General features: G+C 43.1%; 198 protein-coding genes and 5 tRNA genes (2 of these 203 running past the window's edge). 131 read left to right on the top strand and 72 right to left on the bottom strand.

The window, feature by feature from the left end:
* The 6 genes from BUB99_RS13125 to BUB99_RS13100 all read left to right on the top strand — a co-directional run.
* Positions 1-392, top strand: partial view of a diacylglycerol/lipid kinase family protein gene (locus BUB99_RS13125; protein WP_073122968.1) — the end only. Its footprint begins 490 nt before the window's first position; the window shows 392 of its 882 coding nt (coding positions 491-882); its start codon lies off the left edge, out of view; the stop codon is at positions 390-392.
* Between the two features lie 537 nt (positions 393-929).
* A complete protein-coding gene (locus tag BUB99_RS13120; protein WP_170863802.1) occupies positions 930-2,066 on the top strand; it encodes a YHYH protein in 1,137 nt (378 codons plus the stop codon).
* A gap of 8 nt (positions 2,067-2,074) precedes the next feature.
* Positions 2,075-2,689: a toxin-antitoxin system YwqK family antitoxin gene (locus BUB99_RS13115; RefSeq protein WP_139281003.1), complete on the top strand. Its 615-nt coding sequence runs from the start codon at positions 2,075-2,077 to the stop codon at positions 2,687-2,689.
* The gene (locus BUB99_RS13110) at positions 2,686-3,342 is read left to right on the top strand and encodes an SCO family protein (RefSeq protein ID WP_084190545.1); all 657 of its coding nucleotides are present in this window, start codon (positions 2,686-2,688) and stop codon (positions 3,340-3,342) included. Before BUB99_RS13115 ends, BUB99_RS13110 begins: the two co-directional genes overlap by 4 nt.
* Before the next feature lie 10 nt (positions 3,343-3,352).
* Complete coding sequence (locus BUB99_RS13105; protein WP_073122965.1) at positions 3,353-3,775, top strand: secondary thiamine-phosphate synthase enzyme YjbQ; 423 nt, start codon at positions 3,353-3,355, stop codon at positions 3,773-3,775.
* Positions 3,776-3,849: 74 nt separating this feature from the next.
* Positions 3,850-5,202, top strand: a complete 1,353-nt coding sequence (locus tag BUB99_RS13100) for a hypothetical protein (RefSeq protein WP_073122964.1) — start codon at positions 3,850-3,852, stop codon at positions 5,200-5,202.
* A gap of 75 nt (positions 5,203-5,277) precedes the next feature.
* Here BUB99_RS13100 and BUB99_RS13095 read toward each other — a convergent pair whose 3' ends face one another.
* The 8 genes from BUB99_RS13095 to BUB99_RS13060 form a co-directional block, all read right to left on the bottom strand.
* Positions 5,278-6,777: a T9SS type A sorting domain-containing protein gene (locus tag BUB99_RS13095; RefSeq protein ID WP_084190544.1), complete on the bottom strand. Its 1,500-nt coding sequence runs from the start codon at positions 6,775-6,777 to the stop codon at positions 5,278-5,280.
* A 326-nt stretch (positions 6,778-7,103) separates the two neighbouring features.
* Positions 7,104-9,932, bottom strand: a complete 2,829-nt coding sequence (gene polA, locus BUB99_RS13090; RefSeq protein WP_073122962.1) for a DNA polymerase I — start codon at positions 9,930-9,932, stop codon at positions 7,104-7,106.
* Between the two features lie 175 nt (positions 9,933-10,107).
* Positions 10,108-11,313 (bottom strand): PepSY-associated TM helix domain-containing protein, encoded by a 1,206-nt coding sequence (locus tag BUB99_RS13085; protein ID WP_073122993.1) that lies wholly within the window; start codon positions 11,311-11,313, stop codon positions 10,108-10,110.
* 98 nt (positions 11,314-11,411) lie between these two features.
* Positions 11,412-12,704, bottom strand: a complete 1,293-nt coding sequence (locus tag BUB99_RS13080; protein WP_073122961.1) for a hypothetical protein — start codon at positions 12,702-12,704, stop codon at positions 11,412-11,414.
* A 21-nt stretch (positions 12,705-12,725) separates the two neighbouring features.
* Positions 12,726-15,134: a TonB-dependent receptor gene (locus BUB99_RS13075; RefSeq protein WP_084190543.1), complete on the bottom strand. Its 2,409-nt coding sequence runs from the start codon at positions 15,132-15,134 to the stop codon at positions 12,726-12,728.
* 128 nt (positions 15,135-15,262) lie between these two features.
* Positions 15,263-15,907 carry a DUF4230 domain-containing protein gene (locus tag BUB99_RS13070; protein ID WP_221407506.1) on the bottom strand — a complete coding sequence of 215 codons (645 nt, stop codon included), beginning with the start codon at positions 15,905-15,907 and terminating at the stop codon, positions 15,263-15,265.
* A 147-nt stretch (positions 15,908-16,054) separates the two neighbouring features.
* On the bottom strand, positions 16,055-17,692 hold the full coding sequence (locus BUB99_RS13065) for a UxaA family hydrolase (protein WP_084190542.1): 1,638 nt from the start codon (positions 17,690-17,692) through the stop codon (positions 16,055-16,057).
* Positions 17,689-19,110 carry a tagaturonate reductase gene (locus BUB99_RS13060; RefSeq protein ID WP_073122958.1) on the bottom strand — a complete coding sequence of 474 codons (1,422 nt, stop codon included), beginning with the start codon at positions 19,108-19,110 and terminating at the stop codon, positions 17,689-17,691. The genes BUB99_RS13065 and BUB99_RS13060 overlap by 4 nt, the downstream gene beginning before the upstream one ends.
* A gap of 185 nt (positions 19,111-19,295) precedes the next feature.
* Here BUB99_RS13060 and BUB99_RS13055 point away from each other — a divergent pair, with 185 nt between their 5' ends.
* Positions 19,296-20,339 carry a LacI family DNA-binding transcriptional regulator gene (locus BUB99_RS13055; RefSeq protein WP_073122957.1) on the top strand — a complete coding sequence of 348 codons (1,044 nt, stop codon included), beginning with the start codon at positions 19,296-19,298 and terminating at the stop codon, positions 20,337-20,339.
* Between the two features lie 98 nt (positions 20,340-20,437).
* Positions 20,438-21,829: a CsgG/HfaB family protein gene (locus tag BUB99_RS13050; RefSeq protein ID WP_073122956.1), complete on the top strand. Its 1,392-nt coding sequence runs from the start codon at positions 20,438-20,440 to the stop codon at positions 21,827-21,829.
* 154 nt (positions 21,830-21,983) lie between these two features.
* Here BUB99_RS13050 and BUB99_RS13045 read toward each other — a convergent pair whose 3' ends face one another.
* Positions 21,984-23,747 (bottom strand): hypothetical protein, encoded by a 1,764-nt coding sequence (locus tag BUB99_RS13045; protein WP_073122955.1) that lies wholly within the window; start codon positions 23,745-23,747, stop codon positions 21,984-21,986.
* A 269-nt stretch (positions 23,748-24,016) separates the two neighbouring features.
* On the opposite strand from BUB99_RS13045, the gene BUB99_RS13040 reads away from it, so the two are divergent.
* The 15 genes from BUB99_RS13040 to BUB99_RS12970 all read left to right on the top strand — a co-directional run bounded on the left by BUB99_RS13040 (position 24,017) and on the right by BUB99_RS12970 (position 46,120).
* Complete coding sequence (locus tag BUB99_RS13040) at positions 24,017-24,229, top strand: hypothetical protein (RefSeq protein ID WP_073122954.1); 213 nt, start codon at positions 24,017-24,019, stop codon at positions 24,227-24,229.
* An 85-nt stretch (positions 24,230-24,314) separates the two neighbouring features.
* The gene (locus BUB99_RS13035) at positions 24,315-24,944 is read left to right on the top strand and encodes an RNA polymerase sigma factor (protein WP_073122953.1); all 630 of its coding nucleotides are present in this window, start codon (positions 24,315-24,317) and stop codon (positions 24,942-24,944) included.
* A 163-nt stretch (positions 24,945-25,107) separates the two neighbouring features.
* Positions 25,108-26,103, top strand: a complete 996-nt coding sequence (locus BUB99_RS13030; protein WP_073122952.1) for a FecR family protein — start codon at positions 25,108-25,110, stop codon at positions 26,101-26,103.
* Between the two features lie 113 nt (positions 26,104-26,216).
* A complete protein-coding gene (locus BUB99_RS13025; protein WP_221407505.1) occupies positions 26,217-29,570 on the top strand; it encodes a SusC/RagA family TonB-linked outer membrane protein in 3,354 nt (1,117 codons plus the stop codon).
* Between the two features lie 12 nt (positions 29,571-29,582).
* Positions 29,583-31,076, top strand: a complete 1,494-nt coding sequence (locus BUB99_RS13020; RefSeq protein WP_073122951.1) for a RagB/SusD family nutrient uptake outer membrane protein — start codon at positions 29,583-29,585, stop codon at positions 31,074-31,076.
* 25 nt (positions 31,077-31,101) lie between these two features.
* Positions 31,102-32,040, top strand: a complete 939-nt coding sequence (locus BUB99_RS13015; RefSeq protein WP_073122950.1) for a hypothetical protein — start codon at positions 31,102-31,104, stop codon at positions 32,038-32,040.
* Positions 32,041-32,125: 85 nt separating this feature from the next.
* Positions 32,126-33,325: a glycoside hydrolase family 26 protein gene (locus BUB99_RS13010; protein WP_073122990.1), complete on the top strand. Its 1,200-nt coding sequence runs from the start codon at positions 32,126-32,128 to the stop codon at positions 33,323-33,325.
* Between the two features lie 162 nt (positions 33,326-33,487).
* Positions 33,488-35,179, top strand: a complete 1,692-nt coding sequence (locus tag BUB99_RS20240; protein ID WP_073122949.1) for a glycosyl hydrolase — start codon at positions 33,488-33,490, stop codon at positions 35,177-35,179.
* A gap of 72 nt (positions 35,180-35,251) precedes the next feature.
* Positions 35,252-36,211: a glycosyl hydrolase gene (locus BUB99_RS13000; protein ID WP_216011342.1), complete on the top strand. Its 960-nt coding sequence runs from the start codon at positions 35,252-35,254 to the stop codon at positions 36,209-36,211.
* A 36-nt stretch (positions 36,212-36,247) separates the two neighbouring features.
* The gene (locus BUB99_RS12995; protein WP_170863801.1) at positions 36,248-37,969 is read left to right on the top strand and encodes a cellulase family glycosylhydrolase; all 1,722 of its coding nucleotides are present in this window, start codon (positions 36,248-36,250) and stop codon (positions 37,967-37,969) included.
* Positions 37,970-38,055: 86 nt separating this feature from the next.
* A complete protein-coding gene (locus tag BUB99_RS12990) occupies positions 38,056-39,246 on the top strand; it encodes a glycoside hydrolase family 130 protein (protein WP_073122948.1) in 1,191 nt (396 codons plus the stop codon).
* Positions 39,247-39,252: 6 nt separating this feature from the next.
* Positions 39,253-40,638, top strand: coding sequence for an MFS transporter (locus BUB99_RS12985; protein WP_073122947.1), 1,386 nt, complete (start codon positions 39,253-39,255; stop codon positions 40,636-40,638).
* A 185-nt stretch (positions 40,639-40,823) separates the two neighbouring features.
* Positions 40,824-43,847, top strand: coding sequence for a PQQ-dependent sugar dehydrogenase (locus tag BUB99_RS12980; RefSeq protein WP_084190539.1), 3,024 nt, complete (start codon positions 40,824-40,826; stop codon positions 43,845-43,847).
* A 12-nt stretch (positions 43,848-43,859) separates the two neighbouring features.
* Positions 43,860-44,888, top strand: a complete 1,029-nt coding sequence (locus BUB99_RS12975) for a sugar phosphate isomerase/epimerase family protein (protein ID WP_073122945.1) — start codon at positions 43,860-43,862, stop codon at positions 44,886-44,888.
* A 59-nt stretch (positions 44,889-44,947) separates the two neighbouring features.
* Positions 44,948-46,120: an AGE family epimerase/isomerase gene (locus BUB99_RS12970; RefSeq protein WP_073122944.1), complete on the top strand. Its 1,173-nt coding sequence runs from the start codon at positions 44,948-44,950 to the stop codon at positions 46,118-46,120.
* A 326-nt stretch (positions 46,121-46,446) separates the two neighbouring features.
* On the opposite strand, the gene BUB99_RS20420 is transcribed toward BUB99_RS12970, so the two are convergent.
* The 3 genes from BUB99_RS20420 to BUB99_RS12960 form a co-directional block, all read right to left on the bottom strand.
* Positions 46,447-46,620, bottom strand: a complete 174-nt coding sequence (locus BUB99_RS20420) for a hypothetical protein (protein ID WP_170863800.1) — start codon at positions 46,618-46,620, stop codon at positions 46,447-46,449.
* Complete coding sequence (gltX, locus tag BUB99_RS12965; protein WP_073122943.1) at positions 46,617-48,161, bottom strand: glutamate--tRNA ligase; 1,545 nt, start codon at positions 48,159-48,161, stop codon at positions 46,617-46,619. Before gltX ends, BUB99_RS20420 begins: the two co-directional genes overlap by 4 nt.
* Before the next feature lie 109 nt (positions 48,162-48,270).
* The gene (locus tag BUB99_RS12960; protein ID WP_073122942.1) at positions 48,271-48,648 is read right to left on the bottom strand and encodes a RidA family protein; all 378 of its coding nucleotides are present in this window, start codon (positions 48,646-48,648) and stop codon (positions 48,271-48,273) included.
* A gap of 226 nt (positions 48,649-48,874) precedes the next feature.
* Here BUB99_RS12960 and BUB99_RS12955 point away from each other — a divergent pair, with 226 nt between their 5' ends.
* The gene (locus BUB99_RS12955) at positions 48,875-49,948 is read left to right on the top strand and encodes a DUF4249 domain-containing protein (protein WP_073122941.1); all 1,074 of its coding nucleotides are present in this window, start codon (positions 48,875-48,877) and stop codon (positions 49,946-49,948) included.
* 784 nt (positions 49,949-50,732) lie between these two features.
* Positions 50,733-51,152, top strand: a complete 420-nt coding sequence (locus BUB99_RS12950; protein WP_073122940.1) for an HU family DNA-binding protein — start codon at positions 50,733-50,735, stop codon at positions 51,150-51,152.
* Between the two features lie 104 nt (positions 51,153-51,256).
* Here BUB99_RS12950 and glmS read toward each other — a convergent pair whose 3' ends face one another.
* The 3 genes from glmS to BUB99_RS12935 are packed head-to-tail and all read right to left on the bottom strand — an operon-like array spanning position 51,257 to position 55,318.
* Positions 51,257-53,092, bottom strand: coding sequence for a glutamine--fructose-6-phosphate transaminase (isomerizing) (glmS, locus tag BUB99_RS12945; RefSeq protein ID WP_073122939.1), 1,836 nt, complete (start codon positions 53,090-53,092; stop codon positions 51,257-51,259).
* Between the two features lie 5 nt (positions 53,093-53,097).
* Positions 53,098-54,513, bottom strand: coding sequence for a DUF4270 family protein (locus BUB99_RS12940; RefSeq protein WP_158584333.1), 1,416 nt, complete (start codon positions 54,511-54,513; stop codon positions 53,098-53,100).
* On the bottom strand, positions 54,506-55,318 hold the full coding sequence (locus BUB99_RS12935) for a glycogen/starch synthase (protein WP_073122937.1): 813 nt from the start codon (positions 55,316-55,318) through the stop codon (positions 54,506-54,508). The genes BUB99_RS12940 and BUB99_RS12935 overlap by 8 nt, the downstream gene beginning before the upstream one ends.
* 118 nt (positions 55,319-55,436) lie before the next feature.
* Between BUB99_RS12935 and panC the strand changes: the two genes are divergently transcribed.
* The 5 genes from panC to BUB99_RS12910 all read left to right on the top strand — a co-directional run bounded on the left by panC (position 55,437) and on the right by BUB99_RS12910 (position 60,355).
* Positions 55,437-56,291 carry a pantoate--beta-alanine ligase gene (gene panC, locus BUB99_RS12930; protein WP_073122936.1) on the top strand — a complete coding sequence of 285 codons (855 nt, stop codon included), beginning with the start codon at positions 55,437-55,439 and terminating at the stop codon, positions 56,289-56,291.
* Positions 56,291-57,295 (top strand): lysylphosphatidylglycerol synthase transmembrane domain-containing protein, encoded by a 1,005-nt coding sequence (locus tag BUB99_RS12925; RefSeq protein WP_073122935.1) that lies wholly within the window; start codon positions 56,291-56,293, stop codon positions 57,293-57,295. Before panC ends, BUB99_RS12925 begins: the two co-directional genes overlap by 1 nt.
* A gap of 50 nt (positions 57,296-57,345) precedes the next feature.
* On the top strand, positions 57,346-58,035 hold the full coding sequence (locus BUB99_RS12920) for a zinc metallopeptidase (RefSeq protein WP_073122934.1): 690 nt from the start codon (positions 57,346-57,348) through the stop codon (positions 58,033-58,035).
* Positions 58,036-58,171: 136 nt separating this feature from the next.
* Complete coding sequence (locus BUB99_RS12915) at positions 58,172-59,311, top strand: acyl-CoA dehydrogenase (RefSeq protein ID WP_073122933.1); 1,140 nt, start codon at positions 58,172-58,174, stop codon at positions 59,309-59,311.
* A gap of 123 nt (positions 59,312-59,434) precedes the next feature.
* Positions 59,435-60,355: a helix-turn-helix domain-containing protein gene (locus BUB99_RS12910; protein WP_073122932.1), complete on the top strand. Its 921-nt coding sequence runs from the start codon at positions 59,435-59,437 to the stop codon at positions 60,353-60,355.
* Here the strand turns inward: BUB99_RS12910 and BUB99_RS12905 are convergent.
* The 11 genes from BUB99_RS12905 to BUB99_RS12855 all read right to left on the bottom strand — a co-directional run bounded on the left by BUB99_RS12905 (position 60,338) and on the right by BUB99_RS12855 (position 70,746).
* Complete coding sequence (locus BUB99_RS12905; protein ID WP_073122931.1) at positions 60,338-61,102, bottom strand: phosphoglycerol geranylgeranyltransferase; 765 nt, start codon at positions 61,100-61,102, stop codon at positions 60,338-60,340. The genes BUB99_RS12910 and BUB99_RS12905 overlap by 18 nt on opposite strands.
* Positions 61,071-61,448, bottom strand: a complete 378-nt coding sequence (locus BUB99_RS12900; protein ID WP_073122930.1) for a hypothetical protein — start codon at positions 61,446-61,448, stop codon at positions 61,071-61,073. The genes BUB99_RS12905 and BUB99_RS12900 overlap by 32 nt, the downstream gene beginning before the upstream one ends.
* Complete coding sequence (locus BUB99_RS12895; RefSeq protein WP_073122929.1) at positions 61,438-61,791, bottom strand: phage holin family protein; 354 nt, start codon at positions 61,789-61,791, stop codon at positions 61,438-61,440. Before BUB99_RS12895 ends, BUB99_RS12900 begins: the two co-directional genes overlap by 11 nt.
* Positions 61,792-61,927: 136 nt before the next feature.
* Complete coding sequence (locus tag BUB99_RS12890; RefSeq protein ID WP_073122928.1) at positions 61,928-63,118, bottom strand: M20 metallopeptidase family protein; 1,191 nt, start codon at positions 63,116-63,118, stop codon at positions 61,928-61,930.
* 132 nt (positions 63,119-63,250) lie between these two features.
* Positions 63,251-63,790 (bottom strand): SPOR domain-containing protein, encoded by a 540-nt coding sequence (locus BUB99_RS12885; protein WP_158584335.1) that lies wholly within the window; start codon positions 63,788-63,790, stop codon positions 63,251-63,253.
* Between the two features lie 24 nt (positions 63,791-63,814).
* A complete protein-coding gene (gene secA, locus BUB99_RS12880) occupies positions 63,815-67,180 on the bottom strand; it encodes a preprotein translocase subunit SecA (protein WP_073122926.1) in 3,366 nt (1,121 codons plus the stop codon).
* Positions 67,181-67,562: 382 nt separating this feature from the next.
* Positions 67,563-68,330, bottom strand: coding sequence for a diaminopimelate epimerase (dapF, locus tag BUB99_RS12875; protein WP_073122925.1), 768 nt, complete (start codon positions 68,328-68,330; stop codon positions 67,563-67,565).
* A gap of 115 nt (positions 68,331-68,445) precedes the next feature.
* Positions 68,446-68,799: a 50S ribosomal protein L19 gene (rplS, locus tag BUB99_RS12870; RefSeq protein ID WP_073122924.1), complete on the bottom strand. Its 354-nt coding sequence runs from the start codon at positions 68,797-68,799 to the stop codon at positions 68,446-68,448.
* 119 nt (positions 68,800-68,918) lie between these two features.
* Positions 68,919-69,605, bottom strand: coding sequence for a tRNA (guanosine(37)-N1)-methyltransferase TrmD (trmD, locus tag BUB99_RS12865; protein WP_073122923.1), 687 nt, complete (start codon positions 69,603-69,605; stop codon positions 68,919-68,921).
* Positions 69,595-70,128, bottom strand: coding sequence for a ribosome maturation factor RimM (gene rimM, locus BUB99_RS12860; protein WP_073122922.1), 534 nt, complete (start codon positions 70,126-70,128; stop codon positions 69,595-69,597). The genes trmD and rimM overlap by 11 nt, the downstream gene beginning before the upstream one ends.
* Positions 70,129-70,134: 6 nt before the next feature.
* A complete protein-coding gene (locus tag BUB99_RS12855) occupies positions 70,135-70,746 on the bottom strand; it encodes a 30S ribosomal protein S16 (protein WP_073122921.1) in 612 nt (203 codons plus the stop codon).
* Between the two features lie 353 nt (positions 70,747-71,099).
* On the opposite strand from BUB99_RS12855, the gene BUB99_RS12850 reads away from it, so the two are divergent.
* The 16 genes from BUB99_RS12850 (at position 71,100) to BUB99_RS12790 (ending at position 89,607) form a co-directional block, all read left to right on the top strand.
* A complete protein-coding gene (locus BUB99_RS12850) occupies positions 71,100-73,811 on the top strand; it encodes a 2-oxoglutarate dehydrogenase E1 component (RefSeq protein ID WP_073122920.1) in 2,712 nt (903 codons plus the stop codon).
* A 37-nt stretch (positions 73,812-73,848) separates the two neighbouring features.
* Positions 73,849-75,375 (top strand): 2-oxoglutarate dehydrogenase complex dihydrolipoyllysine-residue succinyltransferase, encoded by a 1,527-nt coding sequence (gene odhB / locus BUB99_RS12845; RefSeq protein WP_073122919.1) that lies wholly within the window; start codon positions 73,849-73,851, stop codon positions 75,373-75,375.
* 38 nt (positions 75,376-75,413) lie between these two features.
* Positions 75,414-75,764, top strand: coding sequence for a four helix bundle protein (locus BUB99_RS12840; protein WP_073122918.1), 351 nt, complete (start codon positions 75,414-75,416; stop codon positions 75,762-75,764).
* A gap of 64 nt (positions 75,765-75,828) precedes the next feature.
* On the top strand, positions 75,829-77,223 hold the full coding sequence (gene lpdA / locus BUB99_RS12835; protein ID WP_073122917.1) for a dihydrolipoyl dehydrogenase: 1,395 nt from the start codon (positions 75,829-75,831) through the stop codon (positions 77,221-77,223).
* Positions 77,224-77,361: 138 nt separating this feature from the next.
* On the top strand, positions 77,362-78,402 hold the full coding sequence (locus BUB99_RS12830; RefSeq protein ID WP_073122916.1) for a serine hydrolase domain-containing protein: 1,041 nt from the start codon (positions 77,362-77,364) through the stop codon (positions 78,400-78,402).
* A 274-nt stretch (positions 78,403-78,676) separates the two neighbouring features.
* Entirely contained in the window at positions 78,677-78,796 is a 120-nt protein-coding gene (locus BUB99_RS20235; protein WP_221407504.1) for a class IIb bacteriocin, lactobin A/cerein 7B family, read from the top strand.
* Positions 78,797-79,040: 244 nt separating this feature from the next.
* Entirely contained in the window at positions 79,041-79,226 is a 186-nt protein-coding gene (locus BUB99_RS12825; protein WP_139281002.1) for a bacteriocin, read from the top strand.
* 504 nt (positions 79,227-79,730) lie between these two features.
* Positions 79,731-79,898 (top strand): hypothetical protein, encoded by a 168-nt coding sequence (locus BUB99_RS20415; protein ID WP_158584336.1) that lies wholly within the window; start codon positions 79,731-79,733, stop codon positions 79,896-79,898.
* 19 nt (positions 79,899-79,917) lie between these two features.
* The gene (locus BUB99_RS20410) at positions 79,918-80,088 is read left to right on the top strand and encodes a hypothetical protein (RefSeq protein WP_158584337.1); all 171 of its coding nucleotides are present in this window, start codon (positions 79,918-79,920) and stop codon (positions 80,086-80,088) included.
* Positions 80,089-80,152: 64 nt separating this feature from the next.
* Complete coding sequence (locus tag BUB99_RS12820) at positions 80,153-81,931, top strand: carboxypeptidase-like regulatory domain-containing protein (RefSeq protein ID WP_170863799.1); 1,779 nt, start codon at positions 80,153-80,155, stop codon at positions 81,929-81,931.
* Between the two features lie 365 nt (positions 81,932-82,296).
* Positions 82,297-84,090, top strand: a complete 1,794-nt coding sequence (locus BUB99_RS12815) for a peptidase associated/transthyretin-like domain-containing protein (RefSeq protein ID WP_073122913.1) — start codon at positions 82,297-82,299, stop codon at positions 84,088-84,090.
* 285 nt (positions 84,091-84,375) lie between these two features.
* The gene (locus tag BUB99_RS12810; protein ID WP_073122912.1) at positions 84,376-84,978 is read left to right on the top strand and encodes a CPBP family intramembrane glutamic endopeptidase; all 603 of its coding nucleotides are present in this window, start codon (positions 84,376-84,378) and stop codon (positions 84,976-84,978) included.
* 618 nt (positions 84,979-85,596) lie between these two features.
* A complete protein-coding gene (locus BUB99_RS12805; RefSeq protein WP_139281001.1) occupies positions 85,597-86,523 on the top strand; it encodes a TlpA family protein disulfide reductase in 927 nt (308 codons plus the stop codon).
* A 189-nt stretch (positions 86,524-86,712) separates the two neighbouring features.
* Positions 86,713-87,873, top strand: a complete 1,161-nt coding sequence (locus BUB99_RS12800) for a carboxypeptidase-like regulatory domain-containing protein (RefSeq protein WP_139281000.1) — start codon at positions 86,713-86,715, stop codon at positions 87,871-87,873.
* A gap of 139 nt (positions 87,874-88,012) precedes the next feature.
* Complete coding sequence (locus tag BUB99_RS12795; protein ID WP_073122909.1) at positions 88,013-88,939, top strand: hypothetical protein; 927 nt, start codon at positions 88,013-88,015, stop codon at positions 88,937-88,939.
* The gene (locus BUB99_RS12790) at positions 88,927-89,607 is read left to right on the top strand and encodes an ATP-binding cassette domain-containing protein (RefSeq protein WP_073122908.1); all 681 of its coding nucleotides are present in this window, start codon (positions 88,927-88,929) and stop codon (positions 89,605-89,607) included. The genes BUB99_RS12795 and BUB99_RS12790 overlap by 13 nt, the downstream gene beginning before the upstream one ends.
* Before the next feature lie 157 nt (positions 89,608-89,764).
* On the opposite strand, the gene BUB99_RS12785 is transcribed toward BUB99_RS12790, so the two are convergent.
* On the bottom strand, positions 89,765-90,022 hold the full coding sequence (locus tag BUB99_RS12785; RefSeq protein WP_073122907.1) for a DUF6952 family protein: 258 nt from the start codon (positions 90,020-90,022) through the stop codon (positions 89,765-89,767).
* Positions 90,023-90,261: 239 nt separating this feature from the next.
* On the opposite strand from BUB99_RS12785, the gene BUB99_RS12780 reads away from it, so the two are divergent.
* Together BUB99_RS12780 and BUB99_RS12775 are read left to right on the top strand one after the other, a co-directional pair.
* On the top strand, positions 90,262-90,825 hold the full coding sequence (locus tag BUB99_RS12780; RefSeq protein ID WP_073122906.1) for a Crp/Fnr family transcriptional regulator: 564 nt from the start codon (positions 90,262-90,264) through the stop codon (positions 90,823-90,825).
* Positions 90,826-90,916: 91 nt separating this feature from the next.
* Positions 90,917-91,306 carry a RidA family protein gene (locus BUB99_RS12775; protein ID WP_073122905.1) on the top strand — a complete coding sequence of 130 codons (390 nt, stop codon included), beginning with the start codon at positions 90,917-90,919 and terminating at the stop codon, positions 91,304-91,306.
* Between the two features lie 43 nt (positions 91,307-91,349).
* Here the strand turns inward: BUB99_RS12775 and BUB99_RS12770 are convergent, their stop codons facing one another.
* Together BUB99_RS12770 and BUB99_RS12765 are read right to left on the bottom strand one after the other, a co-directional pair.
* Positions 91,350-91,727 (bottom strand): hypothetical protein, encoded by a 378-nt coding sequence (locus tag BUB99_RS12770; RefSeq protein ID WP_073122904.1) that lies wholly within the window; start codon positions 91,725-91,727, stop codon positions 91,350-91,352.
* A gap of 153 nt (positions 91,728-91,880) precedes the next feature.
* Positions 91,881-92,843, bottom strand: a complete 963-nt coding sequence (locus BUB99_RS12765) for a D-xylose ABC transporter substrate-binding protein (protein ID WP_073122903.1) — start codon at positions 92,841-92,843, stop codon at positions 91,881-91,883.
* A 504-nt stretch (positions 92,844-93,347) separates the two neighbouring features.
* Between BUB99_RS12765 and BUB99_RS12760 the strand changes: the two genes are divergently transcribed.
* From BUB99_RS12760 to BUB99_RS12745, 4 genes are all read left to right on the top strand, one after another.
* Complete coding sequence (locus tag BUB99_RS12760; RefSeq protein WP_073122902.1) at positions 93,348-93,530, top strand: hypothetical protein; 183 nt, start codon at positions 93,348-93,350, stop codon at positions 93,528-93,530.
* 48 nt (positions 93,531-93,578) lie between these two features.
* A complete protein-coding gene (locus BUB99_RS20750) occupies positions 93,579-93,803 on the top strand; it encodes a type II toxin-antitoxin system RelE/ParE family toxin (protein WP_073122901.1) in 225 nt (74 codons plus the stop codon).
* Positions 93,804-94,109: 306 nt separating this feature from the next.
* Complete coding sequence (locus tag BUB99_RS12750) at positions 94,110-94,949, top strand: DUF7946 domain-containing protein (RefSeq protein ID WP_073122900.1); 840 nt, start codon at positions 94,110-94,112, stop codon at positions 94,947-94,949.
* Positions 94,906-95,694, top strand: coding sequence for a hypothetical protein (locus tag BUB99_RS12745; protein ID WP_073122899.1), 789 nt, complete (start codon positions 94,906-94,908; stop codon positions 95,692-95,694). The genes BUB99_RS12750 and BUB99_RS12745 overlap by 44 nt, the downstream gene beginning before the upstream one ends.
* Before the next feature lie 410 nt (positions 95,695-96,104).
* Here BUB99_RS12745 and BUB99_RS12735 read toward each other — a convergent pair whose 3' ends face one another.
* From BUB99_RS12735 to BUB99_RS12720, 4 genes are all read right to left on the bottom strand, one after another.
* Positions 96,105-97,169 carry a phytase gene (locus BUB99_RS12735; protein WP_073122897.1) on the bottom strand — a complete coding sequence of 355 codons (1,065 nt, stop codon included), beginning with the start codon at positions 97,167-97,169 and terminating at the stop codon, positions 96,105-96,107.
* 6 nt (positions 97,170-97,175) lie between these two features.
* Positions 97,176-98,156 (bottom strand): hypothetical protein, encoded by a 981-nt coding sequence (locus BUB99_RS12730; RefSeq protein ID WP_073122896.1) that lies wholly within the window; start codon positions 98,154-98,156, stop codon positions 97,176-97,178.
* Positions 98,157-98,177: 21 nt separating this feature from the next.
* Positions 98,178-100,916 (bottom strand): TonB-dependent receptor, encoded by a 2,739-nt coding sequence (locus BUB99_RS12725; RefSeq protein ID WP_073122895.1) that lies wholly within the window; start codon positions 100,914-100,916, stop codon positions 98,178-98,180.
* A gap of 177 nt (positions 100,917-101,093) precedes the next feature.
* Positions 101,094-102,767, bottom strand: coding sequence for a tetratricopeptide repeat protein (locus BUB99_RS12720; RefSeq protein ID WP_084190536.1), 1,674 nt, complete (start codon positions 102,765-102,767; stop codon positions 101,094-101,096).
* A 246-nt stretch (positions 102,768-103,013) separates the two neighbouring features.
* Here BUB99_RS12720 and BUB99_RS12715 point away from each other — a divergent pair, with 246 nt between their 5' ends.
* The 4 genes from BUB99_RS12715 (at position 103,014) to BUB99_RS12700 (ending at position 106,520) form a co-directional block, all read left to right on the top strand.
* Complete coding sequence (locus BUB99_RS12715) at positions 103,014-104,765, top strand: T9SS type A sorting domain-containing protein (protein ID WP_073122893.1); 1,752 nt, start codon at positions 103,014-103,016, stop codon at positions 104,763-104,765.
* Between the two features lie 562 nt (positions 104,766-105,327).
* Positions 105,328-105,534 carry a hypothetical protein gene (locus BUB99_RS12710; RefSeq protein WP_139280998.1) on the top strand — a complete coding sequence of 69 codons (207 nt, stop codon included), beginning with the start codon at positions 105,328-105,330 and terminating at the stop codon, positions 105,532-105,534.
* Positions 105,535-105,581: 47 nt separating this feature from the next.
* Positions 105,582-106,070 (top strand): PAS domain-containing protein, encoded by a 489-nt coding sequence (locus BUB99_RS12705; RefSeq protein WP_084190534.1) that lies wholly within the window; start codon positions 105,582-105,584, stop codon positions 106,068-106,070.
* A gap of 165 nt (positions 106,071-106,235) precedes the next feature.
* A complete protein-coding gene (locus BUB99_RS12700; protein WP_139280997.1) occupies positions 106,236-106,520 on the top strand; it encodes a hypothetical protein in 285 nt (94 codons plus the stop codon).
* A 62-nt stretch (positions 106,521-106,582) separates the two neighbouring features.
* Here the strand turns inward: BUB99_RS12700 and BUB99_RS12695 are convergent, their stop codons facing one another.
* From BUB99_RS12695 to BUB99_RS12650, 10 genes are all read right to left on the bottom strand, one after another.
* Positions 106,583-109,069 carry a heavy metal translocating P-type ATPase gene (locus BUB99_RS12695; protein ID WP_073122889.1) on the bottom strand — a complete coding sequence of 829 codons (2,487 nt, stop codon included), beginning with the start codon at positions 109,067-109,069 and terminating at the stop codon, positions 106,583-106,585.
* 68 nt (positions 109,070-109,137) lie between these two features.
* The gene (locus tag BUB99_RS12690) at positions 109,138-109,704 is read right to left on the bottom strand and encodes an AraC family transcriptional regulator (protein WP_073122888.1); all 567 of its coding nucleotides are present in this window, start codon (positions 109,702-109,704) and stop codon (positions 109,138-109,140) included.
* Between the two features lie 143 nt (positions 109,705-109,847).
* The gene (locus BUB99_RS12685) at positions 109,848-110,375 is read right to left on the bottom strand and encodes a YceI family protein (RefSeq protein WP_073122887.1); all 528 of its coding nucleotides are present in this window, start codon (positions 110,373-110,375) and stop codon (positions 109,848-109,850) included.
* A 144-nt stretch (positions 110,376-110,519) separates the two neighbouring features.
* Positions 110,520-111,101 carry a DUF3347 domain-containing protein gene (locus tag BUB99_RS12680; protein WP_073122886.1) on the bottom strand — a complete coding sequence of 194 codons (582 nt, stop codon included), beginning with the start codon at positions 111,099-111,101 and terminating at the stop codon, positions 110,520-110,522.
* A 52-nt stretch (positions 111,102-111,153) separates the two neighbouring features.
* Positions 111,154-112,911: an efflux RND transporter periplasmic adaptor subunit gene (locus BUB99_RS12675; protein ID WP_073122885.1), complete on the bottom strand. Its 1,758-nt coding sequence runs from the start codon at positions 112,909-112,911 to the stop codon at positions 111,154-111,156.
* 1 nt (position 112,912) lies between these two features.
* Positions 112,913-114,157 carry a TolC family protein gene (locus BUB99_RS12670; RefSeq protein ID WP_073122987.1) on the bottom strand — a complete coding sequence of 415 codons (1,245 nt, stop codon included), beginning with the start codon at positions 114,155-114,157 and terminating at the stop codon, positions 112,913-112,915.
* Positions 114,158-114,170: 13 nt separating this feature from the next.
* The gene (locus BUB99_RS12665) at positions 114,171-118,088 is read right to left on the bottom strand and encodes an efflux RND transporter permease subunit (protein WP_073122884.1); all 3,918 of its coding nucleotides are present in this window, start codon (positions 118,086-118,088) and stop codon (positions 114,171-114,173) included.
* Between the two features lie 174 nt (positions 118,089-118,262).
* Positions 118,263-118,673 carry an HYC_CC_PP family protein gene (locus BUB99_RS12660; RefSeq protein WP_073122883.1) on the bottom strand — a complete coding sequence of 137 codons (411 nt, stop codon included), beginning with the start codon at positions 118,671-118,673 and terminating at the stop codon, positions 118,263-118,265.
* Between the two features lie 98 nt (positions 118,674-118,771).
* A complete protein-coding gene (locus tag BUB99_RS12655) occupies positions 118,772-119,887 on the bottom strand; it encodes a lactonase family protein (RefSeq protein ID WP_084190532.1) in 1,116 nt (371 codons plus the stop codon).
* A 399-nt stretch (positions 119,888-120,286) separates the two neighbouring features.
* The gene (locus BUB99_RS12650; protein ID WP_317041716.1) at positions 120,287-121,966 is read right to left on the bottom strand and encodes a polysaccharide lyase family 7 protein; all 1,680 of its coding nucleotides are present in this window, start codon (positions 121,964-121,966) and stop codon (positions 120,287-120,289) included.
* A gap of 368 nt (positions 121,967-122,334) precedes the next feature.
* Between BUB99_RS12650 and BUB99_RS12645 the strand changes: the two genes are divergently transcribed.
* The 6 genes from BUB99_RS12645 (at position 122,335) to BUB99_RS12620 (ending at position 129,559) form a co-directional block, all read left to right on the top strand.
* Positions 122,335-123,078, top strand: a complete 744-nt coding sequence (locus BUB99_RS12645; RefSeq protein WP_073122880.1) for a FadR/GntR family transcriptional regulator — start codon at positions 122,335-122,337, stop codon at positions 123,076-123,078.
* Positions 123,079-123,625: 547 nt separating this feature from the next.
* Positions 123,626-125,803, top strand: coding sequence for a heparinase II/III domain-containing protein (locus BUB99_RS12640; protein WP_245816836.1), 2,178 nt, complete (start codon positions 123,626-123,628; stop codon positions 125,801-125,803).
* A gap of 43 nt (positions 125,804-125,846) precedes the next feature.
* Positions 125,847-126,218, top strand: a complete 372-nt coding sequence (locus tag BUB99_RS12635; RefSeq protein ID WP_073122878.1) for a cupin domain-containing protein — start codon at positions 125,847-125,849, stop codon at positions 126,216-126,218.
* A gap of 73 nt (positions 126,219-126,291) precedes the next feature.
* Positions 126,292-127,557: an MFS transporter gene (locus BUB99_RS12630; protein ID WP_073122877.1), complete on the top strand. Its 1,266-nt coding sequence runs from the start codon at positions 126,292-126,294 to the stop codon at positions 127,555-127,557.
* 26 nt (positions 127,558-127,583) lie between these two features.
* Positions 127,584-128,345 carry an SDR family NAD(P)-dependent oxidoreductase gene (locus tag BUB99_RS12625; protein WP_221406447.1) on the top strand — a complete coding sequence of 254 codons (762 nt, stop codon included), beginning with the start codon at positions 127,584-127,586 and terminating at the stop codon, positions 128,343-128,345.
* A gap of 194 nt (positions 128,346-128,539) precedes the next feature.
* On the top strand, positions 128,540-129,559 hold the full coding sequence (locus BUB99_RS12620) for a sugar kinase (RefSeq protein WP_073122875.1): 1,020 nt from the start codon (positions 128,540-128,542) through the stop codon (positions 129,557-129,559).
* Between the two features lie 572 nt (positions 129,560-130,131).
* Here BUB99_RS12620 and BUB99_RS12615 read toward each other — a convergent pair.
* Both BUB99_RS12615 and BUB99_RS20230 read right to left on the bottom strand, forming a co-directional pair.
* Complete coding sequence (locus tag BUB99_RS12615) at positions 130,132-130,977, bottom strand: PKD domain-containing protein (protein WP_185117034.1); 846 nt, start codon at positions 130,975-130,977, stop codon at positions 130,132-130,134.
* 368 nt (positions 130,978-131,345) lie between these two features.
* Complete coding sequence (locus BUB99_RS20230) at positions 131,346-132,794, bottom strand: polysaccharide lyase family 7 protein (protein WP_073122873.1); 1,449 nt, start codon at positions 132,792-132,794, stop codon at positions 131,346-131,348.
* A gap of 471 nt (positions 132,795-133,265) precedes the next feature.
* Here BUB99_RS20230 and BUB99_RS12605 point away from each other — a divergent pair, with 471 nt between their 5' ends.
* Positions 133,266-135,761, top strand: a complete 2,496-nt coding sequence (locus BUB99_RS12605) for a chondroitinase-B domain-containing protein (RefSeq protein WP_073122872.1) — start codon at positions 133,266-133,268, stop codon at positions 135,759-135,761.
* A 94-nt stretch (positions 135,762-135,855) separates the two neighbouring features.
* Positions 135,856-138,177 carry a chondroitinase-B domain-containing protein gene (locus tag BUB99_RS12600; protein WP_073122986.1) on the top strand — a complete coding sequence of 774 codons (2,322 nt, stop codon included), beginning with the start codon at positions 135,856-135,858 and terminating at the stop codon, positions 138,175-138,177.
* A gap of 231 nt (positions 138,178-138,408) precedes the next feature.
* On the opposite strand, the gene BUB99_RS12595 is transcribed toward BUB99_RS12600, so the two are convergent.
* On the bottom strand, positions 138,409-139,809 hold the full coding sequence (locus tag BUB99_RS12595; RefSeq protein ID WP_073122871.1) for a polysaccharide lyase family 7 protein: 1,401 nt from the start codon (positions 139,807-139,809) through the stop codon (positions 138,409-138,411).
* A 547-nt stretch (positions 139,810-140,356) separates the two neighbouring features.
* Between BUB99_RS12595 and BUB99_RS12590 the strand changes: the two genes are divergently transcribed.
* Together BUB99_RS12590 and BUB99_RS12585 are read left to right on the top strand one after the other, a co-directional pair.
* Positions 140,357-143,374 (top strand): SusC/RagA family TonB-linked outer membrane protein, encoded by a 3,018-nt coding sequence (locus BUB99_RS12590; RefSeq protein WP_073122870.1) that lies wholly within the window; start codon positions 140,357-140,359, stop codon positions 143,372-143,374.
* 49 nt (positions 143,375-143,423) lie between these two features.
* Positions 143,424-145,028 (top strand): RagB/SusD family nutrient uptake outer membrane protein, encoded by a 1,605-nt coding sequence (locus tag BUB99_RS12585; RefSeq protein ID WP_073122985.1) that lies wholly within the window; start codon positions 143,424-143,426, stop codon positions 145,026-145,028.
* 299 nt (positions 145,029-145,327) lie between these two features.
* On the opposite strand, the gene BUB99_RS12580 is transcribed toward BUB99_RS12585, so the two are convergent.
* The 3 genes from BUB99_RS12580 to BUB99_RS12570 are packed head-to-tail and all read right to left on the bottom strand — an operon-like array spanning position 145,328 to position 148,111.
* Positions 145,328-145,975 (bottom strand): response regulator transcription factor, encoded by a 648-nt coding sequence (locus BUB99_RS12580; protein WP_073122869.1) that lies wholly within the window; start codon positions 145,973-145,975, stop codon positions 145,328-145,330.
* Entirely contained in the window at positions 145,975-146,628 is a 654-nt protein-coding gene (locus tag BUB99_RS12575) for a sensor histidine kinase (protein WP_073122868.1), read from the bottom strand. Before BUB99_RS12575 ends, BUB99_RS12580 begins: the two co-directional genes overlap by 1 nt.
* Positions 146,629-146,653: 25 nt before the next feature.
* The gene (locus BUB99_RS12570; RefSeq protein WP_073122867.1) at positions 146,654-148,111 is read right to left on the bottom strand and encodes a tetratricopeptide repeat protein; all 1,458 of its coding nucleotides are present in this window, start codon (positions 148,109-148,111) and stop codon (positions 146,654-146,656) included.
* A 130-nt stretch (positions 148,112-148,241) separates the two neighbouring features.
* On the opposite strand from BUB99_RS12570, the gene BUB99_RS12565 reads away from it, so the two are divergent.
* Positions 148,242-150,263, top strand: coding sequence for a PKD domain-containing protein (locus BUB99_RS12565; protein WP_073122866.1), 2,022 nt, complete (start codon positions 148,242-148,244; stop codon positions 150,261-150,263).
* Between the two features lie 216 nt (positions 150,264-150,479).
* Here BUB99_RS12565 and BUB99_RS12560 read toward each other — a convergent pair whose 3' ends face one another.
* A complete protein-coding gene (locus tag BUB99_RS12560) occupies positions 150,480-151,430 on the bottom strand; it encodes a phosphatase PAP2 family protein (RefSeq protein ID WP_073122865.1) in 951 nt (316 codons plus the stop codon).
* 557 nt (positions 151,431-151,987) lie between these two features.
* Here BUB99_RS12560 and BUB99_RS12555 point away from each other — a divergent pair.
* The 48 genes from BUB99_RS12555 (at position 151,988) to eno (ending at position 185,283) form a co-directional block, all read left to right on the top strand.
* A tRNA-Tyr gene (locus BUB99_RS12555) sits at positions 151,988-152,073 on the top strand.
* Positions 152,074-152,110: 37 nt separating this feature from the next.
* A tRNA-Gly gene (locus BUB99_RS12550) sits at positions 152,111-152,183 on the top strand.
* A 14-nt stretch (positions 152,184-152,197) separates the two neighbouring features.
* Positions 152,198-152,269: transfer RNA gene (locus tag BUB99_RS12545), tRNA-Thr, on the top strand.
* A gap of 228 nt (positions 152,270-152,497) precedes the next feature.
* Positions 152,498-153,685 carry an elongation factor Tu gene (gene tuf, locus BUB99_RS12540; RefSeq protein WP_073122864.1) on the top strand — a complete coding sequence of 396 codons (1,188 nt, stop codon included), beginning with the start codon at positions 152,498-152,500 and terminating at the stop codon, positions 153,683-153,685.
* Between the two features lie 116 nt (positions 153,686-153,801).
* Positions 153,802-153,874 (top strand) — tRNA-Trp (locus BUB99_RS12535).
* 27 nt (positions 153,875-153,901) lie between these two features.
* A complete protein-coding gene (gene secE / locus BUB99_RS12530; protein WP_073122863.1) occupies positions 153,902-154,093 on the top strand; it encodes a preprotein translocase subunit SecE in 192 nt (63 codons plus the stop codon).
* 19 nt (positions 154,094-154,112) lie between these two features.
* The gene (gene nusG / locus BUB99_RS12525) at positions 154,113-154,670 is read left to right on the top strand and encodes a transcription termination/antitermination protein NusG (protein ID WP_073122862.1); all 558 of its coding nucleotides are present in this window, start codon (positions 154,113-154,115) and stop codon (positions 154,668-154,670) included.
* Positions 154,671-154,672: 2 nt separating this feature from the next.
* On the top strand, positions 154,673-155,116 hold the full coding sequence (gene rplK, locus BUB99_RS12520) for a 50S ribosomal protein L11 (RefSeq protein WP_073122861.1): 444 nt from the start codon (positions 154,673-154,675) through the stop codon (positions 155,114-155,116).
* Positions 155,117-155,128: 12 nt separating this feature from the next.
* Positions 155,129-155,827, top strand: coding sequence for a 50S ribosomal protein L1 (rplA, locus tag BUB99_RS12515; protein ID WP_073122860.1), 699 nt, complete (start codon positions 155,129-155,131; stop codon positions 155,825-155,827).
* A gap of 51 nt (positions 155,828-155,878) precedes the next feature.
* On the top strand, positions 155,879-156,409 hold the full coding sequence (gene rplJ, locus BUB99_RS12510; protein WP_073122859.1) for a 50S ribosomal protein L10: 531 nt from the start codon (positions 155,879-155,881) through the stop codon (positions 156,407-156,409).
* Between the two features lie 40 nt (positions 156,410-156,449).
* The gene (gene rplL / locus BUB99_RS12505; RefSeq protein WP_073122858.1) at positions 156,450-156,830 is read left to right on the top strand and encodes a 50S ribosomal protein L7/L12; all 381 of its coding nucleotides are present in this window, start codon (positions 156,450-156,452) and stop codon (positions 156,828-156,830) included.
* Between the two features lie 132 nt (positions 156,831-156,962).
* On the top strand, positions 156,963-160,835 hold the full coding sequence (gene rpoB / locus BUB99_RS12500; protein WP_073122857.1) for a DNA-directed RNA polymerase subunit beta: 3,873 nt from the start codon (positions 156,963-156,965) through the stop codon (positions 160,833-160,835).
* 54 nt (positions 160,836-160,889) lie between these two features.
* The gene (gene rpoC / locus BUB99_RS12495; RefSeq protein ID WP_073122856.1) at positions 160,890-165,203 is read left to right on the top strand and encodes a DNA-directed RNA polymerase subunit beta'; all 4,314 of its coding nucleotides are present in this window, start codon (positions 160,890-160,892) and stop codon (positions 165,201-165,203) included.
* On the top strand, positions 165,196-165,531 hold the full coding sequence (locus BUB99_RS12490; protein WP_073122855.1) for a DUF3467 domain-containing protein: 336 nt from the start codon (positions 165,196-165,198) through the stop codon (positions 165,529-165,531). The genes rpoC and BUB99_RS12490 overlap by 8 nt, the downstream gene beginning before the upstream one ends.
* Before the next feature lie 216 nt (positions 165,532-165,747).
* The gene (gene rpsL, locus BUB99_RS12485; protein ID WP_073122854.1) at positions 165,748-166,128 is read left to right on the top strand and encodes a 30S ribosomal protein S12; all 381 of its coding nucleotides are present in this window, start codon (positions 165,748-165,750) and stop codon (positions 166,126-166,128) included.
* Between the two features lie 16 nt (positions 166,129-166,144).
* Positions 166,145-166,612, top strand: a complete 468-nt coding sequence (gene rpsG / locus BUB99_RS12480; RefSeq protein ID WP_073122853.1) for a 30S ribosomal protein S7 — start codon at positions 166,145-166,147, stop codon at positions 166,610-166,612.
* A 12-nt stretch (positions 166,613-166,624) separates the two neighbouring features.
* Positions 166,625-168,724: an elongation factor G gene (fusA, locus tag BUB99_RS12475; RefSeq protein ID WP_073122852.1), complete on the top strand. Its 2,100-nt coding sequence runs from the start codon at positions 166,625-166,627 to the stop codon at positions 168,722-168,724.
* Positions 168,725-168,743: 19 nt separating this feature from the next.
* The gene (rpsJ, locus tag BUB99_RS12470; RefSeq protein WP_073122851.1) at positions 168,744-169,049 is read left to right on the top strand and encodes a 30S ribosomal protein S10; all 306 of its coding nucleotides are present in this window, start codon (positions 168,744-168,746) and stop codon (positions 169,047-169,049) included.
* Between the two features lie 180 nt (positions 169,050-169,229).
* Entirely contained in the window at positions 169,230-169,862 is a 633-nt protein-coding gene (rplC, locus tag BUB99_RS12465; RefSeq protein ID WP_073122850.1) for a 50S ribosomal protein L3, read from the top strand.
* A 2-nt stretch (positions 169,863-169,864) separates the two neighbouring features.
* Positions 169,865-170,494, top strand: coding sequence for a 50S ribosomal protein L4 (rplD, locus tag BUB99_RS12460; protein WP_073122849.1), 630 nt, complete (start codon positions 169,865-169,867; stop codon positions 170,492-170,494).
* A 4-nt stretch (positions 170,495-170,498) separates the two neighbouring features.
* Entirely contained in the window at positions 170,499-170,786 is a 288-nt protein-coding gene (gene rplW, locus BUB99_RS12455) for a 50S ribosomal protein L23 (RefSeq protein WP_073122848.1), read from the top strand.
* Between the two features lie 11 nt (positions 170,787-170,797).
* Positions 170,798-171,619, top strand: coding sequence for a 50S ribosomal protein L2 (gene rplB / locus BUB99_RS12450; protein WP_073122847.1), 822 nt, complete (start codon positions 170,798-170,800; stop codon positions 171,617-171,619).
* Positions 171,620-171,622: 3 nt separating this feature from the next.
* Positions 171,623-171,898: a 30S ribosomal protein S19 gene (rpsS, locus tag BUB99_RS12445; RefSeq protein ID WP_073122846.1), complete on the top strand. Its 276-nt coding sequence runs from the start codon at positions 171,623-171,625 to the stop codon at positions 171,896-171,898.
* Between the two features lie 10 nt (positions 171,899-171,908).
* The gene (gene rplV / locus BUB99_RS12440; protein WP_073122845.1) at positions 171,909-172,298 is read left to right on the top strand and encodes a 50S ribosomal protein L22; all 390 of its coding nucleotides are present in this window, start codon (positions 171,909-171,911) and stop codon (positions 172,296-172,298) included.
* Entirely contained in the window at positions 172,298-173,035 is a 738-nt protein-coding gene (gene rpsC / locus BUB99_RS12435) for a 30S ribosomal protein S3 (protein ID WP_073122844.1), read from the top strand. The genes rplV and rpsC overlap by 1 nt, the downstream gene beginning before the upstream one ends.
* 44 nt (positions 173,036-173,079) lie before the next feature.
* The gene (rplP, locus tag BUB99_RS12430) at positions 173,080-173,499 is read left to right on the top strand and encodes a 50S ribosomal protein L16 (protein WP_073122843.1); all 420 of its coding nucleotides are present in this window, start codon (positions 173,080-173,082) and stop codon (positions 173,497-173,499) included.
* Between the two features lie 31 nt (positions 173,500-173,530).
* On the top strand, positions 173,531-173,728 hold the full coding sequence (gene rpmC / locus BUB99_RS12425; protein WP_073122842.1) for a 50S ribosomal protein L29: 198 nt from the start codon (positions 173,531-173,533) through the stop codon (positions 173,726-173,728).
* A gap of 7 nt (positions 173,729-173,735) precedes the next feature.
* On the top strand, positions 173,736-173,993 hold the full coding sequence (gene rpsQ / locus BUB99_RS12420; RefSeq protein ID WP_073122841.1) for a 30S ribosomal protein S17: 258 nt from the start codon (positions 173,736-173,738) through the stop codon (positions 173,991-173,993).
* A 2-nt stretch (positions 173,994-173,995) separates the two neighbouring features.
* Positions 173,996-174,364 carry a 50S ribosomal protein L14 gene (rplN, locus tag BUB99_RS12415; RefSeq protein WP_073122840.1) on the top strand — a complete coding sequence of 123 codons (369 nt, stop codon included), beginning with the start codon at positions 173,996-173,998 and terminating at the stop codon, positions 174,362-174,364.
* A 33-nt stretch (positions 174,365-174,397) separates the two neighbouring features.
* Positions 174,398-174,718 (top strand): 50S ribosomal protein L24, encoded by a 321-nt coding sequence (gene rplX / locus BUB99_RS12410; protein WP_073122839.1) that lies wholly within the window; start codon positions 174,398-174,400, stop codon positions 174,716-174,718.
* The gene (gene rplE, locus BUB99_RS12405; protein ID WP_073122838.1) at positions 174,711-175,271 is read left to right on the top strand and encodes a 50S ribosomal protein L5; all 561 of its coding nucleotides are present in this window, start codon (positions 174,711-174,713) and stop codon (positions 175,269-175,271) included. The genes rplX and rplE overlap by 8 nt, the downstream gene beginning before the upstream one ends.
* A 1-nt stretch (position 175,272) precedes the next feature.
* Complete coding sequence (gene rpsN / locus BUB99_RS12400) at positions 175,273-175,542, top strand: 30S ribosomal protein S14 (RefSeq protein WP_073122837.1); 270 nt, start codon at positions 175,273-175,275, stop codon at positions 175,540-175,542.
* 74 nt (positions 175,543-175,616) lie between these two features.
* Positions 175,617-176,012: a 30S ribosomal protein S8 gene (gene rpsH, locus BUB99_RS12395; protein ID WP_073122836.1), complete on the top strand. Its 396-nt coding sequence runs from the start codon at positions 175,617-175,619 to the stop codon at positions 176,010-176,012.
* A gap of 10 nt (positions 176,013-176,022) precedes the next feature.
* Positions 176,023-176,574, top strand: coding sequence for a 50S ribosomal protein L6 (rplF, locus tag BUB99_RS12390; RefSeq protein ID WP_073122835.1), 552 nt, complete (start codon positions 176,023-176,025; stop codon positions 176,572-176,574).
* 9 nt (positions 176,575-176,583) lie between these two features.
* Entirely contained in the window at positions 176,584-176,931 is a 348-nt protein-coding gene (rplR, locus tag BUB99_RS12385) for a 50S ribosomal protein L18 (RefSeq protein WP_073122834.1), read from the top strand.
* Positions 176,932-176,937: 6 nt separating this feature from the next.
* Positions 176,938-177,456: a 30S ribosomal protein S5 gene (rpsE, locus tag BUB99_RS12380; protein WP_073122833.1), complete on the top strand. Its 519-nt coding sequence runs from the start codon at positions 176,938-176,940 to the stop codon at positions 177,454-177,456.
* Positions 177,457-177,460: 4 nt separating this feature from the next.
* Positions 177,461-177,640, top strand: a complete 180-nt coding sequence (gene rpmD / locus BUB99_RS12375) for a 50S ribosomal protein L30 (RefSeq protein WP_073122832.1) — start codon at positions 177,461-177,463, stop codon at positions 177,638-177,640.
* Between the two features lie 31 nt (positions 177,641-177,671).
* A complete protein-coding gene (gene rplO, locus BUB99_RS12370) occupies positions 177,672-178,118 on the top strand; it encodes a 50S ribosomal protein L15 (protein ID WP_073122831.1) in 447 nt (148 codons plus the stop codon).
* 3 nt (positions 178,119-178,121) lie between these two features.
* On the top strand, positions 178,122-179,441 hold the full coding sequence (gene secY, locus BUB99_RS12365) for a preprotein translocase subunit SecY (protein WP_073122830.1): 1,320 nt from the start codon (positions 178,122-178,124) through the stop codon (positions 179,439-179,441).
* Positions 179,442-179,454: 13 nt separating this feature from the next.
* The gene (infA, locus tag BUB99_RS12360; RefSeq protein WP_073122829.1) at positions 179,455-179,673 is read left to right on the top strand and encodes a translation initiation factor IF-1; all 219 of its coding nucleotides are present in this window, start codon (positions 179,455-179,457) and stop codon (positions 179,671-179,673) included.
* Between the two features lie 6 nt (positions 179,674-179,679).
* On the top strand, positions 179,680-179,796 hold the full coding sequence (gene ykgO / locus BUB99_RS12355; RefSeq protein WP_073122828.1) for a type B 50S ribosomal protein L36: 117 nt from the start codon (positions 179,680-179,682) through the stop codon (positions 179,794-179,796).
* Between the two features lie 2 nt (positions 179,797-179,798).
* Complete coding sequence (gene rpsM / locus BUB99_RS12350) at positions 179,799-180,176, top strand: 30S ribosomal protein S13 (RefSeq protein WP_073122827.1); 378 nt, start codon at positions 179,799-179,801, stop codon at positions 180,174-180,176.
* A gap of 9 nt (positions 180,177-180,185) precedes the next feature.
* Positions 180,186-180,578 (top strand): 30S ribosomal protein S11, encoded by a 393-nt coding sequence (rpsK, locus tag BUB99_RS12345; protein WP_073122826.1) that lies wholly within the window; start codon positions 180,186-180,188, stop codon positions 180,576-180,578.
* 24 nt (positions 180,579-180,602) lie between these two features.
* Positions 180,603-181,208, top strand: a complete 606-nt coding sequence (rpsD, locus tag BUB99_RS12340) for a 30S ribosomal protein S4 (RefSeq protein WP_073122825.1) — start codon at positions 180,603-180,605, stop codon at positions 181,206-181,208.
* A 33-nt stretch (positions 181,209-181,241) separates the two neighbouring features.
* Entirely contained in the window at positions 181,242-182,231 is a 990-nt protein-coding gene (locus tag BUB99_RS12335) for a DNA-directed RNA polymerase subunit alpha (RefSeq protein WP_073122824.1), read from the top strand.
* Between the two features lies 1 nt (position 182,232).
* The gene (rplQ, locus tag BUB99_RS12330) at positions 182,233-182,781 is read left to right on the top strand and encodes a 50S ribosomal protein L17 (RefSeq protein WP_073122823.1); all 549 of its coding nucleotides are present in this window, start codon (positions 182,233-182,235) and stop codon (positions 182,779-182,781) included.
* Between the two features lie 118 nt (positions 182,782-182,899).
* Positions 182,900-184,009 (top strand): glutamine-hydrolyzing carbamoyl-phosphate synthase small subunit, encoded by a 1,110-nt coding sequence (gene carA, locus BUB99_RS12325; RefSeq protein ID WP_073122822.1) that lies wholly within the window; start codon positions 182,900-182,902, stop codon positions 184,007-184,009.
* Positions 184,006-185,283 carry a phosphopyruvate hydratase gene (gene eno, locus BUB99_RS12320; protein WP_073122821.1) on the top strand — a complete coding sequence of 426 codons (1,278 nt, stop codon included), beginning with the start codon at positions 184,006-184,008 and terminating at the stop codon, positions 185,281-185,283. The genes carA and eno overlap by 4 nt, the downstream gene beginning before the upstream one ends.
* Positions 185,284-185,377: 94 nt before the next feature.
* Here the strand turns inward: eno and BUB99_RS12315 are convergent, their stop codons facing one another.
* From BUB99_RS12315 to BUB99_RS12280, 8 genes are all read right to left on the bottom strand, one after another.
* Positions 185,378-186,187, bottom strand: coding sequence for a hypothetical protein (locus BUB99_RS12315; RefSeq protein WP_073122820.1), 810 nt, complete (start codon positions 186,185-186,187; stop codon positions 185,378-185,380).
* A 12-nt stretch (positions 186,188-186,199) separates the two neighbouring features.
* A complete protein-coding gene (locus BUB99_RS12310) occupies positions 186,200-186,991 on the bottom strand; it encodes a DUF6503 family protein (RefSeq protein ID WP_073122819.1) in 792 nt (263 codons plus the stop codon).
* Between the two features lie 26 nt (positions 186,992-187,017).
* Positions 187,018-188,058, bottom strand: a complete 1,041-nt coding sequence (locus tag BUB99_RS12305; RefSeq protein ID WP_073122818.1) for a hypothetical protein — start codon at positions 188,056-188,058, stop codon at positions 187,018-187,020.
* A 52-nt stretch (positions 188,059-188,110) separates the two neighbouring features.
* A complete protein-coding gene (locus BUB99_RS12300; RefSeq protein ID WP_073122817.1) occupies positions 188,111-189,487 on the bottom strand; it encodes a sensor histidine kinase in 1,377 nt (458 codons plus the stop codon).
* Positions 189,477-190,856 (bottom strand): sigma-54-dependent transcriptional regulator, encoded by a 1,380-nt coding sequence (locus BUB99_RS12295; RefSeq protein WP_073122816.1) that lies wholly within the window; start codon positions 190,854-190,856, stop codon positions 189,477-189,479. Before BUB99_RS12295 ends, BUB99_RS12300 begins: the two co-directional genes overlap by 11 nt.
* A 197-nt stretch (positions 190,857-191,053) precedes the next feature.
* Positions 191,054-191,446: a T9SS type A sorting domain-containing protein gene (locus BUB99_RS12290; protein ID WP_073122815.1), complete on the bottom strand. Its 393-nt coding sequence runs from the start codon at positions 191,444-191,446 to the stop codon at positions 191,054-191,056.
* A gap of 102 nt (positions 191,447-191,548) precedes the next feature.
* Positions 191,549-194,434, bottom strand: a complete 2,886-nt coding sequence (gene gcvP / locus BUB99_RS12285; protein WP_073122814.1) for an aminomethyl-transferring glycine dehydrogenase — start codon at positions 194,432-194,434, stop codon at positions 191,549-191,551.
* A 339-nt stretch (positions 194,435-194,773) separates the two neighbouring features.
* Positions 194,774-196,063: a DEAD/DEAH box helicase gene (locus BUB99_RS12280; RefSeq protein WP_073122813.1), complete on the bottom strand. Its 1,290-nt coding sequence runs from the start codon at positions 196,061-196,063 to the stop codon at positions 194,774-194,776.
* A gap of 149 nt (positions 196,064-196,212) precedes the next feature.
* On the opposite strand from BUB99_RS12280, the gene BUB99_RS12275 reads away from it, so the two are divergent.
* The 3 genes from BUB99_RS12275 (at position 196,213) to bshC (ending at position 199,723) form a co-directional block, all read left to right on the top strand.
* Positions 196,213-197,553 (top strand): dihydroorotase, encoded by a 1,341-nt coding sequence (locus BUB99_RS12275; RefSeq protein WP_073122812.1) that lies wholly within the window; start codon positions 196,213-196,215, stop codon positions 197,551-197,553.
* A gap of 70 nt (positions 197,554-197,623) precedes the next feature.
* A tRNA-His gene (locus tag BUB99_RS12270) sits at positions 197,624-197,699 on the top strand.
* Between the two features lie 464 nt (positions 197,700-198,163).
* Positions 198,164-199,723 carry a bacillithiol biosynthesis cysteine-adding enzyme BshC gene (bshC, locus tag BUB99_RS12265; protein WP_073122811.1) on the top strand — a complete coding sequence of 520 codons (1,560 nt, stop codon included), beginning with the start codon at positions 198,164-198,166 and terminating at the stop codon, positions 199,721-199,723.
* 238 nt (positions 199,724-199,961) lie between these two features.
* On the opposite strand, the gene recQ is transcribed toward bshC, so the two are convergent.
* From recQ to BUB99_RS12220, 9 genes are all read right to left on the bottom strand, one after another.
* Positions 199,962-202,088: a DNA helicase RecQ gene (gene recQ, locus BUB99_RS12260; RefSeq protein ID WP_073122810.1), complete on the bottom strand. Its 2,127-nt coding sequence runs from the start codon at positions 202,086-202,088 to the stop codon at positions 199,962-199,964.
* A 135-nt stretch (positions 202,089-202,223) separates the two neighbouring features.
* Positions 202,224-203,018, bottom strand: a complete 795-nt coding sequence (locus BUB99_RS12255) for a transporter substrate-binding domain-containing protein (RefSeq protein ID WP_073122809.1) — start codon at positions 203,016-203,018, stop codon at positions 202,224-202,226.
* A gap of 15 nt (positions 203,019-203,033) precedes the next feature.
* Entirely contained in the window at positions 203,034-203,735 is a 702-nt protein-coding gene (locus BUB99_RS12250; RefSeq protein WP_139280995.1) for a hypothetical protein, read from the bottom strand.
* A 147-nt stretch (positions 203,736-203,882) separates the two neighbouring features.
* The gene (gene typA / locus BUB99_RS12245) at positions 203,883-205,661 is read right to left on the bottom strand and encodes a translational GTPase TypA (protein WP_073122807.1); all 1,779 of its coding nucleotides are present in this window, start codon (positions 205,659-205,661) and stop codon (positions 203,883-203,885) included.
* Positions 205,662-205,737: 76 nt separating this feature from the next.
* Positions 205,738-206,313, bottom strand: coding sequence for a YqaA family protein (locus BUB99_RS12240; protein WP_073122806.1), 576 nt, complete (start codon positions 206,311-206,313; stop codon positions 205,738-205,740).
* A 15-nt stretch (positions 206,314-206,328) separates the two neighbouring features.
* Entirely contained in the window at positions 206,329-207,063 is a 735-nt protein-coding gene (locus tag BUB99_RS12235) for a hypothetical protein (RefSeq protein WP_073122805.1), read from the bottom strand.
* An 85-nt stretch (positions 207,064-207,148) separates the two neighbouring features.
* A complete protein-coding gene (locus tag BUB99_RS12230) occupies positions 207,149-208,033 on the bottom strand; it encodes a diacylglycerol/lipid kinase family protein (protein WP_073122804.1) in 885 nt (294 codons plus the stop codon).
* A gap of 69 nt (positions 208,034-208,102) precedes the next feature.
* Positions 208,103-209,041 (bottom strand): DUF3078 domain-containing protein, encoded by a 939-nt coding sequence (locus tag BUB99_RS12225; protein WP_073122803.1) that lies wholly within the window; start codon positions 209,039-209,041, stop codon positions 208,103-208,105.
* A gap of 88 nt (positions 209,042-209,129) precedes the next feature.
* Positions 209,130-210,815: an AMP-binding protein gene (locus BUB99_RS12220; RefSeq protein ID WP_073122802.1), complete on the bottom strand. Its 1,686-nt coding sequence runs from the start codon at positions 210,813-210,815 to the stop codon at positions 209,130-209,132.
* 472 nt (positions 210,816-211,287) lie between these two features.
* On the opposite strand from BUB99_RS12220, the gene BUB99_RS12215 reads away from it, so the two are divergent.
* The 4 genes from BUB99_RS12215 to frr all read left to right on the top strand — a co-directional run bounded on the left by BUB99_RS12215 (position 211,288) and on the right by frr (position 213,680).
* Positions 211,288-211,758: an Lrp/AsnC ligand binding domain-containing protein gene (locus tag BUB99_RS12215; protein ID WP_073122801.1), complete on the top strand. Its 471-nt coding sequence runs from the start codon at positions 211,288-211,290 to the stop codon at positions 211,756-211,758.
* A 59-nt stretch (positions 211,759-211,817) separates the two neighbouring features.
* Complete coding sequence (locus BUB99_RS12210; protein WP_073122800.1) at positions 211,818-212,312, top strand: acetyl-CoA carboxylase biotin carboxyl carrier protein subunit; 495 nt, start codon at positions 211,818-211,820, stop codon at positions 212,310-212,312.
* 64 nt (positions 212,313-212,376) lie between these two features.
* The gene (gene pyrH, locus BUB99_RS12205) at positions 212,377-213,081 is read left to right on the top strand and encodes a UMP kinase (protein ID WP_073122799.1); all 705 of its coding nucleotides are present in this window, start codon (positions 212,377-212,379) and stop codon (positions 213,079-213,081) included.
* A gap of 38 nt (positions 213,082-213,119) precedes the next feature.
* Complete coding sequence (gene frr, locus BUB99_RS12200; RefSeq protein ID WP_073122798.1) at positions 213,120-213,680, top strand: ribosome recycling factor; 561 nt, start codon at positions 213,120-213,122, stop codon at positions 213,678-213,680.
* Here the strand turns inward: frr and nadD are convergent.
* The 4 genes from nadD to BUB99_RS12180 all read right to left on the bottom strand — a co-directional run bounded on the left by nadD (position 213,677) and on the right by BUB99_RS12180 (position 215,720).
* The gene (gene nadD / locus BUB99_RS12195) at positions 213,677-214,261 is read right to left on the bottom strand and encodes a nicotinate (nicotinamide) nucleotide adenylyltransferase (protein WP_073122797.1); all 585 of its coding nucleotides are present in this window, start codon (positions 214,259-214,261) and stop codon (positions 213,677-213,679) included. The genes frr and nadD overlap by 4 nt on opposite strands.
* Entirely contained in the window at positions 214,258-214,830 is a 573-nt protein-coding gene (gene gmk / locus BUB99_RS12190; RefSeq protein WP_073122796.1) for a guanylate kinase, read from the bottom strand. The genes nadD and gmk overlap by 4 nt, the downstream gene beginning before the upstream one ends.
* Before the next feature lie 7 nt (positions 214,831-214,837).
* Positions 214,838-215,071: a hypothetical protein gene (locus BUB99_RS12185; RefSeq protein WP_139280994.1), complete on the bottom strand. Its 234-nt coding sequence runs from the start codon at positions 215,069-215,071 to the stop codon at positions 214,838-214,840.
* Between the two features lie 67 nt (positions 215,072-215,138).
* On the bottom strand, positions 215,139-215,720 hold the full coding sequence (locus BUB99_RS12180; RefSeq protein ID WP_073122794.1) for a sigma-70 family RNA polymerase sigma factor: 582 nt from the start codon (positions 215,718-215,720) through the stop codon (positions 215,139-215,141).
* 287 nt (positions 215,721-216,007) lie between these two features.
* Here BUB99_RS12180 and BUB99_RS12175 point away from each other — a divergent pair, with 287 nt between their 5' ends.
* The 9 genes from BUB99_RS12175 to BUB99_RS12135 all read left to right on the top strand — a co-directional run bounded on the left by BUB99_RS12175 (position 216,008) and on the right by BUB99_RS12135 (position 230,264).
* Positions 216,008-216,601 carry an RNA polymerase sigma factor gene (locus tag BUB99_RS12175; RefSeq protein WP_073122793.1) on the top strand — a complete coding sequence of 198 codons (594 nt, stop codon included), beginning with the start codon at positions 216,008-216,010 and terminating at the stop codon, positions 216,599-216,601.
* 168 nt (positions 216,602-216,769) lie between these two features.
* Positions 216,770-217,720, top strand: a complete 951-nt coding sequence (locus BUB99_RS12170; protein WP_073122792.1) for a FecR family protein — start codon at positions 216,770-216,772, stop codon at positions 217,718-217,720.
* A 66-nt stretch (positions 217,721-217,786) separates the two neighbouring features.
* Positions 217,787-221,071 carry a TonB-dependent receptor gene (locus BUB99_RS12165; protein WP_084190529.1) on the top strand — a complete coding sequence of 1,095 codons (3,285 nt, stop codon included), beginning with the start codon at positions 217,787-217,789 and terminating at the stop codon, positions 221,069-221,071.
* A 233-nt stretch (positions 221,072-221,304) separates the two neighbouring features.
* Positions 221,305-222,741: a hypothetical protein gene (locus BUB99_RS12160; RefSeq protein WP_073122790.1), complete on the top strand. Its 1,437-nt coding sequence runs from the start codon at positions 221,305-221,307 to the stop codon at positions 222,739-222,741.
* Positions 222,742-223,020: 279 nt separating this feature from the next.
* Positions 223,021-224,604, top strand: coding sequence for an IPT/TIG domain-containing protein (locus tag BUB99_RS12155; RefSeq protein ID WP_170863797.1), 1,584 nt, complete (start codon positions 223,021-223,023; stop codon positions 224,602-224,604).
* A gap of 203 nt (positions 224,605-224,807) precedes the next feature.
* Complete coding sequence (locus BUB99_RS12150; RefSeq protein ID WP_170863796.1) at positions 224,808-226,352, top strand: IPT/TIG domain-containing protein; 1,545 nt, start codon at positions 224,808-224,810, stop codon at positions 226,350-226,352.
* Between the two features lie 170 nt (positions 226,353-226,522).
* Positions 226,523-227,224: a DUF4469 domain-containing protein gene (locus BUB99_RS12145; protein ID WP_073122787.1), complete on the top strand. Its 702-nt coding sequence runs from the start codon at positions 226,523-226,525 to the stop codon at positions 227,222-227,224.
* Positions 227,225-227,448: 224 nt separating this feature from the next.
* Complete coding sequence (locus tag BUB99_RS12140) at positions 227,449-228,405, top strand: YncE family protein (protein WP_073122786.1); 957 nt, start codon at positions 227,449-227,451, stop codon at positions 228,403-228,405.
* A gap of 233 nt (positions 228,406-228,638) precedes the next feature.
* A complete protein-coding gene (locus BUB99_RS12135) occupies positions 228,639-230,264 on the top strand; it encodes a S8 family serine peptidase (RefSeq protein ID WP_221407503.1) in 1,626 nt (541 codons plus the stop codon).
* A 101-nt stretch (positions 230,265-230,365) separates the two neighbouring features.
* On the opposite strand, the gene ahcY is transcribed toward BUB99_RS12135, so the two are convergent.
* Positions 230,366-230,686, bottom strand: partial view of an adenosylhomocysteinase gene (ahcY, locus tag BUB99_RS12130; protein WP_073122784.1) — the 3' end only. It continues 981 nt past the right edge of the window; the window shows 321 of its 1,302 coding nt (coding positions 982-1,302); its start codon lies beyond the right edge, outside the window; its stop codon occupies positions 230,366-230,368.

The raw sequence follows: 230,686 nt of genomic DNA, 5'->3' as shown, positions 1-230,686 counted from the left end.
TTCTCAAAATTCTATGGACATACAGATCCAAATATTATGTGGTCAATATGGATGGACAAAGGTTGGAAATGAAACTCATCTTGATGGCAGTTCAGAATGGAACTACCTTCGGTGGAGGATTCAAACTCAATCCAGACGCTAAAATTGACGATGGGTTACTTAATATCTGTACGATAGGAAGAATGACCTCCTTTCGGCGATTTTTAAATATCGGTAGGCTTAATTTTGGAAAGCATGGTAAGCTGCCAGAGGTTAATTTTTTCCAGGCGAAAGAGCTAAGAGTAGAGCCTAATGATATGCTGCTTGCTCACCTAGATGGGGAGTACATTGGGTCTCCCCCCTTCAATATCTCGATTTCAGAGAAGTTTCTCAGGATTAGAGTCAAAAGCTAAGCCTAACTCAGGCAATGGCATTTAAACCAATATGCAGAAAACCCTTCAAGGGTTTAGCTATAAAATCAAGGCTATAGTTCGTACCCGTACTGAGCATTAAAAACACCTAGCCCTTGGAGGAGCTTACTTTTCTAGGTGGATTTATTTTTCCAAATATTATTTCGTCATGTGCGTTAATTTTTGTTCCTGAAAAATTTTATATCGTCCCGTTGCGCAGGAGTGTCCAAAAATGCTGCGGGAAGGGTGCTGTGTCTCGCAGGAAGGGCTATTGCAGCCCCAGGATGCCTGAAATCTTCTCGGGGCAGAATAATGTTTTGCATGGACTGATTAATTTTCACATGACAGAATATTATTCTTAATTCTGTGTATTGGCGATTGTGGGGGCGTCCTAGAAAAAGTTGACAGAGTTTAGATATATACTAATATGAGCATACAATGATATCGTCTTAGGGTAGGGTATTGCCAGGCTTGTCCGTTTTATTTTCAGGGGAGGGATAGTTCTTTCCGATCTAACTTATAGATAATCAAAATATGGAAATGAGAAAAACGAAAAAAGGGTGGTGGCTGCCAGTAACGATGGGGCTAACTATCGGTATGATTAGCTGCGAGGCTGAAAAAGAAGATACTGGTACAGATGTGGAAGAGCCGATCACTTATACTCTGAGTATAGCGGCGGATCAGACGGCACTGACTGAGGGTAGCGACGAGGAGGTAGAGATCACGGTATCTATGGATCAAAGCAACCAAAGTGGAGAAGCCATTGCGGTGGCTCTCACGCTAAGAGGTAATGCCATAGAAGGGGAAGATTATGAAACAGTAGCGAACGAGGTAAGCATTGCTGATGGAGATGAGTCCGTATCTATTGAGCTGAAACTGATAGATGATGAGGCAGTAGAAGAGGTCGAGCAGATTGAGATTATGATCAGTAGCCAAGCAGCTAATGTGGAGGTGTCTAACGATAACAAAGTGACCTTGGTGTTGACAGACACGGATGAGGAAGATCCGAATGGAAGTACAGACAATGATATTTCTATACTGGCGAGCAAATTTTACCATACTGATGCGGTGACAGTGACCTATGATGAGGACTGGGTGACGATCACGACCAAAGATCTCCCTGATCATAAGAGTATGTACTACGGGGCGAACGATCCATTATACGAAGCATATAGAGAACCTAATAATCCTGACTTCAAAAAGAACCCAGGATCAATCGGTGAGCAAAATATCGTCTTCAAACTGCCGAGATACCCAGAAGAAGCGACTAACAAGGAATCTCCAGGACTTGGGCCTATGGGAGTCGCCATCAACAGTGTCGTGTTTTTCAATCAAGAGGCTGCACCTGGTGATGATATTTTTGAGGAGGTCAACACCTTTGATCAGTACGAAGGTCATCCAGCTGGAGACCAATATCATTATCATATCGAGCCCGTATGGCTGACCGAACTCAAGGGAAGTGATGCCTTCATGGGATTTCTCTTAGACGGATTTCCAGTATATGGCACGGTCGAAAATGGGGAAGAAATCACCAATGATGATTTGGATGACTACCATGGTCACTTTGGTGTCACAGCGGATTTCCCGAATGGGATTTATCACTATCACATCACCGAGGAGTATCCATGGATCAATGGAGATGGTTACTATGGCGTAGCAGGTAGCAAAACCCAATAATCTGAAGAATGCACAAATTATTTTTGATAGGGATGGGTCTGGTAGTCGCGTGTACGGCATGCACTACTCGGGTCAACAAACTTCGGTTACCAGACTTGTTTGTTTCAGAGATAGATTTGACTCACGATCACCGTGGGGTCTATTATTATGGGGAGAAGCCATTTAGTGGTTATGCTTTCGAACTCTATGAGAACGGAGAGATCAAAAAGGAATCGTCCTACTACGAAGGAAAGCTGGAGGGAAATATGATTGGCTACTACTCTACTGGAGATACGGCATACGTGCGCCCCTATCATCTTGGAGAGAAACAGGGGGATCATTTGGGTTTTTATCCCGACGGGAGACCCAAATTTTCTTATCAGTTTGAACAAGGGCTCAGCGAAGGGATACACAGAGCGTGGTACCCCACAGGTTTGCTCAAAATGGAACTCAATTATCAGAATGGTAAAGAGGCCGGTTTACAACGTGTTTGGCGAATGGATGGCAAGCTCAAATCTAACTATGTCGTCAAGGATAATGGTCGAAAGTATGGCATGTTAGGACTGAAACGCTGTTCCAAAATCGATCGTGAAACACAAAATATAGATCCATATCTCGGGGTACAGTTAACAGTGAGTAAATGATGAAGTATAGTATAATAATTAGCGTATGTACATGGCTGTTGGGCTGTAGTGCTCCTCAGCAGGAGCAGCGTATCAATGCTGAAATCGAGTTGCCATTTTATACTGAGGAGACTTTTACACCGACATGGATAGATGAGGACGATGATACTTATGATAGTATTCATCAGATTGCTCCTTTTTCGTTTATAGATCAAGAAGGCAACACGATCACTGATGAAACGATGAAAGGGAAGGTTTATGTGGCCAATTTCTTTTTTTCGATCTGTCCTGGCGTGTGTCCAAAGATGGCGCATAACCTTCATCTCGTTCAGGAGAAGTATGCAACAGATGATCGTGTCAAAATTCTATCGCATACTGTGATGCCTTGGGTGGACTCAGTAGCACGGCTCCAAGAGTACGCTACGCTCAATCAGATCCATGCGGATCAGTGGCACCTGTTGACTGGAGATAAAACCAAGATCTACGAACTGGCGAGGAACTCTTATTTTGCTGACGAAGGGTTTGGCAAGACTGTCACGACCGAAGAAGATTTTCTCCATACGGAAAAATTGATTTTGATTGATAGTCAGCGTCGAATTAGAGGTGTGTATAATGGGACGCTCCCGTTAGATGTGAAACGCATGATGGAGGATATTTCGACGCTATTGGATTAGCTTTGGGAGCATGAAAAGCTTCCAAAAAGAAATACAGCTTCGGGCTCGTTCTCGGGGCTTCCATCTGGTTACCGACGAAATCGTATCGCAGCTCACCGAATTGGCTGAGATCGAGATAGGAGTTCTTCAGGTATTCATTCAGCACACCTCGGCGAGTCTGACGATCAACGAAAATGCAGACCCAACCGTACGCTCAGATTTTGAATCTCATATCAACGAAATGGTGCCTGAGAACCAACCTTACTACCGACACACCTACGAAGGGGCAGACGACATGCCAGCACACATCAAGGCATCACTGATGGGTAGTTCGGTTTCTATCCCCATCACACGAGGTAGGTTGAATCTGGGTACATGGCAGGGGGTTTATCTCTGCGAGCACCGAGATTATGGCGGATCACGCCGATTGATTCTGACGGCAATGGGGAGTTGACCAAGATTACTTTGGTTGGTATTGGTTTTCTTACATATATTTAGAGAAAAAATCATTCTAACCAATCTTATCACATGATTATCATTGGCATTTTTCTATTTCTCATAGGGGTTATTTTTTACTTTCTGCGACCCCAACTGTCAGAAGAAAATATCTTCGAAGGAGATCAAAAAGTACGGTCCAAAGCACCTCCATTTTTGCTCATGTTTACGCAGCGCCTAGCTGCAGCTATAGCAGCGATAGGCTTGTTCATTGCGTTGACGCCTTATTTGTTCTTTTGGGCGGATGCCACGGAGCAATACTTTTTGGTATACCCCACGGGTAGCACCAGTGTCGTCACGACGCAGGGGATCAAGTTTAGAGGCTTTGCCAAAATCACACCTTGGCAAAAATACATCGATGTGAAAGTCATGGACGATGGGAAAAGAAATCAAGATATTGAGGGAGCCATGTCTCCGATCCCTATCCGGTTCATTGATCAGGTCACTGCGACAGTTTATATTTCTTGTCGATTTCAGCTACCGCTCGATGAGGAAAGCTTCGAGACGCTCGCGATTAAGTTTAGAAGCATGTCTAATCTGGTGAATAATACATTGGTCCCGACGGTACGTGAACAGACGAATAATACGGGCTATATGTTTGCAGCGCAGGATTATATCTCGGGGGAGGCACAGAGTTTTCGCCAGACACTCGACGAGCAACTCAAAGACGGTGCCTATGCCGTGGAGAAGCTAGAAAATAGAGACACGATCTATATGGATATCCAAAACGAAAAGGACCGTATGATCAAGGAAATACAGACGTCCTATACGGTAAACAAGATTTTGATCAATGGTGTCCCGAAGAGAATCTCTCATGAAATCACGGAAAATAACATCATCGTATCGCAGGTGATCGTCGATGATGTGGTGTTAGAAAGCACCTTTAAGAAAAGATTGGAAGCGCAGCGAGACGAATCGGCTAAGAGACAGCTCGAACAACAAAAAATCGAAACGGCCAAGTCATCACAACAACGGATCATTGCCGAAGGCGAACGAGACAAGGCTGCCGAGCGCGTCACCCAAGAAAAAGAACAGGTCAAGCAACTCATCGCGATCGAGACGAAGCTAAAGCAGGAGAAGACCAATAAGGAGCTGGCGGCTATTGCGCTAGAGACCGAAAGGCTAAAATCTCAGCAAAGAAAAGTCGCAGCGGAAGCCATGGCTTATGAAAATGCCAAGTTGGTGTCAGCTGGACTCACGCCACAAGAAAAAGCCGAATGGCAGTACAAAACATCAGTAGGGGTAGCCAAAGAAATCGCTAACATTAAATTTCCAGCAACGATGATTACAGGAGGGGGGAGTAGCGGAGGTACACCACTCGAGTCCTTGATTGGTGCGGCGATGGCCAAGCAACTTTTGGGGAATTCGAAGGAAAAAGGGTTCTAGTAGTTGGTGCTCAAACACAAAAAAAGGCGCAGTTAGTAATCATTAACTGCGCCTTTTTTTGTTACTGGATTGTATTTAGTACAACCGAATTTTTTGGGTTGTGATGTTTTGTCCAAGCTGAATCTGAACGACATAGATACCTGGGCTTAGTCCTAGTTCTGAACTAGCAAATCTGATTTTGTTGCTTTCTCTCTCGGTACTGAGTTGGTACTGGAGATTGCCAGATAGGTCATAGATACGAGCATCTACCGTTTCGTTGGTCTCAGAATACTGCACATAGAAGTCCTGATTAGCCGCCAACGGAACAGGATAGACAGTTAGCTCAGTCGTTGACTTACCTATTTCTATTCTCTTGGTATCAAAGAATTCATTGACGCCATCATAGTCTACTTGCTGCAGCTTGTAGTAGTAAGTGCCAGCTACAGCTGGGTAATCAGTGTAGCTGTAGTTTTGAACTTCGTTGGTCGTGCCGTGTCCGTCTACCGTCGTGATGATCTCGAACGAGAGTCCATCGTCAGATCTATATAGATTGAAATAGTCGTTGTTGATTTCAGAAGCGGTCTGCCATGTGATGGATATATTGCTTTCGTCTGCAGCAAGATTGAAAGAGATGAGCTCTACGGGGAGGGCAGGACTCTCAGATACTTCAGGAGGACATCCTCCAGTACATGACCCTGCATTGATGGTGCCTCCACTATCTGTGTTTGAGCTGCCGTCAGTATTGTTGTACTCTCCGTCTACTTGAATTTCCCCGTTGTTAGTAGAACTAGTATTACCACCTCCAGTGTTGTTATAATCACCACCAACTGTTAGATTCCCATCGTCGACTGTTGTGCTTCCAGTACCTGAATTATCATAATCGCCATCCACTCTAAACACTCCTCCATTTGTTACATAAACATCTCCATCTCCTGCATTATCCAAATTACCATAAATGTGTAGTGTTGAGTTGTTTATATTTATTTCAGCACTATTTCCAGCATTAACGTTTCCATTTACATTCATCACTGCATTATTGATCATGTTGAGATCTGCACTACCACTCAACGTCATCGCCTGTGAAGTAGCGTCCGCATAACCTAACCCTACATTGAAAGTACTACCATCTAAGTAATGATCCTGTCCTCCAAAGGCTAAGTTTCCTTGAATATTAAACTCACTATTTATGTACTGATGATTGGACCCCTCACCACTTAAAGTTACATTTCCGCCAACATTTGCCGTAATTCCTTCAATGTTAACATTACCTGCTGTATTAAATACTCCAAACACATTATAAGTACCTCCGAATAACGTACTTTCAGCCCATTGTTCGGTGATTTGGTCTGCATTGATAGTACCTCCTGTTGCATTGACCGTTCCTCCGCTGATAGTCAAAGTACCTGTAATGGTAAGCGTTACTCCAGCACTTACATTCAAGGTGCCGCTGCCCCCAACTGAGAGATTACCATTCACCGTACAGTCTGATGTTATATTAGTTGTACCTGATATGTATGCATTTGCACTTGGGCATTGTCCAAATCCTAGATGTACTCCCGTAATCAGTAATAATATTGCAATAAGTAATTTTTTCATGATTGCTAAATGTTTATTGTTTTAAGAAGGATGCTCGGCGCTCGAGTTCTACTTACGGGTTGGGAGTGCAAAGTAGATTCAAAAAAAATAAAATATGGATAATATTTAGACGAATGAGTTGCTTTTCAAGGTGAATTCAGACAATGTTTCAGGGGTTAGGTGATTCTCTTATAGCTAACTATATGTCCGAAAGCGTATCAATTAAGTATAATTACCAATGGCGGGGGTGAAGTGAGGTTTATAGGGCACAACTATTTTCTTGAACACGTAAAATTAATGTTATTATAAATATTTTAAGAATTCTCTGCACTGTTTTAGGGTGGCACTTAATGCGCTTCTAGCCAGTTGTCACCCACACCCATCCCGATCTCCATCGGTACGTTTAGCGAGATGGCATTTTTCATGAACTCCTCCACTTTGGTTTTGAGCAGATCGAGCTCGTCGACGTGCGCATCGAAGACCAATTCATCATGTACCTGCATGGTCATCTTGGACTTGAGTTTTTCTTTTTTCATCCAATCGTGGATGTTGATCATTGCGACCTTGATGATGTCTGCCGCACTCCCTTGTATCGGGGCATTGATGGCGTTTCGCTCGGCATAGCCGCGCACTGTAGCATTGCGAGAGTTGATGTCTCTTAGGTAGCGTCTACGCCCCATGATCGTCTCGACGTACTCGTGTTCCTTGGCCTGGTTGACGGTATCGTCCATGTAGCGCTTGATCCCTGGAAACTCCGTGAAGTACGCATCGATGATCTCCGCAGCTTCTGTACGGCTGATGCCTATGTTTTGGGATAGCCCAAACGCAGAGATGCCGTAGATCAGACCGAAGTTGATCTCCTTGGCCTTGCGGCGTACGTCGGGTGTCATCTCTTCCATTGGAACTTTGAATACCTTGGAGGCAGTCGTCGCATGAATGTCTCGACCGTTTTTGAACGCATCGATCATACTTTCGTCTTTGGCGAATGCCGCAATGATACGCAACTCGATCTGTGAGTAATCCGCTGCGAAGATTTTGTAGTCCTTGCTCCTCGGTACAAATGCCTTGCGGATTTCTTTGCCCTTGGTGGTTCGGATGGGGATGTTCTGCAGGTTGGGATTGTTGGAGCTGAGGCGACCCGTCGCTGCGACCGCTTGGCGGTAGTCTGTATGGATCAGGCCATCCTTTTTGCTGATCAGCAGTGGCAATGCATCCACGTAGGTGGATTTGAGTTTTTGGTATTCTCTAAACTCCAAAATGCGCTCGGCGATCTCATGTTCGCTGGCGAGTTTGGACAGGATTTCTTCTCCTGTCGCATATTGTCCTGTCTTGGTCTTCTTGGGTTTCTCGACCAATTTCATTTTCTCAAACAATACTTCGCCCATCTGCTTGGGAGAGTTAATGTTGAACTCCTGCCCCGCCAACTCAAAAATCTTGTCTTGCGCAGTGATGCTGAGTTCGTTGAGATCCTTGGACATCACGCCAAGTACCTCAGTATCGATCTTGACACCTGCATATTCCATGTCTGCAAGCACAATACTGAGCGGTTCTTCGACCTCATGCAGCAGCTTGCCCAAATTTTGCGCTTCTATGTCTGCTCCGAGTATTTGTCTGAGTTGCAGTGTGATATCAGCATCCTCTGCCGCATAGTCTACGACTTGCTCGACAGGAATGTCGCGCATGTTGAGCTGTGACTTGCCTTTGCCGATCAGTGCCTCGATCGGAATACAGGTATAATTTAGATAGTTCTCCGCCAGCACGTCCATCTTGTGTCGAGAGTCTGGGTCGATGAGATAGTGAGCGAGTAGGGTGTCAAACAATTTTCCCTTGACCTCCACACCGTAGTTCTTCATCACCTGAATGTCGTACTTGAGGTTTTGTCCGATCTTGACGATGGATTCAGACTCTAGTGCTTCGCGCAGCTCCTCTACGATGGCTTGTGCTTCTTTTTGATCCGCTGGGAACGGCACGTAATATGCCTCATGGGCCTGATAGGCAAAAGCAATCCCCACGAGTTCGGCTTCTTCAGGATTGATACTAGTCGTCTCTGTGTCAAAACAAAACTCCTCCTGCATCAACAGGTATTTCGTGAGTGACTTTCTGAGGGCTGGCGTATCGATGAGGTGATAGTCATGCGCTACTGTGGTGATGTCTTGCTTTTCGACGGGCAAGCTCTCCGCTACTGGGTCGGTTGTATTACTACTGTCCACCGCACCAAATAGCCCCAACTGTGCCGTCGGAGCAGCAGCTGCTTTCTTTTTGGGTGTGGTGGCAGGTGTAGGGGACGATTGTCCATCGTCCCCGAAGAGCCGCTTGAGCATTGTTCGAAACTCCAGTTCTTCAAATATCTTTTTGACAGCCTCCTCGTTGGGTTCGCAGTGTTTGAGATCTTCTTCGTCAAAGGCTACAGGCACGTCGATTTTGATGGTGGCAAGCTCCTTGGACAATACCCCTTGCGCACCGAACTCCTCGACTTTTTCTTTCATCTTGCCTTTGAGGTCCGCCGTATTTTCGAGTAAGCCCTCTACCGAACCGTATTGCTTGATGAATTTGATGGCGGTTTTCTTTCCGACCCCAGGGATGCCTGGAATGTTGTCTGCTGCGTCTCCTTCTAGTCCGAGCACATCGCGTACCTGATCTACGTTATCTATCTCGAACTTAGCAAGTACTTCGGGGATGCCGAGTACATCTACGGCATTGCCCATATAGGCGGGCTTGTAGAGATAGATATGCTCCTCTACCAGTTGCGCATAGTCCTTGTCAGGGGTCATCATGAACACTTCGAAATCCTGGCGTGCAGCTGCCTTGGCAATGGTACCAATGACATCATCCGCCTCAAATCCGTCCATCAACAGGATTGGAATATTCATGGCTTTGAGTATGTCCTTGATCAGTGGAGTGGCCGTACGGATATCCTCTGGCGTCTCTTCGCGATGCGCCTTGTATTCGGGAAACTGAATGTGGCGAAAGGTCGGCGCACTCGTGTCAAATGCAACGCCAATGTGAGTAGGTTTTTCCTTTTTCAAAATCTCCAACAGAGAGTTCATGAAGCCAAAAACTGCACTGGTATTGACTCCCTTTGAGTTGATACGCGGGTTTTTGCTAAACGCAAAATGGGCACGATAGATCAGTGCATAGGCATCCAGCAGGAATAATTTCTTCTCAGGTTTACTCATGAGGTAAAAGTAAGCAACCTAGCCAATGCAAGTCGGCGGATACTGGAAAAAAGTTGTGTTTAATAGGAGCCCTTGATGTCCGTTATTTTAAGAAGTATTAATTATGAATGTTGATCTTGGGATTACTAGTGGTGCTTGAGAATATTTTAGTAGCGAAGAAGCAAATAATGTTATACTAGGCCAACACGGTTTCAGGTGTTTTTTGAGCTACTTTGGTCTTTTTCTTTCCTCTGGCTCGTTTCTTTTTGAGTTTGTTGATCCAGATGATCGTGCCCGTCACGGGGAGTGAGGTTGCGATCAAACAAGAGATGAAGTAGATGATCTTAGAGAAGGTGCCGAATATCTCACCTGTATGTATCGACCGGATCGAATGCATGATCTGGTGATTGAGCGGTTCGTCGGAGAACAGCTCCTTTTTCTTCACCGCTGCGGTCATTTTGTCAAGGGTCAATTCATCTCTGCCCGATACGGCAAAGAACCCTACTTTGGACTTGGCGATGGAGACAGTGGGCTTGTTGTCAGTAGGTAGGTTGATTCTCGTGTCGCCTTGGTAGTTTAGCTCGGCGTGGGCTACTTGTAGGTAGTCTTCTAAGGTTAAAGTCGTGACTTGTAGCGGTTGCTTTTCTTTTTTCTTCTCATCACCACCTCTAGGTCCACGAGTGGGGCGTTCTACACCGAAGGTAGCATAGAGCCCATCTCGGTACCAGTCAAATGACCAGTAGAGTCCTGTCAGTGACATGATCAGCAGGATAAAAGCGGAGTAAAAACCAAGGGCATTGTGGAGGTCGTGATTGACCCGCTTCCAGCTGGCTGACCATTTGATTTTCAAGCCTTGCTTCCATGCCTTTACTTTTTGGGGTATCCAGATGATCAGACCTGTGAGCGTGAGCAGGGCAAAGATGACGGTAGACCAGCCGACAATCGGACGACCGATCTCAGTGTCTAGCATCAACCAGCGATGCAGTCTAAATACGACCATGAAAAATTCGCTCGAAGCAGTTTTGCTAGTTCCTTGTACTGTTCCTGTGTAGGGGTTGATTAGGTAGTTGGTGCCGCGGCGTTCCCCTTCCTTGCGTACAGAGATGGCGTAGGCTTTTTCTGGGTCAGCAGGGATGCTGATCGACGAGGCTTTTCCGTCCTCTACGGTTTTTTCGACGCTAGACACCAAGTCTTTTAAAAGTAAAGTAGAGGCTCCTTGTGGAACCTCTACTTGGTAAATATCAGCGTTGATAGTCTCCTCGATCTCATGATAAAAGGTGTAGATCGTACCCGTGAGACATACCACGAACAGAACCAGACCAGCACCTATCCCCAACCACAAATGAATGTCGTTGAAAAACTTTCTCGTCTTTTTCCAAGGGGTGTTTTGGCTTTTCGTCATGATCTGTTTGTTTGATGCTGTTAAACTAGTGTCGAATATAAAACCCTCCAAAAATTTCTCCTTCAAGAAGAGAAACTTAACATCTAGGGATGTTTTTTTTAGTAAATTCCGATGTAGTAAGAGTCTGCAGCTGATACGATGGCTGCAGCTGGTGTTAGTGCATCAGCAGATTCTGACGAGATATCAAACTCATAAATGAAGCCTTCTTCTGCTAAAGGGGCCAGTGCCATGTAGAACTTGTCATCAACTGCTACAGAGTTTTGGTATTGTTGTAACCATAGATTTTCTGGTGTGTTGAGTTTGACAGCTGAGCCGTTGTAGAGATCAACTCTAGCTACTGACCATACTGCATCACTAGTTCCTCCTAGGTCAGAATTGGCATAAGGAACATAACCAATACCGTCTCCTACATAGAACCATCCGTTTGAGATCGTGTTTACTCCCAGTTTCTCAGACAAGTTGAAGTCAAAGCTTTCATCGTATGTACCGTTAGTGATTTTGAGTATGTATGTATCCTTTGTATTGTCAGGTACAGTGATAATTTGGTACACATCGTCTTTTTCGTCAGAATAGGCCACAGTAGTTCTGTATCCGTTCGTTGCTCCACCTGCCATGTCTGTTGAAAGAATCGTTGGGTTCTCCAAGCTGGGGAAGTCCAATACGAGTGTCTCAACAGTGTTGTAAGCAGCATCTGCTGTTTCGTCTGGATTGGCAGGGTCTACACCTCTTTTGCCCATGCCGTAGTAGATTTTGTCTCCTGATACGACCGGAGCATCGATTCTGAATACAAAGTCACCTGTCGCTTCGTCAGCTACTGATCTTGGAATCTCAAATTCAACGTTGGTACTCATGCCTAGGTCTTCTAAATCCACAAGTAGCAAACGTGCAATTGCCTTAGTGTAAACGTAATCGCCACTTGTCTCGTCAAACACTTGCTCAGTTGCAATAGAGTGCAACATGGCATTGTCGTCATTCAGGCGAGTCCATCTTGGATAGGCAGTACCCATTGCAAACTCGATATTAGTTTTATCCACTTGGAGGTAGTCTTGTCCTCCGTTGTTTTCAAACTTGTAGATGCTACCTCCGCCATAGTCAAGGCTATACATCGTATTGCCATCAGATGAAGTGAAAAGTCTAGCAGTACGTGTAGAAGGTACTTCAAAACCAAAGCCTTTGAAGGTTATATTGGTCTCAGCGGACAGGTCAGAGTGACTCTGTACGTAGGTGGCAGAGGGGCTTCCAGAGCCATCAGCAAAGGCAATGGTAAAAAGTCTATCGCTGCTATCGTCTGGTTTATTATCTGATCCTGATTCTTCGTCACAGCTAAAAGAGGCGAGCAATACACCAGCGATGAGGGTTTTGCTGAATATGTTTCGTGTTGATTTAAACATTATATGATCGTTTTAATTGATTTAAAATATGTTGTAAGTGATTTTTCCGTAAAAAGCTCTTCCTGGTTTTTGTAAAGCCCAGTTGTCAAAGACTTGCTCGTTGAAGATGTTTTTTGCATCGCAACTGAGGGTGATTTTATCATTAGGGAATCCATAAGAGATGCCGAGATCATGAACCATTTGACTGGGTATCATGTCCTTGCCTGCGCCCCCGATGCTGGGCCAGTTTTTGTAAAATTCATGCACATAGCCCAAGTTGTAATAGGCAGAGAAGCGCGACGATTCTTGTATAAAGTTTTGCTGCGTGAAGCGTAGGTTCGAATTTGTAGTCAAGTAAGGCTCGTTTCTCAGACGATCTTTGTAGTAGAGATATCGAGCGCCATTGGCATCAAACTCTGTATTAAAGCGTGGGTTGGTCAAAGAAAAACCTGTTTTCCAAGTGATTCGATCTGTATAGTTGTAGCCCAACTCGATATCAATACCAGAACTTAATACGGAACTTACATTGACATATGTAAAAGTTTCGTCCTGTTGATCAGGCACTCCTGGCATAATTCGGTCTTGTATTCTTCTATAAAAAGTATTGGTACTTAGCGTGATGGCATGTTTGTCAAAACGGTAGGGGCCTAAGCTAAGTCCCGCATTGAAATTGATACTACGCTCAGGCTTCAGTGCTGATGAGGCTGTTTCTACATTTTCGGACACGTCTCCAAATAATTCTCGGCTATTGGGCATTCTTATTGTGTTTTCTCCTGAGATCAGAATGATGGTATTTTTTATTACTTCATAAGAGAGAGCTATTCCGTATCCAGAATTATGGGATTGCGCATCGTAGGAGTTGACCACAAGGTTATTATTCCTATCCAGTGTGGGTTCACTCATTCCTACATTTTGTCCATAAAATTTGTAGAAAACAGAGGTCTTTAATCGTTCATCGAGAGCCATGTGCTCTAGAGATACACCCAGTAGGTTTTTCCAAAGCGTGCGGGTGTCCTGTAGATCCTGAAGTAGTTGTGGATCGAGTGGATCGTGAGAGCTTCGGGTGAAATAGGTAGAGAGGAGGTTGCTAGAAAGTCTAGTATGTTGCCCCAGTTGGTAAGCTAGGTTTAGACGAGCGGTGTACTTTTCTTCATTGTCTTCATTAAGTGTAGAGTCTCCACCCTCCCCACCACTCAACCAAGTGTAATACTCGCCAGTGTTTGGGTTGAGTGTTTTTTCTCCAAGCCAATTGTATATATAGCCAACAGTGTCTACTAGATTTCTACGGAGTTTAGAGTAAGAGCCAAAGAAGTTAACGTCTAATCCATGAACGATGTCTTTTTTGACGTAAGTCGCCTGGATCATATTAGTAGATTGCCCAACCCATCGATTGCCGTACACGATTTCCATGGTGGTAGCATGCTGGATGTCTTTGCTCATATCAGAGACGAGCACACCAATGAAAGCCTGATCGGCCCATTTGATATCCGTAAATCCAAGATCAAATTTTAGTCCTTTAGATTCATAGCTGTCATGAAATCGCTTGGCTGTCACGTATTGATCTTTTCCTTTCTCATCTACGATGTAGACGTTTTTTCCCCAGACCTTGTAGCTGTTGTCAGAGTAGTTGTAAAACGTAGAAATCTTAGATGTTAAGCCAGATTTTTTTTCTCTGAACACCCCATTTGCACTCGCTTGGTGGGTGTTGAACGAGCCGTAGGAGTATGATACGTTAAGGCTGTTTTGGGTGCTGGTTTTTGTGACTACATTGATTGCGCCCCCCATAGCATCTCCACCAAACTCGGCAGGGACAACTCCCTTGTACACTTCTATGCGCTTGATCATAGAGGTTGGAATGCTATTTAGCGAAAACGAAGCGCCATAGTTGTCGATTGGTATACCATCTATAAAAATCTTGATCGAGCTACCAGATAAACCGTTAATATTGTAACGAACCCGTGATCCCATGCCACCGCTTTGTCTGATTCGTACACCTGCACTTTGATCCAGTACGTCGTTTAACTGGATAGACTGCAACTTGAGGTCTTTGGCGTCTATGGCGTTGATGGCAAAGCCCTTTTCCTTTAGTAGTGTGCTTTCGGATTTGCCATAGACCATTACTTCGTCCATTTCCTTAGTATCCTCTTGTAATTGGATTTTAATATCCAATTTCTGGTGTGAGGATAGTTTATGGGTTTTACTCTGCTTTTTGTATCCCACTCCACTAATATAGAAGGTATGGGTTCCTGGTTTTAGACCTTCGATTAGGAAATTCCCATCTATATCTGTAGCAGCACCCTTGCCACTATTTCCGAGTCGGATACTCACCCCTGGGATCGGGGAATTGTTTTCGTCTAGAACCTTTCCTTGTACACTTGCATGCTGTGCCAGTGTAGCATGTGTCAGCAATAGGAAGCTGCTGATAAGGAGAAGGTGAGACGTGAGTTTCAAAGCTTATTTAGACTTGTTAAAAATAACGAGCCGCAAACTTAAGTTTGAATAGTGATGAATACAATCACTACTAGTAGTGAATTTTATCGTGTTAAATGATCGTAAAAGCGCATCGAAGGGGCTTTTTCCTAGCGAGAACTTCGCTCTAACTGCACATGGTTTAACTCAAAAGTTACAACCACTTTTTTACCCGTTAATCCTTCGAAGAGGGGGACGAGAATGTCTTGGGCATTGTTACGAGTTTGGTCAAGAATGCCCATCTCCATGGCAGATTGATGGATGCTAGATTCTGCCTCTTGGTATAGCTGCTCCATAAACTTGGCCTTTTCTTCTTTGTTCATGTAGTCAATCTGGAGATCATAGATACGTGATTGATCTAGATCAATTTTGAAATAGCAGAGTTCTGGCTTGGGCAGACGAATGTACAAAGTGTCGTTCTGCTGGTGAATGTGATCTTTGGTCAGCTGGACTAGGTTGATACAGCCTACGGCTGTACCGCTGCTGATGAGTACCGCTTTGGAGTCTGGTACAGGTTTGTACTTGAATAGTTTGAGATCGATGTAGTCTGCAACTTTTTTGATCTCAGTGACTTCTTGAAAGTTGTATTTGACCAGTTCCAGTTTGCCGATCTGTTCGGTTCTCGTGAGAATACTGGATTGATGAATCTCTAGTGTGTCATCCGTATGATCCGTAAAGAATTTTTCCTCGACCAGCATCCAAGAGATAATCCCTGCTAGTAGAAGCCATGGCAATACGGTTAGTATACTTTTCAACAGTCGAATCATGGTGTCAAATTAGACATTTTCTCGAAAAGAACACCAATGAGGGGAGGATAGCGCAAAGAAGGTCTTATTTAAACAGAAGTCCTGTTTAAGTAAGACCTTCTCAAGGAATGATTGTTGATTGAAATTTTTGTCAAACTATAGAGATACACCTCTTTTCCAAGGGATGAAATCCTCGTGACGCATCAGTACTGCTTTGGAGGCGACTGTACCACTGGCAATGTTGATGATGTACTCTAGCATTTCTTCACCCATTTCGGCGATGGACTTTTTCCCCTCGATCACTTCGCCAGCATTGAAATCAATGATGTCGGCCATACGTTCAGCGAGTTTGGTATTAGAAGATACTTTTAATATCGGAGCAATAGGGTTACCTGTAGGTGTACCCAGTCCTGTGGTGAATAGCACCACATTGGCACCTGATCCGACTAGACCCGTGGTGGATTCTACGTCATTGCCAGGAGTGCAGAGAAGACTGAGTCCAGACTGTTCGGCATACTCTGTATAGTCAAGTATATCCATGACGGGTGAAGTACCACCTTTTTTTGCTGCTCCTGCGGATTTCATCGCATCAGTGATTAGCCCATCTTTGATGTTGCCTGGTGACGGGTTCATGTCAAAGCCCGAACCTACATCTTCTGCTGCCTTGGCATAGGCGCGCATTAGTTGGATGAATTTTTTAGCATACGCTGGGTTTTCAGTACGGTTGATTAGCTCTTGCTCTACCCCACATAATTCTGGGAATTCTGATAAAATCGCTTTGCCCCCCAATGCGGTGATCATATCAGAGACATGTCCCAGCGTAGGGTTGGCAGAGATGCCAGAGAAGCCATCGGATCCACCGCATTCTAGTCCTATGGTTAACTTAGAAAGAGGAGCAGGCTTACGCTCTATTTTGTTGGCCTCTATCAGTGCTTTGAAGGTATCTTTAAGTGCACTTTGAACGAGATCATATTCGGACCCCGTCTCTTGCTGATCAAAGATCAATAGCGGTTTGGTGAGTTCTCCGACACTGTTGGCGATGGCGTCTTGCAGGATGCTGACTTGTGCATTTTGACATCCTAAGCTGAGGACAGTAGCGCCTGCTACGTTCGGGTTGCGGAGGTATCCAGCGAGTAGACGACATAGTGTATCGCTGTCTTCACGTGTCCCGCCACAGCCTGCTTGGTGTGTGATGAACTTAATTTCTACGTTCTCAAATAGTCTTTTATTTGACTGTTGTGATGACTGTCCGAGGGTCGCATCATCCAGTGATTCACCTGTTTCCAGTCGGCGAACGAGATCGCTAGCTAGTTCGTTATACGGGTTGGCCTCTTCGTATCCTAGTGCTGTTTCGAATGCTTTTTTGAGAGTCAGGATATTTCTGTTTTCACAGAAAACTAGGGGAAATACTAGCCAATTGTTAGCAGTACCTACCTGACCATCTGTACGGTGATAGCCGTCAAAGGTGCGCCCTTCGAATCGGCTGACGTCTGGAGCCGTCCAGTGAAACTCCCCTTCTTTTTGATCCGAAAACTCGGTTGCCTTGTGTGCTGTGTTCTCGACAGTGATGGCTTGTCCCGATGCTATGGGTGTTTTGGCTGTCCCGACGACCAAGCCGTACATGTACATTTCGTCCCCTACTGCTAGGTCTTCTAGCGCAAATTTATGTTTGGCTTGGATGTCTTGCTGAATAGCTACTGATTTCCCGTTGATTTCGGCAGTTTCTCCTGCGGATAGATCTGTAAGTGCTACGCCGAGGTTGTCCGTTTCGTTAATCGTGATTGCCTTTTTCATGCTTTTTTGGATAGAAATGAAGAGATAGTTGCGCCGGATTGGAGTTGGTCTAGGTGCTCAGTCATACGTGCTGCCAACCCTTCGGTTTTAGTGAGGTCTTGATCCCAAAAACCTGTATTGGATAAGACTGCTGTAATGATGTCTTGTGCTGATTTTCCTTTCAATTCTCCGAAGAAATTTTTGACTTCTTCATTGTCTTGAATCTCAAAATCACTGGTGTATAGGTGAATCAAATGCGTAAATGCCACGACCAAACCACTCGGCAAAGTGCCCTGAGTCGCTAAACTATCGAGCAGCGAGGGCAGTACTCTTACTTTGAACTTTGAGATGGAATTAAGGGCGATAGATTTGAGCTCATGACGGATGTATGGGTTTTTGAATCGCTCTAAAACTTCCTCGGCATATGCTTCTAGCTCTGTCTTTGGTAGGTCGATGGTTGGTGCGATTTCTTCGAAGATGATTTGTCTTACGAATTCTCCTACTGTATCGCTTTCTACACTCTCCTTGACGGTTTCTAATCCATTGAGTAGACCAACAGGCACCATGGAGGTATGCGCGCCGTTTAGGATTCTGACTTTTCTCGTTCTGTATGGAGACAGGTCTTTGGTATAGATGACATTGAGACCACATTTGTCCGCAGGGAATGCTTTTCGGATGGCTTCATTGCCTTCGATCACCCATAGATGGAATATCTCGGATGATACAATGAGGTTGTCTTCATAGCCTACTGCTTCTTGGATGGTTTTGACTTCATCTCTAGGATAGCCAGGGACGATACGATCCACGAGGGTGTTTGCAAAGTGACAGTTTTGCTCTACCCATTGTACAAATTCGTTTGATAATTTCCAGCTAGCGGCATAATTCAGAATGGCTTCTTTGAGCTTCTCGCCATTCTTGTCGATAAGCTCTACTGGGATGAATTTTAACCCTTTGTCGGCTTGTCCACTGAAGTGCTCAAACCTTTGCTGCAAGAGTTGTGTGACTTTGCCGGGGAAAGTAGCTGCGAGTTGTCCGTTAGTTGGTTGGTCGTCTGCTTGAAAAACGATACCAGCCTCGGTCGTATTAGAAATCACGATTTCCAGCTCGTCTAGTGTGGCAAGTGCGTGATATGCATCAGGCATTGTGAATGGATCGATGGATTGCTGGATGCAATTGATCAATCGCGTTTCGCTGATGGCTTTGCCGTCTTGGAGTCCACGGTAGATGTGGTGATAGAGACTGTCTTGTTTGCGGAGCATATCTGTCATTCCCTGAGCGATGGGCTGTACGACTGCTACCCCATGGTTGTATCCATGCTGTTCATTCATGAGGTCGATCATCCAGTCTGCAAACGCACGGAGGAAGTTTCCTTCGCCGAATTGGAGTACTTTGATAGGGAGTGCTGGAGTCTCTGCTGTTGTTCTGTTTAGTGCTTTCATTTTTTTGTCTTCTAAAGTTGATATATCGAATGTCAATACGGTCTTAATTCTTTGAGTGGACGTTAACGCAAATTGTATTTAAAAAAACCTTTTCTCATCAAGGTTCTATAGCGTGTACGTTAACTCTATACGCAAATGTAGTATATTGCAATCAATATTGAAGAATAATTTTTTGATTTAGTCAGATGGCAGAAAAGATTACCATTAAAGAAATCGCCAAGAAAGCGGGTGTGTCAATCGGTACGGTGGATCGGGTGTTTCACAACCGAGGTAGGGTGGCAGAGGCCACACGTCAGCGGGTACTACAGATTGCGGAGGAAGGCAACTATTCTTCGAATGTCTACGCGAGGAGTTTACGGCTCAACCGGGCTTTTACCATAGCGGTGTTATTGCCAGAGGATAATTATTACTGGAAAAAGCAGAGTGAAGGTATACAAGAAGGAATCGCCGAACATGCAGCGTTGGGGTTTGAGGTCAAAGAATACAGCGTACAACGAGAAGCGAGTACCGATGTGACTACAGTGCTCCAAACGGTTCTAGAGAGTGAACCTGACGGGTTGATCCTTACGCCTATTTTTCTCAAAGCAGGTGACGAAGCGCTACACCAATTGCAGGATAGCGGGGTGCCATTTGTGTTTGTGGATTCTAATATCCCCGAGGTGGGGCAACTTTCTTTTGTGGGACAGGATGCATATCAGAGCGGAATGCTGGCAGGTAGTTTGCTGGATCGAGGCTATATCAAAGACTATGTTTGTTGTGTCGTGACGGCTACTGCCAATGACCTGAAAAATCAAGCGATCCAAGAGCGGGTGGCAGGGCTCAGGGCATATTACGAATCGGTAGGGAGAGCAAAGGACTCCATCAGAGAGGTGAATCTAGCGCGTGACCAAGTGACAGTGGAGATGTTGAGGAGGCAGTTAGTAGAAGAGCGGCGGCCTGTTCATGTTTTCGTCCCAAACTCTCGTTCTTATTTAGTAGCAGCTGCGCTGGCTGATTATAGAGAGCAGTTGCAGTTGAGGATGGTGGGCTATGATTTGGTTGATCCGAATATCAAACTGATGGAGGATGGTACGATAGATTTCGTGATCCACCAAAAACCAAAAATGCAAGGATATCTGGCAGTACAAAGTCTCTATAAACACCTAATGCTGAAAACCAGTGTGCCCATGGAGCAGTACATGCCGTTGGAACTCATTACTAAACAAAATATCGAATACACTGAGCGGTAGTTGTTACAAAATCACCTTCTGGAGATTGGATAGAATATCAAGTAAAATGGATATTTTAGCGGTGATAGTTGAACTTTAACCTTGCCAAACCGCAATACATGAGAACTTTTGTTGCCCTCCTACTGATCCATTTTTTGTCATTGTCTTCCTATGCGCAAAAAACATTTAAGCTCTATTCTTTCGATGTAAAAGGAGATGAGGGCGAAAACTACTACGAGCGAGAAGCCAAAAGAAACTTTGACTCTGGAAAAAGTGCATTCGAAGATGCGGACGTCCCGGAGCGTTTTACGCCAAGCCTAGGGTTGATCAATGCTGCGACAGGACTCAAAATAGCGAATAGAAAAGGCTCAATCTCTGATCTACAAGAGTTGCTTCGGATCAACTATGAGTGGGTCACCAACAGCAATCTCTTGACGATCGATGAGTTGAAAAAGTCAAGTGCAGTGTTCGTCGATGACGAAACGGTTAATCAGCGTGCGGAGATTGTGAATTTTTATACTGTCATCAAAAAGTATAACATGGTGCTCAAAACCACCAATCCTGAGAAGTTTGAAGCAGCGAAAAAGAAGGATTCCGATTTGGATTTGGATCTCAAAGATGTGAGTGCCGACCTCAAGGCTGCTAAAGAGGCACTGGACGAAGCGATCGAGGCTGCTGCGGCGATGCATTATGCTAAGGGGCGAGAACAATCGCAAGGGCAAGATCTAGCTTCTAACAAAGAAGCCGCGAAGAGCTTTCGCTATGCCTATGAGTATGTGGACAACTATAGAGATGCAAAGGATCGCTATGCGACGACTAGAAAGCTAGGAACGACACGGCTGGGGTTGTCTGATTTCGAGAATATCGCCAATAGTGGCAATAACGTAGCGGGGAGTATTACCTATGATATTTTGTCTTACTTTTCGAGTCGCGGAGATGTGTATGAGTTTTTCGAAGTGCTGGATAGAGATGCTTTGAACCGAATATTGGAAGAGCAAAAATTAAGTATCTCAGGTCTGATGGCCGAAGGTACGACTGCCGATCTCGGAGAACTGGTTGGGGTTAATTCGATCATGATCGGCAAAGTGACTCAGGCTACTTTTGAGAAGGAAAGGTTGGATGGAGTATCTCGTAGCTACTCTAAAAAGGTGAAAGTCGGTGAAGAAACATATACTGAAGATGGCAAAGAGAAAACGCGAGATATCAAAGAAGAGGTGACCGTCAAGATGAGCGAAGAGAATAAGATTGCACGCTCTACAGTTTCGGCGACTTTCAAGATTGTAGATGTCACAACGGGGCGCATTATCGCAGTAGATGAGGTCTCTTATACTTCCAAATGGTCTGGTACTTGGTACGCCTATGAATCTGGGGACAAGCGAGCGATTCCTAGAGTGAACCAAAAAGAGGTCGAATACGTGAGCGAAGCAGGGCTGACCAATACTGCCGGGAGTAAAGTGGCGTCTATCATGATTGATAGAGTAGCTAAATATGCCACAGAAGTTTCGCAGTAATTAGAATCAAGAACCTAGAATCAAGAACCTAGAATCAAGAACCTAGAATCAAGAACCTAGAATCAAGAACCTAGAATCAAGATTGAACTTTAGAGGCATCAATGGAGTTAAAGTCCCCTTGGTAAGACAGGTGTGGGTTCCTAAGGGATCCAAATTAACGCTTGTATTCTAGGTTGTAGGTGATGTCATCGACGATTTGAGTCTTTGCTCGTTGAAATGCTTTGGCCTGTGCATCATCATGGGTAGCACCTATGCCCTTGATGTCAAAAAAGGAGTTTTTATAGATTTCTTTTCCTGTCAATTTATCTATCAGAGATACCGTAGCATCGATATAGGCGAGGGTGGCAATCTCGCCAGTTTGACCTTTGCGCGCGATAGCTTCTATGATGAGGTCATAGTCTGACGACGCATCGTCGTTGACAAAGGAGTAGTGTAAATCCGACAACCCACTTTTGATGGCGGGTTCGATTACCTTGATGCGGAGCGGACTACTAATGCCGACTTCACTGCTTTGAACATACACTGTAGGACTTTTGATTACAAGCTCTGTACTGGTCTCAGGTGTCTTTTGATTGGATTGTACTTCTTTTAGAAAACTGTTTTGAGGAGAAAGCGACAGGTATTGTCCTAGGTTCAGAGCGATTTTTGCCAAGTAGGTTTCACCTGGAACGACCATCGAATTGTCCAGATTGAAATGGGCTTGACCCATTGAAGAAGTTGTGATCTGGTAGATTTTCTGTTTGCCACTTTTTTCCAAAATGATATCGATAGGCACGTTAGGCATTAATTTTCCATCCAGCGAACAAGACACAGTTAAAGGGTGACTTACATATTCAGCTGGTTTGATAGCCAGGCGCTTAGGTGCTGACAACTGTATGTTGGATAGATTAGGAATCACCTCAAAATGAGTAGGCAGGAGTGCCAGCCCTTGCGTGTCGATCAGGTCGGTCGCTACAGCAAATGTAGTCGTGGAGATGATGTCTTGATTGGGAGCCGAGATAGTGGCCGAAAATACCGTTTGGGTCGAATTTTGAAAAAAGCGACCAACCAATTGTCCTTTCCCCTCAGGAGAAAAAGTGATTCGTTTGTCTTCTGATAGGGCATTTTTGAGTTGGTGATTTAGCGCGTCACTGTATGGACTGGTGATGGTAGAACTACTATAAGAGAACTTGGAAGCCCTCACCAGAGGCAAACTGCCCGTGGGGAGATGTAGGAGCAGCTCACCATGGAGGCGTGTTACGATATCCGTGGCGGTCACAGTTCCAGAGCCAAACAACTGATCTAGTTTTTGGCTGTTATCAGATGCGGTGATTTTGAGTTGGTGGATATCTGCGCCGTGTGGTTTGGATAGCGCATTGAGGACATTGATAGATTTTTGTATGCTTTCGAGGAGTTGTTTGTTGTTGATTAGCAAACGGATTTTTTCAGGTTTCTGGCTTGTGGAGGTATATTGTTGATTGTTTTGTTGGATTTGTAGACTGTTTTTAGAGATGATCCCTTTGTTGTATTGAGTTAGTTCGTCTATCGATACATAGCCAAATGCGTAGAGAGATTTTTTACGTTTGTCGTAGTAATTGTCAAGTTTGAGTCCAACTAAATCCATATCAGACACGGAGGTAGATCGCTGCTGGAGACGCTCGTCTGTGGCAGTATTTTCTATAGATATATTGAGCTCAGTCTTGGTGTTGATAGAGACGAGTATGCCATCAGATAGCTGTGATTTGATCATCTGATACAGTTTTTCTTGTGCATCCGATTGGCTTCCATTTTTGGGAATTTCTTCTGTCGCAAAAGCGGTCAAATAGATGGATTCTTGCCACTGAGAGGCTCTACTGATGGGATCCATCCATACAGGCTCCTGAGCCCAAGTAGTTGCGAATGTACAGGTAGCTAGAAGTAGAAGGATGGTTTGTTTCATGATGTATGTTTTGCAGCTAAAATACATAAGACCGCCAGTAATGACGAATTTGTCAGTTTTGTTTTATACATTAAAAATCACTTTCTTTGGATGTCACTGTTCAAAAATCTAACAATGCCCAACTTCCCCACGGGCAGTCGATAATCAACCGAATCTTCCTTTGATTGTCGTTTCTATAATTTATAATTCACGATATAAACGAGTTTCTTTTCTAGTGAAAGGAGAAAAACCTCTCTGTCTAGGCATGGTAGGGATTTAAATGAGATATTATGAACAAAAGACTATTTATAGCTGCTTTAGCAGTGTGGGACAGTGCCGTGATGGGCTGTCGTCAGCCAAAGCAGGCTGCTAAGCAACCACAGCGACCTAACATCATTTTTATCATGTCGGACGATCATTCACAGCGCGCTATTAGTGCGTATGGTTGTCTACTGATGCGCACGTCCAATATCGTTGGAGTCATCAGGAGTTGTGCGACCTAACATTAGAATTGAACGAAATCAACCTGTAGCACTAAGGCAGGGAGCTGCCGATGGATCAAGATGAATAAGTCTAAAATTTTGTAAATTGAAAAAGAACAGCAATATCCGGGAATTGAATAGCGAGCATCATTTTACCAAATGGTTTGAAGAAGTGTACGACGTTCATTTTGAACGCTTGTTTCGGTATGCTTTTTCGATCACTAAGAACAAGCAATTGGCAGAAGATGTCGTTTCTGAAGTTTTTACCAATATATGGAAGAACAAACCCGACTATGACAGCATCCGTGAGCTCAATTCGTATCTACACGTTTCGGTTAAGCATCTGGCCATTCGACAAGTGTCCAAAGATCCGCAGCGTTTTAGCTACAGCACCTATGATGAGACCTTGCAGATCTCTGATAGTATCGATCCAGAGAGTCTGCTACTCGGCAAGGAACTCGGCAAAATCATTGAGAGAATATTGGATACGCTATCGCCACATAGCCGATTGGTCTACGATATGGCTAGGACGGAGGGCAAGTCCTACCAAGAGATCGCTGATGAGCTAGGTATCACCAAAAGAACCGCCGAGACGCATGTCCATCAGGTACTCAAGAAGCTGAAAGTTCAACTGCGCGAACACTTCAAAGACACAGATAATATATACCACTTTTTTACCCACCTAGGGTCTATAGCGGGGCTACTTATCAGTCTATGGTTATGCTTTTATAGGTAACCACAAGAAAATCGATATTGAAAATCCGTCTAGCAAAACAGTTGTTTTGTTAGATGGATTTTCTTTTTTGGGTCAATTAGTTAAAAATATTGTAAATAATTCGAGGAGTCTACGTGCAGTATAGTGTATTTGGCTCTTTGTATATGTAAGGATAAAAACACAAATGGAGCAACTCATATCAAAGTATTTAAAGAATGAATTGACCAACGCAGAGGCACAAGAGCTAAAGCGTTGGTTGGAGAAAGATGCGCTTAACCGAAAAGTGTTCGAAAACATAGTCAGTGAGTGGCACTTGTCTGCTGCGGATGTTTCTTCTGCCAAGGATAGGGTCATGCAGCAAGTTCGTCAGACCGCTGTTGCTGAGCCAGTCCAGCACCGTACCACGGTGCGTAGATGGATGAGTTATAGTGTGCGCACAGCTGCGGTGTTGGTGTTAGCGGCAGGGCTTGTTTTTATCTGGTTGACACGGACAGGCATCCGTCAAGATGACGCTATGATCGTGCAGCAGGAGATCGTGTACATCGAAAAGGAAGCGGCTTATGGCCAAAAGCTAACCTTTGAACTACCTGATGGTAGTGTGGTCAAGCTCAATGCGGGTAGCAAGTTGACCTACCCGAAAACCTTTGCTAGTAAAACGAGAGAGGTTAGCCTGACAGGAGAAGCATTCTTTGATGTGGCGCGAGATGAGAAGAAACCGTTTCGGATCAGCTCCAACGACGTGATGGTACAGGTACTGGGCACTTCGTTTAACGTCCGATCCTATCCCGAAGAAGACAACATCGCCGTAGCGGTGAAGACAGGGAAAGTAGCGGTGAGCAGCCGTGTGAACCAAAACCAAGTGATATTAAAGCCAGCAGAAATGGCATTGTATAGCGCTGATGATCAGTCGCTCAATAAGAAAATAATAGATGATAATGAACTGTCAGTGTTTGGATGGACAGATCAAAATTTGGTTTTGGAAGACGCCAATTTTGATGTGATTCTCACAACCCTGTCTAGATGGTACGGTGTAGAATTCGATGTGGCGCAATTGCATGGTGCGCAAAAACAATTCACCGCCAACTTCAAAAACCCGTCACTCACCAAGGTGATGGAGAGTTTATCATTTGCTTATGAATTTGACTATGAGATAGATGGAAAGAAAGTGACCATTTACTAAAAAAGGAGAGAGCCAAGTGCACTTTGGGGAAAGGATCTCGGCTCTCTGGTAACATTAATTAACTACTAAATTATTATTTTATGCATGAAAGGCTACTAAAAATTATTATTAGCATGACAAAAGTTGCAGTATACGCGACCATATTGTGTTGCTCGCTGACGATGGCACTTGCCAATGAGTCGTCAGCTCAGCGTTATGCTCTCAGTGAGATAACGGTCGAAGTAAACTATGAAGGGAATAGTTTATTGGGGCTTTTGACAGAAGTCGAAAGCGCTAGCGAATTTACTTTTGCGTACTCTAAAAAAGAGTTGAGAAACAAAAAAGTGAGTCTATCTAAGGGCGAATGGAATATGAGCGCCTTGCTCAAGGAGATTTCTGTTCAGTCTAGAGTTTCATTGCGTCGAATCAATGAGATCATTACCATCAAAAACGTAAGTTCTGAGGAGCGCCTACCCAAAGTGACCGAGTCTATCAATGTAGACATTACAGTCACGGGAACAGTCTCTGACGAAACAGGAGAGCCACTACCTGGTGCTACTGTTTTGGCAAAGGGCACTACAGTCGGTACAGTCACCGACCTGGATGGTAAGTTTACGATCAATGTGTCGGAGAGTGCTGCGCTAGTGGTTTCTTTTGTCGGATATGTAAGTCAAGAAGTGCAAGTATCAGGCAGGTCTACTATTAGCGTGCTATTGGAACCAGACTTTACCAGTCTCGATGAGATCGTAGTAGTAGGGTACGGTTCGGTTAAGAAAGCTGATTTGACAGGATCTGTCACTCAGGTGAAGTTGAAGGAGGTCAAAGACATACCGTCTAGCTCTGTAGAGGGAGTACTCCAAGGACGTGCAGCGGGTCTTCAGATTATCAGCAACTCACAGGAGCCAGGTGCGAGTTCTACGGTACGAATCAGAGGAAACAGTACATTGAGTGGTTCGAATGATCCGCTCGTAGTAGTAGATGGTTTTCCGATTGGCGGAGCTGGAAATTTGACACAGATTAACCCCGCGGATATCGAATCTGTAGAGGTACTCAAGGATGCATCTGCATCTGCGATCTACGGTTCCAGAGGAGCCAATGGGGTGATCATTGTGACGACACGCAAGGCTGCGGATGGCGAAACACACATTAGCCTCAGACAGCAGGTGACTGTATCAGAGTTTACCTCTGATCTCAACCTATGGAGAGACCCAGTACTGATGACTCAGCTCAACAATGAGTCGCGTATCAATGGTGGTTTTCCACCGTTATATATTGGGCAGACCGTGAATGGTGTCTACTACCCATCTGTGGAGGAACTCTCTGATGGTTCTTGGCCGCACAATACACGATGGGATGACATTACGTTTAGAGACGCACCAGTGTCTAATAACACTACGCTGACGATCTCCAGCTCTAACGAGAAAACCAATTTCAATCTGAGCGGAAACTACTTCACCGACAAGGGGATGTATATCGAAAATGATTATACCAAATACAATTATAATCTCAATATCAGTCACAAGGTATTTGATAACCTGAAAGTCACCTTTTCTAACATTTTGACGAGAGGCGAGCGAAACAATAACGGAGGTTTGGCCTATTGGAGAAATCCATTATTCCCAGTCTACAATGAGGATGGGAGCTATTTCTTGTCAGGCAACAATGATTTCGGTCATCCCGTGGCGATCACAGACAATCAGCTAAACAAATCAAAAAGTCTGGATGTGATCTCATTTGTGGATATGCAGTGGAAGATCATTCCTACGCTGACATTCACGTCGAGGTTCAACTACAAGTATGGTAATTCAGTGGATGATCAGTACTTCCCAAAAGTCTATACCCAATCGGGACAGTTCAACAACGGCGCAGCACATATCAATAACTGGTCGGAAAACAACCTCGTCTCAGAGTCTTTCTTGAACTACAACAAGGCACTGGGTAGACATGAGTTTGGCGTGACACTAGGTCACTCGTATCAAAAAAGTGTGGTACGAACTTCGAATCTAGGTGCATTCGATTTTGTGAATGAAATCTTGAAAAATGAGAGCCTCGAAGCAGGTAACCCTGAGAGAAATACGGTTACCAATGGCTACAATGAGTGGGAGTTGGCCTCTGGTATTTTTAGAGCCAACTATACTTTCAACAACAAGTATCTCTTCACGTTCACGTCGAGAGCAGATGGATCTTCTAAGTTCGGTGCAAACAACAAATGGGCATTTTTCCCTTCAGGAGCGATCAGTTGGAAAGCCCATGAGGAGAGTTTCATCAGAGGACTCAACCTATTCGATGAGTTGAAATTCAGAGCCAGTTATGGTATTTCGGGTAACCAAGGAGTTAGTCCTTATGAGACCCTCAGTAGATTTGGCGTGAGCAACTACTACAACGATGGCCAATGGATCACAGCGATCGGGCCAGGTAGACAGGTAGGCACTACAGGTCAGGATGGTATCGAAGTGTTGTGGGGAGGTATGCCCAGCCCCGATTTGAGATGGGAGACTACTGCGCAAGTCGATTTTGGAGTGGACTTTGGGATGTTCAACAATAGGCTCCATGCGACGTTCGATTACTACGAAAAGTACACAGATGATCTCTTACAGAGCAGGTATCTGCCCGTATCCTCAGGTTATGATCTGATGACCATCAATGACGGATCGATTACCAATAAAGGGGTAGAGCTGACTTTGGATGCAAAAATCATCGAGACGACAGATTTCCAATTTGGAGCGACTTTGATCTACTATAGAAATAGAAACGAAGTGACGGATCTAGGTAGAGCAGAAGAGACAGGAGTGATCACTGACCCTAACTCAGGGATGCAATACAGAGTCTGGGGCAATTCCATCGAGGCATTCCGTGCTTCGCCAAACATACTCGCACTCGGTCAGCCGACCAATGTATTCTATGGATACAAAACGGACGGTATAGTTCAGACCTTGGAAGAGGGGCTACAGGCAGGACTTGAAGGAGACCTAGCCCAGTCAGGAGAGTTCAAATATGTCGATATCAACGATGACGGAGTGATAGATACAAACGATCGTGTGTTGATAGGAAATCCAAATCCTGATTTTATGGCCAGTTTGAATCTAAATATGTCCTACAAAAACTTCGATGCAAGTATCTTTTTCAACGGAGTATTCGGCAATGATGTCTACAACACACAGGCGTTTAACCAGCCGAGCAATCAGCCGCTGAGATGGACACCAGACAATCCGACTAACGATTTCCCTAAGTTGATGGATGGTAGAAATACCAAGGTGTCAGACTGGTGGATCGAGGATGGGTCTTTTGTAAGAATACAGAATGTGAACCTCGGCTATACCATGAATCTACCGAAGCAGATCAAGGCGAGATTGTACATGAATGCATCCAATCTTTACACCTTCACCAAGTTCAAGAGCTATGACCCAGAAGTCGGAATGGATGGTCGCTACTGGGGTGGATATCCGCGTTTGAGAAAGTGGACACTTGGTTTGAATGTTACATTTTAAAGAAAGACAAAGATGAAAATTAGATATTATATATTCATACTATTCGGTCTTTTGATGGCCAATAGCTGCGATCTGACCGAAGAGCCGTATGGTTTTTATTCAGAAGATAATTTTTATAAATCCGAAGCAGATGCTGAGTCAGCAGTTAGTTATGCCTATGACGCATTGACCTATCTAGAGTATTCTAGAGGTGTGTTCATGCTGGGAGATATGCCGACCGATGAGGTAGGACCTAAAACGGACGAAGGAGCAGATGCTCAGGCGCTCAACAATTGGACTGTAGACAACTTCTCTAACAACAGGAGTTTGTACAACTACTTCAAATACGCCTACATCGCGATCAATAGAACGAACGGTATTTTGGAAGCAATCCCTGCGTCTGACATTCCTGCTGATGCGCAGAAGAGATATTTGGGAGAGGCCTATTTCCTCAGAGCATGGAATTACTTCAACCTCGTCAGAAACTTCGGTTTGGTGCCTGTGCACAAGGAACTCGTCGCGGAACTGGGACAGACTGCAGCACCGATGGCACAAGACCTGGATGAGCTATATGACTTGATTATTGGTGACTGCCGTAGAGCCATCGAGTTGTTAGAGGTATTGCCAGCGCTAGGGCGTGCAGATGAGGTGTCGGCACAGGCTTTGGCAGCCAAAGCGTACATCTATATGGCGTCTTCCAAAGCCAGCAGTGTACCGCTGTACACGGATTTGGCTTTGGATGCAGCGACATTGTATGATAGTGCGGCTTATTTTTCTGGTCAGGTCCTCAATGATCAAGCGACCTATGGGTTTGATCCAGATCTGATGCATATCTATGATGTAGAAAGCCCAAGAGGTCCCGAGCACATCTTTTTGATGTCTATGGATAGAACGGGAGCGATAGAGGGAGATTACTCCAAAATTTCTAAGCTTTTCATTCCATACATCTCAGGAGGAGATATTTATATAGACAATGGAGATGGGACATACGACAAGTCGCACGATGGCTGGAGTGTCTTCCAGACCAAGGAGACTTTTTACAATACCTATGATGGCGCAGATGCCAGAGGGCAGGTGCTATTGGTGGATGCCGTATATGACGAAAATGGAGTAGAATCAGCTGCTTTCCCAGGAGCAATTCCATACCGTTTTTGTAGAAAATATGTGGATCCGCAGTTCATTGCGGACAAGACGAGTACGAGACCGTTCTTGATTCGCTATACAGATATCGCACTGACCTATGCAGAGGCAGTAGGTCCGACTGCAGAGGCTTACGATTTGGTCAATTATGTGAGAAACAGAGCAGGATTGGGTGATTTGCCGGCAGGTCTTTCGGTTGTAGACTTTAGAGACAGGATTATAGAAGAGAGAAGCTGGGAACTGGCTTTCGAGGGGAACAGGCTCTATGACCTACGTCGAATCAATAAAGTCACAGAGATGGTAGATGAGGCTGCAGGTATTACCGACGAAGAAGCCGCTTTTTACCCTATCCCACAGTTAGAAATAGACCTGAATCAAGGACTATAATTCGCGCACATCAAAAAGACTAAATATGAAAAAGATAACATATATACTTTTCAGTATACTGCTAGTGGCCAATATGGCCTGTATCAAGGATCCGCTAGAAGATATCGAAGCGGGTGATTGGAACAACGAACGTAGTGTCATCAATCTCAAATTTGAGAACCAAGTAGGGATACCTACGATCACGAGAGTAGATGAATCAACGGGAACGATCGAATTGACGATCAATGTCAGTGAGATCCCTGATCTAAGCAATATCGTGCTACAGAGTATTCAGACTTCTTATGGGGCTACCTCGAGTGTGGAGCAGGGCGAATCACTCAATTTCGAGAACTCCGATCAGACTGCACTGTTGACAGTCACATCGCCTACTGGTAAGTCCAGAGACTACACCATCAAGGTCTTTTCGTTCGAAGAGACTCTGCTAGGAACCTATGACATCACGGACTTGATCGTCTATGGTGGTACGGGCCCAGAGTACGGTGGCGGAGGCGTATTGCCTATGACATCAAAACCTTGGATATGGCCTGAAACGGGTGGCCCAGAGGCAGAGCTAGACAATACGCTTACTTTCGAGATGACGGGGATTACGGCCGAGGGAAATACCTATGGTGCCATTACCAACAATGAAGGTGCTGATGGCCTCTATGCGGATTTTCAGTATGTATTGGATCCTGTGACGGATGTCAACCCGTTCTACCGCACTGTGCCAAAAGCAGCGGGTACTTGGGAGCGAAACTACGCCTTGGATAGAATCATTTTCACCTTCGCAGATGGGAGTACGAGTACAGCCGAGTTGGTGGCTGCAGGCACTGAGGATCTCGGAAATGGACTGTCCAAAGTGACCACAGAGCAAGCACTGGCCTTTGATATCAATGGTACGGATGACTGGGACAACATCTACAGTGACTATGACAAATTCGTGAAGAAACCGAGGAGGTTTTGGATTGATTTGACCAAACAATAAACGATATGAAAGCAGGCCTCCATCATGATTTTCGTATATGATGGAGGCTAGCTTTATTCACATTTACTCGAAGAAGAACACCGATATGACAAAGTTTACTTATAGCCTTTTGATCTTAGCTTCAGCCTTTTTGATGGCTTGCTCGACAGATGAGTCTACCGTCGATCCTGATGGAGACGGGGATGGTGGATCAGTAGAACCCGTGACGCTCCAGTTGGTAGACAAGAGTGCCACGGACGAGACCAAAGCGCTCTATGCCAACCTGTGGGATGTGCAAAGTAGGGGAATGATGTTTGGGCATCACGATGACTTGCTCTACGGTCGCGAATGGTATGCAGAGTCAGGACGATCCGATACCAAAGAAGTCTGTGGTGACTACCCAGCCGTATTCAGTGTGGATTTTGCGGAGGTCATGGACGAAAGATATCTGTCCAGTGATCTCAATGATGATAGAAAACGCACGATCATGGAAGCAAGAGCGCGCGGAGAAGTGATTACAGCTTGCCTTCATCTCAACAACCCTAAAACGGGTGGAGACTCGTGGGACAACTCTGACAACACGGTCGTCAAGGGTATCTTAGAAGAGGGCAGTGAAGTCAATATGACTTACAAAGTGTGGCTGGATAGATTGGCGACTTTTGTGACGAGTCTGAAGGATGAAAATGGGAAATTGATTCCGATCATTTTTCGTCCCTATCACGAGCACACGCAGAGTTGGTCATGGTGGGGTAGCAGCTGTACGACGCAGGAAGAATTTATCTCTTTTTGGAAGTTTACGGTTGACTATCTGACACTCGAAATGGGTGTACATAATCTGATTTTTGCGATCTCGCCACAGATAGATAGTGAAGGCACGGTGGACAATCTGCTCTACAGGTGGCCAGGAGATGACTATGTCGATTTTATCGGGATGGACAGCTACCACGGTACCAATACCAAGTCACTTGCCACCAACTCTAGAAATCTCGCTACGCTATCCAAAGAAAAACTCAAACCATGTGGTGTGACCGAAACCGGGATAGAAGGGGTGAGAAAAGATGGTAAAGAATACACGGATTATTGGACACAGGAGATCATGTCTGCCATGTATGGCAAGGGGGTGAGTCTTGTCGTGATGTGGAGAAATAAGTATGATCCGACAGGGTCTGGGTACCACTACTATGGTCCATGGATAGGGCATAGTTCTGCCAATGACTTTGTGACATTCTATGAGAGCGACTATATGCTATTTAGTTCAGACTTGCCTGACATGTATGAGGCAGTCGAGGGGATTACAGTGCAATAGTACGCCTACAATGATGTCCATGAGTGGTTTTGGTGATGAAAGACCTCTTGCATTGCTTTTTGATCCTTCGGGAAGAGCGATCTAAACCGGTCATGGATTAACACACGCATGAGCCGAATCAATAGGGTTCGGACAAAGACCAAATTACTATGATTAACTATTATGAAAGCATTAAAACTTTTTATTGCACTGATACCACTATGTCTGACGCTCAATGCGCAGACACCCTTTGAATCACTGAATTATTTGTACAGTATTCAAGGGACGAAAACGATAGGTGGGATGCACAACCGTCAACCTAATGCTAACCCGAATGGCTACAGCCAGCAGCTCAACGGGATTATCGGGCAATGGCCGGGTTTGTACAGTGCGGATTTTCAATTCGAACCTAATGAAATTGCTAACAGACAAACGATGATAGATCAGGCCATCCAAGAATGGAACAATGGCGCGATGGTCAACATCATGTGGCACGCCTGTAACCCTGCCAAAGGAGAACCTTGCTATTGGGACTCAAATGGTGTGCTCAGTCAGATGAGTCAGTGGGAGTGGGATCAGTTGCTTACCGATGGTACTGCCATCAACAATTCTTGGAAGAGTCGCATGGATGATGTAGCCTATTACCTGCAGCAACTCGAAGATGCTGGGGTGGAAGTCTTCTTTAGACCGTTGCACGAGATGAATCAAGGGATGTTCTGGTGGGGCGGACGGCCTGGGGCAAATGGTACCGCGAGACTTTACCAAATCACCCATGACTATATGACCAATACGAAAGGGTTGTCAAACCTGATTTGGGTGTGGAACATGCAAGACTACAGCGGCCTGGCTAACGATCTATACAACTACGATCCGGGATGGAACTACTGGGACGTACTGACGATGGATATGTATTGGAGTGATGGTCAGGGATACAGCACGGCCAAGTACAATGCCATGGTGGCTAAAGCGGGCGGAAGACCGATAGGTATCGGAGAATGCGAAGATTTACCTGCTGTCAATTTGCTCAACAATCAGCCCTTGTGGACGTTCTTTATGGGCTGGTCTGAGTTGACATTTTCTGCGAATAGCAATCAAAAAATACAAGACATCTACTGGTCGAGCCGTGTGCTCACACTCAACGAGATGCCTGGCTGGAATGGCACAGGCACTTGGCAAAATGGAGGATCAGGCGGAGGCGGTACACAGTACATCCAAGCCGAGGACTATGACAACATGAGCGGAGTGCAGACCGAAACAACGAGCGATCCCGGTGGAGGAAATCTCAATGTCGGATGGATCGATAACGGAGACTGGATGACTTACAACAGCATCACAGTGCCTTCTTCGGGTGCTTATACGATAGCTTATCGCGTAGCGAGTTCAGCTGGAGGAACGATTCAGTTCGAGCAAGCTGGGGGTGCGTCTTATGGCTCTGTCGCTGTGCCTTCAACGGGTGGATACCAGTCATGGACGACTATTTACCAGACCGTCAACCTCAGCGCAGGTACGCAGAACTTTGGAATCAAAGCCCTCACTGGTGGCTGGAATATTAACTGGTGGTCCTTGACTCCCAATAGCGGAGCAAGGAGAGCTGAAAAAACAGATCTAACCCTTGAATTGGGCGCATACCCTAATCCATTCAGTGACCAAGTACGGATACCAGTGGTGGGAGAGGGGGATTTTGAGCTAAGCATCTATGATATGAGTGGCAGTGAGCTGAGGAGGTTCACCGCAGCGGATAGACGGGATGCGCAGGATTTTATAGTCTGGAAAGGCTTAGATAGCCACGGAGCTGCTATTGCACCAGGGATATATCATTTTAGATTGGTGAGTGCGACGCAGATACTTTCGGGCAAATTGTTAAAGGAGAAGTAATAAATAGACAGAGCGAGAGAGGTTGGGTTTTGTTTTAGTTCCCGACCTCTTATCCTCCCATAAAAATACAGAATGAACAAAGGAAAAATAACCCTACTCATGATGCTCCTCTTGGTAGCATCCTCTATGTCCGCACAAAAGTCAAAAGTGATGGACTACCTCTACGAAATATCTGGAAAGAAAACTTTGGCGGGTCAGCACAACAAAGAGCCCAATGCTGATCCAGATAGGTGGACAGAATTTATCTATGAAACGACTGGCAAGTATCCTGCCCTATGGAGCGGTGATTTCCTGTTTCAGCAAGACAACATCGATGAGCGAGCTACCATGATCGCAGAGGCCAAAGAGCAATGGGACAATGGTGCCATGATCAATCTCATGTGGCACGCATGTCCTCCTGATCAGGGTGAGCCATGTGGCTGGGATCCAGGACTGCTCAATGCCCAACTGACAGATGAGCAGTGGCTAGAATTGACAACTGACGGTACTAAACTGAATCAGGCGTGGAAAAAGCGTATGGACGAAATCGCAGTGTATTTGCAAGATCTAAAAGACCATGGAGTGGTCGCGATGTTTCGTCCGCTGCACGAAATGAACCAAGGGCTGTTTTGGTGGGGAGGACGTCCTGGAGCAGAGGGAACTGCCAAGCTGTACCGTATCACACATGATTATTTCACGGATGTGAAAGGGCTTGATAATCTCATCTGGGTATGGGACATGCAGGACATGAGTTGGGATTTTGAAGAGTACAATCCTGGAGACGAATACTGGGACGTATTTGCCTTTGATGTTTATGACCAGGGTTTTGATCAAAAATGGTATGAGTACATTTTGCCTATCGCGGGAGACAAGCCCATGGCCATCGGAGAGTGTTCTAAGCTGCCCACGTCGGCGCATCTCAAAGCTCAACCTAGGTGGATTTTCTTCATGCCATGGGCAGAGCTGGTCAAGGAAAGCAACTCGATAGACGACATCAAAAAATTATATAAGAACAAAAGAATAGTGACACGCGATGAAATGCCTGGATGGTAATTATCCGATATGAAAATGGGGTTAAGAAAGAATAAGATGAGTAATATGAAAAGATGGAGAAAAATACTGCTGATCAGCCTTGTCATGGTCAGTATGGTGTTGTTGCAGGGCTGCCCTGGAGGCGGGCTGATCGATAGCTATCGATTGATTAGCGGAGATATCAAACAATATGAAAAAGCAGAATTTGAGATCATAGTCAATACCCAGTATGTTAATGCCTATGATCAAGACGAGGTGATGTTGGACATGATTCTCACGACCCCTTTAGGTGAGGATTTGATTTTGCCTTGTTATTTTGAGCGAAATAGCGGTGAGCAGCAGTCACTATGGAAGGCGAGGTTTGCCGCTGCAGAGGTGGGGAGCTATAGTTATTACTTCAAGCTGACGCAGGCTGATATGTCATTGTCTAGTGCTAAATCAACATTTGAAGTATCTGGTTCAAGCTCTGACGGATTTCTTCATGTCAATGATTTTTGGACGTTGAAATTTGACAGTGGAAAGCCTTTTCGTGGGATTGGAGAGAACGTAGGCTGGGAGTCTCGCAACTATGAAAATCCTAAACATACCTATGATTATTTGCTCCCTACATTATCCGAAAATGGTGCCAACTTTTTCCGTACCTGGATGTGTGCTTGGGATCTGCCGATAGAGTGGCCCAAGGTGTCCAAGCACACAGATCGCTACACGGACTCAGATGCCTACTTTCATCCTCAGGGAATCCAGCGCATGGACGAACTGGTGGATATGATTGATTCGCTAGATCTGTACATGATGCTGGCGATGAATACCCACGGTCCCTTGATCGATGGGGGTGGCTGGGAAAACTACCGCTACAATACCGCCAATGGAGGTCCCGCCGAGACGCCAACGGATTTCTTTACCAATGAGGACGCACGCAAGATGTCCAAAAACAAGTTTCGTTTCCTCGTGGCGAGATGGGGCTACAGTACGCACATCGGGGCATGGGAGTTTTTCAACGAGATCGACAATTCGGTTTTTACGCGTACACCGCATGACAGTATCAGAATCCCTCATGAGCACGTGACGGCTTGGCATGAGGAGATGAGCAACTACATCAAGTCCATTGATCCTTACGGTCACATCGTGACGACCAGTGTGTCGCATCGAGAGATTGACGGGATGTTTGATGTCAAAAATATTGACATAGCCCAGCGTCATATTTACAAGAAAACAGAACAAATCCCTGCTCTGACCAATCAGTATGCCGAGGAGTATGGCAAGCCTTTCGTGTGGGGAGAGTTTGGGTATGAGTGGGACTGGAACTTGGACTTTTCTACCATCGCAGAGGAGTCTGACTATGACTACAAGAGAGGACTGTGGTATGGTCTGTTCAACCCGACGCCCATCCTGCCGATGACGTGGTGGTGGGAGTTTTTTGATGACCGCAACATGACGCCTTATTTTCAGAGCGTGCGCATGATTAGTGACATGATGCTGGCGGCAGGCGACGGAGCATTCAAGCCCGTAGCGGTCGCGTCCATAGGATTAGAAGCCTATAGTGTGAAGTGCGGGGAGAAAATTTTTGTCGGAGTACTCAATAGCCAAACGGAGCGACTCCAATCGGATTTGGTGATGGATCTGCGAGTGGGTAGCTACGATATCAAACGTTTCAATCCAGACGATCGATCTTTCATCACGAATGGTAGTATCGCCGCAGGAGAGTCAGGTTTGGTCATCCCCAAGGTATCGCTCCAGAGCTGGGACGAAATGATCTACATATTGACGCCAAAGAAATAGTATAATTAGTAAACGTATAGGGAATTGCTTACTCCTTGTGAGCGTTTCCTTTTTCTACTTGAATCAAACGAATAGCATATAAACAAATGAGTGCAAGCATAGAACAGGTCAAGAAACTACTGGCCAACCACGATACATTATTGAGTCAAAAAAATGAGCCACAGATCGAAACCAATGGCATCATCCAGCGCTACAAAAATCCTGTTTTGACCCATAAGCATACGCCAGTCATCTGGCGCTATGATCTCAACCCAGAGACCAACCCGTTCCTCGCCGAGCGTCAGGGAGTCAATGCGACTTTCAATGCTGGTGCCATCTTTTTTGAAGGAAAGTACTGTGTGGTCGTCAGAGTAGAAGGTGATGATAGGAAATCTTTCTTTGCGATAGCGGAGAGTGAAAACGGGATAGATAATTTCCGTTTTTGGGATCATCCCATCACACTCCCGGAGACAGATGAGCCTGATACCAATGTCTACGACATGCGGTTGACTCGACATGAGGATGGCTGGATTTATGGACTGTTCTGCACGGAGCGTAGAGATCACACTGCCTCAGAGGCAGATCAGTCAGCCGCTACAGCCAAGTGTGGAATTGCTCGTACCAAAGACCTAGTGACTTGGGAGCGATTGGCCGATCTCGATTCAGGTGGCAGCCAGCAACGAAATGTTGTGTTGCACCCAGAGTTCATTGGCGGTAAATATGCATTGTACACCCGGCCACAGGATGGGTTCATCGATGCAGGAAAAGGCGGAGGCATTGGCTGGGGATTGACCGACAACATGGAAAACGCCAAGGTGAGCGATGAGCAAATCATCGACCCCAAAACCTATCACACGATCAAGGAAGTAAAGAACGGTCAAGGCCCAGCGCCTATAAAAACAGAAGAAGGGTGGCTGCACCTCGCACATGGTGTGCGCAATACTGCAGCGGGATTGCGCTATGTGCTTTACATGTTCATGACTGCACTGGATGATCCGTCTAGGGTGATTCATAGACCCGCTGGGCATTTCATGTCTCCACAAGATGAAGAACGGGTCGGTGATGTATCCAATGTGCTATTTACCAACGGATGGATTGCCAAAGACAATGGGGAGGTACTGATCTACTATGCATCGTCAGATACGCGATTGCATGTAGCAACCTCTACAGTCGCACAGTTGGTAGACTACTGTAAGAATACACCAGAGGATGGACTCAGAACTTATGCTAGTGTCCAAACTAGAAATCAATTGATAGACAAGAACCTGGCTTTCCTAAAAGCCAACGGTCTTAAATAAATCAGAATGTCAGAGATATCACACAAGTTAAGTTTTAGAGAAAAAGTCGCCTACAGTTTTGGCGACTTTGCTTCGTCTATGTTTTGGAAGCTGTTCTCCATGTTTTTGCTGTTTTTCTACACAGATGTCTTTGGGATATCTGCGGCAGCTGTGGGGACTATGTTTCTAGTCACTCGTGTCTGGGATTCGCTGAATGACCCGATTATGGGATTGGTGTCCGATCGCACCAAAAGCCGCTGGGGTAAATTCAGACCGTATTTGCTCTATGTGGCGATTCCTTTTGGGATCATCGGCATACTGACTTTTACAACTCCTGATCTCTCGTCTGATGGCAAACTCATCTATGCCTACATCACTTATTCGTTGATGATGATGGTGTACACAGCGGTCAACGTACCCTACGGTTCGCTGATGGCGGTGATGACCAACGACAGTGTGGAGCGGACTTCTTTGGCATCATGGAGGTTTATTGGTGCATTTTCTGGTGGGTTGTTTGTGACTGCCACAGCCAATGCGCTGGTGGCTTACTTTAGTGAGACGACCAATCAGGCAACTGGATTTCAGTATACGATAGCGATCTATGCGACGGTAGCAGCGATTTTGTTTTTCCTTACTTTCCTGTGGACGAGAGAACGACTCGCCCCACCCAAAGACGAAAGCAACAGCCTCAAAGATGACCTCAACGATTTGAGCAAAAACACGCCTTGGTTTATCATGCTAGGGGCCAATATTTCCATTTTGATATTCAATTCGCTCCGAGATGGGTCTATTCTCTATTATTTCAAATATTACATCAAAGACCAAAGCCTGTCATTTTTTGGGACGAAATATGAACTGACTTCTACAGTGCTTTCGTCGGTGTATATGTCTGTGTGGTTGGCGACTAACATTGTCGGGGTACTATTAGCCAAACCGATTGCTGCGCGACTGGGCAAGAAGACCACTTTTAGTTATGCCGCTTTGTTGTCAGCAGGGTTGAGTTTCGTTTTCTTTTTGATTCCATCAGACCAGATCTTTTTGATTTTCGGATTGAATGTATTGATAGGGATCACTGCGGGGGTTATTCTGCCATTGGGTTGGTCGATGTATGCGGATATTGCTGATTACTCGGAGTGGAAAACAGGACGAAGAGCCACAGGATTGGTATTTTCGTCCTCGTCCATGTCACAGAAATTTGGTTGGACGATCGGTGGTGCCATCACAGGCTGGTTGCTTGCAGGGTTCGGGTTCGAACCCAATGTGGAGCAGAGTCAGGATGCATTGTTGGGCATACGGCTCATGATCAGTGTGATTGCTGGCTTGGGCGCTTTGGCTTCTTTTGGTTTTATGCGGATGTATAAACTGGATGAAAAATTCATGGCAGACGTTAAAAATGAATTGAACGAAAGGTGAGTCGGGCGAGGGGATAAGCTAGTGTAGATCGCTCAAAAAACAGGGAGGTTTGTATCATAGTTCCATACATGCCAGCATTATTTACCATCTTTAGGAAAGTGATGATTTTGAAAAAGTGAAACGAGGGGTTTGATCTCGGTCAGAAAACGTCATATAGACATTACATCAATGATTGATCGGAATTTATGAAGTATAGAATGAAGGGAAGTTGGAAACAGATATTATTCCCAATGGCAGTGTTGTGTGTGTGGGTGTTAGGGAGTTGTGAGCAGCAGTCTTCGCTTTTAGTCGTGCGAGCAGATGTCGCTTCGCAAACTCAGGAGCTAGGGTTTGATTCGGTGATGGTGGTGACTCAGTTGCGACCCGATGATTTGGTCATGGCGAGTCATTTGTTGGTAGCGTCAGCTCCCGCTACTTTGGATTTTAATGAGCGAAACAGCATCGAGCGTTATTTGGAAGCGGGCGGAGAGGTGACATTTGTATGTCAAGACACGATCTACAATTGGGGGCAATTGTTACCTTTCTTTGCGTCAGAGCAAGTCCTAATCAACTGCGATGAGCAGAACCTAAGTTTGCGTCAAGCGGATTTGGATTACAGCCAAGTCACCACGCCTGAAAAACCTGCACCGGATCGGTTGAAAAGACAAGTGCTGGTTGCACCGTTGCGTGAGCCCATGTGTATCGCCGTGACGGAAGAGTCCTTGGTCTACTGGATCGAACGAAAGGGAACCATCAATCTCTACAATCCGCGTACCGATGATTACCAAGAGATTGATAGTTTGGAAGTTTATACGGGCGAAGAAGACGGTCTTTTGGGGTTCGTTTTAGACCCTGATTTCAAACACAACCAGTGGGCTTATGTTTTTTATTCTCCTCCCGGAGATGAACCCAAGCAGCATGTGTCTCGTTTTCGCTTGACGCCAGAGGGCTTGGATCATGAGTCAGAAATCGTGATAATCGAGATACCTACACAGCGAGATGAGTGCTGTCACTCGGCGGGAGATTTGGAGATAGACTTAGAAGGAAACCTATACCTGAGTACGGGAGATGATACTTTCTCTAGAGATTCAGATGGGTTTACGCCGCTGGATGAGCGTCCCGGTCGTTCGGCTTGGGATTCACAAAAATCTTCCTCGAACACGCTTGACCTGAGAGGAAAAATATTAAGAATCCATCCTGAAGCTGATGGCAGTTATACCATTCCTGATGGCAATTTATTTGCCAAAGATGGTTCAGAGGGTCGCCCAGAAATCTACGTGATGGGTGCTCGAAATCCTTTTACCCTTGGGATGAACAAAAAGAAAAATTGGTTGTTTTGGGGAGATGTCGGGCCGGATGGCAATGTCACCAGCGAAAGAGGCCCATCGGCACATGACGAGATCAACATCGCCAAAGCACCGGGCAACTACGGCTGGCCTTATTTCAATGCTGACAACAAAGCCTACGCAGACTATGATTTTGAGACAGGAGACTTGGGAGCAAAATTCGATCCGCAGCATCCAGTCAATACTTCCGTGAATAACACAGGAGCAAAGGATTTGCCTCCTGCGATACCAGCAATGCTGTACTATACTTTTGATGAGACGGAGCAGTTTCCAAGAGTTGGCAAGGGCTCGCGCTCTGTTGGGGTGGGTGATGTCTATGACTATTATGAGATGAAACGAAAGGGATTTCAATTCCCACTTTACTACCACAACAAACTCTTTGCTTTTGATTGGGCCAGAGATTGGATTATGGTGATTTCTCTCGATGAGGAAGGTAACTTCCTGTCCATTGAGCCATTCTTGGACAAGTCTGTTTTGGCATCCCCGATCAACATGACCTTTGGTCCTGATGGGGCACTCTATGTACTGGAGTATGGGATAGGCTACTTTACGGACAATCATGATTCGAAGCTCATTCGTCTGGATTTTACGTATGGCAACCGCGCACCAGAGGCGAACATAGAGCTGTCGGCGACCAATGGGAGCGTTCCTTTAGAGGTGAATTTTTCCGCCAAGGGTAGCTCAGACTTGGATGAGCAGGACGAGCTAGAGTATATATGGCTCATCGAAGGGCCAAAAGAAATTAACCTGACGGGAGTTGAAGCCACTGCGACGCTGACTGAGCCAGGAGAGTACGAAGTACTGTTGGTCGTCAAGGACAATCACAATGCCAGTGCGACCAGTCGTGCCAGCTTGATTGCAGGGAATGCTAAGCCAGAGTTAACTTTCGAATTTGCAGACAATAGCAGTTTTTACTGGCCGGGTCGTTCGATCAAATACAACTTAGTGGTGAATGACAAAGAAGACGGCACGATAGGAAGTGGGGTTAATGAAAATGAGGTGGCGATTAGTCTGACGCATTACGAAGGCAGTGACAACCGTGCGCCGGCTAGTTTGGCCTTATTGGATGGAATGAGTCAGGATGGAATCGCTCCGGGATTGCGGCTGATACAGTCGAGTGATTGCCGTAGCTGTCACAAAATCAACGAGAAGTCAATCGGGCCAAGCTTCCATGAGGTAGCGGAGCGCTATGACAAAGACTACATTGCCAAAGAGGTTCTCGCAAAGAAAATAATCGGTGGAGGTGTGGGTAACTGGGGAGATGGTGCCATGCCAGCGCACCCAGATTTCACGGTCAAAGCGGCCAAGGAAATTGTAGATTTTATCTTTTCCGTCAACGATGCACCTGCGCAAGAAGCAGAGAAAATTAAAACGAAAGGATCGATTTCGACTCCTAAAGGAAGCCAAGCCAATTATCGTTTTGAAGCAAAATATACGGATCACGGTGGGGTGAAAAACACTGCTTCGTTGACGGCTCTCATGGAAGTGACCCTGACACTGCCAGTCAAACAAGCCGAAGCGGCGGATCATAAAAGTGGTTTTGTGGTGGAAGGAAGTATTGAAGAGGGAGACCGTCGCTTTTTGCGCAGAGAGGGCAAGGAGAGCTATTTTGCATTCGAGGACATTGACCTTACTAATATTAAGCGGCTAGAATTAAGCTATCAGATCACCGCAGCTACGGGAACTGATGAATCAGTGTTGATAGAACTACGCCGAGGCAGTGTAGATGGAGAACTTCTTTCCACCTGCGAATTGAGTGCTAAGAATAAACAAGCAGATATGCGTTTGGAGGCTAAAGGAGCCAGCGATATCTATTTTGTACTGAAATCTCAAGAGACTTCAGTGCCAATAGGAATAGATCAAATAAAATTTCACCTCAACTAATAAGCATCAATAATGAAAAACGAGAGAAGAAAAGCGATCAAATTGATCGGAGCAGCAGGTACAGGCTTGGCCTTGTTTGGCGGGATGAATATCCTGAATTCCTGCAGTCCTTCTGCGCAAAAAGGAAGTGCTGAAGAAGAAACGGCAGAACTGTTTTTCAATATCTCACTGGCACAGTGGTCACTCAATCGCTCGATTTTTGGCAAGGGCCGTGAGTTGAGTTGGGAGGATTTTGGGAAGCGGTTGAAATCTGACCCTGATTCTCTCTTGCAGGGAAATATCGCTGCGGTTGACTTTCCTCTTGTGGCGAGTCGTGATTTCGGGATCAATGCAGTAGAGTATGTCAATACATTTTACTTCTCCAAAGGAACTGATGAAGGGTTTTGGAAGCAAATGAAAATCCGCTGCGATGATTTGGGCGTGAGTAGCCAGTTGATTATGTGTGATGCGGAGGGTAGCCTAGGGGATTTAGATGAAGCAGCTAGAATTCAATCTGTCGAGAACCACTATAAGTGGATCAATGCAGCCAAGATACTAGGCTGTCATAGCATCCGTGTTAACGCGGCAGGCAACGGCACAGCCGATGAAGTGAGGGCGGCAGCTGTCGATGGGCTCGGTCGTCTCACAGAATACGGTGCACAAAATGGTATTCATGTCATCGTAGAAAACCATGGCGGATACTCGTCGGATGGCAAGTGGCTATCGAACGTGATCTCACAGGTGAGCAGCGAGTACTGCGGTACATTGCCTGACTTTGGCAACTTCTGCATCGAGCGTGGTGCAGATGGCTGTGCTAACGAGTATGACCGATATCAGGGCGTGAAGGATTTGATTCCCTTTGCTCAGGGGCTGAGTGCCAAGGCGCATGATTTTGATGCGGAAGGAAATGAGACACACACAGATTTTGCCAAAATGATGCAAATCGCTAAGGATGCTGGGTTCACAGGCTACATTGGTGTAGAGTACGAAGGAGATGTGCTGTCCGAGGCAGACGGTATCAAAGCCACCAAAGCGTTGTTGGAAAAAGTAGGTAGAGTTTAAATTAAGGTTGTTGAGTTTAGACCTGTCAGGTCTAGTTTAGCATAAAGCATTACATTTTTATGATCACAAAGGAAGAAGCACTAGCGGTGCTCAATGAAAATATATTGTCGTTTTGGCAAGAGAAGATGGTGGACGAGACCCGTGGCGGGTTTTATGGTCGTATCGATGGACAGGGGCAGTTGCATGTAGATGCAGACAAAGCCATCATCCTAAATACACGGATTCTATGGACTTTCTCTGCTGCCTACCGGCAGACGAATGATGCTGCACACCTGGCGATAGCTGACCGAGCGTATGATTATCTGACCAGCTACTTTTTTGATACCGAACAAGGAGGAGTGTATTGGTCGTTAGATTGTGAGGGGCAGGTGACCGAAGACAAGAAGCAGGTGTATGCACAGGCTTTTGCGATTTATGCTTTGTCTGAGTATCATCAGGTGAGTCCGCAGCGCGATGCGTTGAAGTTGGCCCAGGGCTTGTTCCAGCTACTGGAACAACATAGTTATGATGCCTCTCGCAATGGATACTACGAGGCATTTGATAGGGAATGGGGCGTGATCGATGATGTGCGTCTCAGTGAAAAGGACATGAATGCGACCAAAACTATGAATACGCACCTTCACATACTGGAGGCATATACCAACCTGTATCGTGTATGGAAGGATGACCAATTGGGGCAGCGTTTGAAAAACCTCATAGAGCTGATGAGCAGTACTTTTATTAGTGCGAGTGATCATTTTAACCTGTTCTTTGATGATGACTGGACACTGCTATCGGACGAGATATCTTATGGACATGATATCGAGGGGAGTTGGTTGCTGGCGGAGGCTGCCGAGGTACTGGGAGACGATGTACTGACAGAGCAAACTAATCTGCTGGCACTGAAAATGGCGGACGCTGCGATGGAGGGATTGGATAGCGATGGAGGACTGATGAACGAAGCATCGCCGCATGGACTCACCGATACGGATAAGCACTGGTGGCCTCAAGCTGAGGCGTTGGTGGGACTCGTCAATGCTTGGCAGGTTAGTGGTAAGGACAATTATTTGGAACAAGCCAATCAGATATGGACATTCACCAAAGCCAATATCATCGATCCGTCAGGCGAATGGTTCTGGAGAGTCAAACGACAAGGAGAGCGTGTAGAATCCGAAGACAAAGCGGGTCCCTGGAAGTGCCCCTATCATAACGGTAGAGCAATGCTGGAGCTGATACATAGGTTGGAGAAGTAGAAGAGGATGGCGGTTACTTCGATATTCAAGATTCATTGTTCGAAATTCGTTATTGTTTTTTGTGAAAAGGAAATGTGTTTATGTTCTTGAGACATTGTTCCAATGATTGGAAAAATGAATATCGAATGCTCAATGTCGAACCTGTCTGCCGAATCAGGCAGGTATTGATTTTTATCCCCAGCAATACAGACTGATCCTAAACGACGAAGGAGCTATAAGGGAGCCCACTTGTGGTAAGAACTGTTAGTATGGAACGGGAAAACAAAAAGGAGTAAGTAGATCGTCTACTTACTCCTTTTTGTTTTGTGCTCACCTGCTTTCTGGGATCAGTTTTTGTCTTCTCGATCCTTTAGCTTTTTATCTTCCACATTCTCATTTAGGAACTCGTTGAGCTTGTCGATGTTCATGCTGGATTTGATCTCACCAAAACTATTGATGTTCATCTCCAGTCCTTCGAGTGCTGGGTTTACTTTGGGCTTGGAAGATTTCTTGTTTTTCATGTGGCTGCAGTCATCGTATCAAAACTCTCTACTGCCTTTTTTATACGATGTGAGACTTCTTTTGTTCCTAAGACTTCCATGATCTTCATGAGGTCTGGGCCACCAGCCTCTCCAGTCACTGCTACACGCAGGATCTGCATGACCATACCCGCTCCTGCCTCATTGTCGGCGAGTACTGCGTGGAAAGCTTCCTGTATCCCCTCGGCAGTGAGTGTCTCTTCGGTATCGAGTTTATCCGCTAGCTGTGGGAGTACGGCTTGTGCAGTTTCCTTCCACTTTTTCTTCACCGTCTTGGCGTCATAGTCTGTAGGCTGACCAAAGAAATAAGCTCCTTTGGTAGACAGCTCAGGGATGAAATCAATGCGCTCTTGTAGCAACGTTGCAATGGCTGTAGCCTTGTCAGCGTCGCAAGTAATACCCGCGGCTGTGGTTTGCACTAGTAGCAGTTGTCCCAGTGCACTAGGTGACATACGACGGATGTATTGTTGGTTGTACCAGATGGCTTTTTGGATGTCAAACTTAGCCCCTGCTTTGGTGATTCGTTCTAGCGAAAATTCTTTGACCAGCTCTGTGAGCGAGTAGATTTCGTTTTCCCCTCCTGGGTTCCACCCTAGGAATGCCAGAAAGTTGACAAAGGCAGGAGACAAGTAGCCCTCTTCTTTGAATCCTTTCAGCTCACCATCTTCTCCTTGACCTTGCCATGCTAGTGGGAATATCGGGAAGCCATGTTTTTCAGCATCTCTCTTACTCAATTTGCCATTGCCGTCAGGCTTGAGGAGTAGTGGCAAGTGAGCAAACTCAGGTATCTCATCACCCCATCCGAGGTACTGATAGAGCAGGACGTGTAGTGGTGCAGACGGTAGCCATTCTTCCCCACGGATCACATGGGTGATCTCCATGAGGTGGTCATCCACGACGTTGGCGAGGTGGTAGGTCGGCATGCCGTCAGATTTCATGAGGACTTTGTCGTCCATGGTAGAGGTGTGGACGTTGACCCAGCCTCTGACGATATCTTTGAGCCTTACTTCTTCTTTAGCGGGGACTTTGATGCGAATCACGTAGGGTTCGCCAGCGTCTAGTTTTGCCTGTACCTCATCGGCTGATAGCGTCAGAGAGTTCTTCATCGTGTTTCGGCTGATGGAGTTGTAGTTGAGCGAATTCGCTTTGGCTGCTTTGAGCGTCTCGCGCATTTCGTCCAGTTCTTCGGGCGTGTCAAAAGCATAGTATGCCTTGTCCTCTGCCAACAGTTGGTCTACATAGCCTTTGTAGAGGTCTTTGCGATCGGACTGTTTGTAGGGGCCAAAGTCACCTCCTTGATCGGGTCCTTCGTCAGGTATGATGCCACACCACGCCAGAGAATCTTTGATGTATTGTTCTGCTCCCTCGACGAATCGAGACTGGTCCGTGTCTTCTATTCTGAGGAGGAACTTTCCGTTGTTTTTCTTCGCAAATAGGTAGTTGTATAGGGCAGTTCTGATACCACCAATGTGTAAAACGCCCGTAGGGCTAGGAGCGAATCTTACGCGTACTTCTTGACTCATCTTTGATTAATTCTATTAAAAAATACCGGATCAAATCCGGTAGGGGCAAAAATCGATATTTATACTTGATTTTTTGCCGTAGCGTTCAATAATATCTATAGCCCTGTGGCTACAGGATAGCTATACAAGAGATCTCTACATTGACATTCTTGGGCAGTGCACTGACCTCTATCGTTTCTCTAGCGGGCGGGTTTTTGAGGAAGTACTCTCCATAGATCGCATTGATTTTAGCGAAATCTCCCATGTCCTTGACGAATATGCTACACTTCACGATGTTGGAAAAGTCCGCTCGGGCAGCTTTCAAAATTGCCTGAATATTCTTCATCACTTGACGGGTTTCGTCTTCTATGTCGCCTTGTACCACTTCGCCTGTTGCAGGGTCTATAGGGATCTGTCCAGACACATAGAGGGTGTTTTCTGCGAAAGTCGCTTGGCTATAAGGCCCGATTGGCTCTGGCGCGTTGGGGGTGTAGATTACTTTGTGCATGACACAAATTTAAAGCAAACTGAAATGCATTTGGGTATGTTGGACGGGATAGTGTGAGATTTGGGAGGGATCTGTTGAGTTCCCTCTGAAACCACTTCATCAGTGGGCTATTTACTTCTCACAATAGAAGGGAGCGGAAGCATTAAAAAAATGAATAAATTGCTGTCAGATGATTATGACAAGGCGGACACTTTCTAATATCACATGAGTTGCAATATAAACACGCATGAAAAAACACATACTAATACCTGTTTTACTTTGCCTTTTTTTTTCGTCTTGTATTGAAAGGCTTGGGACTTTCAAGGGCAAAGCCGGCGTATTGGTAGTCTCTGGCAATATCAATAATCAACCCGGTCCTTATACTGTTAATTTATCTCCGACTAAAGTATTCGGAGAGGGATTTAATTATCAGCTTGTAGAAGGAGCTATTGTTCGGATTTTATCAGATGATGGAGAAGAAATATCTTTGACAGACAGGTATAGAGGCAAGTATACTACTCCTGAGGATTTTGTAGGAGAAGTGGGGAAATCATACCAACTGATGATTACTCTAAGGTCAGGCGAAAGCTACGAATCAGACTGGACAGAAATGAAGCCTGCCATCCCAATCAATACAGTCTATTACACATTGGAAGAGCGGCCTATATTGACTGATGCTGATGTAGTAGTTGATCAGAGCACTTTGGTCTTTTGGTTAGAGTATAATAACGTTAAGGATCAAAGAGATTACTTTAGGTGGAGTTATGTCGAGGATTTTAAAGTGATGTCTCCTTTAGCGATAGTAGTAGGGCCAGAGACTTTAGAAGATTTTCCTGGGTATGGTATTGGAGATGCACCGTATAAATTTTGTTATGCACGGACTTTTGGTTTTGAGTTTCTGAAAGTAGCGGATGATTTGTTAACTGACGGGCAGAGTCAAAAGATAGAATTGACCTATTTCCCTTTTAATAGGAAGTTGGATCTAGAATACTCGATTGAGATCTATCAGCATACGGTCAGCGAAAAGGAATATAACTATTGGGATGCTTTACAGACGCAGTACAATAACGTGGGTAGCATATTTGAAACGAGTAACTACCAAATCCAAGGCAATCTAAAAAGTATAGATGACCCTGACGAATTGGTCCTAGGTTACTTTGGAGTCTCTGCAGCTTCTACCAAACGAGTATTTTTAGTAAAAGGGGAGATTCCGTATGAACATTATTACGCCTGTGGAGGAGAAATACCACCTAGTTGGTGTTTTGATTGCAGATCATATTCTACTAACGCCACGATAGAGAAACCCTCCTTTTGGCCGTAGATCAATGCGGCAGGAGCGGTTGATGACAATCTCAAGGTGCAACTTCGGAGATACTAAAGTTTCAAAAAGGTAATCAATTAGATATAAACACTTATTAGGGCCTGTATCTAACGATTATCTGTTTTTCTAAATACATGTAATCATTGGGATCACTCTGTATTTCTGGGGGAGAGGCAGTAGACCATTTCGTTAGTCAAGATTCATTGTTCGATATTCGTTGTTGTTTATTTATATAAAATAATCACCAATTATGAGTCTTTGAGGTAATATTTAAATGATTGGAATAATGAATGCTCAATGTCGAATATTGATTTTTATCCCCAGAAATACCGACTGATCAAATAATTGACTCTTCTCGATGGGCTGAGTGATCAGGAGTAAGATCTTAGTTGCTGTATTGGTCTTGGAATAGTAAAGTGTTCCAAAGTGCTGAAAGCATTAAACATTTAGCAGAATTCTATCAATGGCAGTAGGTTTTGGATTAACCGTTACTTCTGCCCCCATGTAAGCTTACTTCAGGTCTCATGTAAGCTTATATGACCTCTCAAGTAAGCTTACATGAAGGCCATAGTAAGCTTACTTCAGTGTCAGGTCTCCCTATGTATACAAAAATCTTCGTTTAGAGGGCGATAGGGTATAAAAACACCTTTATTTTTTTAACATATTTTGACGTTTTTAGGGTGGTTATTGGCATCATACTTGTCTTGTAATTGACAAATCCCACACCGAGCGCTCAGTCAGGATTCATTCCAAATATTTTTTTAACATTTTAAATTTTATAGTCATGTCAGTACAATATAAAGTAACTGAGCGTATCAATCCTACGGATCTTACGCTCCCCAAAAAGTTTTATGCAAGAATCAACAATGGCGATGATGTCAGTTTTGACGAATTGACTGAGCTCATCAGCAAAGTATCCAATCTCAACTATGGCACTGTAGTAGGAGCTATAGGGACCTTGATAGAGGTGATAGAGATGCAACTTACCCATGGTAGAAAAGTGAGATTGAGTAATCTCGGTACGTTCTTCTTGACGCTACGTAGTAGCGGTACGGATACACAGGAGGAGTTTCGCAGAGGAGACATCAAAGGTGCGAGAATCAGGTTTCGGCCAGGTCCACGACTCCAGAGGTTGATCCCAAAGTTGCAGTACGAAAAGGTCACAGTCTTCGACAGTACCCAGACGACTCTACCAGAAGGATAAGTTCAACTAAAACGAAAAGCAATGGTTAATTACACACCCTAAAACGGTCTCGCAGTAGTGAGACCGTTTTTATTTGCTAACGATACGCTTTACTATGATGTATGTTACTCTACCGTGACAGACTTGGCTAGGTTCCTAGGCTGATCGACGTTGCAGCCTCGCATGATCGCGATGTGGTAGCTCAGCAGTTGTAGCGGGATCACAGAGATCAGTGGCATGAGTGCCTCGTCACACTGTGGCACTTCGATGACATAGTCTGCCATGTTTGGAATCAAAACATCTCCCTCTGTCACGATAGCAATGACGACTCCTTTTCTAGCTTTTACCTCCTGAATGTTGGAGACGATCTTGTCATACGAGCTGTCTCGTGTCGCGATGACCACCACAGGCATTTCTTCATCGATCAGCGCGATTGGCCCATGTTTCATCTCTGCGGCAGGATAACCTTCGGCATGGATGTAAGAGATTTCTTTGAGTTTGAGCGCTCCCTCTAGTGCTACAGGGAAGTTGTACCCGCGACCTAGGTAGAGGAAGTTTTTGGCATCTTTGAATTTCTCCGAGATCTTTTCGATCTCATCATTCTTCCTCAATACCTTTTTGATTTTTTCAGGGATGTTTTCCAAACCTGAGAGCAGATCCTTCAACTTGCTATCTGTGATGGTTTTTTTCCTCGCAGCAGTAGACAATACGATCATCGTCAGCACAGAGAGTTGTCCTGTGAATGCTTTTGTACTCGCTACACCGATCTCTGGGCCTGTATGTAGATAGGCTCCTTCGTGCGACACGCGGGAGATAGATGATCCTACTACATTAACCACTCCGAGGATGATGGCTCCTTTCGATTTAGCCAGTTCTATGGCGGCTAGGGTGTCTGCAGTTTCGCCAGATTGAGAAATGGCGATGACGACATCTCCTTCGTTGATGACGGGGTTTCTGTATCTGAACTCCGAGGCGTATTCAACCTCCACTGGGATTCTACAGAACTCCTCGAAGAGGTACTCCGCAACCAGTCCAGAGTGCCAGCTGGTGCCACAGGCAATGATGATGATACGCTTTGCCTCGGCTAGATGATCCGCATATTCATGAATGCCTCCTAGCGTTAGTTTGTTGTTTTTCCTATCTACTCTACCACGCATACTATCGGCGATGGAGTTGGGCTGTTCGAATATTTCTTTGAGCATGAAATGCTCATAGCCGCCTTTTTCGATAGCGTCTAGTTCGAGCTCTACTTTTTGGATGTAGGGATCTTGTTCGACATTTTCAATGTTGACGATTTTGAATTCGTCTCTACTTATCACAGCGATTTCTTGGTCGTTGAGGTAGACTACCTCGTCTGTATATTCGATAATAGGTGTGGCATCCGAAGCGATGAAATATTCTTTATCTCCGATTCCTAGCACCATTGGACTGCCCTTTCTAGCCGCGATCAGTTGATCGGGGTTGTCCTGATCCATGATCACAATAGCATAAGCTCCTTCGATAGTGGATAGGGCTTGTCTCACGGCGGCTTCCAGAGTCAGGCCGTGCGACTTGATATCTTCGATGAATGTGATGAGCACCTCTGTGTCTGTATCACTGGCAAAGGAGTAACCTTTAGATTCTAACTCCTTTTTGAGGGAACTGTAGTTTTCGATGATTCCGTTATGGATGATCGATAGCTTTTTGTCACTCGAAAAATGCGGGTGCGCATTTTTGTCATTCGGTTCCCCATGAGTAGCCCAGCGGGTATGACCTATGCCGATGGTGCTTTTGAGCTTTTGGCTTTTGAGAGAGTTCTCTAACTCGGCTACTTTGCCTGCTTTTTTAAAAATCTGTAGTTGGCCGTCTTCGTGTACGGAGACTCCAGTACTGTCATATCCTCGGTATTCGAGACGTTTGAGTCCTTTGATGATCAAAGGATAAGCTTCTTGGTTACCCAGATAAGCTACGATTCCACACATATACCTTAGTTAGGTTTGGAGTAAAATATTTTCATTTTGATACTGTCCTGCGGGATGATCGATCGATCAATAGACATAGGATCGGTAGATAGTAGTACTAGACTATTACGTATAGATTCTCCCTCTTCTGGTTTTAGATCGATGTATCCATTATTGACAGACTGGGCAAATAATGTAGCAGCGCCACGGTATTTGACCGCAGAGGTATCAATGGGCAAGTTGAGTAACAGCAGTGAACCTGTGAGATAACCTATGTCAGTCATGACTCCCGTTGTATAGAGATTTTGGGCCGAAAGCCCGTTGATATTGATCTGAGATTGGTCACCGATGAAGTACAGTCTTAAGTTTTTGACCTTGTTGTTCAGCGGAGTTTCTGTGCCTTCTGATACTAATTCGAACTCAACATTGTTGAGCTGAATGAGCTCATTACCGTCAGCTTCTAAGAAATCAACTAATGGCTGTAGACTGAGCTTTGGATGTATACCAGAAGCAGGATTGATATAGAGTTTGTTGTCTCCTGTAGAGAAATTCTCCAAATTGTCACCGATGTGATTACCGATCAGGCTTCCCGTGCGATCTGTCGTGATCTTGTTATATTTTGCATTAGCTGCTGATAGTGAAAAGTTGACCACAAGACTGTCTGCATATACGGTGTCTGCCTCTAGATGATAGTGTACATTGAGAGCCGTGAGCCCTGTGGAGAGATATTCTATCATTGCAGTATTCGTTTCGTCTGGCACGATCGCTATTCCTTTGAAGTCTTCACGAAGCAACTGTGCTCTGTCTGATTGTCTAGCAATTTCAAATAGTCTTTCAGCCCAAGTTTGGTTGAGTTTGAAATGCACTGTGTCACTCGAAGGATCTTCTAGTGTCAGAGAATCCATTCGCGGAGTGAAAGAGAATCCATGTGCTGATTCTGCGGGTAGAATAGGCGTTTCGAAATCAGCGAGGTAATACACGCCAGAAAATAACTGGTCATCGACTTCATGAATACTTAGCGTCTGTGAGGTGACGGTAGCCTCGCTCGAGCTAATATCACCATAGTTGAGCGTCAGGACTGCCGAATCAATCACATATTTAGTCCATAGTGTGTCTACTACTATTGGGTCTGTACTGAGAGTGTCTAGTCTAAATACCAGAGGCTGTACACTCGACACGGTAGAGAGCTGTGCATAAGCAGTGGAGCTTGTGCTGCCGAATACATCGTCGGTGATTTTTCCGATCAGAAACCGGAACTGTTCACCAGTACTTGTCCTAATGCTGTCTATGAATACGTTTTGGGCGGGGAGGAGTAGTTCTTCGTAGTACACTCCTGTTTCGATACCGTCTGGATCTAATCCTAAACCAACTTCACTCGGGTCTTCACAAGAAAAAATGGTTAGGGTTGCGAAAATCAACAACCCAGACCAATTTTTATCCAACAAGTTCATTATATAAATTATAGTAAGAATCTAAGTAATTGTCGTCCTTTTGAATGGTTTCGACTTTTTTGTCCTTAGGTGCGGCACTGATCAGTTGATCAATTTTGTCACCTACTTCTGCTTTAGAACTGATGACTGCATCTGCATATTCCATACCAAGCTTAACAAAGCCTTCGTAATCGGCAGTGAGCAAATGATCTAACATGCTCTCGTCTATGTCCATCATCATCGCCTTGTTGATCAAGTTGCCTTGGAACTTGTGGTCAAATGAGTTGCCATAGATGTTGTAGATCGACTTTGCATCCTTAAATATGGGATCGTTTTTGTAGGTCGTCTTCAAATAGAGCGGAATAAAGCTTGTCATCCAGTCGTTGCAATGTACGATGTCTGGTGCCCAACCCAATTTTTTAACTGTCTCCAAAACACCTTTACAGAAGAAAATAGCTCTTTCGTCATTGTCTTCATGGAATTTTTCTTCTTTATCGAAAAACACAGACTTTCTGTGGAAGTAGTCTTCGTTATCGATGAAGTAAACTTGGAGTTTGGCATTTGGGATAGAAGCCACCTTGATGATCAAAGGTTTCTCTTCGTCACCTACTGCAATGTTGATTCCTGAGAGTCTAACTACCTCGTGTAGTCTGTTCTTACGTTCGTTAATTAAACCGAATCTTGGGACCAAAATTCGTATTTCCATTCCTCGTTCTTGCATAGCCTGGGGCAAGGCTCTAACAAAATCTGCCACTTCTGTGGTCTGTAAAAATGGGTTTATTTCATTTGCAACATAGAGAATCTTATACTGTGACATAAACCTTGATTTTTAAATATGTTATTATTTCAAAATGACCACAAAATTATACTATTTTTGGATCATTTTCAACTATAATGCCTTTTAACATCGAGGCAGTCTGGATTTATCCTCTCATATGATCGTTTATCGTAGTATTCATGACTTGCGCGCTGCGCTAGATGCTGAGCGTGCTCATGCTAAAACCATCGGTTTAGTTCCTACTATGGGAGCTTTGCATGCGGGGCATATGTCACTGTTGGCACAGAGTGTAGAGCACAATGACCTAACGGTATGTAGCTTGTTCGTCAATCCTATTCAATTCAATAATCCTGAGGACTTGAAAAAGTACCCTATAAATGAAGTCGCTGATTTCGCCATGCTAGAATCTAATGGTTGCGATATTGTCTTTGCTCCGGACCAAGGGGAAATGTATGGTGAAGAGATAGGATTGAAGATGAATTTCGGAGTATTAGAGAGCGTACTGGAAGGGGAATTTAGACCAGGACATTTTTCAGGAGTGGGTGTGGTCGTTTCTAAGCTATTCAATATAGTACAGCCACACCGTGCCTATTTTGGACAAAAGGATCTACAGCAGTTGGCAATTATTCGTAAGCTGACCAGAGATTTAAATTTTCCAATCCAGATAGTGGGAATACCTATCATGAGAGAAGCCAATGGTTTGGCCATGAGTTCTCGTAACATGCGGTTATCCGATGCACAGCGAGATATTGCAGCACAGTTGTACGTGGCTATGTCATCGATCAAGGAAGACTTGGATAGGAATGTGCCGATAGAGAAAAGTATTGCTTTGGCCAAGGATAGCCTGCGGCATATGGAAGGAATCCAACTAGAATACATGGAGATCGTAGACTCAGACACGATGCAGCCCGTCTCCAAAATAGAGAATGACAAGAATATATCGATTTGTGCCGCTGCATTCGTAGGAGAGGTCAGAATCATCGATAATTTATACATAGCCCAAAATAGATAGTGAAAATATCGACTGTTTTAAAGTTTAGTGTTTCTATAGTCTTAGCAGGGCTAATATTTTATTTCGTTTTTAGAAATGTGTCTTTTAGTGATTTTACCGAGAGACTTTCTAGTGTCAGTTATGGTTGGGTCTTTCTATCAATGGCCTTGTCTATCGTTAGTCATTTACTTAGGTCATATCGGTGGAATCTAATGCTGGAACCCTTGGGTTATAAGCTGACGCTCTGGAGGACATTTTTGGCATTGATGTCAGGATACTTGGCCAATTTGGCTTTCCCAAGACTAGGAGAAGTGACAAGATGCGGTGTGCTCAAACGAAACGATGGCGTGCCGATTACAGTCGGTTTTGGATCGGTAATCACAGAGAGGGTATTGGATTTTTTGATCTTACTGAGTTTGATTGCCTTGGATCTGATCCTAGAGATGGATCAGATACTAGACTATTTCATGACGTCTGTGCGCTATGATCAATGGCGAGCTAACGGTTGGCTAATCGCGGTGGTAATAGCCATTCTACTTGTAGGAGGTGTGGTTGGGGTGTTGGGTCTTAGATACATTCTCAAAAATGAATATAGCAACGAGACGTTAAATAAAATACGAGCAAAGCTGGCTGATATGGTCAATGGACTGATGTCCATTCGAAAAGTGAAGAGCCCAGTGGGGTATATTCTCTCTACTATTGGGATATGGGTTTTGTATTTTTTGATGAGTTACGTGATTTTCTTTTCCATGGATGCAACTTCCTTTTTGGGGTTTGGAGCAGGTCTGTCCATACTAGCTGCCGCGGGGGTAGCTATGGCTGCTCCGGTGCAAGGTGGGATTGGTGCTTACCATGCTTTGGTTAGTGGTGTGTTGACGATCTATGGAGTGGAAGCGACTACTGGTTTGTTTTTTGCGACGATGCTGCATACCTCACAGGTGATTATGTACATAGTGGTAGGAGGTGCGTGCTTGGTCATTAGTTTGTTTGTTAAGAAAAGAATTAGAACAGAATTTAGCATTTGACGTAATGTCATTTGAGCGGCTATAGCCATTACATATATATTCTTAGAAGTATGATAGTTATATTAATTGTATTCATGATTGTTGGCTTTATAGTGAGCAATCGTTTGAAGAGCAAGTTTAAGAAGTACTCACAGGTCGGGTTACAATCTGGTTTATCGGGTAGGGAGATAGCGGAGTTGATGCTCCGGGACAACGGGATCACGGATGTGAAAGTAGTTTCAGTACAGGGACAATTGACGGATCATTATAACCCAGGCAATAAAACTGTCAACCTGAGCCCGGAGGTTTATGGAGGACGCAGTGCAGCAGCAGCTGCTGTAGCATCACACGAATGTGGGCATGCGGTACAGCATGCCACAGCCTACAGCTTTTTGGAGTTTAGGTCTGCCATGGTGCCCATTCAGAACTTGAGCGCCAAGGTGCTAAACTTTCTGATGATAGGGATGTTTCTTTTTGGGAGCATGGTCTATGCGATGAATATGCAGACGATATTCTTGGTGATAGTAGCAGCACAGGCAGTGATTACCTTGTTCGCGTTGGTTACGCTACCTGTGGAGTTTGACGCCAGTAAGCGTGCATTGGCATGGATAGACAGACGAGGTGTCGTTACAGCAGAGGAGCATGTGATGGCTAAAGATGCCTTGCATTGGGCGGCCATGACTTACGTGGTAGCAGCCATATCGGCGATTACTCAGTTGCTCTATTTTGTGATGCTATTTTTAGGCGGTAGCCGAGATTGATTTGTTCGATTCGAAGAAATGAAAAGGCTTGAGAGATCAAGTCTTTTTTTGTGCTCTCTAGAAATAAAGTATGCGCGCATACTAATGTTTGATCAGATTGATTTATTTTCACTCTAGAACATTAAACGCTTAGAAGATGAATTTCGATTACTCAGAAGAACACTTAGCTGTTAGAGAGGCAGCTAGAGAATTTGCAAAAAACGAATTACTGCCTGGCGTAATAGATCGGGACGAAAAGCAGCAATTTCCAGCAGACCAAATCAAGATGATGGGAGAGTTGGGTTTTATGGGGATGATGGTGCGACCTGAGTATGGAGGTGGAGGGATGGATACGGTGTCTTATGTACTCGCCATGGAAGAGATTTCTAAAATTGATAGTTCTTGTTCTGTTTCTATGTCGGTCAACAATTCTCTGGTATGCTGGGGGTTGGAAAAATACGGTACGGAGGAACAAAAACGGAAATATCTGAAACCATTGGCCTCTGGGCAAATTATTGGTGCTTTTGCACTCTCTGAGCCAGAAGCAGGGTCGGATGCTACCTCTCAGCACACCACCGCAGCAGATATGGGTGATCATTATCTATTGAATGGTACGAAGAACTGGATTACCAATGGCAGTACGGCTTCCGTGTACATTGTCATGGCACAGACCGATCCCGAAAAGAAGCACAAAGGGATAAATGCACTGATTGTCGAAAAGGGGCAAGAAGGCTTTGCGGTAGGCCCAAAGGAAAATAAATTGGGTATACGAGGTTCGGACACCCATTCTTTGATGTTTTCGGATGTGAAAGTCCCAAAAGAGAACAGGATTGGTGATGATGGGTTTGGGTTTAGCTTTGCGATGCAAGTGTTAAACGGCGGGCGTATCGGGATTGCCTCTCAGGCATTAGGGATTGCTTCTGGCGCGATGGAGTTATCCATCAAGTACGCAAAGGAGCGCAAGACATTTGGAAAGCCTATTGCCGAACATCAGATGATTCAGTTTAAACTTTCCAAAATGTCTACTGAGATAGAAGCGGCAAGGTTGCTGGTGCTACAAGCGGCAATGAAGAAAGATAAGGGGGAGTCTTTCGTGAAGGAAGCAGCAATGGCTAAATTGTATGCCTCACAAGTCGCAATGGATACTACCGTAGAGGCGGTGCAGATCCATGGTGGCTATGGCTTTGTCAAGGAATACCATGTAGAACGATTGATGCGAGACGCAAAAATCACACAGATTTATGAGGGTACATCAGAAATCCAAAATATCGTTATTGCTCGGGAGATATTGAAATAATATAAAAGTACAGGGGTGTTTAACTTCGGTTTGATTTTGTGATTTTTCTAGAAAATATTAGATTTATACAATGCTATGTTTGATATTTGCTGGTATTCGATGGATAATCCTAAATAATTTACAGTGGAAGACTATAATAAAATCATAGAGTCGCTCGGCGTTAGATTTATTTCGGCTAAGAATATTAATATTTTGCAGCCAGTTACGATAGAAAATTACTACGATGTGGAGAACGTGTTTATTTACGTTCACAAGGGTGAAATGTCTGTAGGGAAAGACAAAGAGGTCGTAGGAGAGAGTGAGATATTGTTCGTGCCCGGAGGTAAAATGGTGTCATTGACCTATGGTAGTGGTCAGGCTTTGAGTCTGTCTAATGACGATTTTATTAACAATAAGGAGAAGTTCTTTCAGAATAACGAAAAATTCAGCTCACTCCATGAGCATGATAATGTTACGATGATCAATTTCGAGGCGAAGGTGTTTGACACAGTCAATTTCTTTGCTTCTCTCGATATTCCGCCATTTGTGATCCGAAACAATAATAAGTTGATTTCACTGGCCAAAGAGATCGTGAGAGAGATTTATTCAGATGCTCCTGGGAAGGCACGAATCGTCAAATTGGAAACCGAGTATGTGGTGGTAGAGTTGATCAGACATATACTGGACCAAGGACTTTTCGTGGAGCAATTGGCTACCAATTCTACATATTTTAAGGATCCCCGATTAATAGATATCTTTTCTTACATTAAAGATCATCTCAATGATGACCTGTCGAACAAAGCCTTGGCTAATGTCGCAAATGTATCTGAGGATTATGTGGGGCAGTATTTCAAGATGCTGACAGGAATCAATCCACAGGATTACATAGAGTATCAGCGAATGGAAATGGCCGTCAATATGTTACGTACGACCAAGAAAAGCATTAGAGATATTGGTAAAGAAGTGGGCTTCAAAGACACGGCTTATTTCTGCCGACGATTCAAAATGATGTTTGGTATACCTGCAGGAAAGATGAGACGAAGAGAATCACTGATGAACGTCTAAGGCGGCGTTCATACTATGTATCTTTTCACTGACTTCTATCAGGAGATTTTGATCTTTTTCCAGCGCATTGCCAATGACTATAACATCTGCGCCAGCTTCCAGTGCTAGGTTGACCTTACTTATCGAATTGAGTCCTCCCCCTACAACGAGAGGGACTGATGTCGATCGAGACACTTTCGTAATGATTTTTTGAGGAATAGGTGTTAGTGCACCACTCCCTGCATCGAGGTAGATGGTCTTGAGACCAAGCATTTCACCAGCCATGGCGGTACAGGCTGCTATCGTAGTTTTGTCTGAAGGGATGGGCGTGGTATTGCTCATGTAACTGGCCGAAGTGGCAGGCCCTGAATTGACCAGCATATAACCCATTGGGATGATCTCTAGCTTGCTCTTTTTTAGAATAGGCGCTGCTAGGACATGCTGTCCGATAAGGAACTCAGGGTTCCTCCCTGATATTAGTGACAGGAGCAGGATTCCATCTGCATTAGAATCAATCTGAATATTGTTCCCTGGAAAAATCAACACCGGTATATCTGTGTTTGACTTGATGAGCGCTATGACTTTAGAGAAGTTGTCGTTGGTAATTAGGCTACCTCCTACGAAAATATAATCTACCCGATTTTCAACGCATAGATGTAGCGTTTGCATCAAGTGAGTCACTTCATCGATCTTGTCAGGATCAATGAGAACGGCGAGCGATTTTTTATTGCAAGCTTTATTTTTTTCGAGTTGTCCCAGTAGACTCATTCGTTTGATTTGATTGATGGGAGTTTAATTTTTCTACTGCCAAAGGTAATAGTTTCGTTATTGCTAGAGATAGTACAGATCGCCCAATCGTTTCTGCGAGCTTTGGAGAGCTAGTTTTTGCTATCACGGGTGAGACTTTCTGACGTTTAGGCTTAGAGGGAGAAAATAATCTGTATAGGGTGTATGCCCCAACTATGCCTGCGGTGACGATTCCAAGCGTTTTTAACGTTTTTACGAGCTGCTCTTCTAGTTCGGAGGTTTCTTTATTCAGTTGGTAGCGAAGTTCCTCTTCGGTTTTCTTCATTTTTTCTTTGACGCGGAGGTTTTGGAGATCTTTATTCTTCATCGTGTTGGTCGTTTTTGTCAAAACTAGAAATCATTTTCTCTTCGAAGAAGGACTCTAGTTTGCCTGATTTGAGAAAATAAAACACAACGGATAGAATCAAAGCATAAGCGCCTGCAACGACCATAAAACCAAGATAACTGCTTTGAAATTGTTCATTGAGGAGGTAGGCTAATCCCATACTAATAAAGAAAAGGACTACCAGTGCTGTCAATACAATGATGGAATAGGCTATGACTTGAGCAACTACCCTAGAGATGTGTTGGCTCATATCTAGTTTAAATAGCTCAATTTTCACTTTGAGATAGTCTGCGAATGCTTCTTTTAGTTTGTTGATATTGAACATATCGGTGTTTTTGGGCTCGTTACTAATTTGGATATAAATATAAACGAATTGGGATAGACTACTTTCTTATTACCTAATAGTAATTGACTTGAATCTAGACCAGATCTAATTGTAAACGAACGGAAGTGGAGGAAGTTTACATAGATAGCTCATTGAGCGCTATCCATGCCATCAGGCCTGGTCCTAATTCTAAGGCTTCTTCGTCTATATCGAAGGTAGAGGTATGCACGGCAGAGATGATGTTTTTTTCCTCATTTCTAGTTCCCAGACGATAGAAACAGGCATCTGCTTTTTGGGAATAGTAGGCGAAATCTTCTGCACCCATCCATACATCTAAGTCTACCACATTTTCTTCGCCGAGATAGGAGATGGCTGATTGACGTGCGCGTTCGGTTAGTTCTGGTTCGTTTTTCAGGAAAGGGTAACCTACTTGGATGTTAAAATCACAAAAGCCTCCCATTGATTCTGCTAGTCCTTCTGCCAGTTTTTTCATTCGGACGTGTGCTTCTTTTCTCCACTTTTCATCCAAGGTTCTAAATGTACCTTCTATTTTCACTTCACTTGGGATGACATTGGTTGCACCCATCGCTTCTATCTTGCCAAAAGTGAGTACGCTTGGCGTTTTAGGGCTTGCCATTCGACTGACTACCTGCTGGAGTGCTACGATGATGTGAGAGGCAATGAGTACAGTGTCCACACAAAGTTCTGGGAGTGCGCCATGTCCGCCTTTCCCTCGTACGGTGACGTAGATTTCGTCGGCACTAGCCATGTACATTCCCTTGCGGAACCCCACTTTTCCTACGGGGATCAGTGGCATGACGTGTTGTCCAAAAATGGAAGTAGGCTTAGGGTTCTTTAAAATCCCTTCCTTGATCATGAGTGATGCCCCTCCGGGGAAAACTTCCTCTCCTGGCTGGAAGATGAATTTCACCGTTCCTTCGAACTGATCTCGGAGTTCGTGGATAATTCGGAGACAAGTCATCAGTGACGAGGTGTGTACATCATGACCGCAGGCGTGCATGATGCCAGGCTTGGTTGATTTGTAGGGTTTTAGGCTTTCTTCCTTGATAGGGAGGGCGTCCATGTCCCCACGAAGTGCGGTGATTTTCTTTTCTGGATTTTTACCTTCTACGATGGCTTCTATTCCATTTCCGGCAATACCAGATTTATATTTTACGCCTATTTTTTCTAGAAAAGCTATGATGTAAGCAGCCGTTTCAGTTTCCTCAAACGACAACTCAGGGTAGGCATGCAGATGCCTCCTGTTGGCAATTGTGTCTTCATGAAACGTGCTAGAAAGCGATTTTATCTTATTGATTAAATCCATAGGTAAATTTTTGGCAAGTTAGTCAATTTACCGTTTTGCTATGAGTGAATCTTAACGATTGTCGTAAAATTTAAATCAGATTTAACAAAACACAATGATTGTTGAATGTATCGTAATTTTTATGAGGGGGGCTTAATTGTCTATTTGAATCTTTGCGGGGATAAGTACTGCGCGTGAGAAGGTTTTCTTGAGGGTATTGTAGTCTTTGTTTGCTTCTAGTTTGCTGTAGTACTCGCCGACCTTGACCTTGTAGTTGGGCTGATCATAGATGACCCTAGGTCTTTGGTTTTCTAGTAGATCGTAGGCTCTGCTTTTGTACCCATTTGCTTGGTCACGACTGTTGCCGGAGTAGATTTGAATAGAGAAGCCATCGACATAGTTTACGTCTTTTCTTGTGTCAACAATGATGTTAGTGATGCTGTCTAGTTCCACTCTGATGTCATGTGAGGGAGCTGGAGCAGTGATACGTACTTCCTCTATAGGCGTTTCCTTAGTGTCTTTATCTAAGGTGATGTCATCTTCTTTGTATTCCTTTCGGTATATAGAGAGGTCTTCACTATAAGAACTGTTGCTTATTGTTTTGGATGCACTGGGTGCGCAAAATTGAAGCAGTGTAGCGATGGTGATGATTGGGAACAAAGCCAACGGGTTAATATGGTGATGATTTTTCAAAGCACTAAAGATATATGGATTCTATTAATTCTCAATAATGACACAATTATTAGCCGCTACGTCTGCTTCTACGCTCTTGAACTTTACGTCCTTTTTTACTGTCCCGTTGGCATATTGAACTGAAACTTTGTCATTTCGTCCATACACTTTATTAGACTTAATAGGGGCTGTTTTTTCTACAGGAGCGGTGCGGTTTGCGTTTGGTTGTCGGTTGCCTCCGCTTAGCGCAGAAGAAGATTCCTCTTTGCTTTCTTGGTAGTTTTGTGTAGCACGCTGACGTCTTGCTTCTTGTACTTCTTCTGGATCTTGAATAGGGATTTCAGCTTTGGTCAAGAAAGATACGGTGTCTTCATTGACCCTGGATATGAACTGTTTGAACATCTGGTATGACTCAAATTTGTATACCAAAAGAGGGTCTTTTTGTTCGTGAACAGCCATTCTTACGGACTGTTTTAGATCGTCCATTTCTCTGAGGTGTTCTTTCCAAGTCTGGTCAATGATGGCTAATGCAATCAGTTTTTCCATCTGCTTGATCAATTCACGCCCTTCAGACTCTACTGTTTTTTCCAAGTTGGCTACTACACCGATTTGTTTTTGCCCGTCAGTAAATGGGACTTTGACTTCTTTGAATGTAGCACCTCTGGTGGTGAGAATATTCTTCATGACAGGGAGAGATTTCTCAGCCACCATTTTGTTTTTCGTACGATAGTTGGCAAGTGCCTCTTGGAAAAGCTGTTCGCCTAACTTGTCTTCTGACGTACCTAAGAATTGATCTTGTGATAATTTGGTATCTAAGCCTAAAGTGCTCAAGCCATTGAGTTTGAAACTCTCATAATCATTGCTCGCTTTGGCATTGCTTGCTAACTCTTCAGAAGTGTCATACATCATGTTGAGTATGTCTAGGTCGAGTCTTTCGCCGAATAGGGCATTCTTTCTTCTCTTGTAGATTACTTCTCTTTGAGAGTTCATGACATCATCATATTCGAGGAGGTGCTTTCTAGAGGCAAAATTGTTTTCCTCTACTTTCTTCTGTGCGCGCTCGATAGATTTGGTAATCATGCTATGCTGGATAACCTCTCCTTCTTCTAGTCCGAGTCTATCCATGATTTTGGCAATACGGTCAGAGCCAAACAGGCGCATCAAGTTGTCTTCCAGCGATACGAAAAACTGAGAAGACCCTACGTCACCTTGACGACCTGATCTACCTCTAAGCTGTCTGTCTACACGTCGGGATTCATGTCGTTCGGTACCGATGATAGCAAGACCACCAGCAGCCATAGCTTCTTTGGTGAGTTTAATATCTGTACCACGACCTGCCATGTTGGTAGCGATGGTGACTGTACCAGGCTTACCCGCTTCGGCTACTACATCAGCTTCTCTAGCGTGTTGTTTGGCGTTAAGAACCTGGTGTTGGATACCTTTCATGTTTAGCATTCTACTGACAAGCTCGGAGATGTCTACGGATGTAGTACCAACGAGTACAGGTCTGCCTGCTTTAGTGAGTGTGACAATTTCATCTGCCACAGCGTTGAATTTTTCTCTTGTGGTTTTGAAAACCATGTCTTCTCTATCGTCGCGCTGAATAGGTCTGTTGGTAGGGATGACGATTACATCCATTTTATAGATTTCCCAGAACTCACCTGCTTCCGTTTCTGCAGTACCTGTCATTCCTGACAGTTTGTGGTACATACGGAAGTAGTTTTGGAGTGTAACGGTCGCATACGTTTGCGTAGCATCCTCTACTTTGACATTTTCTTTTGCTTCTATTGCTTGGTGCAGTCCGTCTGAGTAACGTCGACCATCCATGGCACGTCCCGTTTGCTCATCTACGATCATTACTTTGCCGTCTACCACGATGTACTCCGTGTCTTTCTCGAATAGCGAGTAAGCTTTGAGTAGTTGATTGACAGAGTGAATTCTTTGTGCTTTGGCAGAATAGTCTCGGATCAAGGCTTCCTTTTGATGAAGCATGTCCGACTCGTTGAGTTCAGTATTGTTCTCTAACTGAGCGATTTCCATCCCTATATCTGGGAGGATGAAAAAGTGTGGGTCTTCGCCTGATCCAGTGATCAGGTCAATTCCTTTGTCAGTTAATTCGATACCATTGGTTTTTTCGTCAATAGTGAAGTATAGTGGCTCGTCTGCCTCTGGCATCAGTTTTTGATTGTCTGCTAGGTAGACGTTTTCAGTTTTTTGCAGCACCTGTCTGATTCCCGTTTCACTCAGGAACTTAATCAAAGGTTTATACTTTGGTAATCCTCTAAAGGCTCTGAATAGCGCTAGCCCACCTTCGTTTTCATCACCAGCAGCAATTTTCTTTTTGGCTTCATTGAGATATTGGCCGACCTCTTTTCTTTGAGCTTCTACCAGTTTGGCAATTCTTGGTTTGAGCTCATAGAATTCGTGCTCGTCTCCTTTCGGGATAGGGCCAGAGATAATGAGTGGCGTACGCGCATCATCAATCAATACTGAATCGACCTCATCGACCATGGCAAAATGGTGTTTGCCTTGTACTAATTCGTCTGGGTGGTGTGCCATGTTGTCTCTGAGGTAATCAAAGCCAAATTCGTTGTTGGTACCGTAGACGATATCACATTTGTATGCTTGTCTACGCTCAGGAGAATTGGCTTTGTACTTGTCTATACAATCTATGGTGATGCCATGGAATTCAAAGATAGGGGCATTCCATTCTGCATCCCTTTTGGCTAGGTAGTCGTTGACTGTAATGACGTGTACGCCTTTGCCAGACAGACCGTTTAGGAAGGCTGGAAGGGTCGCTACCAAGGTTTTCCCTTCCCCTGTCATCATCTCTGCAATCTTGCCTTGGTGTAGTACTACACCTCCGACGAGTTGAACGTCGTAGTGGATCATATTCCACTCTACGTCGACCCCAGACGCTACCCATTTGTTGTGCCAGATCGCTTTTTCTCCCTGTATTTCTACATGTGGCTTTTTGGCAGCATACTCTTTGTCTAGCATCGTCGCTTCTACTACGAGTTGTTTGTTTTCTGTCAATCGACGTGCGGTATCTTTGACGATGGCGAATGCTTCAGGCAGAATCTGTAGGAGTACTACTTCGAGTTCTTCGTCTCTGTTTTTGGCGAGCTTGTCAATTTTTGCAAAAACATCTTCTTTCTCATCGATATCCATGTCAGGATTGTTGTCGATGGTTTCGTGATGTTGGGCTATTTTGTCATCTATTTCCTGTAGGTGGGCTTGAATTCTATCCCGTAGTTCTTGTGTCTTCGCTCGTAACTGGTCGTCAGAGAGAGGGCTTAGTTTTGCATATTCACCATTGATTAGGTCTATGTATGGCAAAAGATCTTTTAAATCTCTGTCGGCTTTGGTTCCGAATACTTTTGCAATGCCTTTGGTCAATAAATTCAACATAAAATATAATGGTTAAACTATGTGCTGTTAGCCTAGTCGTTTTATAGTTATTTAAAAATCAGTGAACAGATTCGTGGTCTGAGTGGGTATTGTCTTAGGCTTAAAGCCATGTTCAAAAACCCATGCCATGCTGTCTGAGAGGAGTGTTTCAAAGAAACAATTCTTCAGACGTATTCTGTTCTTTTTTTGTCCGAATTGGCTTGTGCGGTTTTCGGATTAAATGAAGTCGTAAATTTAATTTCTTTTTAATTCTAGCCTATGCATTCATGTTTTATTCCCTTAAGAATTTGCAGAATGCATGCTTGATTATGAGAAGAAGCTTTCAAAATCTTGCCAAAGGGAAAAAGAGAGACAAATTGGCAGTTAGAGAAAGGGAGGCTGTTTAGATATTTATGCTGCCTTCGAATACCTGTTCAGCAGGGCCGATTAGTTTGATGTTTGTGAAGCCTCCATTGTTTCGTTCGAACTGAACTTGAAGGCGGCCGCCTTTCGACTGAACATCAATAGGGCTCATGAGGCCTTTATCCGCAGAGGCTAAGCATGAAGCCGTGATGCCTGTCCCACAAGAAAGGGTTTCGTCTTCTACACCACGTTCATAGGTTCTGACGAACACTTCGTGTTGGTTGATGATCTCTACAAAATTGACATTTGTACCGTTGGGTTGGTAGGCTTGTGAATAGCGGATGGTCGCTCCTTGTTTTACCACGGGAGCGGTTTCGGCTTTCTCTACAAAAATGATGTGATGGGGTGATCCGTTATTTAGGAAGTAGTGATCTTCGAATTGTTCGGGTAGTACTTGGTCTTTCATCGATAAGTGTACGATCCCGTCTTTTACTTCGGCAGCATACTGTCCGTCGATGGTGTTGAACTCTGTAGTATCTTGAATAACGCCAAGGAACTTGGCAAAGTTGACAGCACATCGGCTGCCGTTTCCACAGAGGCTTTGTGATCCGTCTGCGTTGAAATAGACCATGTCAAAATCTAGTGAGGGGTGGTTTTCGATCAGTATAAGACCATCTGCACCTATGCCTGTTCGGCGGTTGCATAGTCGGGCGATTAATTGGACATCATGCGGAAAGACGGATTCTCTATTGTTTATCATGATGAAATCATTGCCGGTGCCTTGGTATTTGTAGAACGAAATTGACATAGCGCAAACATTGTTGGTTTGAGTTGTTACGGATTAGTACAAATTGGGTTTGTTGAACTAAAAAAAGCCATTCGTCGGTAGACGAATGGCTTTCAATTCCTTTGGTGAGGAAGAATTATAGTTTCTCCTTAATTCTCGCCGCTTTACCTTTTCTGCCTCTCAAGTAGTATAGTCTTGCTCTTCTCACTTTACCTTTTCTCAATACTTCGATTTTATCGATGTTTGGAGAAGATAATGGGAAAATTCTCTCTACAGCAATGCCGCTTGATATTTTTCTTACAGTGAAAGTCTCCCCGTTTGTGTTAGGGTTTTTTCTCTGCATTACTGTTCCTTGGAACTGCTGGATTCTCTCCTTAGTACCCTCGATAATCTTAACGTGGATGTTTACAGTATCGCCAGGACCGAAAGTAGGGAACGATCCTCTTCTTTCTTTATATTCTTCTTCGATAAGTTTTATTAACTCGCTCATTTTTTTAGCTTTTATACCCTTCTCAAAAATCGGACTGCAAATATAGGAAATATATTTTCAAATTGTAATTATGATTTGAAGATAATTACTTGAATTTCTGATGTTTTGATGGGGTGTTATTATTTTATGTCTTCACTGAGTAAATCAGGTCGTTTTTCCTGAGTTCTTTTTACTGCTTGTTTAAACCGCCAGTCATTGATTTTAGCTTCATGTCCAGAGGTGAGAACTTCTGGCACTGTCCAGCCTTTGTATTCTGCGGGTCTGGTGTAGACTGGAGGTGCTACTAGATTGTCTTGAAATGAATCTGTCAGTGCCGAGGTTTCGTCGTTCATCACGCCCGGAATGAGACGGATGACAGAGTCTGCTACGACTGCAGCTGCTAGTTCACCACCAGTCAATACATAGTCTCCAATACTGATTTCTCTGGTTACTAGATGCTCACGTACACGTTCGTCTACTCCTTTGTAATGACCACAGAGTAGGATCATGTTTTCGTTGAGACTGAGTTCGTTCGAGATGCCTTGGGAGAGGAGTTCCCCGTCAGGACTCATATAGATGATTTCGTCGTAGTTTCGTTGTGCTTTTAGTCCCGAAATGCATTTTTCGATAGGCTCTATCATCAGTACCATGCCTGCACCACCGCCGAAAGCATAATCGTCTATTTGATTGTGCTTGTTGACGGCATAGTCTCTCAGGTTATGTATGTGGATGTGAGCTACATTCTTGTCTGCAGCACGCTTAAGTATACTTTGATCCACCGTGCCTGTAAACATCTCAGGTATACATGTGATAATATCAATCCTCATTGTCCTCTAGATATACTTCTAATAATCCTTCAGGTAATTTCGCAAGAATGATGTTTTTCTCAAAATCTACCGATTCAATGATTTGATCGTTGATCGGGATCATGATCTCTTTGCCCTGATGGGTGATGGATAGTAGGTTTTGTGGAGCGATTTCATAGACAGAGTCTACTATGCCAAGTTCTTTTCCTTGATTGACTAACGTGAGTCCTACGAGTTGGTGATAGTAGTACTGTCCGTTTGGTAGATCAGGTAGATTGGATAGCGGGAGATAGAGCTCACAGCCGACGAGTTTGTTTGCCTCTTCTATACTGTCTATGTCTTCTATTTTAGCAATCGACTTCTTGGAATTGATTTGGATGTGATCCAAAAAAAATGGAATCAGTGCATTGCCTTGTTTGACAAGTACTGATTCCAAATCTTGATATTCACTGGGGGCGTCCACATCCAAAAAGAACTGAACTTCCCCTTTCAATCCATGAGTCTTGATTACATAGCCTAGTTGGTAGCAATCTTCGACTTTCATAAGATGTTATTCAGCTTTTTTCTCTTCTTCAGCTGGAGCCTCTGCTGCAGGAGCTTCTTCAGTAGCTTCCACTGCTGGCGCTTCCTCAGTAGTTGCTTCTGTTGCAGTTTCTTCGCTAGCTTCCGCTTCGGCAGCCGCTACCGCTTCTGCTTCCTCTTCTACTTTGTTTTTCTTAGCGATTTCTTCAGCTCTAGCAGCGTTCACTTTCGCTTCTGCTTCTAGTCTTGCTTTTTTATCAGCTGCTTGAGTCTTAGCTAGGCCGTCAGCCGTACCTTGAACTTTCGCTTCCTTCTCACTCCACCATGCGTCATATTTCTTGTCTGCATCTTCTTGAGTGATTGCTCCTTTGTTCACACCTACTTGCAAATGCTTTCTGTACATTACGCCTTGGTCTGAAAGGATTTTTTTGGCTGTTTCTGTTGGTACAGCTCCATCCAATACCCATTTAACTGCGCTATCAACATTGATGTTGACATATGCTGGGTTTTGGTTAGGGTTGAATGTCCCCAACTTCTCGATGAATTTACCATCACGTGGTGCTCGAGCGTCCGCTACTACTACATCGTAGATCGGTTGTTTTTTACGGCCTCTTCTGGCCAATCTGATTTTTACTGCCATTATATATAATGTTAAAAGTTCGCGGATCGCGTCCGCATTTATTTAAAAAGTCCGCAAATATAGAGTATTTATCACTCATAAGTGACCTGAAATCAGGTCTTTGTTTGTGAATTTATTGTATTGGCTGTTAGTAGAAAGGAATTCATGATGATTGGTTAATGAGTTTGGGATTGTCTCGTGTATTGAGGATAAAAAATGTAGCTTTATGTGGAGTCGTAGTTGTGCATCTATCAGTGGAGTTGAAATCTTTCTTTTTGACGGTTAATTGCTAATATTTGTGTAAACGATTTAACAGTTTTCAAATTAAAAACTAACCTTCTATATTTGTCATCGCAAAATCAAAATTTGATGTGATGGACAAATATTCTTATATCGCCAATGCACATACCAATGTGATAGACGATATGTACCAATCGTACAAAAACAATCCAGAGTCTGTAGATGAGACCTGGCAAAGGTTTTTTGAAGGGTACGATTTCTCTTTGGCTAAATATGGCGAAGACGGACAAGCAGACGTAGGTGTCTCAAATAAAGAAATCGCAGTACGCGACTTGATCCACGCCTACAGATCGAGAGGTCATTTAAAATCAACTACTAACCCAGTCAGAGAAAGAAAAGACCGAGAGGCTCGCCTAGAGCTAGAGGATTTTGGTCTGAGCAAAGCTGATCTGGATACAGAGTTCGAGTGTGGTAAGCTTATCGGAGTTGGCAAAGCCAGCTTGAAGAAAATCATCGAAGCGCTCAAAGATATCTATACAGGCAATGTCGGGTTTGAATATTTGTATATCCGCAAGCCAGATATCGTAGATTGGTTCAAAGAAAAGGTAGAGAAGGATGCGCTTAAATACAATCCCCCTATCGAGGAGAAAAAGCAAATTCTATCTAAGCTTAATGAGGCAGTTGTTTTTGAAAATTTCCTCCATACCAAATATTTAGGTCAGAAGAGATTTTCTCTCGAAGGAGGGGAGACGACTATTCCTGCCTTGGACGCGCTCATCGATCGTAGTGCCGAGCTAGGTGTAGAAGAAGTTGTGATCGGTATGGCTCACCGTGGACGTCTCAATGTCCTCGTGAACATCATGGGTAAAACCTACGAGCAGATATTCAATGAATTTGAAGGATCTTTTGCACCGGATCAAACAATGGGCGATGGTGATGTGAAATACCACATGGGCTTTTCGTCTCAGGTAGTAACTCCGTCAGGCAAGAATGTCAACTTGAAGTTAGCGCCTAACCCGTCTCACTTAGAAGCAGTCAATCCAGTCGTGGAGGGATTTGTAAGAGCGAAAATTGACAACCTATATAAGGACAGCAAAAAAGTAATGCCGATCCTCATCCATGGTGATGCGGCATTGGCAGGTCAAGGAATTGGATACGAGTTGATACAGATGTCCAAACTCGATGCGTATGGTACAGGGGGCACGATTCATTTCATTATCAACAATCAAGTAGGATTTACCACGGATTTTGATGAAGCGAGATCGAGTATATACTGTACAGATTTAGCTAAGACAGTAGATGCACCTGTGCTTCACGTCAATGGTGATAGTCCAGAGGCGGTCGTCTTCTGTATGAAGGTAGCTGCGGAGTATCGTCAGAAATTCGAAGGAGACATCTTCATCGATATGGTGTGTTACAGACGTCACGGACACAATGAGTCAGATGAGCCGAAGTTTACCCAGCCGTCGCTCTACAACTTGATCTCTAAGCACCCGAACCCAAGAGAAATATACAACAAAAGCCTCATCGAAAGAGGGGACATTGATGCGGGATTGGCCAAGTCAATGGATAAGGAATTCAAAGCGCAGTTGCAAGATCGTCTCAATATGGTCAAGCAAGAGCAGCTTCCATATACACTGCAGGAGAGTGAGAAGGAGTTTTCGGAGATGAGACTGTCTCGTCCAGAGGATTTTGATGAGTCTCCAGATACGTCTGTGAGTGCAGAGTATATCGAGAAAGTAGGTAAGGCTTTGATGAGCGTACCGAGCGGCTTCAAACCAATCAAGCAAATCGACAAAGTGCTCAAGCAGCGCAAAGAGATGTTCTTTGACAAGAAAGAGCTGAACTGGGCCTCTGCAGAATTGTTGGCTTACGGATCGCTATTGCTTGATGAGAAAGTCGTGCGTATGACTGGGCAGGATTGTAAGCGAGGTACATTCTCTCACCGTCATGCGGTAGTCAGAGATATGAATACCAACGAGCCGTACAACTTCCTCGATCATATCGAAGAAGGACAAAAGCCCTTCCAAATCTACAACTCACTGTTGTCAGAGTTTGGGGTACTTGGTTTTGAGTTTGGCTATGCGATGGCGGATCCAAACGCAGTAGTGATTTGGGAAGCACAGTTTGGCGATTTTGCCAACGGTGCACAGGTGATGGTGGATCAGTTCATCTCATGTTCGTACACCAAGTGGAGAAGAATGAACGGTTTGGTTCTTCTTTTGCCGCATGGCTATGAAGGGCAGGGACCTGAGCACTCCAATGCTCGCCCAGAGAGATATCTACAGTTAGCATCAGGCAACAACATGTATATCTGTAACCTAACCAAGCCTTCTAATTACTTCCACATGATTAGAAGACAGCTTGCTATGCCGTTTCGTATGCCGTGTATCTTGATGTCGCCTAAGTCTCTGTTTAGACACCCATTGGTGGTGTCGAAAGTAGAGGAGTTTACCGAGGGGAAATTCCAAGAGGTGATCGGAGATGACTATGTCGATGCGAAGAAAGTAACGAAGGTACTGTTGTGTACAGGTAAGGTTTATTTTGATCTACTCGAAAGACAGCAAAAGGATAAGCGCAAGGATGTCGCAATCATCAGAGTCGAGCAGTTGCACCCATTCCCTAAAAAGCAAGTGATGGCTGAGCTGGACAAATACAATGTCAAGACGGTACATTGGGTACAAGAAGAGCCAGAAAACATGGGCGCATGGTCGTTTATCTTGAGAACTTTCAGAGAAGTGAAGAAAGACGTCATCTCAAGAAAGAACGCCGCTTCACCAGCGACAGGATTTGCGAAAGTCCACAAACAAGAGCAGGAAGACATCATGAACAGGTCGTTCGCTTAATTTAATATTTGAATCAAAACATTGAAAACATAGAGATATGATTGAGGTTAAAATACCAACAGTTGGCGAGTCGATCACAGAAGTGACGATCTCCCAATGGACCAAACAAGATGGGGATTACGTCGAAATGGACGAGGTAATCTGCGAATTGGAATCTGACAAAGCGACGTTCGAGCTCAATGCTGAATCAGCTGGGATCCTAAGTATCAAAGTAGAGGAAGGCGAAACCATCGAGATCGGTACAGTAGTATGTACGATCGACGATAGTGCTGCCAAAGGTGCGTCCGCTTCGGAAGCTACGCCTGCTGCTAAATCTGCAGAGCCTGCAGCTGCTCCAGCGTCTAGTGGAGGCAAAACAGGTGAAATCTACGAAATGATCGTCCCTACTGTAGGGGAGTCTATCACTGAGGTGACTGTGGGCTCATGGGTCAAAGAAGACGGTGACATGGTCGAGCTGGACGAAATCATCGCAGAGATTGAGTCAGACAAAGCGACTTTCGAATTGACTGCTGAGGCGAGAGGAATCCTCCAAATCGTCGCACAAGAAGGAGATACCATCGAAATCGGTGGCATGATCTGCAAGATCGAAGTAGTAGAAGGGGCAGCACCAGCTGCCAAGACAGCAGCAAGCACACCAGCTGCCACAGCTAGTGACGAAGGAAACTATGCGGCAGGGCATCCATCTCCAGCAGCGGCTAAGATACTCGCAGAAAAAGGTATCGATGCATCACAGGTGAAAGGCACTGGCAAAGACGGTCGTATCACCAAGGAAGATGCAGAAGCAGCTCAAAAGGTAGCACCTGCACCGAAGAAAGAAGCGCCTAAGGCTGCTGCGGCTCCTGTAGCTCCGTCACTGGGAGGCAGCAGAGAGCAGACACGCAAAAAATTGACCCCATTGAGAAAGACAGTTTCTCGTCGATTGGTGTCTGTGAAAAATGAAACGGCGATGTTGACTACTTTCAACGAAGTAGACATGAAGCCTATCATGGATCTTCGCAAGAAATACAAGGATGCATTCAAAGACAAGTACGAAGTAGGGCTTGGGTTCATGTCTTTCTTCATCAAGGCATCTTGTATGGCACTCCAAGAGTGGCCTGCAGTCAACGCACAGATCGATGGAGATGAGATCGTCTACAACGACTACTGTGACGTATCGATTGCAGTGTCTGCACCGAAAGGGTTGGTAGTACCTGTGATCCGAAATGCCGAATCTTTGTCGTTCAACCAAGTGGAGAGCGAAGTGGTGAGATTGGCTGTCAAGGCTAGAGACAATAAGCTGAGCATCGACGAGATGCAAGGCGGTACTTTTACCGTGACCAACGGGGGTATCTTTGGTTCGATGCTGTCTACGCCGATTATCAACGCACCACAGTCAGCCATCCTAGGGATGCACAACATCGTGGAGCGTCCTGTAGCGATCAATGGCCAAGTAGAAATCAGGCCAATTATGTACTTGGCACTGTCTTACGATCACCGTATCATCGATGGGCGTGAGTCTGTGAGCTTCCTCGTGCGACTCAAGCAGTTGCTCGAAGATCCAGCGAGATTGATGCTTGGTATTTAGTACAAAGTATCTAGTACAAAGTCCTAAGACTTATTATCATGCACAAGTACAAGGAATTGAAAGTTTGGAAGAAGGCAATGGATTTGGTAGAGGAGGTTTACTCTGCTGTAAAGAAATTTCCTGATGATGAAAAGTTTGGTCTAACTAGCCAGATGAAACGTTGTTCAACTTCAATTCCTTCTAATATTGCCGAAGGAGCTGGAAGAAATACAGGTAAGGACTTTAACCGGTTTTTAGATATGGCAGTTGGGTCTTTGTTTGAATTGGAAACGCAGACGTTGCTTTCCGCTCGATTAGGTTTTATGCCTAATGAAAACCAAGAAGTAATATTGAAACAGATCTCTGAAATACATTTAATGACCATTGGCTTGAAGAAGTCATTGGTGTAAAAGACGCAAACCGTACTTTGTCTCAGTACTTTGTACTGGATACTCTGTACTCAATAAAAGAAAAATGAAATACGACATAACAGTAATCGGATCGGGTCCTGGTGGATATGTGGCAGCCATTAGATGTGCACAGCTAGGGATGAAGGTCGCTATCGTAGAAAAATACAGCACACTTGGAGGCACTTGTCTCAACGTGGGGTGTATTCCTTCCAAGGCTTTGCTGGACTCTTCGGAGCATTATCACAATGCCGAACATACGTTCAAAGAGCACGGGATCGATATTCCAGCGCCTAAGGTCAACTTCACACAAATGATCGCACGCAAGGGTGAAGTGGTGAAGCAGAACGTCGAAGGCATTGCTTATTTGATGAAAAAGAACAAGATCGATGTATTCACTGGTCACGGTTCGTTTGTCAACAAGAACACTATAAAAGTTTCAGGAGAGAAGGAAGAAGAAATCTCGACGGACAAAGTGATCCTTGCGACGGGTTCAAAGCCTACTTCTTTGCCATTTATTGAGATCGATAAGAAACGCGTCATCACCAGTACAGAAGCACTCGTGATGAAAGAAGTGCCGAAGCATTTGGTCATCATCGGTGGCGGTGTGATCGGATTGGAGTTGGGTTCTGTCTATGCGAGATTAGGATCTGAAGTGTCGGTGGTGGAGTACTTTGATCGTATCATTCCTGGTATGGATAGTACCATGTCCAAAGAACTCACCAAATCGCTCAAGAAGCTCGGGATGAAAATCTATACCAAGCACAAGGTGACCGAAGTGAAGTCAACGGCTAAAACCGTAACAGTCAAAGCGGATACACCAAAAGGCGAAGTACTGGAACTCAAAGGAGACTACTGCCTCGTGTCTGTAGGACGTAGAGCCTACACAGACAAGCTTGGTTTGGAGAACGTCGGCATCAAAACCGACAAAGCAGGAAGAATCGAAACGGACGATCATCTCAGAACGAGCGTAGACAACATCTACGCCATCGGTGATGTGGTCAAAGGAGCCATGCTGGCGCACAAAGCAGAGGAAGAAGGTGTCTTCGTCGCAGAGACGATTGCAGGTCAGAAGCCGCACATCAACTACAACCTCATCCCAGGGGTCGTGTACACATGGCCTGAGGTCGCAGGTGTCGGTCAGACGGAGGAGCAGCTCAAAGAAGCCGGTCGTGCCTACAAAGTGGGTTCATTCCCGTACAAAGCATTGGGTAGAGCCAGAGCCAGTATGGATACCGATGGTTTGGTCAAAGTGCTCGCAGACAAGAACACGGACGAGATCCTCGGGTTACACATCATCGGTGCGAGAGCAGCAGATATGATCGCCTCGGGCGTGACTGCCATGGAATTCAGAGCGTCAGCAGAGGATGTGTCGCGCATGTCGCATGCACACCCGACGTATATGGAGGCTGTCAAAGAAGCCTGCCTTGCCGCGACAGATAGCAGACCGATCCACATGTAAGGAGCTCCTGCCAAAATAATATTCAAAGCCCTTAGTCTATTGATTTGACTAAGGGCTTTTTTATGTTTGGAGGAGGAAACCAAACTAAACTGGTGTGATGGCTGCCACAGAGCGCCTCAGACCCTAATACTCTGAGATATGACCAAGAAAAAATTCAAACAAGTATTCAGGATCGTATTGTTCTCTGGAACTGCAATCTCTATGTTTTACGTGCCGTGGATATTGGTGTGGGCGTGGATACTGCCGCTACCAGATACGGTTCAAGAGCAACTCGATGAAGCCATCGGTCACGGGTTTGATGGGATGATCGTCTATGTGGACGAAGCAGGAAAAGCCCCGGCGTTTTATACAGCGGGCTGGGACGACAGAGACAATCAGATACCGGCCAGACCGGATGCTTTATTTAAGATCGCCAGCATCAGCAAACTGTACGTGGCAGTTTCTGTCGCCAAATTGGCTCATGCCCAACGCTTGTCTTTGGATGAAACACTAGCGGATTATTTTCCAGAGCTGGTGGGTCGCATAGAGCATGCAGACCAAATCACCTTGAGGATGATGGTGCAGCACCGGAGCGGTGTTCCCAATTTTACCAACAACCCTGCTTTCTGGGAGAACGAACAGGAAAATGGAAAACGAGCCTTGGACTTTGCGTTGGACTTGCCGGCGAGTTTTGAACCAGGCGAGGGCTATGAGTATTCTAATACCAACTATTTGTTGCTCCGAGAGATCATCGAGCAGGTGGTGGGCTATGGTCACTTTCAATACATCAAGGAAGAAATATTGGAACCTCTCGGGCTCAAGCATACCTATGGTTCGCTGAAAGAAGTGAATATTGACGATGTGATGAGCGGCTACTATGTCGGTATTGATGCGGATTTTAAGACGAACGAAAACGGAATGCTTGCTACCGCGGAGGATGTGGGGAGGTTCTTGCGCGCGTTGAACGACGGTTCCGTATTCGACGAGGGAGAGCAGGACATCTACTCCTCGATATATGAGTATGAGCATGGCGGGCTGGTGCCTGGCTACCAGAGTCTAGCAGAGTACCACAAGGACATAGATACAGTGGTCGTCCAATTTGTGAACACAACGGACTTTGAAGGGTACGAATGGAACTTATCAGAGATCGTCATCAATCGCATCGTGAAGATATTGAGAAAGAAAAAAAGGTCGGCATAGTACGTTTTGCTCTTGTGAAAAAGAGGATAAGCATAGAGGTGATCGTTGACTTATTCATAGGTGATGCATTTGTACTCAACTTCTGATCAAACCAAAGCAGTGCAACTGGCTTCATCACGTACAGTTGTCCTTGCCTTGAGCTTGCGCAAGTTGTTAAAAGAGTCAGAGTGCAATTTTATTTCACTTTGCGAACCTACCTTAGTTGCATGCTAGCATAAAGGGTGCTTCCTGCCACCCAAACAAAGAGTAGGTCTAACTTAAATTTTAATACAAAATGGAAAATTTAAATGAATTGGGTCTTGTCGAGATGCGAAAAACTGAATTGAATGAAGTTGAAGGAGGGTGGTATCAAGCTGCTCTTGCAATTACTGGAGCAGTGATTTATCATTTATAATGAAGGTGGTGATTTCGTAAAGGGTTTCAAAGCAGGTTTTTAGTGTATATAAAATTATAAAATGGATAGTTATGCAAGTTGATAAAGTGAAATCCGAATCAAAGAAGATTAAACAACTAAAACGAATTGTGGTAGTTCAAACCACTTTTATTGTTATGGTATTGATTATTATGATCTACAATTATTGGATGAAATAATATTTCTTGTGTATACTTTTTTGTGTAAAAATTTTGACAAGAATAAAATGAAAAATCAGATAGAATTAGGAGATACGTTTCTTAGAGAACTAACTCATGAAGAATTGAAAGAGATAACTGGGGGAGACAAATTCATGTATGATGTTGGATATGCTATTGGGTCAGCTGCTGGATGGCTATGGGGTCAAACCGCTTCTATGAGAGCCACTGGCGGAATGGGAGCTTTTTGGTAGTACTATGCCAGATAGTTTGCACTGCCTATTTTTTACGAGCAGTGTTAGTTGCTTTTAACAATGAGGGAGGTATTGGTGTATTTCTCCCATTGTTTAATTTTTAAAGATTGAGCCCACATCATCCTCGTTGCAAACGAGGATGAATATTGTTGAGCATTTGTAATGCGAATTTCCTCTCGCACGATACCTTCTAGTGCTATTCAAGTTGAAAACTTGAAGCCATGCCGTCCTCGTCACAGACGATCTCTTAAAAATTTAGGCGCGGACATCGTGTATGACAAAGCGCATAAGACCTACTATTATACAGATCGAAGAATTAAAATTGATTTTCATTTTGAAGTGCTTAGCTCAGAGGTTGTTATGAAGACGGATGGTGGTTTTTTGTTAAAAGAGTCAGAGTGCAATTTTATTTCACTTTGCGAACCTACCTTAGTTGCATGCTAGCATAAAGGGTGCTTCCTGCCACCCAAACAAAGAGCAGGTCTAACTTAAATTTTAAGCAAGATGAAAAATTTGAATGAATTAGGTCTTGTCGAGATGAGACAAGCTGAAATGCATAAAGTTGAAGGGGGAGTTTTTGCTTTAATGGCCATAGGTTTCGCCGCAGGCTTGTTGTTTTCTTACTTCATGTTTAAAAATGAAGGTAGTGCGAGTGGAAATGGACCTGGTTAAATCTTAAAACAATAAAAAGATGAATACGATAAAATTAAATGAGTACGGTTTGGAAAGCCTCGCAAAAGAGGAACTTCAAGAAACAAACGGAGGGCTTTTGGCAGCGCTTGTAGGTGGTTTTGCAATCGGTGTCTTGGTGGGTTGGTTGATTCATGGTGTTAGAGAAAGTAACAGTGGGTCTGGAGGTTAATATTGAAATGAAAGATTGGGTCAGGCGTTGATATGACGTCTGGTCTTTTCTGAGTATGAATATTATGAGGTATATAATAATAGTGATTATTTTGCTTGTAAAGTCCCAGGGCGTCATTGGACAGGTTTTGGCTAGGAGCTTTCAATTATTAAGTGAGATTGATAGAGAACCAGTAGCTTATGCTCATGTTGTATCAAATGAGAAACTTTTGGCAATTTCCGACCTCCAGGGAAGGTTCAAACTTGATTCTTTGCCATCCGAGAAATGTGCAATAAAAATCACATGCGTAGGATTTAAGGATTATAAACTATCAACTAATCAAATTTCTAGACATAAAGTAACTAAAATTTACCTCAAAACTGATGAGCATTACCTCAACGAGGTTACAGTCAAGCCTGAGAACCTTAAAGGAATTATCAGCACAATCTATAATCAAATCTCAAACAAGTATTTTCATCAAAGGCATCTTTTATTAGGTACTGTTACAGAGGAATATGTTGATACCTCGGGACATGTTAATATGGCGGCAGAAGCAATAATAGAAGTTGCTAAATCTGGGTATAGTAGGAAAACAAGGGTAGGAGATGTGAAATTAGATAAAGTGTACCAATATCACGATATACAATCTGATGTGAAAGAATATACTTACTCTGGTGCTCATATACCTCATCGTTTCGATTTTGTGATGCAGCGCTTTGATTTTATCTCCCATTTGGATAGGTACGACTACATATTTCGTGGAGAATTCGTCAGTGATGATGATACATTGGAAGTGATAGAGTTCAAACCAAAGGATCAGCTTTTAGGTGGGGATTTTAGAGGGCTACTTTATTTAAATATGACAGATAGTGTCTTTGCTAAGGCAGAGTATTCTTTTGCAAAAGATGGTAACATTAAGCATCAATATGAAAGTTGGAAGGGACATAGAAAATTTTTGGTTGAATATAAAGAACACCAGGGACAGTGGTTTTTAGCACGTGTTTGGAACCAAGCTTTGGACAATGAAAATAATTTTTTATTGAGACAATCCTATTTTACGAACGAGGTATTCCCTGATTCGACCGTTAGATGGGATGAAAATGAGAAGCACTTGTTTCATCAAGTGTTGGTTTCAGAGCCTCCCGATAGCGTTAATGAAAAATGGTCGCAAACGGTTGTTGATACGTTATTGGAAAATAAGGGGGCTAGTTGGAAAAACAAATGGCTAGGGATTGTTGCCAATCGCTTTGTTGTCAATTTGGGTGTTTGTGGGTATTTCATGAACTCGGGTATTTATCAAATGGATGGAAGTGTAAATGGTGATTCATTTACTGACGAAGAAAAGGTGACTGAATTCAATTTGGGGTTATACTTTAATTATCATTTTTTGTTAGTAGAAGACTGGTATTTAGGTCTAGGTTTTAGTGAAAGTTTTGGAGGCGATTTTACCAATAAAAATTTTGAGGTAGGGTTGACCAAAGAATGGGAGATTCCAAGCTTTCGTCCAAGTTATATTGTTACCGAATTGAATTATTCTTCTAACCAGACAGAATTACTGTTTGGTGATCAAAAGGGGTGGCAGCCAACGTATGAAACTATAAATAATGGTGTGGGTTTGGGAATGGGGTATGAAGTTTCTCTGGGGCATCAGTTTGGTATAGGGGTGCACTATTCTTTTCTGTTGGGTATCAATAGGTCTTATCGTTATTTTGCACAGCGTAATTCAGGTTTTTTGGATTTGAAAAAAGATGAGAAAAGTTTAGATGAAGCGGAGTTGGTTTTAAATGAAGAGTCTATTGACCATAAGTTTTTGATGCAATCGCCCCATACGATAAAATTGGTAATTCGTTTAGGAAGACATTGATCAACCATTCTTAATTATTAAATTAGGGCAGGTCTAACTTGAATTTTAATACAAAATGGAAAATTTGTAGGAATTAGGTCTTGTGGAGGTGAGACAAAGTGAATTAGAAGATGTAGAAGGAGGACTAATTATGGCCATTGCACTTGGGGTTTGGGCAATTGGAGCTGATTTAATGCTTCGTTCATGGGGTGTAATATAGGAAGATAGGATTAGACTATCAATCTGCTCAATTATGTTGATAGATTATGTTATTGACATAATTGAGTAGTAAATAATATCGAATATTTCCTCTTCAGTAAAGGATATAATACTGATATAGGTGAGTAGAAATATAAGACCAAATTAACTGCTAGGATACAATTTATATGAAGCAAATACTACTTCTAACCTGCTTGTTGCTTTTTTCATTTTTTCTAGTTTTTGCTCAAAAGGACCAATCGAAATCATTTCAATTACTTGATGCCAATACTTCAATGCCTGTTCCCTATGCTCATATAATTCATGAAGACAGGTTGATTGCTATGACAGATTATTACGGTAATTTCAAGTTGAAACTTAATGGTACAGAAGGTCAATATTTGGTTTCATGTATAGGATATGAGAACTTAATTTTTAACATAACTCGACTTTCTGGACATAGTTTCGAAAAGTTGTGGATCAAACCTAGTGAAAGATTATTGGGTGAGGTAACTATATCTCCTACTTCACTACAGGATATGATCGCTGAAGTATACGAAAACATTCCCAAGGCATATACTTCAACACCACATCTGTTGATAGGAGTGCTTCATGAAAAATATACAGATACTACTGGACATGTTCATATTTCGTCTGAAGCTCTATTGCAGGTACAGAAACTAGATTATAAAAGTCAAAGAAATAAGGGTGATGTTAAAATTGATAGCCTATCTAAGAAATACGATGTAAAAGATACTTTGTATTCAAAAATTTATGCTGGAGCTCATATTCCGCACCGTTTTGATTTCGTGATGCGCAAAGAAGATTTTATAAACCCAAATGGATTCGATAAGTATGATTACAGTTATCTAGGAGAATGGGAAAGTAATAATCAGAAGCTAACAGTGATAGGTTTTGAACCCAAAACTATGGGGCCAATGAATGGGCAATTCAGAGGGGAAATGTATATCGATTTTGATCAAAAGGTATTTGTCAAAGCAGAATATGAATATTCACGTATGGGTTTCATGAGCAATCCACTGTCGAGATGGGCGGATAAGAGGACGTTTATTTCAATATATGAACAAAGCTCTGATGGATGGTACTTGTCGTCTACCTGGGATGAAGCCGTGAGATCTAAGGACAATTTTGTGTTAAGTCAGTTTTACGAGACAAAACAGGTGCATTTTGATACCATGACTCACTGGACATATGACGAAAAGATTCATTTACATGAAGCTGTAACAGAACAAAAAGCAGATACTATAATTACTGAAAGCAAGAGTAAGGATCATAACAAAACAGTTGGTTATGATAGAGGCCGTAAATTCAATTGGCTGGATAGGATCGAAGTAGGTTATGGGTTGAAATATTATCTATTTAACACATACACCTTGTCTTCGGCTGGAAGTACGACATACAATTCGCAAAACTTCAATGTGACAGATACATTTGATATAAAAAAGGGATATCTAAATCTATTGACTACTATCCGTTATCGTTTGCTTCCTAATTTCTTGTTGACATTTAATGCTGCGGGTAGTTTCAATGAAGTTGTTAGAAATGAGTCGATGGATTTAGGAATATTATATCTTTTCGATTTGAAAACTTCGCGCCCCTCATATATTAGTACTTCTATCGCTTATGCCCATTATAAAAACTTACTCATGTATGAAGAGATTAATCAAACAACTCCTATTTATGAAAAAAAAGAACGTGGAATACAATTGGGTATTGGATATGAGTTTAGACTTAATCCTAATTGGAAACTTGCACTTTCTTACAAAAACTTTGTCTCATTGAATGAAGGAGAGAGGTATTATTTGCAGGAAAAGTATGGGTTTATGAATTTGCTTAAAAAGAAGCACAATTACCCAAAAAAAGAGATCATTTGGGTAAATGATGAAAACAGTATAGATGCAATACCTCAATTGTTTAAATCTCACTCCTTTGATATTTCATTCATCTTTTCTGTAAAATAGTACAAATATGTGTGCTCTGTTAAACGCCTATTTGCATAGTAGTTTAACCATGCAGAATTGGCGTATATTTTTTGAAAGAAAGACTATTCTGTAGCCTGATAAAGGGATGGGTTACAGAGGAGATGAAGGATGTTGATTGGTTTTGGCTGTGTCCTTAGTAGGTAGCAATGCAAGGAGTAGGGTCTAAATAATATGTTACAATAGAAAAGTAGACTGTTCAGGGCTATTAGATAATATAAATTTTAATTAGGTTTTGAGTTCAGAACAAGTCTGCTTAAAAATTTTATGAATTATAACCGTTTGGTTAGGCATATTGCCTATTTTTTTCTCGGCACATTAATGCTCTGTCTTCCTTTAATTATATTGTTTGTTGGAGGATTTATTACTTTTTTGGCTGTCCCATTTGACTTAGAAGCCTTTTTAGCATTTTTTGTTGGCTTCTTTTTTTTTGCACTGATTGAAGAATTGATATTCAGATATTATTTATTAAATGGATTGTTAATTTTTATAAAATCGCATTGGGCGATAATCATATCATCAATGATTTTTGCAACTGCTCATGTACTAAATCCAGAAATAACTATGCTTGGTTTTGTTAATGTGTTTCTTATAAGTATTGTTCTAGGATTTATTTTCATTACATATGATAAGAGCATTGGAGAGTGTGTAGCGCTACATTTTGGTTGGAATTTTTCATGTGTTGCTTTTTTTGGCATGCCAGTTAGCGGAATTTCTATCCCCTCCATTTTATTTTCTAGTATGTCAGAAAACTCTATTTTAACTGGTTCGGGGTTTGGTATTGAAGGATCAATTCTCTTAACAATAGAACTTTTGACAATACTGTTGATTTTCAAAATCAAGAAGTTTGGAGCGGGTAACTCTGTGTAGTTTATGGCTAATCGTTTTATGAACAGTCCTTAAAGACCAACCTACTACCTTGTGAACTTTCAATGAGCATTTGTAATGCGAATTTCCTCTCGCTCAATACCTTCTAGTACTATTCAAGTTGAAAACTTGAAGCCATGTTGTCATCTTCGTCACAGACGATCTCTTAAAAATTTAGGCGCGGACATCGTGTATGACAAAGTGCATAAGACCTACTATTATACAGATCGAAGAATTAAAATTGATTTTCATTTTGAAGTACTTAGCCCAGAGGTTGTTATGAAGACGGATGGTGGTTTTTTGTTAAAAGAGTCAGAGTGCAATTTTATTTCACTTTGCGAACCTACCCTAGCATATAGGGTGCTTCCTGCCACCTAAACAAAGAGCAGGTCTAACTTAAATTTCAATACAAAATGGAAAATTTGAATGAATTAGGGCTTGTTGAGATGGGACAAGAGGAAATGAATGAAATTGATGGGGGAGTAATGCAATATATTTGTGATAATGATTGCGGATGGGTTTGGTGGAACTCTGAGACTGGATCGTGCCACTCGATGATCGGAAATGAATGTTATTAAAAGGTATAAGGGTAGTTTTTCTACCCTTATTATATAGACGATTATGAGGTATAATATTTTAGTACTATTTGTTACAATCACGATTGCTTCTTGTGATCGCTCTGAAGTGTACATAGTGAATATGGATGAGTGTTTGAAAAATATTACGCTCAAGCCTAAGTTTATATCAGCAGCTGGTATAGACTGGTGTAGAGATTCGCTTTTGTCGGATTGCCAGACTTTAAATTTTGCGATGAATGGCTCACATGGTGAGAAGATGAAGGTACGGATGATGGGGTTCAGAGGTGGAGTATTTGAAAACCCATATGGCGTGGACTTTAAAATTGCTTTGGTGGATTATGACAACAACGGGAGGTATAATGACCTAGACATAGATAGACTTTTTGTAGTGCCACACAATACGGATTCTTTGCTGACGCATATAGCTGGGCTGGACCATATTGTTGGTAACCATGTGAATATTAAGGTAGATGATAAAAATTTTAAACTAATTAAAATATCAGATGATGGTCTAGAAGTAGAGCTGATGGTAGTTAATGATTCGTCTACTTTGGGTGATGTGATTGATTTTTCATTTGATATTTCTAAGTATGCATTCAAAGAGACATTTACAGAAAGAGTGATAGAGGGCAAAGATTTGGCAATCAAGGGCAAAAAGACCTATCTCTATTATTATTCTAACACTTGTACGCCTTGTTTAAAGGCGATTCCTAAACTGAATGAATTGAATGCTTTGAGTGACGACATTGCAGTACGGTTGGTGGCTCATGGTCAAAGATTGGCTATTGAAAAGAACAGAAGCTTTTTGAATAAGCTAGGGGTTGACGAAGATGCAATAATACCATTAGACGTTGACTTTTTTAGAGAGTTTGAATTCTACGCCTATTCTGATGGAGTACTATTTGATAAGCAAGGACAAGTTGAAAAAGTACACGTTAATCCAGATCACATACTCCGAGAGTATCAGTGACCCCTTTCCTACTAATCATGGGGTAGTCATCAATAAGGATCAATCGGTAAACAAGGAAGATATCTCGTGAAGAAAGTGTTTTTGATGTAATTGATACCTGGCAGCTGTTCTAATCAATCGCAACTTACTGTTGATACTTTGGTATGTTTATCACGCATATCATATTACCATGAGTCAAACTAAAACAATATGATTTTAAGAAAAGTACTTTTATTATTGCTGCTGTTGCCAATCTGGTGGTCGTCTACTGCTCAACTTAGTCTAACGATTTTTGATTCTCTGTCGGGAGAGACGGTTCCCTATGCGCATGTGCTAGGCACGGGTAATGAAATCGTCGGGGTGACCGATCGCAACGGGTTGATTTGGATTGATTTGAACGGGAAGTCGGAGTTCTCGGGGACTATCCAGCATGTATCTTATACGAGCAAGGCTGTTAGGATTTCGGGGACTGACGCTCAGGTTTTACTCCTGCCAGTTACACTGGGGGAAGTGGTGGTTAGTTCGTCCGAAACAGTTCCAGATAAGAAGAAAGCGGAGCAGCTCATTGTCTTGAACGGTTATTTTAGAAGTTATCAGTTAGAAGATAATAAAGCAAAGTATTATTCAGATGGATTTGTGAATTACTACTTTCCTGCCAATGGAGGGGGAGAAAAATTAGCTCCCGTAGAAGTGCTAGAGCACAGGACTTTTCAAGATTTGAAAATGCTAGAAGAGGAAAAGAGCAGGGCTTTCAACATGAAGCAAGAAAGTTTTGGGCCTCCTTTTTTACGGGATTCTCCACGGATCAAAAGCGTTTCCAATGCTTTTGATATCCAGTTACAGGACGCTGAGCTGAAGGCATGGATACTAGATGAGGAGGACTCTATCGGTGAGATCGTTTCTAAACCCACTTTGAACATGGCCTCTTTGGATGTAGATATCAACTATAGCGAGAGACTGAAAGTGAAAAAGATGTTTGGCTACAGGTCAATATTCGAAAGGCATATATTTTCAGAGCTATATGGACCGAGGGCAGTGCAACTCATGGACAATGGGTATGATAACATGAATAGGGCCTCTGAGTATAGAAAACTACGGTTCAAACATAAATCTGAAAAGGAATATCGAACGGTAGAGTGGTATCATGAGTTCTATGTCATAGATCGGTATTATTTGGACAAAGAGGAAAAGGATATGAATGCGCTACGAGAGTACCGTGATGTGAAATATGCCAGTAGTTATAGCAGTACTTTCGTCCAACAGGTAGACAGTCTTGGACTGGAAGAATTACCTGATGCAGTACTGCATAAACTGGATGACGGTCTTGTTTTGGCCACCAAAGAAGCAGAGTGTCCTCAGTGCCAAGAATGACGATTGGGACTGGTTTGTCTCGTGGAGATAAGTCGGAATAGGGGCAATTTCCATAACCTAGGCTGGGCTGTATTAGTGCAGGTTAACGTTTAAGGAGCTCCATTACAATATATTTGCAGAGAATAATTTATTTGATGTATTGAGTTTCTTTAATTTCTACCTCCTTCTACAAACCAAAAGAGCGAATCGCTATGTCCGTGAGGCGGGGATTCATCCGATGGTCATTTATGTATTACTGATAGGGGTGTTTGCTTTTGTGTCCTTGCTGCTCTTGGAGCAAGTGGAGCATGGGCAGATGATCTATGTAGGGCTGGGCGTTTTTGTCGTAAGTGCCATCAAACCCAATGAGCCATTCTTGATGCAGGTGGCGCACAGACAGGTGTTTTGGATAAGGGTTTTCATCGGACTTATTTTGACCGTTCCCTTTGTGCTGTTTTTGGGCTTTTATGGAGGCTACTTAGAGATAGGAGGCTTGCTAGTGATGACGTGGTTGCTTTCTGTGAAGAGCTTCTCGCCAGTGTTTAGTTCAAGGGTCGTACCAACTCCTTTTGCTCAAAGACCCTTTGAGTTCATGATTGGATTTAGGCGTTCGTACCTTGTGCTGGTTTTGTCCTTCACTCTTTCCTTGGTTTCTGTTTATGTGGACAATTTTAATGTTGGCCTGTTTTCTCTGTCGGTTGTTTTACTGCTGATCCTTGGGTTTTATTCGTACACCGAGCCTAGGTATTACGTTTGGAATTTTGCAGGATCGGCTCAGCAGTATTTGAGGCAGAAGCTTTGCTGTTTGTTGATCAACACCATGGTACTGATCGTTCCGATTTGTATGGTTCTATTCATCGGTTTTTCTGAGATGTATTTGGGAGTAGTAGCGGTGGTCGTACTCGGTTTGTTGTATATCATACTTGCGATGTTGATCAAGTACGCCTATCTGCATCGTGGGCTGGATGTCCTCAAATCAATTTTGTTTGTATGTTGTCTCTTTATGCCTCCGTTACTATTGGTGTTGATACCGCTGATATACGTCAAGGCGCTCAAAAATGTAACAAGTACGCTATGGTCAGAGTAGAAAATTTGTCAGTCAGCTATGGGAGCAAACAGGTATTGGATCACTTGAGTTTTGAAGTGAAACCTGGGGAGGTTCATGGCATAGTTGGAGAGAATGGCGCGGGTAAAACTACACTCTTTGAAAGTTTGGTAGGATTCAAAAAGGGGTACAGTGGGTCTGTTGACTATGTGCCTGATGTACAGCAATCCATCGGTTTTTTACCCGCTAACCCTCCGATGATTACCAAAATAACGGGGAGTGAATATTTGAAGTTGGTGCTACTAGCAAGAGGGATTGATCGGGACGACTTTGATGAATCCAATATATTTGATTTGCCTTTGAATAGTTATGCAGATACCTACTCCACAGGGATGCAAAAGAAATTGGCTTTGCTGGGTGTCATACTACAAGGCAATGCATTCTATGTTCTCGATGAGCCTTTCAATGGTCTGGACTACCAAAGTTGTCTGATGGTGATAGATATATTGGCTGAGCTTCGGACTGCGGGTAAGGCCGTCATTGTTTCCTCACACATATTCTCCACTTTGAGTGATAGTTGTGATTACATTCATTTCCTCAAGCGTGGGGCTTTTCAACATAGCGTAGGGAAAGAAAAATTCTCAGAAATAGAAGCCGTCATCAAGAGGGAGCTGATACGGGATAGCGTGAAAGGGCTTGGGATTCGGTAGCTCTTTATTAGGTTTTTAGGATTAAATTTCAACCATGAATACCAGCCAACCCTATATGGAGTAAGTGCAGAGGTGGGCGTAAAGAAAGTAAACCTAACAGGTTTTTCAGAGTTGAAATCTGTCAGGTTACTAAATACCAACTACTTTATACCAGAATTTACTTCCCGATAGAGCCCATCACACGACTCATGAAGCCATTGAGCGCGTCTTTTTCTGCAGTGCCTTTTTTGATTTCTTTGTGAACCTCTAGGCTGCCGTATAGGTTGGAGAGGAGTTCGCCGATCACTTCGAGTTCTTCGTCTTTGATTCCCTTGGCATCCGCCAAATGCTCCAGCAGTTCGATGGTCTCGTGTACCCAATCCTCGTCGTTTTCTTTGACGAATTCCAATGTGTGTTTTATAATCGGTAGTCTCATGTCTGTATTGCTTTGTTATTATCGTGTTGCAATATTAGATACGAAGGAGGATGTATGCAGAATAAGTTCATCAATAAAACCAATCACACCATAAGCGATGAGAATCGAGTCGTTCTTCTTTGCAGGTCTTCATCTGTTTGTCACAGGATTGGAGCAAGTCTAGCAATGACAGATTTCTTGAAGACTAGTGGGATGGGACACCTGTCATCCTCGCAGTTTGGTTTACTTTTATGTGCTGGATGGAGCAGCAGCTAAAGAAACAAATCGACCGTGTAGTGGAGTTGACCCCTGAGGAGTTTTCGGTGGTGCTCGCACATTTTACGGTCAAAACTTTCAAAAAGCGTCAGTACGTTTTCCGAAAAGGTGAGCGCGTAGATTGTGCCTATTATGTAGGTCAAGGACTGCTCAAGCTAATACACACGGATGACACGGCTCGTGAGTACATCGTGTCTTTTGCGATGGAGGATTGGTGGGAGAGTGACTTTATGGCTTACTTTGACAGAGGGACAGCAAGCATGTCCTTGAAGTGCCTAGAAGATACAGTGGTTTTGTGCTTGTCACTGGACAACTATCAGAAACTCCGCAAGGAAGTGCCTAAGATGGAGCGGTTTCTTCTTGAAAAATCCAATAGAGGATTCATCGCTTCTCAACAGCGAATCTTGTCTCTGATGACTCTCAGCGCCAAGGAACGGTACGACCAGTTACTGGCTCAGTATCCGAGTTTGCTGCAGCGCGTCTCCAAAACACAGCTCGCTTCGTATCTAGGTGTCTCACGCGAAACGCTGAGCCGGTTGTCCTCCTAGACTCTAGTCTTTTTTGTAATTGTGACGTAGGTCACAGGTAGAGTTGAGCCTTGCGCTCCAGTTTTGTAATTCACCAATAAACGAAATACAAATGGAAAAGAGAGTCATTAACCCTTGGCAATGGCAAGATGCACGAAGCTATGTGCAGGCCGTAGAAATCAAACAACCACAAGCCGTACTCTATGTAGCGGGACAGGCAGCAGTCGATGAGCATGGGGGATCAAGTGTCGAAGACATGAGGAGTCAATTGCTATTGGCAATTGCTAACTTGGAAAAAGTGATCCGTGAGGCGGGTTATGAACCCAGTGGCATTGTCCGGTTGAATATTTACACTACCTCTGCCGAAGAATTGTTGGGTTGCTTTGACGTCTTTCAGGATTGGGTTGCAGTACATGGTATCAAGCAGGCGAGTACGCTGCTCGAGGTTCAGTCTTTGTTTGACACGTTGACCGTCGAGCTGGAAGTCACTGTGGTACGGTAGACCTTGATATGAAAGTCAAGAGAAGTAGATTTTACGAGGCTAATTAATCTCCATCCTCTTTCTTTAGCAGATATTCGAGTGCAGCTTCTTTGGTGTCAAAGGGTTGCATACCATCATTGCTACTGAGGGCATTGTAGCCTTTGAGGAGGATTTTTTTGATACCTGTGATGCCGAGGGCAGCACTCTTGGTCGTCTTGTGATGAAGGACACGTTCTCTGCTTTCGTTGGCTTGTTTCATAAATTCTGAGCTGCCATGTGCATTGGTATAGTCAAACAGTATGAGTAAGTGTTCCTCGGGTAGATCGATGAGATAATCGGGTACCTCGCTACCGAGTTGGAGCATGTCTTGTTTGTTTTTGCACTTGGAGTAGTCTATCAAGACTATCTTTTTGCCTCTGTGGGTAATTTGAGAAATGGACATGATTTGGTTATTTGGTCTTTCATAATTTACATTGAATTCGCAAAATGGGCAACTGTATCATGTTTTCTATAGAAAAAAGATGCGTAGAAATTAAAAAGTCGCCATGACTCTAAGAGAGTCATGGCGACTTTTTAATCAAACGATAGATGTAATCTATTCTTTGAGTAGCGCTTTGTACTCGTTGATGTTGTCTTTGTTCAAAACAATCGGATCGAACAGGTAGCCTTCAAAAGAGTTTTCCCCAATCTGAATGGTGTGTAGTTTGAGGTTTTTCTTTCCGTTGATTTTTGCTAGGGTAAGTTCAGCTGTTTTATGAGCCAGTGATTCGATAGGTTTATAAATAGACATATTTTGAATGTCATTTTCTATTTTGTTCACGACACTTTTAACTGGATCTTGCCCAGTCGTGTAAATCTTTTTGAGTGGCTCGCTGCTACCCAGGTACTCTGCGATGGCATTGTTGAACCAGTCGACTGCTGAGATCACTCCGTCTATTTGGCTAAAGTCTGGAGACAACTCATGTAGTTTTAACAGTGCTTCCATTTCGTTCCAGCTATCTAGCACGATATCTTCTACGACCTTGATTTTTCCTGCGTCTACATAAGGCTTTAGGACTTCCAGTTGACCTTTTCTAAACTGAATGGCATTGACATCTGCAACAGGGCCATTGATCAGAATGATGTTGCCTTCAGGTACATTTTCCACCATTGACTGTGCTTGTTTTTTACCTACTTCCAGATTGTTGTAGGATACATATAGATCGACACGGTCATCGAGTATGGGCCTGTCATAGGCTACTACGAGTACGTTGTTTTTGCTCGCTATATCCAAAATGGGCTGACTGTGTGCGCCATCTACAGCGATCACCACGAGGGCATCTACGCCTTGCTCTATGAGCTCTTTCGCTTGGCTCACTTGTTTGTCAAAACTGGAGTGTGCTACTGTGATGGTACATTCTGCACCAAGTCTGTTGAAGTGTTTTTCTAAATATCCTGCGTCGATTTCCCATCGCGCACTAGCGAATTGGTCAAATAATAATCCGATTTTTAAGTCCTGCCCAATGCTCATCTGAATGCCGCATATCAGCAGCAAATAGGTCATAATCATCTTTCTCATGCTTGCAATAGTTATTCGTTCTTAATCTTACAAATCCGGGTACGGGAGAGATAAAGGGGGACGGGATTCTAAATCTAGAGAGAAAAAATTAATTTATAGCAAAATACATAGGAAACTCTGCGCGTATACCATAATTAATAGCGAAGGTTTAGTAAGGAATAATTGATAGTTTTTAATATTGAAAAACTGTCCGAAGAAGGGGTAGATTTCATCTCCCGACCGCAGTGCTGCTACAATCTAGCACCTACCCAATACCGTTTTGTAATATTTCAAGGGATTGTCAGTGGGTGTGGGAAGTGTCAAAAGGAAAGATTAGTTTAATCATCCAAGCCGATCAGGAGTCGGCTTCTCATCATTCGAGAAGAAGAGAAACGATTTTTATTAACGCTTATTAAACGAGTGTACGGTGCGCTTTGTATATAAGATAAGTGCATTGCGTATACTCACCATTAGGGTCTATTCGGACCTTTTCCTATTGAGCGGTCAATTCTGTAACTTTATCCTATGAATAAGAACAAAGTGATTGAAGCCCTTGAACAGTTGCCCAACGAATTCCCAACTGAGGAACTCATTGACAGATTGCTCTTTGTTGAAAAAGTGGAACAAGGACTAAAAGATGTAGAAGAAGGAAAGGTTATCCCCCTAGACGCTGCAAAGGAACGTTTCAACTCTAAATGGTCGAAATAACTCTAGCTGCATCTGCCTGGAACGACCTTGATTCAATAACCGGATTACATAGCGCAAGACTCTCCGCGGTATGCTCAAGAATTTGGGGAATGGGTTTTTAGGCGGATCGAACAAATCAAGGAATTTCCGCAATCTGGACGTGTCGTTCCTGAATTCCAGAATGAGGAATTGAGGGAACTCATTTTACACAAGTATCGAATTGTGTATCGTATCTATTCATTAGAGCAAATAGTGATTCTAAGAATCGTGCATGGAGCTAAGTTACTAAACTAAACAGACGCTAACATGCTTTTGTGCGTATCGGCTGCTCCCGACCGTCGTACTGTTACAATCTAGCACCTACCCAATACCGTTTTGTAATATTCCAAGGGATTGCCAGTGGGTGTGGAAAGTGTCAAAAGGAAAGATTAGTTTAACCATCCAAGCCGATCAGCAGTCGGCTTCCCGCAGCATCATTCGAGAAGAAGAGAAACATTTTTTTAACGCTTATCAAATGAGTGTACAGTGCGCTTTATATATAAGGTAAATAAAGTGCATTGCGTATATTCGGTTGTTGGCAATCAAACCTAAACCATATAAATGTCAGAAGTAAGATTCATAATTCGTTACACAGGAGGAAACGCAGAAAACCATAAACTTGACCTTTATGATGCCGCAACCTCAATACACGGACTAGCCAAAGCTTTAGCAATTACTACTCATGCTTTGGTAACAGAAGGTGAAATTCGTAGTAAAGGAGGCTCAATTCCTGATGTGAATTTTTTTCTTCACCCTCCCCAGAAAGGTAGTTTTGTAGAAATTGTAACAATTGCTTTTGAAGATCCTGCTGTTAAAGTGATAGGCGCCAGTGTATTAACTTCCGTTTTTTGGGATATGCTTAATTACACATGGAAAATTGCATCCGGAAAAAATGCTACCCCAACTCAAAGAATCCCGAAAAAAATATTGGCAAAGAACGATACCTTTCCACAAGAAATAGCTGACGTTCTTGAGAAATCCTTACAACAAATTCACAGACCAATACTTCATGATAACAACATAAAAATTGAAGTTAAAAGACCTAAAAAAGGGGTAGTTATTGAGTTTAATCGAGAGACACTAAACCATGTTTACTTGCAAGATGAGCCTCAAATTCAAGATAACATTTCAGGAAATGTAACGAAGTATAATATTTTAAGCGGTTACGGGCGTTTTTATGATGACGTAAATCAAAAGACTATTCCTTTCAACCTTGGGTCAGATATTATATCACAGGACAAAGAAGTGTTAACTACTTCTCTGAGTGATGCCTCTAAGGGTGATGGAGGGAAAATCCTTCTGAGAGCAAAAGTTATTAATGACAGAACAGGTCATGTTAAAAGATATATTATTGAAAATGCAAGAAAAAACAATGATTCTGGACTCCAAGCTATTCAATAAGATTTACACTTTCTTAAAACATCCTCTTGTCACCTTAGGTCTTGGGCTTTCAATTCCACTTGCAATTGGATTCTTCAATACTGATAAGCAAGAACCTTCATATTATTTTTCGACCCCACAATTACTTGCAGAATCTAATGAATTCGAAGATAAATTAAAGATACTTTGGGAAGAAGAGCCTGTAACAAATGTTCATTACGTTGATCTAACTATTTGGAATAACGGGGCAAAATATATTGATCCTACAGACTTTATAAAGTCAGCTCCAATTGTAGTATACAACGATGGTGAGGTTAAAATACTAGCAATTCAAAAAACCAATATCAGTAGATCAGAAATAAAATTTGGTTCAACCATAGAAGACTCCTTACGCACTTCTATCGAAATATTTCCTCTAAACGATGAAACACTTGAGCAAAATGATGGATTTACTTATCACATATTGTATTCTAACTCTACGGCTGGACCTTGGAAGCTAGATGCAAGAATCAAAGGAATGCCTGAAGGGTTTAAGTACTTGGATTTAGCTTTTAACGAAAAAGGAGATTCAAAAATGACTCTTATTATCTTATGGAGTACATTTTTCTTTTTGATGTTGTCGAGAATAATAGTTTTAGCCATCGCTAAAAAAACCATCGTATTCAGATCAAAAGAGTTAGTGTTCTTTCTCGTCTTATTGGTTTGTACTACTTACATGACAATAGAGTATTATTTTAACAGTGTGCATCTGTTGTGGTACAAGTAAAAGATTGCTAACAATGGATATGACAGCAGGGCAGTTCAGAGGTAAAGAAGGCGGAAGAGCCTTTGGAAGCCTCATCGGTTCTCCGATGCGCCCAACCTCCCAAGTGCATTTTTCTACTCTCCGAAGGTCTTCGGAAGGTCAAAAAATGCATTTTTCTGTGTTCCGCAAGTTCGCGGAAGGTCCAAAAATTGATTTTTCTGCTTCCGCAAGTCTGCGGAGAGTCCAAAAACGTATTTTTCTGCTTTCTGCAAGTCCGCGGAAGGTTCAAAAACGTATTTTTCTGCTTTTCCCAGCTTGTGGTAGATTCGCTAACAGCCGCTGTGTATTCTGTTTTTTTGACATAAAAAAGCCTTCTCGTGAGAGAAGGCTTAGTGCGGTCCGTAGACCTGATTCAGAATGAAAAAGTATTCTTATTTACTATCCAAAAGCGCCGCTTCTATGTCGCGCCAATCGTAGATTTGAAAGGTCTTGTTGTCAGACATAGCGACGAAAAACCCTCTCGGGAAGTCTTCGTTGTAGGCTAGGTGCGAGACCTCTGATCCATCGCTTTCGTGGGTAGATACAGGGATGCTTTTGATCAGAGGGTGATCGTGTGGGTTGTCAATGGTGCCTTCTCTAGGAAATACACGAAAGGCATTGGCTTGCTGATCCGAAACCAAGATGTAACCTGTGGAGTCAGCGCTCTGGTAGATGGAGATGCCTTCACGGTCTTCGGTGAAACCATCCGTGCCGAATACTGCCAGTTGTTCATCGCCCATGGCTGGGTCTACATGGTATTTTCTGATCCCAAATAGCTCATCTGAGTAGTAGACATAGCCTAACTGGTGATCTACTGCGATGGCTTCTATCTCTCCGTCTCCTCCGCTGAACTGACCAAACTTGCGTACCAGCCTACCCTGTACGAGACTGTCCTGATAGGTGAGTGCGTACTGGTAGAGGTAGCCATCGGTAGGGGAGTTCTCTCCCTTTCTGCTGACTATGGCAAATAGCGAATCATCAGCGGCACGTTGGTACAGTGCCACGCCCATGACATCTCTGCTCGGGCTATCCTCGAATACGGGGATGCCGCCCCCATCGATGGGTTGCATGTCTGGTAGGCTGTATACGCGGATGCTGTTTTTGCCACGCTCGGAGAATACCGCTACGTCGACAGTCGTCGTGCTGTCTATGCGAAACCCATAGGCTATGTCGACGTTGTTGGGACGGTCGATTCCTGTGATCCGTCGTGTGCTGTCTTCTTTTCCCTTCAGATCAAAAACAAATACGCCTCCTTCACCATTTTCGCGTTTGTCGGTACCGAGTATGAGAGACTGGCTCAGGTCGGTCGGGTGCATCCATATGGCCGGGTCGTCACTGTCAAAATTGACAGGATCGGTGATGTATTTGGGCTGGATAGCCGTAGGAGGGGTGTTAGACTGGGGCTGGCTACAGGCTGCAGCTAGTCCTACTAGTAGGATTGAAATATATTTTTGCATGATGAATTAGTCTTTGATGAGTGTGAATGAAGTGTTGCCAGTGAAAAGCTCGTCCCCTGACTCGAAGTGATCTTCGTCTATGATGGATGTGAAAGTCATCACTACCTCATCATCAGCGTCAGACGAATACGTCGCTTCGATGATGAAATCGAGCTCTTCTGCGTCCTCAGTGAAGTAGGATCCTTCGTAGGTGATCTCACCGTCTTCGGCATCATAGTCTGCTTCGATTTCGATGATGAGGTTTTCCATCTCCGTTTCGATTTCACCATCTTCGCATTCGGTGACTTCTTCTTCTTCGACCCGTTCGATTTCTATTTTCATCTCTTCGAACGCATACTCGAATTTTACCTCGCCAGTGATCTCAGCAAAGGTAAGCGCTGCTAGATCCGTAGAGATCGTCCCAAATAGATTTTGGAAGTCAAGGAATTCACTTTCGGTCGTGAGTTCTAGTATCCACTCTCCAGCCATATCATTGTCTAGGATTTCGTACGCGAAGGTATTGGCATCACTGAACAGGACATTGTCTGTGGTTTCGATACCTGTGATGATGAGTTCGAATTCACTGTCGGACGCGTCGATCTCTGCTTCGTTCATCAGTACGACGATTTCGAATGCTTCTGGTACGGTGCCTAGGTCTGCATCTACGGGGATGGTAATGGTCTGATCCGTGAACGCCATCTCCCGTTCGAATACACAGTCGTCCTCTTCGTACTCGTATATGATTTCGTCGATCACAGCGCCGCTAAAGTCCCCTTCGCCTGACAGTTCGTAGGTCAGGGTAATCGCAGCACTCGGTAGCTCACCGAGATAGTCTGCAAAGGAGATTTCTACTTTGTAGTCTTCGGCATCCGCCAAATCTGCTCCTTCTTCGTCTATCTGTAGACGAAAGGGGAAGTCATTGTCTTGAATTTGGACCTCTGGCTCATCGAGCGAACATGCGCTCCATAGTGCTGCCACTGCTAGGAGTAATATATAATTGATCTTCATGATTTAATTTCTTTAGTCGATTTACAAATTGAATTTCACACCTACTCTAGACCACCAAGAGTAGAATTCGCGCTGTACGAGTTGGCTTTCGTCACCTCCGACGTATGCCTCGAAAGGTGCGTTGGTGATGTTGAGACACTCCGCGAATACGTTGAAGTGCTGGTTGATTTGGTAGCTGGCTGTGGCATCTACTTGGAGACGGCCTTTGATGGAGCGATCCTCGTCTGCATCAGCACCTAACTCTTCGATGTATGCACCGGCATAGTTGCCAGAGAGTCTGACATTGAACCCTTTGAGGTTGTATGACAAGCTCAGGTTACCGACGTGAGTCGCCTGACCAGGTAGGTTGATTTCTTCACTTTCGTCTATCCCAGATCTGTCCTGTAGTGTAGCGGATGATGCGGTGAAGGTATAGTTGGCATAGATGCCTAGTCCTGATAGTGCGCCAGGCAAGAAGGTCATGTTCTGCTGATAAGAAAGCTCTATCCCCGCGATGTTGGCATTTTGTCCATTCACATCCTGTGTCAGGTCTACGTCCGTTCCGAAATCAATTCCTTCGTAAGTATCTGTTTCGAATCGACGCTTGTAGATGAAGTTGTCTAGTTTTTTGTAGAAGACGCCTGCTGAGATGACGCCTACCGTTCCGAAATAGTGATCTACCATGAAGTCAAGATTGATCGCTGAGACAGGTTTTAGATCGGGGTTTCCGATGGTACCTTCTCTGTCTCCGATGCTGATCTCCTGTGCAGGTACGATGGATTCGAAGTTTGGTCTGGCATAAGAAGTCGTCGCTGCGAGTCTGAGGTTGGTCAGGCTACTGATCGCGTATCTGAAGTTGATCTGTGGCAGTACGAAAGTGTAGTCTGTTTTGCCCTCTTCGTCTATGATCTCCTCTAGGTCACCTTCATCGTCGAAGAGTACGGTGTGGTATTGGTAATCGACGTTGGTCTGTTCGAAACGTACCCCACCGACTATCTGCAGTTTATGAATCGTGAGGTCTGTCATCAAGTAGGCTGCCATGACGTTCTCTGTCGCTTCGTAGCTTTCGACGCTCTCATCGACGAGCTTGTCTTCGACCTCCAGTTCGAACCCTGACTGGTTGGCATTGAAGAATCGCACGACTTTGTCCATGTCCGCGGCAGCAGCTAGGGTGTATCTGTCTCCGAGGAAATTGTCATCGACGAGTCCTCCGTCGAATTTTTCTAAGGTGAAGTCACCAGACTGTCCTTCGAAAGAAACGTCTCCTCCAGCCCAGCCGAACTTGTTGTTGACGACTTCTAGGTTCTTGTTTTTGTTTCGGTATTTTCCACCGAACTTCAAAATCCCGCTGTGCTCACCGAGTTGGTAGGGAATGCCAATGTTGATTTTGCCTGTGATGTTTTCATCTTTGGCATAGGTGTTTCCAGCTTCTAGTTCGTCGAATTCATAGTTGCTGTTGTCGAGATAGTCGAACGCTGGATTGGTCGTGAACTGAGGGAAATCAGCATTAGAAAAATCTGTAGCCAATGCATCTGGTTCTCCGATGAAAGTGACCTCATAGTCGAATGGGGTGTCCTGGACAGCTGTAGCATAAGAAACCTCATAGTCTACCGAAAAACCTGGAAGGACGTGCTTGCCGCCTAGGTTGAAACTCGTAATGTCCTGACGTTCGAACCGGTCTTTGGTAGAGCGTTCGATTTCATGGTCTTCGAATGGAGAGTCGTCTACATTAGGAATGAAACCATATCTGCGTCTATGCTCTCTGTCTGAGAAGGTGTTGTAGATTCCTCGGAGATAGACCTCACTGTTTTCGTTGAATCGGTAGTCCACTGTACCGCTGACCGCACTACGTGTTCTGCGCAGGGCATAGTCTCTTAGTTCCATTTCGTCCCCGTCACGTTCCCAGTTGTCAGAGCCTCTGTCTGTGTAGAAGTGGCTACCATTGACCAATACACCGAGTTTTTCGTTGGCACCAAACCTTTTTCCGATTAGGAGTGACCCTTGGCCGTTGGGCTCGCCCATCAGTTGGTTGTAGCCCCCTACTAGGGTTCCTTGTACTTCGGTATTGCTGCTTTTTGCTTTTCGTGTGACCAGGTTGACCGATCCACCGATGGCATCTCCGTCCATGTCTGGCGTGAGTGTTTTGGAGACCTCTATCGATGATAGCTGATCCGCGGGTATTGCGTCCAATGCGACGAAACGTACGCCTGCTTCAGGAGACGGGATCTGCTCGCCGTTGACGCTGATGTTGGTAAACTGAGGCGCTAAACCTCTGACGACCACATAACGCCCCTCACCTTGGTCGCGCTGTAGCGTGACCCCTGGCATACGCTGTATCGCCTCTGCGACGTTAGGATCAGGGAATCTACTGATCTGATCTGCGGCAATGATGTTTTTGATATTGCCTGCATTTTTTTGCTGATTGAGCGCTTTCTGCTGACCTTGTAGCAATCCGTAGACCGTCACTTCTAGTAGTTCTGGATTCAGCTCACTCAGTTGTATTTCCACTTGGCTCGTCTGTGCAGGATCGACTTCCGTGACGAAATCTTTGTAGCCCAGATATTTGATCACGAGCGAATTGATGCCTGATTTAAGTCTGAGTGTAAACTCGCCATTGACATCTGTAATCGTGCCTTGTGTGCTGTTTTCTATCAGTACGGTCGCGCCAGGCAGAGGCTGGCCGTTGACTCCATCGGTGATGACGCCACGTACGACCGTTTCTTGGGCGTATGCGCATAGTCCGATGAGACTAAATAGGATGACTGTAAGTATTCTTTTCATAATTTCATAGTTGACTATTATCGAATTATTTGACTCGGCAAATAATCATTCCTAGTATGAATTGGGTGTTAATAGCGGGATCAACAAAATAGCAACGAGTCTAAAAATCAAGGCATCAAAACGTAAACATGGTTTTTTAAGTGTCAGTTTTTCAGTGGGTTACATGTTACCGATGCGTTAACCTATGCTGACGATATAGTTGTATAAATTTTCACCTTTTTCCAATCCGAGTTTTTTTCTGAGTCTATAGCGTGCGATTCGTAGGCTGTCGCTAGATATACTGAGGATGGATGCGATCTCGTGAGAGTGGAGGTTGATGTGAATCATGGCACAAAGTCGCACTTCGGAGTTGGTGAGTGTAGGGTGTTTGGCTCTGAGCTGATCGAAGAACTCGGTGTGTATCTGTTGGAATATGTTTTCGAACTCTTCCCAGTCTTCGTCCATGTTGAAGTTGAGGTCTATGGATTTGGTTAGTTTACTGATCTTTTGGTGGACGTCTTCCTTTTGGCTTTTCTTGATTTTTTTGAGGTTGGTTCGCAGTGTTTCTAGGAATTCATTTTTCTGTATCAGGTGGAGGGCAGATCGACTCAGTGCGCTGTTTTTCATCTCCAGATCCATTTGTAATTGGGTCTCTTGGAGACGTTTGTTTTCCAGCTCTGTCCTGAGTTTTTCTTCATTGAGCTGGGCGTTGATGAGTTCTGATTTGCTGAGTTCGTTTTCGATCTGCAGTAGTTTTCTCTCTTTGGCAGATCGCGTCACACGCTGATAGGAGATGTAGGCGACCAGCAGAAGTAGGATAGCCAAACCGATGGCTCCTCCTAAAGTGACTTTTCGGGTCAGCGACTTTTCTTTTTCGAGCAGTTGTATGGTTTGTTGCTTCTTTTCCAAGTCAAAAATAGTCTGCGCATTGGCGATTTTTTTGGCGATCTCATGACCGAATATGGTTTCGTTGAGTTGATAGCTCTGATCGAGAAAATAGTAGGCACTGTCTACATGTCCTGTCTCTAGGTAAATGATCGATAGATCTCGTGCAGCAGATTGGACTTGATACTGATTTTGCTGGAGGGTGGCTTGCTGCCACGCGATACGCGTGTAGTGAATGGCACTGTCGTATTGTTGTCGTTTTCGATAGGTGTCTCCGATATTGTTTAGGTTGACGATGGCCTCATCGATATTGCCGAGGGCTTGGTTAAAATCATAGGCTTTCACAAAGTGCTGATACGCTTCGTCGTAGACCTCTAGATCCTCATAGATGCTGCCGATGTTGTCGTAGATAGCAGCCAATTCAGCAGAGTCCATGCGCTGCTCAAAATAGTCGAGCGCCATTTGCTGATAGTAAAGTGCCGAATCGTACTGTTCCGTTTTTTCGAATAGATGTCCAAGTTGTCCTTGTATGCGCGCCTCGCCGGTATGGTTATTCATCTGTGTAAAGAGCGCCATCGACTCTCGGAGATGAATAAGTGCTTGTTTATAATTCTCAGAGCGGAGGTAGACCTGCCCGATCATACTGGTCGCCTCTGCGAGGTGCTGTGGATCGTCTAGCAGTTCATACTGGTGAATGGCAATGTGAAGGTGATTGATGGCGAGATCTAGGCTGCCGATTTTGTACAGAATGCTACCCAGCAAATGACTACTCCGCGCTATGCCATAGGGGTAGTTAAGCTCCTCGGAGAGAATCAATGCCCTCCGTGTCATGAACAGTGAACTGTCTCGGTTGAGAGCGGGGTGTGTCTCGACCTGAAGCAGCAGGTGATCTACGGCTGTGTTAGTGGGGAGATCATGAGAGTGCTGACGACATGCACCCAAAAGCAAGAGCAAAACAAAGGAAAATAATGTAGAACGAATTGACATAATCAAGGAATCCAAAGCGTCATTTCCTAGGAGATAAATGCACGCCAATAATCCACAAACGTACCTTTCTAGTGTGTACTGGAGGAAAAGCCTATGTTATGAATTTGTTGTGATTATGAAGTCGTAGCAAATACGCTGGACGACATGAATCTACTATTCAACGAGAAAATGCGGCCGTTGAACTCTCTAAACTCAAGCGTAAATCACGCTGGTCTATTTTTGGATCGAGTTCTAAATTATAAGACTATGAAAAGCAAGCATCTCATCTTTAGTTTATTTATGGTTCTAGGCCACTACCAAGGGTACTCTCAGTGTACTGGGACAGGCAACCAAACCGATTATGGTTCAGGGAACTGGATCGCTTATGTATATGATGGGACGCAAAATTACACGACTGATTTTAGAGGGAGGTATTCGATTACTACATCTAATTTCGATACTGATATTTGTGGGGGCAACAATTGTACATTTGACACCAACTCTTGTACTGATATTTTAGCAGAAACGATTTCTATTCGGCTCAAAATGAATGAAACTTATACCAGAGGGATTTATCGAATTACTATTGGAGGAGATGATGGTGTTCGGTTGAGTTTAGATGGTGGATCGAGCTTTGTTCTTAGTGATTTTAGTACGCATGCATATAGAGAGAGCTATACCGAAATACTGTTAGATGGAAATTATAATCTGGTATTCGATTATTTCGAAGCGTCGGGAGGAAATCGATTTTCTATTCAAATTGATTATTTAGGGGATCAATCTGGAGGCGAGATTGGATCAGATCAAGATATTTGTCAGTTTGGCGCAGTGGACCCAGACCCATTTACCAGTAATATTACCGCCCAATTTATCTCAGAATTGGCGCCTGTCTATTTGTGGCAGACTTCTGTAGATGAGGTGACATGGTCAGATATCCCTTTGAGCAATACTGAAAATTATGATGCCCCAGCTGGAGTTAGTGGCACTTTGTACTATCGTAGAAGTGCCGAGTCGGGAGGGGTAACGGTATATTCTAATACTTTGACAATCAAAGGACAAGAGCCTGCTGGAGATGAGGTGACTTACGGGGACGAGAGTTGGATTGGTTATGTCTACGATGGGCAGGATGATTTTATGACAGACTATAGAGGAGAAATCTTTGAGACCGATATTTTTGATGAAAGCTTTGGAGGAGCTGATGGGGCTATCAATACTACGGGATGTGATGTAGATGCGACAAGCTTTTCGGTTCGATTTAAGATGAGAAAGACTTTTGAGCATGGTGAGTATACCTTGACCATTGGAGGAGATGATGGTGTCCGTTTGAGTTTGGATGGGGGAGCAACTTATATCATAGATGATTATAGCAATCATGGCTATAGAACTGTAGATGCGGTCAATGTAGAACTAAATGGTGCTTATGATATGGTGTTAGAGTACTATGAAGGATCTGGTGAAAACCGAGTGTCTTTTCAATATGCAATAGAAACATCATTGCCCGTGACTTATTTGTTTATGAAGGCGAGCACTGAAGGAAACGGAAATTTGATCCAGTGGGCTACAGCTAGTGAAACCAATAATGATTATTTCGAATTAGAAAGAACCATAGATGGAGACAATTGGGATGTGATAGCAGTTATTGCAGGGCATGGAAACTCTTCGTCTACGATTACCTATGAGTACATGGATAGTGGGTCGGCAGGCCTGTCGGTATATTATCGTCTGCGTCAAGTAGACTATGATGGGAAGTACGAATACTCTGATATCATTAGTGTGAAAGGAGAACATAATAGAGAAGAGCCGGTGTGCTATCCTAATCCTGCGATGGATCAAGTGCGTGTCAATTGGGATGGACATATTGTCAAAGAAATTGTGTTATATGATTTGACAGGAGATAGGGTTAGGTATGCGGCTAGTACTACAGATGTGGACCTGGTAGGTTTGGACTCAGGCTACTATCTAGTACAGGTGCTTAATGCAATGGGGCAGACGAATACCCTTCGCTTGCTAGTGAGGTAGACGATGCTAAATTTCCATTCATAGATCCTTAAGTGTGTTTTGTCTAAAACTAGTCTACTTGCCTGTGGTAGGTAGGGTGGCAATGTAGGATATTTCATTTTTACTAAATCACAGCCTTTGCCGACATGCAAGTATGGTACTTCAGCCTACTAGTGGTTTAGTCAAACCTTGACAGGTATCAAAGCTTATTTTGAATACTTCTCAAAAACGCGCGTATTGTAAGTATTCACCTCCTTGTGTTGAAGTTGAAAAATCACAAAGCCCATTCTACATCAAAGATTATAATCTTGTCTGAGAAGAGCACATTGTTGTTTCCTAAATAACATATTGATACGTCCAGAGTCATTCTGATTAGTAGTCCCATCTTAGCTTATGCGGTCACTAAACCCATGTTTATGTATAAATAGGATGGCCTCTATATCTAAAACCAGACCGTTAGACAAACGACCAAGGGCTGAATATTTCATTGAACGAGAAAAAGATGTCGTTCACCGTCTTGTTCCCTTTCGCTTTCATATCCGTGCTAAGTTTGATCATAATTAAAAACAAAAACACAGTCGATATGAAATCTTTTAAACTCATTTTCTCCGAAACAATTTCATCTATTTCTAAAGGTTTTTCTTTTCCATCCGAAAGCGACAGTACGCATGGTTCAGAGAACATCAATAGACACGCAGTAGAAGTGAATGAAATTCCCGATACTGATTCTCAGAATCAGATAGACATGGATAACCATCACATGCAGAACACATTTAACACGATGATGTAATATTCGTGTAGCCAACCTTAGACTCTTTTTTCAACCTTAATTCAAAAATGATGAATAACCAGCCCTACCAGTCCTTTAGTGCCAAAGAGTCTCGCTCGAAACGAGCGTTAAGCAACTGGCAAGAGTTTCAGTTGGCATTAGTCAATAGAGAAGCTCAATGGTTTTATGAGGTGGAAAAAATGGAAGGAGCAGGTGCCTGGGAAATTTCTCTGACCAAAAACGGTGATCTAGAAAGGCACACACTTGCTTGGTCTGAGAGTTTGTATATTCTGTATGGATATGAACCGTATAAAGTAGAGCCAACGATGGAGTTATTTGCATATCATGTTGAGCCTCGTCAGTTGGAATCAGTAGTGGATGCTATCAAATCTCAACTCAGCTTAGCGGGTAGTTTCGAAGTAGAGCATGATATCGTGATACAATCGGGAGAGAGAAGACGTATTATTCAAAAAGGTAAGGTTGTTCTTAATAGTAAAGGAGAGCGATTGGGGATTTTGGGGATCACGCAACTTGTTAGGGAAGGAATCGAAAACTAAAATTAGTGGTGTATGGATGGGGACGTCCCCATTCATGCTTTTTTTAAACGAGAGAAAAACATTATGAAAAGCAGCAGTGTTATTAGTTTAGGACACGATCCAGTGACTTTCGAGATATCAAAGTTACTGGCAATGAAATCGTGTCGAAGTGCGTCGATACACATTATGTCAACAATAGATCATGCATTGCACTTCATCGCATCACAGGCTTTTGGTGCGTCGAAGATGACATTTTTGTTGGATTTGGATATGCCAGATCTAGATGGAACTCGGTTTATTGGAGAGTTTGAGAAATTATCACAAAGTGTAAAAGAGAAGGTTCAAATATATGTGTTGGGTTCTATTAGCAAGGTCAATGAGTTTTCTCAACAAGCCCAAAGTCCTTCGATTGAAAATCATTTTCAAAAGCAGCTGCTATTAGGACAGTTACAGGTGATGCAAAGATGCTAACAGTGAAAGCCTACACTTACCAGGCTAGCGTAACTCGGAGGAGTTACGCTTTTTTTGTGTCTTTAGTCAATCGAACGTGATCGTAAGCGTAGGGCATTGCCTATGACTGATACGGAACTGAAACTCATGGCTGCAGCGGCTAGCATGGGCGAGAGCAATAGCCCAAAAAATGGGTAGAGTAATCCTGCCGCAATGGGAACGCCGAGTGTATTGTATCCCAGAGCGAAGAAGAGGTTTTGTTTGATATTGGACATTACAGCTTGACTGAGATGTTTGGCTTTGACGATACCATGGAGATCACCTTTGACTAGCGTAATCGCAGCGCTTTCTATTGCGACATCTGTACCTGTTCCCATCGCTATCCCGATGTCTGCTAAAGCTAAGGCTGGTGCATCGTTGATCCCGTCTCCTGCCATAGCCACGGTTTTGCCTTCTTCTTGTAGTGATTTGACCTTATCTTGTTTGTCCTGAGGTAGGCAGTCGGCTTGGTAGTCATCTAGCCCTAACTCCTCTGCCACTGCTTGGGCAGTGTATGAGTTGTCCCCGGTCATCATGATGACTTCTATGCCTAATTTTTGCAGTTCTTGGATGGCTTTGTGGCTGTTGGACTTGATCGCATCGCTAATGACGACATAGCCGATGAGCAAGCCATCTACCGCAACGAAGGGGACGGTTTTGCCTTTGGCTTGTTGTTCTTGCGCTTGGCTCATGAGTTGTTCGGGGCAGTCAATTTTTTGTTCTTCCATCAGTTTATCATTGCCTACCCACACTGTCTTTTCGTCTAGTGTTGCTTTGACGCCCATGCCAGTGATGGATTCAAAATTTTGGATCTCCCGTGTACTGATGTTTTGTGCTTCGGCATAGTGTAAGGTGGCTTGAGCGAGGGGATGTTCGCTTTGCTGGTTGACCGATGCGACGATTTGTGTTATGTCCTGATCGGAGTAGTCTGCAGATCCAGCGAAGATAGATTCTACAGAGGGTTTTCCTTCTGTCACAGTACCGGTTTTGTCTATGATGAGTGTGTCGATTTGGTTCATGCGTTCTAGCGATTCGGCATCTTTGATGAGTACGCCGAGTTCTGCGCCTTTGCCCACGCCGACCATGACGGACATGGGGGTAGCGAGCCCCAGCGCACATGGACAGGCGATAATTAATACGGCGATGGCATTGACAAAAGCATATACCAACCGAGGCTCTGGACCGAATATGATCCAGATCACAAAGGTCAGTACCGCGATCCCGATAACTGTAGGGACGAAGTAGCCAGAGATTTTGTCTGCTAATTTTTGGATGGGAGCTTTGCTACGGCTTGCACTATTGACCATGTGGATGATTTGAGATAGCAGGGTGTCTGCACCGACTTTTTCTGCTTTCATGACGAAGGAGGATTGTCCATTGATGGTGCCGGAGCTGACCTGATCCTCTACCGTTTTGTCTACAGGGATAGGTTCTCCTGATATCATGGACTCGTCTATGGTGGATTTTCCATCTGTGATCATGCCGTCTACGGGGATTTTTTCTCCTGGCTTCACGCGGAGTAGATCGCCCACTTTGATTTCATCTATGGCAATGGAACGTTCTTTTCCATCCTCTATGATGGTAGCAGTATTGGGGGCGAGTTTTAGAAGCTCTTTGACTGCCGAGTTGGTTTTGCTGTGGGCGCGGGCTTCTAGTACTTGTCCGAGCATCACGAGCGTAAGGATCACCGTAGCAGCTTCGAAGTACATGTGTACTGCACCAGAGGCTGTTTTGAATTGCGCTGGAAACACCTCTGGAAACAGCAATCCCATCACACTAAACAGCCATGCCACACCAGCGCCTATGCCGATGAGGGTAAACATGTTGAGGTTCCAAGTCAGGATAGATCGATAGGCGCGTACAAAAAACATCCAACAGGTATAAAATACGACAGGTAACGAGAGCGCGAACTGTACCCAACTCCAGTTTTTCATTGGCATCAGGTCAAGAACCGGATTGTTAGGGATCATATCAGACATAGCGATCAGAAAAATGGGGACCGTAAAGACGCAGGATATCCAAAGCTTTTTCAAGAGTTTTTGGTAGGTTTTATTCTCTTCTGACTCGTCTACTTCTTTGGGTACGAGATCCATGCCGCATTTAGGGCATGAGCCTGGTTCGTCTTTGACCACCTCAGGATGCATAGGGCAGGTGTACTTTGTGGAGGAGGAATGGTTGTCGGCTTCTTTGACCAAGTCCATTCCGCATACTGGGCAGTCACCTGATTGGTTGTAGGTCTTGTCTCCCTCGCAGTGCATGGGACAGTAGTATGTACCCTTTTCGGTTTTCTTCTTTTTGATGGGAGGTAGGGGGGTGAGAGATTCGGAAGGAGCTTCTTTGTGGATGGAGTAGTTAGAGCCCTTTAGGGCTGATTCTAATGCCTCGAAGGGTGCTTCTGTTACTAGTTGGGCTGTTTTGTTGGTCAGGTCGACTGTCGCAGAGGATACACCTTCGACTTGGGCTAGTGTTTTTTCTACATGGGCTTGGCAGCCCGAGCAGGTCATTCCAGAGATAAAGTATTGCTTTGTCATGAGGCAAAGGTCGTGGTTTTTGCGGGCACGTGCTTTACATCATTTTGATTAATGCTTACAGGATTAGACTAGATGGTCTCTCGTGAGGTATGTCCAGGCTTGTTGCTCTTTTTGAATGCACTGGGTGTCATGCCTGTTTCTTTTTTGAACTGACTCGACAAATGCGCCACACTGCTATAGTGCATGTCATGGGCGATTTGAGAAAGGGTCTGTTCATTGTAGAAGAGGAGTTCTTTGACCCGTTCTATCTTCTGAGTCAATACATATTTTTCGATGGTGATGCCTTCTGATCCAGAAAACAACCGACTCAATGAAGCATAGTCATGGTGGAGTTTTTCCGAGAGTAGTGTAGAAAAATTGACATGCAATGCCTTATTGGATAAGTGGATGCTTTCAATAATGATGGCTTTGATTTGTGCGATTAGTTTCGTCTTAGGGTCTTGTATCAACTCAAAACCAGCGGTCTCCAAAGCTTCACTCAACTGCTGATGCTGTTTTTGACTTAGGTCAATGGCTAATTGCACTTCGCCCAGTGTCACCTGTATAGATGGGATGTCTAGTTTGGACATGATGTCTTTGACCGAAGCAATGCATCGGGGACAGACCATGTTTTTGATGTGAAGGGTTTGGGGCATAGGGTTTCAGTTGTAAATCATCTCTTTCGTTTTGAAATACTTTTAGTTTTTGCTTCCTCTTTAGGACGAGATACTCAAAAATAATAAAGCCTGCTCTTTGTAAGATCTCAAGAGCAGGCTTTATTGAGGCCTATGCTGTGTACTTAATTTTTTACCAACTGAACATTTAACAGCAGCTTTACATCATCACCGACTACAACACCACCAGCTTCAGTCACTGCACTCCATGTTAAACCAAAATCTTTTCTATTGATTTTTCCATTAATCTCAAACCCTGCTTTGGTCTGACCATACCCGTCGACCATCACTCCTCCAAATGCTACATCTAACGTTACTTCTTGGGTGGTTTCTTTAATCGTCATAGGGCCTACCAGTTGATATTTTTCATCAGAGACTTTTGAAAGCACTCCCTCGAAAGTCAGCCGTGGATGAGCTTCTGCATCGAAGAAGTCTCCACTTTTCAAGTGAGCATCTCTATCTGCTACGTTGGTATCGATACTTTTCACATCTAGGCTAAACGCTGCTTTTGCTCCGTCAAAATCTTCCGTTTCGGTATTGAGCGAACCTTCAAAATTCTTAAATGCGCCAGTGACGGTTGAGATTACGAGATGTTTTACTTTGAACTGTACTTCGCTATGCGTTGGGTCAATGTTCCAGTTTTGTGTTTTCATGATTCTTTAAGTTTATATTTGTTACAACATATACTGTACTTGTATATTTATGTTTCATTTGTTGCAACAAATTCTTTTAAAGATTTACGCTATAGCATATCTCCTTATTTGAATAGAACTATTCAAATAACCTGATATATCAGGTTAAATCTCTTCTTTGACTGATCCGCATCGGAGCATCTTGTCACCGAAATAGGGGTTCAGCACTTCTTTTTTACTACTGAGCCAGTAGGCTCCTTGGTTGTCCATTGCCATGGGACAGTACTGGCGATAGAGAGGAGCATCGTTGGCTTCTGTAGACTTTACTAGGGTGTAGATGTCCTCAGAGAGTTTGTTGAATGCGCTGCGCTGTACTTCCGCATCGTTGGTCGCTGCGATATATTCTGCATTTACTTTGATCCTGAGGCTAAGTTCGTCGCTACCGTCCAATAGAGGGATCATAGTCGTCGCTGCTGTACTGGCCGTAGCGCCGTCTGTTTCGACCAGCGCATCTTTGATGGATAGGTATGCACTTAGTACTTGTTGTGCAGATTCTTTGGTGATCATGGGGGTAGCAACTGTCGTTTCGACGTTTTCTTCACTCATATCTTTCATGCCTTCCATTTCAGTCATGTCATGATCATTGTGGCTGGATTTACTTTCTGATTTTTTGTCACCACAGGCGGATATGCTTAGCCCTATACTTGCTGCAAGTAGAATGGAGCCGATTGCTTGATTATATTTCATGTTTTAGCTTTTGTAGTTTGTAAATTATTGATTGTCTTCGTTGATTCAATTGTCAATGAGAATGTCCAAATCGGTGTGTTACCTCGCCACATTTGGGCATTTCACTACCAAAGTAAGGGTTATTGATCTCTTCTTCTATGCTCATCCATCTTGCTCCTTGATTTCGGTTAGCCATCGGACATTTTTGAATGTATAATTTAGTGTCTGTAGGATTGAAAGTCATGGAGACTTTGATCATATTTTCTGAAAAACCAATGAAGGCTTGGCGGAAAGATTGAATGTCCATTGATTTGGACAATGCGTTTATGGATGCTGATAGTTTTGGTTGAATCTGCATCCAAAGCTGGTGAGAGCTTTCTTCGAAGGCTGTCATGTCAACTTCTGACAAGTCTTTTTTCATTTGTTCTGCAGCTTTTTGCGCTTGAGAGTAATTGTCTCGCGTCAAGGCATTTTTGATCTGCATATAATCGGCTAACAAAGGACGCAAGGCAGCTTTGGCATCCGCACCTACCGTGATTTCTTGTCGACTGTCAGCTGTTTCTTCCTGAGACATGTTCATGTTTTCATGCTGATGACCAGTCATGGTCGTACCTCCTGCTTTGTTCATCATGCTGGGTTTACCAGCCAGTTGCGCCGCGGCATCCACACTGAATGTGCCATACACCACGATTTCCTCTCCCTCTGACAATCCTGAGGACACGACATAGCTATCTCCCAGCGAAGGTCCCAAGACAACTTCACGCATCATGAAGTTGCCTTGCCCTATTTTGACATAGACAACAGATCGCTGACCCGTCCACATCACCGCAGACTTGGGTACGACGACAGACACTTCTCCTTGTCCGATGGGGCTTTCTAAAATCCCTGTCGCAAACATCTCTGGTTTGAGTCTGCCTGTGTTATTATTGACAATCACGCGCGCTTTGGCTACCCGAGATTTGGAGTCGATGACAGGGTCGATGAAACTCACCGCACCAGTAAATGTTTCTCCGGGAAGAGATGGGATGGTGAACGAAAGTTGGTCACCTGTTTTGACCCATGCCATATCTCGCTCATAGACATCAAAGAGCACCCAAAGTTGGGACAAATCCGCAATCTCGTAGAGTGCTTGACCCTGAGAGACATGGTCTCCGACGTTGATTTTTTTGGCTATCACGACACCATTTTGATCCGCTAGGATGGGGAAATTGTCTGCGGGTTTTCCTGAAGCGAGAATACCATCAATTTGTCGGTCGGTCAGCTTCCAGTTTTTGAGTTTCTCTCTGGCCGCTTGAAACAACGCAGGTTGGGTAGCTTTGATTTTCTGCGCTTCAAACAGTTCTTTTTGTGCGGTCAATAGCTCTGGGGAATAAATGTAGGCGATGACTTGTTCGCGTTTGATGTATTCTCCAGTGAAGTTGACTTTCAGCTTTTCGATCCGACCTGTGATGTGAGAGACTTGGGACGAGACATACTGTTCGTTTGGCTGCACTTTTCCTGTCAAGCGCAGTTGTTTCATAGGTTGCTGCAAGACCACTTTGGCCGTTTGCACGCTCGCTAGTTGCATCGCTGTAGGTGACATTTGGATAGACAAGGGATCGGTATTCAAATCTTGATCCGCATCTAAAGGGATCAAGTCCATGCCACAGATGGGGCACTGACCCGGTTCTGCCTGGCGAATCTGTGGATGCATGGAGCAGGTCCATTCGCTATGTGCCGTCTCATCTTTGGGTGCAGATGAGCCACCTCCAAATATCAACCCTCCTACCACAAAGCCTACTAGCAAAGTAGCCAAGGCTATGATTATCGTTTGTTTATCTATCTTTTTCATCTTATTCTGATTTGGCGGTGAGGTAATCCAATTGTGCCTGAGCGAGGTAATAATTTTTGATCGCGGTGGCTTTTTCCATTTCGTATTTGAGCAACTGCTGTTGCATGCGCAGGACTTCTTCGAACTCTTTTCCTGAATTGCTGTAGGCTGTGTAGAGCAAGTCTATTGCCTGTCTTGTTTTGACAATTTGTTGGTCATAGAGTTGGTAAAGCTGTGCTGCTTGGTTGACAGCATAATCGGCCATTTCGTAGCTCGATACGAGACTATTGGTCATTTCCATTCTCCTGTGCGCCAAAGCTGTTTGTGTGAATTGCGCTTCTTGGACAGCTGCTTTGTACTTGCTCCGAAAGATGGGGAGCGTCATCGTTACCATCGGCATGATTGTATTCCGACCATTGTCGGGGATGTCCATGTCTTCTCTCTTGCCCACAAAGGCATAATCCAGTCCCACCCCGAACTGCGGTGCACCACTTTTTTTTGCCATGCGTTCGTTGGCCTTGGCAGCTTCTTGTTGTAGTGTAAGTGCTTGCAATTTAGGATTCTGTACCAAGAGACTGTCTCGAAATATCCGAGCACCTGATGGCATCAACCCCAATGAATCCGAAACGATGATCGCAGCAGTATCTGCTCGGTTGAGCAGGCGGTTGAGAACTATCTCCAAGGGGGCAATCTTGTTCTCTAGCAGCTGAATCGTTGTCTGGGTGTCGTCCATCATGATGTCCGTCCTGATTACATCGACCATACTGCCCCTTCCGCTCGCAAAAGAAGTCGTAGACAGTGCCTTGTACGAAGCAAGAATTTCCAGATTCTTTTGTTGCCAATGGATCTGCTGCTTGACTTCATAGATGGGATAGTAGGCTTGCTTGACTTTGAAATACAACTCATTTTTAGCATCCAAAAGGGTTTGGTATCGCGCTTCCGCCATCTTCGCAGCGGCATCTTCTCTGGCGCGCAGTGTCCCAAACCATGGGAACATCTGCGTCAAGGAAATCTTGGCGCGCTGTGGTCCCAACCGTGTCTCGATCGGACTGATGAAATAACCAAAGGATAGCGTAGGATCTGGCAAAGCATGGGCTTGCGAAACCCGCTGCATGGCTGCCTCGAACTCTGCATAGCTGGCTTTCAAACCCGGATTATTCTCCGCAGCAGATTGTAGATAATCATCCAGGGATTGAGCTGTCAGATTGCTATTGATCCAGCATAGGCTTACCATGAGTAAGATGATTCTATTGAACATTGTTTTCATCCTATTAAGCATTTTATGATTTTTCATTTTCATTGAATTGAATCTGCTTTAGTTTTCTTTCCTCTCTCCAGCTGTACAATACTGGCGTGATAAAATAAGTGATCGCTGCAACCAGCATCCCACCAAATGCAGGGATTGCCATCGGGATCATGATATCTGAACCCCGCCCTGTGGATGTCAATACCGGTAACAAGGCAATAATCGTCGTGGCAGAGGTCATGATGGCAGGTTTGATGCGTCGGCGACCTGCTTCTCTTACCGCCACTCTGATCGCTGAAATACTGGATGGTTTGTGCTGTGCCATGCTGTAGTCGAGATAGGTTCCGATCAGCACGCCATCATCCGTGGCGATTCCGAATAAGGCGATGAACCCGACCCAAACTGCCACACTCAGGTTGATGGTATGAATCTGAAACAGATCACGCATGTTGTTTCCCATAAGAGAAAAGTCCAAAAACCAGGCTTGCCCATACAACCACAGCATCAAAAACGCCCCACTAAAAGCCATCGCAATCCCAGTGAAAATCATCAGAGAAGTCGAGATGGATTTGAATTGGAAATAGAGAATCAAGAAAATGATTGCTAAGACTAAAGGAACGATGATGGCGAGCCGCTTTTCTGCGCGAATCTGATTTTCGTAGCTGCCTGAGAACTTGTAGCTCACACCTGCAGGTACGATCAGCTCCTTTTGATCTATTTTGTTTTGGATGAAATGCTGTGCTTCTTCCACTACATCTACCTCGGCATAACTCTTCTTTTTATCCAACAAGACATATCCTAGCAGAAAGGTGTTTTCGCTTTTGATCATTTGCGGACCTTGGACGTACTCAATATCCACGAGTTCGCCCATGGGGACTTGCACGCCCGTCGGTGTGGGGACGTAAATTTCTGCCAAGGCACTCGGATCATCTCTGAGTTCGCGAGGATAGCGTACCCGGATTGGGAATCGCTCACGGCCCTCCACCGTGGAGCTGATTTGCATCCCCCCGATGGCAGTTTCTATCGTCTGTTGTACATCCTCGATGCTGAGGCCGTACCTGGCAATGGCTTGTCGGTCGATGTTGAGATGAATGTAGGGTTTGCCCACGATCCGATCCGCAAAGACCGCTTCGGACTTCACAGAAGGCACTTCTTTGAGGATGGCTTCCAATTGCAGACCGAACGCCTCGATGGTTTTCAAGTCAGGACCGAAAACCTTGATCCCCATCGGTGCACGCATACCAGTTTGCAACATCACCAAACGCGTCTCGATCGGTTGCAACTTGGGTGCGGAGGTCACGCCAGGGATTTTTGCTACAGCGATGATTTCTTGCCAGACATCATCGGGTGATTGGATGTGCGCTCGCCAATTGCGGAAATAGTCTCCATCTGCATCAGGAATCAGGTGCGAAGTGATCACATCAAAATTGAGAGGAAAATCCACCGATTCGACTGCCTGCATCCTGTCATCCAGGTGAATGGTGTCTTGATCCATGGCCAACCAAGACTTGTCTTTTGCAAGTACCCATCGTCTGATATTTTTGCTCTGCTGTTGAATCGCGGTGAGCAGGTAATCACCCTGATCATCGACGAGATATCTTTCTCGGTGACCCGATTCGCTGACTCGGTATTCTGATCGGTAATTGATCACAGTTTCGTACATGGAGATTGGGGCGGGATCGAGTGCCGTTTCTGCTCTCCCCATTTTCCCTACTGCCAGTTCTACTTCTGGGATGTTGGCAAGCAGCATGTCTAGTTGCTGCACCACTCTTTTGTTTTGGGTCATTCCTGCATGAGGCATGGAAGTCGGCATCAGCAGAAAGCTCCCTTCGTCCAGCGAAGGCATGAATTCTTTCCCGATTCCGGGAAAAGTGTGATTCATCACAGACCAAACTTTGGTGGTACGGACATTGACCCCCACAGCATCTAAGCCACGGTCGACCCACCCAAAGATGCTTGAGAAACCGATCCAAGTCATAAGTCCAAGGGAAATCAAAAGCATCGGTAGCGCGAGAAAAGTCTTTTTGTGTGCCAGACACCAGTCGAGGATGACAGGGTAGTATTTTTCTAACAAAGCAAAACCGCCTAATATGATCACCAACAGCAGGGTCACAAAAAGGAAGTTGAAAGCAGTGCTTTCACTTGCCCCAAGAGGCATCCAATATTTAGCCAGCAGCCAAGTGACCGAGAACGACGCGATCAATACCGAGGCATTTCGAATAGCCCAAGCGCGATAACTGCTGTACTCATTGACAAACCACGCCACGGCAAATGCTACCAGCGTCATACCAGCCCATAACGAAACCCATAGCGCTACAACTAGTCCGCCAACCAGCATGATTCCATTCAGCACTTTGGCTACTGCCTTTTTGTTGATTTTCATCCCAAAAAACCATCGCGAAAGCGTGGGCAAAATGATCAGCGACACAAACAGAGCAGCCAGCAGTGCAAAGGTCTTGGTAAAAGCCAAAGGACGAAACAACTTACCCTCCGCAGCTTCCATCGTGAAGACGGGAATAAAACTGACGATGGTCGTCGCGACAGCAGTGACGATGGCAGAACTCACCTCGGCAGAGGCCTTGTAGATTGTTTCTTTGAGGGCTTGTGTTTTGGGGGCTTCTTGGATGTGATTGATCACGTTTTCGGATAGGACGATGCCTAGATCGACCATGGTTCCAATCGCAATTGCAATCCCGGACAAAGCCACAATGTTGGCATCCACACCAAAGTAGCGCATAGCGATGAAGACCATCAGCACTGCAATCGGCAGTAAACTAGAGATCAACAGTGAGGCCCGAAGGTTTAACACCATCACGATCACCACCAGTATCGTAATTAGGATTTCCAGCGACAAAGCTTCCTCCAACGTACCCAAAGTCTCCTGTATCAACTGTGTCCTGTCGTAGAACGGCACGATGGTCAACTGACTCTCTACACCATTGGCGAGGGTCTTTTTGGGTAGGCCGGGAGATATGTCTTGGATTTTGTCCTTGACCTGGTTGATCACGGCGAGAGGATTGGAGCCATAGCGGGCGACTACCACGCCACCGACGACTTCTGCGCCGTCTTTGTCCAGTAAGCCTCGACGAGTCGCTGGGCCTAAACTCACCACACCAACATCCTGCACACGGATAGGGACATTGTCGTTGACTGTCACGACTGCCAGCGCTATGTCTTCGACGGACTTGACATACCCCAAGCCACGGACAAGGTATTCGGCTTGGTTGATTTCTATGGTTTTAGCACCGACATCTCGGTTGGATTGGCGTACCGCAGACATGACTTGTGAGAGCGTGATGTTGTAGGCTCGGAGTGCATTGGGATTGACATCCACTTGGTATTCTTGGACAAACCCTCCAATAGAAGCGACTTCAGACACACCATCCACGGCATTTAATCCATACTTGACATAGAAGTCCTGCACCGTTCGCAGTTCGTGCAGATCCCAACCACCCGTGGGATTGCCCTCTGGATCGCGTCCCTCCAGCGTGTACCAATATACCTGACCCAGTGCTGTGGCATCAGGCCCGAGTGAGGGTTGCACACCTTCTGGCAAAAGACCAGCCTGCAAAGAATTGAGCTTCTCCAATATCCTCGACCGAGACCAGTAGAACTCTATGTTTTCGTTGAAGATAATGTAGATGCTGGATACACCAAAGATGGAGGAGCTTCGGATGGATTTCACGCCCGGGATTCCTAGCAAGGAAGTAGTGAGCGGGTAGGTGATTTGATCCTCGATATCCTGAGGTGATCGACCTTTCCACTCCGTGAATACGATCTGTTGGTTCTCGCCAATGTCAGGAATAGCATCCACAGGTACAGGATCTTTGGGCAGAAAACCAGTGTCCCAACCAAAGGGCGCTGTAACCAGTCCCCAGCCCACCAATGCGACCAGCAGCAAGCTGGTGACCAATGGATTGTCCAAAAAGTAACGGATGATTTTGTTAAGCATGTTCTTTTCTTAATGCTATGAAATAGATGAATTACGCTGTGGTAACCTTGATTTGTGATTCGCAAATCTTAACCATGGTTTGTGACGCACAAACCAAAATACTGCTACGGTGTTCTGTGACACACAGAACACGGGGCATTATTAAAATCCTAATAGGATTAACTCAGAGGAATATCAAATAAGAAAAGACTGAAACAAGACGGGAATGTCCTGATGCAGTAGTGGGGGAGAGTAATCCGAATATGCTACGAATTGGCCTACATCAGATAAATGAAAATCAATGAAAGTGAATGCCAATACATAGACAAAATCTAGGTTGATAGAGAAACTAGATAGTGCAAGCTTGAAGTCATCTTGCAGCTCGTAAGACAGGTAGCTGTTTTCACAGCAGTTCATGGTCTTGCTCAGTTGTGTTTGTGTGCAGACTGGAGGTAGAGTCTCCATCATGCCACAGTCCAAATGCGCCTGACCTATCGCAAGCTGAGATTGCACCGCCTTGCCTCCACAGTAGTGCGTGGAGATAGCTAGTCCCATGTTGCTGAGCAGCAAGAGCATGGAGAGCGATATGGCGATGATTCTTTTCACTGATACAAATGTACGGAAATATACGAATAGAGATTTATAGAATTTTGATTTGCTCTTATAAGGTTAGGTGTGCTAAGGGAGTATGTGGTTTTCTGGTTCTAGCGTTTCAAGAACTTGATACACTGAGGAGCAACTGCTGTTTCGACTGTTTTGGGATTATTCATTAGTCCCGTTTGGGTATCCCGCTCAAACACGCTGATGCTGGCAGAGCGTTTGTTGGCGACTAACACAAACTGATCCGAAGGGTCTATCTCAAAAGCTCTTGGCCATATACCTCCAGAGCTACTGAAAGTAGGATCGGTCAGCGAACCATCTGGGTTGATGCCAGAGATGGCTATGCTGTTGTCTCCACGGTTGGAAGCGTATAGGTACCGTCCATCTGCAGAAAGATGGATGTCTGCGGATTTGTTGAAATCCTCAAACTCAGCAGGGAGAATACTGATCGTGTCTATCGGATGAGTGATGCCTAGTCTTGGGTCATGTTCAAATGCCATGACATGTCCGGTGAGCTCGGCTAGTACATATAGGTAGGGTAGCTTGGGATGAAAAACCAAATGTCTCGGTCCAAAACCTGCTACAGCGGAGGTAGTCGATACAGGTACTTCGTCGAGTTTTCCAGCCTCTGAGATAGGGTAACTCAGGATTTGGTCTGTCCCTAAGTCAGTCACATAGACCAAATCACCAGCGGGTGCTGGGATGATCATGTGTGCGTGTGGTGAAGACTGTCGTTCGTGAACGCTAGAACCATGATGTCTGATGCGGCTGATTTCTGAGCTGATTTTGCCATTTGGTTCTATCCCGAAAGTGGCGACTTCTCCTGATCCATAGTAGGCAATCATGAGATAGCGTTGGTTTTGGCTGATGCTGATGTAGCAGGGACCTTTGCCTTGGTGTACTTGAGAGTTGATGGGTGACAGAATGCCAGTCTCTGGGGCTATGGAGAAGGAATGGACGCCTGAGCCGTCTATAGAATAGAGGTGATGGTTTGATGAGTCGATGGCTAGATATGACGTGGTATGGGTGGTGGAGTCTAGTCCCTGATGGATTAACTGTCCGTCTACTGGTGTCCAGAGGTAGCGATCGATTCCTGCAGTGGATGAGGCGTCATTGGACGAGACATAGACCCAGTAGCGGTCTGGTGCAGGCTCACAAGTCATTAGCAGTATTCCCAAAAGAAGAATGATGAGTGAGGAGGAGTATGTTCTTCGGTTCATAGCTGGAAAATTAGTGGATTGTAGGGTGAAAGGGGGATGATTTCCTCTAAATTGTAATGGTACATTTTTTAAACGCTCTACATGTCATAAAGCTAAGAAATCAACATTATGAAGACAATTGGGATCAGTCTGTAAAGTTGGGGGGATAAACTTGATAGACAGGTTCGATATTTTTATTCCAATCATTCAAATTAACCTCAAGGACTTATAAGGGATGGTTATTCACGAAAAATAATCATGAATTTCGAACAATGAATCTTGAATCACGAAGTAATCCTCGATCTCTCCTCAGAAATACGGATTGATCCGACAATTGTAGGGGTAATCTAACAATGGAGAAAGAAAAAGCGGACTCATCTGAGTCCGCTTTTTCTTTCTTTCTATTCCTCCACGTTTGTTTTAGTGGCTCACATAGAAGTCGTATACTAAGACCTCCCCATAGTTGTTTGGATTGTCAGTTTCGCTGCCTTCTTTATCTGCGTTACTTTGCGTGTAGTTACCGATTTTGAAATAGGCTTCTCCATAGCTCTTGTCCATCACGTAATTGTTGTTGCCATCTTTCACTAGATAGTTGGATGCGTTTCCATTGGCGTAAGCACTTGCTAGATTACCATCTTCGCTATAGTAGCAATAGTGCTTACCATCGATTACCTCGAAGATGACTTCATGTACTGTACCTAATGAGTAGTTGGTGGAGACTGTGATATCATCTCTCAGTTTGCCTCCGTTGAAGCTTAGGAATAAGTGAGAACCTTCTAGTCTCAATACCATTGCGTCATCGATACCATCAGATTTATTTCCGTGGATTTGCGTGGCAACAAGGTGATCTTTGACGATAGGTAAATGTGTGATCGCTTGTTTCGAGTACACTACGTGCGTACCTGAAGTCGTCCAGTATATGTCAGAGCTTCCAGATTCGGTTCTTTCTCTCAACTCAGACCGGATATAATCCGAATTAGGGGTAGATCCGTTGTTGCTTCTGATCGGAACTCTAAACACGATTGCATTTTGATCATCATTCACATAAAAATACTCATTGTTGCTTTCGTTGCACAGCGTTTTGTCTTCTTCACCATTAGGGTAAGTGATTTTCCATTGGTTGCAGTTGTCCATTAGATCAGATGGTACATCTGCTGAGCCAGGATCAGTCGGATCTACTGGATCTACAGGATCAGTACCTCCGTCTTGTGCTTCGCCGTAGATTTCTACTTCGGTGATACTGTTCCAAGTGTTCGAGCTATTGCCGAGACCTGTGATCCGGATGTAGCGAACCTCCGTTGCATCGAAGTTGTAGGTCTCTAGGTTATTGGAGCTACCGCTGGATGAACCAGAATATACTTCTGTGAGCGATGAAGTGCTGTTGCCTACTCGAATCTTGAAGGTAGAGCTACGTTGGTCACCTTTGTACCATGCTGCTTTGACACTACTGACGGTTTGAGAAGAACCGAGATCATAGGTGATATACTGGCCGGATCCATTCGCTGACCACCTAGTGTCTAAATCTCCGTCAAGGGTATTTGTTGGGACATTGCCGTCGTCTGCGGAGGCTGATACACTGCTAACTGACAACTTACCTTCCGTTGGTTCTGCAGGGTCAGTGCTACCAGCGCCTTCTATCAACTCGAAATCATCGAACCGCCCTGTGCCTCCGTTGTAGGCTGCGTAGATCGTGATGCTCGTACTGGAACCACTATTGAAACTAACGGTTACTTGTGTCCAGTCGTTATAGTCTCCGCCATCGCTATAATTCGTGCCACCTACATTTGCACCAATCGTGCCTGCTTCGAGTATATATGCTGATAGCGTATAGTCGGTATTGGTATTTACAGTCAGGGTTTGTTCTACTTTACCACCACTCCCGGTGATTTTAGCAGATTTGGAACCATTGTGTGAATCTCCAGAAGTCGCTGATGGATCTGTATCGGCCCATCCCGTCCAGTTGCTTTCGAATCCTGGGTTAGTAATGTTTACCAGATCACCTGCTGCTGATAATGCGTTAGATAAACGGATGTCTGGCTCTGCCATATTCTCGTCACATGACTGTGTAGAAAACAGAAGTGCTGAGGCTATTACGGCCATTGAGGAAACCTTAGTTGCGTGTTTCCATCCTACATAAAAATAGTCTTTCATCATAAATGCTTTAAAAGTGGAAAATTTAATAGTAATCATGTCGGTCAACCTATTGATTGGATAATCAATTATTGGTTGTCCAAAAGCAATTACGTTAGAATATTTATTATTTCAAAATATAGGAATGGTTGTAACAGTCTTTAAATAAGTGTTTTATATAAAATTTATGTCTTGTTTAGTGTTTTAACGCAGAAAATTTTGTGATAAAAAAGCATGTATTTTTTTCAAATCCATAAAAATATGGAGGGATTAATTTGCATCCTGATCAAAAATACATAAATTGGTCAACCAATTAATAAGAGTCAAGAAAACATCGAATGGAATTACTGAATAACTTTAAACAGATCGTCATAGAAACGCCGGTCGACAAGATTATCAATCAGATCAAGGAGTTGATTACGTCTGGACAATTGAAGCCTGGAGATAAACTCCCGCCAGAGAGAAAATTATGTGAGGCATTGGGCGTGGGGAGGTCTCATGTCAGAGATGCTATTAAGAAATTGGAGTTCTATGGTATCCTAAAAACGCTACCACAAAGCGGGACTGTAGTGGCAGGTCTAGGAATGACTGCTCTAGAAGGCTTGATTACGGATGTACTCAGGTTAGAAGTTAAGGACTTTAGATCTCTCGTGGAGACCAGAGTTATATTAGAAACCAATGCTGCTGCGCTAGCTGCTCAGAATAGAACTGAGGAGGATTTGGCGGGTATAGAGGCGGCTTTGCTAGCTTATAAAAATAAGAAAGCAGCGTCTGTCTATGCAGTGGACGAAGATTTGATGTTTCACTTGAAAATAGCTGAAGCAAGTAAGAACTCGGTGCTGAAATCGCTCATGTTGGTGATTACGCCAGATATACTTACCAATTATAACGAATTAGATGCCTGTGGTGACGGGAGATCAGTATCTGCCCTAGAAGAGCATGAGCTTATCTTGTTTCACATCAAGGAAAAAAATATAGAAGGAGCTACTCAGGCTATGCGTGCCCATTTAAGTGACATTTTGGATTTCTCAAATACGCTTCAAGTGGAGGATTTTAATCGTAGTAACGGAAAAAAGAGATAAAGGAATATGGCGTAAAAACGAATTAAAAGAAGAATGGATTAACCAAGGGCTAATCCATTCAGGGGAAAATCTTACCAATTAAAATATCAATTTGGTCGTCGGTATTGTCATTGTGTTCGATTAACCACTATTTACAAAGATAGGCAAGATATCTAAAATTTTAGCTATGTCTTTTTCCCCTCCCAAATGCTCTCTTTCAGAATCATTTTTGACTCTAATTGGCAAGAAAAGAGAGCCTAATCAGGCTTCTATTGTAGAAGCAGTACTCAAATTTATTAATTGTATGTACAGCGTGGTGCTGTGAGTTGATGTACTTGATGTTCCACTATTGTACAGTTTTAGGAGTATTTGGATGATATGCCTAGCGTGAGCTGTGTCCAATTGTCAAATATGGCAACTCTAACCTAAGAATTTTAAGACACTTACTATTAAAAGAAGAATGGTGAAGATAGCATTAGTGATATATCGTACTAGTTTAATTAGTTGTTTGAATTTGTTGTTTTTATGCTCGATCGTATCATGCGATTCGGAGCATAAAACAACAACTTTGAAACACAAAAGTATCTTGTTTACAGCGGCATCTTTGTCCACTGTGCAAGAACAGTATAGTAGTGTCCAGCTGTTTCAGCAGTCTATGGATCAGGCGATCAAAGAGGTAGATGCTCAGATCGCTAATGGTATCGAAGTGCCTATCCCCAAAGATCTAGCAGGAGGGTATACTCATGAGCGTCACAAGCTCAACTATCTAACTATGCAACGAGCTGGAAAGCTCTATAGGGTTACAGGAGAGGAGAAGTATGCTGTCTATGTGCATGATATGTTGCGTGAGTATGCTGAGATGTTTCCCACACTGGACAGACACCCTAGCGAAAAATCTTATTCACGAGGCAAGCTATTCTGGCAGTGTCTCAATGATGCCAACTGGCTCGTATATGCTAGTCAGGCGTATGATTGCATCTATGATCGTTTGAATGCAGACGAAAAGGCGTTTTTAGAGACCAATCTTTTTAGACCTTATGCTAATTTCCTATCTATAGAAACACCACAATTCTTTAATAGAATACATAACCACAGTACATGGGCCAACGCAGGTGTAGGGATGATTGGGTTGGTGATGAATGACACTGTATTGGTCAAGCGTGCGCTCTATGGTCTAGAGGAGGATGGGCTGGATACCGCCGCAAAAGACAATGATGGTGGCTCGATCAAAGAAGAAGGGCAAGAGCGGGCTGGTTTTTTGGCGCAGATGGATTTGTTGTTTTCTCCTGATGGTTTTTATGCGGAGGGACCTTATTACCAGCGCTATGCTATTTATCCGTTTATGGTGTTTGCTGCGAGTTTGCAAAATGCTAGACCTGATCTGAAAATATTTGAGCATCGAGATGGAATCTTATCCAAAGCAGTGTATGCGCTGCTAAACCTAACAGATAGCAATGGGGAGTTTTACCCGATCAATGACGCGCAGAAGGGAATGTCCTACTATTCTCGTGAGTTGGTATCGGCAGTGGATATTATCTATCATTTTGGAGATCAAAATCCTGAACTGCTCTCGATCGCTGAGAAGCAAGGGCGTGTATTGCTAGACGTGACGGGCTTTAGTGTGGCAGAGGCAATCAGCCAAGGTAAAACACAGGCATTTGTACCTAAGTCTATGGAACTCAAGGATGGAGCTGATGGATCCGAAGGTGGACTAGCAATATTGCGCATGAATCATACTGGAGGAGATCTCAACGCAGTATTTAAATACACTGCACAAGGGATGGGACATGGACACTACGACAAATTATCTTACTCACTTTTCGAAAACGGTGAAGAGGTACTACAAGATTATGGTGTCTCTCGTTTCGTCAACATCGAACAAAAAAATGGAGGAGGATACCTCAAAGAAAACAAGACTTTTGCCAAGCAAACCGTAGCGCATAACACGGTAGTCGTGAACCAAACGACTAACTATGGTGCTGACATAGATGTGGCGAACAAACGACACTCGGATAGGTTCTTCTTTGATGCTTCTAAGAAGAATATTCAAATCGCTAGCGCAAAGGATACAGGGGCTTATGATGGCGTGAGGATGCAACGTACGATTGCGTTGATAGCAGATTCGTCATTCGCTAAGCCATTACTCGTAGATGTGTTTGATATCGATTCGGACGAGATCAATACTTATGATCTGCCCTGCTATTATTTTGGTCAGTTGCTATTGGCTAACATGGTCTATGAGACACGTGCTACACTAGCACCTATGGGGGATCAATTTGGCTATCAGCACCTCTGGGAAGTGGCCAAAGCTGATAAGTTGCCCAATCAGACGAAGGTGACTTGGATGAACAACCAGCAGTTCTATTCATGGACTGCCTCGACGGACACTTCGGATGAGTTTCTTTTTGGCCGTATAGGCGCTAATGATCCCAAGTTCAATTTGAGGGCAGATCCGATGTTTATGCTGAGGAGAAAGGCCGATCATGCTGTATTTGCTTCGGTATTGGAGTCACATGGTAGCTACTCTGCGGTGAGCGAGCTGTCTGAGGATGCATTTTCGAAAGTAACGGGTATAGATGTGATCTATCAATCTGATGATTATACAGCAGTACAGATCAGACATGAGGGTGGTACACTGCAACTGGTGCTTTGTCGCAACGATAGTGCTGCTGATCAGTCACATGAAATAACAATAGAATCTAAAAAAGTGTCTTGGACCGGAGCGTATGACTATCAGGTCATGTAAGCGTAGTGTTTAAGGATCATTAACAGGAAAACAAAAGGATATTATGAAGCGATTTAGTGAGAAATTTATTTTAACTGATAAGATGGAGTGGGAAGAACTAGGTGGAGGAGTCTCTCGCAAGTTCTTGGGATTTGACAATCAGATCATGATGGTACAAGTGAAGTTCGAAAAGGGGGCTGAAGGTACACCACATGCTCATTTTCATACTCAATCAACCTACTGTGCTTCGGGCAAGTTTGAATTTACCATAGATGGTGAAAAGCAGATTGTCAAAGGAGGAGATGGTGTTTACATCGAGCCTAATTTATTGCATGGAGCCATCTGTCTCGAAGCAGGTATTCTTATTGATGTTTTCAGCCCAGTGAGAGAGGATTTTCTTGAGGGTGGGGAAGTATCATATTTTGGAAAAAAATAGAAAGTAGCTCTTCGGTTCTGACATGTTTCTTACAGATATGGATGATACCAAGGAGCTTTGAAAAGCAGAGATTATGAAAGTGAAAGGACTAAGGTGGTGGATCATCATATTGATTTTTTTGGCCACTGTGATCAATTATATAGACAGAACGGCCATTAGTGTGATGTGGCCTGGGATATCTGAGGAACTAGGGTTTACCAAGCATCATTATTCTATCATGCTAAACGTATTCATGGTAGCCTATGCGATCGGTCAATCTGTTTCGGGACGGATGTTTGACAAAATCGGTACACGAATGGGTTATGTGGTCAGTATCATGGCGTGGGGGATTTCCACGGCGATGCATGCTTTGGCTTCAGGGTTGTTGTCGTTTGGGGTGTTTCGAGTGATGCTCGGTGTGTCAGAGGCAGGTAACTGGCCTGGGGCGGTTAAGAGTAATGCAGAGTGGTTTCCTGCGAAGGAGAGGGCTATGGCACAGGGGATCTTTAATGCTGGAGCCTCTATGGGGTCTGTGATAGCACCGCCATTGATTGCGATGCTCTACCTCGGATTTGGATGGAGAGTCACTTTTGTGATTGTAGGTAGTTTGGTGTTTTTGTGGGTTATTCCATGGTTGATCATCAACAAGGCATCACCTAAAAAACACCCTTGGATTACTTCAGAGGAGCAGGAGCATATTTTGTCTGATCAACCAGTAGAGACTAGAGACGAGGATGAGAAGGCATTGTCATTGAGAGAAATCTTGTCGCATAAAGAAGCGTGGTCTGTACCGGCATCTCGTTTTTTCTTGGAGCCACTGTGGTGGTTGTTTGCGGGATGGATGCCTATTTATTTGGCTGATACCTATGGTTTTGATGTCAAAGAAATCGGAATGTTTGCTTGGGTACCCTATGTAGGAGCTGCCATAGGTAGTATGTCTGGAGGGTGGTTTGCGGGCAAGTTGATTGCACAAGGCAAAGGAGTAGACAAAGCACGTAAAACGACGATTTCGATTGGTGCTGTGTTGATGTTCTTGGGGTTGTTGGCTACTATTTTTATTGCCAATACGCCAGAAAAATTTGTAGGGATTGTTGCAGTGGTCCTTTTCGGCTTCCAGTTTTCGATTAGCAATGTCCAGACTATACCGAGTGATTTGCTCAGTGGAAAATCTGTGGGGGCATTGGCTGGTTTTGGAGGAACAGTCGGTCTGTTTTGTGTGATTGGAATGAATTTTCTCATCCCGTTTATTACAGAGACGTCTTATACGCCTGCTTTCGTGATCATCGGTGCATTCGTGCCCTTGAGTGTGATCGCAATATTTGTCCTTTGTAAGGAGATCAAAAGAATAGAAATAAAATAGAACTAGATATTAAAATTAATACAATTATGAAGTCAGAAGGTAAAGTAGCCGTAGTGACAGGAGCTACAGGTGGAATCGGTTTTGCAGTAGCAAAAAGATTAGGAAAAGAGGGATATACTGTTGTTTTGAATGGTATTGAAGAAGAAAAAGGAGCGGAAAGAGTAAAAGAGCTTGAGGCAGAAGGAATCACTGCGGAGTACGTTGGGTTTGATGTGACTAGTGATGAAGCTGTCACTGAAAACATCACCAAAATTGGTGAAAAGTACGGTAAAATTGACCTATTGGTTAACAATGCAGGTGGTCTAGGTGGAAGATCTAGATTTGAGGAAATGACTACTGAGTTTTACAGATCTGTTATGGCTTTGAATTTGGATTCGGTGTTTTTTGCATCAAGAGCGGCCATTCCTTTCCTCAAAAAAGGAAAAAATGCGTCGATTATCAACTATACATCAAACGCTGGATGGAACGCAGGTGGACCTGGAGCAGGTGTCTATGGTACGTCTAAAGCAGGAGTACACGCAATTACGAGAGCACTTGCAAAAGATTTGGCAGAATATGGAATTAGAGTGAACGCAGTATCTCCTGGTACGATTGACACACCATTCCATGCTCAAATCAAAGCGACTAAGCCTGAAGTGTTCGCTTCATGGAAAAACAACATTTTGTTGGGACGAATTGGTGAGCCAGAAGAGGTTGCTTCTGTTGTAGCTTTCTTAGGCAGTGACGATGCTTCTTTCATCACGGCTGAGACGATCCAAATCGGTGGAGGTCAAGCTTTAGGAATTTAAGGAATGTAATCGAATCGGGCGAGTCGGCTTGATTCAACAAAGATCGTTTTCTTAAAGAATCGAAATATTTAGGAAGCGTGTCCTACCTGCCGCTGGTAGGTAGGACGTTTTTTTTGAATAGTATTGGGTGTTCAAGGAAGAGAATTTTGTTTTTCTCAGTCTTAATTTTGGACTCGAATTAAAACTAAAGTCAGATGTCAAAGAAAAGAGTAATCACGTTTGGAGAATTGTTGATGCGTTTGGATGTACCGAATCAGGCACGGTTCGAACAGGCCAATGCCTTCAAAGCGTCCTATGGTGGGACAGAGGCCAACGTGGCAGTCAACTTGACCAAGATGGGGATGCCTTCAAAGTTCGTCACTGTTTTGCCAGACAATGATCTCGGAAGAGCGGCGCGTGGACACATGCAAAAATCCGGTGTGGATGTATCGGATGTACTTATGCAGGGTAGACGCCTAGGACTCTACTTTCATGAGACGGGTACCATGCTGCGCTCTAGCAACGTGATCTACGATCGTGAGCAGTCTGCATTTGCGGAAGCCAAACCTGGGGATTTTGATTGGAAAGAGATACTCAAAGGGTATGATTGGTTGCACTGGTCTGGGGTGACACCTGCTGTTAGTGAGCAGGCGTACAATTTGCTCTTGGAAGCGATCAAAGAAGCGCGAGCACTAGGGATGACGATCTCTGTAGATCTCAATATCCGAAAGAAACTGTGGAACTGGGGTAGAAAACCCAACGAAGTACTGCCTGAATTGATCGAGGAGTGCGATATCTTGCTTGGCAATGAGGAACATATCAAGGAACTATTTGGAATCGAAGAATGTCCGTATGACTTGCGGTCTAGTACTGCGCATCTCGGTGAGGTGTTGACGAGTCGTTTTACCAATCTCAAAAATGTGGTGGTGACGTGGCGTAGAACCATCAGTGCGAGCCACAACAAGATCTCTGCGGCTATATTTGACGAGCACAACGTCTACGAAGGTAGAGTGATTGATATTCCAGATATTTTGGATAGAGTGGGCAGTGGTGATGCACTGACCTCTGGGATCATCTATGGGTTGATCCAATTCGAACATGATCTATACAAAACCATCGACTATGCCATCGCTTGTTCTGCGATGAAACATACCATACCGGGAGACCTGAATCTCGCCACGAGCCAAGAAATTATGGCTATTGTAGATGGAGATAATCAGGGTGTAAAGAGATAATAGACCTGGCGCGGCGATCTAGGTGGTCTTTACGGGTCAGGTAGTGTCAAAACAAAGATTTCTATTTATTCAGTCAATATTTTTTAAAGAGAGCAAGCGGTTGCTCTCTTTTTTTGTGGTATCTAGCTGAATCATAGTAAGCTACTATAACGCTCGTTTTCACGAGTTAAATCACATAGGGAAAATCTAAACGATTCCACAGATTCGCTTTTAAAGCATGCATTCCAAAGGAAAAGTCAACTGTCTTTTCAAGTCAGTATCAATTTGCATAACGCTTTAGATTTTTACGCTGCACTGTGAAATGACAAAAGCAAGAGGTAATGTGTGGGAGGTCTCACTCTCCCTTACGACATTTCAATGGTTCCGTTTTTCAAAAAGGTTAGCGTTCGAATTGTCAGAAATGGCTTTAGTACTTTTGTTGAGCCTTTTTCAGAACCGAATTTAGGTTGTTAGTAATGAGTGGGTTTGGTTTGTGGTTGTTTACGTTGGGGTTGAGTTTTGATTAAATATTGGGTATAAAAAAAGGCTTGAGAAACTCTCAAGCCTTTTGTAAACGAGATACAATTTATTTCTTACTGAATAGTAATTGTAACATTATCAATCCAAGTTTCTGCGTCACCATTAGCATTAGGGTCTACACTCTTCATGAAGAACAGTAGCTCTTCGGTCTCCGCAGTGAACTGCATAGTGTAAGTCTGGAAGTTAGCCTTAGCTGCATCAGCATAACTCACTACTGTTACAGAAGTGTATGTGTTATCTGCTGTGATCTCAGTCTCTGAATGGATGTCGCCTTTCAATAACCAAGCCGTTACTTTGTCAATTGCAGGTACATCTACTGACTCAGTAGAGGCACGGAAGCTTACTTCGTATGTTGCGCCTGGTACTACAGTGATTTTCTGATAAGCACCTCTCAATGGATCGTTGAATTTGATACCGTTTGTTTTGGTACCGTCCTCTAGCTTCTCTCCATCACTAGTCATACCACCACATCTGAATGCATCGTCATCCCAAGCATGTTCTGCAGGTAGTTCCCACTCATCATTGTTTGTTTGGTAGATGTCTTTCAGTACATCTGATTCGTAACCTGCTTCATCAAAGGTCCCATTTCTGAATGACGCCTCTGGGATCACGATTTCTACAGTGTTGGTCGCTTCGCTAGTTGTACCGTCCTCACCTGTCACGGTTAAAGTAACGTTATAAGATCCAGGAGACGCGTAGGTATGGATTACATTCTGATCAGTAGAACCTTCAGAATCATCACCGAAATTCCATGCGTAGCTAGCTGCTCCTGTGGAAGCGTTGATGAAGGTAACTTCAAATACATCTACTTCAGCACTGAATGCTGCTGCTGGAGGTAATGCTGGCTCATCACTGCCACTTTCTTCGCCACATGATGTTGCAAATACTAGTACACTCATAGCAAATAGTGATGCTAGAAATCCTCTAGTGAAAAAGGCTGCCACCTTGTTTTTAGTTAGAAATGTTTGTTTCATAATCATTCTTAATTTTAATAGTTTATAAAATAGTCTTGCTTTTCCAATCTTGAATGGTGTTCCAAAAATTGGTATACCAATATAGTCTGTTCTTGTGGTTAATCCAAAATAATTATCATTATTGGTTCAAAATATCTTCTTTAATGTCTTTAAATAGTGTTTTTATCAACCTGTCATTGTTTTGGTATATCAAAAATTGAATAACCAAAAATGATTTTGGACACATGGAACCTTGACGTAAGTCTTATTACATCAATAAATTCTATTTTGGTTAACTCAATTAATTGTCTCTATTACAGGAGTTCCATGTCGTAGATTACGACTTCTGCGAGTTGATCGGGATCTTCATCAGGAGAACTCTTTCCGTTGCATTGGTTTTGAGCACTGGATTGAGAGTAGCACCCTGCTTTGAAGTAACAGTTTTTCAAGGTTTTGTCCCAGATCAGTTTGTTCTCACCGTTGTAGTTGACGATCACTTGGTTGTTTTGTGCTATTATTTCAAGTTCAAAAATCTCCCCCAAGGTATAATCTAGATCTAACGCTACGACTTGTTTACTGTTTTCGTAAAAACAGGCGAGGTAGCCAGTGTAATCATCAGGGTCACCTTCCTGAGTAATAGTGCCTACGCAAGGGTCATCGGTGCTCCGCGTGTATTTCCCTGGGCTATTTCCAGTATACCGTATCAATATCTGGTCGTCACCATTGTGTATTTGTCCTGCTACGACCTGCGGTTTTTGTGTAGGGGCTTTGGTGATAGCTTGGCGCAGATACATGCGGTGCATGGTACTGCCTTCATTGCTCCAGTCATTGTTACCACTTCTGTTGTACTCGCGTAGCTCTGTTCTGGGGTAATAGGTGCCACTTGATGTTCTTGCTCCTCCACAGTTGGTGGCAAATTTGACACCTATGTCTTTACCAGCATCGTCCTGTACTGTTTCGAAAAATCCATAAGTACTTTCTGAATAGGTCAATAGTTCGTCAGGCTTAATCTCGAGTGCATCGCCTGGTTGGTTGTCTGTGACGTATTCTCCACTTTTGCTCAGGGGTAATGTTAGTTTCCATAGTCCACGCATGTGTAGTACCGAGTGTGGAGTGCCCGTACCGTCTTCGTCTTGATGTACTGTGACGATGTATTCTTGAGTTGAACCATCCTCTGCAGTGACAGTATAGGTGATTGGGTTGCTAAAATCCTGTGTCACGCCTGATTCTGGAGAGATACTTGCTTTTTCTGAGATTACTAGTGTCGGTGTGAGTGCACTTTGACTAGATTGATAAGGAACCCACGCGTGTACTTCTTGATACTTATTATCCACGGCACCTGGTACCGTTGGATCTAGATCTTCGAATGTGAATGATATAATCTCTTTGCTGTCACTGAGTGGAGCAGCTTCTTTGCTGACAGTTACTGAATATGTATGGCTAGTGCCATCCTCTGCTGTTACAGTATAGTCTACCGAGGAACTGAAGTTTTGACTAGTTCCTGACTCGGGAGAGACCGTAGCTTTGTCTGATATGGTGATGCTAGGCGTTAAAGCGGTCACATCTGTATCGAAGGGTACGGTTAGGTCTATCATGTTATCAGTGATGACCCCATCTACCTCTGGATCTAGCTCTTCTAGTACAAAGGTTTCTATTTGTTTTGCGTCGTTTAATAATGCTTCGGGTTGCTCATCTTCCTTACATCCACTCCATATTAACGCTAGGAGGCTCCATGAGCCCAATAGTAGTAAATACTGCTTCATAATCGTTCTTTTTTCTTTAGTCTTCTTCTCGAATGAGTAAAACAAACCTAAGTAATAATTGATCCATAATCAATTGGATCACTAAGTAAAACACAATTGGTTTACCAATTGTGTTTTGTAACGACATCTATTCCAAATGGAAAACCTGTCTATTTGTAATAGATACTGCGCTTGAGAATGATTGGGGGAGTTGTTGGAAAATGTTTTGAATTGGAATTCAGCTTGTTGTAAGAGGTTTTGTAGTGTTTGAGTTGTTTCTAGGCCAAGCTTTGCTAGCTTGGAAACTGGCTATTTTATGTGGACACTTGTTTTTGTGCTATTCTCTGGGCTGTCCTACTATATGACTTTATAGGGACTACTCAGTGCTATTTTTTGTCTCAGTTTTCTCATCTCAGATAATATGCCTATATTGGTTGACCAATTTTTGGGTTTCCAGAAGTTGGGCATGAAAGAGATTATAAAGACTAGACTATGAACAAAAACAAACTATGGAAAACAGAGTTGAACTCTGTTAAGAAACTCTGTGCTACAATAGGGTTCGTGATATATTGTACGAGCACCTTTGGTCAAAACGTAACGACCGTCAGTGATATCGATGAGCTCAAAGATATTATCAACGCAGCTTCTCCCGGAGATACAATTCAGATTGCAGATGGTACATACGATGGCAATGGTATGACCATCAATGTACAGGGAACGGATATTGCAGATATTACTGTACGTGCCGAAAGTACCGGAGGCGTTGTATTCACAGGAGATACCAAGTTTGTGCTCCGAACTTGCGCCTACTTGACGATTCAAGGAATCACCTTTACCAACAGCGGTACCGCTATTAAACTAGAAGGATCTAATAATATTCGTATTACTCGAAATATCTTTAGGCTGACGGAAGAGTCCTCTACCAAATGGGTATACATAGGAGGGGTTTGGGATCAACCCACTTCTTCGTTTAGTCATCACAACCGTATCGATCACAATCTATTCGAGAACAAAGTAGAAGTTGGCCACTATATCACTATAGACGGGTCAGGAGAAACGGTTCAATCGCAGTTTGATGTCATCGATCACAATCATTTTCGCAACAATACTCCTCGTGCAACCAATGAAAAAGAATCGATCCGGGTAGGATGGAGTGAAATGTCTGAATCTAGCGGCTTTACGACAGTAGAGTTCAACCTCTTTGAAGAGTGTAATGGTGATCCAGAGATCGTGTCACTCAAGTCCTGCGATAATATCGTCCGTCACAATACTTTTCTCAAAAGTGAAGGAACTTTGTCTCTCAGACATGGCAATAGGAATCGCGTAGAAGGTAACTATTTTTTGGGAGGAGGCGCTGCATGCTCTGTTACAGCTGAGGGGATCTATTGCACCGGAGGGATTCGAGTTTATGGAGAAGATCATGTTATTGTGAATAATTATTTTGAGGGACTCAAAGGTCAAAAATGGGATGCGCCCATTACCTTGACAGAAGGAGATGCCGAATCGGGCAATGGTTCGCTGAGCAAACATTTTCGCATTGAGCGTGCGCTTATCGCCTACAATACCTTGGTCAACAATGATTATGGAATTGAAATAGGATTTGATAACAATGGGAAATACAGTAAGCCACCACGTGATGTGACCATGGCTTATAATATAGTTACAGGCTCGACCAATGATCTTATTTACTATCACAATGAGCCAGACAATATGGTGTGGGTCAACAATATTATGCAACCTACTGGTACTGCTATGTTGACTAGCGATGAAAGAACATTTGAGTCGACGGAGGTTTCGGTAGAGAACCCTTTCCTCTCCTACGACGATGAGACGGGTACATGGAGGTCTACGGACCAGACTCCTGTAGCATTGAGAGCCTCTACAATATTGGATGAGTTGGCAGAGGATATTGAGGGACATAGTCGCCCAGAGACGAGTACCGTAGGTGCAGATCATTATAGTCTCGAATCTGTACGATATGCACCGCTGACAAGCGAAGATGTCGGGCCGCATTCTTTTCACCCAGATTATGACGGAGAATCCGAAGTGGACTACCTCCTTGTCTCTACTAATGAAATCAGTACGGGAACAAATGCGACTGTATCTTCATTAGATATCAATACTAACCTAGAATGGACGGTATCTACTGATGCGACATGGGTAAGTTTAGATGTTACTAGCGGTACAGGGTCCGGTAGTGTCTCCGTTTCGGTCACTGCTAATACGGACTATATGCCGCGTACTGCGACTATACAGGTGTCTGGAAGTGGGTTCTCACGAGACATTACCGTGGTGCAGGCTGCTGCTGTATTAAACTTAGGGGGAGAAAAACTCAATATAGTAGCTGTCATGGCAAGTGCTGAACAAGATGGGAATGGTAAAGAAAATGCCATAGATGGAGATATGGACACGCGATGGTCGGCAGAGGGTGAACAGCATTTGACTTTAGAACTGGATGGAGTCCACGAGGTGAGTTATGTCAAAATAGCATTTCTCAATGGTGATGAACGTACGACTACATACAAAGTAGACCTGTCTGAAGACAATACGACGTTTGTGAACTTGGTCGCTAAAACAGAAAGCGCTGGTTTTACTGAGGATTTTGAAACGATAGATTTCGAGGATACGATAGCCAAATATATCAAGCTTACAGGGTTTGGTAATTCATCATCGGATTGGAACAGTATCAGCGAGATAGAAGTATGGGGAGAAGCCAATGGTAGTCAGGCCACGCTCAGTACTAAGGCTCAAAACAGATCGGATATAGTACTTTATCCGAACCCCGTTCAAAGCACCATTCACCTTAAAGGACTAATGGTCCATTACCAAGCCTATACACTGTTAGATATGACCGGACGTGTTCTGGAGCACGGTGAGTTGCAAGGGAATGTCATTGATGTCAGTGGCGTTTCTTGGAGTGGGATGGTCATGTTAAAGATCAGTGGTCTTCATGCAAAACCACTTTCTTTCACAGTGATAAAGCAGTAACTTTTAATCGAGTTGTCTTATCAGAGAATAGTCCGTGCAATACATGTTTTTAATCAATCAGGGAGATAAAGAATTTACTACAAATAAAAGAGCAATGAAAAGGAATACTATTTGGCTAGCAGCATTACTATTTTTGGCAGCAGCCTGTCAGGAGAAAGTTACGAGTAATCAGCAACGGGTCGTTACGGACGCTGCATCGTTACAGGTCGCACTGGATAGTGCTAAGGCGGGCGATGTGATCACCATGGCAAATGGGGTTTGGAAGGATGTCCAAATCAAATTTGGAGGAAAAGGAACCGAGGATGCTCCGATAACCCTGCAGGCAGAGACGCCAGGCCAGGTGTTTATAGAAGGAGAGTCGGATTTGAAATTCGGGGGGGAGTATTTAACAGTGAGTGGTCTTTACTTCCGAAATGGGTATACGCCATCAAATGCAGTGATCGATTTTAAATTTGATAAAGAGCAAGTGGCAAATCACTGTCGCATCACCAATACCGTGATCGAGGGGTTCAACCAGATGAGCCGAGATAGAAAGGATCACTGGGTAGAATTTTGGGGTAGAAACAACCAAATGGATCACTGCTATCTCGCGGGAAAATCCAACGAAGGGCCGACTGTCAGAGTAGAGATTAAAGGCAGGAGAAACATTAAGAACTTTCATCAGATCGTTAACAATCATTTTGGTCCTCGTCCAAGAAAGGGAGGACCTAAAGGGGAGACGATCCAACTAGGAGATAGTTTTAGCTCCATGTCTCCTAGCAATACTACAGTAGCCAATAATCTATTCGAAGAGTGTAACGGAGAAGTGGAGATTATCTCTAGCAAGACGAATTTCAACGAGTTTAGAAACAATGTTTTCTATAAGAGTGAGGGATCGCTCGTGACGCGTCACGGTAACTACTGCACGATTGATGGCAATTATTTTATCGGAGATGAAAACTCTGAAAATATTGGAGGAATTAGACTGATCAATACAGGGCATGTTGTGACCAATAACTATTTCTACAACTTGAAAGGAAAAAGTTTTAGAAGCCCATTGGCTGTGATGAATGGGATACCAAAGTCGCCACTCAATCGCTACAATCAAGTGACGGATGTCATCGTCGCGTACAATACTTACGTAAACTGTCCATCTCCATGGCAGTTTGGGGTAGGGACAAACATCAGCCAAAAAGAAGTACTACCACTATCCGAAATCAGGTCAGCAAGGCCGATCCGTACAGTAGTTGCCAATAATCTGATCTACAACGAACAAGGAGACACTGCTCCAGTTGTAGAACACGACAAGGCTGATGGAGTGACTTTTGCTAGTAACTTTATTCAAAATCAAGGTGTTCGGTTTGATGAAAGGCAAGGGTTAACATCTACAGAAATGACACTAGACAAGGTGGGTGAGTTGTTGTACAAGCCTACTACCGCATCAGCAGTAGAGGCATATCAAGGCTTTGAGTTTGATCAATTCAAAACTGATATTTTTGGTAATTCCAGAACTAACGATACTAGTATTGGTGCTATGATTAAAGCGCCTGCTGCGGACCCTATGATTTTGGATAAGGGTCAGTACGGTGCAGGTTGGTTCTCGAATGAAAAGGAAACCAAAGAACCAAGTATGATCGATGTGCATCCAGAGGGGACAGATCTAGTAGATAAACTTGCCTCTGCAGAAGCGGGAGATGTTATCGTATTGATGCCTGGTACTTATACGCTGACCGAATCTCTGGTAATCAATAAGGCGATTACGATCCAGTCGAAAGATGAGAATCAACTCGCTGAGATCATATACTCCGGAGCTGCTGGTACACCAGCGTTTCAGATGAACCCTAAAGGTGAGCTGATACTCTCTCAAGTTATACTATCGGGTACAGGTACCCAGCAGGCATTTGCTAGCCTCGAACAAAACATGTCTAGTCATTACAATCTTAGAGTCAAAGGATGTGAGATCAAAGGGTTCGATTACGTGCTAAAGGCATATAAGGAGACTTTTGCAGAGGAGATTAGTTTTGCTAATTCTACACTCAGAGATTGTCAAAATGGGATTGAATTATCCCAAGAAACAAATGACAAGGGAGACTACAACGTGGAATTCTTGACCGTAGAGGGGTGCGTATTTGATAATGTAAAAGCCAACGTAATAGACTACTACCGTGGAGGGTATGACGAGTCCACGATAGGTGGTAATCTCTCGGTCATCAACAGTACATTCACACAATGCGGAGGAAAAGAGAGCAACGGAATCTTACTCAACACACGTGGGATTGTCAATGTAAACTTAGAAGACAATACCTTTAAAAATAACTCAGTCAAACTGGTCGCTCTACTGTGGGGTGCGAAGAACAATACGCACGCTAACAATCAAATATCCAACTCAGGTAAGATTGTAGTGCAAGAAAACTTAAAGTTGACGCTTGTTTATTAGTAGATAGAATCTTAATACCCCTAAAGACCTTGTCGTAGCTTGCCTACTGGCAAGGTCTTTTTACTTATATGGGTATCATGTGTGGTAAGAGGCTGCATTCCCTTATTGCTTTTTCATTGTTTTGTAGAATGTATGAGCCGCGAAGAAGGTATTGATTAGTCTAAAAGCCTTAAACCTAAATTGGGTTGAGGTTTAAGGCTTTTAGCCTGACTAGGCCACTAGATTGGTTATTTATTCAGTGTGAGCAGTTCTAGCCGAATATAGAATGACTTGTGAATCTTCGACCTTGTCGTCATTCCATTTAAAGTAGTTTCCAGTTTTGAAATAGTTGTCGTGAATGTAGCCATTTGTTGCATAGTCATACAGTTCTGTATACTCCACGTCTATCCCTTTTGCTTCACAGTGCAACGCATAGTAGAGAACGCCTCTTTTTACGAGTAGTGTAATGGTGAACTTTTCATTGTCTACTTGGCCAATTGAGGTTTTTCTAATGTATTTACTCGTCCAGAGATCTCCTTCTTTGGTGGGTTTTACATAGTGCTCTGTGATCAATTCACCTTCTTTCCAAAGAACCTTGACAGTAGCAGGATCTCCTGGTGCACCCGTTCTACTTCTACCATGTATTTGAGCGACATAGGTTTGTCCATCGCCGTTGCAGAAGTCTACGCTCAGCGTAGAGGCTAAACCATGCACACTTTTTCTATCCATGATCCAGTTGTCTGATGTGGATTGATTTCCTCTCCAATATTCACGGAGTTCGGTTCTGCAGTATCCCGAGCCGTTGATTTCTTTATAACCAGATGTAGTAGCTCCTGTGAATTTGGTGTACATCGTGTAGCTGTCATCATCATTTAGGTAAAAGAATGGAGCGGCATCCTCAGACAAGTTATTATTTTCAATGTCTTCATAGTAGATAGAAGTGGCACTACCGCCATTATCAATTGGGACAGACAGGTACCAGTTGATCCATGTAAACGCTGGACCTGACGCTAAGTCTACTTCGGTTTCTTCGGTGATGGTCGTGGTATAGGTTTGTATAGAGCCGTCTTCTGCCGTCACGGTATATGTGATAGGAGACGAAAAATCTTGTGCTACACCAGAAGCGGGTGATATTGTAGCGTTCTCTGAAATGACAATGGTAGGGGTTAGGTTGCTTGCTGCAGAGAGGTCTGGTATCCACGCTTTGATTTCTCCCTCGCCAACGTAGGCTGTTACTACAGGGGCTAGTCCCTCAAATGAGAAATTGAGTATTGCATTTGAGGAATCTAAAGGAGGCTCTTCTTTAGTGACAGTAGCAGTATAGACTTGCGTAGAGCCGTCTTCAGATGTGACGGTATAATCTACAGGGAGTCTAAAGTCCTGAGTTGTTTCTGAAGCAGGAGACAAACTCGCCAAAGCGGAATGAGTAACTGTTGGAGTCAAGGCTGTTACATCAGTATCGTAAGGTACGGTCAATGCTATGTCTGTGTTAGTGATGACACCTGTCACCACAGGATCCAATTCCTCAAAAGAAAAACTATCTATCTGTTTGGTGTCATCGAACTGTTCTTGTTTGTCTTCTTCATCGCACCCTGTGAGGGTATTCAAGAACAAGAACGCGAATGCGGCTAGTAATAGTAAGTACTGTTTCATAATCTGTCTTTTTTTAATTCTTTCAGTTCCTAATTGAACCTAACAAACCTAGTGGTAAAATCGGATTTATAGTATTGGTTTTATAATAAATATGTAAATTGGTTAACCAAAAAATAATGTTTGAGACAAGGAATGGTGTATTGCTTTGAGTGTAGTGCAAGTGTAGCATGACGAATGTAGTAGGCAAGAAGAGTAGGGTGAAGTTCATGTCTTGCTAGTGCTAAATCATTTTTCTGGAGTGTCATTGGCTAAATTCAGCACGTTTTATTTGTATGTATATACATTTAAATAACAGTAAAGCTTTCTTTTACTAATGTAGCCTAAGGTTTTAGCAGATGATTTTATTGACCGAGTTTATGGCGAAGTGAATAGTAGCTCCGCTAGATGCGAGAAAATGACATTTGATAATTTGAATCCATGGGATTGATTTTTTGATAAATGTTATGGAGTTGTTAAGATATTCTCTATATTGGCTTCTCAATCGATTGGTCTACCAATTAATTGATTGTCCAATTAGCATTGATTACTAAAATTAAGTTTACGAATTATGAAAAGACTATTACTATTAAAAAGTAAGTACATGGCGGTTATTGCCATGTGTTTGTTATCGTTTTGGGCATCTGCACAGACTACTGTGACGGGTGTTGTCACTTCGTCTGAAGATGGCGAAAGTGTGCCAGGTGCTACGGTACTGGTGAAGGGAACGACCAATGGTACGATTACAGATTTGGATGGCAAGTATTCATTGTCAGTGCCTGAGTCTGCCACCTTGGTAGTTTCGTTTGTAGGTTTCGAACAGCAAGAAGTGGCTGTAGGAAGTAGATCAGTGGTAGATGTATCATTGAATACCGATTACAAGCAATTAGAAGAGGTCGTCGTAGTGGGCTATGGTACTGTCAAGAAAAGTGACAATACGGGCGCACTATCATCAGTCAAGTCAGAAGAACTGAATGCATTTCCTACTTTGAGTGCAGTGCAGGGTCTACAAGGTCGTGCTGCTGGTGTTCAAATCCAGTCAACTAATGGCGGTCAGCCAGGTGCTGAGATGAACATGAGAATTAGAGGAGGTAGCTCGATCAACGCAAGTAGTAACCCACTCGTAGTTGTAGATGGGTTTGTAGGTGGAGAAATGCCCCCCCCAGCGGATATTTCATCTATGGAAGTGTTGAAAGATGCATCTGCTACTGCAATCTATGGGTCTAGAGCAGCCAACGGTGTGATCCTCGTGACTACCAAATCTGGTGGAGCAGGTAAAACCAAAGTGGATGTGAATAGTTCCTACTCATATCAGGAAACAAGCAATCGCTTGGATCTATTGTCTGGTGAGGATTATAGAGATTATATTTTAGAAGTAGTACCAGCTTATAGTTATGACGCGACAGTCGATACGGATTGGCAAGATGAGATATTCAGACCAGGGCATATTTGGAACAACCAAGTTTCTGTTAGTGGCGGTAGTGAGGCTGTCAAGTATTATGTTTCAGGTACGCAATTCGAGCAAGAGGGTGTAATCGATAACTCTAATTATGAGCGTTTCTCAGTTACGAGTAATTTGAATATTAAGGCTTCTGACAGAGTTACGATTGGAATGAACTTGTACGGAAGAAGAAGTATTGATCAAGGTGTATTGACACAGGAGACTACAGGTGGTAGTAGTAGTACAGGTGTAGTTGGAGCAGCTGCAAGACTGGAACCAGATACTCCAGTTCGTGATGCAGATGGCAACTATACGCAATCTAAATTGGGAGATAACATTGATAACCCAGTAGCGATAGCTAATGAAATTGACAGAGAAAGAGTCACAGATAGATTTCAGTCTAATGGGTTTGTGGATTTCAAACTACTAGATTGGTTGAGCTTCAAGACTACTTTAGGAGCGGGCGTTACATCATATAGAGAAGGAATGTTTAGCTCTTCTGACCTTGTGAGAGGTGGTGGAAGTGGAGTAGCTACGCTTGAATTTGACAAGGCAACAAACTTGTTGACAGAGAATTATTTTACAATCAACAAAGAGTTTGGTATTCATAGAATCAACTGGGTGAATGGATATTCTTTCCAGAAGAGAGTAGACGAGGGGTTAGAGACAGGAGCGAGTGATTTCTTGTCTGAGGCTACATCCTACTGGTTGTTGGAGAGTGGAGCGGCAAGCATCTCTCCTGTATCTGCACAGTCAACCAGAATTTTGAAATCGTACTACTCTAGAGCGAACTATACACTATTAGATAGATATGTGTTTACGGCCACTATTCGTTACGATGGTGCATCGAACTTTGCGAAGAATAACAAATGGGCATATTTCCCATCTGGAGCGGTAGCTTGGAATATTGGCGATGAGCCATTCCTAGAGTCTATCAATACCATTTCTGATATGAAAATCAGAGCGAGTTATGGTTTAACAGGTAATCAAGGTATTGGTGCTTACGAATCTTTGTCTACTGTCGATGCTTACTACAGCAACAGACCAGGGCAGGGAGCATTGATCTTAGGGACTCTGGCGAACCCAGATTTGACTTGGGAAACTACAGCTCAATTGGATATTGGGATTGACGTAGGATTGTTTGATAATAGGGTGAGGTTGACGGCTGATTACTACGATAAGCAGACCTCTGATTTGTTGTTTGATCGACCGATTCCAGCTTTCTTCGGGGTGAATGAGACTGTTCCAACACAGCTCCAAAACTATGGAGAGATACGAAACCAAGGGATTGAAGCCATGTTGACTACTAGAAACTTGGTAGGAGACTTGACTTGGACTTCTAACTTGGTGTTTTCCATGAATAGAAATGAAGTGACATCACTACCAGATACAGCAACGATCTCATACTACAATGCTCCAGGACACTTTAACATTACATCTGGATTCCAGTTGTTGCAAGAAGGACAGTCTATGGGCGTGTACTATGGGTATGTATATGAAGGTGTGACCCAACCAGGGGATGTCTTGTTAGTAGGATCAGACGAGAAGATCGGTGGAGAGCAGTTTGCTGATCTTAATGGTGATGGTGAATTGACAGATGAAGATAAGAAGATCATAGGTAATCCACACCCTGATTTTATTTGGTCTTTCAACAACGATTTCACATACAAGAACTTTGATTTGAATGTCTATATTCAAGGAGTGCACGGTAATGAAATGTTGAATTTGACAAGAATGGAATTGGAGTCTTTCCGTGGTACGAATAACGTGTCTACAGCAGCTCTTGACCGTTACCATGTACTAGATAACCCTTCAGGAACCATTCCTTCTGCAGATCCAGGAAGAACTCAGAAAATCTCTTCGAGATGGGTAGAAGATGGAAGTTACGTGCGTTTGAAAAACGTGGCTTTGGGATACACGATTCCTCAGTCAGTATTGGAAAAAATCCGTGTGCGTTCTTTGAGAGTGTATGTGAGTGCACAAAACTTGTTCACAATTACCAATTATTCTGGATTGGATCCTGAGGCGGCTTATGCTAATGAAGGGGAGGGTACGAACAATGCCGATTCCAACAGGAACTTGGGACTAGATTATGCTAGTTATCCGAATGTGAAAACATATACGGTAGGACTAAACTTAGGCTTTTAATATAAGCCAGTAGATTAATCAAATGTCAAATATTAATTCTAAGAAAATCATGAAAAAATCATATATAATCTCAGCAATGTTCGCCTTGGTCATGGTGTTTTCCATGTCATGCGAGACTTTGGATGAGAGTCCAAAGAGTGTATTGGCTCCTGAGGGCTTATTTACTACCCCTGAAGAATTGCAGGCTGCAGTGAACGGTGGATACTCCTTATTGACTAGAGAGGAGTTTTATGGAAGAAAATTATCATTGGCCTTGCTTGTCAGAGGTGATATGTGTGGAATCGGTGATCCGAGTACTTCAGCACGTAGACAGACTTGTGACCTAATGCAGATGGGAGTAGACAATGGGTTGGTTAATGTTTTCTGGCCTATTGGTTACAAAATTTTGGCAGCTGCGAATACAGTGATCAATGCGCAAGATGTAGTGTCGGGAGATGAGGCAGATGTAAATGCTGTAGTAGCTCAGGCTTACTTTTTGAGAGCCTATGTGCACTATGTGTACATGAGATTGTTTGGGGAGATCATTTATATGGATGGTCAGCCAATTGATGATCCGTTGGCTATTCAACAAACCTCTATCGCAGATTCGTATGAAGGGATCATCGCTGACCTTGAGTATGCTGCGGAATGGTTAGTAGATATTCCTGTCGATGGATCGTACCCAGGCAAAGCGGCTGCTCATGGTATGCTGGCTTCTGTCCACATGACTCGTGCTACGTCTACGGCCGCAGAGACTTCTGATTGGCAAGATGCTTTGGATCATGCAGAAGAAGTCATCAACAATGAAGGCAAATATGGTGTGGCTTTGGAAACAGACTATTACGATATTTTTGATCCAAACCATACTTCTACTGAAGTATTGTTCAAGGTGGTGATGATTGCCAATGATTCTTATGAAAAGACTCCTGGTGATTTAGGAGGGTCGAATGCAGGTACGGATCAAATTGCTTCTGTAACTGGCCCTAGAGGTGACGAAAGATTCACAGCAGTTAATGCCGCCGCTTTTGGTTGGAGTGCGATTGTTCCTGAGTTAGAAGTTTACACCAGTTGGAATGGCAAGGATTATCGTAAAGCCGTAAGTTTGGATACAGCGATTACTTTCGAAGGTAACCCTGATTATTACTTCACTAATTGGGGGGGGATTCCTCAGAATGTAGCTAGACCAGCGATTGCTAAGTACTTTAGAGCGGTAGGTGAGTCTAACACAATAAACGGAATAGAGACAGGTCCAAGTTTGAGAGATTCGAATGCCAAGCATATCATGATGAGATATGCAGAGGTACTTTTGATCGCAGCTGAGGCTTCAGTAGAGTTAGGTAACAACGCAGCAGCAGTTAGCTATATCAATAGAGTAAGAGCACGTGCAAGAAACGCTGCTGGTGCAGGTGATGCTAAGTATCCACCGAGCCCAGTACCTGCGGATATTACTGGGACTGTTACGATTGATGATGTTCTCGAAGAGCGTAGATTGGAATTGGCATTCGAAGGGGTCAGATGGTATGACATCATCAGAAGAAAGAAAGGAGATGTATTCTTAGGAGCTGCACCGGCTTTGGAAACAAGAAATTTCGATCCTGCCAGAGATTACTTGTGGCCTAAATTTGATGTAGACGTAACATTGCTTGATGGTTTGACTCAAAACCCTGGATACTAGTTTCTTCAGAAACAGACAAGAATTCTTTAATTGTACTAAAAGGACTGTTCATCACGAACAGTCCTTTTTTTTATAAAAAGAGAGTTATTAGGGAAAAGAAGGGGGCAGTCGGTAAAGTTGGGGGGAATTCGGTAGACAGGTTCGATATTTTTTATTCCAATCATTCAAATTAACCTCAAGGACTTATAAGAGATGGTTATTCACGAAAAACAATAATGAATTTCGAACAATGAATCTTAAATCACGAAGTAACCCTCGATCTCTCGCCAGAAATACCGACTGATCCAAAAGAGCAGCGTTTATAGCAGTACAAACCCTTCTCTGATGGCATACTTGATAAGGTCTGCGGTGGAGTTGACTTTTAGCTTCTTTTGGATATTGGCTTTGTGAGATTCTACGGTTTTGATACTCAGGGATAGGGCAGCTGCTATTTGTTTTTGGAGCTTCCCCTCTGCTAGGAGTTGGAGTACTTCGATCTCTCGTGGGCTGAGGAGTTGTTTGTGTGTTTGATCTTGCTGTACACTATTAGCGAACCCTTCAAAAGCGATGTGAGAAATACTCTGTCCAAAATAATGTTCTCCTTGATGTACACGCTGTATGGCTTCCACGATTTCTTCTTTGCTAGCATCTTTGGTCAGGAAACCACGAGAACCTGCTTTGACACACGCTTCGATGAGAGACGAGTCATTTAGGGCGGTTAATATTATAATACCGAGTTGTGGACTGGAGGTCTGAAGCCTTTTGGTGAACTCAAGTCCTGATTCTCCCGGTAGATTCATGTCGAGCAGCAGAACATCTGTCTGACCCAATAGTCCGCTATTGATATATTCGTTAGCAGATCGAAATGCACCTGCAATGTGCAACTTCGCCTCATGCTGTAATAGGGAGATGAGTCCCTGTAGCATGATTTTGTGATCATCGACAAATACCAAATTGATTTTATTCATTAGGCTGCTTGATTTGATTTAGGCAAAGATATAGTGAAGACACTTCCTTTGTCAGGTGCGCTATCGACGTGGATCATTCCTTGATTTTTTTTGATAAACTCATGACATAGGATGAGGCCCAACCCACTGCCTTTATTGGGTGAGTGACCAATTTTGGAGGGATCTTTGGTGATGTCAAAGAGCATCTTTTGTTCGTGCGTACTCATACCAATACCAGTGTCATGAATACTGACCTTGACGAACTGTTCATCATACGAGCCATATATGTGGATAGCCCCGTCAGGGTGGGTGAACTTGACGGCATTGGCTAAGAGATTTCTAAACACCAAGTCAATGGTAGCGAGATCCGCATGAGCATAGAGTTGAGTATCCGTACTCATGTTTACTTGTATGTTTTTGTTTTGTACCGCGGACTGTATGAGTTGGATATTTCGTTTGAGTAGCTCGCTCAGGTCTAGTGTTTGCGTATTTATCGCAAGAGACTTAGTTTGAGAGAGAGCCCACTGTAGTAGGTTTTGTAGGAGCTCGGATAGTTGCTGTGTTGACTCGCCGAGATAGTCTAATTGTTCGTGCAGCTCTGCAGTAGAATAATGTTCTGCATTTTCACGGAGACCGGTTGTGAGCATCTTGAAAGCCGAAAGAGGGTTTCGCAAATCGTGTGCGATAATGGCGAAAAATTTATTTTTGGCAGCATTGAGTTTTTCTAGTTCTTCGTTTTGAGTTGCGAGCTTTTGTTCCGCTTGTTTTTTGAAGCGATAGCGACTCCATAGTACGAGTGCTAAGATGGCTAAATAATGCCAGAGCAGCCAATAGCCCGTTTCTAAAGGTGTTTTGTCTTGCTAGATTTAGAGCCGTGATTTCATTCTCTTTGTCTAGAACAGCGATGCGATTGTCGCGATTGGCGATTTCGTAATTTTTTTGCAGACTGCTGATTTCTTGGACTTGCGTGGCATTGAGGATACTATCGGCATTGGCTTTGAACTCTTCGTGATAGTTGAGTGCTTGGCGGTAGTCTCCTGTGGCTTTGTATAACTCGTAGTAGCTTTCTGCAATACTTTTTTTGAGTACAAATGAGTTAAGCTCAGCAGCAATCGTATTGGCTTGATCTAATGTCGTTTTTGCTTTGTCAAAGTCTCCCATCAATCGAGAATTGATAGAAATGCTTACTTGAGATTGTGCGACATTGGTCCGCATGCCCGATGCTGAAAAAATCGGTAAGGCTTTTTCGTAGTAGTCAAGACTGCGTGGGTAGTCGTCGAGGGAGAAGTAGACAGACGCAAGATTATAGTAGGCAAAAGCAAAACCTACAGTGTCGGCGATGGATTGGCTCAGTGATAAGGCTCGTTCGTTATGAAATAGCGCACTGTCGTACTTCTTTTGCTTAGAAAAAATGTTGCCTAGATTAAGATGGCTGATGCTTAGCCCAAAAGTGTTGCCCGATGCTTGCTGTTGTAGCATGGCTTTTTGATTGAATCGGATGGCTTCTTCATAATTGCCCATATTTTTAAATATCTGTGCCACGTTGTTATAGGTGGTGGATAGGTTTTTTGTGCCCATGGCCTCTTTAATGGTCAAGGCGTTTAGGTAAAAATCTATGGCTTCTTGATTAAGTCCCAGGTGGTTAGAGACATTGCCGAGGTTGTTGTAGGCTTTAGCCAAACTAGAGGAGTCGTGGACTGATACCGCGAGTGCTACTGCTTCTAGTAAAGGTTCACGAGCAGATGTCATTTGATCCAGTTTGGTCATTTGGACTCCAGTAATGATCAGGGCATGGATGAGTAACCGGTTGTCTCTAACCTTTCGGATTTTCGGGATGATTTGATTGAGGCTATCGATGCTTTGCTGACGGCTGTGGATCAGTCCGATTGCGCTAGCCTCTTCTATTTGTATCCAATATAGATCTTTCGTTTGACCGAGTTTACGTGCCAATTGTTTTCCTTCTCTAGAATAATTGAGCGTGCGCTGCGCACCTTCTCGGTCTGATATACCATGGTTACATAAATCTACCAAAGTAGCCAATCTCTCGTGGGCAGACTGACTGTCTAGTACCGCTCGAATGCTGTCCTGAGTCGTTCTTTGATCACTGATGCTCAGTGTCGTACTCAGGACGGTAATGATTAAAAGTTTGATTGTCATGGTGTTTTTGAAGCCATTTTAGGGATTTCCTGAGTGGGTTTCAGGGTAATTCCTGATTGATTTTCCCCTTGTTTCAACCCTAAATTAGCCAAAAGAAACAAATTGGATTAATCAAATAAAAAATAATATTATGCCATCTTATTCGAATTTTCATAAACTCATGCGCAACATGCTGTTGCTTGTACTAATAACCTGTTTTATTTCTTGTGGAGAGGATGATGGGGGAGACCCAAACGGAGGTACACTCACTGTAGATGCTGGGCCTGATCAGACAGTAGAGTTAGGTGATGAAGTCACTCTAGCTGGGAGCGGAACTGCAGACTTACTTTATTTTTGGGAATTTACGACAGTCCCGTCATCGGTTGGTTTTGCGCTAGTAGATGACCCTACTGATCCTAACTCTACTTTTACACCTACCGAGGCAGGTACTTATGTGCTACAGCTTACGGGAGAAAATGCTAATGGAGATACGGAGAATGACGAGATGACACTGACTGTGGAGACGGGAGATGTGCCTGAGGAGATAGGCGGTACGATCAGTACAGACCGCACGCTGGTCAATCGATTTGAAGATCCAGATCTGCCAGATTATATCGCCTCGTCCATGGTCAGTGTACAAGCTGTACTGACAATTGACCCAGAGGTCAAAATTATTTTTGCCGAAGATCAAGGACTCGAAGTGACTACTGGAGGAAGTATTATTGCCGTAGGTAGTGGTACGGAACCTATCACTTTCACAGGAAAAGATGAAGTGAAAGGCTACTGGATGGGTATCAATATCCTGTCCAATAATCCGGCTAACACACTAGAATATGTGGAAGTTCGCTATGGAGGGAGTAGTGGCTTTGACGGAGCGAATGTGAAAGCTAATGTCACGCTCAAAGATGCAGGTCGATTGAAAATGGCACATTGTACCTTGTCAGAAGGTGGGGGGGCAGGTGTTGCCTTGAGAAGTTTGACTTCTACATTAGTTGACTTTACTAGCAATACCATCACACAAAACGAAGTGCCGGCAACAGTTCTTTTTACTCATTTTCATTATTTCGATGGACAGTCGGATTACAGTGGGAATATTGATGATTATATCGATTCGGAAACTACGAGCCACGATACATCAGAAGATGTGACTTGGGCAGCGTTAAATGTACCTTATAGATTGCCAGCCAATATTGCAGGAATTCAATCCGATGTTGTGATTGAAGAAGGTGCAGAATTTATTGGTCAGGAAAACAGTGGTTTGCAAATCATGGATGGAGGTTCTCTGAATGCAGTGGGAACTGCTAATTCCAAGATTGTATTCCGTGGTGAGCAGGACGTAAAAGGTAAATGGATAGGCCTATCATTTCATTCTAATACTATAGCCAATGAACTGACGTACGTGGAGATATATAACGGCGGACAAAAAGGTTTCGATGGGGCTAATCTCAAAGCCAATATCATGGTAGATGATGCAGGGCGTCTCAAGATGACAAATGCTCTGTCGACCAAGAGCGCTGGCTATGGACTCTATACCCGAGATTTGGAGAGTACACTCGATGATTTCGCTAACAATGTACTAACTGATAATGATGCTCCTGTCATGACGAGATACAATCACTATCATTATTTTGACGCAGCATCGGATTACTCTGGTAATACGCACGACTATATAGATTCTTACTGGGGCAACAAAGAGAGCACACAGACTTGGACGTGGGAGGCTTTAAACGTGCCCTATCGATTAGCACCTAATGTTGAGGATATATACTCTAATGTTACGATACTGGCGGGGGCGGAGTTTATCGGTCAGCCTAATGGTGGATTTCGAATCCAAACAGGTGGCTCCATGAAGGCCAATGGAACGAGTGTCAACCCTATTGTATTCCGAGGAGAGCAGGATGTGACCGGATATTGGAAAGGCTTGCGTTTTTTGTCCAATATGCCTGATAATTCTTTTGTCTACACTACTGTGTCTAATGGTGGAGAGGAAGGGTTCGATGGAGCGAACAGAAAGGCAAACGTAGAAGTAGGCGGGTCTTCAGCTCAGTTCTCGGCGAATAATTGCACCTTTAGCAAGAGCGGTGATGCGGGGGTTCGCGTGCAGTCAGGAGGCGCTTTTTCTGATACCAATAACACTTACTCTGGTAATTTAGGAGTAAATGTGGATAGCTAAATGGCTAAACGTAAGATTTTAACCTATAGCGTTAGGTTATGTATTTACCCCGGGTTGGCTTTGGCTGATTCGGGGTAATTTTTTAGTGTAGACTATACAGCGTTTCATCAAATGATAGTCATACTAATAAGTGAGCTATTAATCATTTTGAATGATAAACAGCTTCTGGTTTGTTAGATAAGCTTAGGTTTTGCTCTTCCGTACGCAGGTTGTTTACTAGGATAGTAGTTTTAGTTTGATAGAGAGCCATGGTGCAATGTAGATACCTGACAGCGCTGATATAGTATAGCGAATGTACTGAAGGAGATGATTGGTATAAGAATTATCTGTCCAATCAATAAAGGGTAGTTTTTTTAGCAAAACGATAGGAGCAACGATGAGAGCCATTGTCAACAACGTCCGAATGAGTTTTATGACGATTGATTTACTCTTGGGATCAAAACCCAGTGTTGTTTTTTCTAGCCTGGCACCAATCAAGATTCCAAAAATGAACCCCAAACTCCCTGTGAATGCCGTCGGTAGGTTTGTAATGTTTGCGTCTTTAATAAGTAAGGTCGTCAGCCAAAAAAGCAGACTGACTCCTATGGAGGTTAGCGATATTTGAAATAGGCTAAGTTTATTCCAGTGCTGGCACACCTCCTCTTCATACTTCAAAACGATTGCCAAGATGAGCCCTCCAAAGCCCCAGCCTAGTATAATGTCTTCTAGGTAATGCACGCCCAGATATGGTCTGGAAAAGCCAATTAATAAAATGAAAGCTAGTGCTATGATCCTGAAATGTAGGTTATGATACGTATGGTGTAAATATCCAAAAAATGGCACAGAAGCCATTGCATGCCCAGATGGAGTGGAAAATTCCATGGCAGTAACCTCGGCGTAACTGTGCGATACTTCCCAGTGTTTTAAGTAGGTACCTTCTAGGACAAAGGGTCTGGGGTTAGCAATAATCATTTTGAGTATTTGATTGATTATTGTTGTAGAAAGTACAATTACAGCTAGTCGTAAGGCTAGTTTTTTGTCGTACATCATGTAAATCCCCACAATGATTAAAATATAGCCTTCTTTATCCCCTATAAGAGTGAAGGTATGTAAGATCAAGGTCCAGAACTCGGTTCGGTATTCGGCGATTGCTTTAAGAGCATCAAGTCCAAGTGGGAAATCAGGCATGCTTTGTTTTTTATGATGGAAATAGTTCAGTACTATGGAGTATACAGGATGGTTTATACTGAATACTAGTGAAAGCCGCTGTTGAGTAAAATAGAGTAAGAGTTGTTGAAGTCCAACTTAATGATCTAAGAAAGGCATTCTCAGCTAATGATATAAGACGATTCTGGAACATAGCAAAGCGTTATTCAAATCATTAAAAAATTGATTGTCAACTCTATAATGTGTAAGGAGAGGGGGAGTAGGATTTTTTATATGATTCCATCCCATAAAACGATTGTATTCATAGATATAAACATTAGCTTTGCAGTCCTGTTGAAAATCAGTTTCTAAGTAAGTCCGTAGGGATTGCTAGCTTTAGTTTTTGTCAGCTCGATCGTTTGACAGAGACAGTTGAAATCGATTTAGGATAGGGTTTTGGAAAAATATTCGAATGTTCTGAAAATAAATTTCCAAAAATTTGAATAAGAATCAAAAGCATATAATTTTGCACTTCCTAAAAAACGAGAGAGTGATTTTCTTCCCTCGGTTTAGGGAAGGTTCTTAAATTTAATGACCAAGGGGGGATACCAAAGCGGCCAACTGGGACGGACTGTAACTCCGTTGACTTATGTCTTCACAGGTTCGAATCCTGTTCCCCCCACCATTGGCCGTGCCATGCAAGCATGGTGCGTTTATAATAAGCGGGAGTAGCTCAGTTGGTAGAGCGACAGCCTTCCAAGCTGTAGGTCGCGGGTTCGAGCCTCGTCTCCCGCTCTTATTATTGATTAGCCGATGTAGCTCAGGGGTAGAGTGCTTCCTTGGTAAGGAAGAGGTCACGGGTTCAAATCCCGTCATTGGCTCAAATTTTGAGCTTTTTATGGTTGAGCTAAAATTACCCAGTAAATTGAAATGAGTGGCCAAGCAATATTTATCATTCGATAATTATTCTCTTTATCCAGTCATCTTTTTATTTCCTGAGTCTTCTTTCTTTGTTAAAGAAGCTATTGGCGAGAATTATGTGTTGCTATATATGTAGTGTAGCATTTTTATATTTAAATAAGTTTTAACTAAAATAGGAATTTTCAGACATGGCTAAAGAAACCTTTGACCGTTCGAAACCTCACGTGAATATTGGTACTATTGGTCACGTGGATCACGGTAAGACTACTTTGACAGCTGCTATCTCTTCAGTATTAGCAAACAAAGGTCTTGCAGACGTAAAAGATTTTGGTTCGATTGATAACGCACCAGAAGAAAAAGAAAGAGGTATTACAATCAATACTTCTCACATTGAATATCAAACAGAATCTAGACACTACGCTCACGTAGATTGTCCAGGTCACGCCGATTATGTAAAGAACATGATTACTGGTGCTGCTCAAATGGACGGTGCTATCATCGTGGTTGCTGCTACTGATGGGCCAATGCCTCAAACTAGAGAGCATATCTTGCTTTCTCGTCAGGTAGGTGTTCCTGCTTTGGTTGTATTCATGAACAAAGTGGATTTGGTCGATGACCCTGAATTACTTGAGCTAGTTGAAATGGAAGTAAGAGAGTTGCTTTCTGAATACGACTTCCCAGGTGACGATATTCCTGTAATCGCTGGTTCTGCGCTTGGCGCATTGAACGGTGAGCCTGAGTGGGTTGCTAAAGTAGAAGAGCTAATGACTGCTGTGGATGAGTATATTCCATTGCCAGAAAGAGCTGTAGATAAGGATTTCTTGATGCCTGTTGAAGATATATTCTCTATTACTGGTAGAGGTACTGTTGCAACTGGTAGAATCGAAAGAGGTGTGACTAACACTGGTGATGCTGTTGACATCATTGGTATGGGTGCAGAGAACATGAAATCTACAATTACTGGTGTTGAGATGTTCAGAAAGATTTTGGATAGAGGCGAAGCTGGTGATAACGTTGGTCTACTCTTAAGAGGTGTTGAAAGAGATCAGGTGAAAAGAGGTATGATTATCTGTAAGCCTGGATCAGTTAATCCTCATGCTAAATTCAAAGCTGAAGTTTACGTGCTTTCTAAAGAAGAAGGTGGACGTCACACTCCATTCTTCAACAGATACCGTCCACAGTTCTACGTAAGAACAACTGACGTAACTGGTGAGATCATGCTTCCTGAAGGAGTAGAAATGGTTATGCCTGGTGATAACGTAACTATCGAAGTTACTTTGATTAATAAAATCGCCCTTGAAAAAGGATTGAGATTTGCGATCAGAGAAGGCGGTAGAACTGTTGGTTCAGGACAAGTAACTGAAATCTTAGACTAAGGTCTAAGGTCTTATCAAGAATATAACAATGCGCTTCATTAATAATAATGAAGCGCATTTGTTTATATGATTTATATATACTAATTTTGCAGTCCTTTTTGAAGGGATTGTTATACACGGGTGTAGCTCAATTGGCAGAGTAGTGGTCTCCAAAACCATTGGTTGGGAGTTCGAGTCTCTCCACCCGTGCAATGTTTAATAGCAAAGGTTTGTACTATGACTAAACTGATAAATTTTTTTAAAGAATCTTATGATGAGATGGTCCACAAAGTTACATGGTCCAAATATTCAGAATTACAGAGTAGTTCAGTTTTAGTTCTCGTCGCTTCCCTGATCTTTGCGTTGTTCATTGGTTTGATAGATATCAGCTTTGAGAATCTATTGGACTGGTACTATCATAATTTATAAAGCCTAAACCCTAGATACAATGAGTGATCTGAAATGGTACGTAGTTCGTGCTGTCAGTGGGCAGGAGAAGAAAGTTAAATCTTATCTCGAAACTGAAATTACCAGAATGGGTCTAGAAGATTTCATTCCTCAAGTCATGATACCTGCAGAAAAGGTGTACGAAATGAGAAATGGAAAAAAGAGAGTCCGCGAGAGAAACTTCTTTCCCGGATATATTCTTATTTCTGCAGACATCAATCACGGTGAAGTACAACATACTATCACGAACATCCCTGGTGTTATAGGTTTTTTAGGTGCAAATGATGGGGGACCTTCTAAAACACCAGTTGCGTTGCGTCAAAATGAGGTAAATCGAATTTTGGGTAAAGTTGACGAGGCGGAAGAGCAAGAAGAACAGCTCGATACTCCGTTTATCGTAGGTGAGGCAATCAAAGTTATGGATGGTCCATTTAGTGGATTTACAGGTAATGTCGAAGAAGTCTTCGAAGAACGTAAAAAACTTAATGTTATGGTTAAGATTTTTGGACGTAATACGCCTGTAGAGCTTAATTATATTCAAGTAGAAAAAACAGAGTAGAAATGGCTAAGGAAATTAGTGGTTACTTAAAATTACAGATTAAGGGTGGTGCTGCCAATCCTTCTCCTCCTGTAGGGCCTGCACTTGGTAGTAAGGGTCTAAATATCATGGACTTCTGTAAGCAGTTCAATGCTAGAACCCAAGAGAAAGCAGGTCAGGTTCTTCCTGTACTGATTACTATCTACACTGACAAGTCTTTTGACTTTGTGATCAAGACGCCTCCAGCAGCAGTATTGTTGCTGAATGCATCCAAACTAAAGAAGGGTTCTTCTGAGCCTAACAGAGATAAAGTTGGGTCTGTGTCTTGGGATCAAGTTAAAGAAATTGCAGAGACTAAAATGCCTGATTTAAATGCATTTACAATAGAGTCTGCAATGAAGTTGGTAGCTGGTACAGCTAGAAGTATGGGATTAACAGTAAAAGGACAAGCCCCTTGGGCCAATTAATTTAAAATTAAAATGGCAAAATTAACGAAAAGTCAAAAACTAGCTGCTGAAAAGTACGACAAGACTCTATCATACAGTATGGAAGAGGCTTCAAAGCTAGTGAAGGAAATTACTACAACTAAGTTTGACGCATCTGTAGATGTGGACCTTAGGTTAGGAGTTGATCCAAGAAAGGCAGACCAAATGGTGAGAGGAGTAGTTGCTCTTCCTCATGGTACAGGAAAAGATGTGAGAGTATTGGTGCTATGTACGCCTGACAAAGAGCAGGAAGCAAAGGATGCTGGTGCGGATCACGTAGGCTTGGATGAGTATATCAAGAAAATCGAAGGTGGTTGGACTGATGTAGATGTTATCATCACTATGCCGACAGTTATGGCTAAAGTAGGTCGTATCGGTAGAGTTCTTGGACCTAGAGGTTTGATGCCTAATCCTAAGTCTGGTACGGTTACGCTTGATGTAGCGAAAGCGGTAAAAGAAGTAAAGTCTGGTAAGATTGACTTCAAAGTAGATAAATTTGGTATTATTCACGCTAGCGTAGGAAAGGTGTCTTTCACTGCTGAGCAGATCAAAGAGAATGCTTTGGAATTGATTAGCACCGTGTCAAAATTGAAACCTGCAAGTTCTAAAGGTACTTACTTTAAAGTAATTAGCCTTTCTAGTACGATGAGTTCAGGGATCACTATTGATAAGGGGTCAATTGCTGGATTGTAAATTAGCTTTAAATATTTCGTGCCATTAGGGTAGGATATAAAAAGAACTAAGATGACAAGAGAAGAAAAAGCCAAAATTATAGAAGAGCTTTCTGGAAAGTTTCAGTCAACTGGATACTTTTATTTCACAGATGCAGCAGGAATGACTGTTGCGGAGGTGAACAACTTTAGAAGAAAGTGCTTCGAAAGTGGCATAGAATACAGAGTGATCAAGAATACCTTGATCAAAAAGGCATTGGAAACAGTCGATGCTGATCTCTCTTCATTGAATGATGAAGTTTTGAAAGGTTTTTCTGGTGTTTTGTTTGCGGATCAAGATTCGGCAAGCGCTCCAGCTAAGCTTATCAAAAAGTTTAAAAAAGAAGACCAAGCAGATAGACCAAAACTTAAAGGGGCTTCCATCGAATACGATCTCTTTATAGGTGAGGAACATCTAGATACACTTGCTAAGCTCAAGTCTAAAAACGAGCTTATTGGTGAGGTTATTGGATTGTTACAATCTCCAGCCAAGAATGTTATCTCTTCACTTCAGAGTGGAGGACAAACACTTTCTGGGTTGCTACAGACTTTGTCTGAACGTTAATTTAGGTTTAAAATCATTAAAAATTTAATTATTTAAGAAAATGGCAGATTTAAAAGAATTCGCTGAACAGTTGGTTAACCTTACTGTTAAGGAAGTAAATGAATTAGCTGAGATATTGAAAGATGAGTATGGTATCGAGCCTGCAGCTGCTGCTGCTCCTGTAATGGTAGCTGGTGCTGCTGGTGGAGAAGCTGGTGGAGCAGAGGAGAAAAGCTCATTTGACGTTATCTTGAAGTCACCAGGTGGAGCTAAATTGGCTATCGTTAAATTGGTGAAAGAATTGACTGGTTTAGGATTGAAAGAAGCTAAGGAATTAGTAGATGGCGCTCCAAAAGCAGTTAAAGAAGGTCTTGCTAAAGAAGAAGCTGAAGGGCTGAAAAAGCAACTAGAAGAAGCTGGTGCTGAAGTAGAGCTTGCATAAGATTTGACAGTTTTTTTAAAAAACGTCTAAATATTTAGACCTGGTCCCGACTCATATCGGGATCAGGTCTTTTCCTATTTCTGCTTAGGTAGAAAGATTTCCTTATTTGTTATCACATAAAATTATACGGCCTTGGCTAGTAAAAATAAATCTGAAAGAATTAGTTTCTCTTCTATAAAATCGGTGATTGATTATCCTGATTTTTTGAAGGTTCAATTACAATCTTTTGAGGATTTTTTCCAGTTGGAAACCCCAGCAGAAAAAAGAGTTCAAGAAGGGTTGTTTAAGGTGTTTTCAGAAAACTTCCCAATATCTGATTCAAGAGAGAACTTTGTATTGGAGTTTATCGATTATTTGGTCGATCCTCCTAAGTACAACGTAGATGAGTCAATTGACAGAGGTCTAACATACTCTGTCCCGTTGAAAGCAAAATTGAGATTATCCTGTAATGATGAGGATAATGATGATTTTGAAACCATCGAGCAGGAAGTATTCCTAGGTAACATACCTTACATGACTGCCAAAGGTTCGTTTGTCGTCAATGGTGCTGAAAGAGTGATCGTGTCTCAGCTACACAGATCTCCAGGCGTGTTCTTTGCCCAAAGTAAACACACTAACGGTACGAAACTTTATTCTGCAAGAATTATCCCTTTCAAAGGATCTTGGATAGAGTTTGCAACGGATGTTAATAACGTCATGTATGCCTATATCGACAGAAAAAAGAAATTCCCTGTAACTACATTGTTGAGATCAATTGGTTACGGTTCGGATAAGGATATTTTGGATTTATTTGGTCTATCTGAGGAGGTGGACGCAACTAAAAAAGCTTTATCTAAAGTAGTAGGTCGTAAATTGGCCGCTAGAGTTCTTAGAACTTGGACGGAGGATTTCGTGGATGAAGATACTGGAGAGGTAGTGTCTATAGATAGAAACGAGGTACTCTTGGAGCGTGATTCTATGATCAACGAAGAGGATATCGATACTATCGTTGACTCTGGGTCTAAGTCTATCATTCTACATAAGAAAGATGTGAATATTACGGATTATTCTATCATCTACAATACACTGCAGAAGGATAATTCTAACTCTGAGAAAGAGGCTGTAGAACAAATCTATAGACAATTAAGAAATACTGAGGCTCCAGATGAGCAGACTGCGCGTGACATCATCAACAACTTGTTCTTTAGTGATAAGCGTTATGATTTGGGTGAAGTAGGTCGATATAGAATCAACCGTAAGCTTCAACTCGACGAGACTAATGTGTCAAGAGTATTGACTAAAGTTGATATTATCTTGATTGTGAAATATCTGATCGGTTTGATCAACTCCAAAGCGGTAGTGGATGATATTGATCACTTGAGTAACAGACGTGTAAGAACAGTTGGTGAGCAATTATATTCTCAGTTTGGTGTGGGGCTATCTAGAATGGCTAGAACTATCAAAGAGAGAATGAACGTTAGAGACAACGAAGAGTTCAAGCCTATCGATTTGATTAATGCTAGAACTTTATCTTCTGTTATCAACTCATTTTTCGGGACCAATCAGCTGTCTCAGTTCATGGATCAAACCAATCCATTGGCAGAGGTGACACACAAAAGAAGAATGTCAGCCTTAGGACCTGGAGGTCTTTCTAGAGAAAGAGCTGGTTTTGAGGTTCGAGATGTTCACTATACGCACTACGGTAGACTTTGTACAATTGAGACTCCTGAGGGACCAAACATTGGTTTGATATCTTCGCTATGTGTTCATGCTAAAGTGAATAGCATGGGATTCATCGAGACTCCTTATAGAGAAGTTGACAAAGGAATAGTAAATATGACTTCTGATGTTAAATATTTGACCGCAGAAGAAGAAGATACTTACAACATCGCGCAGGCAAACGCACCATTGAATGATGATGGAGAGTTTCTGAACGACAGAGTAAAAGCAAGATTCGAGGGTGACTTCCCAGTTGTTGAACCCAAAGAACTTAAATACATGGATGTAGCACCTAATCAGATTGTATCTGTGGCGGCATCTATGATACCTTTCTTGGAGCATGATGATGCGAACCGTGCTTTGATGGGATCAAACATGCAGCGCCAAGCTGTACCTTTGTTGAAGCCACAAGCACCGATTGTAGGTACTGGTTTGGAAAAACGAGTAGCACTTGATTCAAGATCACTCATCTTAGCTAAGCAGTCTGGTACGATTTCGTATGTAGATGCGACTAAGATCATGGTGAAGTATGACTTGAGCGATGATCAAAAGTTGATTTCTTTCAATGACGAAGTAACGACCTACGATCTGATCAAGTTCAGAAGAACTAACCAAGACACTTGCATTAACTTAAAGCCTATCGTCTTTAAGGGGGATAAAGTAGTAGCAGGTCAGCCACTGTGTGAAGGTTTTGCGACTGAAGATGGTGAATTAGCACTGGGACGTAACCTAAAGGTGGCATATATGCCATGGCAAGGATACAACTTTGAGGATGCGATTGTTATTTCTGAGAAAGTTGTTAGAGACGATGTTTTCACATCTATTCATATTGATGAGTATGAATTAGAGGTAAGAGATACGAAAAGAGGTGAGGAGGAGTTAACTTCTGAGATTCCAAACGTAAGTGAGGAAGCAGTGAAAAACTTGGATGAACATGGTGTCATCAGAGTAGGTGCTGAAATCAAAGAAGGTGATATCCTGATCGGTAAGATTACGCCTAAAGGAGAAACTGACCCTACTCCAGAAGAGAAACTCTTGAGAGCAATCTTTGGTGATAAGGCCGGTGATGTTAAAGATGCTTCATTGAAAGCGTCGCCTTCTTTGAGAGGGGTAGTAATTGATACCAAGCTTTTTTCGCGTCCGAAAAAGGATAAAGATTTAAGAGCGAAAGCTAAAAAGGAAGTAGAAATACTAAAAGCAAGTTATTCAAAGCAACTTAAAGATTTACGTGCACAAATCGTAGAGAAGTTAGTGGAGCTATTGGGTGGTAAGACTTGTCAAGGTGTTAAACATAAGTTTGGCGAAGAAATCATGTCTAAAGGCGTGAAATTCAATGCTAAGAATATACAAGAAAACTTCTTCCCAGATAGAAATATCTACAGAGATGAAAGTAGTTATCACGTGGCTGAAGAAGTTAACTTGATCTCAGATTTGATTCTCGATGGATGGACAGTTGATCCCAATATTAACGGTATGGTTTTCCAACTTGTTAAGAATTACAACAAGAAGAGAAACGATATTGGAGGTATCTTTAAGAGAGAGAGATTCACACTAGAAGTAGGGGATGAGTTACCAGCAGGTATTGTCAAACTCGCTAAGGTTTATGTTGCTAAGAAGCGTAAATTAAAAGTAGGTGATAAGATGGCTGGTCGACATGGTAACAAAGGTGTGGTAGCAAGAGTTGTTAGAGAGGAAGATATGCCGTTCCTAGAGGATGGAACTCCTGTTGATATCTGCTTGAACCCACTTGGTGTACCTTCTAGGATGAACATTGGTCAGATCTACGAGACAGTGCTCGCGTGGGCTGGTTCGAAGTTAGGCCGTAAGTATGCTACACCGATCTTTGATGGTGCAACTATGGAAGAGGTGGCTGCAGAATTGACCGAAGCAGGATTGCCAGAATACGGTAGATCATACCTATATGATGGTTTGACAGGACAGCGTTTTGATCAACCCGTCACGGTAGGTATTGCTTACATGCTGAAGCTAGGTCACCTTGTAGATGATAAAATGCACGCTAGGTCTATTGGACCGTACTCACTCATTACGCAGCAGCCATTAGGTGGTAAAGCCCAATTCGGGGGTCAGCGTTTTGGAGAGATGGAAGTGTGGGCATTAGAGGCATTCGGTGCTGCTAACGTGCTACAAGAGATATTGACCATCAAGTCTGATGACGTGATTGGTAGAGCAAAAGCCTATGAGGCTATTGTTAAAGGTGAAAACATGAACAAACCAAATATCCCTGAATCATTCAACGTACTGGTTCACGAATTGAGAGGTTTGGCTCTTGAAATCACTTTGGACTAATTTATTAATGATAACTCGGCCCCTTTTTGGGGTCACTAACTTATATATTGAATTATGGCATTCAGAAAAAGCAAAAAGCTAAGCAGTGACTTTTCGAGAGTAACGGTAAGTTTAGCTTCTCCCGAATCTATTCTGGAAAGCTCACATGGTGAGGTTACACAGCCGGAAACAATCAATTATAGAACATACAAACCTGAAATGGGTGGATTGTTCTGTGAGAGGATTTTTGGACCAGTTAAGGATTGGGAATGTCATTGCGGAAAATACAAGCGCATCAGATATAAAGGAATTATATGTGATCGCTGTGGTGTAGAAGTTACCGAAAAGAAAGTTAGAAGAGAGAGAATGGGACACATCGAATTGGTGGTTCCTGTTGCTCACATTTGGTACTTCAAATCACTTCCAAACAAGATTGGTTATTTGCTAGGGATACCTACCAAAAAACTGGATCAAATCATCTACTACGAGCGTTACTTGGTTATTCAACCAGGACTGAAAGAAGAAGATGGTATAAGTAGACATGACTTCTTGACTGAAGATGAGTATTTGGATATTTTGGATAAGCTTCCAAGAGAAAACCAGTTGCTCGATGACGATGATCCGAACAAGTTTATCGCAAAAATGGGTGCTGACGCCCTAGAGATGTCTTTGTCAAGAATCGAACTTGATACTTTGTCGTATGACTTGAGACACCAAGCAGCCACTGATACTTCTCAGCAGAGAAAAGCAGAGGCATTGAAGCGACTCAAAGTAGTAGAGGCATTTAGAGATGCAAAAACTAGAATCGAAAACAGACCAGAATGGATGATTATCAAGATGGTTCCTGTTATTCCTCCAGAGTTGAGACCTTTGGTTCCTTTGGATGGTGGTAGATTCGCAACTTCTGATTTGAACGATCTATACCGACGTGTGATTATCAGAAACAATAGATTGAAGCGATTGATAGACATCAAAGCACCAGAAGTGATTCTTAGAAATGAGAAACGTATGCTTCAGGAAGCGGTTGATTCATTGTTTGATAACTCTAGAAAGGTCAATGCTGTTAGATCTGATGGAAATAGAGCTCTGAAATCTTTGAGCGATATGCTCAAAGGTAAGCAAGGTCGTTTCCGTCAAAACTTATTAGGTAAACGTGTTGATTATTCTGGTCGTTCGGTTATTGTCGTAGGTCCAGAATTGAAAATGCACGAATGTGGTTTACCTAAAGGGATGGCTGCCGAGCTTTTCAAACCTTTTGTAATCAGAAAGTTGATTGAAAGAGGTATTGTTAAGACTGTAAAATCAGCCAAGAAAATCGTAGATAGAAAAGATCCTGTGATATGGGATATTCTAGAGAACGTGTTGAAAGGACACCCTGTCCTACTCAACCGTGCTCCTACGCTTCACAGGTTAGGTATTCAAGCTTTTCAACCGAAATTGATCGAAGGTAAGGCTATTCAGTTGCACCCACTTGCTTGTACAGCATTCAACGCCGATTTTGATGGTGATCAGATGGCGGTTCACGTTCCACTGGGGCATGAAGCGATTCTTGAGGCATCTCTATTGATGTTGGCATCACATAATATCTTGAACCCTGCGAACGGAGCGCCGATTACGGTTCCTTCTCAAGACATGGTTTTAGGATTGTACTATGTGACCAAAGGCCGTAGAACGACTAAAGAGCAAAGTGTACAAGGAGAAGGAATGACTTTCTACAGTGCAGAAGAGGTGATTATAGCGATCAACGAAGAAAGACTATCTAAGCATGCTTACATCAAGGTGAGAACCATGGTGAGAAATGAAGATGGTACTTTGGAAAGAAAAATCATCGAGACAGTAGCGGGTAGAGTTTTGTTCAACCAGTTCGTACCAGAAGAGGTAGGTTTCGTAGATGAGTTACTTTCTAAGAAGAAGCTACAGAAGATTATTTCTCATGTATTCAAGATCACTGGTATGGCGAGAACTGCACAGTTCTTGGATGATATCAAGCACCTTGGATTCCAGTCTGCTTACAAAGGCGGATTGTCGATGGGACTAGGAGATATCAATATCCCGGATGAGAAGGATAGTCTAGTAGCGCAAGCTAAAGAAGAAGTCGATGCAGTGTGGGCCAATTATCAAATGGGTCTAATTACTGATAACGAAAGATATAATCAGGTGATTGACATCTGGACTCGTATCAACTCTATGTTGACGGGAACTTTGATGACGCAGCTGGAAGAAGAAGATCAAGGATTTAACTCGATCTATATGATGATGCACTCAGGAGCAAGGGGTTCTAGAGAGCAAATTCGTCAGCTAGGAGGGATGAGAGGGTTGATGGCTAAGCCACAAAAGAACCTTCAGGGTTCTGTGGGAGAGATCATTGAAAACCCAATTCTATCTAACTTTAAAGAAGGGCTAGATGTAATCGAGTACTTTATTTCTACTCACGGTGCACGTAAAGGTCTTGCGGATACAGCATTGAAAACTGCAGATGCGGGATACCTAACGAGACGTTTGGTTGATGTAGCGCAGGATGTAGTCGTCAATGAAGAGGATTGTGGTACGCTGAGAGGTCTACAAGTTTCTGCTCTGAAGGATAACGAGGATATCGTTGAACCATTATCAGAGAGAATCTTAGGACGAGTATCTGTACATGATGTTTATGATCCAATCACTGAGCAGTTGTTGATTCCTGCTGGAATAGAAATTTCTGAGGAAATCGCTTCGAAAGTTGATGAATCAGCAGTCGAAGAAGTAGAGATTAGATCGGTCTTGACATGTGAGTCTAAGAAAGGGGTATGTACGAAGTGTTATGGTAGAAACCTTGCAAGTGGTCAGATGGCTCACAAAGGTGATGCTGTTGGGGTAATTGCCGCACAGTCTATCGGAGAGCCTGGTACACAGTTGACATTGAGGACATTCCACGTTGGGGGTACAGCATCTAACATTGCGGTAGAGGCGACTATTCCAGCGAAGTTTGATGGTGTGATTGAGTTCGAAGAACTCAGGTCTTTGAAAACTACTAATGCAGATGGTAAAGAAGCTGTAGTAGTAATGGCTAGAGCGGGTGAGATCAAAATCAATGATCCAGAAACTGGAAAAACTTTGATTAGCAATCACGTTCCTTATGGAGCATTTTTGAATGTTAAGAATAAGAAAAAAGTTAAAAAAGGAGATCAGCTATGTAGCTGGGATCCATACAATGCAGTTATTCTTTCTGAATTCGATGGTAAGATTGAGTTCGAGGCGATCGAAGAGGGGATAACATACAAAGAAGAGTCTGATGAGCAGACTGGTCACAGAGAGAAAGTAATTATCGATACAAAAGATAAAACTAAGAACCCTGCGATCGTAGTAATCAGTGGTGATGATGAGAAATCATATAACATCCCGGTGGGAGCTCACTTGTCAGTAGATATTGGAGATGAGATACATGGAGGTCAAATCCTAGCGAAGATTCCTAGATCAATGGGTAAATCCAGAGATATTACAGGGGGTCTACCAAGGGTAACAGAATTGTTTGAGGCTAGAAATCCATCTAACCCAGCAGTTGTGTCAGAGATCGACGGGGTGGTTACTTATGGAGGAATCAAGCGCGGTAATAGAGAGATCTTTATTGAGTCAAAAGATGGTGTAAAGAAGAGATACCTTGTGTCACTATCTAAACATATTTTGGTTCAGGATAATGATTTTGTAAGAGCGGGTTATGCCCTATCTGACGGCGCAACTACTCCTGCTGATATATTAGCGATCAAAGGCCCTACTGCTGTTCAAGAATATTTAGTGAATGAGATTCAAGAAGTATACCGTCTGCAAGGTGTGAAGATCAATGATAAGCACATCGAGACGATCGTGCGTCAGATGATGCAGAAGGTTGTGATTCTAGATGCTGGTGATACTAGCTTCCTGCCAAACCAGTTGGTAGATAAAATCAAGTTCATGGAAGAGAATGATTCTGTTCTTGACTTGAAAGTAGTCTCTGATGCAGGTGATTCGGGTAACTTGAAACCAGGTCAGATTATTACTTCTAGACAGTTGAGAGATGAGAACTCTAGCTTGAAGAGAAGAGATATGAAGATTGCAACGGTAAGAAATGCTGAGCCAGCCGTTTCTAAACCGACACTTCAAGGGATTACACAGGCCTCTTTGGGAACTGAAAGCTTTATTTCTGCAGCTTCCTTCCAAGAAACGACTAAAGTGTTGAGTGAGGCTTCTATTAGAGGAAAGAGAGATAGCTTACAAGGACTTAAGGAGAATGTGATCGTAGGTCATTTGATTCCTGCAGGTACTGGTCAGCGTCAATTCCAAAAGCTGATCGTAGGGTCGCAAGAGGAATATGATATGCTAAAGTCTTCTAAAGAGGAGTTTGCGAATAAATCTAAAGAATATCAGGAGAATGAATAAGGACGAGAATAAACAGGAAAAGAAAGTACAAGGGAATCAGATTAATATTGAATTGTCTGAAGAAATTGCCGAAGGAGTATATGCTAATCTGGCAATGATTGCACATTCGAATTCTGAGTTTGTTGTTGACTTTATTCGCTTGATGCCAGGCGTGCCAAAGGCAAAGGTGAAGTCTAGAGTAGTGATTACTCCCGAACACGCCAAGCGCCTACATGCGGCACTTCATGATAATATAGTGAAATACGAACAGACATTTGGCCCCATCAAACAGGTGGAGGATTCGCCCAAGTTTCCGATGAATTTCGGAGGTGCAGTAGGAGAAGCCTAACAGCTAGTGTTAAAAATAAGTCTGAAAAGGAGTTCTATATGGACTCCTTTTTCATTTTATTAGATTGGATGTAAAGAAGGAGAATTACAGAATATTATATCAAAAAGACTGATAATCAATACATTTTTTTATTACAGTGTTTTAATATAAAGTAATTGTCTCTATCTTTGCGTTCCCAAAAAATGAACGGTAGAGAATAAATTAAATTAAAGATAAATGCCTACTATACAACAATTAGTTAGAAAAGGTAGAAAAACATTGGTCTCTAAATCAAAGTCTCCGGCTTTGGACGCATGTCCTCAAAGACGTGGAGTTTGTACCAGAGTTTATACTACTACACCAAAAAAACCTAACTCAGCGATGAGAAAGGTAGCTAGGGTAAGATTGACGAATGGTAAAGAAGTGAACGCCTATATTCCAGGTGAAGGTCACAACCTACAAGAACACTCGATCGTGCTGATCAGAGGTGGTAGAGTAAAAGATTTACCAGGTGTTAGATACCATATCATTAGAGGAGCTCTTGATACTGCTGGAGTAAGCGGTCGTTTACAGAGAAGATCTAAGTATGGTGCGAAAAGACCAAAGGATAAAAAGTAAAAACTGATATTTTAAGATGAGAAAATCGAAACCAAAGAAGAGATATATTCTTCCTGATCCGAAGTTCCAAGATACGCTCGTATCTAAGTTTGTGAACTATCTAATGGTGGACGGAAAGAAGAGTATTGCTTATGCAATCTTTTATGATGCTATTGACATCATTGAAGAAAAGACAAGTGAGAATGGTCTTGAGACTTGGAAAAAAGCGCTAAACAACATCATGCCATCTGTCGAGGTGAAAAGCAGAAGAGTAGGCGGTGCTACATTCCAGGTTCCAATTGAGGTCAGACCGAACAGGAAAACTTCATTAGGGATCAAGTGGATGATTTCATACGCTCGATCGAGAGGCGAAAAAACGATGAAGGAACGTTTAGCTGGCGAAGTTATCGCTGCTGCGAAAGGTGAAGGAGCTGCTGTGAAGAAGAAAGACGATACGCACAGAATGGCTGAAGCAAACAAAGCATTTTCACATTTTAGATTTTAATCAGAAGAAATAATGGCAAGAGATCTAAAATTGACACGTAATATTGGTATTGCTGCGCATATTGATGCAGGTAAAACTACCACTACCGAGCGTATTCTATATTACACTGGTGTCAGTCACAAGATAGGTGAGGTGCACGATGGTGCAGCCACTATGGACTGGATGGAGCAAGAGCAAGAAAGAGGTATTACTATTACTTCTGCTGCTACCACCGTTTTTTGGAATTATAAAGAACAACAATATCATATCAACATCATTGACACTCCTGGTCACGTTGACTTCACAGTTGAGGTAAACAGGTCTTTGAGGATTCTTGATGGGTTGGTTTTTCTATTTAGTGCAGTAGATGGTGTGGAGCCGCAGTCTGAGACTAACTGGAGACTAGCTGATAACTATAAAGTTGCTAGACTAGGATTTGTCAATAAAATGGACAGATCTGGAGCGGACTTCTTGATGGTATGTAAGCAAGTGAAAGAAAGATTGGCTACCAAAGCCGTTCCTTTCCAATTGCCTATCGGTGCTGAAGATGGTTTCCGCGGTGTTGTCGATCTTGTAGAGAGAAAGGCAATGGTCTGGAACGAAGAAGATAAAGGTATGACTTTCGACGAGATCGAAATTCCTGCTGATATGGTAGATGAGGTAGATCAATATAGAGAGGAACTACTCGAGGCTGTCGCAGAATATGACGAAAGCCTAATGGAGAAGTATTTCGAAGATCCAAACTCGATTACCAAAGAAGAAATTATTGCAGCTTCTAGAAAAGCTACTATTGACTTGGCGTTTGTGCCAATGTTCTGTGGGTCAGCTTTCAAGAACAAAGGCGTGCAGACTATGCTCGATTACGTGATGGAATTGCTTCCTTCACCTATGGATAGAGAAGGTATCACAGGTACTGATCCTGATACTGAGGAGCCTACAACTAGAAAGCCGTCTGCATCTGAGCCGTTTGCTGCGTTAGCATTTAAAATCGCAACAGATCCATTTGTTGGACGTTTGTGTTTTGCTAGAGCGTATTCTGGTACTTTGGATTCTGGATCTTATGTATGGAACACAAGAACAGATAAGAAGGAAAGAATTTCTAGAATCTTCCAAATGCATGCAAACAAGCAAAATCAAATCGATCAGTTTCATGCTGGTGATATTGCTGCAGTGGTTGGGTTTAAGGACATTAAGACTGGAGACACACTTTGTGATGAAAAGCACAAGATAGTCCTTGAGTCTATGGACTTCCCAGAGCCAGTTATTGGTTATGCTATTGAACCTAAGACTCAAGCAGATGCTGACAAACTAGGTATGGCGATTGCTAAACTTGTAGAAGAGGATCCTACGCTAGTAGTAGAGACAGATCACGATACAGGACAGACGATCTTGAGAGGTATGGGTGAGCTTCACTTGGATATTATCATCGATCGTTTGAAGAGAGAGTTCAAGGTTGAAATCAATCAGGGAGCGCCTCAGGTTGCTTACAAAGAGGCTATCCAATCGTTGGTCGATCATAAAGAGGTTTACAAGAAGCAATCGGGTGGTAAAGGTAAGTTTGCTGATATCGTATTTGAGTTATCGCCAATAGATGAGGATTACGATAAAGATGGTTTACAGTTTGATAACAAGATTGTAGGTGGTGTGATTCCTAAAGAATTCATTCCTTCTATCCAGAAAGGATTTGAGTCTGCAATGTTGAACGGGCCACTTGCTGGCTTCCCACTTGACTCTATGAAAGTGAAACTATACCATGGGTCTTTCCATGATGTGGATTCGGATGCACTCTCTTTTGAGATGGCAGCTAGATTAGGTTTCAAAGCAGCAGCTAAAAAAGCTAGTCCAGTATTGCTAGAGCCTATCATGGCAGTAGAGATTGTAACTCCAGATGAGTACACAGGATCTGTAACAGGTGATATGAACAGACGTAGAGGTATCATGAAGGGAATGGACGTAAAAGGAAATTCTCAAGTGGTAAAAGCTGACGTTCCATTATCTGAGTTGTTTGGATATGTAACTGATTTGAGAACGATGACTTCTGGTAGAGCTACTGCTTCGTTGACATTCTCTCACTATGATCCAGTACCAAAGAACATAGCAGATGAAGTGATTAAAAAAGAAAAAGGCGAATAGTCCGCAAATAATTATTGATATGAATCAAAAAATTAGAATCAAACTAAAGTCTTACGATCACAACTTGGTTGACAAGTCGTCTGAGAAAATCGTAAGAGCGGTGAAGACTACTGGTGCGATAGTAAGCGGACCAATCCCTCTTCCTACTGTGAAGGAAAAATTCACAGTATTGAAATCACCACACGTAAACAAGAAAGCTAGAGAGCAATTTCAGCTTTGTACATACAAGAGATTGGTAGATATCTACTCTAACAGTGCGAAGACAGTAGATGCTTTGATGAAGCTAGAGTTGCCAAGTGGTGTTGATGTTGAAATCAAGGTCTAAATTATAAGACTGGTATATAAAAAAGAACCAGCATTCAGTTGCTGGTTCTTTTTTTGTCACTACGTGTGGCTAATATTTATGTTTTAATATTTGAGATAGAGAAGATTATCACTATCTTTGCAGTCCTTTTGCCGAGAAGAGTAAAAGGAAACAATAAGTTTATAGAAATTTAATACTGTAATGTCAGGTATAATAGGAAAAAAAATTGGGATGACTAGTGTCTTTAGTGCCGATGGACGTAATGTCGCATGCACATTGATAGAAGCTGGTCCTTGCGTAGTAACGCAAGTTAAGAATGAAGAGACTGACGGGTATACAGCGGTGCAATTGGGTTACGGAGAACGTAAAGACAAACGCACTACTAAAGCCTTGAAAGGTCACTTCGCAAAAGCGAAGACCACTCCTAAGCAACAAATAGTCGAGTTCAGAGACTTCCGTGTTGAGTTTGAAGGAGGAGTTGAATTGGGACAAACACTAAGTGTTGCGGATATTTTCCAAGAAGAGGACTTTGTCGATGTAATCGCTAACTCTAAAGGTAAAGGTTTCCAAGGGGTAGTGAAAAGACACAACTTCGGTGGTGTAGGACAAGCAACTCACGGTCAGCATAACAGATTAAGAGCACCAGGATCTATTGGTGGAGCTTCATATCCAGCGAGAGTATTCAAAGGCATGAGAATGGCCGGACGTACTGGTAACGATAGAGTAAAGGTGACCAACTTACAGGTGATGAAAATCATACCTGAAAAGAACCTTATTTTAGTAAGTGGATCAGTTCCTGGTCCTAAGAATGGTACAGTAATTCTAGAGAAATAGTCATGAAAGTATCCGTATTAACTAAGACTGGTGAAGATACCGGGAGAAAGGTAGATTTGTCGAAGGATGTTTTTGGTATCGAACCAAATGATCATGCTATCTACCTAGATGTAAAGCAGTTTTTGGCAAACCAAAGACAAGGTACACACAAGTCTAAAGAGAGAGCAGAAATAGCAGGCTCTACAAGAAAGATTAAGAAACAAAAAGGAACTGGTACAGCGAGAGCTGGTAGTATCAAGTCTCCTGTGTTCAGAGGTGGAGGTAGAGTGTTTGGTCCTAGACCAAGAAACTACAGCATCGATTTGAATAAGAAATTGAAGGTGTTGGCTAGAAAGTCAGCTTTGTCATACAAAGCAACAGAGAAGAGTATCTCAATATTAGAGGATTTTTCTTTTGATGCACCAAAGACAAAGGAATATGTGACGCTTTTGAACACCCTTTCTTTTGCTAACAAAAAAACATTGTTAGTTCTAAAAGAAGATGATAAGAACGTCTTATTGTCATCAAAAAACTTGAAAAAAGCACAAGTAACTACTGCGGAGCAAATCAATACTTATGATTTGTTGAATGCTGACAACTTGATCCTTTTGGAAGGTTCTATTGAGAAGATTCAGAACTTATTAACGAAATAAGAAGATGAGTATATTAAAGAAACCGATAGTTACAGAAAAAGTTTCAGCGCTAAACGAGAGCGGAAAGTACGGCTTTGTAGTAGATAAAGATGCTAACAAAGTTGAAATCAAAAAAGCGATTGAGAAAGCTTACGGTGTAACAGTAGAAAGTGTAAACACGATGGTTTACCCTGGAAAAGCAAAAACTAAGTATACCAAATCAAAAGTGATATCTGGAAGAACATCTTCTTTTAAGAAAGCTATTGTGCAGGTTGCTGATGGAGATATAATTGATTTTTACGGAGGAGTATAAATAGTTAAAAAATGGCTGTAAGAAAATTAAAACCGATAACTCCGGGTACAAGATACAGAGTCGCTCCCGTATTTGAGGAGATAACTAAATCTACTCCGGAAAAATCCTTGACCAAAGGTGTTCACCGCAATGGCGGTAGAAACGATACTGGTAAAATGACGATCAGAAATGTAGGTGGTGGTCACAAGAGGAAATATAGAACAATAGATTTCAAAAGAGACAAGCATGGTATTCCAGCTGTTGTGAAATCTGTAGAGTATGATCCGATGAGGACTGCTAGAATTGCATTGCTGTTTTATGCAGATGGTGAGAAGAGATATATCATCGCTCCACAAGGATTGAAAGTAGGACAGACTGTATTGTCGGGACCTGGTGTTGCACCAGAGGTAGGTAATACACTTCCATTGTCTGATATTCCATTAGGTACGATCATTCACAACGTAGAATTGAAGCCAGGACGTGGGGCATGTATCGCTCGTAGTGCTGGTAACTATGTTCAGTTGTTGGCTAGAGAAGGGAAATATGCTACGGTAAAGCTTCCTTCAGGAGAGATGAGAATGATTCTAGTGGTTTGTTTAGCAACTATTGGTACGGTGTCTAATGGAGATCACATGAATGTGGTTCTTGGTAAAGCAGGTCGTAACAGATGGTTAGGGAGAAGGTCTAGAGTAAGAGGTGTCGCGATGAACCCAGTTGATCACCCAATGGGCGGTGGTGAAGGTAAATCTTCGGGAGGTCACCCACGATCTAGAAATGGTATTTTTGCCAAAGGTCAGAAGACTAGAACACCGAAGAAATATTCTAATAAATTCATCATTGGTAAAAATAAATAAGCAATGGGAAGATCATTAAAAAAAGGGCCTTATATAGATTTTAGGTTAGAGAATAAGGTGGATGCCCAGAATGATTCGGGTAAAAAAGCAGTTATCAAGACTTGGTCAAGACGATCTATGATTTCGCCTGACTTTGTAGGACATACATTTGCTGTTCACAACGGAAATAAATTCATCCCAGTATTTGTTACTGAGAATATGGTTGGACATAAGTTAGGTGAGTTCGCACCAACGAGAAACTTCAGAGGCCATATCAACAAAAAGGATAAAAGGAAATAATTAGCTAACTATGGAAGCTGTAGCAAAACTAAAGAATGTACCAACTTCTCCTCGCAAAATGAGGGTCGTAGCTGATTTGGTTAGAGGCCAAAGAGTAAACAATGCATTGAACATATTAAAGTTCGAAGCAAAGCAAGGTGCTGCTAGACTAGATAAATTATTACTTTCTGCTATTTCTAATTGGGAAGCTAAGAATGAAGGCGAAAAGCTCGAAGAGGCTGATCTTTATGTAAAAGAAATCTTCGTCGATAGCGGTAGAATTTTGAAACGTTTGAGACCTGCTCCACAGGGTAGAGCTCATAGAATCAGAAAGAGATCTAACCACGTCACAGTTGTAGTGGATAGCCGAAATACCGCTGAAGGAAAAGAAGAAAGTAACACGGAAAATTCAGATAAGTAATGGGACAAAAAGTAAACCCTGTAGGACTTAGATTAGGAATCGTTAAAGGTTGGGATTCTAACTGGTATGGTGGAAAAACGTTTCCTGATAAATTGGTAGAAGATACCAAAATCAGAAACTACATCGAAGTACGTATTCCTAAAGGAGGAATTTCAAAAGTTGTTATTGAAAGAACGATCAAAAGAATCACTTTGACTATTCACACAGCTAGACCAGGTGTTGTGATTGGTAAAGGAGGATCTGAAGTAGATCGTATCAAAGAAGAATTAAAGAAACTTACTGGTAAGGATCTTCAGATTAACATCTTTGAGATCAAAAGACCAGAGCTGGATGCTGTATTGGTAGGTCAGTCTATCGCACAACAGTTGAAGGCTAGAATCTCTTTCAGAAGAGCAATGAAGCAAGCAATTGCTGCTACAATGAGAGTAGGTGCTGAAGGGATCAAGATCAAATGTTCTGGAAGACTTGGTGGTGCTGAAATGGCAAGATCGGAGCAATACAAAGAAGGTAGAATTCCTCTACATACTTTGAGAGCTGATATCGATTATGCTATATCAGAAGCTAACACTATTTATGGCAAGATTGGTATCAAGGTTTGGATATTCAAAGGTGAAATCTATGGTAAGAGAGATTTGTCTCCTAACATAGGTGCAGCTAACCAAAACTCTGGTGGCCGAGGTGGCAATAATAGAGGTGGTCGTCCAGGTGGCGGAGCTCCTAGAAGAAATAGAAAATAATTTTTTTGACTACTCCATTGAATTGGAATTAAAGAATTAAAGAAATGTTACAACCAAAAAGAACCAAGTTCAGAAAGAAACAGAAAGGCAGAATCAAGGGTATAGCCCAGAGAGGACATACGCTGGCTTTCGGTACTTTTGGTATCAAGTCTTTGGAACCAGGGTGGATTACCAGTAGACAAATAGAGGCTTCTAGGATTGCTATGACAAGAGCAATGAAGAGAGAAGGTCAAGTATGGATTAGAATTTTTCCAGACAAGCCTATCACTAAAAAGCCAGCAGAAGTAAGGATGGGTAAAGGTAAAGGTGCACCAGAATACTGGGTAGCAACTATCAGACCTGGCACTATCTTGTTCGAAGCAGCTGGTGTAAGTGAAGGACTAGCGAAAGAAGCCTTGAGATTGGCTCAGCAGAAGTTGCCAGTTAGAACGAAGTTTGTTGTTAGAAGAGATTATCAAGGATAAGGTTTAACCTCCCTGATTAAATAATAAAACTATGAAAAATTCTGAAATACAAGGATTGTCATTGGAAGAGTTAAAAACTAAGGTGGCCGCAGAGAAGGATAGCTTAGCTAAGCTTCAGTTTGCTCATGCAATCACACCTATAGAGAACCCAATGAGGTTAAAAGACTCTAGAAAATTAGTAGCAAGGTTAAACACTGAAATCCGAGCTAAGGAATTGGCTCAACAATAAGTTCAAGATGGAAACCAGAAATTTAAGAAAAGAACGTGTAGGTAAAGTGGTCAGCAATAAGATGGATAAAACCATCACTGTCCAAGTACTTCGTAAAGTGAAGCACCCTATATATGGTAAATTCATGAGTACAACTAAGAAGTTTTCTGCTCATGACGAGAACAATGATTGCGGTGAAGGAGATACCGTTAAAATCATGGAGACGAGACCTTTGTCGAAGAACAAAAGGTGGAGATTAGTAGAAATTATTGAAAGAGCTAAATAACAATGGTACAACAAGAATCAAGACTTAGTGTAGCGGATAACAGTGGTGCTAAAGAAGTACTTTGTATTCGCGTATTAGGAGGTACTGGCAAAAGGTACGCTTCAGTAGGTGATAAAATTGTTGTGACTGTTAAATCAGCAATTTCTTCTAGTAACCTTAAAAAAGGGACAGTGTCAAAAGCTGTGGTCGTGAGAACTAAGAAAGAGGTGCGTAGAAAGGATGGATCTTATATCAGATTCGAAGATAACGCAGCTGTGCTTTTAGGTGGTAATGACGAGCCTAGAGGAACAAGGATTTTCGGCCCTGTGGCTAGAGAATTAAGAGAGAAGCAATTTATGAAAATTGTTTCTTTAGCACCAGAAGTGCTTTAAGGGTTGTATTCTAATTTGAAAAGATATTAGACAATGAAATTTCACGTAAAAAAAGGGGACACTGTAAAGGTACTTGCTGGTAATTCTAGAGGAAAGACTGGTGCTATACTAGAAGTATTCCCAGGCCAATATAAGGCGATAGTTGAAGGATTGAATATGGTGACTAAGCACACCAAGCCTTCAGCGGAAAATCCAGAAGGAGGCATCAAAAAAATGGAAGCTCCTATTCATATGAGCAACTTGATGTTAGTAGATCCTGCAAGTGGTAAGGCAACTAAGGTTGGCAGAACTACAGGAGACAATGGGAAAATAGTTAGAGTATCTAAAAAAACAGGGGAGGTGATCAATGGCTAATCCTAGATTAAAGACCAAATATTTGGAGGAAATTGTTCCTGCATTGAAAGAGAAGTTTCAGTACAAGTCAGTAATGCAAGTACCTAAGATCGAAAAAATATCGATCAATAGAGGTATTGGTGATGCTGTGTCTGATAAGAAGTTAGTTGATGCAGGTGTAGACGAGTTGTCTCAGATTTCTGGACAGCGGGCGGTACCTACATTGTCTAAGAAAGCGATATCTAATTTCAAATTGAGAGAAGATATGCCGATTGGTGCTCGTGTAACACTTAGAGGAGATAAAATGTACGAGTTTATCGATCGTTTGATGACTGTAGCACTTCCACGTGTGAGAGACTTCAAGGGAATCAAGGATAAGGGATTTGACGGAAGAGGTAATTATACTTTGGGTGTTAAAGAACAAATTATCTTTCCTGAGATTTCTATCGATAAGATCAACAGAATTTCAGGTATGGACATCACATTTGTGACTAGTGCCAATACCGATGAAGAAAGTTTTGAATTATTGAAAGCGTTTGGAATGCCTTTCGCTGGAAAAAATAATAACAACTAAGATGGCAAGAGAAGCAATAAAAGCCAGAGAGCGTAAAAGAGAAAGACTAGTGGCAAAGTATGCTGCCAAGAGAGCTGAATTAAAAGCTGCTGGTGATTTCGAAGGCTTGGACAAGTTACCAAGAAACTCTTCTAAGGTAAGATTACACAACAGATGTAAGCTTACTGGTAGACCAAAGGGATACATGAGAAAGTTTGGTATATCTAGAGTTACCTTTAGAGAGATGGCAAGTGCAGGTAAAATACCTGGTGTTACCAAATCTAGCTGGTAAAAGAGTTTTTAAAATATAAAATATTAACTAACTTTGCACCCCTGTTAAAAAATAGGGGGTAAAAGTATACTGTAATGACAGATCCAATAGCAGATTATTTAACAAGATTGAGAAACGCTATCACAGCGAATCATAGAATCGTAGAAATCCCTGCTTCTAATGTAAAGAAGGAGATGACTAAAGTGTTGATGGACAAAGGGTTCATCCGTAACTTTAAGTTCGAGGATGATGGTGTTCAGGGGAAAATCAGAATTGCGTTGAAATACAATTCTCAAACCAAGCAGTCGGCAATCGTTCATTTGGAACGAGTGTCTAAGCCAGGATTGAGAAAGTATGCGCAGGCTGACGCATTACCTAGAGTTTTGAATGGGCTTGGTATTGCAATTTTGTCAACTTCTAAAGGCGTTATCTCGAACAAAGAGGCCAAAGAATACAACGTTGGCGGGGAAGTATTGTGTTACGTTTATTAATTAGAGCAAGATGTCACGAATAGGAAATAAGCCGATAGCATTGCCACAAGGTGTCGAAGTGAAAATAGACGGTACAGTTGTGAATGTGAAAGGTGCCAAAGGTAGCTTAGCTAGAGATATTGATAGTGACTTTGACGTTGCAGTTGAAGACGGATCGATTACTGTTAAAAGACCAACTGACCAAAAAAGACACAAAGCACTTCACGGATTGTATAGATCATTGATCAACAATATGGTGATAGGTGTTTCAGATGGATATAAAAAGGAATTGGAATTAGTAGGGGTAGGTTATAAAGCCGTTACTAGTGGTCAGATTCTAGAGATGAACTTAGGTTATTCTCACAATATTTTCATGGAAGTTCCTGCTGAAGTGAAAGTGAGCGCAGAGACGCTTAAAGGTAAGAACCCAATTGTTACACTTGAGTCTACGGACAAAGAGTTAGTAGGTGAGGTTGCTGCAAAGATTAGATCATTGAGAAAAGTTGAACCTTACAAAGGTAAAGGTGTCAGATTTGTTGGTGAGGTTATTAGAAGAAAAGCTGGTAAAACTGCTGCTAAATAATAGATAGACATGGCAATTACTAAAGAGCAAAGAAGACTTAGAATTAGAAGAGGTATCCGTAACAAAGTGAGCGGAACTGCCGAACGTCCTAGATTATCAGTATTTAAGAGCAACAAGGCGATATATGTTCAGTTGATTGATGACGCTAGTGGAAATACACTTGCATCAACTTCATCTGCTGAACTAGGTACTGCTACAGTTAACATCTCTTTGTCTAAAGAGGTAGGTAAAAAGTTAGCTGAGAAAGCATCTGCTAACGGTATCAGTAGTGTTGTATTTGATAGAGGAGGTTATCCTTATCATGGCAAAATAAAAGCCTTGGCAGAAGGTGCTAGAGAAGGAGGCCTTAAATTTTAATTGATTATGTCTAAGAATAACGTAAAAGCTATAAAAGCAAGCGAAATCGAACTCCAAGAAAAGGTTGTTGCGATTAAGAGAGTTGCTAAAGTGGTCAAAGGCGGTAGAAGATTTAGTTTTTCTGCAATAGTTGTAGTAGGAGATGGGAATGGTGTTGTCGGTTACGGTTTGGGTAAGGCCAATGAGGTAACTGATTCAATCACTAAAGGTATAGATGACGCGAAGAAAAATCTTGTAAGAGTTCCTGTATTCAAAGGAACTGTACCTCATGATGCTATTGGTAAATTTGGTGGTGGATTGGTTCTTTTAAAACCAGCTGCTGAAGGTACTGGAGTTATTGCTGGTGGAGCGATGAGAGCGGTGTTAGAGAGTGCAGGTGTACATGATGTACTTGCTAAATCTAAAGGTTCTTCTAATCCGCACAACGTGGTAAAAGCTACTTTCGATGCATTGAATAAAATGAGAGATCCATATGCGGTAGCTCAGCAAAGAGGAGTAGAATTGTCTAAAGTTTTTAACGGCTAGAGAGATGTCTAAAGTAGTAATAACACAAGTTCGAAGTATTATCAAAAGACCTAATGATCAAAAGCTGACTATTAAAGCTTTAGGTTTAGGAAAGATAAATAGATCAGTTGAGAAAGACTCAACTCCTCAGATAGAGGGAATGATTAAGAAGGTGGCACACTTAGTGTCAGTGGAAAGAAAATAATTTTAGGACTTTTTTCTGAAATCAAATTAAGATGAAATTAAATACTTTAAAACCGGCAGAGGGGTCAATCAAGACTGGCAAAAGGATCGGTAGAGGTCAAGGGTCTGGAAGAGGTGGAACTTCGACTAGAGGTCATAATGGAGCTAAGTCTAGATCGGGATATTCTAGAAAATTAGGTTTCGAAGGAGGGCAAATGCCTTTGTATAGAAGAGTACCTAAGTTTGGTTTCAGATCTCCTAATAGAATAGAAACTAAACCAGTCAACTTGGATACCCTTCAAGAATTGGCTACTAGCAAAAAACTATCAGTTATCACTGTAGAGACTTTGTTAGAGAATGGTTTGGCTGCAAAAGGTGATGTGGTAAAAGTTTTAGGTAGAGGCGAGTTGTCAGCTAAGGTTGAAGTAACTGCTCACTCTTTTTCTAAATCTGCGATTGAGGCAATCGAGAAAGCAGGTGGGAAAGCAACTACACTATAATTTATGAAAAAGTTTTTCAGTACGATAAAGAATATTTTTTCTATTGAAGATCTAAGGGTTAGGATCTTAAACACGATAGGTTTTTTAATCATTTTTAGATTAGGGACCTTTGTGGTTCTGCCTGGTATAGATCCTTCTAAGCTTGCTGATAAGGCAGAAGGGATATTTGGTCTACTTGATACTTTCTTAGGAGGGGCGTTTAACAATGCCTCTATTTTTGGTCTTGGTATTATGCCTTATATCTCGGCATCTATTGTGATTCAACTTTTGACGATGGCTGTGCCATATTTTCAGAAGCTTCAAAAAGAAGGAGATAGTGGTAGAAAGAAAATTAATCAGATTACAAGGGTACTAACGATCGCTATTACGTTCGCTCAAGGTAGTGCTTATTTGGCGGGAGCTATACCAGCTGAAGCTATTGTACTCGAAAATAAAGTAATGTTTACCTTTTCAGCGATTGTAATTCTAACGGCAGGTACTATTTTTTGTATGTGGTTGGGAGAGAAAATTACAGATAAAGGTATTGGGAATGGTATTTCGATGCTTATTATGATAGGTATTATCTCTCGTTTCCCTGGTAGTTTGTTACAAGAGGCGATCACTCGCGGTATGAGTGAGGCGTTATTTTTCTTGTTAGAACTTATAGCACTGTTCTTTGTGGTTATGGCAGTTGTACTGTTGACACAGGCAGTGAGGCGAATTCCAGTTCAGTATGCAAAACAGGTAGTAGGGAATAAGGTGTATGGCGGTCAACGTCAGTACATTCCTTTGAAGGTTAACTCGGCAGGTGTAATGCCAATTATATTTGCTCAGTCGTTAATGTTTTTGCCTGCTATGATAGCTAGTTATTTTGCAGACTCTAGTGATGTGGCTCAGTATATAGGAGCGACTTTCTCTAACTTCCAGTCGTGGCAGTATAACTTGACTTTCGGGATTATGATTGTATTGTTTACGTTTTTCTATACGGCTATATCTGTGAACCCTAATCAGATCGCAGATGATATGAAGAGAAATGGAGGGTTTATACCAGGTGTTAAACCAGGTACTGCTACTTCTGAATTCATTGACACAGTTCTGACTAGAATAACATTGCCAGGTTCATTATTCTTGGCAATGGTGGCAGTGATGCCTGCTTTTGCTCAGATGGCTGGTGTGAGTACTAATTTTGCACAGTTTTTTGGGGGGACTTCACTATTGATTATGGTGGGAGTGATTCTTGATACGCTGCAGCAGATTGAGAGCTACTTGCTGATGAGACACTATGAGGGTATGATGAAGTCAGGCAAGCTTAAGGGTAGATCAGAAAATATAGCAGTAGCTTAAATTAGGATTTATCATGGCGAAGCAAGCATCAATAGAACAAGACGGTACAATTAAGGAAGCATTATCTAACGCTATGTTTCGTGTAGAGTTGGAGAATGGACACGAAGTAATTGCTCATATTTCTGGTAAGATGAGAATGCACTATATCAAAATTTTACCAGGAGATAAAGTAAAGATGGAGATGTCTCCATATGACTTAAGTAAAGGAAGAATAGTTTACCGCTATAAATAGAATATTATGAAGGTTAAAGCATCCGTAAAAAAGAGAAGCGCTGACTGTAAGGTCATTCGTAGAAACGGAAAAGTATACGTTATTAACAAAAAGAACCCTAGGTTCAAGCAAAGACAAGGATAATTATGGCTAGGATTGCAGGAGTAGATATTCCAGATAACAAGAGAGGTGAGATATCACTTACTTATATTTTCGGACTGGGTCGTAGTTCAGCTCAAAAGATTTTGACTGAAGCAGGTGTAGACTGGAGCAAAAAAGTTCAAGACTGGACTGAAGAAGAAGCAGGTAAAATCAGATCTGTCATCAGCGAAACCTTTAAGGTGGAGGGTGTATTGAAATCAGAGGTTCAACTTAACATCAAGCGTCTTTTGGATATCGGATGTTACAGAGGCCTAAGACATAGAAGAGGTCTTCCAGTAAGAGGTCAGCATACCAAAAACAATGCTAGAACCAGAAAGGGTAAGAGAAAAACTGTTGCCAATAAGAAGAAGGCTACTAAATAATAATTGACGATGGCACAAAAAAGAAAAGATAAAGCTAGAAAAAGAGTCGTTGTTGTAGAGCCGATAGGTCAAGCACATATCAAAGCTTCATTCAACAATATCATCATATCGTTGACTAACCAAACAGGTCAAGTGATATCTTGGGCTTCTGCTGGTAAAATGGGCTTTAAAGGCTCTAAGAAAAACACTCCTTATGCTGCTCAAGTAGCTGCTCAGGATTGTGCTCAAGCTGCCTATGAGTTAGGTCTTAGAAAGGTGGAAGTATTTGTAAAAGGTCCTGGTGCTGGTAGAGAATCTGCAATCAGAACTATCCAGAATGCTGGAATTGAAGTGACAATGATCAAGGATGTTACTCCACTGCCACACAACGGATGTAGACCTCCGAAAAGAAGAAGAGTTTAATATCATTTTTAGAAGAAATAAAAAATGGCAAGATATAGAGGACCAAAATCAAAGATTGCGAGAAAGTTCAACGATCCAATCTATGGCCCAGATAAGACTTTAGCTAAAAAGAACTATCCTCCTGGACAACACGGTAGAGGTAGAAGAAAGAAGCTGTCAGAATACGCTATTCAGTTGGCTGAAAAGCAAAAGGCTAAATATACTTATGGCTTGTTGGAAAAGCAATTTTCTAACTTGTTTGACCATGCTTCAAGAAAAAGTGGTGTTACAGGTGAAATTCTATTGCAACTTTTGGAATCTAGATTGGATAACGTAGTGTTTAGATTGGGAGTTGCTCCTACTAGAAATGCAGCTAGACAATTAGTTCTTCATAAGCATATCACTGTCAATGGAGAGATAGTAAATGTACCTTCTTTTTCTGTGAAGCTTGGTGATATTGTTGCTGTTAGAGAAAAATCAAAATCTTTGGAAGCTATTACTTACAGCCTCTCTAGAGGTGCAGTGAGCAAATACCCATGGTTAGAGTGGGATTCGACTGCATTGGCTGGTAAAGTAAACGTCCTACCAACGAGAGAGGAAATTCCTGAGAATATCAAAGAACAATTGATAGTAGAATTGTACTCTAAATAATCTATTCATTAATTAATTAAGCAAGAAATAATTATGTCAATACTAGCATTTCAAATGCCTGAGAAAGTGGTGATGGAAAAAGCTGATGATTTTCATGGCTTATTTACCTTTAAACCTCTTGAGCAGGGCTATGGTGTAACCGTCGGTAATGCATTGAGAAGAATCTTACTGTCTTCATTAGAAGGGTACGCCATAACTGGAATTAAGATCCCTGGAGTATTGCATGAATTTTCTACAATTGAGGGAGTAGTAGAAGACGTATCTGAGATCATTTTGAACCTGAAAATGGTTAGGTTTAAAAAGATTGCAGATGTAGCGGATAGCAAAATTGTAGTAAGTTTATCTGGTAAGAAGGAATTCAAAGCAGGTGACATAGGAGGCTCTACTGATGCTTTTGAAGTGTTGAATCCGGATCATGTGATCTTCAATATGGATGAGAGTGTTAAATTCGAAATCGAATTGTCGATTGAGAAGGGAAGAGGTTATGTGGCTGCAGAGGAGAACAAGCCTGGAGAGCAAGTCTTCGGTTTTATTCCGATTGATGCCATCTTTACACCAATTAAGAATGTAAAGTTTTCTGTAGAGAATACGCGAGTAGAGCAGAAGACAGATTACGAGCAATTGATCTTGGATATAGAAACGGATGGTTCTATTCACCCTGAGAATGCGCTCAAAGGTGCAGCGAATATTTTGATCCAACACTTTATGTTGTTCTCAGATCAGACGATGATTTTAGATACGCATGATGCAGGTGAGCCTGAGGCAGTGGATGAAGAAATGCTACACATGAGAAAACTATTGAAGACTGGCTTGAATGATCTCGATCTTTCTGTCAGAGCTTACAATTGTTTGAAAGCTGCTGATGTTAGATCATTGGGGGATTTAGTAAGATTAGAGATTTCTGACATGATGAAGTTTAGAAACTTTGGTAAGAAATCATTGGCTGAGTTGGAACAACTCGTAGCTGACAAGAACTTAACTTTTGGCATGGATTTGTCAAAATACAAATTAGACGAGGAGTAAAATGAGACACGGGAAGAAATTTAATCATTTAGGTAGAAATGCATCGCACAGAGGCGCGATGTTATCTAACATGGCTTCTTCTTTGATTTTGCATAAGAGGATTACCACCACTGTTGCAAAAGCAAAAGCTTTAAGAAAGTACGTAGAGCCAATCATTACTAGAGCAAAAGACGATACAACTCACTCAAGAAGAGTAGTTTTCTCTTACTTGCAAAATAAGGAATCTGTGAAAGAACTTTTTGGAGGGGTAGCTGATAAGGTAGCCGCGAGACCAGGAGGGTACACTAGAATCTTCAAAACAGGTACGCGCTTAGGTGATAATGCTGATATGTGCATTATGGAATTGGTTGATTACAACGAGTTATTGTTGAATGAGGCAGCTCCTGCTAAAGCGAAGACTAGAAGAAGCAGAAGAGGTAAGTCTACTGGAGCAGCTGCTGCACCTGTGGCAGAAGATGCTGTAGTAGTGGAAGAAGCACCTGAAGCTTCCGCAGATGAGGCGCCAAAGGCGGATGACTCTGCTGAGGAAGCTAAAAAGGAAGATAATTAATAATTGAGTATTCAGTTATGATAGGAAAGCCATCTTGATTTGTTTCAAGATGGCTTTTTTTATGTCAAAAAAAGGGTAAAATTTGCGGTGAATTTCAATCACCAGTTCAATTGCTTATATGAAACTAAAACAAAGAGATAAAGCTTTTTTGCTTCTAGCTGACGGGAGTTACTATGAAGGTACTTCTATTGGTAGTAAAGGAACAAGTGGAGGAGAGATTTGCTTCAACACTGGAATGACTGGTTATCAAGAGGTCTACACGGACCCTTCCTATTTCGGTCAAATAATAGTCAATACCAATACACATATCGGTAATTATGGTGCTGTGGATTTAGAACAAGAATCCGAAAGACCGAAAATCAATGGGTTGGTCGTGAATGAGTACTCGGAGATTCACAGCCGTGTAGATGGAGAGTCTACGCTGGATGAGTATCTGACGAAATCTGGTGTAGTAGGTATATCAGGACTGGATACACGTAAGATTGTGAAGCATATCCGTAGTACAGGTGCTATGAATGCAATCATTACATCGGAGATAGATGATCTAGAGACCCTAAAGGCGGAGTTGCTGAAAGTGCCTAGTATGGATCATTTAGAGTTGTCCACAAAGGTGACCACTAAGGATAGCTATCTAATGAATGAAGGTGGTGAATATAAAGTAGCAGTCTTGGATATCGGTTGTAAGAGGTCTATTCTCTCCAACTTAACTGACCGTGGGTGTGAACTCAAAGTATTTCCAGCGGAGACATCATTTAGCGAATTGAAGGCGTATAATCCTGATGGTTATTTTATTTCTAATGGACCTGGGGATCCATCGGCTATGCCTTATGCAGTAGAAACAGTGAAGCAAATCATGTCTGAAAGCAAACCGATGTTTGGGATTTGTTTGGGACATCAGGTTATCGCTTTGGCGAATGGCATTGGTACTTTTAAGATGCACCATGGTCACAGAGGATTGAATCATCCCGTGAAAAATATTATAACAGGACGTAGCGAAGTAACTTCTCAAAATCACGGTTTTGCTGTGATAAAGGAAGATGTAGAGGCGTCTGAAACAATAGAATTAACACACATTAATCTCAATGATAATACCGTAGCTGGAATTAGAGTAAAAGGGAAGCCATTCTTTTCGGTGCAACATCACCCAGAAGCATCTCCTGGACCTCACGATTCTAGGTATTTATTTGACGATTTCATTCAACTAATTAAAAAACATAGAGAATCATGAGTTTAATTGAAAGCGTATTTGCAAGACAAATACTGGATTCAAGAGGAAATCCAACCATCGAAGTAGATGTAGTGACAGAAAATGGTGTGTTAGGTAGAGCGGCAGTTCCATCTGGAGCTTCTACAGGTGTCAACGAGGCGGTAGAGCTAAGAGACGGTGACAAAAGTACATACCTAGGTAAGGGGGTTTTGAAGGCTGTTGAAAATGTGAACGAAACGATTCAGCCAGAGCTGCTTGGATTGTCTGTGTTTGATCAGAGATACATCGATCAATTGATGATTGATCTGGATGGAACAGATACTAAATCTAAATTAGGGGCTAATGCGATTTTGGGTATTTCTCTGGCTGTAGCTAAGGCTGCTGCTGAGGAACTAGGATTGCCATTGTTTAGATACATCGGGGGTACTAACGCGCATACATTGCCAGTGCCGATGATGAACATCATCAACGGTGGCTCTCACTCTGATGCTACGATTGCATTCCAAGAGTTCATGATCAGACCAGTAGGTGCTGAGACATTCTCTCAGGCTATGCAGATGGGTGCTGAGACTTTCCATGCCTTGAAGAAGATTCTTCATGACAAAGGATTGAGTACAGCAGTTGGTGACGAAGGTGGATTTGCTCCAGCTTTCACTGGTGGTACGGAAGAGGCATTAGAAAGCGTATTGAGTGCTATTACAGCAGCTGGATATGAGCCAGGTAAAGACATTACAATTGCCTTGGATTGTGCGTCTTCTGAGTTCTTCGAAGATGGTAAATACAATTACAAGAAATTCGAAGGTGAGGCTGCTTCTGTTAGGGACATGAACGAGCAAGTGGATTACTTGGCTTCTTTGGTTGAGAAGTATCCGATTGACTCAATCGAGGACGGATGTGCTGAAGAGGATTGGGCTGCTTGGGCTGCATTGACTGCTAAGATTGGTGATAAGTGCCAGTTGGTAGGAGATGATCTATTCGTGACTAACGTGAAATTCTTGCAAAGAGGTATTGAAGAGAAATCTGCGAACTCGATTTTGATCAAAGTAAATCAAATTGGAACTTTGTCTGAGACGCTTGATGCAATCGAATTGGCTCACAAAGCTGGATTTACAGCAGTGATCTCACACAGATCAGGGGAGACTGAGGATGCGACGATAGCTGATATTGCTGTAGCAACTAACGCAGGTCAAATCAAAACAGGTTCACTGTCGAGATCTGATAGAATGGCGAAATACAACCAATTGTTGAGAATCGAGGAAGAGCTAGGCGAAGTTGCCAAGTTTCCAAAAGCTTAATAATTGAAATATCCTTGACTTTGAACAAGGTATATAAATACAAAGACCTGATAGTAACTACTATCAGGTCTTTCTTTTGCCATCTGGTGTGAACTTACTTTTGGAACTGCTGTTGCATGTTGATGGTTTTTCTAGCATAACCACTAGGGATGCTAAACTGACTTTCTGCGATTCCTGTTTCAGTGATACTTTGAATGATCGTTTCACTCTTAGAGCTTCCTTCTGCATAGGTTCGGGTTTTGACAGGAAAACCTTCTTTTAGGATGGGGCTATTCTCGTCAAAACTAATCGCAGACATGGACTGACTCGTCGGGAGCATGGTAGCTACCTCTTGAAGGTTCTCGGTAAAGAAGTCAATTAGCTGTTTCATTGCATTGAATTTTTCAGCTTCAATACCGAGTGTTTCGAAGCTTGCTATGTTTAGTTCGAGGACCTTTTCATTTTCATTTGTGCCTTGAAATTGTTTAGTGTTCCAATTACCTACTTTTCCAGTTCCAGTTTCTTTGTATTTGATGATTGCGCCATTGCTGGGGTTAAGTATCATATCTAGCTTCTTTTGTTGCTCTTCGGGCATTTGAGAGGCGAACTGCTTCATGACCTGAACCATCATTTTTAGCTGCTCTTTTAGTTGCACTAATGTCGGTTTATCGAATTGATAGTATTCTCTCTTTTTGTTATCGATAAAGGTGAAAACTTCCTTGTTTGCATCGAAGATCATACTGCTATTGTCTTGTCCTGAGTTGCTGATCTGTAGTTTAGAGTCAGTTAGGTATATTTTAGACGTAGTGATCTGTTGTGATGATAAATTAGTCGATTTGGATACGATTAAAACACCCTCTGTTGCCAGTGCGAGTTGACTGAGTGAAAGAAGGGCGAGTATCATTATAGTTTGAAATGCTTTCATTATATCTCGGTTTTAAAATTCGTAGAATGTGTTTTTCGGTAGAGATGTTAGAACTTCTATCTCTTGGGTTGGGGTATTACTTTGACTTTCTGGCAGGAGGATGTTTCCGTGTTTTTTATAGTTTGACCATGTGTTAGTGGTAGTTGGCTCGGTGTATACTTCGCTTGGGTAATAGTCTGTCTGTGTGATGCGTCCATCCTCTGCATCTATCCATATTTCATACATTGGAGGTGAAGAGGATAGTTGTTTGTCAAAAGTCAATTGTAGCTTTTGACTATCCCGACCATTGGCAGTTGTATCTTCACCTAAGTAATACAATGTAACTCCATTTTCTTTAAGCATATACGGCATGAGCAGATCGTAAGAATCTTTGAACCAAATCTCATGACCTTTGCTCAAATACTTTGCCAATGAATCCGAGGATTCAATTACTTTTCCATTTTTCTTCACTTTTCCGCTTCCATCATTCAGATTAAGCAAATAGATGTCGTTTTGCGCTGGGGTATCTATTCTGACTTTATTGTTTTTTTTATCCCATGAGAGTGTTCTTTGATTAGGGATCTCCCAGCGTATGTAAGCGATATCGTCCCATGCTTTTCTCCCGCCCATAGCTGTCATGACTTTGTCTGCTAAGAAAATAGCTGTAGGATCTGACTCTTCAATATTAAAACCAATTGCTGGCTCATTGATGTCGGTTATAGCTGTTTGTTCATTGTTCTTTGTTTCGTCAGTTTTAGGTTGGGAGGGAGAACAGGCCAATAGTATAGCTCCGAACAATAAAAAGAATATTTGGTTTGATTTCATGGTTTTGTTGATTTCGATATAAAGACTTATAAGTTGTAGAGGTCAGGTTTTTTGATGAGCATCCAAAGACTCACTTTGACGATTTCGCCCATGTTTTTGCATTCGATAAATTTCTTTTCATCATAGAATTCTGCTAGGTCATTTTTTAACATCATTACATTCTCTGGTGATGAAATTTGATCTTTGACCATGACACGTAGCAAATCGGCAATTCGGTACCGCTCTACTTTGAGTCGATTGGTGATTAGAGCACGTTCTTCTTTTTGGTACTGCCTTACGGTCTCAGGGGTCATGTATTTGAGCCCCATCTCGATGAGCGGATTGTTTTGTTTGAAATACTGAGGGAGATAGATACTCCTACGTCCCTCGTAGCATTGTTGATCAAAATCTATTGCTCTCAGCCTGTACGATACCTCCTCAAAATCGGGAGTTATATTCACTACGAAGTTGCTGGAATGCATATCGCCAAGTAGTTGGACAAAACACCGCTCATTGAATTTCACAAACTCCTTGGCCAGCCTGATTTCATTGATGCCCTTGTCTTTGAGGTTATTGGTTATGAACTGGTCGCAGGGTATCCCTGCTATATGTTCTTCGATGAGCGTCTGGTTGTACACACCGTAGCTGATGCGATTCGGAGACAATAGATGCTCTAATTCTAAACCATACACGCGCGATGCATCAGCATTCTTGATGTAGAAGTAGTCAAAGTTATCATTGATTTGATTGACTACTCGAACTCTAAAAGGTTTGGTGTTTCCGTATTGGCAGATGTCAACACGATCTATCACTAGGTGGTCGATGACTGCCAGATCTCCATCTGATTTGATGACAGCATATATTTTTTTGAGACTATGGTAGATAGACGCCATGTCTGATTGAGGATAAAAGACAGTCTCCCAAAGGGTGTCCTTACCATTCTTGTCGTACAGCGGGATGGAGTTGTCATACCTAAATAAATCCGTGTATTCAATAGGCGTATTGATGGCTCGCTGATATTTTCGCAAATACTTGAGGAGCAAAGGGCCTACTTTGTATGGTATTTTCTTTTTGCTAATGAGCGCCATAGGGTTCGATTATGATAGCTAATATACGATGAACCTAAATGAATCAATCGGTCTATTCATTGAATACCAAAGTAAATGTGGTACCCACATCGATGGTACTGCTGACGGATATGTTGCCGTTGTGTTTGCGCATGATTTGTTTGGATAGACTGAGACCAATACCAGATCCAGACTTTTTTGTAGTGAAAAAGGGGATAAAAATTTTTTTCACGGCCTCTTCGTCTATCCCACTACCATTGTCCTTGATATGAATGTAGACGCGCCGGAACTCATCAAAACCTGCTTCTATCTTTAGCTTCTTGTTTTTATGTTCTTCGGGATTTTCTTCTAGGGCTTGGATGGCATTTTTTAGCAAGTTAATTAGGACCTGTTCGATCTGTTCTTGATCCGCGTTGATGCAGATGTCTGTGGGTTGGATTTGGGTTGTTACTTCTATTTGTTGTTCTTGAATGTCATGTTTGAGTAGGGTCAGTATTCCTGTAAACAATTCTTCGAGGCAGATCGTAGATTTCTTTGGGATTGGAATTCGGGTTAAGTTTCTGAAATCACTCACGAATTTAATGAGGCTTTCGCTACGTCGATGAATCGTATGTACAGCCATGTGAAAGTCTTCAATGTCATCTTTTGATATGTTTTTGACGTTAAACTCTTCGTCGATCACATCCGCCAGATTTGATTCGACCGTAGCTGCTAAGGAGGAAATCGGCGTGACCGAGTTCATGATTTCATGGGTCAGTACATTTACAAGGTTTTGCCAAGCATCCATTTCTTTCTCATCCAGTTCACTTTTAATGTTCTGAATCGAGACTAATTTAAATTCCTCTTCTCTACGCACCAGTTGTATGGCGTAGACTGATAGTTGAATCTCTTCTCCTTTTCTGTCAATTTTGATTAAATCTCTGCCTCCAGTTTGGAGATCTTTTAGACTATTGACGAGTTCTGGATTCAGGTCAGACAGGTCATCTATGCTTTTGATCTGGCTGATGTCTAATAGGGATTTTGCTGCTGCGTTGATGATTTGGATCTGACCTGCTTTGTTGAAGGTGATGATGCCGATCCCTACGTGCTGGACTATTGTACGTAGGTATTGGTATTGTGCCTCTTTTTCGGCTCTGATCTCTCGGAACTTCTGGATGACCATATTGAAACGTTCATAGAGTTCGTCTTGAGAGGTGCCAGTCCGTTTGGTGGAGTAGGTTTGAGTAAAATCATCATACTTGATGGAGTTGAGAAAATTGGTAAACTCAATATTAGACTTGTCTAGATACTTTGCCAGAGAATACCCTTGGACTACCAGAGCAATGAGTAATAGCAGCTTGGTAAGGGTGTAAGAGTCAGTATAAAATGAGTTGACCAAAAAAATACAGGTCAACAGGACTAGACCAACTCTGACCCCTATAGTGAACCTAAAGTTGTTGTTAAAGTCCATGTTTTTCTAGTCTTCTGTATAAAGAAGCACGCGTTAGACCTAGTTCTTTGGCTGCTCTAGAGATATTACCTTGATTTCTATCGATTGCTTTTTGAATGATGTTGCGTTCTACTTCATCTAGGTTAAATGTTTCTTCTAAGTTGATACCATCACTTTCTGTTTTATAATTGAGAAAAAAGAAATCCTCAGGCACCATGCTGTTTTCGTCACTCATAATCACCGCCCGCTCTATGGCGTGCTGAAGTTCACGGATATTGCCTGGCCAGTGATACTTTTGGAGTTTCTTTAATGCCGCGGACGAGATCTTTTTGCCATTCTTTCTGTATTTCTTGCTGTAGACTTTGATGAAATGCTCAGCAAGTAGCGGGATGTCCTCTATGCGTTCGCGCAGCGCGGGTAACTTGATCTCGACGGTATTGATTCGGTAAAGTAGATCTTGTCTAAAGCTTGAATCTTCTACCATTTCGTACAGGGGCATATTGGTAGCACAAATCAGTCGAATATCGATATTTTGTATTTTGTTTGATCCAATAGGTGTGACCTGTCTGTTTTGTATGGCAGTGAGTAGTTTGGACTGAAGTGGCATGCCTAGGTTGCCAATTTCATCTAAGAACAATGTGCCTTTGTGGGCTATTTCGAATCGACCTTTTCGGTCATCTTTGGCATCTGTAAACGCCCCTTTTTTGTGTCCGAATAATTCACTTTCGAATAATGTTTCCGTGATAGCTCCCATGTCGACCCCCACGAATACGTTGTCTTTGCGCATGGACTTCATATGTACAGCACGTGATATGAGCTCTTTCCCTGTCCCGTTCTCTCCTAGTATGAGTATGTTGGCATCTGTCTCGGCTACTTTATCAATCAACCTAAATACGCTTTTAATGGCTTCACTCTCTCCAATGATTTCTTTAAACGGCTGGTTGATTTCTTCTTCCAGTTGTTTTTTTGCAGTCTTGAGTTGATCTACTTCTTTGTAGGATTTTTTGAGCTTAATGGCGGACGATAATGTCGCTAGCAATTTTTCGTTTTGCCATGGTTTTAGTACAAAGTCGGTAGCACCTTCTTTGAGTGCTTTGACGGCCATCTCGACATCTCCAAAAGCTGTTATGAGAATGACTACAGCTTGTGGGTCACGCTCTAGTATCTGGTCAAGCCAGTAAAAACCTTCTTTTCCACTGGTGATGTCCTTGCTGAAATTCATATCCAACATGATCACATCGTAGGTGTCATTGTTGAGTAGGAAAGGAATCTTTTTTGGGTTCTTTTCTATAATGACCTCTTGCGCATATTTTTTGAGCAGCATCTTGGCTGCAAACAACACATCTTCGTCATCGTCTATGATCAGTATTTTTCCAAGCTCTTTGTCCATTGTAGATTTTATTTGTCAAATAGATATTCAGTATTTGTGCCAAAGATGAGAAAGTTTTCCTGAACGGAATAGAGGGAGTTTTGACGCGTTCTTAAACGAGGAACTGCCCTATTTCGTACAAAGAAGTGTCTCAAAATCGGACATAATTTACACAAAGAAAATTTGTGGAAGGGAGGGATTGAAAGAAATGTGGGATATTAAAGGTTGACGCGCTTGATGACGTTCTCTTCTCCTGATTCTACTTTTACTACGTAGATTTTGGTGTTGTTCTTATTGAAGTTGTATTCTATTTCAGAACCAATCATGTATTTTTTTTCTTCAGTCAAAACCAAATTGCCGATGATGTCATAGATTTTGATGTTGACATAGTCTGACGGTCGGTTAACGAAGATCAATTTAAACTTCCCATCTTCAAGTGGTTCAAGGTTGTAATCAAGTTTGTCGGGAGATAGGCTCTTGTTGTAATTGATACGCTTTTCTACGCTCCTAGAGTAGTCTAGGGCATTTTCCTTATTGTCAACTAAGTCTTGTGCTATGGGAGCAAAAGAAAGCGTGAAAAGAAATAGGATGAGTAAGTAGTTTTTCTTCATGAATCAAAGGTTGACTTAATAGGAACTAAACAGGCAAATTTCATTCCATATATGTATACGGAATGAAATTTTACTTGTTTTAGTTGCTTATTTTCTCACCGATTACGAGTAGGCTTCTGTTGGGATGCAGCTGCAATAGAGGTTTCGGTCTCCGTAGGCATTGTCTACACGACCAACCGATGGCCAAAATTTATTATTTCTTAGATAAGCAATAGGGTAGACTGCTTCGCCTCTTGAATATGCGTGATCCCAATCATCGCTCAAAGAATGATCCGCCGTGTGCGGAGCATTTTTTAGGACGTTGTCTTCCTTGTCTGCTTGACCTATTTCTATCTGACGAATTTCTTCGCGTATGCTTAATAGCGCATCACAGAATCTGTCCAGCTCTTCCTTCGATTCACTTTCTGTAGGTTCTATCATCAATGTCCCTGCTACTGGGAAAGAAACTGTAGGGGCATGAAACCCATAATCCATTAGACGTTTAGCGATATCTTCTACTTCAATGCCGGATTCTTTGAAGGATCTGCAGTCTACGATCATTTCGTGTGCGCATCTACCATTCTTGCCACTATATAGGATGTTGAACTCGGTTTCCAACCTTGCTTTGATGTAGTTGGCGTTGAGAATAGCGAGTTTGGTGGCGTTTTCTAGTCCTTCTGGTCCCATCATCGCGATATAAGCGTAGGAGATGGCGAGTACGCCAGCACTACCGAATGGAGCACTAGAAATTGCTGTGATCGCTTCGTCTTCTGCTACTTGGATGAGTGGGTTGCCTGGTAGAAATGGAGCAAGGTGCTCTGCGACACCTATAGGGCCGATACCTGGGCCACCACCACCATGAGGGATTGCAAATGTCTTGTGAAGGTTTAAGTGACAGACGTCAGCACCAATAATACCTGGGCTGGTCAGTCCTACTTGAGCATTCATGTTAGCGCCATCCATGTAGACTTGTCCTCCGTTTTGGTGGATGATATCGCAAATCTCAGTAACACTCTCTTCGAATACGCCATGCGTAGAAGGATAAGTAATCATGAGTGAGGATAAATTGTCTTTGTGTTCTTCGGCTTTTGTCTTCAAGTCAGCTACATCTATGTTTCCCTGAGCATCACATTGTACGATGACAACTTTGTTGCCAGCCATGACCGCACTAGCAGGGTTGGTGCCGTGTGCCGATGATGGGATGATGGTGACGTTTCGGTGTGCTTGACCTATTGACTCTTGGTAGGCGCGGATCACGAGTAGACCCGCATACTCACCTTGAGCTCCAGAGTTAGGTTGCAATGAAACCGTGTGGAAATCTGTAATTTCTGAGAGCCATTTGGTGAGGTCTTCGATGATATGCATGTATCCACGCGTCTGAAATGCTGGTGCAAATGGATGGATCATCGCAAACTCTGGCCAAGTAATCGGAATCATCTCCGAGGTGGCATTGAGTTTCATGGTACATGATCCGAGTGAAATCATGGAGTGTGCTAGTGATAGATCTTTATTTTCCAGATATTTCAGATACCTGAGCATTTCGTGTTCTGAGCGATGCTTATGGAATACTTCATGCGTCAGATAAGCCGACTCACGTTGGAATACTGAGTCAAATGCTATTGTGACAGCATCTGCAGCGGTAGTGACTTGATCAGTGTCTACAATCACTTCACTGTATTTCTGGAATACGGAAATGATATCGAGTAGGTCGCTCAGCGTATGTGTCTCGTCAAAGGCGATGAGGATGTGATTCTCGATAAAGTAGTTGAAATTTATTTTTTTTGCTTCTGCCTCAATTTTGATTTTCTCAATTAGGCCTGGATCCACTTCGAGATCTAGCGTGTCAAAGAACGTGTCGTTGTTTTGCTTGAATCCTAGTTTTTGGATGTACTTGTCAGCAAGTTTAGCTAGTCCATGTACGCGCTTGGCAATTCTTTCTAGTCCTTCAGGGCCATGATATACTGCATAAGCACCTGCCATGACACCTAAAAGTACTTGAGCGGTACAGATGTTAGAAGTGGCCTTCTCTCGACGGATGTGTTGTTCGCGGGTTTGGAGGGCCATCCTGTAGGCTTTCTTGCCATGGCGATCGACAGACACACCAATGATACGACCAGGTAGCGAGCGCTTGTTTTCCTCTTTGGTAGCGAAGAACGCAGCATGTGGTCCCCCGAATGACATAGGGACTCCAAATCGTTGCGTAGTACCTACTACTACATCAGCACCCCATTCGCCCGGAGGAGTGAGTAGTGTTAGACTGAGTAAATCTGCTGCTGCGACTATTTTGACTTGGTTTTCTTTGGCTTTTGCAAAGAGCGTTGTGTAGTCCTGTACGTTTCCTTGTGCATTAGGGTACTGTACCATGACACCAAAGTATGCTGGAGCAGATAGGTCAGCTTTTGTGTAGTCCCCGATCTCTAATTCGATATTCAGAGGAGTCGCACGAGTCTTCAGCACGTCTAGTGTCTGTGGGAGTACGTTTTGATCGACGAAGTATTTTGTAGCAGATTTTTTTTCTTTTTTGCGGAGTGCAAACAACATGGTCATCGCTTCTGCAGCGGCAGTACCTTCGTCGAGCAAGGACGCATTGGCAATTTCCATTCCAGTCAGATCACTGACGGTAGTTTGAAAATTGATCAGAGCTTCTAACCTGCCTTGTGCAATTTCTGCTTGGTAGGGTGTGTAGGCGGTGTACCACCCTGGGTTTTCTAGAATGTTTCGCTGGATTACTGCTGGCGTGACACACCCGTAATAGCCCATCCCTATAAATGATTTGAAGACTTTGTTCTGATTCGCTGTTTCCTTCATCGCGTGGAAATAGCTGAACTCGTCTAGTGCAGTTGGGAGGTTTAGTTTTCCTTTTCTGCGGATGTTTTGTGGAACTGTTTCGTCGATCAGGTGACCCAAAGAGTCTACTCCGATGGTTTGGAGCATAGTGTCTATGTCAGTTTGAGACGGTGCGTTATGTCGGTTTTCGAAGTGGGTTCTCTCGTTTAAATTTGCGATCATTTTGGGTATGGTGCTTTATGAAAATCCAGAAAAATGTAATGGGCGCAAATTTAGGTTGAAAAACCCTAATAAGTAGACGTAGGTTTACCTATTTGTAAAGAATCCAATGAGAAAAAAAGTGTTAGAATGGAGCGGTTGAGGAGGAGAGTAAATCGATACTTGTGGGATTAGATACCGTTGTACCTAACTCCCCACAAGATCTTTTCAACCAGCTATGGAAAGAAAGACTATTAATCCATCTTTCTGTCACAATTATAAGGGCTTTAGCCTTATCAATGCTTGTGATTTGGATGAAGGTATGGGTATTTTCGATGAACGGAATGTATTTATAGACGAACACTATTTTCGCTTTGGGCGCTTTTTATCGAATCTTGTGTTTTTTTTCTTTTTGTCATGGAAAGCCCCCTTGTAATCAGGGTCTTCTTTCTTTTTGAGGAAGTCTAGTTCTCGCAGCATCTCTTGGTTTTCTACAAATGGAGTCTTCTCTACTTCGACCTCTTCAGGGATGTCGCTTACTGCTATGGTACGATTGATGAGTTTTTCAATTTTTTTGATATGGTACTGTTCGGCTTGGTTGCTGAATGTGATGGCGATCCCCTTGTTGGTCGCACGGCCTGTACGACCTATCCGATGGACATAGTCTTCGTAGATCAGCGGGACATCAAAATTGATGACATGGGACACGAGTGACACGTCGAGCCCCCGAGCAGCTACATCAGTAGCAACGAGGATTCTAGTTTCTCCTTCTTTGAACGAATCTATCGAGTTCATTCGGGTGTTTTGCGCCTTATTGCCATGGATGACTTTGACGGATTTAGTGATTTTCCGATCAATGAACTTAAAGATGTTGTCGGCGTTTGCTTTGGTTTTGACAAAAATGATCACCCTACTAAATGCCTCATTCTCCAGTAGATGGTCGAGAATGTTGATCTTGGTTTTGAAGTTTGGGACATGGTAGAGCACTTGGTCTATGGTGTCCACTGTGGACGCTTGTGGCGTGACTTCTATTTTCTCTGGGAATTCTAAGAATTCTTCGGAGAGTATCATGACGCTTTCGGGCATGGTCGCGGAGAAGAGTAGGTTCTGTCGCTTGACAGGGATGATTTCTAAAATCTGGCGTATCTGCGGCATGAATCCCATGTCCATCATTTTGTCTGCCTCGTCGATGATGAGTGTTTTGATTTCTCGTGTACCGAAGATTTGTTTTTTGTACATGTCCATGAATCGCCCTGGAGTAGCTACAACTAGATCCATACCATTTTCGAATGCCTCTATCTGCACTTTCATTCCTGAGCCACCATAGATAGCTGTATGCCGAATGTCTAGGTAGGTGGCATATCGTTTGACATTTTCTTCGATTTGTATCGCGAGTTCTCGGGTAGGTGCTAGGATAAGCGCACGCGGATTAGTTCCCTGTGCATATTTTAGTTTCATCAGGAGAGGTAGGACAAATGCGGCTGTCTTTCCAGTCCCTGTTTGGGCTATCCCCATCAGGTCATGGCCTGCTTGGATGAGTGGGATCGCTTGCTGCTGAATAGGCGTAGGGGCGATATATCCAGCTTCTTGGATTGCATTTTGGATCTGCTTGTTGAGTTTTAGTTCCGAAAAACTTTCAATGTTATTGGACATGGATAATATTTTAGAGGCCTGATCCCGTTACTTTTGTGGTGCAATTTACGGATGAAATTGTTAATCGCTGAGCGTTAAAATTGAATAGGATGCAGATTCTTTCATATTTTCGGTCAGACTTAGCTATTTCGAACATGAAAAGATAAACTATGTCAAAGTACACCCTTATTAAGAATGCAAAGTTGGTCAACGAAGGTACGATGTTGGCGCACGATGTTTTGATCAAAGATCAGATGATAGAAAAGATAGGCTATGACCTTAGTCATGATACTGCTACTGTCATCGATGCAGAAGGCAAGTTTTTGCTACCTGGTGTGATTGATGATCAGGTGCATTTTAGGGAGCCAGGTTTGACACACAAGGCGGAGATTTATACCGAGAGTCGAGCAGCGGTAGCAGGTGGGATTACTTCATTTATGGAGATGCCCAATACCGTACCGAATACGCTGACGCAGGAGCTGCTTCAGGACAAATATGACATAGGTGCAGAGAAGTCACTGGCGAATTATTCATTCTTTATGGGAGCGTCTAATGATAACCTAGAGGAAGTGTTGAAGACGAACCGAAGAGATGTTTGCGGGATTAAGGTTTTTATGGGGTCGTCGACGGGCAATATGCTAGTGGATGACGAGGAGACACTTAATAATCTTTTTTCTAGAGCGGAGATGCTCGTCGCAGCACACTGTGAGGACGAAGGGACGATTCGCAAAAACATGGAAATCTATAAGGAGCGTTACGGAGATGATATACCATTTACTGCGCATCCGTTGATTCGTAGTGAGGATGCTTGTTATATTTCTTCATCGAAGGCGGTGGCACTGGCTAAGAAGAACGGAACTAAATTTCATGTCTTGCATATCTCTACGGGTAAGGAGACCGAGCTGTTTGATAACAGTGTCCCGCTCAAAGATAAATTAGTGACTTCAGAGGCATGTATCCACCACATGTGGTTTAGTGATGAGGACTATGTGACTAAGGGTGGGAATATCAAATGGAATCCTGCGGTGAAAACGGCTTATGATCGCGATATGGTTTTTCAAGCGATGCTGGATGATAAGATTGACGTGATCGCGACTGATCATGCACCACACACGATGGAGGAGAAGAACAACGGCTACCTCAACTGCCCATCGGGAGGGCCTCTAGTGCAGCACGCACTGCCTGCGATGATGGAACATTACCTGAATGGAAAGATATCCATCGAGCGGATCGTCGAAAAGATGAGCCATAATCCTGCGATACTATTCGAGATCGAAAAGCGTGGATATATCAGAGAGGGATACTATGCAGACTTGGTACTTGTCGATACCACAGATCACTGGGTCGTCAACAAGGGTAATGTGTTGTCCAAATGTGGCTGGAGTCCATTCGAAGGGCAAAAGTTAAGATCTAAAATCACGCATACTTTCGTCTCTGGGCATCTCGCCTATCAGGAGGGCGCATTCGATGAATCGCAGTTAGGAAAAAGACTTTTGTTTGATAGAAAATAAATCAGAATTTTGTTTTGGAAAAGTGGCTATCTCTTTTCTATTTTTGCACTCCCGAAAACGGGAAACATACGGTGGATGTAGCTCAGTTGGTTAGAGTATTGGTTTGTGGTACCAAGGGTCGCCGGTTCGAGCCCGGTCTTCCACCCACGAAAGCAGTAACGTTGAAAAATGTTACTGCTTTTTTTATGTCCGAGGTATTGGGTCTGCCTCTCCTTTTGTTGGATCAATCTGTATTTCTGGGGGAGAGGTAGTAGATCACTGTGTTATTTAAGATTCATTGTTCGAAATTCGTTATTGTTTATTTTATAAGATAATCACCTAATATGAGTCTTTGAGGTAATATTTAAAGGATTGGAATAATGAATGCCGAATGCTCAATATCGAATATTGATTTTTATTCTCAGAAATACCGACTGATTCGTGTCTGTAAGGCTAGACTGTAGGAGGGGCTGGAGATTCCCTGATAGCTCTTCTGTCACTTCAGCGATGGCGGGTGGTTTTATGATCTGATGCGGTTTTGGAGAGTATTGTCAGTTTCTTTGTTCAATTTTAAGCATCCAATTTTGGATCATCTCGTACAAGCTAACATCATATAATACAATCAAGATACATGCAAGTCAACAAGGTAGCTCTCAAGGACACTCAGTCGTTTTCTCAGTTTTTTATAGATTATTTGTCGAACAAGCAGGAGCTGGCTCCATTTTATGGTTTGCGTCCAGAGATTGATGCTTTTGGTGAGCAGATTGATAGAAAGTCGTTTTCGAACCTAAACCGAAAAGTGCTCTGCGAAGTGCTCGAAGATCAGTATGAGGGGTACGAAGTGGCGCCTACCCTGGCGGGTAACTTGACCGATCTGGCACTGCCCAATACCTACACCGTCACGACAGGTCATCAGCTCAATATCTTTACGGGTCCACTATATTTTATCTACAAGATCGCTACGGTAGTCAATGCCTGTCGTGAGTTGAAGGTCAAATATCCAGATAGTAATTTTGTACCTGTCTATTGGATGGCCTCTGAGGATCATGATTTTGATGAAATTTCTTATTTCCACCTATTCGGTAAAAAGTACCAATGGGAGTGTCCGGGTCAAGGAGGAGTGGGGCGCCTGTCTACTGAAAGTTTGACAGGACTACTGGAGGAGCTACCGGAGAAGGTGGCGTTGTTTGAGCAGGCCTATCGGGATCATGGCAACCTCGCAGATGCCGTTCGTTGTTATGTTAACGACTTGTTCGGTGAAGACGGATTGGTTGTCTTAGATGCCGATGATGACAGGCTCAAAAAACTCTTTTCGCCCATGATCAAGGATGATTTGCTCCACCATTCGGCAAATACACTAGTAGAGCAGACTAACGATGAGTTGGCCCAGTTGGGATACAAAACGCAGATATTTCCACGAGAAATCAACTTCTTTTATCTCGATGATGGGGTACGAGAGCGTATTGTCAAAGAGGATGGTCAGTATCTCGTTAACAATACTGAGCTGTCATTTTCGGAGACAGAAATACTCGCTCTTCTAGATTCCAATCCCGAAAAATTCAGTCCCAACGTAGTGATGCGTCCTCTGTATCAAGAGGTGATCTTGCCTAACCTGGCTTATGTGGGTGGTCCTGCGGAGGTGATCTATTGGCTTCAGCTGGGTAAGGTTTTCGAAAAACATGAGGTCACCTTCCCTATTTTACTCCCAAGGAATTTTGCACTCTATATCAATGGGGCATCACAGAAGAAATTAGCGAAGTTTGGTTGGTCGGACGAGCAGTTGTTTCAGTCGATAGATGAGTTGCAGGCGCAGTATGTAACAACGCATGGTAGTGACGAAGTGACGCTTAATGGAGAGTACAGAGACCTAGAGGCGGTGTTTGAGCAGTTGATCGAGAAGGCGGAGGTCATCGATGGTTCGCTCAAAGGTTTCATCTCTGCTGAACATACGAAGGCCGTGAAGAGCATCGATAACATTGGTAAGCGCCTCAAAAAATCTGAAGAGCGCAAACACGAGACCGAACTCAATCAGATAGCTTCCGTCAAGGAAAAGCTCTTCCCAAGAGGAGGTCTACAAGAGCGTCATGACAACTTCCTCAACTTCTATATCAACAACCCCAATTTCGTCAAAGAACTGCTTGTGGCATTAGATCCCTTTGACCTGCAGATGCATGTACTGAAGGAAGGATAGAACTATGGTTCGTGAACCAAGACTCAATACTCAAGATTAGAGACCCTTTGTGTTATTCGTGTATGAGTTTTGAGTAGTGCTTACTGTGGGGGATTCCCTGATAGCTCCTTCGTCGCTTCAGAGAATGGCGGGGATCCGTTGGTTTGATGTTTCGGCTGTCCTGTCAGGTTTGTTTCTGTATGTGACTGACGGGGCTGGGGCATCTGATCTTGTCTAGGTTCTAGTATCTAAAAGCTAGTTAAAGTCTTTTCTTATGAACCGCCATTGCTAGTCTCAGTTTGTAGTAGGGGATTTCTTCTTTGAAGTGGTCGAAGAGAGGTTTGAGTTTTTCGGTTTCTCCAGTTTCTTCTATGCCCTTTAAGATCTTGGATTCTTCTTCCTCACTGATGTAATTTCGGATGTTGATGTCACGTCCCTGTTCGTAGAGTGTGGCGAGGTGCGAATAGATGGTGATGATGTTGAGTTTTCGTTTCTCAGCGATCTCTTCGGGATTGAGACCTTCTTTGAGGTACTCGAAGGTGATCAAGTGTGTTGCGCCTTTAATTTTCTCTCCCTGTTCGGCCTTTTCCTTCACGAAGGCAATAATCTCACGGACGAATCTATCTCCGTATTGGGTTACTTTCTGCTGGCCGACTCCTGATATTTCTAGCATCTCGTCTTCGTTGTTTGGTCGCTTGGCAGCCATATCTTCGAGTGTCGCATCATTGAATACCACGTAGGCTGGGACTTGCTGCTCTTCAGCGATCTTTTTGCGCAGTGTTCTGAGTCGATCAAATAGCTCGTTGGAGTGCTGAACCGATTTTCGGGGTTTGGCAGGTGTGAGCCTTTGGTTTCGTTCGTTGACACTTTCTGGTTTGGTGATTTGTACTGGAACCTCTCCACGTAGCGCTTTCTTGCCGTGTTCGGTGATGCGGAGGATGTTGTGGTTGTCAAAGGCGATCTCGAAGAGTCCGAGGTTGAGGAACTGCCCGATGAAATGCTGCCAATCGAAATAGCTATGCTCTTTGCCTACTCCATAGGTTTTGATGTTTTGGTATCCGAGCTGGTAGATTTCTTGGCGACCTGATCCACGGAGGATGTCTATGAGTAGTCGGCTACCGACTTTTTCTTGAGTGCGTGCACTGGCAGAGAGAGCTTTCTGAGCGAGGATAGTGCCGTCCATGAATTCGGGAGGGTTGCGACATACATCGCAGTTGCCACAGTCTGTTTCGAGCTGTTCTCCAAAGTAACTCAGTAGTACCCGCCTGCGGCAGGTAGTCGCCTCAGCGAACTGCTGCATACGCTGGAGCTTGGCCTCAAGTAGCGCCTTCTGAGGACTGTCCTCCATGAATTGCTTGAGCTGTACCACGTCAGCATAACTAAAGAATAACAGTGTTTTGGAATCTAGCCCGTCTCGTCCCGCACGACCGATCTCTTGATAGTAGCTTTCTAGGTTTTTGGGTAGGTTGTAGTGGATCACCCAGCGGACGTTGGATTTATCTATCCCCATTCCGAATGCAATCGTAGCACAGACTACTTTGAGGTCGTCTCGGATGAATCGCTCTTGTGTTTTGTTGCGTACGTCGGCGGGCATGCCCGCATGGTAGAAGTCTGCATCTATGCCTTTGGCTTGCAGTTTCTCGGCTACTTTCTCACAGCTCTTTCTACTGAGACAGTAAATGATGCCTGATTCGTCAGGCGCACGATTGATCATCCCGATGATGGATTCTAATCTACCCTGTGCAGCTCGAACCGTGAGGTCTAGGTTTGGTCTATCAAAGGATGCTAAAAATGTCTTGGCATGTGGAATGCCCAATTGAGAGGCAATGTCTGTACGGGTAGCTTTGTCGGCAGTTGCGGTCAGTGCCATGATGGGTACGGTAGGGAACTGCTTTTTGAGGAAGTCGAGTTTGGTGTACTCGGGACGGAAATCATGTCCCCACTGAGAGATACAGTGCGCTTCGTCCACCGCGATGAGGTTGAGGGTGACAGATTTGAGAACATTGAAAAAGTCTCGGGTTAGTAGTTTCTCTGGGGAGACGTAGAGGATTTTGATCTCTCCTGAAAGGAATTGCTCTTCTATTATATTTTGTTCTTTTCCAGTCAAGCTACTGTTGAGATAGGCAGAAGCTACACCATTTTGTTTGAGTGCTTCGACCTGGTCGCGCATCAGTGAGATTAAGGGGGATATGACTAAACAAGCACCTTCTTGGGCAAGTGCAGGTAGTTGGAAACACATTGATTTTCCTCCTCCTGTGGGCATAATCACTAGTGAGTCATTGCCATCTATCGCATAGGAAATAACATCTCGTTGCAAAGGTCTAAATTCCTTGTAACCATAGGTGTCTTTGAGGATAGATTGTGCTTTGTCTAATACAGAGGGCATAGTTGGGGTTTTGAAATGATGGGGATCAAAGGTAAGAAACTCGGCTGGAGTGTGGGGAGGAAAAGAGCTGAAATAAAAAGGGGCTGTTTCGAGATGACATTTCGAAACAGCCCCTTGGCTAAAGTCTTGAGTTGGTTATTTCAGTTGAGCCAACCAGTATGGGTTTTCAAACCATTTTTGCTCCATCATTTCTAGTACGCCAGCAGCTTCTAGTGACTCGATGTAGTTGTCCACGAGGTTGACAAATAGCGCATCGTCGTTAGGCAAAGCGATACCGATTGGCTCGATTGTCATCGGTCTGTCCAGGATGACCAGTTCATCATTCGGGAACTTCAGCATCGCGTACGCACACGTCGGGTAGTCCGCAATCATGATTTCTGACTCGTCGTTTCTGATTTTGTCAATTGCGATATCGTAGTTGTCTACCAACTCTAGATCTACGTCTGTTAAGTGTTTCTCAGCGAACTTCTGACTTGTCGAACCCTTGAGGGTTACGACTTTTCTGTTGGTGTTGATGTCCTGAGGATTGGTCACGTTAGCCAATACTTTTGATTTAGTCAAGATAGATTTTCCTGAGATCAGATAAGGACCAACGAATGCAGTTTTAAGGTTTCTAGCTGGTGTAATGGTCATGCCTGAGATGACTAGATCTACTTGACCATTGGCCAAACCTGGGAGTAGCTCAGCAAAGGGTAGTTCTACGAGAATTAATTTTAACTCCATAGAAGTTGCCAATAGATTAGCCAAGTCTACATCGAAACCGATCAGTTCATTATTTTTAGCTTTCATAGAGAACGGAGGCTGAGTACCTGTGAGTCCGACACGGAGTTCACCACTTTCTACGATTTTAGATAATCTGTCTTGTGCGAAAAGTGTATTGGCGGTCAGTAGGATCACCGCTACGAGCAAATATGTTTTTATTGTCTTCATTGGGATTGTGATTGATTATTTTAAGATTTTGTTATTTTCTAAGTCTTTGAGCAGGATTTTGGCGTATCTCGCCGCGAGTGTTCTCATGTTGGAAGACTCTATAAGCTGAGACTGTCCAGTCCAAATGATGGAATTGTCTGGATTGGTGTTTTCTCCTAAATCATATACCTGACATTCGATGAGGTATTGGGTCTGTTCTGTATAGTAGCCAGGGTCTTGCCAGCCATAACCATAGCCGCCATAGTAAACATTGTAGCCATAGCGATAGTTGTAATAGTTGTACATATCGTATCCATACGGACCGTACCCACCGTAAGCACCACCAGCATAAGGGCCATTGTAGTTGGAGTGGTATTGTGTCTCTGTTTTTTGATCCACTGCACTTGCCATGATGACCAGATCGAAATTTTCCTTCTTAATAATTCGCTGCATGTGTTCATTAGAGGTGATTTCGAAACTAGGAGGTATGAGTGTCATACCGTGAGCAGCGGGGTAACCAAGATCAAGCAGTGCGTCGACTACAGCTTCTTCGAATGCCAATCTAGTGTCCAGTCGTTGAAACATCCCAAAGACGATAACTTTCTTGAAATCGTGAGGTAGGTAGGTAGGGTTGGTCCATGAGACGAGTGCAGGAGTACAGCCATGGAGCAAAATTCCCATCAAGGTGAGCATGAGTAGCTTGTGGGATCGTTGGGTTAGTTTTTTCAATAGCGTCATGTATAGACTTTTAGAATTATAGGGGAATTCGAATAATTGTGAAATTAGTCACAAGTTGTGAAAAAGAACGGTGTGTTAGAAACAAAAAAAGACAACTCATTGCTGAGTTGCCCTTTTCGTTTTTGACCTTATCTTTTATTTCAGTGCTTACGCCTTGAAATTAATTTTTCTCATTCGGAGAGATAGTGGTGTTACTTCCACATATTCGTCTTTGTTGATGTATTCTAGTGCTTCTTCTAGAGAGAATTTCTTAGCAGGAGCGATTTTCATACCGGCATCTGTTCCAGATTTTCTCATGTTAGTCAACTGCTTACCTTTTTGGACGTTGACTGCTAGGTCATTTGAGCGAGAGTGTTCTCCGATCACCTGGCCGATGTATAGTTCATCACCTGGATCGACGAAGAATACACCTCTGTCCTGCAGTTTGTCAATAGAATACGCAGTACCAGATCCAGTCTCCATAGATACCAAAGATCCGTTGAGACGCTCAGGAATTTCGCCTTTGAAAGGCTCGTATCCACTGAATCTGTGTGTCATCACTGCTTCACCAGCTGTAGCAGTCAAAATTTGGTTTCTCAACCCGATCAACCCACGTGCAGGGATATTGAATTCCAAGTGTTGTACATCACCTTTAGGCTGCATGATGGTCATTTCGCCTTTTCTCTTGGTGACTAGTTCGATGGCTTTTCCAGAGACTTCTTCTGGTACATCAATCACCAAGTGCTCGATTGGCTCGTGTTTCTGACCGTCGACATCTTTGTAGATTACTTGTGGCTGACCTACTTGTAGCTCATATCCTTCTCTTCTCATGGTCTCGATTAATACAGACAAGTGAAGTACACCACGGCCATAAACCAAGAATTTATCTTCACTATCAGTAGACTGAACCTTGAGTGCAAGGTTTTTCTCGGTCTCTTTCATCAAACGATCTCTCAAGTGACGAGAAGTGACGAATTTACCTTCTTTACCGAAGAAAGGAGAGTTGTTTATGGTAAAGAGCATGTTCATTGTAGGTTCATCTACACCTACTCTTTCCATTGGTTCTGGATTATCAAAATCTGTAATCGTATCACCAATGTCGAAGCTTTCGATACCTGTCACTGCACAGATGTCACCGCATTCTACTTGCTCTACACTTCTTTTGCCGAGACCTTCGAATATGTGTAGTTCTTTAATTCTTACTCTTTGGACTGTTCCATCAGATTTGGTCAACCCTAGGCTTTGGCCTACTTTGATGCTGCCTTGGTGGATTCTGCCAATGGCGATTCTCCCTGTAAATGAAGAGAAGTCCAGAGAAGTGATTTTCATTCTTAATACACCTTCTTTTTTCTCTGGAGCAGGAATGGTTTCTAGGATCGTGTCAAGGAGAGGTTCCAAGTTGTCGGTTTCATCTTTCCAGTCATGACTCATCCATCCGTTTTTAGACGAACCGTATAGCGTAGGGAAGTCTAATTGGTCTTCAGTTGCCTCGAGGTTGAACATAAGGTCGAAAACTTCCTCATGTACTTCGTCAGGACGACAGTTTTCTTTGTCGACTTTGTTAACTACCACGATTGGTTTCAAGCCTATACCTAAGGCTTTGCTCAATACAAATCGAGTTTGAGGCATAGCGCCTTCAAACGCATCTACCAATAGGATTACACCATCAGCCATACTCAATACACGCTCTACTTCACCTCCGAAATCGGCGTGACCAGGTGTATCAATAATGTTGATTTTCGTTCCTTTGTAGTTTACAGATACGTTCTTGGAGAGGATGGTGATACCACGCTCTTTTTCAAGATCATTGGAGTCCAGGATCAAGTCATTGTTGTCCTGTGATCTTTTAGCATCGTTTGCTTGCGCAGCATAGATGATCTTATCAACCAATGTAGTTTTGCCATGGTCAACGTGTGCAATAATTGCTACATTCCTTATCTCAGTCATTCTTTCTTTTCTTAGAAATTCGGCGCAAAGTTACGGCTAATAATTGACTTCTGATAGGGGCGGCGTTAATTAGCTGTTAAATCTTGTCTACTTGCCAAACAACATAGGCGTAAACCCCGAAACGGAGCAATCTACTGATGCCAAATAACAGAAAATGAGAGAGTTTGAAATGTGCTGCGCCGACGATCATACAGATGGCGGAGTAGGGTACAGGTGTGGCTGCTGCGATGACGATCATGAACCCTCCGAAACGTTTGACTTGCCGTTTGAGCTGCGGACCAGCTTTGGTTAGGAGTTTATTGTAGAGAGGAGTTGTACTGAAGAACCTACCAAAGAAGTAACCGATGATCCCGGCAGTGTATGAAATCCCTGCCAATAGTATGGTGAAAAGAATGTAATGGATGACTCCTCCCTGATGTAGAGACCATATCATGAATAGTTCTGGCGGGATGATACCAAACAAAACTTCAGATAGTGTGAAAGCACTGAAGACTAATAGGGGCTTGTCTGATAGGTGTTGCATGACCGTGTCATACCCACTTTGGAAATAGTACTTTGCGATCAGAAAGAGAGCTAGGATTAGTACTAGCCAGATCAATCCTTTGCCGAGGTTGGAGAGGAGGTAGCGGTATTTGCTATTTTGTATTCTCACAGATCTAGGATGAAATCACGAATTTTCGTGTAAGTTGTTTTTTTGAATATCAATGGGTGCTAGCTCATCTTTGCCTTCTGTAGAAGGTGAATTTGATGCTATGAGGTGTTTGTCCGTTTTTAGTAAGTCTTCTGAGTCGCCGATAGTTACTTTCCAGTAGGGGTCTCGTAGATCGTAGTAATGGTTGTTGTACTGGGTGAGCATGATTTTGACAGCATAGTTGAGTCGGTTGAGTGCATCAGTTTTATAGTCACGCCTATTCATAGGGTGAAAGATGAAAAACTTGACAATCGGAAAAGATTTTCGCCTCAGCTCCCCTAGGATAGAGGGAATGCGAATGTCTTCAGTCTTAACAGCTTTATTGATACTATCGATGGCTTCTTTACAGTAGGTACTCAGCCCGTTTAACAAATCAAAGTAGAGCCAGACTTCTTCGTTTTGGCTTTGTTTGAGAGATTCGACATAATCATCACAAAAAACTTTTAGAATACTGAGTTGCGGAACACACAATGCGGGTTGTGTATAGACATTGGGTTGCCATAGTATTTCTCGAAATGTGAATATAGATGGGAGTAATTCCGTGTCGTAGTTTTCTTCTTTTTTTAAATTCTGAATGTCACGAGAAGAAAGATTTTGGATTACAATATCACCAGCAATTAGCTCATAGATCCAACTTTTTCCTTGATTAGCTTGAAGTGGCTCAGGCGCCATTTCCATAAATTCCCATATCTCATTGAGGTCTATCTTCATTTATCTTTAGATCACTATCTGGTTCTAACAAATATATTCATTGTGTAGCACAAAAGTCTATTTGAAGTTTTCTATAGGTGTCTTTTTAGATTTTGGGAGCGAAAATTAGCAGCGATTTGGGTTTGATTTCTACAGTGTTGGTGGCTTGAGCCGCGATAGTTTCTCCGTCAATCTGCGCTTTAGCTGCTGACGTATGGATGACGATTTTTTTTGCCGTCATCAACTGTGTGTGTTTGCTATTGCTTAGGGATTTGGTAAATAGTTTATACGGGAAGGTTAAACAACGTGCAATGTTTAAGGGAGCGACAATGGTTAGGTTCAATAGACCATCTTCTAAGGAAGCATGAGGGGCGATGAAGGCATTGTTGCCGTACTGGCTGCCATTAGCGATTGTGATGATGAATGGAGTAGTTTTTACTTTTAGCTGATCTACGATTAGTTCCGTTGCCTGCGGAGTGAACTGTAGGTACTCGCGGATAGATAACCAGATATAGGAGAGTAAGCCTCGGCGATCATGGTTATCGAATGCATGTGCGACCTGTGCGTCGAATCCTATACCTGCTACGTTGAGGAATAGTTGATCGTTGAACCATCCAGTATCTATGGGGGTGGTCTGCGAGTCATTGAGTTGAGAGATGGCAGTAGGGATGTGGTCAGAAATACCTAGGTGTTTTGCAAGTCCATTGCCAGATCCGTTGGGTATGATGCCCATGGGCATGGTTGTAAAAATTAGCCCTTGGGCTACTTCATTGATGGTGCCATCTCCTCCTACAGCGACGACTAGGTCGAAATTTTCTTGAACAGCCTTTTGCGCTCTTTCTGTAGCATCACCACGCTGTTTGGTCTTGTATATAGTCCAGTCGAAGCGTTGGTTGTCGAGATGTCGTGTGATTAGGGCTGGTAACTTGAGTTTGGCTCCTGGGCCAGAGATAGGATTGGCGATGAAGAGCACTTTCCTTTTGGGGGACATAGATAGGATGTCTGATCGTGAGGTATAAAAAAAGACCAGCTAAAAGCTGGCCTTTGAAATGTCGTTTGATTAGCCTCGGGTGCCTCCGAATTTGTAAGAAAGGCCTAAGCTAAGAATGCTTTTGAATTGCCATCTAGCTTCTTCTGTAGACAGGATAGGCTCTCCTGCTCCATCTAGGTCATAAAATTTAATGTCATAATCGTAGATCGTTTGGATGTAAACCATTGCTGATAGAAAATCATTCACCTTCATGGTCAGGGTGTTTTCCCAGTTGACGTCTATCTTGTCGGTATTCTCCATATAGTTGGTGAATAACAACAAGTTGGTACTATAGGTAGTGTTTTTAAAAATCTCTTTGTTGTAATTGATTTTTATAGTTGCTCCAAATTCTGCCCTCATGTTTTTGCCAGTACCAGCTATAATAGCGCCAGTGCCGTCAGTTTCAGCTGCGTCAACTCCATAAGCCCCAGCGTCTGCTAGGTCATCATCCATGACGAATGTCAGTTTGCCAGAAAGAAGACCAAATGAAGCGCTAAAGTTGTCGTTAGGTTTATAATCAGCACCTACAGAAGCTAAGAGGTAGCCAGGAGACATGAAGCTAGAGATTTTATTATTTTGCTCTGGATCATCGTACCCTGGAGCGAACTGAGTCCTGAAATCAACCATTGCGCTATAGTACCATTTTCCTTCTCCCATTTCTTTGCCGTACTGTGAGGTAATCACTAACCTATCATCTGCTTTTTTACTATCTACCTTGTCTTCTTTGATAAAACCGAAACCTAGGTCTATTGTGTTTTGCCAGAATACGCCTTCTTTTTTGTAATCAAAAAACTGAAAGAAATAGGCTCCACCAGAGTAAGTGTTGATACCACCTGCTGCCCAGTTTTTTAAAGTCGCTTGGTTAAACGTTAGACCTACATTACCACCTTTGTTCCAATAGGTCGTGTCAGATTGTGCTTGCACCAATAGGGGTGCTATGAGGATGAGGGTTAGTATGATTTTTTTCATAATTAATAACGGGAATGATTATTCTTAATGTTGAAACTAGCAGCTAAAATAATAGAAAATACGCTAAGGCTTATTTTCTTAATGTTAATTAATCGTAGGTATTGGTTTTAGCGTCATTTTCTTTCAGGATACGTCTGAGAATCTTTCCAACGTTTGATTTCGGTAGTTCGTCACAGAATTCCACATGTTTAGGACATTTGTATGCAGTGAGGTTTTCGCGAGCATAGGTTTTAATCTCTTCTTCTGTTAAAGAGTTGTCTTTCTTTACGATAAATACTTTGACCGCTTCGTTTGACCTTTTGCTTGGGACACCTATAGCCCCTACTTCTAACACTTTAGGATGAGCGGCAAGTGTGTCTTCTATTTCATTCGGATAGACATTGAAACCTGAAACCAGTATCATTTCTTTTTTTCTATCCACAATACGTATAAATCCGTCTGAATCCATCGTAGCAATATCGCCTGACTTGAACCATTCCCCTTCCATGACATGTTTGGTTTCTTCTGGTCTGTTCCAGTAGCCTTTCATGATTTGGGGGCCTTTTGCATATAGTTCTCCCGGTTCGTCAAAGCCTACCTCAGTGCCATCTTCTGCTATGAGTTTGATCTCAGTACTAGGCATGGGTACGCCTATAGTGCCTATTCTGTGGTTGCCGTTGAGAGGGTTGACAGTGAGTACGGGGGAGGTCTCGGTTAGCCCGTAGCCTTCTGCTAAGAATGAGCCTGTCACAGCAGCCCATTTTTCGGCAACCGCTTTCTGTACTGCCATACCGCCTCCTATGGCCACTTTTAGTTTGCTGAAGTCAAGTTTAGCAAAAGCTTCCTGATTGAGTAGTCCATTAAATAGTGTGTTGACTCCTGTGATAACCGTGAACTGGTGCTTGCTCATGTCTTTGATGAAAGCAGGCATATCGCGAGGGTTGGTGATGAGGACGTTGTGTGCTCCATACTTGAACATCGTGAAGCAGTTGCTCGTCAATGCAAAAATATGATAAAGAGGGAGAGCTGTGATGACAATTTCTTTCCCTTCTTCGAGCATTACTTCGAGCCATCCGCTGACTTGTTGGAGGTTGGCTACTAAGTTTCGATGGGTGAGCATTGCACCTTTGGCTACACCTGTAGTACCGCCAGTGTATTGTAAGAAGGCAAGATCCTCACCGTCGATTTCTATTTGACGAAAATGTTTTTGCTTGCCTAGCTTGATCGCATCATTGAAGGAGATAGCTGATGGTAATGAGAATGAAGGAACCATTTTTTTAATCCGCTTCACGACAAAATTGACGATGGTTTTTTTGAGGCCTCCCAATACATCTCCGACTTGCGTCGTGATGATTAGTTCAATAGGTGTGTCTGAGAGGATTTTCTCTAGATTGAATGCAAAGTTTTCTACGATAAGGATGGCTTTGGCTCCAGCATCATTGATTTGATGCTTCATCTCCGATGCGGTGTATAGCGGGTTGATGTTGACGACTACCAGTCCACATTTGAGTGCAGCGAACATCGCGATGGGATATTGCAGTAGGTTGGGCATTTGGATGGCAATGCGGTCACCTTTTTCAAGAGTGGTTTCATGCTGAAAGTAACTCGCCATGTGATTGACCTGGGTTTCGAGTTCTTGGTAGCTAAGCACCTTCCCCATATTTTCCATGGCTGGAGAGTTTGCGAATTTTTTGAATCCGCGATCTAGCAAATCGGCTAATGAGGAATAGTCGTCAGCATCTATCTTATGTGGAATCCCATCAGGGTACTGTTTGAACCAAGGGTAATTTTTCATATTCGTTGTCTTTAATAATCACTTTGGGTAATGGTAGGCTAGGTCACTATTCATGATAAATATGACTATAGAAAACGGAATAGCAAAGAAAGGACTGTGAAAAAAGGGTGGAAAGGAGTTAGTTTTGCAGAAAATGAAAAAAGTCTGGTAAAACCAGACTCTTTCATTAAACAACATTAACCCAAAAATGATAGCTGTAGGAGAAGGATTCGAACCTCCACGGAGCGGTTAGCCCCTTGACGGGATTTATTCCTTATCTCCACCCCCGAGACAGGGGGGCATGGCTGCCTGTTTCATCACCCTACATTATGTCAAAGTATCTAAGAGAACTTCTTTTCCCTTCCTTTGTGATTACAAATTTATAGTAAACACTCGGAATATTAAAAATATTTCATAAAAACATTTAATAATTTATATGTGGTCTAATAAATCTTTATAATTGTTGAGTAATTAATAAAATGACTTGTAAATCATGCCGAAAAATTATGAAATTGATGAAGTGGATTTGAAAATCCTTTCTCACCTGATGATTGACGCGAAAACTCCCTATACAGAGATAGCCAAAAAGGTATATGTCTCGGGAGGTACTGTCCATGTAAGAATGAAAAAACTCGAAGAAATGGGCGTAGTGAGAGGTACAACCTTACAACTAGATTACTCCAAGTTAGGGTTTGATGTCACATGCTTCCTCGGGATTTATTTGCAGCGTAGTTCATTGTATGATTCTGTAGTAGAAGAGCTAAAGGGTATCCCTGAGGTAGTGAGGATACACTATACAACAGGTAATTATAATATTTTTATCAAGATTCATTGTCGTGACACCAATCACCTGCGTCAGGTATTGCACGACAAGATTCAGAAAGTAGATGGTATTGATCGAACGGAGACGTTTATTTCCCTAGATGAGAGTATGAGTCGGCCGATACAGTTGACAGGAGAATAACAGACAGTATATGGGGTAAATTGACATAGTCACGTTATTTTTATGTCAAACACCCAAAAATGAAAAAAGTAACAATAGGTAAAAGCACCATCGAACTTGAAAAAGTTGATGGTGCTTTTTTATTAAACGGAGTATCAGTCATGCTCGATATTCATCAAAAGACACCTGTCAACTATCACGTATTACATGGTAGTGGTTCCTACATGGTGGAAGTGGTGCATATCGATAGAGATAGAAAAGTGGTCAATATGCTGATCAACGGAGTAGCCGTTACTACGGCTGTTGAAGATGAGCTAGACTTAGTTTTGGAAAAAATAGGTTTTGAGAAAGGTGCTGGATCAGGAGATAATGAGGTCAGGGCACCTATGCCTGGGGCAATACTCGATATGCTCGTAGCGGAGGGACAGACTGTCCAAAAAGGAGATCCACTTCTTATATTAGAGGCCATGAAAATGGAGAATGTTATCAAAAGTCCAATAGATGGTGTGGTCAAAAGTTTGTGTACCGCAGTAGGTGAGTCCGTAGAGAAGGGCAAAATTCTTTTGATATTTTAAATGATGTCGAATTCCATTCTATATTTGTAGGATTTGAAACACAAATAGGAATAATACCTGATAGATGAAGTACAAAAGAATATTATTGAAGCTGAGTGGTGAAGCATTAATGGGCGATAATCAGTATGGGATAGACGCTTCAAGACTGGAACAGTATGTCCAGGACATCAAAAAAGTGTACGACGAAGGTATAGAGCTGGCGATTGTGATCGGTGGTGGTAATATCTTCAGAGGAGTACAGGCCGAAAGTTCTGGAATTGATCGTGTACAGGGAGACTACATGGGTATGCTAGCGACCGTGATCAATGCAATGGCGCTACAGTCTGCACTAGAAGGAGCAGGGCTTTATACGAGACTCATGTCAGGTATCAAAATTGAGGAGGTCTGTGAGCCATTTATCAAGAGGCGTGCAGTGAGGCATCTCGAAAAAGGACGTATCGTTATATTCGGTGCGGGTATTGGCAATCCTTATTTTACGACTGATTCTACGGCCAGTTTGCGAGCCATCGAAGTAGAAGCAGATGTGGTACTGAAAGGTACACGAGTGGATGGTGTATATACCGCTGACCCAGAGAAAGATCCTACCGCCACCCGTTATCAGGACATTAGTTTTCAAGAGGTGTACGAAAAAGGGCTAAACGTGATGGATATGACGGCATTTACGTTATGTCAAGAAAATAATCTGCCTATTATCGTTTTTGATATGAACAAAAAAGGGAATCTATTAGAAATCGCCAAAGGAGCGGATGTAGGAACCTTAATTTCATAAAGCATACATTTATAATAACACATAGATAGAATTAAGACATGGAAGAGATCGAAATGTTTTTGGATGAAGCCAAAGAACAAATGGACAAATCTGTAACCCACTGTGGCCAAGAGCTAATCAAAATACGAGCAGGAAAGGCCATGCCTAACATGTTGGATAGCTTGATGGTGGATTACTATGGTAGTCCAACACCGATCACTCAAGTAGCCTCCATCAATACACCTGATGCTAGGACACTCGCTGTGAAGCCATGGGAAAAAAATATGATCGCTGAGATCGAGCGCGCCATCATGAATAGTGATTTGGGATTGAATCCGCAGAATGATGGGGAGCAAATTCGTATCAATATACCAGCATTGACTGAGGATAGAAGACGTGATTTAGTAAAGCAAGCTAAAAATGAAGCAGAAAATGGTAAAATCAGTTTGAGGAATGTGCGTAAGGACACCAATGAGTCCTTGAAAAAACTACTGAAAGATGGCGCGTCAGAGGATGAGATCAAAACTGCAGAAGCCGAGGTTCAAAAAATCACTGATGCACATGTAGCTAAAATCGATGAGCTTTTCGTGTTAAAGGAAAAGGATATTATGACGATCTAATTGTAGAGCTTTTTACTCTTAATGAGATAGTCTACTTCAGGGGGCACTAGGTATTTGATCGAGTGCCCCTTTTCTATGGCTTCACGGATATAAGTCGCCGATATGTGCAGCATGGGCGCTTTGATAAAGTCCGCCTTATCTTCTATGTCTATTTTGGGTGCACGAGCATTAGGACGTGGATAGACAATGAGCTGATGATGTTTTAGAATTTCTTCGTGGTTTTTCCACTTGTGAAAATGTGTCAAATTGTCTTCACCTATGATAAGTTTGAATGATTTGTCTGGATGTTTTTCGGATAGTACGGCTAGAGTTTGGACGGTATAGCTCGGTTTTGGTAAGTTGAATTCTACGTCAGATGTTTTCATCTGCGGTTGGTCTTGAATCGCAGCTTCGACCATTTCTAGTCTGTCAAATTCATGAAGCAGGTTGCTGTTTTTTTTGAAAGGGTTCTGTGGACTCACGATGAACCATAGTTCGTCTACACTGCCCGCATCGATCACCGCCTGGGCAATAATCATGTGACCGATGTGAATGGGATTGAATGATCCAAAAAACAAGCCTACACTGCGCATGTTATTCATGAATTTAAGAAGGCTTGCACTATTTTTTTGCTCTCGGCAAAAGACTCTTCGAGGTTGTCATTGATGATGACTTGGTCAAATTTGTTTTCAAAGGACATCTCGAATTTGGCTTTGAAGAGTCTTCGTGATAGACTTTTTTCATCCTCTGTTCCACGGTCTTTGAGGCGCTCTGCCAACGTCTCCATGTCTATAACCTTGACGAAGATAGCTAGTGCATTGTCGCCAAAGTATTCTTTAAGGTTTAGACCGCCTTTGACATCTACATCGAATATGACGTGCTGGCCGTTGCTCCAGATTCTGTCGATTTCTGATTTGAGTGTGCCGTAGAAATTGCCTTCATAGACTTCTTCCCATTCGATGAATTCGTCTTTGTCTATTTTTTCTTTGAACGCCTCGGGGCTTAGAAAGTGGTAATCTTTCCCGTGAGTCTCACTACGACCTCTTTTGTCTCGAGTGGATGCAGAGATGCTGAATGCCAGTTCGGGGATTTGTGACAGTAGGTGTTTGACAATGGTCGTTTTTCCAGAACCAGACGGTGCTGAGAATATAATGGCTTTTCCTTGGTGCATGAGGCTTTTAGAAAGTTGACTTCTCGATTTTACTACGGATAGACTCTGCCAGCCCAGCGGGGACTTCTTTGTTTGTCATCTTGTGCTGAATGGCTTTTTTTAATTCCTGCTCCAAATTTAGTTTATCTACACATTTTAAGCACAATTTTAAGTGTCTTCTCAGATATACTTCTTGTGCAGGAGAAGATTGGTTGTCTATGACATCATGAATCAATGCGATGTAGTCAGAGCATTTAGCCATCCCTGTTTGGAGTTTTATGTTGTGTATGTACTGTTTTAATCCCACGGTTTCTACTGTTCTTGTTGTCTTAATACCCCATACTAGCCGCATAGTTGGCTAGTTTTTCTTTGAGTAGGTTTCTTGCTCGGTGTATCCGAGACCTTACTGTACCGATCGGGATATCCAAAATTTTTGCCATCTCGTCGTAAGTGAAACCTTCTAGGTCACAAAGAATGATGACGGTTTTAAAATCTACATCTAGGCTGTTGAGCGCATTGGTGATTTCGTCTCCCATCATGTTCTTGACAGTATCTACACGTAGGTCTGTCGTGACGGATGGCTTATCAGTTCCTTCGGAGTTGTAGTATCCCTCGACTTCTTGATAGTCGACTTTGGAGGGTTGCTTGCTTTTCTTTCTATACTCGTTGATGAAACTGTTTTTCAGAATTCGAAACAACCATGCCTTGGCATTAGTTCCCTTTTGAAAAGAATTGATGAAACGATGCGCCTTCATGTAGGTGTCTTGAACTAGGTCTTTGGCGTCATCTTCGTCATAGGTTAGTTTATAAGCAAAATTGTATAGGGCATTGAGCTGAGGCATGAACTCGTGATCAAATAGCTGCTGCTGCTCCTGAGGTGAATATTCATTTTTCTCGGTGTTTTCTTCCATGGTTACTTTTAGGCGTCCTCAGATTAGATGTGTCTAAAAAGACAATAGAAACGTGGCTAGTTTTGATAAGTTATATGCCTCACAGTTTCCTTTCAAACTCAAGGTATAAAAAGAGTTTCACAGCTTGAAGAATTTAGTGATTTTGATTTCTTCAATGTTTCATTATCAATTATGGTCTAAAGCGCTGTACTTTATATTTTTCTAAATTTAATGTTTTCATAAAGGATATTTATAGATCGATCTGATGTTGATACATAAATTTGGTGTACTCCAACTTATGCTTCAATATGATATTCGACACAAGTAGTGATGCTAATTTAATACCTGCACTAAAAAAAGGAGATAGAGAGGCATTTGAAGCGATCTATGCTCATTTTTGGAAACCACTGTATATACATGTTTACAAAAGGTTGGATGATACATATTTGGCAGAAGAGATGGTTCAAGAGGTTTTTGTTCAGCTCTGGGAGAACCGACAGAAAGTGGAAATCGAAAGGTCATTGAGTGCATATCTCTATGGTTCTGTAAAGAATAAAATATTACTGCACTTTAGAAACCTGTACCGTCACAGTGCTCATCATGCGGAGATCAAGTATCAGGCAATTAAGTCAGATCAACAATTGGAGCGCAGTGTAGTCCAAGGAGATCTATTGGACAAAATAGAGCAGCTCATTCAATGTCTGCCGAACAAATCTCGTCGTGTGTTTGAGTTGAGTAGGGTGGATTTTTTGAGCAATAAGGAGATTGCTGATCGCATGGGCATCACTGACAAAACGGTGGAGTACCATATCAATTATTCTCTCCAATATTTGCGCAACCACTGTCCAGATTATCTACTGGCTAGTTTGTTTTTTTATACGATGACAGGTGCTCAGGCCTAAGTCACCCCATACACTTGATACAGGAGAGGACTCCCTAGGCATCAACTGGTACTTTATCTAATTGTTACTCCGTTACTTTTCTTTTAATGATAGCATAATAAAATCGACCTAGGGAAGTGAAGCTCTGGGGTAACTCTATGTGTGAACGCCAAAATAGCGGCGTAGCATATGGATGAGAATAGAATCAAGTATTTGTTAGATCGCTTTGCTGAGAATACCATTACGGGTACTGAAAGGGAGGAAATGGATACGTGGTATGAGCACTTTGATCTGCTAGAGGATGATCTACATCTGACCTATGTCCGAAACCATGAGGTGAAACTTGGTGCTAGGATGTGGCAAAAAATCACGAAAAAAATAGACTACAAGCGTCAACTTAAGGTGCCATACCGTTGGGCAGCAGTTGTAACGATACTTCTTGTTTCTACGTGGCTCATGGTAGCGTATAGACAGAGTATCTATCAAGAGCTCTACACGCTTGCGACCAAAAGTGTGGAAGTACCCAAAGGCAAGATGCTCGTCGTAGATCTGCCAGATGGTTCCAAAGTCTGGGTGAGGTCAGGTAGTGTTTTGAGCTACAATTATCTCTTTCTAGGGGAGGAGCGGAGAGTAGATCTCACGGGAGAAGCATTCTTCGAAGTAGAGAAAAACCCTGAGAAGCCATTTGTAGTGCATGCTGGAGATTGGAACACACGCGTATTAGGAACCTCCTTCAATGTCAAAGCACTTCCCGATCTAGAAGCATATGAGGTACTTGTTAAAACAGGGAAAGTTCAGGTAAGTAACTCCGTTGATGTACTGGCTACTATGTTGCCAGGCGATCGATTGGTACGCAGAGGTCAGGAGCTGTACAGGGATCACCGAGCGCTATCTCTCTATACGGATTGGAGAGGAGGTAGTCTTAGCTTCGACAATAGCTCGATGGAAGAGATTGTCTGGTATCTCGAAAACTACTTCAAGGTGGAGATTAATCTAGAAGCTGAGTCGCTTAGGACACATCCTTTTTCAGGAGATTTTACAGGGCTAGAGTTACATCAGATATTGCGGATGATGCAGGAGTTGTACCCTTTTGAAGTGGAGCCTCTAGGTGTTAAGAGCATCTTGATCAAAGAAAAATAAAGAACAAGGGGAGCTGCGCCAACAGCCACCCCTTGTATGTTTAATAATAAGTAAGTCAACAAAACTATGAAAAAAAAATTACCGCATAGGTGGTTTCTAAGGAGTGAAAATCTCCAAAAACTAATGAGTCTTCTGGTGCTACTATGGCTAGGAGTCTCACCGTTACAGGCAGCTCAGGGCGTACTCGATGCGCAGGTTTCTATCCAGTGTCATGGGTGCTCTCTCAAGAGCGTTCTCATGCAACTGGAACAAAAAATGAGTGCCAAATTCATCTACAGTGAAACAGATATCCAAGGAATTTTGGTCAATGCTACCTATGATCAGGTCACGGGTAGCAGGATCCTCGACGATATTCTAGCGACAAACAATCTCAGTTACAAAGTCATGAATGGTCGCGTGGTGATCAAGCGAAAAATGCCCCCACAGACTGGAGGACTCAAAGGCAAGGTCTACGATGCAGATAGCCACAGCGATGCGCTGATAGGCGCTACAGTTCGGATAGAGGGCACTGGACTAGGCACTACCGTGAGTGTGGACGGTACTTTCGAGTTTAGGGAAGTGCCTGTGGGAGTCTATACAGTGGTAGTTTCTTTCGTGGGCTATCAGACCCGTCGGCTGGAGGAGGTCAAAGTCCTCCAAAACAATACATCTGTGATAGAAATACCCCTAAACCAAAGCTCCACTGAGCTGGGAGAGGTCGTCGTGAGAGGTAATATCCCAGTTCAGTTTGCTCCGATCCAAAACTCCACAGAGATCTCGCTGATGAGCGAGATCCAGCGCAGCAATGTCGTACTCACCGGTATCTCCAGCCAGCAGATCACCCGCTCGCTAGACAGAGATGCAGCGGATGTGATGCAGCGAGTACCTGGAGTCAATCTGATGAACAACTTTGTACTGATCCGAGGCATGTCTCAGCGCTACACCATGACCTATATCAATGGTATGATGGCACCTAGCACAGAGGCAGATCAACGGGCTTTTTCTTTCAATCTATTGCCCAGTGGATTGATTGATAATATTCTGGTTTATAAAAGCCCAGCTCCTGAGTTGAGAGGAGGTTTTGCAGGGGGGCTTGTCAATGTATCTACCAAACAATCCAATACAGCGAGAAGAATACAAATTGGATTTTCTGCACAGTACCGACCAGGCTCCTCCTATGCCGACGGTTATACCAATAGTGGCTCCTCTGCAAGTGACTGGTGGGGTGGTGGTCTGGAGGATCGGGAATACGACCGGCGGCTGTATGACCCTTCTTACTTATTCCCTGATAAAAACCCCTATGCACTGCGTGATCTCACGCTCAATTTTCCTAAGCCCTATGACTTGAAAAAGAAAAAGACTGATTTTGACAAGCGACTGGGCATCAACTACTATGACTCCTGGAAGATCGGTAACGCTAGGCTCAATAACCTAACCTCACTCAACTACACGACCCAGAGTCAGTTTGTGACGGGCTATACCAACGGAAATTCCATACCTCAGAATGATATAGAGGGAGCAGAAAGAGAAGAACTGGATTTTGAAGGGGTGGACAGTCTCTATCGGGAAAATCTACGGATCAGTGCCTTGCAGACGCTGGGACTGAAAATCAACGATCATCATCGACTGGAGTTTACGGGGTTTTATAACCACACGGTAGACGACCGTACCAATATCCGGGACAAAAATGAGTATGTGACAAATGATAATTTTAACAGAACACGTGAGGTCAATTATGAGTACACGGTGCAGGACTTGTATACCGTACAACTAGGGGGACAACACACCTTAGGTGCGCATGAGATCGACTGGCGGGTGGGAAAGAACTTCTCCTCCAGTGCTACACCAGACCTGCAGTCACATACTTTCGATGTGGCTGACGCTACGATTTCCTCTGGTACTTACCAGATCAGAGGCACTGGAGACGCGGTACTGCGTAGAGGCTCGGTCTTCACAGAAGAAGATGGAACCAGCTACGGTCTAGACTACCGAGTGAAGCTCTGGGACAAGTATCTGGTCAAAGCAGGCACCATGCATCAGTCTCAGGAGCGAAGCTTCGAAAGTTGGTACTATTATCTGGCCTATAGCAACCCAGGCGGTTCAGACATCTACTCTACAGGTACAATAGAGGCGCCATGGTATCAGCTGAGTGATATTGTCAACGATTCACTAGTCATAGATCCCGATGATGTCAATGGTGACGGCTTTACTGGCGGGACGTATATTGGTAGGGATTATAGTGAAGGACTATTTAGAGCGGTCAATGACTATACAGCTGCCTATATCGGCACGGAGCTACCGATTAACAAAAAATTACAAGTGAATGTGGGCATGCGCTATGAGTACTATTCGCGCAAGCTCTTCGATGAGCTGGATCGAGAGCTGATCACCACATACGGTTATGATCGCAAAACAGGCTTGCCTGTGGGTGATACACTCACTAGTGGGCCAGTCAACGAATACTGGCTGCCATCTGCCAGTCTCAACTGGAACATCTCCGATGACATGCGGATAACAACCTCCTATGGCAAGACCATAGATCGACCAGCCTACCGGGAGTCAGCCCCATTTGCTTATTACGATTTTGAAATCAACAGTCGCATATTTGGTGATGCTGGGCTGCAAGATGCTACTATTCACAACTACGACCTGAGATGGGAGTACTACCCTACACCTGGTGAATTTCTTGCGGTTGGTGTGTTTTATAAGGGTATGGAAAACATCATAGAGTTGGCCGATCGTACAAATACTAGCTTCCAGTCTGGCAATCGCTACCTCTATTTTGTCAATTCCCCTGAGGCTACAGTGAAAGGGATAGAGCTGGAAGCTCGCAAAAACTTGGGCTTTATTCCTTGGAAGCCGATGCAGTATTTTTCCATCATTGCCAACTATGCCGTGATGAAAAATGAGGTGAAAGTACTGGAGTTGGACAGTACCTCTGCCGAAGTACCGGCCGATGGTAAGCCACGTGTATTTGTGGGAGCAGCGCCCTATGTGTTCAATGCCAGCTTGTACTTCGAGCAGCCAGAGTGGGGCACTACCTTCAGTGTACTAGTCAATAGCATTGGCCAGCGCATGATTGCAGCGGGAGGCCCGCGGGTATCACCCATTTATGAGCAAGGACGCACGACACTAGATCTGGTGCTGCAGCAACAGATTACCCCTTCGCTCACGCTCAAGGCAGGTGTGCAAAACCTGCTCAATGCCAAGATCGTGCAGTACCGAGACCAAAACATGGACGGGAAGTTTGACGAAGGGAAAATACAAGAGGTGAACTACTATGGGCTGGACACTCGCTATGGCTTTGACTATATCACCCGAGAGTATGAGACGGGGAGTTATTATTCCCTAGGACTCAAAGTTGAGTTTTAATGCAATGTTGAACTTTTCCAAAGTCTCAAACTTTGGAAAAGTTAGTCAGACTAAGGATCAATACTAAAATCATATAAAACCTTAAATGAGAGAGAATACCATGACTGTAGAGAAGTAGAGAAACAAAAAAGCCTCACACCGCCGAGGGCAGTAGTGAGACCAGTCGCCCACCGACTGAGAGCCAGTGGGAATAATTAAAACGTAAAGACAAAAGTAAATAACCATTTTCAATAATGAAAACATTTAAATTTAATCAGCTAGTATTAGGTTTGGGAGTGTTGGTAGCAGTTGCTACTACTTCTTGCCAAGATCAATTGTTAGATTCACCTCAGCCAGATTTTAAAGGGTCGGCTGCTGCTGCACCTCAGGTGACATTAAGTGGTGTTTTAAGTAACAGAACACTCGACAGAGACACTGTATATATCCTAGACGAATTTGTCCGTGTACCTAGTGGAGTGACTTTGACCATAGAGTCAGGTACTTTGATCAAAGGAGAAACAGGTACTTTGTCTGGCAATCCAGCAACAGGAACACCTCCAGGTACTTTGGTAATCGAGCGTGGTGGAAAAATCGAAGCAACAGGTACTTCTACCGCTCCGATCGTATTTACTTCTAATGAAACTACGCCTGCTTCAGGAGACTGGGGTGGAGTGATCATTTTAGGTAAAGCTCCTGTTTGTTTCGACGGTACGACAGCAATCGAGGGAATTCCTACTTCTGCCTCTGGTGACAATGGCTATGGTGGAGCCAACGATGCAGACAACTCTGGTACACTACAGTATGTACGTATCGAGTATGCGGGTAACGTATTGGTAGATGGTGATGAGATCAACGGTTTGACACTAGGTGGTGTTGGTAGCGGTACGACTATCGATCACGTACAAGTGACACATGGATTGGATGACGGTTTCGAGTTCTTCGGAGGTACGGTCAATGCGAGCTACTTGATCGCTTCTTTCAATAAGGACGATGATTTCGATACAGATCAGGGCTACAGTGGACACATCCAGTTTGGGGTTTCTTTGAGAGATCCTAGTGTGTTTTCTTCTTTGCCTACAGGTGGATTTGAATCTAATGGAGACAATGATGATGCTTCAGGGTGTAGCTTCACTGATGCTACTTTCTCTAACTTCACTGTGATAGGACCAATTGGGCCTAATTCTAGTAGTGCTGTGAACGTTGCATACAACTCTGGTGTATTGATCAGGGATGGCAGTGAGTTGAACTTGTTCAACTCTATTATCACGGGTTACCCTAACTATCAGTTGGAATTAGAAACTATAGCTGATTTTGATAATGACGATAACAGTACTACGGATGATGTGGTAAGTGTGGAAGGCGTGACTTTGGTATACCCTACATTTAGCCCATTCAATGCGCAGGGGACCAATGTAGGTATTTTTGATTTTGCCTTTATTGCAAACTATCACAATGAATCAAGCAATGCTACTAACACTGGAGCTGGTACTTCCCTTACGGATCTTACCGGGTTGAGTGCGTCAGCTTGGAATTTGACAGCTCCCAACTTTGTTCCTGACACAGAAAAGCCTTCAGATTTCTCTCACAATTTACTTTCTGGTTGCGTTTCTGTCGACTTCCGTGGAGCCTTTGGTAAAGATGGCGATGCAATAGAGGGTACCAACTGGGACTTAGGTTGGGAGCAGTTTTAATTTGATTTTCTGATTCAGAGAGAGATTCGGCAGCTTAGTCTATGCCATACTAGCGCTACCCCGCAAAGGTTATTTGCAATATGCCAGAGCACTGGTGTGTCATTCGCATGGGAGCAGGGTTTCTTTTTACCACTAAACCTGACGGGTTTTCAAAACCTGTCAGGTATCATTTAAGCTTAATATCCAATAACCCTCCAAGGGGTTCTGAACCCCTTGGAGGGTTTAATTCATAAAGAATTCAAAATGAAATCGAACAATAAGAGTACATATACTAGAACGATGAAAAATTATACCGGGATAGTCACTGCCACGATGCTGGCAGTTTTGATCACAATGGTCACACTGATCAGTAGTTGCAAAGAGGATGAGGGTGGAGAAGTGCCTGGAGGAGGAGAGCTCACCATCACAGCCATAGATCCAGCCAAGGCACGTATCGGGGAGCAAGTGACCATCACAGGGACAGGATTTAATCCCGACTATAGCCAAAACGAAGTGAAGTTCTACGCAGGGGATGATCTTACTGGAGGTGAAGCGACCAAAATATATGAAACAGCCACGCTCATAAAGGGTACAGCGACTAGTCTCGTAGTAGAGGTGCCCGCCAAGGCGCAGGATGGTCACATCATCGTGATGGCCAATGGTGAAGAGCTGGAGTCGTCCATGGATTTCGTAGTAGATACATCCATAGGTAATCCCGTATTGACTAGCCTGAGTCCGACCAATGGCTACCCTGGAGCTGAAGTAGTGATCACAGGAGAAAACTTTGGTGAAAGTGTTGAGGCGATCGAGGTGAAATTTGACGAAGTAGTAGCTACCATATCCGAAGTGACCAATACGACTATCACGACCGCTGTGCCAGAGGGCATGACCGAGGGAGAAGTGCAAGTAAATGTGAGCAGAGAGGGGACAGCAGCAGACAAAACCCTGAGCTATACGGTGAACAAAATACCCGTAGATGTGAAAACAGCTTATTGGACAGCAACTGATGGTATTTACCGTGGTATAATTAGTGAATCTGGTGTTATCATCATTAGGTTATATGCTGACGCAGATGAAAATTTTGGTAGTGCGAATGGTATAGAGGTTGATGTTGATGGTGGGCAAATTTATTTTTCAGACCAAAGCAATATTTTCAAGGCTCCTATCAATGGAGAAGGACCAGTGGAGTTGTTGTATGAGGGTATTAGTTCTACGGGAGATATTGCCATAGACAAAGTTTCTGAGTCAGTTTACTTTACAGCCAGAGATAGCTTTAAGCCGGTACTAACTACCAATAGTTATATTATAAAAGGGAGTCTCGATGGTACACAGTCATTGGATACGCTATATGTATTTGATAGAGATTTCAACCCAAGTAGTAATCAACATGAGGGGCCTAGCCCAGTTTCACCTAAACTATATGTCGCTAACAATAAATTGTACTGGACGGATCGAGGAAAAACTTTAGGAGTATGGGAAGGCAGTCTAGATGGAACAGTGGAAGCAAAAGTATTATTTGATGCGACAGATGGATTGGTGGGGCCATCAGGAATTACTTTTGATAGAGAAAGTAGCAAGTTGTTTATTGCTGATAACGGACTTAGTTCTGGGCTTGAGAGTACAATTTACGTTGGTAATTTAAATGGAGAAGGTGATTTAGAAACATTAGTAGGTCCTGGTGACAATGTTCGCGCTCCTTCTGATATGGAAATCGATACTGAGAATGGGTTTGTATTTTGGTTAAATGTAACGAATGAAAATGAAATGGGAGAAACAGAATTGAACCGTGCCAGTTTGGACGGTGAGATTGTGGAAGTTTTATTTGATGATTTCAATTTTGCCAATTACTTCGACCTAGAGATCGGCGAAGTACTGCCAGAGTAAGTCATATTCTATTTTGTATAGGCGTGTACTGATGGGTACACGCTTACTTTTTTAGTCCATACCTGACGGGTTTTCAAAACCTGTCAGGTATCATTTAAGCTTAATATCCAATAACCCTCCAAGGGGTTCTGAACCCCTTGGAGGGTTTAATTCATAAAGAATTCAAAATGAAATCGAACAATAAGAGTACATATACTAGAACGATGAAAAATTATACCGGGAAAGTCACTGCCACGATGTTGGCAGTTTTGATCACAATGGTCACCCTGATCAGTAGTTGCAAAGAGGATGAGGGTGGAGAAGTGCCTGGAGGAGGAGAACTCACCATCACAGCCATAGATCCAGCCAAGGCACGTATCGGGGAGCAAGTGACCATCACAGGGACAGGATTTAATCCCGACTATAGCCAAAACGAAGTGAAGTTCTACGCAGGGGATGATCTTACTGGAGGTGAAGCGACCAAAATATATGAAACAGCCACGCTCATAAAGGGTACAGCGACTAGTCTCGTAGTAGAGGTGCCAGCCAAGGCGCAGGATGGTCACATCATCGTGATGGCCAATGGCGAAGAGCTGGAGTCGTCCATGGATTTCGTAGTAGATACATCTATAGGTAATCCAGTGTTGACCAGTCTGAGTCCTACCAATGGCTTCCCTGGATCAGCGGTAGTGATCACAGGACAGAATTTCGGAGAGAGCATCGACGTGATCGAGGTGAAATTTGGCGAGACAATAGCTACTGTGTCTGCGGTGACTGCTACGACCATCACGACGGCTGTGCCAGAGGGCATGACCGAGGGAGAAGTGCAAGTAAGTGTCAGCAGAGAGGGAGCTACGGCAGACATGACCCTGAGCTATACGATCAACAAAATACCTGTAGATGTAAAGACGGTCTACTGGCCAACTATCGACGGGATACACAAGGGAGTGATCAATGAAACAGGTGCTACTATTACTAATATTTACCCTACAGTAGATCATCCTGAAGCACGTAGTGCTTTTGGTATAGCTGTAGATGCTGTAGGTGGATATGTGTACTGGTCGGGGGATGGTATATACCGTGCCTCTGTAGATGGCAATGGGACAATAGAGACTGTGTTAGCTCCTGATAATTATATTTTCTACGATGTTGCTTTGGATACAGAGAATCAGATGCTTTACTTCTGTGCATTTTCTTCTGATTATGGAACAGCCTATATCAACAAAATACCTATGGATGGTTCCGCAGAGGAAGAAGTGATCTATGAAGTTACTACTGATCAGTTTGGGGTTGAGTCAATCAAGTTGAGCATCTCTGAGGATAAAATCTACTGGACGGATACATTCTATTTTAGAATTATGGCTGGAAGTATCGATGGTTCTACTGATGCAGTCGTATTATTCGATGATGCGGATGGTTTGTACTATCCTACAGGCATTGCTATTGATTCAGATAACGAAAAAGTCTATGTTTCTAACAATGGGGTAAGTTTTGGAGGTACTAGTGAAATCCTAGTAGGTAACCTAGACGGTAGTGGAGATTTGGAAGCCATTGTTTCCTCAGGAGACTATGTCAAATCACCTTATGATATGGAGATTGATCTGGAAAATGGATATGTGTTTTGGATGAATACACAAGTCACAGAAGGTGAATCAGACAGTGAGGTGATGCGCTCTACTCTGGATGGTGAAACTGTAGAGGTTCTTTTTGATGGATTTTTAAATGGATCTTTCTTCGACCTAGAAATCGGCGAAGTGCTGCCAGAGTAAGTTATATTCTATTTTGTATAGGCGTGTACTGATGGGTACACGCTTCCTTTTTTAGTCCATACCTGACGGGTTTTCAAAACCTGTCAGGTATTAATTCTATCATACCACTAAGGATTTTTTTAGGTCTTGGTGGTTTTTCACTATCTCATATACTAAAAAACAACAAGACTATGTCACTACAATATACTCTGAGAGAAAACAAGATCACCAAGGACATACCAGATGACTATGTCGGTGTGCCCCATGCGGTCACTATACATACACGTGAAGAAATGATCCTAGCGATGACAGGGTCAGGGTCCATTCTGAAACCCACCGAATCCAATGCCGTCATAGATGCCTACTGGAGTCAGATAGCAGACTGGATCGGCGAAGGGGAAGGCTATGCGGATGAGTACATCAGTGTCCGTTTTAGCATCGGAGGGGTGTTCGTCACCATAGATGACCGGTTCGATACCGCACGTCACAGTCTCAATGTGATCACTTCGCTGAAGCAGCAGATGCTCAGTCGAGGGTTAGATGTCACACTACAGTACATCAAAGCGGATGATCGATCACCAGAGATCGAGAGTGTATACGACTGGGGCAGTGATACCGAAAACAAACAAATCACCTCAGGTCAGGCATTGGAGATCAAAGGAGAGTATCTCAAGATCCATGACAACACAGAGGAAGAAGGCGTGTTTTTCGTCAGTCAGTCAGGTGGGACAGAGATCAAAGCCGAGCGTATCCGGATCAATCAACCCCAGACACTAAGTCTGATGGCGCCTACGCTGGAGGCAGGAGACTATCGCATAGAGATCCGAAATACGGCATATAAAACCAAGACTTTGCGTACAGGGATCACAGGGGTCGTGTTCACCGTGGGGTGATGCATGCTCATACATGCGGATACTACCTACCCATACGTATGGGTAGGTAGTATCCGCAGCTCTGTCATAGGGACACACGTCACTGCGGTAGGACATAGTAGTTCGGATAGCGTGGTAGATCGCTTTGTATCTTGAGATGACTGGTAAAAAATAATACAGCCATAACAATGGATGCTGACAAACAAAATAGATGACTACTACATTAGTCAACAGGATTTGAATCCATGAAACATAATATTTTTTTACTTTCCATACTTTTTATTTTCGCGATATCATCCTGTTCGGAAGAGGATCTCCCAGAGGTGGCGGTTTACTATACCTATCTCTACTGGACGAGTATGGCAGATCACCAGATTCTCAGAGCTGTATATCAAGACGATGTCTTGCTCCAGACTGAGGTGGTGTATGGCAGCCTCAAGGGGCTGGACACACCGACTGCCCTGGTCGTGGATGAGCCCAATCAGATGCTCTATTGGACTGATTTTTCTACCCGTCAGATACTCCGTGGAGCCTGGGACGGTAGTGGCAACCCAGAGGTGCTCTATACTGCACCGCTCAGGAGCTATGGCCCTGTAGAACTGGTCATGGATACAGAGCGACTGTACTGGACACAGCCCTATGATCAGTTGATCTTGTCTGCACCAGCCAATGGACTGGGGCCAGTAGACACTTTGTTTGATAGGAGTGATGGATTGAATGGTCCATGGGGGGTTGATCTAGAGGTGTCGGCAGGGTACCTCTATTGGGTCGAGTACGAAGACAATGAGTTGTGGCGAGTTTCGTTAACCGAAAACAGTACCACAGAGCTCATCTATGCCGGAGGGAGCGGTTTTTTGAATCCCTATGGTATCGCTATCAGTGAGGGGACAGGAGAGTTGTTTATCACGGACAATGCCTTACCTGGAGCGGCCTATGCTGACCGCATACTGAGAGGAAGTCTGGATGGTGCCATGAAACTGGAGACCGTGTATGACGAGGAAGATGGCGTGAGCAATGCTTATGCTGTAGTGATCGATGAGCGGTCTGGAGAGCTATACTGGCTCAACCAGCTCAATGCAGGTAGTATCTACCGTGGAGGTGTCGATGGAAGGGCAACTGAAGAGCTGATCATGGATATTGCCTTGGGGCAAGGTCTATGTATTGTATGCAGTACGCATGAGCCCAATGTTTTAATGCAATAAAAGTAAGGGATAATGAATCATGAGAATCAAGTGATCTATGATCATAAACATAAAAAAAGTGTAATTAGTAGAAAGCTAGTGTGGCGGGTTCTTCTCGGAGTGATAGGCATAGAGGTAGTTGTGCTATGTGCTTTCTTGTTTTGGAGATAGCTGCTATGAGTCTATGTTGTTAGGTTTTTTCAACCATAGCAATAGGATTGAAGTATGGTAACAAACAAGGTTAAGTGATGAGAATGAGTCTTAGCGTATGGTGGTTCTGTATGGGTATACTCTGGTGTGTGTGTAGTACGCTATCAGCTCAGCCACGATTGATTGTCAAACTCAAAGAAGGTCAGTTGTTTTCCTATCCAGACAGTCAATCCAGTCTGAGTAGAGTTATCGATGAACATAAACTGGCGATCCCGGCTCGAACTCAGTCTTTGTCTAGAGAGAGTCTTGAGGAATCATTGTTTGTACTAGAGTTTACGGGCAGTAAGCCTTTGGATAGCTTACTCGATCAGTACCACCAGTCGGAGTTGTTTAGTTACGTCGAGCCAGATTATATAGGACGCGCGGCGGGGCAGTCAATGGACGTACCTAATGACCCAGAGTTTGATCAGCAGTGGTATTTGTACAACGACGGTACCTTCAATTTTGGGACTCCAAAGGCAGGAGCAGACATACAAGCATTGTCAGCTTGGGAGCGGTCACAGGGCAGTGCATCCATCACCGTAGCAATCATAGATAGCGGCATCAATCCTGACCATGCGGAGTTTGCTGGACGTCTATGGCGAAATGATGATGATCGATATGACGGTGAAGACAATGATCACAATGGATATATCGATGATTATTTCGGTTGGGACTTTGTCAACGAAGACAATGATCCTATGGATGACAATGGACACGGTACAGCAGTCGCAGGCGTCCTGGCAGCCAATGGTAATAATGCTTTGGGGTATGCAGGCATAGACTGGAACTGTCGCTTGATGATTTGCAAAGTAGTGGGTGGGAGTCAGGTCGGCTACTATAGTGACTGGATTCGTGCGATCTACTATGCGGTGCAGGAAGGTGTCGATGTGATCAATTTTTCTCTCGTAGGAGTAGATGATTCTAGGGCTCTGAAAGAAGCGGTGGATTATGCCTATCGCAAAGGTGTGCTGATAGTAGCTAGTATGGGCAATGGCAATTCGTCGATTCCTAATTATCCAGCAGCATATCATCACACGCTGGCTGTGGGAGCAAGTGACCCAGATGATCAGCGTAGTACGGCGTTTAATGGTAGCCCTTCTAGAGGAAGCAACTATGGCGATCACATAGATATCATCGCACCAGGTAATTATATCTTGGGTCTGAACCAGTACAGTACGGATCGTCCTGGAAACATATGGGCAGGCACCTCTATGGCTGCACCGATGACAACAGGTGTCGTATCTCTTTTGTTGGCAATAGATGAAGATTTGCCTCCCTCTCAAGTGACTGCAATCATGACCTCATCCTGCGAAGATCAAATAGGAAGCACCCAAGAAGATGTTGAGGGCTGGGATCCCTACTATGGATGGGGAAGAGTCAATGCAGCAAGAGCGCTAGCGTCTCTGATCGATCAAGAGAATGTACTGGAAGAAAAGGAAATATTGATCTATCCTAATCCTGTAGCGAATGTGATGAATTTGAGACTAAAGTTGCCTGCCTCATCTAAGCTATCCGTACTGATCGTTGATGTAGAGGGACGTGAAGTGGAGCGCTTTTCTTTGGTAGTGGACGAGCAAAGAATTGGAGAGTTCGAGGTAGATCTGAGTACACATCCCGCAGGTCTGTATGTGATGAAAGTGCAGAGCCAGTTCGGGACGAGTACCCACCAGTTGATGATTAGGCATTAGGATGGATTGAGCAGTATGGCTATTTACGTTACTTCTTGATGAATAAATAAAAAGCCCCATCGGTAGGATGGGGCTTTGGTTCTTTTGAGAGGTGCTACTGATTAGTATCTGTAGTACTCTGGTTTGTATGGTCCTTCTACTGTCACGCCGATGTATTCTGCTTGCTCTGTAGATAGTACGTCTAGCTCTACACCGATTTTTGCTAAGTGAAGCATTGCTACCTTCTCATCGAGGTGTTTAGGGAGCATATATACTTTGTTTTCGTATGCATCGGTGTTTGTCCAAAGCTCTAGTTGTGCCAATGTTTGATTGGTGAACGAGTTAGACATCACGAATGATGGATGTCCTGTAGCACAGCCTAAGTTGACAAGTCTCCCCTCTGCTAGGAGCACAATCTCTTTACCATCTAGCGTGTATAGGTC

The organism is Reichenbachiella agariperforans, assembly GCF_900142205.1.
GTDB classification, from domain to species: domain Bacteria; phylum Bacteroidota; class Bacteroidia; order Cytophagales; family Cyclobacteriaceae; genus Reichenbachiella; species Reichenbachiella agariperforans.
This window is presented reverse-complemented; position numbering and strand designations above follow the sequence as displayed.

Coding starts and splice junctions, on each gene's coding strand:
- BUB99_RS13120 (WP_170863802.1), top strand. CDS start 930: ATGAGAAAAACGAAAAAAGGGTGGTGGCTGCCAGTAACGATGGGGCTA.
- BUB99_RS13115 (WP_139281003.1), top strand. CDS start 2,075: ATGCACAAATTATTTTTGATAGGGATGGGTCTGGTAGTCGCGTGTACG.
- BUB99_RS13110 (WP_084190545.1), top strand. CDS start 2,686: ATGATGAAGTATAGTATAATAATTAGCGTATGTACATGGCTGTTGGGC.
- BUB99_RS13105 (WP_073122965.1), top strand. CDS start 3,353: ATGAAAAGCTTCCAAAAAGAAATACAGCTTCGGGCTCGTTCTCGGGGC.
- BUB99_RS13100 (WP_073122964.1), top strand. CDS start 3,850: ATGATTATCATTGGCATTTTTCTATTTCTCATAGGGGTTATTTTTTAC.
- BUB99_RS13095 (WP_084190544.1), bottom strand. CDS start 6,777: ATGAAAAAATTACTTATTGCAATATTATTACTGATTACGGGAGTACAT.
- polA (WP_073122962.1), bottom strand. CDS start 9,932: ATGAGTAAACCTGAGAAGAAATTATTCCTGCTGGATGCCTATGCACTG.
- BUB99_RS13085 (WP_073122993.1), bottom strand. CDS start 11,313: ATGACGAAAAGCCAAAACACCCCTTGGAAAAAGACGAGAAAGTTTTTC.
- BUB99_RS13080 (WP_073122961.1), bottom strand. CDS start 12,704: ATGTTTAAATCAACACGAAACATATTCAGCAAAACCCTCATCGCTGGT.
- BUB99_RS13065 (WP_084190542.1), bottom strand. CDS start 17,692: ATGAAAAAGGCAATCACGATTAACGAAACGGACAACCTCGGCGTAGCA.
- BUB99_RS13060 (WP_073122958.1), bottom strand. CDS start 19,110: ATGAAAGCACTAAACAGAACAACAGCAGAGACTCCAGCACTCCCTATC.
- BUB99_RS13055 (WP_073122957.1), top strand. CDS start 19,296: ATGGCAGAAAAGATTACCATTAAAGAAATCGCCAAGAAAGCGGGTGTG.
- BUB99_RS13050 (WP_073122956.1), top strand. CDS start 20,438: ATGAGAACTTTTGTTGCCCTCCTACTGATCCATTTTTTGTCATTGTCT.
- BUB99_RS13045 (WP_073122955.1), bottom strand. CDS start 23,747: ATGAAACAAACCATCCTTCTACTTCTAGCTACCTGTACATTCGCAACT.
- BUB99_RS13040 (WP_073122954.1), top strand. CDS start 24,017: ATGAACAAAAGACTATTTATAGCTGCTTTAGCAGTGTGGGACAGTGCC.
- BUB99_RS13030 (WP_073122952.1), top strand. CDS start 25,108: ATGGAGCAACTCATATCAAAGTATTTAAAGAATGAATTGACCAACGCA.
- BUB99_RS13025 (WP_221407505.1), top strand. CDS start 26,217: ATGACAAAAGTTGCAGTATACGCGACCATATTGTGTTGCTCGCTGACG.
- BUB99_RS13020 (WP_073122951.1), top strand. CDS start 29,583: ATGAAAATTAGATATTATATATTCATACTATTCGGTCTTTTGATGGCC.
- BUB99_RS13015 (WP_073122950.1), top strand. CDS start 31,102: ATGAAAAAGATAACATATATACTTTTCAGTATACTGCTAGTGGCCAAT.
- BUB99_RS13010 (WP_073122990.1), top strand. CDS start 32,126: ATGACAAAGTTTACTTATAGCCTTTTGATCTTAGCTTCAGCCTTTTTG.
- BUB99_RS20240 (WP_073122949.1), top strand. CDS start 33,488: ATGAAAGCATTAAAACTTTTTATTGCACTGATACCACTATGTCTGACG.
- BUB99_RS13000 (WP_216011342.1), top strand. CDS start 35,252: ATGAACAAAGGAAAAATAACCCTACTCATGATGCTCCTCTTGGTAGCA.
- BUB99_RS12995 (WP_170863801.1), top strand. CDS start 36,248: ATGAGTAATATGAAAAGATGGAGAAAAATACTGCTGATCAGCCTTGTC.
- BUB99_RS12990 (WP_073122948.1), top strand. CDS start 38,056: ATGAGTGCAAGCATAGAACAGGTCAAGAAACTACTGGCCAACCACGAT.
- BUB99_RS12985 (WP_073122947.1), top strand. CDS start 39,253: ATGTCAGAGATATCACACAAGTTAAGTTTTAGAGAAAAAGTCGCCTAC.
- BUB99_RS12980 (WP_084190539.1), top strand. CDS start 40,824: ATGAAGTATAGAATGAAGGGAAGTTGGAAACAGATATTATTCCCAATG.
- BUB99_RS12975 (WP_073122945.1), top strand. CDS start 43,860: ATGAAAAACGAGAGAAGAAAAGCGATCAAATTGATCGGAGCAGCAGGT.
- BUB99_RS12970 (WP_073122944.1), top strand. CDS start 44,948: ATGATCACAAAGGAAGAAGCACTAGCGGTGCTCAATGAAAATATATTG.
- BUB99_RS20420 (WP_170863800.1), bottom strand. CDS start 46,620: ATGAAAAACAAGAAATCTTCCAAGCCCAAAGTAAACCCAGCACTCGAA.
- gltX (WP_073122943.1), bottom strand. CDS start 48,161: ATGAGTCAAGAAGTACGCGTAAGATTCGCTCCTAGCCCTACGGGCGTT.
- BUB99_RS12960 (WP_073122942.1), bottom strand. CDS start 48,648: ATGCACAAAGTAATCTACACCCCCAACGCGCCAGAGCCAATCGGGCCT.
- BUB99_RS12955 (WP_073122941.1), top strand. CDS start 48,875: ATGAAAAAACACATACTAATACCTGTTTTACTTTGCCTTTTTTTTTCG.
- BUB99_RS12950 (WP_073122940.1), top strand. CDS start 50,733: ATGTCAGTACAATATAAAGTAACTGAGCGTATCAATCCTACGGATCTT.
- glmS (WP_073122939.1), bottom strand. CDS start 53,092: ATGTGTGGAATCGTAGCTTATCTGGGTAACCAAGAAGCTTATCCTTTG.
- BUB99_RS12935 (WP_073122937.1), bottom strand. CDS start 55,318: ATGTCACAGTATAAGATTCTCTATGTTGCAAATGAAATAAACCCATTT.
- panC (WP_073122936.1), top strand. CDS start 55,437: ATGATCGTTTATCGTAGTATTCATGACTTGCGCGCTGCGCTAGATGCT.
- BUB99_RS12920 (WP_073122934.1), top strand. CDS start 57,346: ATGATAGTTATATTAATTGTATTCATGATTGTTGGCTTTATAGTGAGC.
- BUB99_RS12915 (WP_073122933.1), top strand. CDS start 58,172: ATGAATTTCGATTACTCAGAAGAACACTTAGCTGTTAGAGAGGCAGCT.
- BUB99_RS12905 (WP_073122931.1), bottom strand. CDS start 61,102: ATGAGTCTACTGGGACAACTCGAAAAAAATAAAGCTTGCAATAAAAAA.
- BUB99_RS12900 (WP_073122930.1), bottom strand. CDS start 61,448: ATGAAGAATAAAGATCTCCAAAACCTCCGCGTCAAAGAAAAAATGAAG.
- BUB99_RS12895 (WP_073122929.1), bottom strand. CDS start 61,791: ATGTTCAATATCAACAAACTAAAAGAAGCATTCGCAGACTATCTCAAA.
- BUB99_RS12890 (WP_073122928.1), bottom strand. CDS start 63,118: ATGGATTTAATCAATAAGATAAAATCGCTTTCTAGCACGTTTCATGAA.
- secA (WP_073122926.1), bottom strand. CDS start 67,180: ATGTTGAATTTATTGACCAAAGGCATTGCAAAAGTATTCGGAACCAAA.
- dapF (WP_073122925.1), bottom strand. CDS start 68,330: ATGTCAATTTCGTTCTACAAATACCAAGGCACCGGCAATGATTTCATC.
- rplS (WP_073122924.1), bottom strand. CDS start 68,799: ATGAGCGAGTTAATAAAACTTATCGAAGAAGAATATAAAGAAAGAAGA.
- trmD (WP_073122923.1), bottom strand. CDS start 69,605: ATGAGGATTGATATTATCACATGTATACCTGAGATGTTTACAGGCACG.
- rimM (WP_073122922.1), bottom strand. CDS start 70,128: ATGAAAGTCGAAGATTGCTACCAACTAGGCTATGTAATCAAGACTCAT.
- BUB99_RS12855 (WP_073122921.1), bottom strand. CDS start 70,746: ATGGCAGTAAAAATCAGATTGGCCAGAAGAGGCCGTAAAAAACAACCG.
- BUB99_RS12850 (WP_073122920.1), top strand. CDS start 71,100: ATGGACAAATATTCTTATATCGCCAATGCACATACCAATGTGATAGAC.
- odhB (WP_073122919.1), top strand. CDS start 73,849: ATGATTGAGGTTAAAATACCAACAGTTGGCGAGTCGATCACAGAAGTG.
- BUB99_RS12840 (WP_073122918.1), top strand. CDS start 75,414: ATGCACAAGTACAAGGAATTGAAAGTTTGGAAGAAGGCAATGGATTTG.
- lpdA (WP_073122917.1), top strand. CDS start 75,829: ATGAAATACGACATAACAGTAATCGGATCGGGTCCTGGTGGATATGTG.
- BUB99_RS12830 (WP_073122916.1), top strand. CDS start 77,362: ATGACCAAGAAAAAATTCAAACAAGTATTCAGGATCGTATTGTTCTCT.
- BUB99_RS20235 (WP_221407504.1), top strand. CDS start 78,677: ATGGAAAATTTAAATGAATTGGGTCTTGTCGAGATGCGAAAAACTGAA.
- BUB99_RS12825 (WP_139281002.1), top strand. CDS start 79,041: ATGAAAAATCAGATAGAATTAGGAGATACGTTTCTTAGAGAACTAACT.
- BUB99_RS20415 (WP_158584336.1), top strand. CDS start 79,731: ATGAAAAATTTGAATGAATTAGGTCTTGTCGAGATGAGACAAGCTGAA.
- BUB99_RS20410 (WP_158584337.1), top strand. CDS start 79,918: ATGAATACGATAAAATTAAATGAGTACGGTTTGGAAAGCCTCGCAAAA.
- BUB99_RS12820 (WP_170863799.1), top strand. CDS start 80,153: ATGAGGTATATAATAATAGTGATTATTTTGCTTGTAAAGTCCCAGGGC.
- BUB99_RS12815 (WP_073122913.1), top strand. CDS start 82,297: ATGAAGCAAATACTACTTCTAACCTGCTTGTTGCTTTTTTCATTTTTT.
- BUB99_RS12810 (WP_073122912.1), top strand. CDS start 84,376: ATGAATTATAACCGTTTGGTTAGGCATATTGCCTATTTTTTTCTCGGC.
- BUB99_RS12805 (WP_139281001.1), top strand. CDS start 85,597: ATGAGGTATAATATTTTAGTACTATTTGTTACAATCACGATTGCTTCT.
- BUB99_RS12800 (WP_139281000.1), top strand. CDS start 86,713: ATGATTTTAAGAAAAGTACTTTTATTATTGCTGCTGTTGCCAATCTGG.
- BUB99_RS12790 (WP_073122908.1), top strand. CDS start 88,927: ATGGTCAGAGTAGAAAATTTGTCAGTCAGCTATGGGAGCAAACAGGTA.
- BUB99_RS12785 (WP_073122907.1), bottom strand. CDS start 90,022: ATGAGACTACCGATTATAAAACACACATTGGAATTCGTCAAAGAAAAC.
- BUB99_RS12780 (WP_073122906.1), top strand. CDS start 90,262: ATGGAGCAGCAGCTAAAGAAACAAATCGACCGTGTAGTGGAGTTGACC.
- BUB99_RS12775 (WP_073122905.1), top strand. CDS start 90,917: ATGGAAAAGAGAGTCATTAACCCTTGGCAATGGCAAGATGCACGAAGC.
- BUB99_RS12770 (WP_073122904.1), bottom strand. CDS start 91,727: ATGTCCATTTCTCAAATTACCCACAGAGGCAAAAAGATAGTCTTGATA.
- BUB99_RS12765 (WP_073122903.1), bottom strand. CDS start 92,843: ATGAGAAAGATGATTATGACCTATTTGCTGCTGATATGCGGCATTCAG.
- BUB99_RS12760 (WP_073122902.1), top strand. CDS start 93,348: ATGAATAAGAACAAAGTGATTGAAGCCCTTGAACAGTTGCCCAACGAA.
- BUB99_RS12750 (WP_073122900.1), top strand. CDS start 94,110: ATGTCAGAAGTAAGATTCATAATTCGTTACACAGGAGGAAACGCAGAA.
- BUB99_RS12745 (WP_073122899.1), top strand. CDS start 94,906: ATGCAAGAAAAAACAATGATTCTGGACTCCAAGCTATTCAATAAGATT.
- BUB99_RS12735 (WP_073122897.1), bottom strand. CDS start 97,169: ATGCAAAAATATATTTCAATCCTACTAGTAGGACTAGCTGCAGCCTGT.
- BUB99_RS12730 (WP_073122896.1), bottom strand. CDS start 98,156: ATGAAGATCAATTATATATTACTCCTAGCAGTGGCAGCACTATGGAGC.
- BUB99_RS12725 (WP_073122895.1), bottom strand. CDS start 100,916: ATGAAAAGAATACTTACAGTCATCCTATTTAGTCTCATCGGACTATGC.
- BUB99_RS12720 (WP_084190536.1), bottom strand. CDS start 102,767: ATGTCAATTCGTTCTACATTATTTTCCTTTGTTTTGCTCTTGCTTTTG.
- BUB99_RS12715 (WP_073122893.1), top strand. CDS start 103,014: ATGAAAAGCAAGCATCTCATCTTTAGTTTATTTATGGTTCTAGGCCAC.
- BUB99_RS12710 (WP_139280998.1), top strand. CDS start 105,328: ATGAAATCTTTTAAACTCATTTTCTCCGAAACAATTTCATCTATTTCT.
- BUB99_RS12705 (WP_084190534.1), top strand. CDS start 105,582: ATGATGAATAACCAGCCCTACCAGTCCTTTAGTGCCAAAGAGTCTCGC.
- BUB99_RS12700 (WP_139280997.1), top strand. CDS start 106,236: ATGTCAACAATAGATCATGCATTGCACTTCATCGCATCACAGGCTTTT.
- BUB99_RS12695 (WP_073122889.1), bottom strand. CDS start 109,069: ATGACAAAGCAATACTTTATCTCTGGAATGACCTGCTCGGGCTGCCAA.
- BUB99_RS12690 (WP_073122888.1), bottom strand. CDS start 109,704: ATGCCCCAAACCCTTCACATCAAAAACATGGTCTGTCCCCGATGCATT.
- BUB99_RS12685 (WP_073122887.1), bottom strand. CDS start 110,375: ATGAAAACACAAAACTGGAACATTGACCCAACGCATAGCGAAGTACAG.
- BUB99_RS12680 (WP_073122886.1), bottom strand. CDS start 111,101: ATGAAATATAATCAAGCAATCGGCTCCATTCTACTTGCAGCAAGTATA.
- BUB99_RS12675 (WP_073122885.1), bottom strand. CDS start 112,911: ATGAAAAAGATAGATAAACAAACGATAATCATAGCCTTGGCTACTTTG.
- BUB99_RS12670 (WP_073122987.1), bottom strand. CDS start 114,157: ATGAAAACAATGTTCAATAGAATCATCTTACTCATGGTAAGCCTATGC.
- BUB99_RS12665 (WP_073122884.1), bottom strand. CDS start 118,088: ATGCTTAACAAAATCATCCGTTACTTTTTGGACAATCCATTGGTCACC.
- BUB99_RS12655 (WP_084190532.1), bottom strand. CDS start 119,887: ATGAACCGAAGAACATACTCCTCCTCACTCATCATTCTTCTTTTGGGA.
- BUB99_RS12650 (WP_317041716.1), bottom strand. CDS start 121,966: ATGGCCGTAATAGCCTCAGCACTTCTGTTTTCTACACAGTCATGTGAC.
- BUB99_RS12645 (WP_073122880.1), top strand. CDS start 122,335: ATGGAATTACTGAATAACTTTAAACAGATCGTCATAGAAACGCCGGTC.
- BUB99_RS12635 (WP_073122878.1), top strand. CDS start 125,847: ATGAAGCGATTTAGTGAGAAATTTATTTTAACTGATAAGATGGAGTGG.
- BUB99_RS12630 (WP_073122877.1), top strand. CDS start 126,292: ATGAAAGTGAAAGGACTAAGGTGGTGGATCATCATATTGATTTTTTTG.
- BUB99_RS12625 (WP_221406447.1), top strand. CDS start 127,584: ATGAAGTCAGAAGGTAAAGTAGCCGTAGTGACAGGAGCTACAGGTGGA.
- BUB99_RS12620 (WP_073122875.1), top strand. CDS start 128,540: ATGTCAAAGAAAAGAGTAATCACGTTTGGAGAATTGTTGATGCGTTTG.
- BUB99_RS12615 (WP_185117034.1), bottom strand. CDS start 130,977: ATGAGTGTACTAGTATTTGCAACATCATGTGGCGAAGAAAGTGGCAGT.
- BUB99_RS20230 (WP_073122873.1), bottom strand. CDS start 132,794: ATGAAGCAGTATTTACTACTATTGGGCTCATGGAGCCTCCTAGCGTTA.
- BUB99_RS12605 (WP_073122872.1), top strand. CDS start 133,266: ATGAACAAAAACAAACTATGGAAAACAGAGTTGAACTCTGTTAAGAAA.
- BUB99_RS12600 (WP_073122986.1), top strand. CDS start 135,856: ATGAAAAGGAATACTATTTGGCTAGCAGCATTACTATTTTTGGCAGCA.
- BUB99_RS12595 (WP_073122871.1), bottom strand. CDS start 139,809: ATGAAACAGTACTTACTATTACTAGCCGCATTCGCGTTCTTGTTCTTG.
- BUB99_RS12590 (WP_073122870.1), top strand. CDS start 140,357: ATGAAAAGACTATTACTATTAAAAAGTAAGTACATGGCGGTTATTGCC.
- BUB99_RS12585 (WP_073122985.1), top strand. CDS start 143,424: ATGAAAAAATCATATATAATCTCAGCAATGTTCGCCTTGGTCATGGTG.
- BUB99_RS12580 (WP_073122869.1), bottom strand. CDS start 145,975: ATGAATAAAATCAATTTGGTATTTGTCGATGATCACAAAATCATGCTA.
- BUB99_RS12570 (WP_073122867.1), bottom strand. CDS start 148,111: ATGACAATCAAACTTTTAATCATTACCGTCCTGAGTACGACACTGAGC.
- BUB99_RS12565 (WP_073122866.1), top strand. CDS start 148,242: ATGCCATCTTATTCGAATTTTCATAAACTCATGCGCAACATGCTGTTG.
- BUB99_RS12560 (WP_073122865.1), bottom strand. CDS start 151,430: ATGCCTGATTTCCCACTTGGACTTGATGCTCTTAAAGCAATCGCCGAA.
- tuf (WP_073122864.1), top strand. CDS start 152,498: ATGGCTAAAGAAACCTTTGACCGTTCGAAACCTCACGTGAATATTGGT.
- secE (WP_073122863.1), top strand. CDS start 153,902: ATGACTAAACTGATAAATTTTTTTAAAGAATCTTATGATGAGATGGTC.
- nusG (WP_073122862.1), top strand. CDS start 154,113: ATGAGTGATCTGAAATGGTACGTAGTTCGTGCTGTCAGTGGGCAGGAG.
- rplK (WP_073122861.1), top strand. CDS start 154,673: ATGGCTAAGGAAATTAGTGGTTACTTAAAATTACAGATTAAGGGTGGT.
- rplA (WP_073122860.1), top strand. CDS start 155,129: ATGGCAAAATTAACGAAAAGTCAAAAACTAGCTGCTGAAAAGTACGAC.
- rplJ (WP_073122859.1), top strand. CDS start 155,879: ATGACAAGAGAAGAAAAAGCCAAAATTATAGAAGAGCTTTCTGGAAAG.
- rplL (WP_073122858.1), top strand. CDS start 156,450: ATGGCAGATTTAAAAGAATTCGCTGAACAGTTGGTTAACCTTACTGTT.
- rpoC (WP_073122856.1), top strand. CDS start 160,890: ATGGCATTCAGAAAAAGCAAAAAGCTAAGCAGTGACTTTTCGAGAGTA.
- BUB99_RS12490 (WP_073122855.1), top strand. CDS start 165,196: ATGAATAAGGACGAGAATAAACAGGAAAAGAAAGTACAAGGGAATCAG.
- rpsL (WP_073122854.1), top strand. CDS start 165,748: ATGCCTACTATACAACAATTAGTTAGAAAAGGTAGAAAAACATTGGTC.
- rpsG (WP_073122853.1), top strand. CDS start 166,145: ATGAGAAAATCGAAACCAAAGAAGAGATATATTCTTCCTGATCCGAAG.
- fusA (WP_073122852.1), top strand. CDS start 166,625: ATGGCAAGAGATCTAAAATTGACACGTAATATTGGTATTGCTGCGCAT.
- rpsJ (WP_073122851.1), top strand. CDS start 168,744: ATGAATCAAAAAATTAGAATCAAACTAAAGTCTTACGATCACAACTTG.
- rplC (WP_073122850.1), top strand. CDS start 169,230: ATGTCAGGTATAATAGGAAAAAAAATTGGGATGACTAGTGTCTTTAGT.
- rplD (WP_073122849.1), top strand. CDS start 169,865: ATGAAAGTATCCGTATTAACTAAGACTGGTGAAGATACCGGGAGAAAG.
- rplW (WP_073122848.1), top strand. CDS start 170,499: ATGAGTATATTAAAGAAACCGATAGTTACAGAAAAAGTTTCAGCGCTA.
- rplB (WP_073122847.1), top strand. CDS start 170,798: ATGGCTGTAAGAAAATTAAAACCGATAACTCCGGGTACAAGATACAGA.
- rpsS (WP_073122846.1), top strand. CDS start 171,623: ATGGGAAGATCATTAAAAAAAGGGCCTTATATAGATTTTAGGTTAGAG.
- rplV (WP_073122845.1), top strand. CDS start 171,909: ATGGAAGCTGTAGCAAAACTAAAGAATGTACCAACTTCTCCTCGCAAA.
- rpsC (WP_073122844.1), top strand. CDS start 172,298: ATGGGACAAAAAGTAAACCCTGTAGGACTTAGATTAGGAATCGTTAAA.
- rplP (WP_073122843.1), top strand. CDS start 173,080: ATGTTACAACCAAAAAGAACCAAGTTCAGAAAGAAACAGAAAGGCAGA.
- rpmC (WP_073122842.1), top strand. CDS start 173,531: ATGAAAAATTCTGAAATACAAGGATTGTCATTGGAAGAGTTAAAAACT.
- rpsQ (WP_073122841.1), top strand. CDS start 173,736: ATGGAAACCAGAAATTTAAGAAAAGAACGTGTAGGTAAAGTGGTCAGC.
- rplN (WP_073122840.1), top strand. CDS start 173,996: ATGGTACAACAAGAATCAAGACTTAGTGTAGCGGATAACAGTGGTGCT.
- rplX (WP_073122839.1), top strand. CDS start 174,398: ATGAAATTTCACGTAAAAAAAGGGGACACTGTAAAGGTACTTGCTGGT.
- rplE (WP_073122838.1), top strand. CDS start 174,711: ATGGCTAATCCTAGATTAAAGACCAAATATTTGGAGGAAATTGTTCCT.
- rpsN (WP_073122837.1), top strand. CDS start 175,273: ATGGCAAGAGAAGCAATAAAAGCCAGAGAGCGTAAAAGAGAAAGACTA.
- rpsH (WP_073122836.1), top strand. CDS start 175,617: ATGACAGATCCAATAGCAGATTATTTAACAAGATTGAGAAACGCTATC.
- rplF (WP_073122835.1), top strand. CDS start 176,023: ATGTCACGAATAGGAAATAAGCCGATAGCATTGCCACAAGGTGTCGAA.
- rplR (WP_073122834.1), top strand. CDS start 176,584: ATGGCAATTACTAAAGAGCAAAGAAGACTTAGAATTAGAAGAGGTATC.
- rpsE (WP_073122833.1), top strand. CDS start 176,938: ATGTCTAAGAATAACGTAAAAGCTATAAAAGCAAGCGAAATCGAACTC.
- rpmD (WP_073122832.1), top strand. CDS start 177,461: ATGTCTAAAGTAGTAATAACACAAGTTCGAAGTATTATCAAAAGACCT.
- rplO (WP_073122831.1), top strand. CDS start 177,672: ATGAAATTAAATACTTTAAAACCGGCAGAGGGGTCAATCAAGACTGGC.
- secY (WP_073122830.1), top strand. CDS start 178,122: ATGAAAAAGTTTTTCAGTACGATAAAGAATATTTTTTCTATTGAAGAT.
- infA (WP_073122829.1), top strand. CDS start 179,455: ATGGCGAAGCAAGCATCAATAGAACAAGACGGTACAATTAAGGAAGCA.
- ykgO (WP_073122828.1), top strand. CDS start 179,680: ATGAAGGTTAAAGCATCCGTAAAAAAGAGAAGCGCTGACTGTAAGGTC.
- rpsM (WP_073122827.1), top strand. CDS start 179,799: ATGGCTAGGATTGCAGGAGTAGATATTCCAGATAACAAGAGAGGTGAG.
- rpsK (WP_073122826.1), top strand. CDS start 180,186: ATGGCACAAAAAAGAAAAGATAAAGCTAGAAAAAGAGTCGTTGTTGTA.
- rpsD (WP_073122825.1), top strand. CDS start 180,603: ATGGCAAGATATAGAGGACCAAAATCAAAGATTGCGAGAAAGTTCAAC.
- BUB99_RS12335 (WP_073122824.1), top strand. CDS start 181,242: ATGTCAATACTAGCATTTCAAATGCCTGAGAAAGTGGTGATGGAAAAA.
- rplQ (WP_073122823.1), top strand. CDS start 182,233: ATGAGACACGGGAAGAAATTTAATCATTTAGGTAGAAATGCATCGCAC.
- carA (WP_073122822.1), top strand. CDS start 182,900: ATGAAACTAAAACAAAGAGATAAAGCTTTTTTGCTTCTAGCTGACGGG.
- eno (WP_073122821.1), top strand. CDS start 184,006: ATGAGTTTAATTGAAAGCGTATTTGCAAGACAAATACTGGATTCAAGA.
- BUB99_RS12315 (WP_073122820.1), bottom strand. CDS start 186,187: ATGAAAGCATTTCAAACTATAATGATACTCGCCCTTCTTTCACTCAGT.
- BUB99_RS12310 (WP_073122819.1), bottom strand. CDS start 186,991: ATGAAATCAAACCAAATATTCTTTTTATTGTTCGGAGCTATACTATTG.
- BUB99_RS12305 (WP_073122818.1), bottom strand. CDS start 188,058: ATGGCGCTCATTAGCAAAAAGAAAATACCATACAAAGTAGGCCCTTTG.
- BUB99_RS12300 (WP_073122817.1), bottom strand. CDS start 189,487: ATGGACTTTAACAACAACTTTAGGTTCACTATAGGGGTCAGAGTTGGT.
- BUB99_RS12295 (WP_073122816.1), bottom strand. CDS start 190,856: ATGGACAAAGAGCTTGGAAAAATACTGATCATAGACGATGACGAAGAT.
- BUB99_RS12290 (WP_073122815.1), bottom strand. CDS start 191,446: ATGAAGAAAAACTACTTACTCATCCTATTTCTTTTCACGCTTTCTTTT.
- gcvP (WP_073122814.1), bottom strand. CDS start 194,434: ATGATCGCAAATTTAAACGAGAGAACCCACTTCGAAAACCGACATAAC.
- BUB99_RS12280 (WP_073122813.1), bottom strand. CDS start 196,063: ATGTCCAATAACATTGAAAGTTTTTCGGAACTAAAACTCAACAAGCAG.
- BUB99_RS12275 (WP_073122812.1), top strand. CDS start 196,213: ATGTCAAAGTACACCCTTATTAAGAATGCAAAGTTGGTCAACGAAGGT.
- bshC (WP_073122811.1), top strand. CDS start 198,164: ATGCAAGTCAACAAGGTAGCTCTCAAGGACACTCAGTCGTTTTCTCAG.
- recQ (WP_073122810.1), bottom strand. CDS start 202,088: ATGCCCTCTGTATTAGACAAAGCACAATCTATCCTCAAAGACACCTAT.
- BUB99_RS12255 (WP_073122809.1), bottom strand. CDS start 203,018: ATGAAGACAATAAAAACATATTTGCTCGTAGCGGTGATCCTACTGACC.
- BUB99_RS12250 (WP_139280995.1), bottom strand. CDS start 203,735: ATGACGCTATTGAAAAAACTAACCCAACGATCCCACAAGCTACTCATG.
- typA (WP_073122807.1), bottom strand. CDS start 205,661: ATGACTGAGATAAGGAATGTAGCAATTATTGCACACGTTGACCATGGC.
- BUB99_RS12235 (WP_073122805.1), bottom strand. CDS start 207,063: ATGAAGATAGACCTCAATGAGATATGGGAATTTATGGAAATGGCGCCT.
- BUB99_RS12230 (WP_073122804.1), bottom strand. CDS start 208,033: ATGTCCCCCAAAAGGAAAGTGCTCTTCATCGCCAATCCTATCTCTGGC.
- BUB99_RS12225 (WP_073122803.1), bottom strand. CDS start 209,041: ATGAAAAAAATCATACTAACCCTCATCCTCATAGCACCCCTATTGGTG.
- BUB99_RS12220 (WP_073122802.1), bottom strand. CDS start 210,815: ATGAAAAATTACCCTTGGTTCAAACAGTACCCTGATGGGATTCCACAT.
- BUB99_RS12215 (WP_073122801.1), top strand. CDS start 211,288: ATGCCGAAAAATTATGAAATTGATGAAGTGGATTTGAAAATCCTTTCT.
- BUB99_RS12210 (WP_073122800.1), top strand. CDS start 211,818: ATGAAAAAAGTAACAATAGGTAAAAGCACCATCGAACTTGAAAAAGTT.
- pyrH (WP_073122799.1), top strand. CDS start 212,377: ATGAAGTACAAAAGAATATTATTGAAGCTGAGTGGTGAAGCATTAATG.
- frr (WP_073122798.1), top strand. CDS start 213,120: ATGGAAGAGATCGAAATGTTTTTGGATGAAGCCAAAGAACAAATGGAC.
- nadD (WP_073122797.1), bottom strand. CDS start 214,261: ATGAATAACATGCGCAGTGTAGGCTTGTTTTTTGGATCATTCAATCCC.
- gmk (WP_073122796.1), bottom strand. CDS start 214,830: ATGCACCAAGGAAAAGCCATTATATTCTCAGCACCGTCTGGTTCTGGA.
- BUB99_RS12185 (WP_139280994.1), bottom strand. CDS start 215,071: ATGGCTAAATGCTCTGACTACATCGCATTGATTCATGATGTCATAGAC.
- BUB99_RS12180 (WP_073122794.1), bottom strand. CDS start 215,720: ATGGAAGAAAACACCGAGAAAAATGAATATTCACCTCAGGAGCAGCAG.
- BUB99_RS12175 (WP_073122793.1), top strand. CDS start 216,008: ATGATATTCGACACAAGTAGTGATGCTAATTTAATACCTGCACTAAAA.
- BUB99_RS12170 (WP_073122792.1), top strand. CDS start 216,770: ATGGATGAGAATAGAATCAAGTATTTGTTAGATCGCTTTGCTGAGAAT.
- BUB99_RS12165 (WP_084190529.1), top strand. CDS start 217,787: ATGAAAAAAAAATTACCGCATAGGTGGTTTCTAAGGAGTGAAAATCTC.
- BUB99_RS12160 (WP_073122790.1), top strand. CDS start 221,305: ATGAAAACATTTAAATTTAATCAGCTAGTATTAGGTTTGGGAGTGTTG.
- BUB99_RS12155 (WP_170863797.1), top strand. CDS start 223,021: ATGAAAAATTATACCGGGATAGTCACTGCCACGATGCTGGCAGTTTTG.
- BUB99_RS12150 (WP_170863796.1), top strand. CDS start 224,808: ATGAAAAATTATACCGGGAAAGTCACTGCCACGATGTTGGCAGTTTTG.
- BUB99_RS12145 (WP_073122787.1), top strand. CDS start 226,523: ATGTCACTACAATATACTCTGAGAGAAAACAAGATCACCAAGGACATA.
- BUB99_RS12140 (WP_073122786.1), top strand. CDS start 227,449: ATGAAACATAATATTTTTTTACTTTCCATACTTTTTATTTTCGCGATA.
- BUB99_RS12135 (WP_221407503.1), top strand. CDS start 228,639: ATGAGTCTTAGCGTATGGTGGTTCTGTATGGGTATACTCTGGTGTGTG.